The sequence below is a fragment of the Sporosarcina sp. FSL W7-1349 genome, from assembly GCF_038003045.1.
In the GTDB taxonomy this organism is placed as follows: Bacteria; Bacillota; Bacilli; order Bacillales_A; family Planococcaceae; genus Sporosarcina.
This window is the reverse complement of the sequence record NZ_JBBOOK010000001.1, coordinates 1,267,918-1,498,603: the sequence shown is the minus strand read 5'-3', so window position 1 is coordinate 1,498,603 and position 230,686 is coordinate 1,267,918. Positions and strand designations below refer to the sequence as shown.

Genomic DNA, 230,686 nt, shown 5'->3' with positions numbered 1-230,686 from the left:
TTTAAGAAGGGGGTAATTGGAATGGTCCAAAACAAAGTAGAGGTTCAGACGCCAAAACCGATGATGAGTCAAGATACAGTGAAGTTTTGGGAGCTGTTGCAGGAGAAAAAACAACTTCATTTGCAAAGATGCAGTGATTGCAAGACCTACTCCCATCCGCCACGGGTGACTTGCCACAAATGCCGCAGCTTCAACATGGAGTGGGTGCCATCGGAAGGAAAGGGCGAGGTACATAGCTATGTTGTGTATCACCGTTCCGTACATCCCGGATTCGAAGTGCCGTATGAAGTGATTCTTGTTGAATTAGAAGAAGGTGTCCGGATCGTCTCCAATATGGTCGATTGCAAACCGGATGAGGTGTATATCGGGATGCCCGTGGAACATGTTGTCGAGCAGACATTCGAGGATATTTCCCTAGTCAAGTTTAAACGCCAAACCACATGAGGAAAGAGGTGCCAGGAAAATGGATTTTTCATTGACCGAAATTCAAGAGGTTTTCAAAAGCACTGCCAAAAAGCTTTTCGAAGAGAAGTGGGATATTACGACATTACGTGCCATTGAAAAGGAGGAACGGGGATTTTCCTCCACATTTTACAAGGAAATTGCGGACCTCGGATTTTTGGGCTTGATCGTACCTGAGGACTACGGCGGTGTCGGCGGCGGTCTGACCGACTTGGCTGTCATTGTGGAAGAGGCTGGTTCGGCATTGTTCCCGTCCCCGTTCCTGCCGACAGTCACTTACGGTGTGCTCCCTCTCCTCAAATATGGTACGGAAGCACAGAAACAGGAGCTTCTGCCGAAAATCATCGAGGGAAAAGTGATCGTTTCGAGCGCCCTATCGGAAGCTCAAGCTCATTATGACATGAGATATATTTCCACTAGTGCGAAGAAGTTGGGCGGAGGCTACACATTGAGCGGCACGAAACTGTTTGCGCCATTTGCCGACTCGGCAGATTACTTGTTGACGTTGGCCCGGACAGGTCCAGGTCAAGAAGGGAGCGCGGACGGCCTAAGTCTATTCTTAGTTAAGAATGATCCGTCCACAGTCCGTCATACTCCGCTGAAATCCATCGGTTCGGATGGCCTGTATGAAGTCGAATTCCTCGATACCCCGTTGACAGATGCTGATCTGCTGGGTGCTGAAGGTGCTGGCTGGTCCGTCGTGCAAGAAATCATCGAGCTGGCGACCGCTCTCCAATCAGTCGAAATGGCAGGCTTGCTCGGCCGGGCGCTGGACCTGACGAATAATTATGTGAAAGAGCGGACCCAGTTCAATCAGCCGATCGGTAACTTCCAATCTGTCCAACACCGGTTGTCGGATATGTATACGGTCGTGGAAGGCGGAAAACTCGCTGCATTCCAAGCAATCTGGCGATTGGAAGAAGGGCTGCCGGCGGAAAAAGAAATCGCTGTCGCCAAAGCGTGGCTCAGCAAGGAAGGGCAAAAAGTGCTCGTCGGGGCCCATCAACTCCACGGCGGCATGGGTGTGGATATGGATTATCCGCTCCAGTTCTGTTTCCGGCGGTTCAAAAGCATGCAGCTGAACCTCGGACCGGCCGCCAACCATCTGAAGCGACTCGGCAGAACATTCATCCAGGATCCTGTCGCGCAGGTCGTCCATTCCTAATAGTGTCCGAAAGGTAGAACATATGCGATTGCGCTATGTTCTCCTTTTTACACAAAACCTTATCATTTCCACCCTATATAGAACAAACAAATGATTTATGCTTGTTAACTCAGTTGCTTGGAGTGGAAGGCGGCGACTCCTGCGGGGGGAAGCGCGAATGGTGAGACCCCGCAGGAGCGCAGCGACGAGGAGGCTCACCCGCGCCCCGCGGAAAGCGTCCGCCTGGAACGGAAAGCAACGGGTTGCGTCCGTTTCTTAAGTTCGTTTTATATACCATGAAAAGAAGCAGAGGTGAAGAAATATGGAAAAACAAGCTCTTTCCGGAATCAAAGTCATTGATTTATCAGAAATGATTTCGGGTCCATATTGTACAAAACTACTGGCAGACTTGGGCGCCGAAGTGATCAAGATTGAACAACCCGGTTTAGGGGATCCCTCCAGACTGGAAGGACCATTCCCGGGCAATAAACCAGATTTGGATTCCAGCGGGTTGTTCGGGTATCTGAATCATAATAAAAAAGGAATCACACTGGATTACAAGACGTCAAAAGGATTAGATGTCGTCAAGCGGCTAATCAAGGAAGCCGATATTCTCGTGGAGAACTTCGAGCCGGGTGTCATGGCAGAGTTGGGCATCGGTTATGACGTGCTGAAAGAGCTCAATCCGCGCCTAATCTTGACTTCCATCACCTATTTTGGCCAGTCTGGAAAATACCGGGATTATAAAGCGACCGAATTGGTCGCTCAATCGATGAGCGGCTGGATCAGCTCAATCGGGGAATACGGCAAACCGCCGTTGCGGGCGGGGGGACCGATTCGGTTGCTGGACTATATTACGGGGACATTTGCTGCTATGGCCACGATGACTGCCGTAATCGGAAGACGAAAATCGAATAAAGGGGAACATATCGATGTCTCTTCGGTGGAGGTCGGTTTGCTGCAACGAGCGTATCCGACCGTGCAGGATTCATTTCCGAATGCGACTCATAAAACCCCGAAACGTTTCGTCATGACACCGAGTGTCGAGAAGTGCAAGGACGGTTACATCGGTATTACTCTTCTGACAGGCCAGCATTGGCAAGACTTTTGCGGAATGACTGAAATGTATGACTGGATGGAAGATCCGCGGTTCATCTTGCTGCCGAATCGGTTGAAGCATAAAAAGGTTTTCCAGGAACGCTTTGATGAGTGGCTCATGCGACATACGCAAGAAGAAATCATCGCCTTGGCGAAAGAGTGGAGAGTTCCTGCAATACCGGTCCCGACATTCGAAGACATGCTTTCCTTCCCACAATATGAGGAACGGGGCTTATTCGTTAAAGTGGATCATCCGAAAATGGGTGCAATTGTTCAACCGGGAGCGCCATTCCGTATGTCGGAAACTCCATGGAAGATCAACAGCCCGGCGCCGCTACTCGGGGAACATACCGAAGACGTTTTGGACGGTCGATTGGGGATGAAGAGCTCAGTTCTTCAGGAGATGCGTCAGGAAGGCGTCATTTAGCACTCCCACATTCAAAAGGAGGAGAAGAAGCCATGTCAACTTTACCGTTGGAAGGAATCCGGATTTTGGATTTATCGATGTGGTGGTCGGGACCGCTTTGTACGTCCTATCTTGGTGCGCAAGGAGCGGAAGTCATCAAGGTGGAGTCAATTCAGGCACCCGATGGATTCCGGTACACCGCCACTTTGCCAGGGGAAAATTGGTGGGAATTTGGCGCACAGTTCAACAGCGCCAATATGAATAAAATCGGAATCACGCTGAATTTGGCTGATCCGAAGGGCAAAAGCCTGTTCAAGGAACTGGTCGAAAAAAGCGATGTTGTCATCGAGAACTTTACGGCAGGCGTGATGGAGAACTTTGGCTTGGACTACGAAACACTGCGGGAAATCAACCCGAAAATCATTATGCTTTCCATGCCGGCATACGGGAAGACAGGTCCTTTCGGCAAACAGCCCGGATTCGCCTATACATTCGAGATCCTGTCGGGCATTGCCCAAGTGAACGGCTATGAAGGAGGCAATCCGAGTATCATCTCGGGTGTCGGCGACGTCATTTCGGGTTCCCACACGGCATTCGCTCTTTTATCCGCATTGGAGTATAGAGAACGGACCGGGAAAGGACAGGAAATCGAGGTGGCGCAAGTGGAGGCATGCGCTAACCTGGTGGGCCAGGCGATTGTGGACGTCTCGATGAACAATAATAATTGGGGACGGTTGGGGAATCGGCAGCCGGGGCTGGCACCGCATGGAATCTACCGTTGCAAAGGAGAAGATTCCTGGGTCGCCATTGCCGTCACCAATGAAACGGAATGGAAAAACCTCTGTAAAGCGCTAGGCGAACCGAATTGGTCAAAGGAAGAACGGTTTCAGACGATGGAAAGCCGTTGTCAGAACGAAGACGAGTTGGATTCGTTGATCGAAACATGGACGACCCGATTTGGCCATTATGAAGCGGCGAACTTGTTGCAAGCAGTTGGCGTGGGTGCAGGCCCTGTTCTTGAAGTGGATGAAATCGAGGACGATCGATTCTTGGAAGGCATGTTCCAAGAAATGACGCGGGAACTGGTCGGGACTCACAAGTACCCTGCCTGGCCGATTAAATTTTCGGGTGAACGCATCATGCAAAAAACAGTAGCACCGATGCTTGGCGAGCATAACGGATATGTATTCAGCAAGATTCTCGGGTTGAGCGATGAGGAGATTCAGCGATTGGAACAGGACGATATCATCGGAACGGTGCCAATCGGAGCAAGGGGAACCGTAGAAACGGCATCTAAATGAAAAGGGGGTAGTCACTATGCCGGTTAAGGTAGGAACCAAATACAAATGTCCTAAGTGCAACAGTGAGTTCATTGTTACTAAACCGACCCCCCAAGCAGAATTGACATGCTGCGGGGAAAGTCTGGAAACAAAGTGAACGGTGGAAAATCAAACATGATGAGGGAGGGCAAGACCTATGGCAAATCAACTTGGAAAACGAATGGAGTGCAAAGAATGCGGAGTGGAAATACTTTGCACGAAGTCTGGCGAAGGCGCCATTCATTGTTGCGGTAAAGAAATGCAGATGAAACAGCCTGTTTCCCTTCCGACGGCAGACTGATAGCAGCTCAATCACAGTTCGCGGGGGAGTGATCGGATGGAGATAGACAGACAAACTGCGCTGTTGGAAGGGCTCCGCATATTGGAATTGACCTATGGCCTTTCCGGCAGCTATGCGGGTCGCCTCTTTGCGGAAAGCGGAGCCCAAGTGACTAAAATCTCAGCCGACGTGTATGGATTTTCGGCTTTCCGGGACACCGGGAAACGAATCATCCAGACAACCGATGCGCTGCTTCCGGAAACAATCGCGGAACAGTTGACGGGCAGGCGCTGGGATATCGTCCTTTGGGATAGCCATATGGCGGATGATCTGGAGGGGCGTTTGAAGAAGCTGATCCAGCGATTGGCCGATCCCTGTTTATCCGTTCGAATTCGCTTTCCCGATGGAGTGGGCGCAACAGAGGAAACTGCACTGCAGGAACGGGGTGGCTGGACGAATTTGACCGGGGATCCGGACCGTCATCCCTTACATATCGGGGGGGATCCGGCTACTTCTCTAGTTGGAGCGCATGTGGCAGCCGGCGCGATGTTCGCATGGTTGGGGAGGAAGCGCACTGTTGTCGAAGTAGATGCGATGACAGTGATCGTTAGTGCACTGGAAGGGGCTTATTCGCAATATAAGGAGACCGGAGAGGTGCGGAGAAGAGCGGGAAACCGGCATCGATCCTTGGCGCCAATGGGGATCTTCCCCTGCCAGGATGGGTTTACCCTAATTGGCGCCCCGGTGGACGAACAATGGGAACTGCTCGAAAGGTGGATGGGGGATAATCCGAAACCGAAATGGGCAACGGTTGAGCAACGCCAGGAGTCTTATCATTCCTTGGAAACAGCCATAACGAATTGGTCAAAGACGATGGATCGGGATAGCCTCTTTCATACCGGCCAGGCATTCCGACTTCCGTTCGGCAATGTGCAGACAATAGGGGATGTAAAAAAATGTCCTCATCTGCAAACCCGCCAATTTTGGAAGATGGGAGACCCGAGCCGCGGAGCACATCTCCCATGGATCGTCCACCGCAGCAGGACGGGAAGGCGGGGCACCGTCCCAATGGAAAAACTGCGCATCCTCGATCTGACAAGCATGTGGTCCGGTCCTTATTGCACCCGTCTATTTGCTGACCAAGGCGTGGAAGTCCTGAAGGTGGAAGCCCCCCACCGACCAGATGGAATACGGGGAACCGCGACGTTCTTTCGTGAGTTGAACAGGAATAAAAAAAGCGTGACATTGGATCTGCGTCAGCAAGCAGATCTTGAGAAGTTTTGGGAACTTGTGGAGTCGTGCGATGTGCTAGTTGAAAATTTCAGTCCGCGAGTCATGGAGAACTTCGGGCTCACCCGCGAGGCTTTATGGGAGAGGCAACCCGGTCTGCTCATCGTCTCTCTCTCCGCTTTTGGCCAGACGGGGCCATATCGGGATTATGTCGGCTACGGGCCGACATTGGAATCGATGGCCGGTTTGGCATCGTTGACCGGCTATGGAGATGGCATACCTTGGCTACCCGGTTTCTCTGTCAGTGATATGGGAGCGGGTATTCATGGAGCGTTCGCCTTACTGGGGGCTCTTTATTCTCACCGACAAGATGGCCGAGGCATAGCAATCGATCTATCCCAATATGAAGCCGCTGTTCAATTGAGTGGGGACTATATAATGGAAGGAACTTTTTCAACAGAGCTACAGAAGACTACTGGCAGCAGGTGTGTAGCCGATCTGAAAGAGTTTGGGCCAGTACTGGAGACCGAGATGAACGGTGGCGGTCGTTCCATCGCTGCACCGTGGTCCAGTAGCGGCGATCCAGTCCGTCTATACGAGCCTGCTCCGGAACTTGGCCAGCATAATTTGTTCCTGGATGATTTCATCAAGAAAAAAGACCGGATGCAAGTTTGAGTACAAAAGAAGAAAGGGTGATCTTTCATGATATATCATCTAGTGGAGTTGACTTTGCAAGACGGTATTGCTTCCGTCCGGCTCAATCATGCGGCGCAATCTAACGCGTTGGATGCCGGACTATCTCAAGAGTTGTACCATATTGCGGACGAGCTGAGCAATCGGGACGATGTAAAGGTCGTAGTGCTTGGAAGTCATGGTACTGATTTTTCAATTGGCTTGAATCTGAATGAAAGCCGGCCGGCGAATGAAACAGATGAGACATACGCGACGGTCGCCTTGGCGAGCCGGACAATTGAGAAATGGGCGCGCCTTCCGCATCCGGTCATAGCTGCTATCCAAGGGCAATGCTCCTCATTGGGGCTAAGTTTAGCATGTGTTGCAGATGTGCGTTACGCATCCGACACGGCTTTTTTTTCAATTCCCGAATCAAAACTAGGGGTTGTTCCCGCAGGTGGAGTGACGCAGCGATTGCCACGGATTATCGGCAAAGGGCCCGCGATGTCCATGCTGCTCGGAGGAGAACCGATTCAGGTGGGGGAGGCGTTTCGGGTCGGGCTCGTGAACAAAATAGCGGAAGAGGACGTCTGGGAACTGGCTTGCCGAGAAGCTAGGCAATTAGCGGAGTTATCCAGCCTTTCCATGCAGTATACGAAGGAGTGTCTATTGCGGGGGAGCGAGTTGTCTTTTGAACAGGCACTCCGATTGGAACTGGATGTCTATATGCTCTTGTCGACGAGTGAAGATCGCATGGAAGGGGTGCAGGCTTTCCTGGAAAAACGGACTCCCCAATTCCAGGGGAAATAGACGAGTGAAAGGAGGGAGATGATGAACATCGATGCGGTGCTTATGGAGAAAGACGAAAATATAGCGATTCTTACATTGAATCGTCCAGATGCGTTGAATGCCTTTAATGTGGAAATACGGGATTTGTTATATCACTATGTTCATATTATCCATGAAGATCCGACGATTGAGGCGGTGGTCGTCCAAGGGGCGGGTCGAGGGTTTTGCGCGGGAGCCGATCTGACGGAATTCGGAACGGCGAACACAGTCATTCAAAAGAAGCGAATTCGGTTGCAGCATGACCTTTGGGAGGACATTCGCCGGCTACAGAAACCGATTGCCGCTGCCATGCACGGTTTCGCGGTCGGATCCGGATTGGAAATGGCTATGCTGTTCGACTTTCGATACGCGTCTCCGGGAACGAAGCTTTCCTTGCCGGAAGCTCGGATTGGCATGCTTCCAGCAGCAGGAGGAACACAAAGTTTGCCGAGACTCGTTAAACAAGGACATGCGCTTGACCTGGCTGTGAGCGGCCGGACAATTACCGCGGAAGAGGGAGTGCGTATAGGGATGATCAGTCGCATCATCGACGAGGAAAAACTTCTTGGGGAGACCATTTCTTATATGAAGGGGCTTGTCGAGAGAAGTCCGCTGACAGCAAGTTGGATTAAGTCACTCGTCTTGTCAAGTATGGATATGTCTGAAGCCGATGGAATTGGAAGAGAAAGTATTCTTGTCCAACGGTCATGGATGCAGCGGAAAAAAGCATAGCGGGAAGTTTAATTCCGTCCCGCTTTCGCTTCTTCTGAAATCTTATGGGCGTACGTCTTGACCAGTTCGATATATTGATCTTTTTTGTCATCATCCAACCGGCTCATCGGAAAGTAGATTCCAATCGTAGCCGCAGGTTCTGCACCGTGATCCCAAATAGGGGCCGCTACCCCGCCGGCATCGGGCATCCGTTCCGCGAGACTGATGGAAAAGCCTGCTTCCCGAATTTGGGCGAGTTTTTCCGACAGTTGGGCTGGATCGGTGATCGTCCGCGGAGTGAAGGCCTCGAAGGTTGTCCGCTTAGCGTAATTTTCAATTTCCGCCGGGGACATATAGGCGAGATGCAAATTGCCCGCCGCCCCGAAATAAAGGTCGTTCTCGTCTCCAAAAGGGATGGTCACTTTCAACAGTTGCGGACTATCAATACCTGTCAAATAGATATATTTGTATCCGCTTCGAATCGACAGGTATATGGATTCGCTTGTCATTTCGGCAAGCTCCTGGATATGGGGTTGGGCGATGGCTACGACATCATTGAACTGTGATTTGCGAACGAGTTGGAACAGCAAGGGTCCGGGAAGATACCGTTTCGTCTTTTCATCCCGTATTAACATTCCGCGGTCCGCCATCGTGGCGACGAGACGGAAAGCAGCCGTCTTGCTGATGCCAACCTCCTCTTCGATTTCTACGAGACCGATGGAATCGTATTTTATGAACATCGCCAAGAGTGAAATGGCATTATTCACTGTATTTAGGCGATGCAAAGGCTTTTCAGAGGACATTGAATCACTCCATTATCTGATTTTGCGAACATAGTTGTGACTATAGTTCGATTATATCGCAAACTTTGTTAGAATACTAACTTCATCAAAATTTGTTGAAATATGTAAGATAATGGATAATTTATGCCTCGTATACTAGCTTCCCGGCAATCCATGTCGCTTGGACGGACGTCGCATGCAGCTGTTCCATCGGGCAGGTGAGGGGATTTTGACTGACGGCAATCAAATCTGCCGCGAAGCCGTACTTGATCATGCCGCGGAGATTTCCCCAACCGGCTACTTTGGCGGCTGTCGACGTATAGAGCTCTAACGCTTGCCAGCGGGATAAAGACTCCGATTTATTGACCGATTGTCCTTGCATCGTTGAACGGGTGCACGCCGTTTGGATGCCAAGCCATGGATCGAGGGACGCTACCGGGGCATCCGAACCCGCTGCCAACAGGATGCCTGCCTGTCGAACACTGTTCATCCGATAGAGCCAATCATGCTCGGCAGGATCCACATCCGCCAAATACCGGTCCCCGTGGTCGTGGATCAAGTTAGGGTTGGTGACAACGGCTATGCCTAATTGGGCGATGTCAGGCAAGAAGGCTTCAGGGCATAGACTCAAATGTTCCAAGCGATGGCGATGCGCTTGGCCGGGAAAAAACGATTGCACATGGCGGATCGCTTCGATTGCGGTCCATGTCATAACGGGATCGACGACGTGGATGGCCAGCGAACTTTCGCTTTGACGGAACGCCTCCACTGCCATCTCGGATAATTCAGAAAGTCCTGGATGGATATCAGGCAACGCTTCGAGAACGACTTTGACAGGGCCGAGCTCCAGTTTCGAGCTAATCGAAGCTGGCAAATTTCCAGATAAATAAGCCGACAAGGATGCGTGGTCCGGCAAACCTGTCATGAGCTGTGTGGTGATCGACCAGCCGCTGTTAATTGCAAGATGCCAGAACTTCGCCTCTTGTACTTGATTGGTCGGTGTGGCATCTTGCACGGCGGTGATACCGTAGCGGAGCAAGCGGGTTTGCAATGCAGGGATCTCTTCCCGAAGTTCGTCAACGGTCAAGGAAGGGACAATTTGTTTGGAAAGCCAGGCGTCTCCTCCATGGATGAAACCGGTCGGCTCGGATGTACGGGAATCGCGTTCCACCGCAATCCCGGGCGGATCAGAAGTGTGCCGCCCAATGCCCGCCAGTCGCAAGGCGGTGCTATTTAAAATGGAAATATGGCGGGTGATGTGCCGGAGACGGATCGGATGCGCGGAAGAAGCCAAATCCAAGTCGTACCGATTCGGGTGTCGCTTTTCTGACAGATGGGCCGCGTCATAACCGGATGCTCGGATCCAATGGCCCGGTGCGACTTCCATCGATTTTCGCCGGATTTTATCAACCATCTCCGTTATGGAAGACACTTCCCCACGGCCACAGGAGACGGAAGAACTAGTGCTCAAGAGGGCGCGAAGATGGCAGTGAGCATCGATCAATCCAGGTAAAATTGTCAAGCCGCCGCCATCCCATCGAATGCCGTTTTTTGCAAGCGGCCATGAGCAGTGAGCGGTAGGAAGAAGTCCGATGATCCTTCCGTCTGCAATGGCGATCCCCGAGGCTTTTGAAAATTCGGGATCCATCGTCAACACAGAGACATTTTCAAGTAATAAATCGGCGGGACGGACAGTTTCCATCAGGCAAGTCTCCATTTCGCAAGGTAGTATTATTGCAAACTATCATACCATATAAAATAGTTGGGCAATTCTGTGACAGGTTGCCAGGAAAGGGAGTTATCTTATGAGATTGCAAGGAAAAGTAGCGCTGATCACGGGCGGCTCTTCAGGAATAGGTCGAGGCATTTGTCATGCGTTCGCGAAGGAAGGGGCCGCCATCGCATTCGTCGGATTGAATGAACATAAAGGGAAAGCGACGGAACAAGAGCTGCGTGAGTTGGGCTGCGATACGATTTATCTCCAGGCCGATTTGAGAGACCGGGAGAAGCTGCCTGAACTGGTCGAGCGGACGATCGAACGATTCGGCAAGCTGGACGTCTTGGTGAATAATGCGCACGCAACAAATAATGTGTTGTTGGAAGAAACGACGGAAGAAGATATGGAGTATTCATTCGACACTGGATTTTGGCCTACTTTTCTTTTGATGAAGCATAGTCTTCCTTATTTAAAAGAGACAAAAGGGAAGGTCATCAACTTCGTATCGGGCGCAGGCATGGTCGGACTTAGTAGGCAAGCTTCGTATGCGGCGGCAAAGGAGGCAATCCGCGGTATGTCAAGGGTGGCCGCAAATGAATGGGGCCGCTATGGCATTACGGTGAATCTGCTGTCACCGATTGCCAATTCTCCGGGAGTGGAGCGGATGGAGGAGGAACAGCCGAATGCCTATAAGAAGATGGTGTCGCTCGTCCCATTGAAGCGGATGGGGGATTGCGAGAAGGATATCGGACGCTCCGTCGTGTTCCTTGCAAGTGATGATGCGGATTACATTACGGGCCAGACGATCATGGTGGACGGCGGGACGATTATGGCACGTTAAACTTGAATGGAAGGAAGGGGAGTGCCGCGATGTTGACAGAAGTGGGAGCCGGTATTTTCCGGTTGCAAGTGCCGATGCCATTCGATATGGGAGAAGTGAACAGTTACGCAGTGGAAGGAAAACAGGGGTTTACGGTTATCGATACGGGAGATAACACACAGGAAGCGAGGGAAGTGTGGAAGGCTGTCCTCGACAAAGGTTTCCCCATCGAGAAAATTGTTGTGACGCATGCCCATCCTGATCACCTGGGGCTCGCCGCTTGGTTTCAGAGGGAATACGATGTTCCGATTTGGTTGTCCGATAAAGGACGGAAGGAATTGGTGGACGCCCGCCGGATGTTTGAAGACGATTATGAAGACGCTATGACCCCATTCGCGCTCAAAAACGGGGCCGCACTTTACCCTCCCGAAGATGACAGGTCGAAACAATATTACAAACCGGACACGTTCCAATTCGAACCCGACGTTTTTTTTGAGATAGGGGACAGCATCCGCATCGGGGATTCCGAGTACCGGGTCATCTGGACACCCGGCCATTCGAAAGACCATTGCTGCTTTTACGATGAGAACGGGAAAGTGATGTTCACGGGTGATCATATATTGAAGCATATAAATCCGATTGTTACTTCCCGACATATGGGAGATAATCCGCTGCTGGCCTATCTGGAGTCTCTCGAAAAAATTGAAAACTGCCAAACGGCACTTGTATTGCCCGGACATGGCGAATTATTCGAGGATCTGTCCGGCCGGATTGCTGAGATGCGATCCCATTACAACAAAAGATGGCAACAGACATACAAAGCGATCGGCAAAGAAGGGAAGACGGCGTATGACGTATCCCGAATCGTCTATCCCACTCACGAAGGAAGACGGATCATGCCCGCTTTCATGCAGACGATTACCAATTTAATCTATTTGGAGTCCAAAGGATATGTGCGGCAGGAGGAGCGGGATGGAAAAATTGTCTACTTTCAAGAACCTTCATTTCGCAAAATCTTCTACATTTCCACGGTCTAGATAAATTCAGTTTCGCATTGATAGAAATGAGTGAGTCATATGAATAAAATGATGAAACCTACCATCATATCCATTTCCATGGCGACCGTCATGGCGGGAGCGGCCATTTCCCCCGCCATAGCGCTGATCGGCAACGCGTTCCCGGATACGAGTGCAGTTAAATTGAAACTCATACTGACTGCTCCATCTCTCATGATTGTCTTTTTTTCATTTGTTTCGAGCTTCCTTATAACGAAATTGCCAAAGCGGACCATCCTGCTTATCGGGTTATCCATCTACGTCTTGGCCGGTACAGGTGCACAATTTGTGCAGTCGATCAATACATTATTGGTCTTCCGCTTGCTGCTCGGGGTAGGGGTTGGCCTGATCATGCCATTGTCCATGTCATTGATTAATGATTATTTTGACGATAAAGAACGGACGATGATGATGGGCTATAACTCGGCATTCAGTAATTTTGGCGGCATCGTCACGGTCATGCTGGCCGGTTTTCTTGCCAATATTAGCTGGCGCGCGCCTTTTAATGTTTATTTCATGGGTTTAGGCATCCTGTTTCTGGTCTTTTTCTTTTTACCGAAGAATGAAGTGCCGCGTACTATCGATGGTCAGCCAAAGGGCAGAGTTCCTTGGATCATTTATGGATACGCGTTGGCTATGGGCGGCATCATGGTCGCCTACTACTCGATTGCAACCAGCATGGCGCTGTATCTGGAGCAGAATGAAATCGGAGGAACGGCGCTTGCCGGCACAATCATTTCCTTTTCAACGATTGGCGGGATGATTACGAGTCTGACACTCGTCCACATCGAAGAGTTATTGAAGAAATATGCGATCCATACCATGTTGCTGTTCATGGGTTTATCCTTCACGTTTCTTTCATTCACCCATTCAATCCCCCTCATCATAGTGAGTGTCCTGTTTATCGGATTCGGACAAGGGGTCCTGTTTCCAATGATTTTACTAAAAGTGATCGACCGCGTGAACATGGAAAAAAGCGATCGGGCGATTGCCATTACGACGAGCTTCATTTTCCTAGGTCAATTTTTATCGCCGATCCTATTGGAAGGGGTCGGTTCAATTGCATCCAACGAATCGGTCCGTTTCCAATATGGCTTTCTCGCCATTGCAATTTTCGTTATTGTGGCAATCCAGTTTTCTCTTTCCACAAAACGGAAGGACTCCTCAGCCGGCCCAATGACAGACTTGGCCGAACCTAAGCAGGAGAGCAGATGATTGCCCTATAAAATGAAAAAACAGGGGAGTGAAGTAGAACTTTCACTCCCCGTTATGATTCTCACTTCTTCAACCTTCGCACGACATCCTCATCAGGCGTCACAAACATCGTATTTTGTTCAAAATAAATGACAAACCCCGGCTTCGCCCCGCTCGGCTTTTTGACGTGCCGGATCTGTGTATAGTCGACGGGTACCGAGGAGGATTCCCGGGCTTTGCTGAAATAGGCGGCTAATATCGCGGCTTCCTGGATCGTTTGTTCATCCGGTTCGCTAGTATGGACAACAACATGAGATCCGGGAATATCCTTCGTATGGAGCCAGAGATGGTCCCGTGCCGCCAATTTGAACGTCACATGATCATTTTGCTTATTGTTCTTCCCGACGGAAATCGGAATACCGGTTGAAGACACATAGGCTTCCGGAGCCGTTTTTTTCGGTTTGGCCTTCTTTTTCAACCTGCGGGCCCGCATGAATCCAAGTTCCGCCAGCTCTTCACGTATTTCTTCGATGTCTTCTGGGGATGCTTGCAATACTTGCTGTTTGACCATTTCGAAGTAATCGATGTCTTCCTTCGCCTTTTCCAATTGCTCGGCAATCATGACCAATGCCGTCTTCGCTTTCGTATAGCGGGCATAATAGCGCTGTGCATTGTCAATCGGAGATTTTCTTGGATCGAGCGGAATGGTGACCGTCGTCCCTTCCTCGTAGTAATTATCGACTGTCGCTTCCGTCGCCCCTTTTTGGACGGCGTAGCTATTGGCTGTCAACAATTCGCCGAATAGCTGGAATTTGTCCAGTTGGCCCGCCGCATCTTGTTCTTTCTGAAGCTTTTTCATCTTCAGGGTCAATTTCGCGATTTCATTATCGAGCCAGCGTTCCAGATCGGCGGCCTGCGATTTCACCCGTTCTCTTTCCGCCCTGGCGAAATACACTTTGTCGAGCAGATCACCGAGCGTCTGGAATTCCGCGACGGTCCGGTCAGCATAGGTGAGCGCTACGGCAGAAAAGACTGTTTTAGCTCCGATTTCTGAAATATTCGGCGAGCCGGATTGATTGGTGAACGATGCCAGAAATTCTGTGAACACCTCATATTTATCTCTGTCTGCAGCCGCATTCAGACGGAAAAGCAATTCTTCCGCGGTGATCGGGGAGAACCCCGCCAAAGCGCCGACAATATCCCGAGCGTTTTCGAATTTCGGAAGCCAGGATAGGAATTCTTCCTTTGAGACAGCAAACGGATCCGCCTTGTCCTGGGACGGCGCTGGGATGTAAGGCTGCCCGGGCAATACAGTCCGGTAGCTATTTACGGATGGCGGCAGATGCTTCAAACTGTCAATGATCAAATCGCGGTCCGGATCGACCAACAGGAGATTGCTATGCCGCCCCATGATTTCGATGACGAGTTTCCGATTGATATCGTCTCCGATTTCATTTTTAGCCCGGATATCAAACGCAATGATGCGGTCGTTCCCGAATTGTTCGATCGAGCGGATCATCCCGCCTTCCAGATGTTTGCGCAGCACCATGCAGAACATCGGCGGTTCGGCTGGATTGGAGATGACTTCGTCAGTCAATTGGATACGGGAATAGGAAGGGTGGATCGAAATCAGGAGCTTATGATTCTGCCCATCGGCGCGGATAAGAAGGACAATTTCTTGCGTGTTCGGTTGATGGACTTTGGAAATGCGGCCGTTTTTCAGCACCTGCAGTTCCCCGGCCATCGCTTTTGTGAATAAACCATCAAATGCCATGTGGATTCCTCTTTCAATTCATTTTCTCCATTTTAGCATTATAGGTGGGAGTTATGGTACAATATGAACAGATTAGGTGGATTCAAATAGCGTCATCCATTGAAAATCAGAACAGGATAGAAGAGGGATTACATGTATAAAAAACGAGGGCTGTTAATTGTCCTATCGGGACCTTCCGGCGTTGGTAAAGGGACGGTCCGGAAAGAGCTTTTTACACAACCTGATACGAACTACGAATACTCCATCTCGATGACGACAAGGAGCCCCCGTGAAGGCGAAGTGGACGGCGTGGATTATTTCTTTAAATCACGCGATGAATTCGAGAAATTGATCGAAGAAGGAAAGCTGCTGGAGTATGCCGAGTATGTCGGGAATTATTACGGCACCCCGCTCGATTATGTCAATGAAACACTCGATGCCGGAAGGGATGTCTTTTTGGAGATCGAAGTGGTCGGGGCTGCCCAAGTACGCTCCAAAGTGCCAGATGGTCTATTCATCTTCCTGGCGCCGCCAAGCCTGTCCGAGCTCGAGACGCGTCTGATCGGCAGAGGGACCGAAGAGACGGATGTCATCGCGTCCCGTGTCGCGAAAGCTAGAGAAGAGCTCGAAATGATGAATCTATACGATTATGTCGTGGAAAATGACGAAGTGTCGAAAGCGTGCGATCGCATCAATGCCATTGTCATCGCGGAACATTGCCGCCGGGAACGCGTCGAGAAACGTTATTTACATATGTTGGAGGTTGAAAAACAATGTTGAATCCATCGGTCGATTCTCTGAAAGATAAAATCGATTCCAAGTATACGCTCGTCACGCTCGCAGCGAAGCGCGCGCGTGAAATGCAGGAGGAAGGCAACAAGCTGCTCCATTCGTACCAATCCAAAAAGAACGTGGGCAAGGCGTTGGAGGAAGTGGCTGCGGGCGTTTTGAAAAAACAGAAGCAGGATGATTCCATCGTCTATGAAGACGAAATCTGACCTGTACCATTCATAATGTAGCGTGACACTCCCTTAGAAACGAGTTTTTCTTGGGGAGTTTGTCATTTTTAGAAAGGAAGAGAAGGATGCTGGATAATAAAAAAATTCTTCTATGTGTGACGGGGGGGATCGCTGTCTACAAGGCGGTGGCGCTCGTCAGCAAACTGTCGCAGGCCGGAGCGGATGTGAGAGTGATGATGACCGAATCCGCAATGGAATTTGTGACGCCGCTTTCATTCCAGGCGATGTCCCGCAATGATGTCTATTTCGATACGTTTGATGAAAAGGATTCCCAAGTGATTGCCCATATCGATCTCGCGGATTGGGCTGATTTAGTCATCGTTGCGCCCGCTACAGCCAATGTCATCGGAAAGCTTGCAAACGGCATAGCGGATAATATGGTGACGACGACCTTGCTTGCGACGACCGCGGAAGTGTGGATTGCACCCGCGATGAATGTCCATATGTATGAAAATAAAGCAGTCGTCCGAAATATTGCCCGTCTTCATGAGGACGGATATCGGTTCATCGAGCCGTCGGAAGGATTCCTTGCTTGCGGTTATGTCGGAAAAGGCCGCTTGGAAGAGCCTGAGAAAATCGTGGCTCTCGTCCAGGAAAGATTCCAATCGAAGCGTGCCCACCTTCCGCTTTCCGGTAAAAAGGTGGTCATCACAGCGGGGCCGACCCGGGAACGGATCGACCCGGTCCGCTACGTATCCAACTTCTCCACCGGCAAGATGGGCTATGCGATGGCGGAAGCGGCGGCCGCACTTGGAGCCGATACGGTACTTATTTCCGGTCCGGTCGGTTTGCCGAAACCTGCGGGAGTGCGGGTGATTGACATAGAGAGCGCCGCGGAGATGTTCGAGGCGGTGAAATCGGAATACGATGACGCTTATATGGTCGTCAAATCAGCGGCCGTTGCGGATTATCGTCCGAAAGAAATCCATCCCCAGAAAATGAAAAAGCAATCGGGTGATTCGAATATCGAGTTGGAACGCACAGTCGATATTTTAAAAACGCTCGGTGAAATGAAAGCGGATCAGCTGTTGGTCGGCTTTGCGGCAGAAACCCAGCACGCGGTGGAGTACGGGAAAGGAAAACTGGAAAGCAAGAACTTGGATTATATCATCGTCAACGATGTGACGGATCCCGATGCCGGATTCGGAAAAGATACGAACGTCGTCACTCTCCTATCCAAGAACGGTCTGCATCAGCCATTCCAGGCGATGCCGAAAAAAGAACTGGCCACGCTGTTACTTGAAACGATCATACGGGAAGAAAGTGATACAATCCATGATCGCTGAAGTGATTGTCGATGTGGCAGCGTATCCGATTGATCGGCCTTTCGATTATCTGGTCCCCCCGAATTGGGAATCGGCGGTCGAACCGGGTTCCCGAGTTAAAGTGCCGTTCGGTCCACGGAAGGTGCTTGGCTATATAACCGGATTGAAGTCGGAAAGCGATTTGGATATGACAAAGTTGAAACCGATCGATGAATTGATCGATTTGGAGCCGGTCATCTCAAAAGAAATGCTTCATTTGGCAAAATGGCTGGCAAATGAAACACTCTCTTATGAAATCGATGCCCTTCAAGTGATGATGCCTGCCGCGATGCGAGCGAAATATGAAAAATTCATCGTCGTCGAACGGGAAGAGTTCATTAACGACGAAGGGTTTGCGAAGCTCATTGCGGGCCGGAAGAGGATTCCGATGAAGGAGGCGGTGGCATCCGGATTTGTGAATCTATTAAAGAGATACGTTGAGTCGGGCGCAATCGTTGTCGATACGATTGTCCGCCAACAGACTGCGATGAAAAAAGAGCGTGCCGTCCGGATAGCGGATACCGAAACGCTCTTGAAAATACGGGAGACCATCCATGCGAACGCAAAAAAACAAGCCGAACTGCTAGATTGGATGCTGACGCAGGCAGGGAAAACGGTGTGGGCGAAAGATCTTCTGGAGCAATCTCGCATCCAGCCGGCCGTACTGAAAGCGGTCATTGAAAAAGGTGCGGCGACGGAAACAATGGAAGAAGTATACCGGGAACCGGTCGCTCCCCAGTTGAAAGATACTCCTGTCCCGCTCTCCCTGACAGAGGAGCAACGCCATGCCGTCGATGCGGTGGCGGCCTCCATGGATAGAGGACAATCGAAAACGTTCCTCCTTCATGGTGTGACGGGAAGCGGGAAAACGGAAGTCTATCTGCAGGCGATCAAGCGGGTGCTGGAAAAAGGGCAGGAAGCGATCGTCCTCGTTCCCGAAATTTCATTGACCCCACAAATGACATCCCGCTTCATCGAGCGATTCGGTTCGTTGGTCGCCGTCATGCACAGCGGCTTGTCCGCGGGAGAAAAATATGATGAATGGCGGAAAATCAGCCGGGGCGAAGTGAAAGTCGTAGTCGGAGCGAGATCCGCCATTTTTGCCCCTTTTGAGAACTTGGGCATCATCATTCTGGATGAAGAACATGAATCATCGTACAAACAGGAAGAGCCACCCCGTTACCATGCGAGGGATGTTGCAATCAAACGGGCGGAATATTACGGCTGTCCAGTGATTCTGGGCAGTGCGACGCCTTCCTTGGAATCATACGCCCGGGCTTCGAAAGGGGTCTATACATTATTGACATTATCCCATCGCGCCAAGCGACAGGCGATGCCGACTGTGACGGTCGTCGATATGCGGGAAGAGCTCAAGACCGGGAACCGCTCCATGTTCTCCGTCCCATTGGCGGAAGCGATCCGGCAACGCTTGGAAAGGCGCGAGCAGATCGTCCTGTTTTTAAATAAACGCGGGTTTTCGTCATTCGTCCTGTGCAGAGATTGCGGAACGGTGGTCGAATGCCCGAATTGCGATATTTCACTCACGTACCATCGGGCGCATGAACAGCTGAAATGCCATTATTGCGGCCATGAAGAACGGGTTCCGCTCCAATGTCCGCAATGTGAAAGCGAACATATCCGCTTCTTCGGGACGGGCACCCAGAAAGCGGAGGAGGAGATTGCGAAGCTGTTCCCCGAAGCCCGGGTTCTGCGGATGGATGTCGATACGACCCGGCAAAAGGGCTCCCACGAGAGATTGCTCCGGCAATTCAGTGAAGGGAAGGCGGATATTCTCCTTGGCACGCAGATGATCGCAAAAGGTCTTGATTTCCCGAGGATTACGCTCGTTGGTGTCCTGGCGGCTGATACAACGCTTCACTTGGCGGATTTCCGAGCGGCGGAAAAGACGTTTCAATTGATGACACAAGTGAGCGGGCGAGCAGGACGTCATGATTTGCCCGGTGAAGTGTTCATCCAGACGTATTCGCCTGAGCATTATGCGATCGATTTATCGAAAACGCAAAAATACGAGCCGTTTTACCAATTGGAAATGGCGGCAAGGAAACAGTACGGCTACCCGCCGTTCTATTACATCACCCTTGTGCAATTCAGCCATGAGGATGTATTGAAAGTGGCTGACTTTGCGGATAAAGGGGCGAGGTTCCTGCGGGATAATTTGTCGCCCGAAACGGTCATCATCGGTCCGACAGCTGCCGCAATCAGTCGGGTGAACAATAGATATCGCTATCAATGTTTGATAAAATACAAAAAAGAACCGAAGCTGATCGAAACCTTACAACAGCTCATCAGATATTACCGGACCGATTGGATCAAATCGGGGCTGACGATGACGGTCGACGTAGAACCGACCTCCATCTTCTGACGCCAAATGAAGACACCGGTTGTGATTGAGATATTGTGGACTAGATCTAGAAATGAGGAATTGAATTGGCAATCTTGGAAATTGTGAAACACCCTGATCCCATCCTTCAACAGAAATGTGAAGAGGTCGTGAAATTTGATAAAAAGCTGGGCAAGTTATTGGACGATATGTATGAAACGATGGTGGCAGCGGACGGAATCGGCTTGGCTGCGCCTCAAGTCGGCAAGGCGGTACGTGTGGCCATCGTCGATATGGGGGAAGGACAAGACGTCATCGAAATGGTGAACCCGGTCGTGACGGCTATCGGCGGATCCGAAATTGAAGTGGAAGGCTGCCTTAGTTTCCCGGGACTGTATGGAGAAGTGGAGCGCCCGTTTTTTGTGCGAGTGGAAGCGCAGGAGCGGGACGGCTCTCTCTATGAAATTGAAGCGGAAGACTATGAAGCGAGAGCGATCCTCCATGAAATCGATCACTTGAACGGTATTTTGTTTGATTCGAAAATCATCCGGGTCGTCGATCCTTCCGAATTCGAGGAGGATCCGGCTGATGAAGAGGACGGAGAGGGGGAAGTGCTTTGACGAATATCGTATTCATGGGAACGCCGGATTTCTCCGTCCCTGTTTTAACGATGCTTCATGAAGAAGGACATACGATTGTAGCTGTCGTGACGCAGCCTGATCGTCCTGTCGGAAGAAAAAAAGTTCTGACGCCTCCACCGGTTAAGGAAGAGGCGCTTCGCCTCGGATTGTCGGTAATCCAGCCAGAACGGTTAAAAGGCTCTGCAGAATTGGATGAAATCATAGCCCTGGAACCCGATTTGATCGTCACGGCGGCATTCGGCCAACTTTTGCCGAAGGAGCTACTGGAAGCTCCGCGCCTCGGCTGCATCAATGTCCATGCTTCCTTGCTGCCTAAATACAGAGGGGGCGCTCCGATCCATCAAGCGATCATCGATGGGGAGACGGAAACAGGTGTGACAATCATGTATATGGTGGAAAAGTTGGATGCCGGGGATATCATCTCCCAAGTGCGTGTTCCGATTACGGAAACCGATCATACCGGAAGCCTGTTCGAATCGCTTTCCAAAGCGGGGACGGCTCTACTAAAAGAGACACTTCCTTCCATTATAGAAGGGACAAATGAAAGGTTTCCTCAAGACGAAGACCAAGTGACATTCGCACGTAATATTTCACGCGAACAGGAAAAAATCGATTGGTCGAATAGTGGCAAGGCGATTTATGATCAAATCCGTGGCCTTCATCCATGGCCCGTCGCTTATTCGGCATTCGGCGGAGAAAATGTGAAAATCTGGTGGGCGGAAAAAGGGAAGTCCACTGCTGACGCTGATCCGGGAACAATCCTGGCAATTCAACAAGATCGAATCATCGTCAAAACCGGCGATGATACGTCGATTGCCATCACGGATCTGCAGCCTGCTGGTAAGAAGCGGATGCCGGCAGACGTATTTGTCCGTGGCATCGGTTCGAAATGGAGTGAAGGAGACCGGTTCGAATGACGAAACCGAAACAGAAGATCTGGAACGGAAATGTTAGGGATGCCGCCCTTTCGATTTTAATGGAAATCAATCAACATCAAGCGTACAGCAACTTGCTGCTGAACCGCACGATCAAGAAATATCAGATAGAGGCGAAAGATCGAGGTTTATTGACCGAGTTGACGTATGGCACCTTGCAGCACCGGATGGCACTTGACTATTATTTGGAGCCGTTTGTCCGCGGGAAGCTGAATGATTGGGTGCGGGAGCTTCTTCGGCTTTCTCTTTATCAGATTGTTTATTTGACCAAGATTCCACCCCATGCCGTCGTTCACGAAGCGGTGGAAATCGCGAAAAGGCGGGGGCATAAACGGATTGCCCCGACCGTCAATGGCATCCTGCGCAATGTGATACGCCAAGGGGTGCGTTCCTTGGACGAACTGCCGGAAGGGACGCGGAAGACGGCAATCGAGACGAGCCATCCCGAGTGGCTGATCCAGAGATGGACCGAGCAATACGGCGAGGCGGAAGCAGTGGCGATGGCACATGAAAACAACAATCCAGCCGCCATTACACTTCGGGTGAACCGAACGAAAGCGACTGTGGAAGAAGTGATCGAGATGCTTCAATCGGAAGGAGTCGAAGTGAGACGTGGAGAGGTGGCCCCTTCTGCGCTCATTCCGCTGAAAGGCAATCCGATCCAGACCGAGGCGTTCCGGAAAGGGTATGTCACGATTCAAGATGAAAGTTCGATGTTGCCCGCTCTGGCGCTCGATGTGTCATCAGGGATGCGGGTGCTCGATATGTGCGCAGCCCCGGGAGGAAAAACGACTCACATTGCAGAATTAATGAATGATGAGGGGGAGGTATTTGCGCATGACCTCCACGATCACAAACTGTCCCTCATCCGAGAGAATGCCGACCGTCTCGGACTGACATCCATCCAAGCGAAAAGTGGAGATAGCCGCAAGTTGGCCGAACTTTATGGACCGGCGTCGTTTGACCGGATCTTGGTGGATGCCCCTTGCAGCGGCTTCGGCGTAATCCGGCGCAAACCGGAAATTAAATACAATAAGACAGAAGAAGACTTGGCGGGTTTGCCAATCATTCAATCGGAACTTTTGGATACGGCACACGAACTGATCAAGCCGGATGGAGTCATTGTCTACAGCACTTGTACGGTCGATGCAGCGGAAAATCGGGATGTGGCGGAACAATTCCTGCAAAAACATGCGGATATGAAAAGGGTTCCGTTGGGCCAGCTGGAAGACTTTAAGAAGTTGAACAGTGAAGAGGATATGCTCCAAGTGCTGCCTCAGCACTTTGGCGGCGATGGTTTTTTTGTCGCAGCATTCCGTAAAACTGGAAATGGGAGAATTGAGTTGTAATTTGGAAATGAGGGGAAGAATGGTGCAGTACGAAGTCTTGACCGACATCGGAAGAAAAAGGACGATCAATGAAGACAGCGCTGCTGTTTATACGCTTCCGGAAGGGATTCTCCTGGCGGTCATCGCAGACGGCATGGGCGGCCATCGCGGCGGAGATTTTGCCAGTTCCACAGCGATCCGGATATTAGGGGAGCGTTTCAAAGAGCTCGGTGCAGCGCAAGTGGATGCAGACTTTCCATGGGACGAGTGGCTTCAGGAATCAGTCATCCACGTCAATGGCCTGATTTATGAACATGCCAAGGACAATGAAGAGTATTCCGGAATGGGAACGACTTTGGAGGCGGTTCTCGTCCAAGGGAATACGTGCCTCGTGTCACATATCGGGGACAGCCGTGTCTATGTGCTGAATGAGCATGGCATCGAGCAAGTGACAAGGGACCATTCCTACGTCAATATCCTGCTGGAGAGCGGGGAGATCACGGAAGAAGAGGCCGCCGTCCATCCGCAGCGAAATTGGATCATGCGGGCGGTCGGTTCCGAGAAGACGATCCAACCCGATTTTTATACAGTTGAACTAACCGACGTCTCTTACTTGCTGCTTTGTACAGACGGGCTGAGCAATAAACTCTGCAAGGACTCCATCCGTGAGATCGTATGGACGGATGCGCCCCTTCATGACAAAGCGAGAACTTTGATCGATTTGGCGAATCAAAGAGGTGGCGAAGATAATATTTCCGTTATTCTGGTGGACTTGGCCGACAGGGAGGTGGACCTTCCATGATCGGAAGCAGAATCGGCGGTCGCTATGAGATTTTGAAAGGGATAGGCGATGGGGGGATGTCGAAAGTTTATCTAGCCCACGACATCATCCTGAAGCGGGATGTCGCCATCAAAGTGCTTAATTATGACTTTGCCAACGAAGATGAGTTGAAACGCAGATTCAAGCGGGAGGCGTTATCCGCAACGAGCCTCACCCATCCAAACATCGTCGATATATTCGATGTCGGGGAGGAAGGGGAACTTCATTACCTCGTCATGGAATATGTCGAGGGGCAAACCTTGAAAAAATTCATCCAAACGAATGGTCCTTTGCGGCCGGAAGAGGCTGTGCCCATCATGCGCCAGCTCGTATCGGCCATCTCAAATGCCCATCATAACGGCATCATCCATCGGGATATCAAGCCGCAGAACATTTTGATGGATTCGGATGGAAATGTGAAAATAACCGATTTCGGAATTGCAATGGCGCTGAGCGCGACAGTTCATACGAAAACCAATTCAGTCATCGGAACCGTCCATTATTTATCACCCGAGCAGGCAAGAGGCGGTATGGCTACGAAAAAGTCGGACATCTATTCGCTCGGAATCGTGTTTTATGAGCTGCTGACAGGGGAATTGCCTTTTTCGGCAGAGACGGCGGTGGCCATCGCCCTGAAGCATTTGCAGGAAGAGACGCCTTCTGTCCGGGCTTTATTTCCGGAGATTCCGCAAAGCGTGGAAAACGTCATCTTGAAAGCGACGGCGAAGGATGCGTCGTACCGATACCAGTCGGCGGATGAGATGTACGATGACCTGCTGACGGTGTTATCACCGGAACGCTTATATGAAGAAAAGTTCACGATCCCTTTCGATGATGATAAAACCCTTGCCATCCCGATTGTCAGGGATAATGCAAATTTTGAGCACATCGAAGAGACGAAGAAGATCGAACCTGTCGCCCCTCCGGCTCCCGAACCTCCTCCTCAGAAGAAAAAGAGGAAAAAATGGCCGATCATCCTTGGATCCGTCATTGGGGCACTAGTTATATTGCTCCTCATATTCTTGCTGCCCAGCTTGATCGGACCGAAGCAAAAGGAGATTCCAGAAGTGGAAAACATGGAAGTGAAAGAAGCGGAGGATCTCTTGGCGGAAGAAGGATTTACGGTGGAAAAGCAGGAGGAGGAACCTTCAGAGACGATAGAAAAAGGACGAGTCACCCGCACGATGCCGGAAGCCGGCGAGAAACAGGATGTGGGAACAGCTGTCATAATCTACGTCAGTTCCGGTAAAGCGACAATCGAGATGAAAAGCTATATAGGGCATGACTACGACGACCGGATCGTGGATGTGTTGGAGAAATCCGAATTCAAATCCATCACACCTAAGGAAGAGTTTTCCGATGAACCACCCGGCACAATCATCGGGCAAGACCCTGAAGCGGGAGAGGAAATTGTCCCGGAGGATACCGATCTCGTCTTCACTGTGAGTAAAGGGGTCGAAAAGAGATCGGTAGCCGGGCTGAGTGGTTTTAGTGATAGCCAGTTGAGGGATTATGCTGATGATTCCGGATTTGAAATCGTTGTCGTCGGTGAACAGCATCATGGCACAGTGCCTGCAGGCCGGGTCATTTCACAAACACCGAAAGCCGGCACCGAACTGCCGAAAGGTGGAAAGATTGAAGTCGTCCTATCGAAAGGGCCTGAAAAGAAGCCAGTTAAGCATTACATTCAAACGGTGACGATCGAATACGTTCCACAAGAGCCCGACTGGAATGAAGAGTACGGAAATTGGGATGGTAGTGAGGAACGGGTTCCGCAGACAATCCGCATTTACATCCAAGATCGGAAACATTCCATGGACGAACCTGCTGAAGAGTTCGAGATCACCGAAACAACGAGTAAGCAAATTTCCATCGAACTAGAAGAAGGACAGATCGGTATGTACCGGATCATGCGGGATTCGACTGAAGTTACAGAAAAGCAAATCGGCTATGACGATGTAAAATAGAAAGAGGGATAGGATGGCGGAAGGACAAATCAGGAAGGCGATCAGCGGATTTTATTACGTGGAAGCGGATGGGGAATTGATTCAATGCAAGGGGAGGGGCGTGTTCCGCAATCGCGGCATTTCCCCTCTCGTCGGTGATTTTGTCACATACGTCCCGGACGGGGAGAACGATGCGACCATTACGGTGGTCCATGAGCGGCGCAATGAGCTCGTCCGTCCGCCAATCGCGAATGTCGATCAGGCATTGCTCGTGTTTTCCATGGTGGAGCCAGCATTCAGCCTACATTTGCTGGATCGGTTTCTTGTCGTAGTCGAATCGTTCGGCATCGAGCCAGTCATTTGCTTGACGAAAAAGGACTTGGCACAGGAAGCGGAACGTAGTATTGTCGAAGAAGCTGCAGCCTATTATGAGAAAATGGGATACGACGTCATCCGGACGTTCATCGCAGATGAATCGTTATTCGAGACGCTGAAGCCTTACTTGAAAGAGAAGACGACGGTGTTGGCCGGCCAATCCGGCGTCGGGAAATCGACGTTGTTGAATACGATGTTGCCCGAATTGGAACTGAGGACGGGCGAGATATCCGATGCCTTAGGGCGAGGTAAACATACGACGCGCCATGTGGAACTGCATGAGGTGGCAGGGGGCTTGGTGGCGGATACGCCCGGGTTCAGCTCCCTCGATTTCGATCATATCGAAAAAGAGGAACTGCCCCATTATTTCATTGATTTTGATGAGGTGTCCGCGGATTGCAAGTTCCGCGGCTGCCTGCATTTGAAAGAGCCGAAGTGTGCAGTGAAAGACAAGGTGGAGGCCGGGGATATCCCGCGCCATCGTTATGACCATTATTTGCAGTTCATGCAGGAAATTACCGACCGAAAGCCGAGGTATGATAAAAATGATTAAAATAGCACCTTCCATTTTATCAGCAGATTTTTCAAAACTAGCCGAAGAAGTGAAAGAAGTGGAGGCAGCCGGTGCTGAACTGATCCACGTCGATGTCATGGACGGCCATTTCGTCCCGAATATCACCATGGGTCCGATCGTGGTAGAAGCACTGCGTCCCGTGACGAAGCTACCGCTTGATGTGCATTTGATGATTGAAAATCCCGATATGTATATTGAGGCTTTTGCCGATGCAGGCGCGGATTACATCACCGTCCATGTGGAGGCTTGTCGCCATTTGCACCGCACTTTGCAATTGATCCGGTCGAAAGGGGTCAAATCGGGTGTGGTCCTCAATCCGCATACACCGGTTGAAACGATTTTGCATGTTCTCGATGAAGTGGATATGGTTCTGTTCATGACGGTCAATCCGGGGTTCGGAGGCCAAAAATTCATCCATTCCGTCATTCCGAAAGTGAAGCAACTGGCGGATATCATCAAGGAGCGGGGGCTGTCGATTGAGATTGAAATCGATGGAGGAATCAATGAAGAAACAATCATCCCTTGTGTGGAGGCAGGGGCCACCATTTTTGTCGCGGGTTCCGCCATCTACAACGCGCCAAATCGGGCGGAAGCGTTGCAGAAGATTAAATCCGCTGGTGAAGGGGCGCTGATTCGATGAAAATCGCAATAATTTGTGCCGGGGGACCGGAAGCCGATGTCCTGGATTTGAAGGCGTTTGCCGAAGAAGATGTCATGTATGTCGGCGCGGATCGTGGAGCGGTTCATCTGTTAAACAGCGGAATTATCCCCGACGCGGCGATCGGGGATTTCGATTCCGTGACGGATGCGGAATACGATCAAATTCTGGAGTCGGTCAGTTATATTGAAAAAGCTGACTCCGAGAAGGATCAGACGGATACGGAGCTGGCGGTACTGCATGCCCTTTCCTTTAAACCGGACCGTGTCATCTTGACCGGGGTGACGGGTGGAAGATTGGACCATACGGAAGCCGCACTCCATCTCATGCATCGCCTGCAAGAAGAACATAAGCACATCAAATTCATGGTTTGCAATCAAACGAATGAAATATCCATCCTCCGGGCGGGCGTCCATCGGATAACCCGGGATGAACGATATCCGTTCATCTCGTTCTTCTCCTTCGTCGGCCCAGTGAAAAAACTGACGCTGACCGGGTTCAAATACGAAACGGTCGATGCAACATTAGAAATTGGCACAACGAAATTCACGAGCAATGAAACCGCCTCAGAAGTTTGTACTATCTCTTTCCGGGAAGGCATATGCTTAATGGTAAGGAGTTCAGATTCCTGAAAGGGGTGGGGATTTGCGAGTTTATACATTTACGCTACCGAAATTCGTGAGTGGCTTTGTGAGGAAATGTATGGTCGCTTTCCAGAAAGACGAGAAACCAAAAGCGACCGCCACGAAAAGCAAGAAGAGGAAAAAAGAAAAAGCGCAAGGCTGACTCGACCCAGCCTTGCGTTTTTTTCTAAGTCGGCTAGTTTGCGAGATGTCTGTTTTTATTTTTGGAAGTTGACAACCTGATTTGTGCCCATCTGAAGCGTTGAAGAACGGCTGAAAACTCGTCCCAATCGCTTATATCTTTGGAGAATGACTGCTATTTTGACGCAAGTGCCGATATCTTCGAGGAACGGCTGATAATTTGTTTCGAGTTCTGATATCTTTGGAGAACGGCTGATAATTTGTTTCGAGTGCTGATATCTTTGGAGAACGGCTGATAATTTGTTTCGAGTGCTGATATCTTTGAAGAACGGTTGATAATTTGTTTCGAGTGCTGATATCTTCGGAGGACGGTTGATAATTTGTTTCGAGTGCTGATATCTTCGGAGGACGGCTGATAATTTGTTTCGAGTGCTGATATCTTCGGAGGACGGCTGATAATTTGTTTTGAGTGCTGATATCTTTGGAGAACGGCTGATAATTTATCCCGAGCGCCGATATCTCCGAAGAACAGCTGATAAGTTATCCCAAATGCTGATATCTCCAGGAAACCGCTGATAACTATTTCGCCCGTCATCCTAATCTACTACATGAAAAAAAGCTAATGACCCATCCTATATGGATCATTAGCTTTTTCTTCGTGTGCGGAAATCCGCTCACATATGCAGAAAGCGTCCTTCGCTTATACGCGTTGAACTTTTCCTGATTTAAGTGCACGTGCAGAAACCCATACACGCTTCGGTTTACCGTTTACAAGAATACGGACTTTTTGAAGGTTCGCACCCCATGTGCGTCGGTTAGCGTTCATCGCGTGGGAACGAGCATTCCCTGCACGGGCTTTGCGTCCTGTGATAACACATTCTTTAGCCATTTTCAGTACCTCCTTGCGAATGATGATTAAGCGATCTACTTGTTATTCGCATACCATAGTACTTTATCATATAGGATGACGGGTTGCAACCATTTTTGCGACATCTTTCAAGTGAATTCCCTTGACGCTTCCGCATGCCTTCGAATAGGAATGCTTTCTTTTCTTATACAGATGGGTGTAGTACAATAAGGAAAGTTAACTTGAATCCATTCTGAATTCAATTTAAGCCTCCGGCGGATGTCACGGATTTTGTGGGGGAGTTAATTGCGTATATCTAGCTACAACGGCTAGTGCCTTAATTTCTGCAAAGAACGCAGAAATACGGCAAATCGAACCCTGCGCTGTTCGATTCGCAATTCAAAATCCGGACGCAATTACGCCAAGGCGTAATTGATTCAGGATGCAAGGGGGATCTACTCATGTCAATCGAAGTGAAGAACGAATTCGGTAAGATCGATATCACCAATGACGTTATCGCTCAAGTGGTCGGGGAAGCGGCAATCGAATGTTATGGAATTGTCGGGATGGCTTCAAGACATCAGATCCGGGATGGCCTGACTGAAATCCTTCGGAAAGAGAATTTTGGACGGGGCGTCATCGTCCGTACAATTGGTGACGACATTCACATCGATATGTATATCATTGTCGGATACGGAACGAAAATTTCCGAAGTCGCCTATCAAGTTCAATCTAAAGTGAAGTATACCTTGAAAAAGACGCTGGGCATGACCGTTACATCCGTTAATATTTTTGTTCAAGGGGTTCGGGTGACGAACTTGTAAAAGGAGGATACAGTTTTAATGAAATTTATCGATGGTTTGAAATTTGCGGAAATGGTGGAGATGGGTGCCCACCATCTATACCAGAACGCCGACTACGTTGACTCGCTCAATGTCTTTCCGGTACCGGACGGGGATACCGGAACGAATATGAATTTATCGATGTCCTCCGGGGCGAAAGAAACGAAAGCAAATGCGGTGTCTGATATCGGCCAAACGGCTCAAGCCTTGTCGAAAGGTCTGTTGATGGGGGCCCGTGGAAATTCGGGGGTAATCCTCTCACAATTATTCCGTGGTTTCGGCAAAGCGATTGAAGGGGAAGCGTCCCTCGATAGCGTCAAGTTCGCGGCAGCTTTGCAATATGGGGTGGATACCGCATATAAAGCAGTAATGAAGCCTGTGGAAGGGACCATCTTGACGGTTGCGAAAGATGCTGCACGTCATGCCGTGGAAGTGGCCGGCACGACAGATGACGTGGTCGCTGTCATGGAAGCGGTTGTGCAAGAGGCGAAGGCATCGCTGGATCGGACGCCCGATCTGCTACCCGTCTTGAAGGAAGTCGGCGTCGTCGATAGCGGCGGACAAGGTCTCGTCTATGTTTACGAGGGCTTTTTGGCATGTTTGAAAGGGGAAGCGCTTCCCGAAAAAACACAGATCCAATCAATGGAAGACCTGGTCAATGCAGAGCACCACCGCAGCGTGCAAGGGTTCATGAATACAGAAGATATCGTCTACGGTTACTGCACGGAATTTATGGTGAAATTCGAAGACCGGAAACTGCAGGACAACCCGTACGACGAGACAGAATTCCGCCAAGCGCTGAGCAATTTCGGTGATTCCTTGCTAGTCATCTCGGACGAGGAAGTGGCGAAAGTACATATCCATACCGAAGAACCGGGAGATGCCTTGAACTATGGCCAAACATTCGGCTCCTTGATTAAAATAAAAATCGAGAACATGCGCGAACAGCATAGTGAAATTGTCGGAGAGGGTCATGTCGCCGCAGCCCCATCGAAACCCGACCGTCATCTGTATGCCGTCATCACAGTCGCCATGGGGTCCGGCATCGCTGATTTATTGAAAAGTGTCGGAGCTTCTGCGGTCATCGAAGGCGGCCAGACGATGAATCCATCTACGGAAGATATCGTCAAGGCGATTAAAGAGGTCGGTGCGGAACGGGCACTCATCTTGCCGAATAATAAAAATATCATCATGGCGGCGGAGCAAGCGGCGGAAGTGGCCGGGATTGAAGCGGCCGTCGTACCGACCCGATCGGTGCCACAAGGATTGGCTGCCATCCTCGCATTCAATCCAGAAGCCGACGTCAACGACAATGCTGCCGCCATGACGGACGCGGCATCCGATGTCAAAACAGGTCAAGTCACATATGCGGTGCGGGATACGTCGATTGACGGGGTCGATATCAAAAAAGATCACTTCATGGGCATTTCGGAGAGCAAAATCATCACCTCCGCCCCAGCCGTCGAGGAAGTGATGCAAACGTTGCTTGCTTCGATGATCGACGAGGATGATGAAATTGTCACCCTGCTTTATGGTGAGGATGTTAGCGAAGAAGACGCCAATGTTTTCAAGGATTATATAGAAGAAACCTACGATCATGTAGAAGTGGAGCTTTACGACGGTAAACAGCCGTTGTATCCGTATATCATTTCAGTAGAATAAAACCGAGCACAGGCAGAGAATTCTTTGCCTGTTTTTTTAATTAGATAACATGAAAAGAAGGGAGAAAAGAGTTATGCAACAAATTAAATCTGAAGCTGAATTGTACAAACATTTAGCGAGTATGAACCTGGATGATCCGGTTTCGACGGTTTATTTGCCGAACATCGGGAAGTTCGAAATATTTTTTTACGGTGACGAACAAGAAATGGACAAAGTAGAAGCCGAACAGGAAAGAGAGAGGGGAGTTTTGGGATCAAGTATTATTTGAAATTTCATTGCAACTTTCCCGCCCCAGTTATGAAACGTGGTTTTGCGGCAATACCGCTGCCGAATTCGCAGATACCGACACAATTCTATTCTGAAACAATCGTGAACCTATATAGGTTGAATTTATTATTTTACCTATTAACTTAGGTGATTGGAGTGCAGAGCGGCGAATCCAGCGAAGGCCGTCACGAAGAACGGCCTTTGTGCCAAAAAGCGTAGCGTTTGGCAACAAATCGAACCCTTCGTTGTTCGATTGATTGAAGCCGTACCCGCGGAAAGCGTCCGCTCGGAACGGAAATCAACGGTTAGAAGAAGTTATTTTTCAACTTATCATAGTAGAAAAGGTCACCGACCGATCATATATAATCCAATATCGTTCCAAATATAATGTTAAAGTTGCGGGCTGACGGTAACGAATTACAACAGCCTACAATTTTGTTTTTCTATCATTTCTTGTGTAAAATAGTTACTAGAACAGAACATATGAACGGAAGGAGCCGGGAGTATGAAATTCAGATCAGTGTTTGAAATCATCGGTCCTGTCATGGTCGGGCCTTCCTCCTCCCATACCGCCGGTGCCGCTAGGATTGGCCGAGTGGCACGTTCCTTGTACGGCCGGCAGCCGGAGTGGGCGAAGATCCATCTATACGGTTCATTTGCGGAAACGTATAAAGGCCATGGCACTGATTTGGCCATTATCGGCGGGCTGCTGGATTACGATACATTCGATGAACGCATTAAAACCGCATTTGACGATGCGGATCATCACGGGATGAAGTTTGAATTCATTCCGGAGACGGAAGAAGCGGAACATCCGAATACTGCAAAGATTGTCATCGGTGACCAAAAAGGCACGATGGAACTGGTCGGAATTTCTATTGGCGGAGGAACGATTGAAGTGGTTGAGCTGAACGGCTTTCCGCTCCGCCTATCTGGACATTATCCTGCACTCCTGGTCGTCCATAATGATTGTGCTGGCGTCATAGCCAGTGTCTGTAACGCCATCGCTGCGCGCGGTGTGAATATCGCCCATATGGAAGTGGGCCGCAAAGAAAAAGGTGAGATGGCCTTGATGGTCATCGAAGTCGATCAAATGATTACGGAAGAGCTGACCAACAACCTGGAAGCTCTTCCTCACATATCACAAATATCAATTTTGGCCAACTAAGGGGGGACGGCATGGAGGTTTTATTCGGAACCGTAAAAGAGCTCGTAGCGCTCGCAGAGACGCAAAATAAGCCAATATCAGAAATCATGATCGAACAAGAAATACTCATGACGAAACGCTCGCGGGAAGACATCATCGCGCAGATGGACCAAAACTTGACGGTGATGGAACAGGCTGTGGAGCGCGGTCTTCAAGGTGTCCAATCTCCATCTGGTCTGACCGGAGGAGATGCGGTCCTCCTTCAGAACTATATGGCAACCGGTAAATCCTTGAGCGGGGATTTGATTTTGGATGCGGTCAGCAAAGCGGTCGCGACGAATGAAGTGAATGCCGCGATGGGTTTGATCTGTGCTACGCCGACAGCCGGTGCGGCGGGGATCGTCCCCGGTACGTTATTTGCGGTAAAGCATAAATTGAATCCGACACGCCAAGAGATGTTGAATTATCTCTTTACGTCAGGCGCTTTCGGTTTTATCGTCGCGAACAATGCGTCGATTTCGGGAGCGGCGGGGGGCTGTCAGGCGGAGACGGGATCCGCGGCTTCGATGGCGGCGGCAGCTATTGTGGAAATGGCTGGAGGGACACCGCAGCAATGCGCGGATGCGTTCTCCATCGTCATGAAAAACATGCTCGGCCTTGTGTGCGACCCGGTTGCCGGGCTAGTGGAAGTGCCATGCGTCAAACGGAATGCCATGGGAGCGGCAAAAGCGCTTGTCGGAGCGGATATGGCACTTGCCGGGATCGTGAGCCGGATCCCGACCGATGAAGTGATCGAAGCGATGCACCGGATCGGGCAAACGTTGCCGTCTTCGCTGAGGGAAACGGCAAAAGGCGGTCTGGCGGCGACTCCGACCGGAAAAGCGCTGCAAGAAAAAATATTTGGGAATGAAACAAGCCATCATGACACTGTCCATCCATGAATCAATCTCCAACTTGAAAGGGGTCGGGAAAGTTGCGAACGAACAATTCGAATCGCTCGGAATCTCGACCATTGAAGATCTTGTCTTGACTTTTCCGTATCGCCACGAGGATTTCCGGCTGAAAGATTTATCTGAAACCCCGCATAACGAACGTGTGACGATTGAAGGAAGGGTGGAGAGTGAGCCGACCGTAATGTATCTGGGCAAGAAGCGCTCCCGCTTGCAATTGCGGCTTCTTACCGGACGTCATCTGATCAAAGCGGTGTTTTTCAATCAGCATTATTTGAAGGACCGGCTGGCGCCGGGCATGATTGTCACCGTCACAGGCAAGTGGGACCGTGGCCGTCAAGTGATCAATGTCAGCAATTTCAAGGACGGACCGAAAACCGAACAGGCGGATTTCGAGCCGGTCTATAGTTTGAAAGCGGTCATGCAGCAAAAGACATTCCGCCGCTTCATGCGTTCCGCGCTGGATCTGGTGGCGGGACAAATGGAAGAATCCTTGCCCGCCGACATCCGGGAGGCATACAAATTGCCAAGCATAGGAGAGGCGCTGGAAATGATTCATTTCCCGACGAGCCCTGCGGATGTCAAACAGGCAAGAAGGCGTTTTGCTTATGAAGAGCTGCTTCTCTTCCAACTGAAAATGCAAGGCATGAAAAGGGCGAGGAAAGAGGCTGAAAAAGGGCAAGTGATCGAATACGACTTGCCTCGGTTGAAACGGTTCATCGAAACCTTGCCGTTTGAACTGACAAATGCCCAGAAAAGAGTCGTCAATGAACTATGCGCCGAACTGAAAAGCCCGATCCGGATGAATCGGCTGTTGCAAGGGGACGTCGGATCTGGGAAAACTGTAGTGGCGGCGATAGCACTCTTTTCCGTTATTACGGCGGGATATCAGGGAGCGTTAATGGCACCTACGGAAATTCTCGCCGAACAGCATGCCGTCTCCCTGGCCGAATGGCTGGAACCGCATGGGGTCACGGTTGCGTTTCTGGCAGGTTCGACGAAGGGGAAAGCGAGAAGAACAATTTTGGAGAAGCTGGAAAAGGGCGAAATCGACTTGCTGATCGGCACACATGCTTTGATTCAGCCGGATGTCACATTCCATCGTCTCGGCCTTGTCATAACGGATGAGCAGCACCGTTTCGGAGTCGAACAGCGGCGGGTTTTGCGGGATAAAGGCATCAACCCCGATGTCCTGTTCATGACAGCGACGCCGATTCCGCGGACGCTTGCTATCACTGCTTTCGGAGAGATGGATATTTCCATTTTAGATGAACTGCCGGCAGGGCGGAAGAAAATCGAAACCCATTGGCTGAAAGAGGATTCCCTGTTACCCGTCTTGCGCAAAATGGACCAGGAACTGCGGGCGGGACGCCAAGCTTACGTCATCTGCCCGCTGATCGAGGAGTCCGACAAATTGGATGTGCAGAACGCAGTCGATGTCCATGCCCAGCTGTCTCAGCATTTTGCCGGTCGCTTCCAAGTCGGTCTGATGCACGGCCGCTTGCCGACTGATGAAAAAGATGCCATCATGCGGGAGTTCAGCACGGGGCAGATTCATGTACTTGTTTCCACGACAGTTGTCGAAGTCGGTGTCAATGTTCCGAATGCGACGTTCATGCTCATTTATGACGCGACGCGCTTCGGCCTTGCTCAACTTCATCAGTTGCGGGGCCGTGTCGGACGCGGTGCCGAGCAATCGTATTGTGTCCTTCTGGCCGATCCGAAAACGGAGGAGGGAAAGGAACGGATGCAGACGATGACAGAAACGAATGATGGGTTTTTATTGGCGGAAAAAGACTTGGAACTCCGTGGTGCCGGGGATGTCTTCGGCAAGAAGCAAAGCGGGATGCCGGAGTTTAAGGTGGCGGACCTTGTCCACGATTACCGTGTCTTGAACACGGCCAAAGTGGATGCGGAACGGCTGCTGGAGTCACCCCGATTCTGGAAAGACGCAGAATACGCTTATCTTCGAATGCAATTGGCACAGTCGGGTGCATTGGACGGGGAACGGATTGACTGAAAATCTACTCATTACCTGTCGATCTTGCTGGATCGGCAGGTTTTCTTTGACTCTTTCTTTTCCAGGGTTGCAATCCGATAGTAATATTTATATACTGGTGTTAGTACCAAGTGCTAATCCGGAAGGTGAATTTATTGAGAATACCGAAGCAGGAGAGACAACGCCGTCTTGGAGAGTTGCTTGAAGAAAATCCTTTTATGACTGATGAGGAGCTGTCCGATCATTTTTCTGTAAGTGTTCAAACTATCCGGTTGGACCGGCTTGAACTTGGGATTCCGGAACTTCGGGAACGGTTGAAAACCGTCGCATCCCGGACGATGCAAGGGGAAGTGAAGTCCCTTCATTCTGATGAAATCATCGGAGACATCGTCGATATCGAACTGGATAAGAGGGCTTTGTCCATTTTTGACGTGACTAACGATCATGTATTCCAAAGAAATGGGATAGCACGGGGACATCATTTATTTGCCCAGGCGAATTCCCTCGCGGTGGCCGTGCTGGATGAAGACCTGGCATTGACCGCGAAATCCACATTGAATTTCATAAAACCCGTCAAAGCGGGAGACCGGGTCGTGGCTCGTGCCGAAGTGAAGGAGGAAAGTCCGGAGAAAAAGCGGACTTTGGTTGAGGTCGTCTCGACGGTTGGTGAGGAGACCGTCTTCACCGGGCAATTTTACATGTATCGAACGCGGGACGGGAAGTAGGAGGAATCGACATGATCATAGCAGTTGATGGAATGGGCGGAGATAATGCCCCCGCTGAAATCGTTGCGGGAGCTCTGAAAAGCCTGGACGCATTTCATGACATTCAAATACATATTTATGGTGATGAGGCGGCAATCGCCCCACATGTGCAACAAAATGAGCGGTTGAAAATCATTCATTGCAGCGAGAAAATTGAGCCGGATGACGAACCGGTCCGCGCCATCCGCAGGAAGAAAGACGCCTCTATGGTAAGAATGGCGCAAGCGGTTCATGACGGCGCAGCGGATGTGGGTGTTTCTGCGGGCAATACAGGTGCGCTCGTAGCCGCGGGGTTATTCCTCGTCGGGCGGATGGAAGGGATTGAACGCCCTGCGCTTGCCCCGACTTTGCCGACAGTCGACGGACAAGGGTTCCTCCTGCTTGATGTCGGTGCCAACGCCGATTCGAAGCCGGTTCATTTAAAACAATTTGCCATCATGGGAAGCATCTACGCAGAAAAGGTGCGCGGCGTTAAAAAGCCCCGTGTCGGCTTGTTGAATATCGGGACCGAAGAGGGAAAAGGGAACGAGTTGACAAAAGGGGCGTATGAGCTTTTGTCGGATGCGCCGATCCACTTCATCGGAAATGTGGAGGCCCGGGATTTATTGACCGGCGCCGCGGATGTTGTCGTAACGGATGGTTTCACGGGGAATATGGTCTTGAAAACGATCGAAGGAACCGCTCTCGGATTCTTCTCGATGTTGAAGGAAGTATATACCGCTTCCATGAAAACGAAATTATCGGCAGCCCTCGTCAAAAACGAATTGGGCGGGCTGAAAGGGAAATTGGATTATACAGAGTACGGCGGCGCCGGGCTGTTCGGTTTGCAATCGCCGGTCATCAAAGCGCATGGTTCCTCCAACGCGAACGCCATTTTGAACGCGGTTCGCCAAGCAAGGACGATGGTACAATATGATGTCAGCGGGACAATCCGCGAGACAATCGGAAAGGCGGAGACGGAATGACGAAAGTGGCATTTGTGTTCCCAGGACAAGGCTCGCAGTCGGTCGGCATGGGAAAAGAGTTGGCTGAAACAAACGAAAAGAGTAAGCGGTATTTGGAACAGGCCGATCAAGTCCTCGGATTCGGACTGGGCCAATTGATTCTGGAAGGTCCCCAGGAAGAGCTCACGTTGACCTATCACGCGCAGCCGGCGCTTCTGACGGTTGGTTCGATGATTGCATCACGCTTGATGGAGGAAGGCGTAGCGCCCGATTATACGGCGGGGCATAGCCTCGGTGAATATACTGCATTGGTCGCTTCGGGGGTCCTCTCCTTTGAAGACGGGGTTTCATTGGTCCATAAACGCGGTTTATATATGAATGAAGCGGTTCCGGCGGGGGAAGGCGCAATGGCTGCCATCCTGGGACTGGATGGCCAAAAGTTGAAAGAAGTGACGGATGCAATCACAGCGGAAGGAAATCCGGTCCAGCCGGCGAATATGAACTGTCCGGGGCAAATTGTCATTTCAGGTTCCAAGGAGGGCGTGGCGAAAGCATGCGTCCAATTGAAGGAGGCAGGAGCGAAGCGGGCGATCCCTCTCGATGTGAGCGGTCCCTTCCATTCTTCTCTCATGGAGCCGGCAGCTTCCAAACTGGGCGCTGCGCTAGCTGAAGTGGACATGTCCGATGCAAAAATTCCGGTCATCGCTAATGTCAATGCTTCACCTGTCCAAGACGAGGATACAATCAAAGGCTTGCTTGTCGAGCAGCTGTATTCCCCCGTCTTATGGGAAGATTCGGTCCGGACGCTGCTGGAACTAGGCGTAACTCATTTCGTTGAATGCGGTCCGGGGAAAGTGTTGAGCGGGCTGATTAAGAAGATTGATAGAAGTGCTACGGTTTTATCAGCGTATGATGAAGAAACAGTGCAAGCCGTTGTGGAAGCGGCGAAAGGGTGGTCGTGAATGGCTAGGTTTGAAGGGAAAGCGGCGATCGTCACGGGCGCATCCCGTGGGATTGGGCGGGAAATTGCTCTTCTGTTAGGGAAAGAAGGGGCCCGGGTAGCGGTCAATTATAGCGGCAGCAAAGAGAAAGCCGATGAGGTTGTCGGGTTGATTCAAGAAGCGGGAGGCGAAGCGTTTGCCATTCAGGCGGATGTATCCGATGCCGATAGTGTCAAAAATATGGTCGATGAAACATTGAAAACATTCGGCTCCATTGATATCCTAGTCAACAATGCGGGTATCACTAAGGACAACCTTCTCATGCGGATGAAGGAAGATGAATGGGATGACGTCATCAATATTAATATGAAAGGCGTGTTCCTCTGCACTAAAGGGGTCACGCGCCAAATGATGAAACAGCGGGCAGGGAAGATTGTCAATGTGGCATCGATTGTCGGGGTGTCGGGCAATCCTGGACAAGCGAATTACGTCGCTGCCAAAGCGGGGGTCATCGGCTTTACGAAAACGGCCGCCAAAGAATTAGCTTCGCGGAATATCAACGTCAATGCAGTCGCACCGGGCTTCATTACGACAGATATGACCGAAGTGCTGACGGACGAAGTGAAAGAGCAAATGCTATCGGTCATCCCGCTCGGAAAACTCGGCAGCCCGCAAGACGTGGCACGCTCGGTCCTATTCTTGCTATCCGATGATGCAGCTTATATTACGGGTCAGACTATCCATGTTGATGGCGGTATGGTGATGTAAGGAGATAGGCAGGCATCCTGTGCTTTTCTAATGTCTAGCTCCGGGCTTCGCTCCACATGCGGAATATCGTGAAGGTGCCTTAATTTCTGCAAAAGGCACGCAGAAATACGGCAAATCGAGCCCTTCGCTGCTCGATTGGCTAAGCGGCGCCCTGCGCTTTTCTTGAGAGGAGGTGACAGATTTGTCAGTACTTGAACGTGTAACGAAAGTTGTCGTCGACCGTCTTGGTGTCGATGAGAGCGAAGTGAAACCAGAAGCTTCTTTCCGTGAAGATCTTGGGGCGGACTCTTTGGACGTCGTGGAACTTGTTATGGAATTGGAAGATGAGTTCGATATGGAAATTTCCGATGACGATGCCGAGAAAATCGGAACAGTCGGCGATGCCGTAACGTATATCGAAGCTAAAGTAAATTAACGGGTGAAACCGGCGGAGACTCTTTCATCCTTTCATTCAATGAAAGGATCGGAAGCGTCTCTTTTCGCTTTTGCACTAACCGGAACAAAGGAGTAAAATCAGAAGTAGATTAACTTAGTGAAGAAAGGCAGAATCGTAATGACCAATAGACGACATCAGCAAAGATCAACGAATGGCACGTTGCCTGCAGCCATCCGACACAAATTCGAGGAGCTGGAGGCGGAGTTGGATATCCACTTTTCCGACCGTGCTCTCTTGTATAACGCGTTTACCCACTCCTCTTATGTCAATGAACACCGGAAACGGAATTATACCGATAATGAACGATTGGAATTTTTAGGGGATGCAGTCCTGGAGCTCGGCGTCTCTCGCTTTTTATACGCTACAGAACCTACTATGTCCGAAGGGGAATTGACGAAACTCCGGGCTGCGATCGTCTGCGAACCGTCCCTGGAGAAATTTTCAAATGAACTCGGATTCGGGCGATATATCCTTTTAGGAAAAGGGGAAGAGCAGACAGGAGGTCGTATGCGCCCTGCATTGTTGGCGGACGTTTTTGAAGCATTCGTCGGGGCTCTTTATCTGGATCAAGGTTTAGAAGCTGTCACTTCTTTTTTAGAGAAGATTGTTTTTCCGAAAATTAGCGTCGGTGCTTTTTCGCATATGATGGATTATAAAAGCCGCCTGCAGGAAATCGTCCAGCAGACGAATAACGGGTCTCTTCATTATGAAATCATCGAAGAGAAGGGTCCAGCACATGCGAAAAAGTTTGTCACAGTCGTGCGCCTCGGGGATGAGGAGATGGGGACCGGCATTGGAAAATCTAAAAAGGAAGCCGAGCAGGAAGCGGCCCGACATGCCATCGGAAAACTGGAAAGCCGAAAAGTCGAAGGGGAGAACTGAGCGTGTTTCTTAAAAGACTGGAAATCATCGGCTTCAAATCGTTTGCAGATCGGATCGGCATCGACTTTGTCCCCGGTGTCACGGCGGTCGTCGGTCCGAATGGCAGTGGAAAAAGCAATATAACGGACGCCATCCGCTGGGTCCTTGGCGAACAGTCGGCGAAATCGCTGCGCGGCTCGAAAATGGAAGACGTCATCTTTGCCGGCAGTGATTCCAGAAAACCGTTGAATTTTGCAGAAGTGACTTTGGTATTGGATAATAGCCAAAATCGATTTCCACTTGATTACACGGAAATTAGCGTCAGCCGCCGCGTGTTCCGCTCGGGGGAGAGCGCTTATCTCCTGAATGGCCAACAATGCCGGTTGAAAGATATCACCGATGTCTTTATGGATTCCGGCTTGGGAAAAGAAGCATTCTCCATCATCTCCCAAGGCCGGATCGATGAAATCTTGAATAGTCGGCCCGAAGAACGCCGGACCATTTTTGATGAGGCGGCCGGTGTCTTGAAATATCGGACAAGGAAACGGAAAGCTGAACATAAGCTGTTTGAAACCGAGGATAATTTGGATCGGGTCCTGGATATCTTGAAGGAACTTGATACTCGGATCGGCCCGTTGGAAAAAAGCGCGCAAGCCGCCAAAACGTATAATGTCCTATCGGAAGAAATCCGGGAGTTGGACGTTCGTCTGCTCAACCGAGATACAGGCAAACTGCGGGAGGAGATCCTTCAAACTTCTCGTGAAGCCGAACGGTTACAACAGGAAAAAAATCGGTATGAAAACGATGTTCGTCAAATGGAACAACAAAGCACGGTTTTCAATGCGCAACTGGCCCAAGTGGACGAAGAAATGGAAAAGCTGCAAAAAAAGCTCGTTACGGTCAGTGCCGAAGCTGAAAAATGGGAAGGCCGTCGTCTCCTTTCCCTTGAAAAAAAGCGCAACGCGGAACAGCAGATTCTACGGTTGCAGACGGAGCTGGAGAGCGCGATGGCCGAACAAGGGGCGCTTACCGGGAAAATCGGTCCGTCGCTCGAGCAACTGGAACAGACGGAACAGGAGTATGCCAGCATCGCGGGTGAATTGGATGCCATTTCCCAAGTATTGCAGCGCTCGGCGAAAGAGACGGAGGCGGAAATCGAGGAGCTGAAATCGCTCTATATCGAACGCCTGAATGAAGAAGCCACGCTGCGCAATGACTTAAAGCATCTCGAGGAACGCTTGGAAGGAGAGCGGACCTCCTCTGAACGGATATTGCAACAGACGGCTCTTTTACGTGATAAACTACGAGAATTGAAGGAGGAGCGAAAAGCGAAAGCGGCCTCCCTTTCCCGTCTGAAACAGCAATATGAGGCCGAAGAAGCGGCGTATCAACAAGCCCTTGAAGCCCTTCACATCGCCGAAAAGGAACTTGCCTCCCAGCAGGAGATGATGCAGAAAGCGCTCAACCGTCAACATGAAATGAGTGGGCGGGTCCGTGCATTGGAAAGCATGGAGGCGGATTTCTCGGGTTTTTATTCGGGAGTCAAAGAAGTGCTTTTGGCGAAACGGGCTGGTAAGCTTTCCGGTATTGACGGAGCGGTCGCCGAATTGATTTCCGTCGATCCTGAATTTGTGAAAGCGGTGGAAACAGCATTGGGCGGAGCGCTCCAACATTTGGTGACGACGACGGAAGCCGAGGCGCGAAAAGCGATCGGTTACTTGAAATCAAAAAATGCAGGGAGGGCCACATTCCTTCCGAGGGATGTCATGAAGCCGCGGACGATTCCAGCGACCAGTCTCCATGCAGTGAAACAGCATCCGGAATTTATCGCCACGGCAGATCAGCTTGTCCAAACAAATGAGGCGTATCGAGGGGTCACGGAAAACCTTCTCGGGAATACCCTGGTCGCCCAAACACTCACCGGAGCGTCGGCGATTGCGAAATTGATGAATTATCGGTTCCGCGTCGTGACAATTGACGGGGATATCGTCAATGCTGGCGGGTCCCTCACAGGAGGGGGCGTCAAAGGCCAAGCCTCCGTATTCACTCGCAAGGCTGAATTGGAGACGTTGAAAAAGCAATTGCACCGCATGGAAGAATCCTTGAAAACCGCCAATCGGAAACTGGGCGACACGAAGATGGATGTCGCGAAGTGGATGCAAGAGACCGGACGGTTGCGAGGGGAAATGGAAAAACACCAAGTCGGATTGACCGCTGCCCAATCGGGAATCCGCGAGGTGGACATCACCATCAAATCGATCGAACAGGAAATAGCCGTCACGGAAAGAGGTAGACAAGGGGCAGAACATTCCGGTTCGGAGCTGATGGGACAGAAAAAAGAATTGCAGAACAAGCATCTTCATGTAAAAGAAGAGCTGGAGTCCATCCAATCTGAAGTCCAGACATTGGAACGGCTCGCGGCTGACCGGCGCAATGAAGAATCGGCGCTTATCGCCAAACAGAGCAGTTTGCGGGAACGATCGGCCGTGCTCCGGGAACAGAAAACATACCAGCAGGCTTCCATCGGGGCAATGGAGGAATCGGCAAAGCAGTTAGCGGAAAAAGTTTCGCGACTGCAGGAAGAATTGCAGTTTTTCCATGGGTCGGATGAAGGCGGCGAATTGACAGCAGATGAAATACAAGAGCGGATTGAAGGAGCGGTGCAGGAAAAATCCACCGTCGAGCAGGAATTGATTCAGAAAAGGGAATCGAGGGTGTTGCTATCCCGGCAACTTGAAGAGAAGGGGACAGAGCTACGGCAATTGCGCGACAAGGCCGGACAAGCAGTTTCCGTGTTGAACACAATTAACGTGGCCCTATCCCGCCTCGAAGTGAAGTACGAAGGGGTCACCCAGCGACTCTTGGACGATTATGGACTGTATCCCGAAGCCGATTTCACTGCAGATTTCGATGAACAGAAAGCGCGGGAAAGGGTCGAAATGCTGAAAAGTGAATTGGAAGCATTGGGTCCTGTCAATCAAGGCGCTATCCCAGAATTCGAGGAAGTGACGGAACGCCACCGTTTCCTAAGCGAGCAGCGCAACGATCTGCTCGAAGCGAAAAGTACCTTGCAAGAAGCGATGTCCGAAATGGATCGGGAGATGAAGACCCGTTTCTCCACAACCTTTTCTGCAGTCCGGCAAAGGTTCCGCCATGTATTCCGTGAAATGTTCGGCGGTGGTGAGGCGGACTTGCTCTTGACGGATCCCGACGATCTGCTTGAAACGGGAGTCGATATTATGGCCCGGCCGCCCGGAAAGAAATTGCAGAATCTCAGTTTGTTATCCGGCGGCGAACGGGCATTGACTGCCATCGCATTGCTATTCTCAATCATCGAAGTCCGTCCTGTTCCATTCTGCATTTTGGATGAAGTGGAAGCGGCGCTCGACGAAGCGAACGTCATCCGTTATAGTAAGTATTTGAAAAAATTCTCGGAAAAAACGCAGTTCATCGTCATCACGCACCGGAAAGGGACGATGGAAGGCGCGGACGTATTATACGGTGTGACGATGCAGGAATCGGGCGTGTCCCGTCTCATCTCCGTCAAACTTTCAGAAGTGCCGGAAGGGGCTATTATGTAAAGGAGTCGATCGACAATGTCTTTTTTTAGAAAACTGAAAGAGAAAATAACAGGGACCAATGAAGCGGTAACGGAAAAGTTCAAAGATGGTTTATCCAAAACACGCAATCAGTTCACTTCCAAAGTGAATGATCTCGTCGCCCGTTTCCGGGAAGTGGACGAGGAATTTTTTGAAGAGCTGGAAGAACTGCTCTTGCAAGCGGACGTCGGTTTTGAAACGGTCATGGAATTGATCGACGAATTGAAATTGGAAGTGAAACGGAAAAATATCAAAGATACATCCGGCATCCAATCTGTCATTTCTGAGAAATTGGTCGAAATCTACAAAGCGGGCGAAGAACTGGACAATAGCCTGAACATCCAGGAAGATGGCTTGACGGTCGTATTGATGGTCGGAGTCAACGGCGTCGGGAAAACAACGACCATCGGAAAACTGGCGGCACGTCTCATGGCAGAGGAGAAAACGGTCATGTTGGCGGCGGGTGACACGTTCCGAGCGGGCGCCATCGATCAGCTCGTTGTCTGGGGGGAGCGGGCCGGCGTAGAAGTGATCCGACAATCTGAAGGGTCCGATCCGGCAGCTGTCATGTATGATGCTATCCGGGCGGCAAAGAAACGGAATGTCGATGTCCTCATCTGCGATACCGCGGGCCGTTTGCAAAACAAGGTCAACTTGATGAATGAGTTGGAAAAAGTTCATCGCGTCATAGGCAAGGAAGTGGAAGGGGCGCCGCATGAAGTGCTCCTTGCGCTTGATGCAACGACCGGGCAAAACGCGCTCATCCAAGCGGAAACCTTTAAGGAGGCGACCGATGTGACGGGCATCGTCTTGACGAAGTTGGATGGGACGGCAAAAGGCGGAATCGTCCTTGCCATCCGCAGCAAGCTGAATATCCCGGTCAAGTTCGTCGGTTTGGGCGAAGGTGTCGACGATCTGCAGCCATTCGACCCGGAGAAGTACGTCTACGGCCTTTTTGCTGAAGGATTGGAAGCGGAGCCCGAAGAAGAGGACAAGTAAATTTCCTTGACAGTGTTTCATTGTCATACTATGATGACAGGTGAAGAAGCGGGAGGCATGGCCGATGGTGCTTGAAAAAATGACACGCATTAACTTTCTCTTCGATTTCTATCAATCATTGTTGACAGAAAAACAGAGACATTATATGGAATTATATTATTTGGATGATCTTTCACTCGGTGAGATTGCCGAGGAATTTGGAGTGTCGCGCCAAGCCGTCTATGATAATGTACGGCGGACCGAAGCGATGCTTGAAGATTATGAAACGAAATTGAATTTATTTGCCAAATTCCAGAAACGGGTGGACATCGTTGAACAGATCGAACTGCTGCTCGATGGCGAGGATGATCGCACGCATGCCATCCGAAAACTGGTGAGTGCGTTAAAAGAACATGAGTAGGAGGCCGCCTGCATGGCATTTGAAGGATTAGCCCAGCGCCTGCAAGGGACGCTTCAAAAGATAACGGGCAAGGGGAAAATTAGCGAAGCTGACGTCAAAGAGATGATGCGGGAAGTCCGATTTGCATTGATTGAAGCGGACGTCAACTTGAAAGTAGTAAAAGAATTTGTCAAAACGGTCAGTGAGCGGGCTGTCGGCCAGGATGTCATGAAAAGCCTGACACCCGGTCAACAAGTTGTAAAAATCGTTAAAGATGAACTGACCAGCCTGATGGGGGGGGAACAGAATCCCATCCAATTTTCACGGAAATCACCAACGGTCATTATGATGGTTGGTCTGCAAGGTGCGGGTAAAACGACGACGACTGGTAAATTGGCAACCATTTTGCGTAAACGCCATAACAAAAAACCGCTCCTCGTCGCGGCAGATGTCTACCGGCCGGCTGCTATCCAGCAGTTGGAAACTCTCGGAAAACAGCTGACTATGCCGGTATTCGCACTCGGAACCGATGTATCGCCGGTCGAAATCGTCCGCCAGGCATTGGAAGAAGCGGAAAAGGAACATAACGACGTCGTCATCATCGATACGGCGGGACGTCTCCATGTCGATGAGGCACTGATGCAGGAATTGAAGGATATCCGCGAACTAAGCAATCCAGATGAAGTCTTCCTCGTCGTCGATGCGATGACTGGACAAGACGCAGTCAATGTCGCCCAAAGTTTCAATGAAACGATCGGCATCACGGGTGTCGTCCTGACGAAGCTGGACGGAGATACGCGAGGCGGAGCGGCCCTCTCCATCCGTTCCGTCACCCAGAAACCGATTAAATTCGTCGGAATGGGCGAGAAAATGGATGCGTTGGAGGCATTCCATCCAGAGCGGATGGCTTCCCGGATCCTCGGCATGGGCGATGTCATGTCCCTGATCGAGAAAGCGCAGGAAAATGTCGATGAAGAGAAGGCGAAAGAGCTGGAGCAGAAATTCCGCACCCAGACGTTCACACTCGACGACTTCCTCGACCAGCTTCAACAAGTCAAAAAGATGGGGCCGCTCGATGAACTGCTGAAAATGATGCCCGGCGCCAATAAAATCAAAGGGCTGGAAAATGCCAAAGTCGATGAAGGCCAGATGGGACGCGTCGAAGCGGTCATCCGCTCCATGACAATCCCGGAACGGACCACTCCGGAAATCATCAACGCCAGCCGTAAGAAACGGATCGCCAAAGGCTCCGGAACATCTATCCAGGAAGTCAACCGGCTCCTGAAGCAATTCGACGAAATGAAAAAAATGGTCAAACAAATGACCAACATGCAGCAAAAAGGCAAAAAGAAAATGCGGATGCCGGGGTTTGATTCGTTTTTTAAGTAAGACACCGATGTGGGAGGAACCGGCTATTTCTATGTGTGAAGAAAAAAACTTAGTTGATTGGAGTGAAAGGCGGCGACTCCTGGGGGATTAGCAGGACAGGTGAGACCCCGCAGGGAGCGAAGCGAGCGAGGAGGCTCACCGCCCGCCCCCCGGAAAGCGTCCGCCTGCTCCTGTCGCTGCGCTTTCGTCGCAAACGAAATTTGGAACGGAAATCAACGGTTAGTAACCCTGTACACTGCATGTAGATATTAATTTCATTTGACAAAATTTCAGCTGTTAAGAAAAAACACTTTACAAACATCGGAAACCTTGATAATATACTATCTTGTGTGAAACTAATCGGAGGTGCAAGAAAAAATGTCAGTTAAAATTCGTCTAAAACGTATGGGAGCAAAGAAATCTCCTTTCTATCGTATTGTTGTTGCGGACTCACGTTCACCACGTGACGGCCGTCAAATCGAAACAGTGGGAACTTACAACCCATTGACAAAACCGGCTGAAGTCAAAATCAACGAAGAGTTGGCTTTGAAATGGCTACAGAATGGTGCGAAACCTTCTGATACAGTACGTAACCTGTTTTCTGACCAAGGCATTATGGAAAAATTCCATAACGCAAAATACGGCAAATAATCAGGAGGGGTGTACATGGAGCAGCTGATTGAAACAATCGTCAAACCGTTAGTCGATTATCCCGGAGATGTCCAAGTCATAATGGATGAGCAGGATGCCCGCATCATCTATAAACTTTCCGTGAATCCGGAAGACATGGGGAAAGTGATCGGAAAGCAGGGACGTGTGGCGAAAGCGATACGTACAATTGTTTATTCAGCGGCGAGCAGTCACCACGGTAAAAAGGTTTTTGTCGATATTATCGATTGACCGCAACATCATATGTCTGGATATGAAAAAGGGAGGAGCCTATGTTCCTTCCTTTTTTGTCCAACAGCCTCCACATTATCAGAGGATGGTGTATAAGATGAACTATTTCAATGTAGGAAAAATCGTCAACACTCATGGCATCCGAGGGGAAGTCCGCGTTATCTCCCGTACCGATTTTCCGGAGGAACGCTATGCGCCCGGCAGTCAGCTGGCGCTCTTCATGCCGGGTAGTAAAACCCCAATACCTCTCGTCGTCGCAAGCCATCGCCAACACAAGAACTTCGACCTGCTGACGTTCGAGAACCACCCGAACATTAACGACGTGGAGAAATACCGGGACGGCATATTGAAAGTGTCTGATGAGCAGCTCGGCGACCTGGAAGAAGGGGAATTTTATTACCATGAAGTGATCGGTTGCACCGTCTTTACGATGGAAGGGATGGAAATCGGGACAGTGACCGAGATTTTGGAAACCGGAGCGAACGACGTCTGGACGGTCACTCCTGCACAAGGCAAGCCGCATTATATCCCGTATATCGAGGAAGTCGTCAAGGAAGTCGATGTCGATGAGAAGAGAATCGTCATCGAACCGATGGAAGGATTGTTGTCTTGATGAAAATCGATGTGTTGTCGCTGTTTCCGGAAATGTTTGAAGGCGTGCTGCACTCGTCGATCCTAAAAAAGGCGCAAGCGAACGATGCGGTGTCGTTTTCGGTGACGGATTTCCGCGATTACTCCACAGACAAGCATCGCAAAGTGGATGATTATCCTTACGGCGGCGGTGCGGGGATGGTATTGAAGCCCGAGCCTCTTTTCGGCGCAGTGGACGCGCTCACAGCAGGACTTGATAAGGCGCCGCGGGTCATCCTCATGTGTCCGCAAGGCGAGCGCTTCACTCAGAAGAAGGCGGAAGAACTCTCTGCCGAAGATCATCTGATCCTTCTCTGCGGCCATTATGAAGGCTATGACGAGCGGATTCGCCAACATCTAATCACGGATGAGATTTCGCTCGGGGATTTCGTTCTGACTGGCGGAGAAATTGCGGCAATGGCGATCATCGACAGCGTCGTCCGTCTTTTACCGAATGTGCTTGGAAATTCGGAATCACCGGTTCTCGATTCCTTCTCAACGGGATTGCTAGAACATCCGCAATATACAAGGCCTGCCAATTTCAATGGCATGGAAGTGCCGGAAGTCCTGCTGTCGGGCAATCATGCCGAAATCGACAAATGGCGGGAAGCGCAGTCGCTGATCCGGACGTTCCAGCGCCGGCCGGATCTTCTGGAAAATGCGCCGCTGACCGATCATCAACGTAAATTGTTGGAACAACTAAAAGATGAAAAAAAATGAACAGAGAACCTTGCGCGCCCTTGCCCTGTATGGTATTATCTACTATGTACTTCTATGCGAAGTGCATACTGACTGATGTTCCGCTGCAAAGGCAAGAGATGCAAGAGCATCTGTGGAGAAGGAGAGAAAATCATGCAAAGTCTTATTGCAGAAATCACAAAAGATCAGCTTCGTACTGATCATCCGACATTCCGTGCGGGAGACACAGTCCGCTTGCACGTGAAAATCGTAGAGGGAACGCGTGAGCGTATCCAAATTTTCGAAGGTGTCGTCATCAAGCGTCGTGGAGGCGGAATTAGTGAAACGTTCACAGTCCGTAAAATCTCCAACGGTGTAGGTGTGGAACGTACATTCCCTGTACACACGCCGAAAATCGCAAAACTTGAAGTGACACGCCGTGGTAAAGTACGCCGTGCGAAATTGTACTACCTTCGCAGTCTGCGCGGAAAAGCTGCACGTATCAAAGAAATCCGCTAATAGCAAACATAAGAATTCGGGAGCCGGATATTCGGCTCCCTTTCTTTTTGCCTCGGAAAAGAATAGATTGTACAATAGGTGTAGAAGGATGCGGGAGGCTTTGGCTATGAATGAAAACCAAGAGAAAAAGAAGAAGAATGAAACATGGGAATGGATGAAAGCATTACTGATCGCGTTCGGTTTGGCGGCCATCATCCGAATTTTCCTCTTCACCCCAATCGTAGTGGACGGGGAATCGATGATGCCGACATTGGAGGACGGCGATCGAATGATTGTCAATAAAATCGGTTATACAATCGGAGAGCCGGACCGGTTTGACATCGTCGTATTCCACGCGCCGGAACAGAAAGACTATATCAAGCGGGTGATCGGCCTGCCTGGCGATACGGTGGAGTATCGGGATGATGTCCTCTATATTAACGGGGAACCGTACGAGGAACCATATTTGGAACAAAACAAATCAGAAGTGCCCAATCCTCCATTGACGGAAGATTTCACACTGGAAGAGAAAATCCAAAGCACGACCGTACCGGAGGGCCATGTCTTTGTCATGGGGGATAACCGAAGAAGAAGCAAGGACTCCCGTCATATCGGGGCCGTGGCGATCGATGAAATTATCGGCAGCACCAAATTTGTCTTCTGGCCGATCAGTGATTTTGGCGCGGTGAAATAAGGAGGCAAAAATTGTGACAATCCAGTGGTTTCCAGGTCATATGGCGAAAGCTCGCCGGGAAGTGACCGAACAATTGAAGTTGGTGGACATCGTATTTGAATTGATCGATGCCCGGCTTCCGCTATCTTCCCGAAACCCGATGATCGATGAAGTGATTCACCAAAAACCGCGATTGCTTATCTTGAACAAGATGGACCTTGCGGATGAGGCGGAGACGGCCCGCTGGATCCGCCATTTTGAAGAGCAAGGCATCCGTGCGGTAGCCATCAATTCATTCGAAGGAAAAGGGCTACAAACCGTCACAAAGGCGGCAAAAGAGGTCATCGCACCGAAGTTGGAACGGATGCGGAAGCGTGGGATTCGCCCAGGCGCTATCCGCGCAATGATCGTCGGCATCCCGAATGTCGGCAAATCGACGCTGATCAATCGGTTGGCCAGGAAGAACATAGCCAAGACCGGCGATAAGCCGGGGGTGACCAAAGCCCAACAATGGATCAAATTCGGCAAGGAATTGGAATTGCTGGATACACCCGGCATCCTATGGCCGAAGTTCGAGGATCAGGAAGTCGGATACAAACTGGCGCTGACCGGGGCCATCAAGGACTCCATCGTCAATATGGAAGATTTGGCAGTGTATGGGCTCCGTTTCCTTGAGGCGCGCTACCCGAATCGATTGGCCGAGCGATACGGCTTGTCAACCGTCGGAGAGGACATCCTAGCCGTCTTTGAACAAATCGGGGAACTCCGGAAAGTGTACGCAGCCGGCGGTGAAATCGATTATGACAAAGTCGCCGAGTTGATCGTCCGCGATATTCGAAATGAACAGCTCGGTAAGTTGACCTTCGACTTTATCGGAACTAAATAAAATACAAAGGCCGTTGCCGACCCGGGCAAACGGCCTTTTTCGCCGTTCCGGTCGAAATAACGTAGAGAGTGCCGATATAATAGAGTAAAGAGGAACGGCAGATGGAAAGGGGATTGGCAATGAGCACCGTAAGAGAAATTGTGGAACAGCTGCAGGCTGCGGAGGAACCTAAAGAGTGGATGGAAGAGCTCCGTGCCGATTCACGTGCAGGGGTGAAAGCCGCCTTGAACCGTTGGAATCGCCAATATGAGAAAAAAAAGAAGATTCGGGAGGAATTTGATAAGAAATGTGCCTTCGATTTGGCATATGCCCCGTTTGAAGGTGCATTGATTGCCGGTGTAGATGAAGCGGGAAGGGGGCCGCTCGCAGGCCCTGTCGTCAGCGCAGTCGTCATATTGCCTAAGGAAACACCTGAATTGATCGGACTGGACGATTCCAAAGCAATCCCGAAAGAGGAGAGGGAACGGCTTGCACGGAAAATCCGCGAAACGGCTGTCGCCTATTCAGTCCACGTCCAATCGGTAGAAAAAATCGATGAAATAAATATTTACGCGGCAACCCGGGATTCGATGGAACAAGCGGTGAACGCCTTGCCGATTCAGCCGGATATCGTACTCGCCGATGCTATGACCTTATCCGTGGCTTGCCGTACCGAGTCAATCATTAAAGGGGATGCGCAAAGTTTAGCAATTGCCGCCGCATCCATTTTGGCAAAAACGACAAGGGATGCGTTGATGGAAGAGCTACATGAACAATATCCCGCTTACCAATTCGCAAAGAACGCCGGCTATGGGACGAGTGAACATTTGAATGCGCTGCGGTTGCACGGTCCGTGCAGCCACCACCGGACAACTTTCGAACCGATCAAGACGATGCTGGGAGAGAGGGGGCAGGAAATTGGATTATCCGATCATGACGCCATTGACCAGCCAATCAGCAACGGGCATCAGTCAAAACAGGCCGCTTACTCTAAATGAGGGGCAATTATTCCATGGGCAAGTGAAGCAATTATTCCCAGGGCAAATGGCAGAAGTGCAAATCGGGTCCCACAAACTTGTTGCCAAGCTGGAAGTGCCGATGAAGGCGGGTGACGCCTATTATTTCCAAGTGAGTGCAGTGAAGCCTGAACTGCAGCTGAAAATCATTTCAGGCCCTCTCCAAGGCACGGAAGGACAAGGGCGCCAGCTGGGCAGCTTGTTGGAGGCGATGCAGTTGCCGAAGACCGCAGAAATGCAATCCCTCGTCGCTTTTGCTATGAAACAGAAATTGCCGATGACCCGGGAGCAATTATTGGCTGCTGAGCAGTTGATGAAACTGGTTCCTCGCGCCCAATTGCCTGAGGCGTTGGCGACCATCCAAAAGCTGATTGATGTGAAGTTGCCGCTTACGGATGCTCATTTCCGTTCGGTATTTGGGGTCCAAGCGAAGGAAGGTCTACAAACATTGTTCCAGTCATTCAGCACTGCACTTTCCGCGGAACAGGCCATCTCTCCGCAGGTAAAAGAGGCCATCCTGGCGTCGTTAGGAAGAATAACGCAGCCGTTCGGACAAGCGACGGGAGGGGCTATCCTCGGGCAAGCCATCCTTACTTTGCTCAATCCGGGAGAGACGGCAGAAACAAAATTCAATGTCCTCCAGTTATTGAAAAATGCAGATATTCTGCCTGCCCGCACCTCCTTGGCGAACATTCAGCAAGTGCTCACCTCTTTATTGACAGAGGGAGGGTCGGAGCGCCCATTACCTACACTAGCGGGCGCCTCCCAGGCATCGCAAGCAACGGCTCAGAATCGGGAAACGTCCCAGACGCCATCAGCCGTCCCACTGACTACGGCAGCGGAATCGAAAGCTACTCCTGTCCAGGCAGCCCCAACGGAAAGCCCGAAAGCGAACGTCGCCCCGGCGCCAAACCAACCCGCTGCACTAGGACAAGCAACAACATCGGTCTTACAGCAACTCGTTGGACTATTGAGGCAAGTGGCCGCATCACCTCCCGATCAAGCGGCCATCCAGTTCGAAGGGGCAAAGGCGCTTCTAGCCAATGAAAATAGTTTGACCGGGTCACAGAGGAACGAGTTGACCGCTATCATCGATCGAGTAGCCCAGGCTCAACCGTCCCCCGGGAATACGGCCAATTTCGTCCAACAACTAAGCCAAGCCATTTACCGTATCTCTGCGCAGCAGGCGATCACAGAACCATTTTCACCAGTGACGGTGCTCCAAGGGACGGAACGCCTCGAATCCGTCATCCGGCTTGCGGAGCGTTCCGACAACCCGACAATCCAAAAAATGGTACAAAATGCGGAGGCATCGATAGCTAATGCGATTGACGGAAAAGCTATGAAAGATGCAATTCAGAGTATCATCCGGTCGTTCGGCCTCCAGTACGAAGCCGAATTGCTGTCGAAAGAGCCGGACATCGCGCGGCTGGCGGAATCTTTAAAACCTCAATTGATCGCATTAATGAGGGACTCTTCGATGTCTCCAGTACTTCGTGAGACGGCGGAAGCGATTGTCATGCGCATGAATGGTCCGTTGATCCAATCGGGCGAGACGGGGATTCAGCACCAGCTTGTCATGCAGGTGCCGCTTGAACTATTCGGCAGGAAAATCGATTCGACTTTGCAATGGTCCGGCAGAATGAAAGAGGATGGGAAAATCGATCCGGATTATGCCAGGATTTTATTCTACCTCGATTTGGAATCGATTGAGAAGACGGTTATCGATATGCAGGTTCAGAACCGCGTCGTGTCCGTTACGGTTTTCAATGACGAGGACGGCTTGAGAGCGATCGGGGCACCGCTGCAGACCAGGTTGAAGAATGGGCTTTCAGAAGCGGGCTATACATTATCCGGCGTATTCTTCAAGCCTTTTGCTGAAGAAGTGAAGCCGGAGGCCAAAAAAGCAAGCCCGATCCAAACGGATGGCCAAGGAGTTGACTTCCGCATATGAATGACGAACGCCATGTCCGAAAGGAGGCGGTGGCCCTTTCCTATGATCCGAATACCGGGGATGCGCCAAAAGTGGTCGCGAAAGGGAAAGGGAAAATCGCCGAAACTATTTTGGAGAAGGCAAAAGAACATAACGTGCCGATTCAAGAGGATCCGAGTTTGGTAGAGATTTTAGGGCAGCTGCAATTGGATCAATCCATCCCGGAAGAACTGTATTTGGCGGTCTCCGAAGTGTTCGCCTATATCTATCATATCGACAGGGAACACGGGTTGAGCAAGAAGGACCCCAGAGGGGAAAAGAAGTAAAAGTTGTGAACATTTTTCGCCAAACCTCTACATTCAGCATTCAATTGTGGACATTATTTGACATGTTTACTACAATAGATAAGGCAGTAAATTATGAGATAGTAGTTCGATGGGAGGATTTAAGATGAATATCCATGAATATCAAGGTAAACAGCTACTTAGAGAATATGGTGTAGCGGTTTCAAACGGCCTTGTTGCTTTTTCACCGGAAGAAGCGGTAAAAGCAGCGAAGGAACTCGGTACGGACGTCATCGTTGTTAAAGCACAGATCCACGCAGGTGGACGAGGAAAAGCGGGCGGAGTCAAGATTGCAAAATCTCTTGACGAAGTGCGTGCGTACGCAAAGGAATTGCTCGGTAAAACATTGGTCACTCACCAAACAGGCCCGGAAGGTAAAGAAGTCAAACGTCTTCTGATCGAAGAAGGTTCTGACATTAAGAAAGAGTACTACCTTGGACTTGTCCTTGACCGTGCAACTGACCGTGTAACACTTATGGGCTCAGAAGAAGGCGGAATGGACATCGAGGAAGTTGCAGAAGCGACTCCTGAAAAAATCTTCAAAGAAGTGATCGATCCGGTTGTTGGTCTGACAGGCTTCCAAGCACGTCGTATGGCTTTCAACATGAATATTCCAAGTCACCTCGTAAACAAAGCTGCGAAATTCATGCTTGGCCTGTACCAAGTATTCGCGGAAAAAGATGCTTCCATCGTTGAAATCAACCCACTTGTTGTAACAGGCGATGATAATGTACTTGCTCTTGACGCAAAGTTCAACTTTGATGCAAACGCATTGTACCGACACAAAGATATTTTGGAACTTCGTGACTATGACGAAGAAGATCCGAAGGAAATTGAAGCTTCGAAGTATGATCTTAGCTATATTTCCCTTGATGGAAATATCGGCTGCATGGTTAACGGCGCAGGTCTTGCGATGGCGACTATGGATACGATCAACTACTACGGCGGATCACCGGCCAACTTCCTTGATGTTGGGGGCGGCGCGACTGCTGAAAAAGTTACAGAAGCATTCAAAATTATCCTCTCTGACGAAGCGGTCAAAGGAATCTTCGTTAACATTTTCGGTGGTATCATGAAATGTGACGTCATCGCAGAAGGTGTTATCGCAGCTGCGAAAGAAGTCGGTCTTCAAGTACCTCTAGTCGTTCGTCTGGAAGGGACAAACGTCGACAAAGGTAAACAGCTATTGAACGAATCCGGATTGAATATCATCGCTGCCGATTCTATGGCGGACGGTGCTCAAAAAATTGTTGAACTCGTAGGCTAAGAAAGGCAGGGACAAACGATGAGTATTTATATTAACAAAGATACAAAAGTTATCGTACAAGGAATCACAGGCTCTACAGCACTTTTCCATACGGAACAAATGCTGGAGTACGGAACAAAAATCGTCGGCGGTGTAACACCTGGTAAAGGTGGCACAGAAGCTGCAGGCGTACCTGTATTCAACACAGTTGAAGAAGCGGTAAAAGCGACAGGCGCAAACGTTTCGGTCATTTATGTACCAGCTCCATTCGCAGCAGACGCAATCATGGAAGCTGTTGACGCAGAGCTTGATATGACAATCTGTATTACAGAGCATATCCCTGTTCTTGACATGGTCAAAGTGAAGCGTTACATGGAAGGTAAGAAAACACGTCTAGTCGGACCGAACTGCCCAGGTGTCATCACAGCGGACGAATGTAAAATCGGTATCATGCCTGGATACATTCATACAAAAGGGCATGTAGGCGTTGTATCTCGTTCTGGAACTTTGACGTATGAAGCAGTTCACCAACTGTCACAAGCCGGCATCGGTCAAACGACAGCTGTTGGTATCGGCGGAGACCCGGTAAACGGAACAAACTTCATCGACGTCTTGAAAGAATTCAATGAAGATCCTGAGACATATGCAGTCGTCATGATCGGTGAAATCGGCGGTACTGCAGAAGAAGAAGCTGCTGAATGGATCGCTGCAAACATGAAAAAACCAGTTGTCGGCTTCATCGGCGGACAAACGGCTCCAGAAGGTAAACGTATGGGTCACGCAGGTGCAATTATTTCCGGTGGAAAAGGAACAGCTGCTGAGAAAATCAAAGCACTTAATGCTGCTGGCGTTGAAACTGCGGACACGCCATCTGTCATCGGCGAGACGTTGATCAAAGTAATTAAAGAAAAAGGCCTGTACGAAAAGTGTAAAACACATTAAGATGAAGATGCAGCGCATCCAATGCGCTGCATCTTTTTATACTTGGCATATGGCACGCCAGTCTCATTCCCATGCCGGACTGCCGTGGTGTAAAGGAATAGCTGAATAGGAGGGTTTCCATGGACTTGACTGAACAGGAAAGACGTCTGCTAGCGCTCCATTACGTCTATCCCGTCCCATTGAACAGATTGGAAAATCTTTTCGAGAACGATCCCACACTCGAAAAATTGTATGCGTACCGATCGGGTCAGTTGGCCGATTTGTTGAACATCCCATTCTCAAAAGCGGACCGCTTGCACGAAAAGCTGCAGCAACAAAAGACCATCCCCTTTGTACAGCTCTACGAACGGGAAAAGATCATCCCCATACCGTTCACACACCCATATTACCCTGATTCATTACACAACTTAATTGACCCGCCTGCCGTCCTGTATACGAAAGGCGATTGGACTTTTTTAGGAAAATCGCATAAGATAGCGATTATCGGCTCCCGGAAAGCGACAACCTACTCATTGGAAGCGCTTTCCCTTATCGTGCCCCCGCTTGTGGAGCACGGGATGGTTGTCGTTTCGGGCTTGGCTAAAGGAGCAGACGCCATGGCCCATGAAGCGGCATTGTCATACGGAGGCCGTACCATCGCCGTTTTGGGACATGGTTTATTCCATTTGTATCCTAAAGAAAATGAGAAATTGGCCAAGAGGATGGGCGAAGAACAATTATTGATCACCGAGTATCCGCCCTATGTCCGACCAGCCAAATGGACATTTCCGATGCGGAATCGGATTATCAGCGGAATTTCCGAAGCCATCATTGTCACAGAATCGACAGAAAAAAGCGGAACGATGAGTACTGTCCTGCATGCTCTCGACCATGGAAAAGATGTTTTCGCCGTGCCCGGGCCGATTACATCCGCATTTTCCTTGGGGCCGAATAAATTATTACACGAAGGTGCGCAACCGCTTTGGAACGGTTTTCAAGTCGTCGGATCGCTCATTTCTGATCGCTAAACAGATCGCCTCCTTATTAAAACCTTGCATTTCTCAACAATCTAGTATACATTTTGCAACAGATATTCTTTTGAGCCCTAAATCAAAAAGAGGAACATAACCGGGACGATCTGAATAGCCGCATCCTATGATCCCGGACTTGTAAAAACCTTCTATATCACGTACCAACTAAATAAAGAGAACCTCTATAAGGAGGCAGATGTAATGGCAGACTACTTAGTGATTGTGGAATCACCAGCAAAGGCAAAAACGATCGAGCGTTATCTCGGGAAAAAATATAAAGTGCGGGCATCGCTCGGGCACTTGCGGGATCTCCCACGCAGTCAAATGGGAATCGATACAGAAAATAATTATGAACCAAAATATATTACGATCCGCGGGAAGGGACCTATCCTGCAAGAATTAAAAAAAGATGCGAAAAAAGCGAAAAAAATCTTTCTCGCGGCTGACCCCGACAGGGAAGGGGAAGCAATTGCATGGCATTTAGCCCATCAACTTGGCGTTGATACCAAGTCGGATTGCAGAGTCGTGTTCAACGAAATCACGAAAGATGCCATCAAGGAATCTTTCAAAAACCCGCGGCCGATCGATATGGACTTGGTGGATGCCCAACAGGCACGTAGAATATTGGACCGGCTCGTCGGGTATAACATCAGTCCGATATTATGGAAGAAAGTGAAGAAGGGATTATCGGCGGGAAGAGTTCAATCCGTCGCGCTCCGTCTCATTATTGATCGGGAAAATGAAATCAAGAACTTTGTCCCGGAAGAATACTGGAGCATCACCGGTTTGTTTGAAAAGAATAAGAAAGAATTTGAAGCGGCGTTTTATGGCGATGCCAAGAAAAAAGTGAAGCTGACGAACAAAGAGCAAGTCGATGAGATTTTGAAAAGCCTCGAGGGAGATTCATTCACGATACAGAATGTCGTCAAGAAAGAACGGAAACGGAATCCTGCGCTTCCGTTCACGACATCCTCTTTGCAGCAGGAAGCGGCAAGGAAATTGAATTTCCGGGCGAGGAAGACAATGATGCTTGCCCAGCAGCTATACGAGGGCATCAATCTTGGCAAAGAAGGGAATGTCGGTTTGATCACGTACATGCGTACCGATTCAACCCGGATTTCCGATACGGCGAAAGAAGAAGTGAAGTCCTTCATTGAGAAAACGTATGGCAATGAGTATGTAACGAAATCAGCTCCCGCTGTCAAAAAAGAGTCAGGAAACACGCAGGACGCCCACGAAGCGGTCCGTCCGACATCCGCCTTGCGGACACCATCGGAATTGAAGGCAGTGCTCTCACGGGACCAATTGCGGCTTTACAAGCTAATCTGGGAGCGGTTTGTCGCGAGTCAGATGGCTCCAGCGGTCCTAGATACGGTGTCAGTCGACTTGGTCAATGGGGATGTCCGGTTCCGTGCGAACGGCTCGCAAGTGAAATTCCACGGATTCATGAAAGTGTATGTGGAAGGCGATGACGATCAGGCGGAAGAGAAGGACCGGATCCTGCCTCCCTTGGAAGAAGGGGAGCAGATCAAGTATAATAAGATCGATCCGAAACAGCATTTCACACAGCCGCCTCCACGATATTCCGAGGCGCGTCTCGTCAAGACGCTGGAAGAGCTCGGAATCGGCCGTCCTTCCACCTATGCGCCAACCTTGGACACGATCCAGAAACGCGGCTATGTCACATTGGATGCTAAGCGATTCGTCCCGACTGAACTTGGGGAAATCGTCCATCAAGCGATGAATGAATACTTTCGTGATATAATAGATGTCGAGTTTACAGCGCAAATGGAAAAAGGGCTCGATAATGTCGAGGAAGGCAATATCAAATGGGTGCAAGTCATCGATGATTTCTACCGGGATTTTGAAAAGCATGTGCAAGTTGCGGATGCTGAAATGGAAAAAATCGAAATCAAAGATGAGCCGGCTGGTGAAGATTGTGAGAATTGCGGCTCGCCGATGGTATACAAATTGGGTCGTTACGGTAAGTTCATGGCTTGCTCCAACTTCCCGGATTGCCGGAATACGAAGACGATCATGAAACCGATCGGCGTCACTTGTCCAACTTGTAAAGAAGGGCAGGTCGTGGAACGGAAGGGAAAAACGAAGCGCGTCTTTTATGGGTGCGACCGATATCCAGACTGTGACTATGTATCGTGGGATAAGCCGATTGCCCGTCCTTGCCCGAAATGCGAAAGCACACTTGTTGAAAAACGGTTGAAAAAAGGTGTTCAGATTCAATGTACGAAGTGTGATTATAAAGAAGATGAACAGTAAATTATTTTATTAAAGAAGGTGACGGGATGACACCCATCGTAAATGTCATAGGAGCTGGTCTTGCAGGAAGTGAGGCAGCGTGGCAGATTGCCAGCCGCGGAGTGAAGGTCCGCTTGTTTGAAATGAGACCGGTTAAACAGACGCCGGCCCACCATACGGATAAATTTGCCGAGCTTGTTTGCAGTAACTCATTGCGTGCCAATACACTAACGAATGCTGTAGGAGTCATAAAAGAGGAGATGAGGCGGCTGGATTCCCTCATCATCAAAGCGGCTGATACTTGTGCTGTGCCGGCAGGGGGAGCCTTGGCGGTAGACCGTCATGAATTTGCAGGGAATGTGACCGAGGCGATTCGCAACCATCCGCTGATTGAGGTCATCGAAGGTGAAGTGACCGCCATTCCAGAGGGAATCACGGTCATTGCCACCGGTCCACTGACATCACCTGCGCTGGCAGAACAAATTCGTGGCCTGACTGGTGAGGAATATTTGTATTTTTATGATGCGGCAGCTCCGATCATCGAAAAAGATTCGATCGATATGTCGAAGGTCTACTTGAAATCCCGTTACGATAAAGGTGAAGCGGCTTATCTGAATTGTCCGATGGACGAAGAGGAGTTCGAGCGGTTCTATAATGCCCTCGTTTCTGCAGAAGTCGTCCCGTTAAAAGAGTTCGAGAAGGAAATTTACTTTGAAGGCTGCATGCCGGTTGAAGTGCTTGCATCCCGTGGAGAAAAAACTTTGCTGTTTGGTGCCCTGAAGCCGGTTGGGCTAGAACATCCAGAAACCGGGAAGCGGCCGAAAGCGGTAGTCCAGCTGCGCCAGGATGACGCGGCCGGCACGTTGTACAATATCGTTGGCTTCCAGACCCATATGAGATGGGGAGATCAAAAAGAAGTGATCAAACTCATCCCTGGACTGGAAAATGTTGAAATTGTCCGTTATGGTGTCATGCATCGTAACACATTCATCAACTCGCCACGAGTAATGGATGCGACGTATCAGTTGAAGTCCAATCGCCAATTGTTCTTCGCAGGTCAAATGACGGGCGTGGAAGGCTACGTGGAATCGGCCGGCTCCGGCTTAATTGCCGGCATCAATGCAGCCCGTCTTGCGCTTGGTGAGGAACCGATCGTTTTCCCTGCGGAAACGGCATTGGGAAGCATGGCCCGCTATATCACGGAAGCGGATTCGAAAAACTTCCAACCGATGAATATCAATTTCGGACTCTTTCCGGACTTAGGGGAGCGCATCAAATCTAAAGTAGAACGTGCAGAAAAACATGCAGATCGGGCGTTGGCTGCATTAGCTTCCTTCCAGCCGACCGTCGTCCAATGAAAAAAAGAAGTCCAGGTCATTGACCGATGGACTTCTTTTTTTGTGAAAACGTTTACTTAGAAAATGGAAATAAACGGCGCGGTGACGGGATTTCTGGCAAAAACCTCTTTAAATTGTGTCTGAAAAACGACAACGTTGACAGATGTCGGACATCTCGATGTTCGAGAGTTGCCTGTTGTCCGTCAATTATTGTATAGTGATTCGTGGATGACTTTTGAATTTCTAGATTAGTCTTCATTTTCGTGTTATTGGGAATTATTTGAACCAAAACCTTTCCATTTTGAACTCTTATCTGTTATAATTCTCTAGGCATTTCAACTTGATTCAGCAAAATCCCATATTCCCATAAGTGACGTGGATGAATGCTGGATAAGCATGTAATTCGACGGAGATACAAAACCCAGCTGAATAAAATTGGGCTTCCTGCGGATGTCACAGTTTTTTAAGGGAGTCAAAGGACGGAATCCTAAATTACAGGTTCCTTAATTTCCGTAAATGAGCACAGAAATATGGCAAATCGAACCTTACACTGTCCGATTTGCAATTACGCCAAGGCGTGATTGATCATATGGAGGTGGCGAAGATGACTTTACAACCTATAAGCATCCGGGATGAATATCTCTCATATGTACGTTTGGAAAAGAATTATTCTTCATACACCGTTTCAGAATATGAAAAAGACGTAAACGAATTTCTTGAATTTTTGAAAGTCGAAGGACTGGGAAGTTTGGAGGAGGTTACGTATCCGGTAGCCCGGCTGTATGTAACCCGGCTCTATGATAAGAATCTTTCCCGGTCTACCATTTCCAGAAAAATCTCTTCCGTACGTTCGTATTTCAAATTTGCCAATGCCCGGTATGATATTTCAGATATCGCATTCCGGTCTTTGCACCATCCAAAGAAGGAAGAACGGCTTCCGGCTTTTTTTTATGAAGAGGAATTGAAGTCTTTGTTTGATGCTTGTGATGGGACGGATAAGAAATCCTTGCGGGATCGTGCGCTGCTTGAGTTGTTATACGCGACGGGTATAAGGGTAAGTGAACTAACAGGGATCCGTCTGAAAGACCTGGATGATCAGCTTGGCATTGTCATGGTGATGGGGAAAGGCCGCAAGGAGCGATATGTTCCATATGGTGAGTTTGCACAAACGGCATTGAGTATGTATTTGGCGGAGAGCAGGCCCCTATTGGTGAAACTAAAAGCGCATGATGCATTGTTTGTCAATTTACGGGGCGACCCTTTGACCGATGGCGGAGTGCGCCATATTTTGAAAATGCTCATGGAACGTGCGTCACTTCATTCCAAAATCTATCCGCATATGATCCGGCATACGTTTGCGACGCATCTTCTGTCAAACGGTGCGGATATGAGGACAGTCCAGGAATTGCTAGGCCATAGTCATCTTTCATCGACGCAAGTCTACACTCATATTACGAAAGAGCATTTGAGGAGAACCTATATGAATACGCATCCGCGTGCATAGGAGGATGAATGAATGGAATTCCATGCTACAACGATATTTGCCGTCCGTCACAACGGTTCCTGCGCAATGTCCGGGGATGGACAAGTGACGGTCGGCAATCAGGTTGTCATGAAGCATACCGCCAAAAAAGTCCGACGAATATTCGGTGGCAAAGTGCTGGCCGGGTTCGCAGGATCGGTAGCCGACGCTTTTACACTATTCGAATTATTCGAAGGGAAATTGACCGAGTATAATGGCAATCTTCAAAGGGCTTCCGTCGAACTCGCCAAAGAGTGGCGAGGCGATCGGATTTTGCGGAAGCTGGAAGCGATGCTGATCGTGATGGATAAAGATCGTCTGTTGCTTGTTTCAGGTACGGGTGAAGTGATCGAGCCGGACGATGGGATCCTGGCGATTGGCTCGGGCGGCAACTACGCGCTTGCGGCAGGCCGTGCTTTGAAGAAATATGGCGGTGACCGGATGACTGCTGCTGAAATTGCACAGGCTGCATTGGAGACGGCTGCAGAAATATGCGTCTATACGAATGATCAGATCATTGTGGAGGTGCTGGAATGAGCTTTAAACAAGAACTCACCCCGAAGCAATTGACTGCTTATCTCGATCGTTATATCGTGGGGCAGGATCAGGCCAAACGGGCGGTCGCTGTTGCGATTCGAAACCGCTACAGACGTAGCCTGCTGACAGATGAGGAAAAAAGCGAAATCATTCCGAAAAATATTTTAATGATTGGACCGACTGGGGTTGGGAAGACTGAAATTGCGAGGAGAATTGCCAAACTCGTCAATGCCCCGTTTGTCAAAGTGGAAGCGACCAAATTTACGGAAGTGGGATATGTCGGGCGCGATGTGGAATCCATGGTCCGGGATTTGACGGAGGCTGCCGTCCGGATCGTTCGCGAAGAGAAGCGGGAAGCGGTGAAGGAACAAGCTGCCAAACTGGCTGAAGAACGCCTTGTCGAACTGCTCGTACCTAGTCGTAAGAAAAACGGCGGCATGCAAAACCCGTTTGAAATGCTCTTCGGAGGGCAAAAGAACGTACAAGACGAACCAGACCAGGCAGAACTAACAGAATTGAGTCGAAAACGGTCCGATATTAAGGTGAGCCTTCTCGCAGGCCGGCTGGAAGAAGAAATGATCACAGTGGAGGTCACTGCACAGCAACCGTCGCTGTACGATGCCCTGCAAGGGTCCGGCATGGAACAGATGGGCGCCAATATGCAGGATGCCTTGTCTTCTTTGATGCCGAAGAAAACAGTGAACCGCAAGATGAAGGTAAAAGACGCCCGTAAAGTGCTGGAGGCGGAAGAGGCCGACAAGTTGATCGACCAAGACGAAATCGCTCGGCATGCCGTCGAGCTGACCGAACAATCCGGCATGATCTTCATCGACGAAATCGATAAGATCGCAAGCCGCGGCGGAGCGGGTTCCTCAGCCGATGTATCGAGGGAGGGCGTTCAGCGGGATATCCTTCCCATTGTAGAAGGGTCGTCGGTTTCGACAAAATACGGCACGGTAAAAACGGATTTCATCCTTTTCATCGCTGCTGGGGCATTCCATATTGCAAAGCCGTCGGATATCATTCCGGAATTACAAGGGAGATTCCCAATCCGCGTGGAACTGGAAAAACTCTCGAAAGAGGATTTTACGCGTATTTTGAAAGAACCTGATTTCTCCTTGATTCGTCAATATGAGAAGTTATTGGAGACGGAGAATGTCATTCTTGAATTTACGGACGACGCAATCGATCGAATTGCGGAGATCGCCTTCGAAGTGAATGATAATACCGAAAATATTGGAGCGAGGCGCCTACATACCATCTTGGAGAAGCTCCTCGAAGAATTGTCGTATGAAGCGGCAGACATCGGACCTGCTACTATCAAGATTACACCTGCATATGTCGATGGGAAGTTGAATAATATCGCAAAAGATAAAGATTTGTCACAATTTATCTTATAAAAAAGTCGAATTAGTTTAATTAATGATTAAAAACCTTTAGAATATTCTATAAACGAGACAATCCTAAGGAGGAAAATTAGAAATGACTTTATTAGCTAAAACACGTGAAATCAATGCCATGCTGCAAGAGTCTGCGGGAAATCCAGTCAATTTTAAAGAAATGGCGGAAGAATTGAGCAAAGTGATCGAATGCAACGCATTCATCGTGAGCCGCAGAGGTAAATTATTGGGACTTCAAATTCATCAACAAATCGAGAACGAGCGCATGAAGAAAATGTTCCAAGAGCGCCAGTTCCCGGAAGAGTACACGAACGGCCTTTTCGAAGTGCGGGAAACGTCACCGAACCTTGATGTTTTTAGCGAACATAGTGTGTTTCCGAACGAAAACCGCGACCTATTCAAAGAAGGACTCACGACCATCGTTCCGATTATCGGTGGCGGAGAACGCCTTGGTACGCTAATTTTGGCAAGACTGCAAGAAAAATTCACTGAGGATGATTTGATCCTTGCGGAATATGGTGCCACTGTCGTCGGTATGGAAATCCTTCGTGAAAAAACGGAGCAAATCGAAATCGAAGCGCGGAGCAAAGCAGTCGTTCAAATGGCGATCAATTCCCTATCCTATAGTGAGCATGAAGCGATCGAGCATATTTTCAATGAGTTGGATGGGAATGAAGGCTTGCTGGTTGCATCCAAAATTGCGGACCGTGTCGGTATTACAAGATCGGTCATCGTCAATGCGTTGCGTAAACTGGAAAGCGCCGGTGTCATTGAATCCCGTTCGCTCGGTATGAAAGGGACGTACATCAAAGTTTTAAACAGTAAATTCCTTGAAGAATTGGAAAAGCAAAAATCATAAACTGCCCGGATTCGGCTAAGGCAGACCAACTGCCCAGCCGTTCTCTGAAAATAATTACTTCTTCCTAATTAGGGGGAAGTTTTTTATTTCGAGAAATTTATACACATATATGGGAACTATATCCACTTGAGGTGTCGCTAAGGCAAACGGCCTAAAATACTGGCCAGATTATTTTTGCAATCAATAAAAAGGCTATTTTGTACCATTTAAATTGTGCTATATTTCATAGACAAGGATTGACGAAATCCGCTACAATAGAGTTATATGTTGAAAATGGAAGAATAATAGAAGATTAAAATATAAAGTGAGAAATGATCTTGGGAGAGGTGTGTTTTTTTGAATATCTTTGGCTCATCGATATCGAATTTGGAGCGGGGACTGGATTATTCAGCTACTAAAGCAAAGGCGATTTCACAAAACATCGCAAACGTAGACACTCCGAATTACAAAGCGAAAAATGTCAGCTTCAAAGAGATGTTTGCGAATGCGAAAATGGAAAATTTGCAAGCATACCGGACCGACGAGCGTCATATCCCTTTTCGCCAACAGGCTTCGCATCCGGGGGTCTTCAGCTACTCCAATTTCCGATACCGCCAGGACGGGAATGGTGTCGATATGGATAAGGAACAATCAGATCTTGCGGCGAACCAAATCTACTATAATGCTTTAATCGACAGATTGAATGGCAAATTTAATACATTGCAAAATGTGATTAAAGGAGGAGGACGTTAACGATGTCAATTTTCCATAGTTTAAATACGTCGGCTTCCGCATTGACGGCACAAAGGATGCGGATGGATGTTATTTCTTCCAATATGGCAAATATCGACACGACGCACGGCCGGATGGTCGATGGTGAGTGGCAACCGTATCGCCGGAAGACTGTTACGTTCCAACCGCGGGAAGGCCAGTTTGCCACTATGCTGCAAGCTGCGATGGGAAGGTCGGTAAAAGGCTCGGCTGGATACGGAGTCACGGTTTCCCGTATCAAGGAAGACACGGAAACGCCATTCAAACTCGTATTCGATCCGACACATCCGGATGCCAATGAGGAAGGGTATGTTTCCATGCCGAACGTTGACCCGCTAAGGGAGACGATCGACCTCTTATCGGCGACCCGTTCCTTTGAAGCGAATGTGACGGTAATGAATGCGAACAAAGCGATGCTCATGAAAGCACTTGAAATCGGAAAATAATATAAGGGGTTGACAAAATGGCTATTCAGCCTTTATCCGTCATCAGTCCTGCAATTGGACAGACGAGAATCGGGACTGGTGTCCAACCGACACCGTACGAAGCGCAGCAAAGTTTCGGGAACTTCTTGAAAGCGGCTATTAACGAAGTGGATAAGAAGCAGATCGAATCGGATAAAATGACGCAAAAGCTGGTGCTTGGCGGTGATGTAGAACTTCATGACGTCATGATCGCAGCACAAAAAGCTTCCGTTGCGTTAAATGCGACGATGGAAGTGCGTAACAAAGTAGTAGAAGCGTATCAGGAAATCATCCGGATGCCTGTCTAATCGGATATGTTGTTCTGAATACGTAAAGTGACCGGGGGATTAGAATGAATGAGAGATTAGCGAAAATCAGAGCGGATATACGTGAGTTCTGGTCAAGCCGTACGAAAAAACAAAAAATCACATATATCGGTTCTGCTTCAGCGGTCATCCTACTTGCTGCCTTCCTAACGTTTTTCCTATCTAGGACGGAATACGCACCGCTCTATTCGGATGTGCCCCGGACTGAAATAGGACGGATCAAAGAGGCTCTTGACAGCCAAGGCGTCCCGAACAAAGTGGCGCCCGGAGGCACATCCATCCTTGTGCCGAAGGAACGTGTCGATGAACTGCTCGTAACCTTGGCAGTGGAAGGAATCCCAAGTTCCGGCACACCGAATTATTCCTTTTTCACAGAAAATGCAAGCTTTGGAATGACGGACAATGAATTCAATATGGCGAAGCTCTCGACTATGCAAAATGAACTTGCGAACCTGATCAAAGGGGTCGAAGGCGTAAAAGATGCCAAAGTGATGATTACTCTGCCGAACGAAAGCGTCTTTTTGAATGACAGCGTCCAGCAGGCGAGTGCGTCCATTGTTCTGAATACCGACCCGGGACATCAGTTCACGGAACCGCAAATCAGGGCGTTATATACACTTGTATCAAAAAGCCTTCCGAATTTGTCAACTGACGACATCGTCATCATGAATCAGTACTCCGAGTATTACGATATGAAGGATGACACGAATTCATACGGGACAAGCGTGACCGATCAAATTGCCATCAAGAAGACAATCGAACGCGATTTGCAGCGTCAACTGCAGTCAATGCTCGGTACGATGATGGGCCATGACAAAGTGCTCGTCTCCGTTACGACGGATATTGATTTTCATTTGGAAAACAGGGAAGAGAATCTAGTGACGCCGGTAGATGAAGAGAGTATGGAAGGGATTGCGCTCAGCGTCCAACGGATTACGGAATCATTTACTGGTACCGGTGCAGGGGCAGGTGGTACACCGGAAGCGGAGGACCCGACGGATAACCGGACAGGCTTCGTGGAAGGAACTTTCGGGAATGGTGATTATGAGAGGATCGAAGAGACGGTCAATAACGAAGTCAACCGGATCCGTAAAGAAATTGTCGAAAGCCCGTATAAAATCCGGGATATCGGAATCCAAGTGGTAGTCGATTCGGATCCGGCATCCATGGCACCAGGGTTGCAGGGGAACATCGAACAGCTCCTATCCACAGTTGTGCGCACATCCTTGGACAAAGTGGCTGCCGGCGAATTGACGGAAGAGGCCATCAACGACAAAATCTTCGTCTCCGCTCAACCATTTGAAGGAAAACCGGATCTGTCGACTGACTCACAGCCGATTAACATACCGTGGTGGGTCTATGTAATTGGCGCAGCTCTCCTGCTCGTAATCGGGATTCTCGTATTTGCGTACTTCCGTAAACGGCGGAGAGAAAGAGAACTGGAAGAAGAACTGGTCTTTGAAGAACAACAAGCCGCCATCGAGGTGGATGATATCAATACCGAGGTGGAAACGGAAGGGACCCTTCGACGGAAGCAACTTGAAAAAATGGCGAAAGAAAAACCGGAAGAGTTTGCCAAACTATTACGTACATGGATAGCCGAGGAATGACGGAGGGATGAAGAGTGGTTAAGAGAGAAAAAGGGATGACAGGGAAACAAAAAGCGGCACTCCTGCTCATTTCCCTCGGCCCGGAAGTTTCAGCGGCAGTCTATAAGCATTTGAATGAAGACGAAATCGAACGGTTGACGCTAGAGATTTCCAGCGTCAAAAAAGTGGAGTCCTCTGTGAAGGAAGAGATCATCGAAGAGTTCCATAATATCGCCTTGGCACAGGATTATATTTCCCAAGGCGGGATCGGCTATGCGAAGACCGTATTGGAAAAGGCGCTCGGCAAAGACCATGCACAAGCGATCATCAATCGCCTTACTTCGTCCTTGCAAGTGCGGCCGTTCGACTTCGCTCGCAGGGCGGATCCAGGTCAGATTTTAAACTTTATCCAGAACGAGCATCCACAGACGATTGCATTGATCCTTTCCTATTTGGAAGCGGAACAGGCCGGGATGATCCTGTCCTCGTTGCCGCAGGAAGTCCAAGCGGACATTGCCAAACGGATTGCGACGATGGATTCGACATCACCAGAAGTGATCAGCGAAATCGAAGCGGTGCTGGAACGGAAATTGTCTTCGACCGTGACACAGGACTTTACAGAAACGGGCGGCGTCGATGCAGTTGTCCAAGTGTTGAATGGTGTCGACAGGACGACGGAGAAAACGATCCTCGATGCACTGGAAATCCAGGACCCGGAACTCGCGGAAGAGATCCGCAAGCGGATGTTCGTATTCGAAGATATCGTTACGCTTGATAATCGTTCGATCCAGCGCATTATTCGTGATTGTGAAAATGAAGATTTAATTCTCTCATTGAAAGTTTCCAGCGAGGAAGTGAAGGAAGTCCTCTTCAGGAACATGTCTTCCCGGATGGCGGAATCTTTCCAAGAGGAAATGGAAATCATGGGGCCAGTACGGCTTCGCGACGTGGAAGAGGCGCAATCTCGTATTGTCGGCGTAATTAGAAGACTGGAAGATTCGGGTGAAATCATCATTGCACGTGGTGGAGGAGATGACATCATTGTCTAAAGTGTATCGCTCCCATCATACCGTTTCGGAAGAAGGCCGGACGAAAAAAATCGGTATCCGCAGTTTCGAACTGCCGCAAGAGATAGTGAACGAGGAGACTTTGTCACTCGATGCCGTCTTGGCGGAACGCGACAGGCTGCTGGAAACTGCTAATCATTCCATTGCCCAAGAGAAGGCCGTTATCGAGAGAATGAGACAAACCGCCACTGACGACATCGCGGCTATGCAAGCTGCATGGGTAGAGGAAAAGCGAGCGCTTGAACAACAGGCCTATGAAGAAGGGTTTCAAGCCGGCTTCATGGAAGGCAGGGAAAAAGCGCTAGCCGACATGGCATCTTCTGTGAAATTGGCCAATGAAACGACCGAATTATCTTATAAAAATGCCAACAAATATCTCAATAGCCAAGAGCGGGTCATCTTAGACCTAGCCATCCGCTCCGCAGAACGAATCATTGGAAAAATGATAGAAGAGAATGAGGAGACGTACTTAGATATCGTCAGAAGGGCACTGAAAGAAGCGAGGGAATCAAAAGAAGTGAAGCTCTATGTTTCACTCGATTATTTTGGGCTTGTATCGGATAACCGAGCAGAATTGTCTTCGATCTTCCCGCCTGACGTCCCGTTTCTCATTTTCGCGAATGATGATTTCGAAGCGACGGAGTGTATTGTCGAGACGAATCGAGGAAGAATTGTCGTCAGTATTGATGAACAGTTGAATGAATTAAGGGAGAAACTCGTCGAAATCATGGAAAGTGGTGATTGACGATGAAAAAAGCGGAACAGTTAACCGAATTCATTCCGAAGGTGAAAACCTTCAAAAAATTTGGGCGTGTCATTCGTGTCGTCGGGCTGATGATCGAATCGCAAGGTCCGGAAAGCTCGATCGGCGATGTATGCCGGATCCATTTGAACCGTGCAGGAGCTGAAGATGCCGTCATCTTGGCGGAAGTTGTCGGATTCAGGGAAGAGATTGTCATTTTGATGCCGTACACGGATATCCGCGACATCTCAAGCGGTTGTCTTGTAGAAGGTTCCGGAAAGCCGCTAGAAGTGAAAGTGGGAATGAACCTGGTCGGGCAAGTGCTCGACTCGATGGGCAGGCCGATCGATGGCCATCCATTGCCAAAGGGTTTGACATCTGTACGCACCGAGCATGATCCGCCGAACGCCTTGACCCGGCCGCCGATCAATGACAAGCTGGCAGTCGGCGTGAAAGCGATCGATGCGATGCTGACAGTCGGAAACGGCCAGCGGGTTGGAATTTTCGCCGGCTCGGGGGTCGGAAAAAGTACGTTGCTCGGCATGATCGCGCGAAACACGACCGCTGACCTGAACGTCATCGCTCTAATTGGGGAACGGGGTCGGGAAGTCCGTGAATTCATCGACCGCGACTTAGGTCCAGAAGGGATGAAGCGGACGATTGTCGTGGCAGCGACATCCGACCAACCGGCGCTCATGCGTATCAAAGGTGCCTTCACCGCAACAGCCATCGCTGAATATTTTCGCGATAAAGGCATGAACGTCATGCTGATGATGGACTCCGTTACCCGGGTCGCCATGGCGCAGCGGGAGATTGGATTGGCTGTCGGGGAACCGCCCGCAACACGCGGTTATACGCCATCCGTTTTCTCCATACTGCCAAAACTGCTGGAGAGGACAGGGACAAATGAACAGGGAGCCATTACAGCGTTCTATACCGTGCTCGTCGACGGCGATGATATGAACGAGCCGATCGCAGATGCGGTGCGTGGGATCCTGGACGGCCATATCGTGCTGGACCGGACATTGGCAAATAAAGGGCAATACCCGGCCATCAACGTCCTAAAAAGCGTCAGCCGGCTCATGAACCATATTGCTAGTCCCGAGCATGTCCAGTCCGCAGAAAAATTGAGAGAACTCTACTATACGTATAATAAATCGGAAGACTTGATCAACATCGGCGCCTATAAGCGAGGCACATCCAAAGAGATTGACCAAGCGATCGACTATGAGCCGCTCATCACCGGTTTTCTGAAACAAAGCTATAAAGATAATATTTCGATGGAAGAAAGCATTGAGGAACTGATCGCACTGGCATCGGGAGGCGGTAAACCGTGAGACCGTATCAGTACCGTTTTGAAAAGGTACTCACATACCGGGAACAGCAAAAGAACGAGACGGAAAGTGCCTATAAAGAATCGGTCCGGCAGTTCGAGCAAGTGGCAACCAAATTATATGAACTGCTGAAAAAGAAAGAGAACGTCGTCGAGGAGCAGCAGGTAAAAATGATGACTGGCTTCTCCATCGATAAGATCCATCACTATGCTCGTTTCATCGAAAGCATGGAAAATAAGATCGCATCGATGCAGCAGGAAGTCGTCCAAGCTAGGGTTAAGATGAATTGGTATGAAGAGAAACTTCTCGAAAAGACGCTCGAAGTCCGGAAGTTTGAGAAAATGAAGGAAAAGGACCGGGAACATTATCGCGCCGAGATGGAGCATCTGGAAGCGATACAGCTCGATGAATTATCGACGCTGAAGTACCGCAAAAAGGAAAACGGGTGGTAACGTGGCGAAAAGAAAGAAAGAGACAACTGAATTATCCGGAGGCAGCCCGGAGAAGAAAACGGGAATCTTCCAAGTCCTGTTACTGTGGTTTATCATACCTCTCCTATTTGCGGCAGCGGTGGTTCTGATCATCGCAAAATTCGCGGATGTCAACGTCTTCGACAAGGCAAAAGAGTGGTCTGCGCAAATCCCGTTGATTAGCAAGAATGCGGAGAATGAGGAAGAGGCGGCAGACGGTGACCAGTTGTTGGAAGACCGCGTCGTCTCTCTCCAAGCGGAAATCCAAGAGAAGGAAGCGCAGCTTTTCAGCTTGCAAGAAGATCTGGATAAATCCGAAGCGGAAAAAGAACAATTATTAGCGGAGCAGGAAAAACTATTAGATGAAATTGCGGCTTTGGTACGTGAAAAAGACGACACAAAGCGCAGTTTCAAAGAAGTCGTTTCTACTTTTGAAAAGATGTCCGCCAAAGCAGCGGCCCCGGTCATCACAAAAATGAGCGATGCGGAAGCAATTCGCATTCTAACTAGCTTGAAACCTGATATACTCGCACCGATATTAGAAAAGATGGAGCCGGCGGATGCTGCAAAATATACATCCATGATGACGGACTCCACAATGGCAGAATAATGGATAAAAGTAGTATAATATAAGTCGAAAGGTGGTGAAAATGTGAACCTAAGCGTTATCCAAACGATGGCAAGTATGAATGTAGGCAATACCTCACAGGTTGGAAAACCAGCCGGCTCTGCCACAAGCGCTACCGGGAATTCATTCGGTTCCGTATTCGGCAGCTTGGCAGCGAGTACTCCGGTGGCCGTAACCACAGTTCCTACTCAATCTGGAAATCAGATTTCGGATGATGCCGTCTTGGCAATCTTTAATGCAGTATCAGTCGAGGAGTTGGGACAGGCTTTCCAGGCGGTTGTGGGAAAGGGCGTGGAAGAATTTGAAGTCCCGGTAGATTTTAATCAAGAGAAAAATGAATTTATCGACGAAAGGTTTCCCCTACATTCAGTAAACCTGCAAAAAATATCAAAAGCAATTGGTATCGAACCCGAACAATTGATAGAAAGTTTACGTGCTTTATTTGAGAAAGCGGGTGTCAAGGAGTCAGAGCTGGCGGAGTTCAATACAATGACCGTAGATTTGTGGCAGATGATCGACATGATCGATAAAGTAGCACCACGGTTCTTTGAGCAATTGTCCGATGCACTTAGTGGAAAAGGAGATATCCCGAAACAGCAGGCAGTTGAACTGCTGGCTATGCTGAAAGCTGTGACAATCATTGCGCCGAAATCAGATTTGGTCCTTAAGCAGGAACAACAAATTTTTTCACTTGGAAATTACCTGAATTTATCTGGAGAACGTTTCGAAAATGTTCTAAATTCGAATACAACTAATAAGAATAGCATGGTACAATTAGTCGATGGCAGGCAGGGGTTCCGATTTAATTCGACAACGACAACAAACCAAACGATGACGGACAGTGGGAATGAAAACACGAATGCCGGACAAACGGATGTGAGGAAAGAATCAGCTCAGTCAGCAATCAGCAATGCCCATGTACCATTGTCCGCAAAGGGAGAGTTCAAGATCACCGAACTGACAAATAGCGGTACAAGTCGTAGTGAGACATTGATCAGAGAAATGCAGGCGATCATGAAAAGAGCGAACTTCGGCCAGGTCGGTGGGACGAATCGCTTACTTATCAAGCTGTATCCTGAGCATCTGGGGCAGGTTCGGATTGAATTGTTGGAAACGAATGGCATCATGACAGCACGAATTCTAGCATCGACCGCGCTAGGAAAAGAGATGCTCGATAGCCAGCAAGCCCAATTGCGACAGGCATTCGCCCATCAGAACATCCAATTAGACCGCCTCGATATATCCCAGACGATCCAGGAATCTAACCGGGGCGAAAGAGACCAGAACGCATTCAACGGACAATTTAAACGAGATCAGCAACAGTCGGAGGACCAACAACAGCAGTCCGACGAAGAAGAGATGTCATTCCAGGAATTCATGATTGAGCTGGAGGTATAGAAATGGCAACAATCGATGGACAATCACCGATTACAAGTGAGATGTACTTAATCAATAAAAAACGGGATGAACGGAAAACTGGAGATGGAACGCTTGGGAAAGATGACTTTATGAAACTGCTCATCGCCCAATTGCAAAATCAGGATCCTACCAATCCCATGAAAGATAATGAGTTCATTGCTCAAATGGCACAGTTCTCTGCCTTGGAACAGACTATGAACCTGTCGAAAGCTTTCGAGAAATTTGCGGAAGCCCAAAACCAGTCACAGTTGATCCAATATAGCCAGTTCGTCGGCAAAGGCGTTAAATGGCATGAAGTCACGGAAGAAACAGGGGAAGATGGCAAGCCGGTCATCAATGAAGGCAATGGAACCATCGTATCCATAAAATTCGTAAACGGCTCGCCGATCTTTACATTGCAGGACGGCAAGGAATTGACACCGGGCAATATTTCCGAAATCCTATCCAGCTCGAGCGGCTCATCGAACAGTTTAGTTGAAGCGAGCATGCTCATCGGCAAAAAAGTCGGATATATGGATGGAGAGGAAGAGAAGACGGGAATTGTCGCATCCGTATCGAATAAGGAAGGGAAACTGCAATACATCCTCGAAGACGGAACACGCATCGACGGGAATAGCTTCACATCCATCAGTAAATAAGGAAATCGGAGTGATCGTATGGACAATTTGAATATCCATCGCATTCCATCGCAACCGCTCATCCGCCACGGAAAACCGATGCAACCAGTCCAAAGCCCGAAGCAATCGTTCCTCGAACATTTGAACGAAGCGGTGCAGCCGGCCGAATTGAAAATCAGCAAGCACGCAACCGAACGTTTGAATGAACGGAACATCCGCATTACGGATGCCGAATGGGCGCACATCACAGACAAGGTCAACGAGGCAAAACGGAAGGGAATCAAAGAATCGCTCGTACTGATGGACCAAGCCGCACTCATCGTCAGTGCCAAAAACTCAACCGTCATCACAGCGATGGACCGCATGGAAGCGAAAGACCAACTATTCACCAACATCGACGGCACAATCGTTCTAAGTTGACATATGGCAGGACCTCCGATTGAGGATGCCATCGTACTGCCGACCGAATGAGGCAGCTACACTTTATAATCCGAGAGGGGAAAAACAAACATGCTACGCTCAATGTACTCAGGAATCTCAGGTTTGAAAAACTTTCAGACAAAATTAGACGTTATTGGTAATAACATTGCAAACGTAAATACGTATGGTTTTAAGAAGGGACGTACGATTTTTAAGGATTTGATTTCGCAGACTGTGGCGGGGGCTTCGGGTGGAAATAATTCACGCGGTGGGGTTAATCCCAAGCAAGTTGGACTTGGATCACAAATTGCAGCCATAGATACTATTCATTCAGGAGGATCTACTCAATTCACAGGAAATACGCTTGATCTTGCGATTGCAGGGGACGGATTTTTCCAAGTAGGTGAAATGAACGGGACTACGCTCGGCAATGTTCAATATACAAGAGCAGGAAACTTTTACATGGATAAGAGCGGATATTTAGTCGATGCCAATGGGAAATATTTAGTTGGAGTTGGCGGAAAAGACACATATACAGCTGTGACAGCAGATGAAACAGTAAATCCTCCAGCAACGTCAGGAACACCACCAACACCGACGGGACAAAACACACGTATTCTAATTCCCACAACAGCACAAAGTATGAGTATTGCGCAAGATGGTGCAGTAACATTTGTTGATGACGCTGGATTCTTAAGATATGCTGGGCATCTTGTCCTTGCGAAGTTTCCAAATCCAAGTGGTATGGATAAAGTAGGGGGAAACTATTTCCAACAATCGCCAAACTCTGGAACTCCATTGAGGAGTATACCTACCCAAAATGGTATCGGTGATTTAGAATCCGGCTTCCTCGAAATGTCAAACGTAGACCTTTCCGAGGAATTCACAGAAATGATCGTTGCACAACGTGGGTTCCAAGCGAACACGCGTATTATCACAACATCCGACGAGATTCTTCAGGAACTCGTGAACTTGAAACGTTGATTTTCCATATTACTAAGGTGCCAGGTTCTTATACAATTTAGAACTATGCATCTGCGATTAATAGTAAACTAGGATTGTAGCGGAAGGCGGCGACTCCAACGGGAATAGCGTTAGCCGAAGACCCTGTAGGAAAAGCCGTCACGAAGAACAGCTTTTGCACCAAAAAGCGAAGCGTTTGGCAGCAACTTTTGCCTTCAAAAATGTAGCGTTTGGCGTAACTGGATGCCTTAATTTCTGCAAGAGTACGCAGAAATCCGGTGACTGAACCCGGGATGCCAGGTGCCACCACAATTCGCAAAGTGCGCGAATGGATGTCGTTACCTGGCACCCTAGCAAGATATATACCATACAAGTACCACCCAAAAAGGAGGGTCGGGCCGGCTCTTGTGCCCGGCCCCTTACATATGATTCAAGTGACACGCCTGAATGGCACGACGTTCACATTGAACGCATTGTACATAGAAAAGGTCGAGACGTTTCCGGATACGACCATCACCCTGACGACGGGGGCCAAATACGTCGTCCTCGATACGGCTGCAGACGTCAACAGCCGGATCATCGAATTTTATAAGGCGGTCCAACTGTTGTCGAATCCGCATATCCGAGGTGACCAAGATGAAGAATAAAGTTTTGACCATATCTCTTATCATTCTAGTTTGTATTACGTTGATCGGTGTGGTGGCTCTCATTCTCGTCATGCAATTGAAAGACGACGGAACTGAAAAAGAGCCGACCATCGATGAAATTATCGAAGCTTCGGTCGATGTTCCCGAGATCACAACCAATCTGGGAGGCCGGCAATTCATCCGCATTTCGTTGAAAATCCAGACGGACAATAAAAAAGCTGCGGAAGAATTGACGAAACGTGAATTCCAAGTGAAGAACCTCGTCATTCAGGAACTGTCCGAGATGACTTCGCAAGATTTGGAAGGGAAAGCTGGGAAACGGACCTTTGAAGATGCGTTGAAATCCCAGTTGAACCCGCTCATGCAGGAAGGCGAAGTGCAAAAAGTGTACATCACTTCGTATATCATTCAATAACGTTGTACCCTGACACTACAACCGGGAGGTGGCCATATGTCCGGGGATATTTTATCCCAAAATGAGATTGACGCGCTGTTGTCCGCGTTGTCTACAGGGGAAATGTCAGCAGAAGAGATGAAGAAAGAAGAAGAGACCCGGAAGGTCAAAGTGTATGATTTCAAACGCGCCCTCCGGTTTTCAAAAGACCAGATCCGCAGCTTGACGCGGATCCATGAGAACTTTGCCCGTTTGCTGACGACGTACTTTTCGGCCCAACTGCGGACGTATATTCAGATTACTGTCGCTTCCGCCGATCAGATTCCATTCGAGGAGTTCATTCGCTCCATCCCGAATATGACGTTGATCAATATTTTCGAGGTTCCGCCGCTCGATGGCAATATTTTAATGGAAGTGAACCCGAATATCGCGTATTCGATGTTGGAGCGCCTGATGGGCGGCGTCGGCGAGAGTCCCGGCAAAGGGGATAACCTGACCGAGATCGAGACGAAGATCATGACGAACCTGTTTGAACGATCATTTGATAATTACCGGGAAGCTTGGTCTAGCATTATTGATATGGACCCATTCCTCGCTGACATGGAAATGAATCCGCAGTTCTTGCAAATGATTTCACCGAACGAAACCGTCGTGGTTATTTCTTTCAACATTGTTATCGGGGAATCTAGCGGAATGATTAATATTTGTATTCCGCATGTCGTCTTGGAACCGATTGTGCCAAATCTGTCCGTCCGATACTGGATGCAATCAAATATTAAAGAACCGACACAGGAACAGAGCGAAAAACTGCAATACCGGTTGAAACGGGCTCCGTTGCCGGTCGTCGCGGAATTGGGGAGAGGCCAAATGACGATTGAAGAATTCCTTTATCTCCAAGCCGGTGATGTCATATCACTTGACCGGAAAATTGATGAACCGCTCATCGTGAAAGTCGGCGATTTGCCGAAATTCAAAGCCCAACCGGGACACTTCAAAAACCGGATGGCGATTCAAATCATTGAGACCATGACTGGAGGGGACGAAGATGATGAGTGATAATATCCTTTCACAGGAAGAAATCGAAGCGCTGTTGCGTGGAGAGCCGATACAAAGTGAAGCGGATGCTGCCCCGTCCCCTGATCGTATCGAAACATCCGATTATTTGGATGAGATGGAGCAAGATGCTTTAGGGGAAATAGGGAATATTTCCTTCGGCAGCTCCGCCACTGCTTTGTCCGCATTGCTTGGACAAAAAGTGGACATCACGACGCCGACCATCAGTGTCGTAGCACGCGATAATCTGGAAGATGAATTCATCCATCCTTATGTCGCGATCAAAGTCGAATATACAGCTGGACTGAGTGGGGTTAATCTGCTTGTCATCAAGCAGAGTGACGCGGCGATTATTGCAGACCTTATGCTTGGCGGAGATGGCCTGAATCCGGATGAATCCCTTGGTGAAATCCACTTGAGTGCCGTCCAGGAAGCGATGAACCAGATGATGGGTTCTGCGGCGACTTCGATGTCGACCGTGTTCAATAAGAAAGTCGATATTTCGCCTCCGTCCATTGATTTAATGGACATTCAATCGGAAAAAGGGACTGAAAATATCCCACAGGAAGATTTATTGATCAAAGTCTCCTTCACCTTAAAAGTGGGTGACTTGATCGACTCGAACATTATGCAACTCCTTCCATTGCCATTCGGAAAGAGTTTGGTCGCCTCGCTCGTTGGCGGGGAAGCCGAGGAGGAAGCGGCAGCAGTTGCCGAAATGGCACCGCCAATAGAGCCGCCAGCACCACCTGCTCCACCAACGGCACCACAACAACAGGCACCGCCACCTTACCAGGAGCCTTTCCCATCGGCACCTGGATCTGGACAAGCACCGCCACAACAGCCGGCCTATGACCCGTCGTTCGCGCAAGCGCCGCCGCAACAGCCGCCGATGCGCCAACAGCCGCCAGTCCATGTGCAACAGGCCCAGTTTGCCAGCTTTGACAGTCCTTCCTTGAGCCAAGGAGAGTCCAATAACTTGAACATGTTGCTGGATATCCCTTTGCAAGTGACAGTAGAATTGGGACGGACGAAGCGCTCGGTCAAAGATATTTTGGAAATGTCGAGCGGATCGATCATCGAGCTCGATAAACTGGCCGGCGAACCGGTGGATATTCTAGTAAACAATCGCCATATCGCCAGAGGAGAAGTCGTTGTTATCGACGAAAACTTCGGCGTGCGGATTACGGATATTTTAAGTCAAGCGGAACGTTTGAATAACTTACGATAAATAGCGGGGGGAAACGAGAATGAGTAAACGCATTTTAATTGTGGATGATGCAGCTTTCATGAGAATGATGATCAAAGATATCTTGACGAAAAATAATTTCGAAGTAGTCGGGGAAGCAGCTGACGGAGCTCAGGCAGTGGAAAAATATATGGATCTGAAGCCTGATCTAGTGACGATGGATATTACGATGCCCGAGATGGACGGCATTGCCGCATTGAAAGCTATCAAAGAGAAAGACCCATCAGCAACGATCATCATGTGTTCCGCGATGGGGCAACAAGCGATGGTTATCGATGCCATCCAAGCGGGTGCGAAGGATTTCATCGTCAAGCCTTTCCAAGCGGATCGAGTTGTCGAAGCCATTCAAAAAGCATTAGGTTAATGGATGTATGAAATCGATGTTAGTTCGAAAAATAGGGTTCGCCATTTTCCTAGTCGCCACTTTGATGGCTTCTTTCCCCGCCGTTCTCATTCATGCTGAAACGGATCCGAATACGACCGTTTTGGATTATTATGATTCAGACTCCGGGGAAGAGCAACAAGTGGATATGAATAGTGAAGAGCCAGCTGCCGACCGTACGGAAGACGGGGCAGCTGTCCGTTTATCTGCGTGGGAATACATAAAAACCTTTTTTGCCTTGTTACTTGTTGTCGGCCTGCTGTTCGCCCTGTTAAAGTTCATGAACCGGAAAAATCGAATGTACGATAAGACGAGATTGATGAAAAATCTCGGGGGCATTTCCCTGGGACAGCAGAAATCGATCCAGCTCGTCGTAGTCGGGGAATCCTATTACCTGATCGGCGTCGGAGAGGATATCCGCTTGCTCAAAGAAATCACCGATCCCGATGAGATCGAGCACCTAATTGCATTTTACGAGGCTGGGACGAGCGATGCCGCTTCAGGCATTCTCCAAAACATATTGGACAAAGTGGCTGGTAAGAAGCCGGCTGACCCAGAACAAGGATCTGTGGTCGAAGCCGATTTCAGTGACCAGTTCAAAGCAAGATTGGATGAAATGAAAGAGGAAAGGAAACGGCAGATCCGCCGGTTGACAGAAAAGGAGCGCCACCCAGATGAATGATTTCATGCAGTTCTTTTCGGATAGCGATCCGACCAATGTTTCGACATCCGTCAAATTGATGCTTCTGTTGACAGTCCTTTCTCTGGCACCTGCTATCTTGATCCTGATGACATCTTTTGCCCGGATTGTCATTGTCTTATCCTTCGTCCGGACCGCACTCGCGACCCAGCAGATGCCACCGAACCAAGTACTGGTCGGATTGGCCCTGTTCTTGACATTTTTCATCATGGCGCCGACATTCCAAGAAGTGAATGAAACGGCTTTGTCGCCATTATTCGCTGAAGAAATCACGCTGGAAGAGGCGTATGAAAACGCCAGCCTTCCTTTCAAGCAATTCATGAGCCAGCATACACGTCAAAAGGACTTGGAATTATTTTTACGTTATAACGAGGCGGAGCGGCCGGAGAGCTTGGAAGATATCCCTTTAACAATGCTTGTTCCGGCGTTTGCGTTAAGTGAACTGAAAACGGCGTTCCAGATGGGCTTCATGATTTTCATTCCGTTCCTTGTTATCGACATGATCGTGGCTAGTATTCTCATGTCGATGGGGATGATGATGTTGCCGCCTGTCATGATTTCCTTGCCGTTTAAAATATTGCTGTTCGTATTAGTCGATGGTTGGTACTTGATCATCAAATCGTTACTGCAAGGGTTTTAGCTAGAGTTCGATAGCATCTAAGAGATAGGAGAGATCGGAAATGTCGGGAGAATTGGTCATCACAATTGCAGAACGCGCTATTTGGGTCATCCTCCTCACTTCCGGGCCTCTTCTGATCGTGGCGCTCGTAACTGGGCTCGCTGTCAGTATTTTCCAGGCGACGACCCAGATCCAGGAACAGACGTTGGCCTTTGTTCCGAAAATCGTCGCAGTGCTTGTCGGCATCGTGTTTTTCGGTCCGTGGATGTTATCCCATGTGACGACATTCGCAGCGGACATCTTTGATAATCTAGTACGGTATATCGGGTGATTGAATGGAAGAGCTAGTACCTTCAATTGCCACTTATCTGCTTGTTTTGACGCGTGTCACCGCATTTTTCGTCACGCTTCCACTATTTTCGTATCGTGCCATCCCGACGACGCAACGGATCATCTTCGGTGCGTTGCTAGCTTGGACGCTCGTCTACACGGTCGATGTGCCGGGATTGGAAATTGACGGGACGTATTTGTTATTGGTCATCAAGGAAGCGATGGTCGGCTTGTTTATCGGTATCATTGCTTATATCATCATGGCTGCTATACAGATTGCCGGGGGGTTCATTGATTTTCAGATGGGTTTTGCCATCGCGAACGTCATTGACCCGCAGACGGGTGCACAATCTCCGCTCCTCGGTCAATTTTTCAATGCGCTTGCCATTTTATTATTGCTTGCTTTGAACGGTCATCATATGTTGCTGGACGGAATTTTCTACAGTTACCGCTTTCTGCCGATCGACCAATTATGGCCTGCTTTTGGCGATGGTCGGACAGCGGAATATGTCATCAAGACATTTGCCGCTTCGTTTGCCATTGCGTTCCAGATGGCTATTCCGATTGTCGCCACCTTGTTCCTCGTCGATCTCGCCTTAGGGATTACCGCTAGGACTGTCCCGCAATTGAATATTTTTGTTGTCGGGTTTCCTATTAAAATCGGTGTCAGTTTCCTCGTCCTATTCGTCATGATGAATGTCATGGTGGCGGTGATGAAAAAACTCTTTGACATGATGATTGTCAGCATGCGGGATTTGATGGTCATTTTAGGGGGTGGCTGAATTGATATTACGGCTTGATCTCCAGTTTTTTGCAGGAGAGAAAACAGAAAAGGCCACTCCGAAAAAGCGGCAGGATTCTCGGAAGAAAGGGCAAGTTTTAAAAAGTCAGGACGTTACGAGTGCGATTGTCCTTCTCTCCGTGTTCCTTTTCCTGTTTTTCGCGGCAGGATTTATGAGGGACCGCTTTTTCATGTTTTTCGACAAAGCGTTCATTGAGTATGTCCCTTTACATCAGTCGTTGGATATCGATCGGACGATGTTGATTTATATTGAGATTGTGAAAGAGATGGCCATTATCCTTCTTCCTGTCATGCTGATCGCGGTTGTCGCCGGTGTCGTGGGGAACTTGATCCAATTCGGAATCTTGTTCACTGCGGAACCGTTGAAGTTCGATTTGAAGAAAATCGATCCGATCAAGGGTTTCAAACGGATCTTCTCCGTCCGGGCCCTTGTCGAATTAATGAAATCCATCTTGAAAATTTCGTTTATTGGTTCTGTCACGACAATGATCCTCCTCATGAATTTGAATAAAGTATTGGATCTGGCATTCAAGCATCCGTGGTACACGATGGCGACGGTTGGACAAATTGCTGCCATCATGGGGATTGCCGCTTCGTTCGTGTTACTGTTCATCGCAATCCTCGATTTTCTTTATCAGAAATACGATTACGAAAAGAATTTGCGGATGTCGAAGCAGGACATTAAAGATGAACATAAGAACATGGAAGGGGATCCGCTCATCAAATCCCGGATCAAGCAGCGCCAACGGGAAATGGCGATGCGGCGGATGATGCAGGAAGTTCCCCATGCCGATGTCGTCATTACGAACCCGACCCACTATGCCATTGCCCTGAAATATGAAGATGGGGAGATGGACGCCCCTGTCGTCGTGGCGAAAGGCGTCGACTTCGTGGCACAGAAGATCAAGATGATCGCCAAGGAACATGATGTGGTCATGGTGGAAAACCGTCCGCTGGCCAGATCATTGTATGACGACGTCGAACTCGGCGGCCGGATTCCCGAGTCGTTGTTTAAAGCAGTCGCGGAGGTTTTGGCGTATGTGTACCGGATTCAGCGGAAGATTTAGTTTTTATATATTTAATTTTTTAATTAACGGAAAGTAGGGATGACATGCGGTTCAGAGATATAGGTGTACTCGGGGCGGTCATTATGATCGTTGCGATGCTTGTCATCCCGCTACCCCCTTGGCTTCTCAGCTTTTTGATCATCATCAATATTACCCTTGCGCTGCTCGTATTGTTGACGTCTATGAATATGCAGGAAGCGTTGCAGTTTTCCATATTCCCGTCTTTGCTCCTCTTGTTGACGTTGTTCCGTCTTGGATTGAACGTTTCCACAACGAGAGCGATTCTCAGCAACGGGGATGCGGGTGGCGTCGTTGAGACGTTTGGGACATTCGTTACAGGCGGCAATGTCATTGTCGGTCTCGTCGTCTTCGTTATCCTCATCATCATCCAGTTTATCGTCATTACAAAAGGGGCGGAGCGGGTGTCGGAAGTTGCGGCCCGATTCACTCTCGATGCAATGCCGGGGAAACAGATGAGTATTGATGCGGATTTGAATGCCGGCATGATTTCCGAAACGGAAGCACGGATGCGCCGTGAAAAAGTTAGTAATGAGGCGGATTTCTACGGGGCAATGGATGGGGCGACAAAATTCGTTAAAGGGGATGCCATCGCGGGGATCATCATCGTCATCATCAACCTTCTTGTCGGGATGATCATCGGGGTTGCCCAGATGGGACTTCCCTTCGCGGAAGCCGCGACGCTCTTTTCCCAATTGACGGTCGGTGACGGGATCGTTTCCCAAGTGCCAGCTCTCTTAATTTCAACTGCCACGGGTATTGTCGTGACGCGTGCGGCTTCGGAAGGGAATTTGGGAAGCGATATTACGAACCAGCTTCTCGGTCAGCCGAAATTATTATATATCGCTGCGGGCACCGTATTCCTACTTGGGTTAGCCACGCCGATCAATGACATTCTGACAGTGCCGATCGCCGGTGCGTTGGCAGCAGGGGCATTCTTCATGTCCCGCAAAGTGGAAGAGGATCCAGAGGAACTGTTGGAAATGGAAGAAGATGTGGAAACGGAAGGATTGAAAAGCCCCGAAAACGTCGTCAATCTGCTGAATGTCGATCCGATTGAGTTTGAGTTCGGTTACGGCCTCATCCCGCTCGTCGACGCGACGCAGGGCGGTGACTTGCTCGACCGGGTTGTTATGATTCGTCGGCAATTGGCTGTCGAGCTTGGCTTGGTCATTCCGGTTGTCCGGATCCGGGACAATATACAACTGCAGCCGAATGAGTATCGCATCAAGATTAAGGGAAATGAAATGGCAAGAGGGGAGCTTCTCCTCGATCATTATCTTGCTATGAGTCCGGGTGGCGATGATTCGGTGGAAGGAATCGATACGGTCGAGCCATCGTTCGGCCTTCCGGCAAAATGGATTACCGAAGAAGTGAAGGAAGAGGCCGAAATCCTTGGTTATACGGTTGTCGATCCGCCAAGCGTCGTTTCGACCCATTTGACTGAAGTGATCCGTGCCAATGCGGCGGACCTGCTCGGACGTCAGGAAACGAAGCAGCTGGTCGACCATGTCCGTGAAACGTATCCGATTCTTCTGGACGAGCTGACGCCGACGCCGTTGTCAATTGGGGAGATACAAAAGGTGCTCGCGAAGTTGCTGAGCGAAAATGTGTCCATCCGGAATTTGCCGATTATCTTCGAGACGCTCGCCGACTATTCGAAATATACGTCCGATGTCGACCTATTGACAGAATACGCGCGGCAATCGCTGGCAAGACAAATTACGGCCCAATTTGCATCCTCTGGAGACTCATTGAAAGTATTGACGGTTTCAGGCAAGGTGGAAAAGCTGATCGCCGACAATATCCAGCAGACGGAGCAAGGCAATTATCTATCGATCGATCCACAGCATTCTCAAGAAATTTTGGAATCCATTGCGAGGGAAGTGGAGCGAGTCGCATTGCTGGATCAATCGCCGGTCATCCTCTGCTCTCCGGCGGTACGGATGTATTTACGGCAGATTACGGGAAGATATTTTCCTCAAATCCCGATTTTGTCATACAATGAACTGGAAGCTACCATAGAAGTCCAGAGTGTCGGGGTGGTGGACATTTGATGAAAATGAAAAAATATAGTGCCGAAACGATGGTGGAGGCCATGAAGAAAGTCCGCAATGATTTCGGAGACGATGCGATCATTCTCAGTTCGAATGTCGTGAAGACGAAAGGCTTCCTCGGCCTGTTCAAAAAGACTTCCGTCGAGGTAGTTGCGGGTTTTGACGAACCTGCGAGCCCGTCTCCGGAGCGGTTTCCGGATCTACCTGTCCAAATCAGCGAGGAAAAAGAGGATAAAACCGCCCTCGAATTGAAGAAAGAAATGAATGAAATGAAAAAAATGCTCCATGCGATGCAACAATCCACAGTCCATTCCCAATTGCCGGATGAGCTGAAACCGCTCCTCTCCCACTTGGAGAGGCAGGGGCTGGCGCAAGGACTGGTCGCCCGCCTGGGAGAACAGCTATTTAGCCGGATAAAAGCGGAAAAGAAAGACTTCACTTTTGAAGAACAATTGGGCTTCATCAAGGGGCAGTTGGAACAGGATTTGGACGGCTTGCCGTTCGGCGGCATTTCATTTGATAAAAAATATATTAACGTGCTTGGTCCCACAGGTGTCGGAAAAACGACGACTATCGCAAAAATTGCTGCGCGGGCACTGCTTGAGAAAAAGAGGAAAATCGGTTTTATCACGACAGATACATACCGGATTGCGGCCATTGAACAGTTGAGGACGTATGCCAATCTGTTGCAGGCACCGGTTGAAATTGCATATAACAGCGAGGATTTCGAGGCAGCGCTTGAGAAATTACGGGACCGAGATCTCATTTTCATTGACACGGCAGGGCGCAACTACAAAGATTCGAAGTTTGTAGATGATTTGAAGCGGCTGATCAATTTCACGCTGGATATGGAATCCTTCCTCGTCCTTTCCATGACTTCCAAGGAAGAGGACATGAAAGTCATTGTGGAACAATTCAACTCATTTCCCATCGAGAAATTCATTTTCACAAAAGTGGACGAGACGGGCTCGATCGGCTCGATGTTCAATTTGATGCTAGAATACCGGATCGGGACCGCCTATATAACGGACGGACAAGAAGTTCCGGAAGATATATCGGAGGCCAACAGGGAAAAGCTGATCACCTTGCTGTTGGAGGGGGCTGCTCATGCGTGATCAGGCCGAGTCGTTGCGGATGAAAATGCTTAAATCCCAAGGAGAATTGGCTCGCTCCGTCGCCATCGTCAGTGGAAAAGGAGGAGTGGGAAAATCCAATTTCTCTACGAATTTCGCTTACGCTTTATCGATGAAAGGGAAAAAAGTGATAATTGTTGATATGGATATCGGAATGGGAAATGTCCATATTTTGCTCGGTGCCTCTCCCGCTTATAATTTAAAGGACTATTTAATCGGAACAAAGCGTTTGGACGAAGTCATGAATGAAGTGCCTGAAGGGTTGACTTTCATATCCGGCGGTTCTGGCATGGATTCTGTCATGGAATGGTCGGAGGAGATGTTTGTCCGTCTTTTGGAGGCGTTCGAATATTTACAGAAGGAATTCGATGTCATCCTGTTCGATATGGGGGCGGGCGCTACGCAGCGCTCCATCGAGTTGCTGCTATCCGTCGATGAAATCATCGTCATCTCAACGACCGAACCGACGTCGATTACAGATGCGTATTCCATGATGAAATTCATCTCCTTAAAGGATCCCGAGAAATCGTTCCACATTGTCAGCAACCGTGTCGGCAAAGGAGAGGATGGCACGGAAACGACTTCCCGACTCCAGTTTGCTATGCGGAAATTCTTACAAGTGGAGACGAAAGTGTTGGGTTATTTACCGGAAGATCCGCTTGTCCATAAAGCGGTCGTTGCCCAGAAGCCGTTCCTGTTGCTCTATCCGAACGCCCCAGTTTCCAGGCGGATGAAGTTGATTGCGGATGCGTTTGCCGATCCGCAGATAGCCATGGATTCCCGGAAAGGGGAGGGCTTCCTCAATAAATTGAGAAAGATGTTTACGAAGGGAAGTGGATGATCTGGATACCGGCAATTGTAAAAGAGTGCTAGTAGTAGATGATTCGGCATTTATGCGAAAACTCATATCGGACTACCTTTCGGAACACCCTGCCATGGAAGTTGTCGGGACGGCGCGGAACGGGAAAATGGCGATTGAAAAAGTGAAGGAACTGAAACCGGATGTCGTTACCATGGATATCGAAATGCCGGTCATGAATGGGTTGGACGCCTTGAAAACCATCATGGCGACTAATCCTGTCCCCGTCGTCATGTTATCGAGCACGACAAAGATCGGCGCCGAGAACACGATGCTGGCAATGGAATACGGGGCCGTCGATTTTGTCGCTAAACCGGGTGGCGCCATTTCCTTGAATCTTCATGAAGTGAAGGATGAAATCTTACGTAAGGTGGCTGCGGCATCGGGCGTTCAAATTGGACAGTTGACTAGGAAACTTTCGGTTAAAACTCCTCCCCAAGCCCCTATTTTTGAATTCAATAAACCGTCTCAGTCGGTAGAAGAGACCAATATGTCGGTCTTTCACAATAAACCGGCACATATTTTACAAAATAGATTTTCCAAATTCGAGAAAACATTTGTTATAATAGGTACATCGACAGGGGGACCTCGGGCCCTGCAAGAGGTGCTTACCCGTTTGCCGGCTTCGTTCGGCTTTCCGATTTTGATTGTCCAGCATATGCCGCCGGGTTTTACAAAATCATTGGCAGAACGGTTGGATGGACTAAGTGAAATAACGGTGAAAGAGGCGGAAGATGGCGAGTTGATCACCGATGGAGTGGCATATATTGCTCCGGGCGGAAAGCATTTGAAGTTTAACAAGCAAGGCGCTCAGTATTTTATAAGTCTAGATGATAGCGAACCTCCACGAAAAGGTCATCGTCCCTCCGTTGATGTTTTGCTAGAATCGGCGGCAAAACATGAAGAATTGAATTATTTGACAGTCATCATGACCGGGATGGGATATGACGGGAAATTAGGAATGGAACGTCTCCGGAAAAATGGCAAAACGGTAACAATATCGGAATCGGAAAAAACAGCAGTCGTCTATGGAATGCCGCGGGCTATAGAAGAAGCGGACTTGGCAGATCAAGTGGTGGACGTTCAAGAGATTCCGGATTCGATGATGGAAATTCTAAAGTCTTAAGGGGGCGTAACGATGGATACGAATCAGTATTTGGAAATGTTCATCGAAGAAAGCAGAGAGCATCTGCAAGCGTGTAACGAGCATTTATTGGAACTGGAGAAAAATCCGCAAGATCTGGGGATCGTCAATGAGATTTTCCGCTCGGCCCATACGTTGAAAGGCATGTCTGCCACGATGGGATATGAAGATATCGCGGATTTGACGCATAAAATGGAAAATGTCCTCGATGCGATTCGAAATGCGAAAATCCGGGTGACGACGGAAATACTCGATGTCGTTTTCCAGGCCGTCGACTATTTGGAGGAGATGGTATTGGACATTTCTTCCGGCGGATCAGGCAAGAAGGACGTCAGTGATTTGGTACGTTCTTTGAACAGCATCGAGTCGGGCGGCGGAGTCAGCGCACCGGTAGCTGCCGAAACGGCTGCTGCGGTCGTTGAGGAAGAAAGTGCCGGCACCGGAGACGTTTCACTGAGCTATGACGATTTTGAAATGACGGTTATCGGACAATCATTCGAACAAGGTTTTAGTGCGTATGAGATTTCGATTCGGTTGCGCGAGGACTGCCTATTGAAAGCAGCGCGGGTATTCATGGTCTTTGAAATCCTGGAAAAAGCGGGAGAAATCATCAAATCCGTTCCAAGCGTCGACAAGCTGGAGAACGAGGAATTTGATGAGCAATTCACCGTCGCCCTCTTGACAAAAGAACAAGCGAGTGATTTGGAAGCAAAAGTGATGAAGGTATCGGAAGTTGAAGCAGTGACAGTCAACGCCATCACGCAGGAGTATTTGATCCATGATAAGCGAGAAAAAGAAGAGAGCGCTGTGAAAGCGGCGGCGGAACAGCCGAAAGAAGTTGCTGTCGTCGAGAAGCAAGTCGTGGAGAAGAGCAAACGCTCGAATTCATCCCAGCATGCCAATAAAACAATCCGAGTCAATATTGATCGTCTCGATATCTTAATGAACCTATTCGAAGAATTGGTCATTGACCGGGGAAGGCTACAGTCCATTGCAAGTGAACTGCATAATCCGGAATTGACGGAAACAACGGAACGGATGACCCGTATTTCCGGCGATCTTCAGAATATTATCTTGAATATGCGGATGATTCCGGTTGAAACGGTATTCAATCGGTTTCCGAAAATGGTCAGGCAGCTTGCCCGCGAATTGAATAAGAAAATTACATTGGAGATTGTCGGGGCGGAAACCGAGCTTGATCGGACCGTTATCGATGAAATCGGTGATCCTCTCGTGCACTTAATCCGCAATGCGCTCGATCATGGGATTGAAAGCCCGGAAGAACGGATAGCGAAAGGAAAGCCGGAAACGGGAACAGTGACATTGCGCGCTTACCATTCCGGAAATCATGTGTTCATCGAACTGGAAGATGACGGAGCGGGAGTCAATCGGCAAAGGGTATTGGCCAAGGCCATTTCGAACGGCTTAGTCACTGAAGAGATGTCGGAATCGATGACCGATCGCCAAGTGGCCGAACTTATCCTAGCTTCCGGATTCTCGACGGCAGAGAAGATTTCCGACGTGTCCGGCCGCGGTGTTGGGTTGGATGTTGTCAAGAATACGATTGAATCTTTAGGCGGCTATATTTCTATCGAGTCGAAGGAAGGGCAAGGTTCTTTATTCCAAGTGCAATTGCCTTTGACGTTGTCGATCATTTCCGTCATGCTTGTTGAGATTGATAAGGAAGTTTATGCAATCCCTCTTTCCTCGATCATTGAAACGGCGATTATTCAAACGACGGATATTATGAATGCTCATAATCAGAAGGTCATTGATTTCCGAGGCAATATCGTACCGTTGGTCAATTTGAAAGAGATTTTTGAAATACCAGAGAACGAGTTGGCTTCGGACGGATTCCAATCGGTCGTCATCGTGCGCAAAGGGGAGAAGCTGGCGGGCTTGGTAGTCGATTCTTTCATAGGCCAGCAGGAGATCGTCCTGAAATCGCTCGGGAATTATTTGCAAAGCGTCTTTGCGATTTCCGGTGCGACGATTCTTGGAAATGGACAGGTTGCATTGATCGTGGATTGCAACTCATTGATCAAATAGGCGGGAGAGTGCATAAGCATGGTTGAACTGCAAGAGCAAAAAGAAATGAAAGTAATCGTATTCCAATTGATGGACAAGGAATATGCAATCGGGGTAGATGTCGTCCAATCCATCGAGAAGCTGCTCTCCATCACTCGAGTGCCGAAGACGCCATCTTACGTCAAAGGGGTTATCAACCTTCGGGGGGTTGTGACGCCGATCGTCGATTTACGGGATCGTTTCGGATTGGAATTGAAAGAAATGGATGATAGTACACGAATCATCATCGTGTCGTTGGAAGAGTTCGAAGTCGGTCTAATTGTGGACGCGGCGAATGATGTGCTGGACATTCCGCTTCAATCCATCGAGCCGCAGCCCGAAGTGGTAGGCACGATCGAATCTGAATTCATCTCCGGGGTAGCTAAAGTGGATAAGCGGCTTCTAGTCATGTTGAATTTGGATAAAGTTCTCGAACCGATTAAAAGGGTGTCATCGGATGAGCGCTGAAAATCAGATAACTGATCTGCATTTGGACGTTCTGAAAGAGATTGGTAATATCGGGGCGGCCCACGCGGCCACTTCCATGTCCCAATTGTTAGGACGTAAAATCGATATGCATGTGCCGAACGTGGCACTTGTGTCGTTTGATGAAATGTTTGACTTGGCGGGAGGTTCTGAGGAAATTGTAGCGGGCATTTTCTTGCGGATCGAAGGCGATTTATCGGGAAGTATGTTTTTCGTCCTTCCGCTGGAATCGGCCAATCGGTTCATCCGACGATTGATCGGAGATGAGGCGTTTGATTTCAATTCATTTCCAATCAATGAAATGGGGATTTCGGCCATGCAGGAAATCGGCAATATCTTGTCGGGTTCCTATCTTTCCGCTCTATCTGACTTCACCGGCCTGAAGATCTATCCGACCGTTCCGTCACTGAGCGTGGATATGGTAGGGGCGATTGTCAGTTTCGGACTGATCGAAGTATCCCATTACAGCGACGAAGTGATTGTCATTGATACACAGATGATGGAAGAGGGGGCAGGCGAGAAGTCGGTTGTGGATGGCCACTTTTTCTTATTGCCGGACCCATCGTCCTACATAACCATTTTCCGTTCGTTAGGTGTGCTGTGAGATGAAAGTCTTGAATAAGGTCGTTCGCGTCGGGATAGCGGACATGAATATCGTAACGGAGCCGGACACCATCCGGACATCCGGCCTCGGTTCATGTGTCGGTGTCGTGTTATATGATGAAAAAAAGAAAATCGCAGGCTTGCTTCACGTCATGCTGCCGGATTCGAGCCTTGGCAAATCCGATAAGATCAATGTGGCAAAGTTTGCGGATACGGGTGTTTATTCTTTGATGGAGATGCTGAAGCAAGCGGGTGCCCGCCCCTTGTCTCTGAAGGCGAAGATTGCAGGTGGATCGCAAATGTTCCAATTCGGTTCAAGCGATACGATCCGCATCGGACCCCGGAATGTGGAAGCGGTTAAAAAAGAATTGAAGCGATTATCCATTCCCCTAATTGCAGAAGATACAGGCGGCTCCAGTGGGCGGACAATCGAATTTGATCCTTCGACTTCGAAATTGCAAGTGCGGACAGTCAACGCGGATACGAAGGAAATTTGAAATGGACGGCGGCTGATCGGCTCAGTCGCCCTTTTTCATGTATAAATGCTATAATGGGGGATAATTATCTTTGTTCAGCGGGTGTCCAAGCTCCCGCTGAACAATAGTAGAACGCAGGCTAAGGTCGCCACGTCCTGAAAGTGCCTTAATTTCTGCCAAGAACGCAGAAATTAAGGCAAATCGAGCCCTGCATTGTTCGATTGGCAATGCCTGTGGCGCTTGTCATGGATTTTTAAGGGGAGCTTTTTCGAGCAGGCTCGAAAAAATCCGGACGCAATCACGCCGAGGCGTGATTGATGACAGAATCATCATCGAAAGTGAGGGATTCAATGTCAAAACAGGATTTGACGGAGGAAGCGGCATATTGGGATCTGTGGATCAAGGAACGTGATCCGGATGCAGGTGATATGCTCGTCCGAAAATACCTCCCACTCGTGACATACCATGTTCAGCGGATCAGCTCCGGATTACCGCGCAACGTCTCCCGGGACGATATTATGAGTCTTGGAATGAACGGACTGTTTGATGCGCTGACCAAATTCGATCCGAGCAGGGATCTGAAGTTCGATACATACGCTTCGTTCCGGGTCCGTGGGTCGATCATTGACGGACTGCGCAAGGAAGATTGGCTTCCTCGCTCATCGCGTGAAAAATCGAAAAAGCTGGAAGAAGAAATTGCAAAATTGGAACAGAAGCTCCAACGCCATGCAACCGCAGAGGAAATCGCCGAACATGTCGGGATGCCCGTAGAGGAAGTCTACCAGACGGTGCATGAACATTATTTTTCAAACGTCCTTTCCATTGATGAAAAGATTAATGATGAAGATGAGGATAACCAGAAATCGTTCGTCTTGAAAGACGAGAAGTCCAAAACGCCTGAAGAAACGACGATGATGTCCGAATTGATCGGTGACCTCGCAACGAAAATCAAAGAATTGAATCGAAATGAACAACTTGTCCTAAACCTGTTTTATACAGAGGAAATGACTTTGACCGAAATCGGGGAAATCCTGAACCTATCTACCTCCCGGATATCTCAAATTCATTCCAAGGCACTTTTCAAGCTGCGTAAATTATTGACGCCTGAAATTGTCGATGGAGGGATCCTATGAGTTTAAAAGGAATCGAACTACAAATTGCCATTCCGAAAACGTTTGAAGCGGGAAGAGTCGCTGAACAGAAACAGCAGCAATCCCAATTGAACCAGGACTTGGCGAATGCGCAGACGGAAAAGCAGGCAGTGAAAAACCGGGAGACTGTCCTCGAGACGGAGAAATACGCCAAGCTTGACAAGGATGGGGACCACCAGCAGGAAAACCCGTCGGAGAATGAAGGGCGCGGCCAACAACAAGAAGAGGAGAAGAAGGCGGTGCACCCGTACAAGGGGGCATTCGTGGACTTTACAGGGTAAAACAACATGATTTGGATAGTAATGATTGCACTTTTCATTTTACAATTATTCGGTTTTTATATTCTTGCCCTGCTTTACATGAAAGTGTCGAAGTTTGATGACTTAGAAAGAAAGCAAAGAAAATTGATGGAAGAGATGGATGATTCAATCGTCGCCTATTTATCCGAAATGAAGGATGAAAATGAACGTCTTGTCGAATTACTTAGCAAACGTGGCGAGCTGGCTGCCGCTGTTGAACGAGTGGAACGGGAACCGGAATCTCCTCCTGTCGTAAAGGAGGCCGAGGCTGCCCGGCCGATTCCGGTCACACCGCCGAAAATGCCGATCAATCTGGCCATCAAATCATACAGTCAGACGACAGGAAAGCCGAAGAGCGAAGAACCGGAAGTGCCCCGCACAGGATCGGAACAACCGGATTTACGAAACCGAATATTCCAGCTGCATGATGCAGGGCTCTCCGAAGAGGAAATCGCGAAAAAACTCGGAAAAGGCCGTACTGAAATTGAGTTAATTTTGAAATTCAGATGAAATGATTGCAAATGAAAAACCGCTGTGGTATATTTGCAAATGGTATTACTACACACGTGCGCAGACGATGAAGAAGGTGCCGAGAGGTCGCTTTGCCGGATGAGGTGCACGGAGGAAAAAAACCAAACAGGAGGAATACACAAATGTCAGTAATCTCAATGAAACAACTGCTTGAAGCTGGTGTGCATTTCGGACACCAAACACGTCGTTGGAACCCGAAAATGAAAAAATATATTTTCATGGAGCGTAACGGGATCTACATTATCGACCTTCAAAAAACAGTGAAAAAATTAGAAGAAGCTTATGCGTACATGCGCCAAGTTGGTGCAGACGGGGGGAAAGTCCTTTTCGTCGGTACGAAAAAACAAGCGCAAGATGCTATTAAGGAAGAAGCAGAACGCGCTGGAATGTTCTACATCAACCAACGTTGGCTTGGTGGAACACTTACAAACTTCGGTACGATTCAAAAACGTGTCGCACGTATGAAAGCAATCGAGAAAATGGAAGAAGACGGTACATTCAGTGTCCTTCCTAAAAAAGAAGTATCACAACTTAAAAAAGAACACGAACGCCTTGTGAAATTCCTCGGCGGTATCCGTGATATGAAATCCTTGCCGGACGTCATGTTCGTCGTCGATCCACGCAAAGAGCGCATCGCGGTTGCGGAAGCGATCAAATTGAACATTCCACTCGTTGGAATCGTGGACACGAACTGTGATCCGGACGAAATCGACTACATCATCCCTGCAAACGATGATGCAATCCGCGCAGTACGTCTTTTGACAAGCAAAATGGCTGATGCTTTGATCGAATCCCGTCAAGGTGAAGATGATGAAGTAACTGAAGAGGAAGCCGTAGCTGCAGAGTGAAATGAGTGAACGGAAGAGACGATAAGCGGCCGAAACCCTTATCGTCTTTTTTAGAGGAAGCAAAGATCACGACATATTACTAGGAGGAACGTAAACAATGGCTATCACAGCACAAATGGTAAAAGAACTACGCGAAAAAACAGGCGCAGGTATGATGGACTGCAAAAAAGCACTAACTGAAGTGAATGGCGATATGGAAGCAGCAGTCGACTTCCTTCGTGAGAAAGGCCTTTCCAGTGCAGCGAAAAAAGCAGACCGCATCGCGGCTGAAGGTACGACAGATATCATTGTAAATGGCAATGAAGCTGTTCTCTTTGAAGTGAACGCGGAAACAGACTTCGTTGCGAAAAACGAAGGGTTCCAAACACTTGTTAAAGAACTTGGAGAGCACTTGCTTTCAGCAAAACCTGCTTCCATCGAAGAAGCGCTAGAATCCAAAATGGACAACGATTTATCCGTAGCGGACCATATTTCAAATGCTGTAGCGAAAATTGGTGAAAAAATCACTCTTCGCCGCTTTGAAATCCGTACAAAAACCGACAATGACGTATTCGGCCCTTACTTGCACATGGGTGGACGTATTGGCGTTCTAGTCATTTTGGAAGGAACAAAGGACGAAGAAGCTGCAAAAGACGTGGCGATGCACGTTGCCGCTCTAAATCCGAAATACGTTTCCCGCGACCAAGTTTCCGAAGAGGAAGTGGAGCGTGAGCGCAAAGTCTTGACAGAACAAGCGTTGAACGAAGGAAAACCAGAGAACATCGTAGCGAAAATGGTCGAAGGCCGCATCGGTAAATACTTCGAAGAGATCTGCGTTTTGGATCAAGCTTTCGTTAAAAACTCCGACCAAAAAGTGGGCGAGTTCGTCAAATCGACAGGCGGTACTTTGAAAGAATTCATCCGTTATGCAGTGGGTGAAGGGATTGAAAAACGCGAAGAGAACTTCGCAGATGAAGTAATGAGCCAAGTGAAAGGAAACTAATGGGCAATAGTTTTATCAATGGGGAACACATCATGTGTTCCCTGTTTTTCGAGAAAATTGAGTAGATGGAGGATTCATATGAGCGTCCCTAAATATAAACGGATCGTTTTGAAGTTGAGCGGTGAAGCACTAGCGGGAGAACAAGGTTTCGGATTATCACCGGCCATCATCAAAACAGTTGCTGCGCAAGTGAAGGAAGTCATGGATTTAGGCGTCGAAGTCGCAGTCGTGGTCGGTGGCGGAAATATTTGGAGAGGGAAAATCGGAAGCGAAATGGGCATGGACCGGACAACAGCGGATTACATGGGCATGCTTGCAACGGTTATGAACTCTCTCGCTCTACAAGATTCCCTTGAAAAGCTCGGTGTGGAAACCCGTGTATCCTCCTCGATTGAGATGCGTCAAGTTGCAGAACCATACATACGTCGGAAAGCGATCCGCCATCTGGAGAAGAAACGGGTCGTCATTTTCGCGGCAGGTACGGGGAATCCTTATTTCTCGACCGATACGACAGCAGCACTTCGCGCAGCGGAAATTGAAGCGGATGTCATCCTCATGGCGAAAAATAATGTGGATGGTGTCTACTCAGCAGACCCGAAAAAAGATGAAAAAGCGATCAAGTACACAGAGCTATCTTACTTGGATGTTATCAGCCAAGGGCTTGAAGTGATGGACTCTACCGCGTCTACTCTTTGTATGGACAACGATATCCCACTCGTAGTATTCTCGATTATGGAGAAGGGAAATATTAAAAAGGCCGTACTCGGTGAGCCGATCGGGACGGTTGTGAGGAGGAATATGTAGTGCCGAAAACAGTAATGGATCAAGCGAAAGACAGAATGAGTAAAGCAGTTGAAGCCTATACCCGCCAGCTGGCGTCAATCCGTGCAGGGCGTGCCAGTGCGTCTTTATTGGACCGGATCACCGTTCCTTATTATGGAGCGCCGACCCCGTTGAACCAAATGGCAGGCATTTCGGTGCCGGAAGCACGTCTGCTTGTCATCCAGCCTTATGACAAATCGGTCTTGGGCGAGATTGAAAAAGCGATTTTGAAATCAGACATCGGGATTACACCGACGAATGACGGGAACATCATCCGTCTTGCCATTCCGGCTTTGACGGAAGAACGCCGGAAAGAACTTGCAAAAGAAGTGAAAAAAGAGGCGGAAGATGCAAAAATCGCAATTCGCAACGTTCGCCGGGATGCCAACGAAGATTTCAAGAAGCTTGAGAAAAGCGGTGACATTACGGAAGACGATCTCCATCGGAATGGGGAGGAAATTCAAAAATTGACTGACTCCTATATTGAAAAGATTGACGAGATCGCGAAGAATAAAGAAAACGAAATCATGGAGATCTGATAGAAGAACTTTTTGTACAGGAGGACGTCCTAACTGCAGGACGTCTTTTTCGTTGCTTGCGAAGCATAAGCATAGAATATACAGGGAAGCGGCTGACGGACATCGGATTGGGTAAGTCCAACGAAATTGATTTTCCAAAAAGGTATGAATATATTTATATTACCGCTTTAAAATGAAATTTTTCGGTAAATTTGATACGATAGAGTATGTACTTGCTCTGAAAAGTAGTCGAGTGGAGGATACGACATGCTTGATAAAATACTGCGAAAAAAACCTAGCGTACTTGACGGTTCACTGGCCGAGCGCGTTACAGAATTGAAAAAAAGGCAGATCCCTGCCCATGTCGCCATTATTATGGACGGCAACGGCCGTTGGGCGAAGCAGCGTAATCTACCGAGAGTTGCCGGCCACCACGAGGGGATGAAAACGGTCCGTAAAATTACGCGAATGGCAAATGAACTGGGTATTCAAGCGTTGACGCTTTATGCTTTCTCCACAGAAAATTGGAAGCGGCCAAAAATGGAAATCGATTTTCTCATGAAACTGCCTGGGGAGTTCCTGAGTACCTACCTTCCCGAATTGATCGAGCAAAATGTGAAAGTCGAGATGATCGGAAACTTTGACAAATTGCCGGAACATACGAAAGCGGCCATCTATAAAGCGAGAGAAGCGACAAAGCACAATGACGGCATGGTTTTGAACTTCGCTATGAACTATGGCAGCCGTCTGGAAATGGCAGAGACGCTCAAGGAGATTGCCGCGCTTGTCCAGGAAGGCTCGCTGGCTATTGAGGAAATTAATGAAACGTTGATCGGTTCGCATTTGATGACAGCCCATTTGCCGGAACCGGATTTATTGATCCGCACGAGCGGAGAAGTGCGGCTGTCCAATTTCATGCTATGGCAGCTGGCCTATGCAGAATTATCTTTTTCGGATGTATTATGGCCCGATTTCGACGAGGTATGCTTGCTGAATTCCATTGAAGAGTTTCAAATGCGCCATCGTCGGTTCGGGAGTGTGGAAGGAGAGGGGAATGTGTGAAGCAACGGATTATTACAGCCATCATCGCGTTCGCCCTATTCATTCCGCTTGTTCTTGTCGGAGGGCTTCCCTTTACGATTGCAGTCTTTGCGATTGCGACAGTCGGGCTTTATGAATTGTTACGCATGAAAGGCATCCATCTCCTATCCATTGAGGGTTTTTTAACATGGGCGGCGCTAGTTGTGCTGCTATTGCCTTCAGGATGGGGAGAGAGGCTTCATGAGTCGATTGGCTATACGAAAATTGAGTTGGCATTTGCGATCGTCCTCATTTTGCTTATTTATACGGTGATTGTCAAAAACCGGTACACTTTCGACCACGCAGCGTTCTCGGTACTGGGCGCTTTGTACGTCGGCATCGGTTTTTATTATTTGATTGAGACAAGATTTTTCGGAATCGAATATGTTGTGTATGCCTTGGTTGTCATTTGGACAACAGACTCTGGGGCGTATTTTATCGGCAGGAAGATCGGGAAGCGCAAGCTTTGGCCGGAAATTTCTCCGAATAAGACGAGGGAAGGTTTTTATGGAGGGATTGCATCCGCCGTCGTGGCCGCCTGCATCTTCCAGATGATTTATCCGATCGCTTCGAATTATATCCTATTGGTCGTCGTCACCATTGTCGCCTCCATCGTCGGACAACTTGGGGACTTGGTCGAATCGGCTTTGAAACGACATTATGATGTAAAAGATTCCGGAAAGCTCCTGCCTGGGCATGGCGGAATTTTGGATCGGTTCGATAGCCTCCTTTTCGTCTTGCCATTATTACATTTCCTTCATTTCGTAGGATAAAGGAAAGGACACCTACTCACATGACAAAGAAAATCAGTCTTCTTGGAGCGACAGGTTCCATCGGTACACAAACGCTCGATATCATCGCGTCGAATCGGGAACAATTCGAGCTCGTATCTTTTTCGGCCGGGATGAATATCGATAAGGTGAGGGAAATTGCACAAGCCTATCAGCCGAAGCTCGTATCGGTGCGAAGAAAAGAGGACGCCGAAAAGCTTCAGGCCGAATTCCCGGCGATCCGATTCGTGTTCGGAGACGAAGGATTGATCGAAATCGCCACTTCCGAAGCGGATGTGTTGGTGAACTCGGTCATCGGCAGTGTTGGATTGCGACCGACGCTCAAAGCAATCGAAGCGGGTATCCCGATAGCAATCGCAAATAAGGAAACATTGGTGGCAGCGGGGGATATTGTCATAAGCGAAGCGCAGAAGCGCAATGTTCCGCTCTTGCCCGTCGACAGTGAGCATTCCGCTCTGTTCCAATCCTTAAATGGGGAAAATCCAAAGCGGATCGCCCGTCTGATTCTGACCGCGTCAGGCGGCAGCTTCCGGAATTTGACGCGCGATCAGTTAGCTGACGTTACCGTTGAACAAGCGTTAGCGCACCCGAACTGGTCGATGGGCAATAAATTGACCGTCGATTCGGCTACGATGATGAATAAAGGCTTGGAAGTGATTGAGGCCCATCATCTATTCCATATGCCGTATGATCAGATTGATTGCTTGCTGCATAAGGAAAGTATCATTCATTCGATGGTGGAGTTCGAAGATACGAGCATCATGGCACAGTTGGGCTCCCCGGATATGCGGGTGCCGATCCAATACGCACTAACGTATCCCGATCGCATCCCGATGCAGAATGCCAAGCCGCTCCGTCTGGAAGATATCGGACTTCTTCATTTTGAAAAAATGGATTTTGACCGATTCAAGGCGCTTTCGCTGGCGTATGCAGCTGGGCGGGAAGGCGGTACGATGCCGACCGTCATGAATGCGGCCAACGAAATTGCAGTTAGTCTTTTCATGGAAAGGAAGATCCCGTTCCTGCAGATCGAAGAATTGATCGAGCGTGCCATGGACGCCCACCAATCGATCGGGACACCAGATCTTGATACGATTTTGGAGATCGATTCGCTTACTCGAAAAATGGTCTATGCTATGGTATAATCAATCACGCCTTAGCGTGATTGCGAATCGCATTGCGAAGGATTCGATTCGCCATAATTTCTGCGATCGTTGCGGAAATTAAGGCATTTTGAGGATGTCACTCACTGAGATTGCCTTCCTCAAAAAACCTCAACATCCGCCAGCCGACAAAACGCCACCGCCTGTGGCATTGTCGGCACTAGTACCTCTTGTACGTCGGAGGCTTTTATCTTTGTTCAGGGGGAGTTCAGATTTCCGCTGAACAGGGAATAAAATCGTTTTCATCCCACCGCTAACAGAGGTGGGAGTCTTCCGCTGAACAAAGATAAAGTATTTCATAAACGGCCAGCAATGGTCAGTGAAGGTGGTTTTCCATGGAAACGGTAATTGCGTTCATTATCATATTTGGTTCGCTCGTCTTTTTTCATGAACTAGGGCATTTTATTTTTGCGAAAAAAGCAGGGATCATGGTCCGGGAGTTCGCCATCGGATTCGGCCCGAAAATTTTAGGCATACAGAAGGGCGAAACATTGTATACGATCCGGATCCTTCCGTTCGGCGGATATGTCCGGATGGCCGGAGAGGATTTTGATACGGTTGAATTGCAGCCCGGGTATCGGGTCGGTTTATTGCTGAATTCCCGTGATGAAGTCATTAAAATCTATTTAAATCAAAATATAAACAATCCCGATGTATTGTTCTTGGAAACCGAATCATCGGATCTGGATAAGGCATTGTTCATCGAAGGGTATGACGATGAAGGTAAGCTGGTCCGCTATGCCATTTCCAGAAACGCGATCATTGTGGAAAAAGGGCAAGAGACATTGATCGCACCTTACGATCGACAGTTTGAGTCCAAACCGCTCGGTGGCCGGGCAATGGCCATTTTTGCAGGTCCGCTGTTCAACTTCATCCTTGCCTTTTTCATCTTCTTGGCAATCGGCCTGATGCAAGGGATTCCGGTAAAGGACCCGGTCATTTCGGATGTTCAAAGCGGAAGCCCCGCAGAAATAGGGGGTATGGAAAAAGGGGATCTGGTGACTGGCGTAAACGGCACACCAGTCGATTCATGGACAGAGTTTTCCGAAATCATTCAAGAAAATCCCGGCGTTCCGCTAAAGTTCAATGTGGACCGCAGCGGGGAATCGGTTACGCTAGAAGTTGTCCCAGACACGATTGAGCAACAAGGGCAAAAATTCGGCCAGATCGGGGTCACCCGTCCGATGGAAAAAGATCCGTTGAAAGCGGTCGTGTTCGGCGCCGATCAAACTATCTCCTGGATCAAGGAGATCATCCGCTTACTCGGCATGCTTGTCACCGGTCAATTTACAATTGATGCACTTTCGGGACCTGTCGGCATTTACAAGGCGACAGAAGAAGTTGCCAAGTTCGGCGTTTACAATCTAATGCACTGGGCGGCCGTTCTCAGTATCAATCTAGGCATCATGAACTTATTGCCGCTGCCCGCGCTAGATGGCGGAAAACTTCTATTCTTCCTATTCGAAGCGATCCGGGGGAAACCGGTCGACAAACAGAAAGAGGGAATGGTCCACTTCATCGGGATCGTATTTCTGATGGTACTCATGCTTGTCGTGACCTGGAACGATATCCAGCGTTTTTTCTTCTGATGAACTAGAAATCAAACTAATCGAGGTGGAAGCTACACATGAAACAATCACGGACATTCATACCGACAATGCGCGAGGTGCCTTCCGATGCCGATGTAAAATCGCATCAGTTATTATTGCGCGCCGGTTTTATCCGGCAAAATACGAGTGGGATCTATTCATATCTGCCACTTGGGCAAAAAGTTCTTCGGAAAATCGAGACGATCATCCGAGAGGAAATGGAAGCGATCGACGCGGTGGAAGTGTTCATGCCTGCTGTTCAGCAAGCGGAGCTGTGGCAGGAGACGGGCCGATGGTATTCCTACGGGCCGGAATTGCTGCGCTTCAAGGACCGGCATGATCGGGAATTTGTGCTTGGACCGACCCACGAGGAAGTGATCACATCGCTCGTGCGGGACGAGGTAAAGTCCTATAAGAAGTTGCCATTGACGCTCTATCAGATCCAGACGAAGTTCCGAGATGAAAAACGTCCACGTTTCGGACTTCTCCGCGGCCGTGAATTTATCATGAAGGACGCCTATTCCTTCCATGCGACCGAAGAGAGCCTTGATGAAAAATATCAGGATATGAAACAGGCATATACGAATATTTTCACCAGGCTCGGCCTCGATTTCCGCGCTGTTTTAGCAGACGGCGGAACAATCGGGGGCACGAACACCCATGAATTCATGGCGCTATCCGATATCGGGGAAGATACGATCGCTTATAGCGATACATCGTCTTATGCAGCGAATATCGAGATGGCTGAAGTAATCATGGACTATGAGAAATTGGACGAGCCAGTCAAGCAATTGGAGAAAGTGGCGACTCCGGACCAGCGGACAATCGGGGAAGTAGCAACATTCCTCGAAGTGGATGCTTCCCGCTTGATCAAGACACTTGTCTTCAAAGTGGATGGCGAATTGGTTGCTGTCCTGTGCCGCGGCGATCATGAAATAAATGACATCAAATTGAAAAATCACCTAGATGCTACAGAAGTGGAACTTGCAGAAGATGGAGAAATTGTGGAAATGCTACAATGCCACGTCGGTTCCATCGGGCCGGTCAAATTGCCGGTCGGACTGAAAGTGATTGCCGATCACTCGGTTGCCTCTGTCGTCAATGGGGTCTGTGGAGCGAATGAAGACGGCTATCACTTCATTAACGCAAATCCGGAGAAGGATTTCGCAGTAGACCGCTATGCAGACTTACGTTTCATCCAGGAAGGGGATCCATCACCGGACGGTAACGGAACGATCAAGTTTGCCAAAGGTATTGAAGTCGGACATATCTTCAAATTGGGAACAACCTATAGTGAGCCGATGGGGGGAACGTTCCTCGACGAGAATGGGAAATCGAAACCGTACATCATGGGATGCTATGGAATCGGTGTTTCCCGGATCATGTCAGCCGTTGCCGAGCAGTTCAATGATGACAATGGCTTGAAATGGCCGAAGAAATTGGCTCCATATGATATCCACCTCGTTGCCGTCAATATGAAGGACGAAGCACAGAAGGAATTGGCGGATGAGTTGTATAATATTTTGAAATCCTATCGGTATGACGTCCTCTACGACGACCGTCCAGAACGTGCGGGCGTCAAATTTGCGGATTCCGATTTGATTGGCTTGCCGCTCCGGATTACGGTCGGCAAAAAAGCATCCGAAGGTATTGTCGAAGTGAAATTTAGACAATCAGGCGATTCCACAGAATGGCAGAAAGAAGAACTTACAGAGAAGTTGCAAGCATTTTTTGGGATGGATTAAACTTAAATCTGCAGAAATTCCCGCTGCTGTAAAATAGGTTGAATGAATGCTGTATTTGTTTTTGGAATGAGGTAGAGTAAGGATTTAAGTGGAAGGGGAGCCCGGCTATCGGCTTCCCTTCTTTTCAGTCGAAAGGGGGCCCTCCATTTGGAAGCTATCAGTAAACTGCATGTGCTGCTGCAACAAATCGGGATGACGGAAGACGAGTTTGCCGTCCATTTTGATCAGGCGGTTTTGGAACGTGTCAATATCCATCGGAAATCACGGGTCTGGCAATTCAACTTGGCTTTGCAGAAGCCGCTTCCCGCACCGGTCTATGCCATTTTTTCCCGCCGGGTGTCGGAAGCCTTTGCTGCAATCGCCAGTATTAGATTACATATTACGAGCCAATGGGACGAAACGGAGGAACAGCTCTATTTGGATTATTGGACGATTGCCTTGGAAGAAATCCAGGACATGTCCCCGCCGATCCAGGAGCTGCTCCGCACTCAACAGCCTGCGATGGCTGGCAATAAAATGGTTCTCCAGTGCAATAACGAGTTGGAATTCAAAACATTAAAAAGCAAATACGCGGAACGGATTTCCGATGTCTACAGCTCCTTCGGTTTCGGGAAACCTGCGATTGAATTCAAGGTAAGGGAAGAGACCGGAGATGCAGAAGCGGCCCGGATCGCTTTCTTGAAGGAACGGCAAGCGGAAGAAGAGGCATTGGCACAGAAGGCGCTGTCGGATATGAAGCAGCGGGAATCGACCAAGAAGGAGAACGGCGGCTCGGTATCCGGACCTTTCCAACTTGGGATTCCGATCAAGGCGGACGAGCCCCTTATGGAAATCAAAGATATCCAGGACGAAGAGCGGCGCGTCACGATCGAAGGTTATGTGTTTGACATCGAAATCCGGGAATTGCGAAGCGGCCGTTCCTTGTTAACTATTAAAGTGACAGATTACACCGATTCCATCTTGGTGAAAATGTTCTCCCGAGATAATGAAGACGCCGAAATGATGAAATCATTGAAAAAAGGGACATGGGTCCGTGCCCGTGGCGGCATCCAGAACGACACCTTCGTCCGGGATCTCATTATGATGGCCCAAGACATCATGGAAGTCGCGCCGGTCGTCCGGAAAGACAATGCCCCGGAAGATCGGAAGCGAGTCGAGCTACATGCCCATACGATGATGAGCCAGATGGATGCGGTTGTATCCGCATCGAATCTTGTAGCACAGGCGGCAAAATGGGGGCATCCGGCAATCGCCATTACGGATCATGCCAACGTCCAGTCGTTCCCGGAAGCCTATTCCGCCGGGAAAAAGCATGACATTAAAGTCATCTTCGGATTGGAAGCGAATTTGGTCGACGATGGCGTGCCGATTGTCTATGATGAACAGCATCGCGCCTTGCAGGATGACACATATGTCGTCTTTGACGTGGAGACAACAGGGTTGTCCGCTGTCTACGATACGATTATCGAGCTGGCGGCTGTCCGTGTCCGAAACGGAGAAATCATCGAATCATTCGAGCGGTTCGCCAATCCGCATCACCCGCTTTCTTCTACGACAACGGAGTTGACCGGTATTACGGATGATATGGTGAAAGATGCACCTGAAGTCGAGGAAGTCATCCGGGATTTCATCGAATTCATCGGCGATTCGGTTCTGGTCGCGCATAATGCGAAATTCGACATGGGGTTCTTCTACGAATCCGCCAAGCGTGCGAGCTTGGAGACGCCCGCGTATCCGGTTATCGATACGTTGGAGTTGGCGCGCTTCATCCACCCGGAATTGCGTAATCACCGGTTGAATACACTGGCGAAAAAATACGATATCGAACTGACCCAACATCACCGGGCCATTTACGATACGGAAGCTACGGCCCATCTCTTCGTCCGGCTTATGAAGGAAGTCGACGGAAAAGGGATCCAATACTTGGATGAACTTAATCAGCATGTCGGGGAAGGCGATGCGTATAAACGGTCCCGTCCTTCGCATTGCACACTGCTGGCGGTGGATGATGAAGGGCTGAAGAATTTATTTAAACTGGTTTCCTATTCCCATATGAATTATTTCTATCGGGTGCCGCGGATTCCGCGTTCGCTCCTGATCAAGTATCGCAAAGGGCTGCTCGTTGGTTCCGGTTGTGATAAAGGGGAAGTGTTCGAGGGACTGATGCAGAAGTCGATGGACGAGGTGGAGGAGATCGCGAAGTTCTACGATTTCTTGGAAGTGCATCCGAAACCGGTCTATTCGCATTTGATCGAGCTTGAATTGATTCGGGATGAATGGAATATGGAAGATATCATGCGAAAAATGATTAAGCTCGGGAAGAAAGTCGGACTGCCGGTCTGTGCGACGGGGAATGTCCATTATATCGACGAAACGGATGCCAAGTTCCGCGAAGTGCTCGTCCGCTCGCAAGGAGGCGCCAATCCGATGAACCGGCATTCGCTTCCAGCAGTCCATTTCCGGACAACGGACGAGATGCTTGATGAATTCTCGTTTTTAGGGGAACAGGTTGCTGAGGAAATCGTCGTGGACAATCCACGCAAGATTTTGGAGCGGATCGGTGACGTCAAGCCGATCAAAGATGATCTATATACGCCGACAATCGAAGGGGCGGACCAGGAAGTCCGGGATTTGACTTATTCGATGGCGCATGCGATCTATGGGGAATCATTGCCTGAGATTATCGAAGCGCGGATTGAGAAAGAATTGACATCGATCATCGGCCACGGCTTTGCGGTAATTTATCTCATTTCCCATAAACTGGTGAAGAAATCATTGGATGACGGCTATTTGGTCGGTTCCAGGGGATCGGTCGGTTCCTCTTTCGTTGCGACAATGATGGAAATCACCGAGGTGAACCCGATGCCGCCGCATTACGTCTGCCCTTCCTGCAAGACGAGCGAGTTCTTCAACGATGGTTCCGTCAGTTCGGGGTATGACCTTCCGGATAAAGCCTGTCCTTCCTGTGGGACCATGTTCAAGAAGGACGGGCAGGATATCCCGTTCGAGACGTTCCTCGGGTTCAAAGGGGATAAAGTTCCCGATATCGACTTGAACTTCAGCGGAGAGTATCAAGCCCATGCCCATAATTATACGAAAGAGCTGTTCGGGGAGGACTTTGTATACCGTGCGGGAACGATCGGTACGGTTGCGGAAAAGACGGCGTATGGATACGTGCGCGGTTATATGAATGACAATGGCCTGAATTTCCGGGGGGCGGAAGTGGACCGGCTTGTCCAAGGATGTTCCGGGGTTAAACGGAACACAGGGCAGCATCCGGGCGGTATTATCGTTGTACCGGATAATTTGGAGATCTTCGACTTCACTCCGATTCAATACCCGGCGGATGACGTGGGCTCCAGTTGGCGGACGACCCATTTCGACTTCCACTCAATCGACAACAACTTGCTGAAGCTTGATATCCTTGGACATGATGATCCGACGATGATCAAAATGCTACAGGACTTGTCGGGAATCGATCCATTGACAATCCCGCCGGATGACGAAGGGGTTATGAAGCTGTTCAGCGGGACGGAATCCCTCGGGGTGACGGAGGAGCAGATCGGCTGTAAGACTGGGACGCTCGGTGTGCCGGAATTCGGGACGCGGTTTGTCCGGCAAATGCTTGAGGAAACGAAGCCGTCGACATTTTCGGAACTGATCCAGATTTCGGGACTGTCGCACGGGACGGATGTATGGCTCGGCAATGCCCAGGAATTGATTCAGAATAAAATCTGTGAATTGTCGGATGTGATCGGTTGTCGGGATGATATTATGGTGTATTTGATCTACCAAGGATTGGAGCCGTCGTTGGCGTTCAAGATCATGGAATCCGTCCGGAAAGGGAAAGGATTGACGCCGGAGTTCGAAGCGGAGATGAAGGCGAACAACGTTCCGGATTGGTATATTGACTCCTGTAAAAAGATAAAGTACATGTTCCCGAAAGCGCACGCCGCCGCTTATGTGCTTATGGCATTGCGAATCGCTTATTTTAAAGTACACCATCCGCTGTTCTATTATGCAGCGTATTTCACAGTGCGGGCGACCGACTATGATTTGGCGACGATGACGAAAGGATCGGCATCCATCCGAGCCCAGATCAAAGAAATCAATGCGAAAGGGTTGGATGCGTCCCCGAAAGAAAAGAGTTTGCTCACCGTCTTGGAGATCGCCTTGGAGATGTGCGAACGAGGTTTCCATTTCGCGAAACCGGACTTGTACAAATCGGACGCGACTCAGTTCATCATTGAAGGGAATTCGCTGATTCCGCCGTTCGATGCAATCCCTTCGCTTGGTACGAACGTAGCAAAGACGATCGTGGAAGCGAGGAAAGACGGGGAGTTTCTTTCGAAAGAGGACTTCCAGCAGCGCGGCCGCGTTTCAAAAACCATCATCGAATATATGGACGCCCTTGGCTGTCTGGAAGGGATGCCCGACGCAAACCAGCTGTCGCTATTTTAGGCGAGGCTCCCGGCCGCCGCATTGTTTGCATCGGCTAATGACGTATGGTATGCTTAAATCAACTTTTGTAATAGTCTTGCGCCGAAAGAGTGGGGGATACCCGCTCTTTTCTGCCGTTCTATGCCAATTTTTTAAAAGTGTATATGGATTCGCTCGATAGCCCTCCTGCATCGGCATTTCAGGGCATGTCGTTTTGGTCCTTCATGTTTGAGCATACACTTAAATGAGATGTCAGGAGGGTTATGATGAGTAAAATTACAGAAGAAGTCGGCAAATTGGTCGATCCGATTGTGGATGAACTAGGATTGGAGCTTGTCGATATCGAATTCGTGAAAGAAGGGAAAGACTGGTTCCTGCGCATCTATGTCGATACACCGCAAGGGGATATCGATATTGATCAATGTGCGGTTGTCAGTGAGAAGTTGAGTACTGAACTCGACCGGACGGATCCGATCCCGCAAAATTATTTTCTGGAAGTCTCTTCTCCTGGCGCAGAACGCCCATTGAAAAAGGAAGAGGATTATGAAAAAGCGGTCGGCCAGTATGTCTTTATCAAGACTTATGAACCGATTGACGGCATGAAGGAATTTGAAGGATATTTGATCGTCAACGAACCGGATTCGGTTGAATTGCAAATTCGCATCAAGACTAGAAAAGTGTCGGTTGTCATCGATAAGGAAAAGATTGCGCTAGCTCGATTGGCCATTGATTTTTCCGCATAATTCAACGTAGGAGTGATTAACATGAGTAGTGATCTACTCGATGCATTGACAGCCTTGGAGAAGCAGAAAGGAATCTCCCGGGACATATTGGTGGAGGCGATCGAAGCAGCGCTAGTAACCGCCTATAAACGAAATTTCAACCAGGCGCAAAATGTACGGGTTGACTTGAATCTGGATAAAGGGACGATGAAAGTCTACTCCCGGAAAGATGTCGTCGAAGAAGTGGAAGACGAGCGGTTGCAAATCGCATTGGAAGATGCGCTAAAGATTAATCCGGTCTATGAGATTGGCGATGTGGTTGAAGAGGAAGTGACGCCGAGGGAATTCGGCCGGATTGCTGCCCAAACGGCGAAACAAGTCGTTACGCAGCGTGTCCGTGAAGCGGAGCGCGGCCTGATCTATGAAGAGTATATCGATCGTGAGGACGATATCGTCAACGGCATCGTCGAGCGACTGGATGCTCGCAATCTGTACGTCGGGCTCGGGAAAGTGGAAGCGGTGTTGCCGGCAAGCGAACAGATTTCCACGGAATCCTACCAGCCGCATGATCGCATCAAAGTCTATATTACGAAAGTGGAGCGGACAGCACGCGGGCCGCAAGTGTTTGTTTCCCGCACACATCCGGGCTTGCTTCGCCGTTTATTCGAAATGGAAGTCCCTGAAATCTATGACGGCGTCGTCGAAATCAAATCGATTGCACGGGAAGCAGGGGATCGTTCCAAGATTTCCGTCCATACGAATAATGAGGAAGTCGATCCGGTCGGTTCCTGCGTCGGTGCCAGAGGAGCACGCGTCCAAGCGATCTCCAATGAGCTTAACGGGGAAAAGATCGATATCGTAGAATGGTCTGAAGACCCGATCGTCTTCGTGGCCAATGCGTTGAGCCCATCCAAGGTGATCGATGTCCAGGTGAATGAAGAGGATCGTTCCACTACGGTTGTCGTACCCGACTACCAGTTGTCCCTTGCTATCGGGAAGCGTGGTCAGAATGCCCGCTTGGCCGCTAAGCTGACAGGCTGGAAAATCGATATCAAGAGCGAAACCGATGCGCGGGAGCTCGGAATTTATCCGCCTGCCGAAACAGCTTCGGTTAACGGGGATGTCTTCGAAGAGGAAGTGTACGAAGATGATCCGTACTTCGTGGAAGAGGATTCGACGGATGACGTCGATAATGAGCCGATCGATCTTTATTCAGACGACGAAGATTGAGAAGGAAGGGTGACAGCACATGGCAAACATGAAAAAAGTGCCTTTGCGTAAATGTGCCGCAACGGGCGGGATGTTCCCTAAAAAGGAAATGATCCGGATCGTCCGCACGAAAGAAGGGGAAGTTTCCGTCGATCTTACCGGCAAGAAATCTGGCCGTGGGACGTATGTGTCGAAATCCGAAGAAGCCGTCGAAACGGCACGCCGCAACCGGGCGATCGAAAGCCAGCTGAACGCTACCGTGCCCGAGCAAGTTTATGAGGACCTGTTGCGGGCCATCCGCCGTGAGGCATTGAAATGAAGCCGGCCAACCAACTGTTCCAAATGCTTGGCATGGCGGCGCGGGCTAGAAAAATCATAACAGGTGAGGAATTGGTCGTACGCGAGGTCCGATCCGGAAATGCACGTTTGGTCATCATTTCCAAAGACGCCTCGAAAAATACGATGAAAAAAATAAATGATAAATGCAATAGCTATAACGTTGAGAAGCATGTTTACGGGACTCGGGAAGAGCTCGGGCATGCAATCGGAAAAGAGTCGCGGGTCGTACTCGCATTGACGGATGCCGGCTTTGCCGGAAAAATATCCGGGCTCCTCAACGAATTAAACCGGGGGTGGGCTAATGACGAAAATACGTGTACACGAATACGCGAAACGAGTGAATCGGACGAGTAAGGAAGTCATCGAGGAACTTGGAAAGATCAATGTAAATGTAACCAACCATATGTCAATGCTGGATAACGATGCGATCTCCAACTTGGACAAGAAATTCAAATCAAGCGGAGGTGCCCCGAAACAGGGCAACCGTCCAGCTGACCGGAATCCATCGAACCGTCAAGGCGGTCAAAATGGGCAGGGCAATCGCCAAGGCCAAGGTCAAGGTCAAGGTCAAGGTCAAGGACAGCAACGACGAGGGCAAGGCAGTGCTCGACCAGCGCAAGGACAAGGCGGGCAGCAACGTCCACAAGGCCAAGGAAGCCAGCAACGCTCCGGCCAAGGCGGTTCACAACGTCCACAAGGCGGTCAACAACGTCCAGCACAAGGGCAAGGCGGCCAACAACGTCCTCAGGGACAAGGCCAGAGCGGCAACCGTCCAGCGCAAGGGAACCAGCAGCGTTCCGGAGGCCAAGGCGGTAACCGTCCGGCGCAAGGAAACCAACAACAGCGCTCCGGCCAGGGGGGCAATCGCCCGGCACAAGGCCAGAACCGTCCAGGCGGCCGCGGTGGACGTCCACCGGCGAAAGGCATCAACCAAGGGCGTAGAAGATACCGTCCGGCTCCACAGCCGAAAGTGGAACTGCCGCTACCGGAAAAAATCACATTTTATGAGTCTCTGAGCGTCGCGGAGTTGGCTCAAAAATTGCACCGTGAGCCGTCGGAGATCATTAAAAAATTGTTCATGCTTGGTGTCATGGCGACGATCAACCAAGAGTTGGACAAAGATGCGATTGAGCTGATCTGTGCGGATTATGAAGTGGAAGTCGAAGAGGAAATCCGCATCGACAAAACAGACCTTGAGATTTATTTCGAAGAGGCAGAGGTTGATGAAGACGTGCTTACTGAACGTCCGCCAGTTGTGACGATCATGGGCCACGTTGACCACGGAAAAACGACGTTGCTTGATTCGATCCGGAACACGAAAGTGACGCAAGGCGAAGCCGGTGGGATCACGCAGCATATCGGGGCCTACCAAATTACGGAGAAAGGCAAGAAAATCACGTTCCTAGATACACCGGGGCACGAAGCGTTCACGACGATGCGTGCACGTGGTGCGAAAGTGACAGACTTGACCATCCTCGTCGTAGCGGCGGATGATGGCGTCATGCCACAGACTGTCGAGGCGATCAACCATGCCAAAGCGGCGGAAGTGCCGATTATAGTAGCTGTGAATAAAATGGATAAGCCTACTGCCAACCCGGATCGGGTCATGCAGGAATTGACAGAGCATGGCCTCCTTGCAGAAGCATGGGGCGGCGACACGATCTTTGTGCCAATCTCCGCGTTGAAAGGCGAAGGGATCGACCAGTTGCTGGAAATGGTCCTTCTCGTTGCGGAAGTTGGGGAACTGAAGGCTGATCCGAAGGCAAACGCCAAAGGGACAGTCATCGAAGCACAGCTTGACCGTGGACGGGGATCAGTTGCGACTTTGCTCGTCCAAGACGGGACATTGCGCGTCGGGGATCCAATTGTTGTCGGAAACACGTTCGGAAAAGTGCGTGCGATGATTAACGACCTCGGCCGAAGGGTAAAAGAAGCGGGACCATCCACGCCAGTTGAAATTACCGGGTTGAGCGACGTCCCGCAAGCGGGAGATCGGTTCGTCGTCTTCGAAGATGAAAAAACCGCCCGTCAAATCGGGGAGTCGAGAGCCGGCGATGCATTGCAGGAACAGCGCGTAGAAAAAACACGCGTCACGCTGGATAACCTGTTCGACCAAATGAAACAAGGTGAAATGAAAGAACTGAACTTGATCGTCAAAGCGGACGTTCAAGGGACAGTCGAAGCGATGGCGGCTTCCTTGATGAAAATCGAAGTGGAAGGCGTCAATATCAAGATCATCCACACGGGCGCGGGCGCCATTAACGAGTCCGATATTTCACTCGCGGCCGCTTCCAATGCGATCGTCATCGGATTCAACGTCCGTCCGGACATCAATGCGAAACGGGCTGCGGAAGAAGAAGGCGTCGACATTCGTCTACACCGTGTCATTTATAAAGTGATCGAAGAGATTGAAGCGGCGATGAAAGGATTGCTGGATCCGGAATTCGAGGAAAAAGTAATCGGGCAAGTGGAAGTCCGCGAGACATTCAAAGTGTCTAAAATCGGCACCATTGCGGGAAGCTATGTGACAGACGGGAAAATCACACGTGATTCAAGCGTCCGGATCCTTCGCGATAACATTGTCATCTTTGAAGGGGAACTCGATACGTTGAAACGCTTTAAAGACGACGTGAAAGAAGTCGCAAAAGGATATGAGTGCGGAATTACGATCAAAAACTTCAATGATATCAAGGAAGGCGATATCATCGAAGCATATGTCATGGAAGAAATCAAGCGCGTATGATCGTCTATGCGGAATGTACATTTTTCATTCCCGACGCAGCTTCTTTGAAAGAGAAGCGCTCCGTCCTCAAACGGATGACAGACCGGGTGAAAAATTCCTATAATGTCTCCATTGCGGAAATCGATCATCAGGATTTGTGGCAGCGGACGACAATCGCTCTCGTTGCCACGGCTTCCTCGACAGATGCAGCCGAGCGGGAAGTGCGGAGGGCGGTCCGATTCCTGGAATCCAATCCGGAATGGGAACTGTCTGATTTCTCGCTGGATTATTACTGATACGGAATTGGGGTGACCATCCATGTCAATGCGCGCAAACCGTGTCGCAGAGCAGATGAAGAAAGAACTGGGTTCCATCATTGGCCAGAAATTGAAAGATCCACGTATCGGTTTTGTCACCGTGACGGATGTCGAAGTGACAGGAGATTTGCAACAGGCGACAGTATTCATTTCTGTCCTGGGCAAGGAATCTGAAAAAGAGGATACGTTGAAGGGTCTAACGAAAGCGAAAGGATTCATCCGTTCGGAAATCGGACAACGGATTCGTTTGCGGAAAACACCGGAAATCGAATTCGAATTCGATGATTCCGTTGCGTACGGAAACCGGATTGAATCTCTTTTAAAACAAGTTAGTGACGAGCAGGAAGAATGAGTGAGAGGAGGAAGTCGGTGTCCAAGAGGACTTTCGGCTTCCTCTCTTTACATAATTATGGATTTGACCAAAGGGGTATACAAGATGGATGGAATACTTCCGCTATGGAAAGAAAAAGGCATGACATCGCATGATTGCGTTTTCAAACTCCGTAAAATCCTAGGAACGAAAAAGGTCGGGCATACCGGAACGCTTGACCCGAATGTGGAAGGCGTGTTGCCGATCTGTATCGGCCAAGCTACAAAAGTGGCGGAGTATATTACCGATGCCGGCAAGGAATACGTGGCGACTATCTCCATCGGAACCGCTACGGAGACGGAAGATGCGGATGGCGTAGTCGTCGCTTCCGATTTGTCGCCTAAACGGTGGACCCGCCATGAAATCGAGCAGGTCCTGGATCGGTTGACTGGCGAAATCGAGCAGATCCCTCCCATGTATTCTGCCGTGAAAGTGAACGGACGGAGATTATACGAATATGCGCGGAAAGGACAGGAAGTGGAGCGGCCGAAGCGCATCGTACGTATTGAAGAGATTGTTTTATTGGATTCGCGGGACTTGTATGAAGGGGATCAGATCACATTTGATGTCCGGGTCGTTTGCGGGAAAGGGACCTATATTCGGACGCTTGCCGTGCAGATCGGGGAACTCCTTGGCTACCCGGCGCATATGGCTTCCCTTGTCCGTACGGCATCCGGTTCTTATCGGAAAGAGGATTGCCGCACATTGGACGAGGTGAAAGAGATCCAGGAAGCGGGAGAAATCGAATCCCTTCTTCGCCCGTTGGAAACGGCCTTGCTTGATTTTCCGGCAGTAGAAGTGGAGGATCCGCTCTATGACAAGGTGGACAATGGACAAGTCCTCCCGCAACATCCGCAGTTGGCGGATACCGCGTTGCTTGTATTTACAAAGGATGAGAAAGCCATAGCCATCTATAAAAAGCATCCGACAAAGGAAGGGCTTATGAAGCCGGAAAAAATGTTTCCATTGAACAGATAAGGGGGGAATGAGTATGGACATCCACAGATTGCAATATCCCGATCACACGACAACCGGTTTGAATGAACGCTATTCACTTGCCATCGGATTTTTCGATGGATTGCATAAAGGCCATCAAGCGGTCATCCGGGCAGCGCAGGAAAAAGCCGCGAAGCTTGGAATCCGTTCGGCGGTCATGACGTTTGATCCGCATCCTTCCCATCTTTTCGGGGGAGGGAAAAACAAAGTGAGCTATATTACGCAGTTTCCCGAAAAAGTGAGGCTCCTCGAGCAGATGGGAGTGGATACATTATTTGTCATCAACTTCGACTCGGAACTCGCTTCCCTCACTCCCGGACAATTCGTAGAAGTGTTCATAAAAGGGTTGCAAGTGGAGCATGTGACAGGCGGATTCGATTTCACTTTCGGGTCCAAAGGGGCCGGCACGATGGAAATGATGGATAGCCTGTCAGACGGCGTGTACGGCACGACGATCATCGGCAAGGTGAGCGACCGGGATGAGAAGGTGTCTTCCACACGCATCCGCCAATTGCTGGCGAAGGGAGATGTAGAAGAGACCGCTCGGCTGCTAGGCAGGCCGTTCCGGACAATCGGCACGGTCGGCCATGGTGACAAAAGAGGAAGATTGCTCGGTTTCCCGACAGCGAATCTCATGCCGGATCCTGATACGCTATTGCCGGCGAATGGCGTCTACGCGGTCCGTTTTTCGTATGATGGCGGGACGTTTGATGGTGTCTGCAATGTCGGGGTGAAACCGACCTTCCATGATCCCAACCGAATGAGACCTTCCGTGGAAGTCCATGTGCTTGGATTTGAAGGAGATCTGTACGAGAAAGAAGTCGCTGTCGACTGGATCAGCCACATCCGCAGCGAGCGGAAATTTGAATCGGTCGATGCGTTGATTGAACAGATCGGCTTGGATAAAGAGACAGCGAGAGAGTTGTTGGCAAAACAAGGTTGATAGTTGCAATTGAAGAGTCGACATGGTAGTATGAACAAGTGTAGAACTGCACGAACCGTTCCTTGGCAAATCGAATCACCAACGGTTGCTCGGGATCTGGGGATACTTTGAATATTAGGAGGTGAAAAGGATGGCAATTACACAAGAGCGTAAACATGAATTGATCAATGAATTCAAGACTCACGAGAACGATACGGGGTCTGCTGATATTCAGATCGCTATCCTTACTGAAGAGATCAACAACCTGAACGCACACTTGAGCACTCATAAGAAAGACCACCACTCCCGTCGTGGCCTTCTCAAGATGATCGGTCGTCGTCGTAAGCTTTTGAAATACTTACGTGAGACTGAAGTTCAGCGTTACCGTGATCTTATCGCAAAACTCGGCCTACGCCGTTAATCAGATGACTTCAAAAAGCAGGCAAATGCCTGCTTTTTTTCTTTGGATAAAAAGTTGCGCCTATCATTGAAAGCCGTTTTGCTTTCATGGATGGCAGTTACCAGGTACCCTTATTTATAGGGAAAGCTGTATATCATGAAAAATTGTTCTCAAACAAACTATCAATGAATCAAAGGAGAGATTGGCTGCGGTGGATAAGAAAATCGTATTTTTTGATTTGGATGGGACGCTGTTAAATGAGGATAAAATTGTGTTGGAGTCAACGAAGCAAGCGTTGCGGGCACTGCAGGAAAAAGGAGTGTATACTGCGATTTCCACAGGTCGTGCCCCGTTAATGTTTGATTGGTTATGCAGGGAGTTGATGATTGATTCCTTTGTTTCGATGAATGGCCAACACGTGATCCATGAAGGGAAGGAGCTTTTCTCCAATCCGATTGATGCGGACATCCTGCATGATTTGGCTACGTATGCAAGAAAACGGGGACACGGATTGTCGTATTCGAACCATCTGGCGTTTGCGGTAAGCGAGGAAAATCATCCGTTCATCCAACCAAGCATTGATGGATTGAAACTGGAATTCCCTCCTGCCAACTTCGAGTTCTACCTTCAATACCCGGTCCATCAAGTGCAAGTGTACTGCGAAAGCCGAGATGCCGGACAATATATGAATCGATATGCGGACCATACGTTCATCCAATGGGGGCCATACGCATTTGATATGCTGCCGGAAGGCGCATCCAAAGCGGTGGGCATTCGTAAACTGTTGGAGAAGCTCGGGATTCCACGGGAAAACAGCTATGCATTCGGGGATGGCCGGAATGATTTTGAAATGCTCGAGTATGTCGGGACGGGCGTGGCGATGGACAATGCCGTGCCGGAATTGAAAGACATCGCCGACCACGTCACCACTTCCTGCTCGGAAGACGGCATCTTGGACGGCCTTTTGCATATCGGGTTGTTGGAGACGAAAGATGTATTGACGGTGAAGTGAATGAAGGAACAAAAGCGCCCGGAGATTGGCCGAAAACGCACTCGGCTGGAAAGTTATCGACATGCCGGAATTTTATAATTTCCTAAACAACGAGAAAAGGAACCCCCTGGAGGTCGACTGCTGATCTCCAGGGGGTTCTTACTTAAACAGACCGCTTCAAATGCCGCAATTCCGTCTCCTGCTCCAAAGAGCGAAGGGCCAGTGATTCAAGGATCTTGTCTTGACGTTCCTGGCCTTGCTTCAGCGCAGCCGTTTCTCCGATCACTTTATGCAGATCCATATGCATCGATTCCAATTTGGCATCGGTCTCGTCTTGACGATCCCGGATGACGCGAACGATGTCATTCAATTCGGCTTGTCCGGATTTTAGTGTCTCTATGTCGGACTTTAGTGTACCGACATCAGATTTTAGTGTCTCCACATCGTTTTTCAGCGTGCAGACATCCGATTTCAGAATTTCCACATCTTTTTTGAGCGATTTGATATCATCCTTCATTGATTGAATATCTTCCTTCATCGATTGGATATCGCCTTTCATTACTTGGATATCGCCTTTCATTACTTGGATATCTTCTCGAATCGGCTGCAGCGCTTCCTGGATGACCGTCTCCAGCATTGCCTTGAGTTCGGTGTTCAATGGAATACCTCCTTCCACGCATTATTCTATTGTAATAATCAAATACATCAGGGATTTTTGTGATATGTAGAATAGATATATTATATCATAATTCACCGATGCAAAGGGGTTCCGTTCCGTTTCCTGAAGTCACCGCTCTTCCCAAATTTCACCCCCTCCTATTTTAGAAAACCATAGAACGTGTTATACTGGACAAAGGTTGCTATAATAGGAATTCAGCATTAGAAAACTTGTGTATAAATAGCGTTATCAATTACACTATATGAATACATACATCGTATGCAGGACAAGTTGCAATGCAATGGAGAGGGGTTCAAACATGACAGAAAAAAAGGTTTACACACTTGATTGGGCAGGACGGCCGCTGACGATTGAAGCGGGCCAGCTGGCAAAACAAGCAAACGGGGCAGTATTGGTCCGTTATGGCGATACATCAGTATTATCGACCGCAACAGCTTCAAAACAACCGAAGGCACTGGATTTCTTTCCTCTTACTGTGAACTACGAAGAGCGTTTGTATGCAGTCGGAAAAATTCCGGGAGGCTTCATCAAACGGGAAGGGCGTCCTTCCGAGAAAGCGGTGTTGACGAGCCGTTTGATCGACCGTCCGATCCGTCCTTTGTTCGCGGACGGTTTCCGGAATGATGTCCAAGTGATTTCGCTTGTCATGTCGGTCGACCAAGATTGTTCTTCCGAGATGGCGGCTATGATCGGTTCTTCCCTCGCCTTGTCCATTTCCGATATTCCATTTGAAGGCCCGATCGCCGGTGTCCAAGTCGGACGAATCGATGGCGAATTTCTGATCAACCCGACGCAGGCGCAAATGGAGAAAAGCGACTTGGATCTTGTCGTTGCTGGAACGAAGGATGCCATTAACATGGTGGAAGCGGGGGCAAAAGAGGTTTCGGAAGACACTATTCTCGAAGCGATCATGTTCGGTCACCAGGAGATCATTCGCCTAATCGAATTCCAAGAGAAGATTGTAGCGGAAATCGGGAAGGACAAGATGGAGATCGAGCTGTTCGAGTTGGATGAAACTTTGGCAGTTGCCATTAAAGAACAATGCGAAACGGAATTGATCCAGGCGATTCAAACCCATGAAAAACATGCGCGCGAAGATGCCATCAATGCCGTGAAACAAGAAGTGATCGACCGCTATACCGAAGAGGAAGCGGACGAAGCGACGATGAAACAAGTGAAGGCAATCTTGGATCAAATGGTCAAGGACGAAGTACGCCGTCTTATCACAGACGAGAAAATCCGTCCGGATGGCCGTAGTCTTGACGAAATTCGTCCACTTGCCTCCGAAGTCGGCATCTTGCCTCGTACGCACGGATCGGGTCTCTTCACACGCGGCCAGACGCAAGCGCTCAGCATTTGTACGCTTGGTGCGCTTGGAGAAGTTCAGATCATTGACGGACTTGGCCTAGAGGAGTCGAAGCGGTTCATGCACCACTATAACTTCCCGAATTTCAGTGTCGGGGAAACAGGCCCGATCCGTGGACCAGGCCGCCGGGAAATCGGACATGGAGCCCTCGGAGAGCGCGCCTTGGAAGCGGTCGTGCCAGATGAATCCGAATTCCCGTACACGATCCGTCTAGTTGCGGAAGTGTTGGAATCGAACGGTTCCTCCTCCCAGGCTTCAATCTGTGCCTCAACGATGGCGATGATGGATGCCGGAGTGCCGATCAAGTCACCGGTTGCAGGAATCGCGATGGGACTCGTGAAAAAGGGCGAAAATTATTCTGTCCTATCCGATATCCAAGGGATGGAAGACCATCTAGGAGATATGGACTTCAAAGTGGCTGGAACCGAGAAAGGGATTACGGCCCTTCAAATGGATATTAAAATCGAAGGCTTATCCCGTCAAATTCTGGAAGAGGCTTTGACACAAGCGAAAACAGGCCGACTCAAAATCCTGGATCATATGATGACTGCCATCTCTACACCTCGTGTAGAACTTTCGGCATATGCACCAAAAATCATCATGATTAAAATCAATCCGGATAAAATCCGCGACGTTATCGGACCGGGTGGTAAAGTGATCAATAAGATCATTGAAGAAACCCAAGTGAAAATTGACACAGAACAAGATGGTACGATCTATATATCCTCGCCGAACAACGAAATGAATGCAAGAGCGAAGGAAATTATCGAGAATATCGTCCGAGAAGCGAAAGTCGGCGAGTATTACATGGGTAAAGTGAAACGGATCGAGAAATTCGGTGCCTTCCTTGAAATCTTCCCGGGGAAAGATGGCCTTCTCCATATTTCCGAAATCGCGGAAGAGCGGACGAAAGCGGTGGAGGATGTGCTGAAACTCGGCGACGAGCTCATGGTCAAAGTGATTGAAATCGACAATCAAGGCCGTGTAAACCTGTCACGCAAAGTCGTTCTGAAAGAAGAAAAGGAACGCGCTGAAAAAGAGAAAAACTAAGGTACTTGATTATAAGCGAACGGATGGAAAGCCCCAACTTACGAAGCTGGCGGCTTTTTGTTCATTGCAGGAATAGGGTGAAATGAAATGGTAGAGAAAGTGGTCTGTCCGAATGGCGTCCGCATCGTGCATGAAAAGATGGAGCATGTCCGATCGGTCGCCATCGGTATTTGGGTCAAGGCCGGTTCGGGAAATGAACAGCCATCCGAAGCGGGCATCGCGCATTTTATTGAACATATGCTGTTTAAAGGGACTGCCACCCGGACAGCGAAAGAGATTGCGGAACAGTTCGACCGGATTGGTGGGGATATCAACGCATTCACCTCCAAGGAAATGACCTGCTTTTACGCCACTGTGCTGCATCCACATGCCCAGACCGCGGTTTCTGTGCTGGGCGATATGTTCTTTCATTCGCGCTTCGACGAAAAGGAAATTGCCAAAGAGCAATCGGTCGTGTTGGATGAAATCGCTGCGGTGGCGGATACGCCGGATGATGATGTGGAAGAGAAATTATGGAGCCTCATGTATCCCGCCCATCCGATCGGCAAGCCTGTCCTTGGGCAGGAGGAGACGATCCGAACTTTCGATGAAAAACGGATCCGGGAGTTTATGGAACGGCATTATACGCCGGAACAGTTAGTCATATCCATCGCGGGGAATTATGATGCGTCTCTGTTAACCTACATAACTGAACTGTTCGGGTCTTTCGCAAGGGAACCGCAGGAGGAGATTGACTCGGTCCCGGAACCTGTCTTCCATCCGGGGGCTTTGACCCGGATGCGGGATATCGAGCAGGCGCATGTCTGTATCGCTTATCCGGCATTGACCTTGCATGATGAGCGGATTTACGCCTTATCCATCTTAGACAGTGTCATCGGCGGCACGATGTCTTCCCGGCTCTTTCAGGAAGTGCGGGAGGAACGGGGTCTCGCGTATTCGGTCTATTCGTATTACACGACACATGAGGAAGCGGGCGCTTTTCTCATCTATGGGGGAACCTCCCCGGAAAATACGGAAGAGCTGTTGGAGACGATCCAGCAGATTGTAGAAGACATTGTCAAAGACGGCATTACGTCGAATGAACTTCATAATGCGAAGGAGCAATTGAAGGGTGGTTTCCTGCTAGGTCTGGAAAGTTCCGAAGCAATCATGCAGCGTAACGGGAGAAACGAGATTTTATTCCAAAAGCATCGTTCCCCGGAGGAAGTTGTGGCCTTGATCGATCAGGTGACTGCGGAGCAGGTCCATCAATTGGCTTCCGGCATTTTTTCAAAGCCGCAAGCGGTCTCGAGGATTTTGCCGCGCGCATAATAGTTATAAAACGCAAGAGGCTGTCAGCTTTCTTGCGTTTTTTTCATAGGATGGTAGGAGAAAAGAGAAAGGGGACTGGAGCATGCTGTTATCTGATCTGGCGCAAAAGGAATTGATCCAAGTGGAAGATGGGGTCCGGTATGGATTCCTCGGGGATACGGATATGATTTTCAATGGCAAGACGGGAGATATTATCGGGTTTGAAATCAAGAAAAAGCTTGGGCGGTTTTCATTCAAAAACCGACAGGAGGGGACCGATGAGTATATCCCTTGGGATGAAATTGTCCTGATCGGGGAGCATCGGATCTTATTCGGGAAAACACGAAGCATGAGCGAGTTGAACTTCGATGACAAATGAAAAATGGCTGTTCATCGGAACAGATGAACGGATTGCCGCCTGTTGTAACATATTCAAGCAAAGAGGGCATGATAGTACGCATTTCAGGACGGATTGTTATACGGAACCGCTCGGTGATTTGTTGCTCCAATTGGAACCCGACCATATTGTGCTGCCTGTTTTGCAAATGGAGGGGCCGCCGATCCCGGCAGGTCGCTTGGCAAAAGGGGCCCGCCTTTATACAGGAGTGGCGTCGGAGCAATGGATCCGGCCGTTCGAGGAGGCGGGTCATCCGGTCCATTCCTATTTAAAAGAGGAGCAATTCATCTGGGAAAATGCAAGGTTGACTGCGGAAGCGTTCGTCCATGAATATTACAACCGAACGAAGCGCAGCATTGCCGGCAAACAATTTTACGTAGCCGGCTTTGGAAGGGTCGGCAAATTGACCGCCCATGTGCTAGCTTCGCTTGGCGCTAAAGTCACGATCATTGCACGGGCGGAAGCGCAGCTCGGCGAAGCGGCGGCCCTTGGATACGAGACGATTGCGCTTACCGATTCGTTTCAACTGCCTGAAGGGGAGCTCATCAATACGATACCGGTCCAATGGCTTTCTGCAGCCCAGGATTCCCGTTCCCACATTTTCGATCTGGCATCTGCGCCCGGATGCCTAAAGAAGAGCCCGGCGCCTGAATACTATACAGTACTGCTTGGATTGCCGGGCAAACATTATCCTGAAGATGCGGCCGTGGCACTTGCCGGGGCGCTCGGAAGGATCTATCGGAAATGAAAGGGGATATAAATGCTACAGGGAAAGCGGATCGGTTTAGGGATTACGGCTAGCCATTGCACGTATGAAGAAATCATCCCGGTCATTGAATCGTTGAAGACCAATGGAGCGACGGTCGTACCGGTTATCACCCATTCTGTTTTGACAGCAGCCACCCGGTTCGGGACGGGAGAGGAATGGATACAACGGATCGAAGGAGTGACGGGGGAGAAAGTGATCTCCTCGATAGTCGAGGCCGAGCCGTTCGGTCCATCGAACCCCGTGGATTGCATGATCATCGCCCCGATGACGGGAAATTCGATTAGTAAATTTGCCAATGCCGCGACGGATTCCCCCGTCTTGATGGCGGCTAAGGCGACACTGCGAAACGGCAGCCCTGTCCTGATCGGTATTTCGACGAATGATGCGCTCGGATTGAATGCGTCGAATATCGCAAAACTATTGAATATGAAAAATGTCTATTTCATCCCGTTCGGGCAAGACGACCCATACAAAAAACCGAACTCTCTCATCAGCGATTTCTCGTTGATGGTGCCGGCTGCTGCGGCTGCCTTGGAAAAAAGGCAACTTCAGCCATTGTTGATTATGCAGCATAATAAATAAAAATACATCCTGCATATAATTCGTAAATATGATATAATTCGACCAATGAACTGCTTAGGATAAGAGGGAGGCCCCCGCAAGTATGCGGCATGCAAGGCTTCCCGATCCTTTAACTAGCTGAAAGGAAGATAGAGATGAAGAACGTGAATGTTGCAATCGTCGGCGCGACTGGGGCTGTCGGGACGAAAATCCTTGAAAAATTACTTGAACGCAATTTTCCTGCAAAATCGATCAAGCTACTAGCTTCGAAACGATCGGCAGGTGTTGAGATAAAGGCAGGCAATCAAACATATACAGTGGAAGAAACGACACCCGAATCTTTTGAAGGGATTGACATTGCGTTTTTCAGCGCAGGCGGATCGATCTCCGAAAAATTCGCTCCGGAAGCGGTGAAGCGGGGAGCGGTCGTCATTGATAATACGAGTGCATTCCGGATGAAGGAAGATATTCCTCTTGTCGTGCCTGAAGTGAATCCTCAGGCGCTCCAGGATCATACGGGAATCATCGCGAACCCGAACTGTTCAACGATCCAGATGGTGGCGGCACTTCAGCCGATCAAAGAAAAATACGGCATCAATCGGATCATCGTATCGACGTACCAAGCGGTATCGGGAGCAGGTTCCGAGGCGATCGACGAGCTGGGCGCACAAAGCGGGCATTTTGAACAGCGTGCGGAGAACGTGGCGGAAGTCTTGCCATCCGCTTCGGCAGAACGCCATTATCCGATCGCATTCAATGCGATTCCTCAAATCGATTCATTCCACCCATCCGGTTCCGGATTCACATTGGAAGAATTGAAAATGATGAATGAAACGAAAAAGATCTTTGGCGACCAGGAACTTGCGGTTACGGCGACTTGCGTACGGCTTCCGGTCGTGACGGGGCATTCGGAGTCGGTCTATATCCAATTGGGCACAGAAGATGTGACAGTGGAAGACCTCAAAGACTTGCTGAAGGATGCACCGGGCGTCGTCGTTCAAGACGATCCGTCCACACAGACGTATCCGATGCCGCTATTCGCGGAAGGAAAAGACGAAGTGTTCGTCGGACGAATCCGGAAAGATCCGGAAGAAGCAACTGGATTCCACCTTTGGATCGTTTCTGACAATCTGCTGAAAGGTGCGGCATTGAACTCCGTGCAAATCGGAGAAAAGCTTCTGGCGGAGCAATAAAAAACGAAAGGCTGATCAAAATGGATATAGGACAAATAGCAACGGCGATGGTGACTCCTTTTACACCGGAAGGGAACATCGATTTCCAAAAAACCGCCAACTTGATCGAGCATTTAATTGCGAACGGTACGGATACGCTCGTCGTCTGCGGGACGACGGGGGAATCACCGACCTTATCTGCAGAAGAGGATAAAGAGCTCATCGACTTCACGGTGAAACAAGTCAACAAGCGGATTCCGGTCCTTGCAGGAACCGGTACGAATGATACCGCGGTTTCGGTCCAGTTGACGAAAACGGCTGAATCGCTAGGCGTGGACGGCATCATGCTTGTTACACCTTACTACAATAAACCGGACCAAAAAGGGCTCTATGCCCATTTCACGCATGTTGCGAAGGAGACGAAATTACCGATTCTTCTTTACAACATCCCGGGCCGCTCCACAGTCAATATGGTGCCGGAAACGGTCATCGCGCTTTCAAAAGTGGATAATATCCAGGCCATTAAAGAAGCGAGCGGCGACCTGGAGCAAATGGCAGCCATCATCGAAGGGACGGCGGATGATTTCGACGTCTACTCCGGTGATGACGGCTTGACATTGCCGCTGCTTTCCATCGGAGGAAAAGGAATCGTCTCGGTTGCCTCCCACGTTGTCGGGAATGAAATGCAGCAGATGATCAACGCCTTCAAGAACGGCAAAACGAAAGAAGCGGCGGATATGCACCGTGCCTTATTACCATTATTCGGAGCATTATTCGCTTCTCCGAACCCGGTTCCAGTCAAATACGCGCTGAATAAAATCGGCGTTCCGGTCGGCGGTGTCCGCCTGCCGCTCATGGCATATGGCGACGAGCATCCGGAATTTGATGCAGTCTGGGAAGCTTTCCATCAACAAAGCGCACGCTTCTCGGTTCAAAAACCAGTATAATTCAATGACAGTGCCGAGCCTCACCATCCAATCGGATGGCGATGGCTCGGCTTTTTTATCGTTACATTAAATGACTGAATTGATTTAAAAAACATAAAAAAAGCCATTGTCATTCAAAAAGGCTTTTTTTGTTTGTGCAGAATGCGCTTGTCCCGTATAATGAATCTTAGTTGAAGTGGACGGGAAACCAAATAGGAATTTTAAGAAGTGCGGGAAGTTTGGCTGAAACCGTAAAAATGGGTTTTCGCCATGGACGGGCATGTCCGGGTGGATACTTTTCATTCCAAGCCGAAGACTGCTTGAAGCTTGCCCGGCTTTTTGAGCATATGTAAATTGGTTTAGACTTTTTCATGAAAATAGACAGAGTATGCAGTTGATTGGAGTGGAAGGCGGCGACTCCTGCGCAGGCTGTTATGAAGAGCGCTTTGCGTCAAAAAGCGTAGCGTTAAAAACCGGCGGTCGAACCATTTGCTGTTCGATTAGTTAAAGCCGTGCTTGCAGAAAGCGTCCGCCTGGAATGGAAATCAACGGTAGGTAACCCGGATGCAGTTTTTATTTCAATGTATAGAGGCAATAGGAGGAACTATTTTGACAAAAACCAAAAACGAATTAATAAGAATCATCCCGCTCGGGGGAGTCGGGGAAATCGGGAAGGCGATGTATGTCGTAGAAATCGATGATGAAATGTTCATCGTTGATTCCGGGCTGATGTTCCCGGAAGGCGAGATGCTCGGCATCGATATCGTCATACCGGACATTTCCTATGTCGAGGAGAACAAAGATCGGGTGAAAGGGATTTTCTTGACGCATGGCCATGAAGACGCCATCGGCTCGATCGCATACTTGCTGCAGAAAGTGCAGGCGCCGGTCTATGGATCGAAACTGACGCTTGCCTTGGCGAAAGAGCATCTCAAACAGATGCCTGCGCCACATCAGGTGAAGTTTTTCGAAGTGACGAATAAAAGCCGCATGAACTTCAAGCAGACGCATGTTACGTTCTTCCATACGACACATAGCATTCCAGATTCACTTGGAATCGTGTTCCATACGAGCGAAGGGGCTATCGTCCATACAGGGGAATTCAAATTTGACCAGTCCGCGAAAGGCAAATACCGTCCAGATATGGCGAAAATGGCGGGCCTTGGTGAAGAAGGGGTCTTCATCCTCATGTCCGATTCCTCGGAAGCGGAACGTCCTGGCTACACGACATCTGAATCCGTCATTGAAGAGGAACTTTCGAAGACTTTCCATAAGGCGGAAGGCCGCATTTTGGTCGCGCTCTATGCGTCGAACTTTATCCGTATTCAGCAAGTGTTCGACAAGGCAAGCGAAACCGGCAAGAAAGTGGCAGTCGTCGGGAAAAGCTTGGAAAGTTATTTCGAAGTCGGCATGAAACTCGGATATTTGCATATCGATGATGAGATTGTCATCCCGATAAAAGACATTGAGAAATATGACGATGATCAAGTCGTCGTTATCGTGACGGGTAATAAAGGCGAACCTCTTGACGCTTTGGAACGGATTGTCCGCAAGCACCATAAGGATCTCCGCATCAAAGAGACGGATACAATTCTGATTACGTTCACTCCCTCGCCTGGGATGGAAGTCGAAATGTTCCAGACGATGAATGAGCTGGCTAAGGCGGGTGCGACGGTACTGACCTCCAGTAAGAAGGTCCATGTATCGGGGCATGGCAGCCAGGAAGACCTTAAACTGATGCTGAATTTGATGCGTCCAAAATATTTCATCCCGATTCAAGGCGAATACCGGATGCTCATCGCGCATTCCAAGCTAGCTCAGGAAACCGGTTTGGAAAAGTCGCAGATTTTCATTGCAGATAAAGGCGATATCGTCGAGTTCAAGAATAATAAGATGCGGATGAGCGGCCGTGTGCAGGCGGGCAATGTCCTCATCGACGGCATCGGGGTCGGCGACGTCGGCAATATCGTCCTGCGTGACCGCAAATTGCTGAGCCAGGACGGCATCTTCACGGTTGTCGTCACATTGAGCCGCAAGCAGAAACGAATTGCTGCGGGACCTGAAATCGTTTCGCGTGGATTCGTGTATGTTCGGGAATCCGAGGAACTGTTGGAGGAATCCGCCAAGCTGGTCCGCAAGATTGTCGAAAAGTATGTGAATAAAGAGACGTTTGAATGGACAAACATTAAACAAGAGATCCGTGATACGTTAAGTTCTTATTTGTTCCAGCAAACGAAGAGAAGACCGATGATTATCCCGATTATTATGGAGTATTGATTTCCAACCAAACAAGGATTTCCTTGCCGTCATTGCGGCGGGAAATCCTTTTTTAGTAAAGTTGGCTTTATATGTACTGAAATGATTGAAGACCACCTGATTTAGTGAGGAGGGGGAAAATGTCAAAACGGGCGAAGAAAAAGAAAAAGCGCGCTACTGCGCAAAAAAAGAAGACGGGCGGCTGGAATCCGTTGCTCTATGAAGTCGTCGGCTTGGCGATGATCGGACTTGCCGTCATCATCATATTTGAGTTCGGTGTTGTGGGAAGGAGCCTGGCATCGGTGGGACGGTTCGTTTTCGGGAATTGGCATGGCGCCCTGCCGTTATTGCTGATCATCCAGGCCTTGATTTATATGATTAACCGGAAGATGGGCGGATGGAAAAACCGGATTGTCGCGGGCTGTCTATTTATCTTGGCGAGCCTTCTATTATTCAGCCATATTTATCTTTTCAAAGAGCTCTACGAAAGCCGGGTCCTTATGTCCAATTCCGCTTTGAAGGAGACGTGGAAGGTGCTCATCACGAATGAAGGCATCGAGTCGAGGACAGGGGCGTTGGGTGGCGGCATGGCCGGCGCAGTCTTGTTTGCGATGTTCCATTCGCTTCTCGATTCTGCGGGGGCGACCGTTGCGGGTGTGCTGTTGCTGTTGATCGGGCTTGTTTTATTGACCGGAAAAGCGCTCGTTCCATATGTCGCCGAGCATTTCCCGGCAGCCATCGAATCGATAAAAGGATTGTTTGAGCAAAAAGGAAAGCAGAAACGGAAGAAAAAACAACCTTCACGCTCATCCCGTTCATCGCGCGATACAAAAAGATCACTTATCCAAGAGGTGCGGACAGTGCCGAATGTACCTGATGCTGGAGACGTGGAGGAGGAATCATTGCCGGCTCAGCCTATCATATCCGCTTTTAGCGAACGGATAGAGAAAGTGGAGGATAAACCGGCAGAGGAAGAGCAGGCGGCGGCTGTGGAAACGTCCGAGCAACCGAAGCAGGTCGAAATTTCGACCTATACGGGAGTGACCGGGGAAGAGGAAAACGAGTCTTATATCCTTCCACCAGCCACCTTATTAAAACAGACGCCCCATCATGATCAATCGGAAGAGTATGATTCCATCCAAGCAAATGCCCAGACGCTGGAACGGACTTTCCTCAGCTTTGGGGTCAAAGTGCGTGTTACGCAAGTCCATTTGGGACCAGCTGTCACAAAATACGAAGTGCTGCCAGATACGGGCGTAAAAGTGAGTCGGATTGTCAGTCTGGCGGATGATATCGCCTTGGCGCTCGCTGCGCGGGATATTCGGATTGAAGCGCCGATTCCCGGAAAATCAGCGGTCGGCATTGAAGTGCCTAACAATGCAATTGCCATGGTGAGTCTCCGGGAAGTGGTCGAGTCGAAAGAGAATAGCCGGCCCGATTCGAAGTTGATGATCTCACTCGGCCGGGATGTCACCGGGCAGGCAATGCTCGCTGAATTGAACAAGATGCCGCACGTCCTCATCGCCGGGTCAACGGGCAGCGGGAAAAGTGTGTGCATCAATGGCATCATCGTGAGCATCTTAATGAGAGCGAAGCCCCATGAAGTGAAGCTTATGATGATAGACCCGAAAATGGTCGAACTGAATGTGTATAATGGAGTCCCGCATCTTCTCGCGCCGGTCGTGACTGATCCGCGGAAGGCTTCCCAGGCGCTGCAAAAAGTGGTCGCGGAGATGGAGCGGCGCTATGAACTGTTTTCCCATACCGGGACACGGAATATCGAAGGCTATAATGAACATATCGAAGAATGGAACCGGATGAACGATGAAAAGCATCCGCGTATGCCGTTCATCGTCGTCATCGTAGATGAGTTGGCGGACCTCATGATGGTCGCTTCCAGCGATGTTGAAGACTCGATCACGCGTTTGGCCCAAATGGCGCGTGCTGCCGGAATCCACCTGATTATCGCGACACAGCGTCCAAGTGTCGATGTCATCACAGGCATCATTAAAGCGAATATCCCGTCCCGGATTGCCTTTGCCGTATCATCGGCTGTGGACTCTAGGACGATTTTGGACACGGGAGGGGCGGAGAAACTGCTCGGCAGGGGCGATATGCTGTTCTTGCCGGCGGGAGTCTCCAAACCGACCCGGGTCCAAGGCGCTTTCGTCTCGGATGCGGAAGTCGAAGCGATTGTTAATTTCGTCATTGAGCAGCAAAAGGCCCAATATCAGGAAGAAATGATCCCGACAGATGTGGAGGAAGTCCCTCTTCATGAAGAGACGGACGAATTATTTGATGAAGCAGTGCAGCTTGTCGTTGAAATGCAGACTGCATCCGTCTCGATGTTGCAGCGGCGCTTCCGCATCGGCTATTCCAGGGCGGCCCGGATTGTCGACCAGATGGAGATGCGCGGCATTGTCGGACCATCAGAAGGAAGCAAACCGAGACAAGTTCTGCTCGATAAAGGAGAACATGACGGTGCATACTAACAAAAGCACTAGCCTTCCATCCCGAATGCGAAACCGATCTACCTACCGCATCTGTATTTTACAGGATTAAAGTGTTATAGTAAGCGTGAATATAAAAGGTCAAACATCTGAGGTCTGACCTCTTAGGGGAGGAGGGTTTTGATGGTAGTGAAAGCGGATCAGCGACATCTGTATGTACAGGTGATCGAACGATTGAAACAGGATATTGAAAACGGGATTTTCAAGGAGAATGAAAAATTCCCTTCTGAATTTGAGTTGGCGAGATCCCTTGGCGTCAGCCGCTCCACATTACGGGAAGCGCTCCGGCTGTTGGAAGAGGAAAAAGTCATCGTGCGGAAACATGGGGTCGGTACATTTGTGAACCCGAAACCGCTGTTTACATCCGGAATCGAGCAATTATCCAGCGTGTCTGCCATGATCCGCGAGGCGGGAATGGAACCGGGGACAATTTTCATGGATATCAATGATACCGAGGTGACCGAGGAAAATGGGGGTGCCTTTCCATGCGAAGAAGGAGACCGCCTTGTCACAATTAAACGGGTACGGACGGCGGACGGTGAACCGGTTGTCTACTGCATCGACCAAGTCCTTGCCCGAACGATTTCGGGAGGAGTTGAGCACCTTTGGAACGAATCCATTTTCGAATCGATTGAAAAATCCGGAGATATCCGGATTTCCCAAGCGGTTGCCTATATTGAACCGGTCGGTTATGACGAGGAAGCCTCTTCCATACTCCGCTGCGGTGTGGAAATCCCGCTGCTTGCCCTAATCCAACATCATTATAGTGAAGATGGAGAAATGGTCCTTTTCTCAAAGAACTACTTCCGGGCGGATAAATTCAGTTTTCATGTCGTGCGAAAACGGGTATAAGACGTTTAGGCGTCATACTAAATAAAAACAGGGAGGTCCTGTCATTGGGTAAACGGAAATTTGGCCTTGGCCTTTCATTCTTACTGGCAGCCGGAACGATACTTGGGGCATGCGGTGGCGGAGATAAGGAAAAAGACAACGGAGGCAACACAGAAGGGCAGCAGTCAGCTGATGATACCTTCTCGGTCGCCATGGTAACCGATGAGGGCGGCGTGGATGACAAATCCTTCAACCAATCTGCTTGGGAAGGAATCAAGCAATTTGGCAAAGACAATAATTTAGAAAAAGGGAATGGCGGGTATGACTATCTTCAATCGACAAAAGCAGCCGAGTATATCCCGAACCTGAATAAATTGATATCACGTGATTTCGATTTGATTTTTGGAATCGGGGCAATGGTGAAAGACGCGGTGGAGGACATTGCTTCGGAACGTCCCGACAATCATTTCGCGTTAGTCGATGAAGTGACGGACATGCCAAATGTAGCAAGCGTTATGTTCAAAGAGCAGGAAGGCGCCTTCTTGGCCGGAGTAGTGGCAGCCAACATGTCGAAATCGGGTAAAGTCGGATTTATCGGCGGCAGGGACTTGCCGGTCATCAAACGGTTTGAAGCGGGATTCCGTGCAGGTGCCGAAGCAGTGAATCCGGATATCAAAGTGGAAGTTCATTATACAAATGATTTCACGAAAGCCGACTTGGGGAAAGCGGCGGCCAATTTAATGTACTCTTCGGGCGTTGATATTATATTCCACGCCGCTGGCGGTACTGGAAACGGCATCTTCTCCGAAGCGAAAGAACGTAAAAAAGCAAATCCGGATGAATATGTTTGGGTCATCGGTGTCGATTCTGACCAATACGATGAAGGAAAAGTCGGGGACCAGAGCGTGACACTGACATCCATGTTAAAACGGGTCGATATCGCTGTTAAAAAAATAGCGGAGCAGGCGCGCGACGGTGAATTCCCTGGAGGTGTGGTAACAACTTACGGCCTTGCGGATCAAGGGGTGGAGTTGGCGGACTCCCGAGGCGCCATTCCGGAAGAAGTGATGGCTGAAGTGGAAGATTATACGAAGAAGATTATTGATGGAGAGATCGAAGTTCCGGAACTTCCAGAGAAATAACAAGATGGAAACCGGGAAGGTTATGACTTGAATCAGCGGAAGTCAACATCCCGCTGATTCAAGTACAGCCTCCAGTGGAGTTTGAAAAGAAGTTGGAGGAAGGCGGTCTAAGGAAGATCTGGCTGAAATTAATAGAAGAAAGGGTTGCGACCTGTTGCCTTTTCTTGTGTTAATTTGACCTTACCTTATAGAGCGAACAACTGATTTATATATGAATGGCGAGGGAGTGGAGTCGATGGAATACGTAGTGGAGATGCTGAATATCCGAAAGGTATTCGGCAATTTTGTTGCCAATGATAATATCACTCTCCAACTGAAAAAAGGGGAAATCCATGCCCTCTTAGGGGAAAATGGTGCCGGGAAATCGACGCTGATGAATGTCCTCTTCGGATTGTACCAGCCGGATGGCGGGGAAATCCGGGTACGAGGGAAAGCGATCGCCATCACCGATCCGAATGTGGCCAATAGCCAAGGGATCGGCATGGTGCATCAGCACTTCATGCTCGTGGAAAATCTGACGGTTACGGAAAATATCGTCCTCGGTAATGAACCGAAAAAAATGGGCATGATCAATGTAAAAGCCGCAGCCAAAAAAGTGGCGGAAATCTCTAAGCTGTACGGGCTCGATGTCGATCCCTATGCAAAAATTGAAGATATTTCGGTTGGCATGCAGCAACGGGTGGAGATTTTAAAAACGCTTTATCGCGGTGCTGACATTTTGATTTTCGATGAACCGACAGCCTCCTTGACCCCACAGGAGATCCAGGAATTGATTTCCATTATGAAGAAATTGATCGCCGAAGGAAAATCGATTATCATCATCACGCATAAATTGCAAGAAATCATGGATGTCTCCGACCGTGTGACGATCATCCGAAAAGGACAAGGAATCGGCACTGTAGTCACATCGGAGACGACGCCCGTAGAACTGGCTACGATGATGGTCGGTCGCCAGGTGACGTTTAAAACCGAAAAAGGGCCTTCTCGACCGATAGAAGAAGTGCTTCGGATTGAGAATTTGGTTGTTGAGGATTACCGGGGTATTCCTAAATTGAAAGGGCTCAATCTATCCGTCCGGAAAGGTGAAATCGTCGGCATTGCGGGTATTGATGGCAATGGACAATCGGAATTGATCGAAGCGATTGCCGGCTTGCGGAAGGTGAAAAGCGGGAATGTGTTTCTCGACACGGTGGACGTCACCGGGAAAAAGCCTCGGGAAATCACGGAAGCGGGTCTTGGGCATATTCCGCAAGACCGCCATAAACACGGACTCGTCTTGGATTTTTCCGTCGGTTATAATGCCGCATTGCAAACGTATTATAAAAAGCCGTTTTCCAAAAACGGTCTAATGGATTATAAAGTTATCTCTCAAAAAGCAAAGGATATCATTGCAGCTTTCGACGTGCGCACACAAGGGGAACATGAATTAGTGCGCGCCCTATCCGGGGGGAATCAGCAGAAATTGATCATCGGCCGCGAGGTGGATCGGAATCCCGAATTGCTCATTGCCGCTTTGCCGACCCGAGGACTGGATGTCGGGGCGATTGAATTTATCCATAAACGGCTTATTGAACAACGGGATAATGGAAAAGCGGTCTTACTCATCTCTTTTGAATTGGACGAGGTGATGAATGTTTCCGATCGGATTGCAGTCATTTATGATGGACAGATTGTAGATACGGTACTGCCATATGAAACAACTGAACAAGAATTAGGTCTTCTTATGGCGGGCCATGCCAAAGAAGAAATGATCGTTGTCGGGGATGATGTCGTATTGAAGGAAGGTGACGACCGCCATGTCGAATAGGCTTGTTACTGTACTTGTTCCTGTTATCGCCATTATCCTTGGCCTGTTAGTCGGGGCAGTTGTCATGCTGTTCAGCGATTATGATCCTGTTCAAGCATATATTGCCTTGTGGAACGGAATTTTCGGGAGTTCCTATGCTATCGGGGAGACAATCCGCCAAATTAGCCCCTATATATTGGCGGGTCTTGCAGTCGCCTTCGCTTTTCGGACGGGCCTCTTCAATATTGGGGTTGAAGGTCAGCTGATCGTTGGTTGGTTTGCGGCAACTTTTGTCGGGACCGCGATTGAATTGCCTAAAATCATCCATTTGCCGCTGGCGTTGTTGGCTGCCGCTGTAGCGGGCGCCCTTTGGGGATTCATACCTGGCCTGCTAAAAGCGACTTTGCGGGTACATGAAGTCATTGTCACGATCATGATGAACTATATTGCACTCCACGTCGTCAATGCGCTCATCAAGACAGTTTCAGGAGGTAGCTACAAAACTGAAAAAATTCATCCGTCCGCCTCCCTCCGATCGGATTTTCTACGAAATTTAACCGATTTTTCGACCTTGCATTACGGGATTCTTGTCGCCCTTGCGATGGTGTTTGTCATGTGGCTCATCTTGGAAAAAACCAAGACCGGGTTCGAATTAAAATCCGTCGGCTTTAACGAACATGCCTCCCAATACGCAGGCATGAGTGTGAATAAAAATATTATTCTGTCTATGGTCATTTCCGGTGCCTTCGCCGGTCTTGCGGGTTCGATGGAAGCCCTCGGGACGTTTGGCAACATGGTACAGCTTGGCGGATTTACCGGGATTGGATTTGACGGGATCGCGGTCGCTCTACTCGGCGCGAATACGCCTCTTGGTGTCATTTTCGGGGCATCCTTGTTCGGCGCCTTGAAATACGGGGCGGGCAATATGCCGAGTGAGGCAGGGGTTCCTGATGAAATCGTATCGATTGTCATTGCACTGATCATTCTCTTTGTCGCTTCCGGTTACATCATTCGTGTCCTGCTCGGCAAGTTGAATAAGAGAAAGGAGGCGAAGTGAGATGAGCTTCTTAGGCTTCTTATACTTTATCGTGCCGATTACAATCGCGTATGCCGCTCCTCTCATTTTCACGGCGATCGGTGGTGTCTTTTCCGAACGTTCCGGGGTCGTCAACATCGGTCTGGAAGGGCTGATGATCATGGGGGCGTTTATCGGGATCCTATTCAACCTACGCTTCGCGGAAACGTTCGGCGCATGGACGCCATGGCTTGCTCTCCTTGCCGCGATGGTCGTGTCGGCTCTGTTTTCTGTCATTCACGCAGTCGCCTCGATTTCGTTCCGGGCTGACCAAGTCGTTTCCGGGGTAGCGATTAATATGCTTGGCTTGGCAGTTGCCTTATTTTCAGTAAAAATGATTTTTGATAAAGGGCAGACCGATTTTATTCAACAAAATATTCCATTGATCAATATTCCCCTTTTAAAAGACATTCCATTTCTGGGCCCAATGTTGTTTAAGGGTCTTTACGGATCATCCATTGCAGCGATCGCTTTGGCGTTCATTTCCTGGTTTGTCATTTATAAAACGCCTTTCGGACTTCGGCTTCGTTCGGTGGGGGAGCATCCAATGGCGGCGGATACGATGGGGATCAATGTGACGAAAATCCGCTACATTGCAGTTATTATTTCGGGTGGACTTGCCGGCATCGGCGGCGCGATCTACTCGCAGACGATGACGGGAGATTTTGGGCATGCGACGATCAATGGACAAGGGTTCATTGCACTTGCAGCGATGATTTTCGGGAAGTGGCATCCGATCGGTGCAATGGGAGCTGCCCTGTTTTTCGGATTTGCTCAAGCGTTGGCGATCAGCTCCGCAAATATTCAATTTCTGCAAAGCATACCCTCGGTGTATTTTAATATCCTGCCGTATGTATTGACGATTTTGGCATTAGCCGGATTCATCGGCCGGGCGAATGCACCAAAAGCGAGCGGTCAGCCATATATTAAAGGAAATCGGTAAAAAATTGTTCAATTGAAAGCTGCCCAGGAAATTACCAGACATCCGGGCAGCTTTTTAATGGCAGGTGGTTCAATGAATTTGGGATCGGGCATGAGCAAGTTCTTATTTTGCAAGGCATCCGGCAAGCTGTAATTTGCCCCAAGCCGCATTTGACATGTATAGTGAAGTGGAGAATCCTCATATTAACAAAAACAGAGGTGTTTATATGTTCAATAAAGTTATTCTTCAAGAGGGCGTCAATTTATACATCCGTTCACTCGAACAATTCAAGACGATCAATTTTTCAGTGAAATGGAAGACCGAACTGGACTCCGAAAAGGCGACGAATCGCGCCGTCCTGGCGAATGTGCTCCAAGATTCAAACGGCAAATACCGAACGCAGAGTGAGTTGCGAAACACATTGGATGAGCTGTATGGAACCGTCCTGTTTACGGACGCGACGAAACGGGCCAATACACATATTGTGTCCCTTTACGCCGAATGTGTGAATGATGAGTATTTGACCGGCGATACCGTGCTCGATGAAGTGTTGGATTTATTGCAAACAGTCGTCTTCAACCCGAATTTTGTCGATGGCAAGTTCGATGAGTCGGTAGTGAACCGTGAAAAACGTTCCGTGAAAGAGCGGATCCGTTCGGTGTACGACGATAAGACGCGTTTTGCCCAAAAGCGCATGCTGGAACTGTTGCGCCCTGATAGCCCGGTCTCGACTTCTTCCTATGGGACGGAAGAGGAAGTTGAAGCAGTTACGGCAGATGGTTTGCTGGAGGCTTATAACAGCATGTTGCAAAACGATGAAATCAACATTTACATCGTCGGCGATATCGATGAAAAGAAGATGACGGAAAAGATCAAGAAACTGTTTCCATTTGAACCGCGGACTGTGCGGAAAAATGACAAGGAAGCGGCTGCCCCTGGCGCGACGGAACAGAAATCGGAAGTCCGGAACGTGAAGGAAAAACAGGATATGAAACAGGGGAAACTGCATCTTGGCTTCAGCACGCCGATTGTATTCACCCATCCGGATTATTTGAAAATGCAAGTGACGAATGGCGTGTTCGGTGGCTTCGCGCATAGTAAGCTGTTCATGAATGTCCGTGAAAAAGAGAGCATGGCGTATTACGCGTCGAGTTCATACTCTGCGCATTATGGCCTGATCTATGTCATGGCCGGGATCGACGCGGAGCTCGAAGAGAAGGCGGTCAAACTGATCAATGAACAACTCGACGCCTTGCAGCGAGGAGAAATCACGGATCTGGAAATCGAACAGACAAAAGCGTTGCTGACGAACAGCATTAAGAGCACGTTCGACTCGGCAAGAGGACAAATCGAAGTGTTTGATCAGTATAAGGAATTGAATGAGAACTTCACTGCCGATTTCCTCATCTCCGGCTGGGAGGCCGTGACGAAAGACGATATTCAAAAAATGGCATCCGAAATCACGTTGGAAATCGTGTATCTGCTGTCTGGCAAGGAGGCCGCTTGACGATGAAGAAAATACAATTCGATGCACTTCAAGAAACATTATATAATGAAAAGCTGGATAATGGGCTGGATGTTTACGTCTTGCCAAAAAAAGGATTTTCCAAAACGTTCGTGACGTTCACGACGAAATATGGTTCGATTGACCGTACGTTCATTCCCCGCGGAGGTACGGAGGAAGTTACCGTACCGGATGGAATCGCACATTTCCTAGAGCATAAGATGTTCGAAAAAGAGGACGGGGATGTATTCCAGAAATTCAGCGTCCACGGTGCTTCCGCCAATGCGTTCACTTCCTTTACTAGAACTTCGTATCTATTTTCCGCTACCGATAAATTGTACGAGAACGCAGAAGTCCTACTCGATTTCGTTCAAGATCCGTACTTTACGGAAAAAACGGTTGAGAAGGAAAAGGGCATCATTGCCCAGGAAATAACGATGTACGATGATCTTCCCGATTGGCGTCTCTACTATGGAACGATTGAAAACTTGATGCACGAGCATCCTGTGAGAATCGATATTGCGGGAACGGTCGAATCAATCCAGGATATTACTGCTGAACATCTGTACACTTGCTATGAGACGTTTTATCATCCCTCCAATATGGTGTTTTTTGTCGTAGGCGCAGTCGATCCGGCGGAAATGATCGACTTTGTGAAGAAGAACCAGGCGGCAAAAACATTCAAGGAACCGGAAACAATCGTCCGCCACTTCCCGGAAGAATCGCCGGCAGCAGCGACCGCCGAAAGCAAGTTGGAGATGGATGTCTTGAAACCGAAGTTGAATATCGGTATGAAATGCACAAAGACCGATGTTCAAGGGGAAGAGATGCTCATTCAGGAGCTGTCCTCCAATCTCGTGCTGGATATTCTCTTCGGCAGATCATCCGATTTTTATACGAAAGCGTACAACGAAGGGCTCATCGATGAATCGTTCAACTATGATTTCTCGCTGGAGGAAGGTTTCGGCTTTGCAATGGTCGGCTCCGACACGGAAGAACCGAAAAAGTTGGAGGCATTGATTCGTGAAACGATCGACGGGGCAGTCGCTTCATGGCCTGTCACGGATGATGACCTGAATCGGATGAGGAAAAAAAGGATTGGCCAGTTCATGCGATCATTGAACTCGCCTGAATATATTGCCAATCAGTTCACTCGTTATGCCTTCAATGGAATGAATTTATTCGATGTCGTCCCTACATTGGAAAAATTGACAGTGGAAGATCTGCACAAAGCGTTCCAGACATTTTCGGATGAAAGCGGTCGTACGGTGTTCACGATCGTCCCTTCGGAAAAAGCACAATGACCAACCTTGGTTTTTGTGTCGTCCTAGGGGCATCGGGCGGCATCGGAGAGTCGATCAGCCGGGCATTAGCCGCTTCCGGCTGGTCGCTCTACCTTCATTACAATGAAAATGCGGGTACGGTCCTACGCTTGGAGGAGGAGCTGCAGGCAACATATCCAGATTTGGAATTCCAGCCGATCCAAGGCGATCTGAGCCAGATGGATGGTGCCGATCTGGCTAGGCAAGTAAAACAGGTGCGTGCTGTCGTCGTGGCAAACGGTCAGTCCATGTATAAATTATTGTCGGAAACGACAGCGGAGGATATGGATGATCTGTGGAAAGTCCATGTCCGCAATCCTGCCAGGTTCATCGCGGCTGTGTCGCCGCAATTGCGCAGTTTCGGGACGGCTTATGTTGTCATGATCGGTTCCATTTGGGGAATGACCGGGGCTGCGGGCGAGGTTGTTTATTCGGCAGTGAAAGGCGCGCAGCATGCTTTTGTCAAAGCGTATGCCAAAGAGGCCGCTTTTTCGGGCATTCGGGTGAATGGGGTGGCGCCGGGATGGATCGACACCCGCATGAATGGCCATCTTCCGGAAGATGAGCAGCAAATGGCGATGGAAGAAATTCCGCTCATGAAGCCGGGAATCCCGGATCATGTAGCGCAGGCGGTTGATTATTTACTGAGCGGCAAAGCGGATTACACAACGGGTGACATCCTGAATGTCAACGGTGGATGGTATATGTAAACGGCCCGATTTCTTTTTTGCTTTTCTTAAGCAAATGAATCCGCTATTATAGAACTATATTGAATCACGTGCGTCCTATATTAGGGAATTGAAAAAGGGGTGTGCCAGATGGGTGAATGGTATCTGGAATACGAAATTCAAGTGAACCGTCCCGGACTTCTCGGGGATATCGCATCGTTGCTCGGGATGTTGCGGGTAAATATTATGACGATTAACGGCGTCGACGGCGGACACCGCGGAATGCTTTTGCGTACGGAAGACGATGGGCAGATCAAGCGGTTTGAACAAATTGCATCGACAATGGAAACGATTAAAGTTTTGAAGATTCGTGAGCCGAAGTTGCGGGATATATTGGCGGTCCGCCATGGTCGGTACATCCAGCGAGATGCGGATGAGAAGAAGACGTTTCGGTTTTTGCGTCGGGATCTCGGGATCCTCGTCGATTTCATGGCCGAAATCTTCAAGCAGGAAGGTCATAAACTGATCGGAATCCGCGGGATGCCACGGGTTGGAAAGACTGAGTCTGTCGTGGCGGCAAGCGTCTGTGCGAATAAGAAGTGGATTTTCCTCTCGTCCACAATGATCAAGCAGACCGTCCGGAGCAAGTTGATGGGCGATGAGTTTTCGGATGATAATATTTTCATACTGGACGGCATCGTGACCCGTCGTGCAGAGGATGAACGCCATATGCAGCTCGTTCGGGAAATCATGCGGATGCCGGCGATCAAAGTGGTGGAACACCCGGATATGTTCGTCCAGCATTCGGAATATGATATAGAGGATTTTGACTATATCATTGAATTGCGGACCGATCCGGAACAGGAAATTACATATGAGATGATGGAGAAAAACCATATGATGTCCGACCCGGGGACGATGGGGGGAGGGCCCGGATTCTTTAATTTTTAAATTAGGCAGGTGTTTTTGGTGACCGGATTAGGTGATCGTCTCCGAGAGGCGAGAACAGCTAAAGGATATACATTAGAAGATTTGCAGACCATCACAAAAATACAGAAAAGATACCTTTCCGGTATTGAAAACGAAGATTATAGCATGATGCCGGGCTCTTTTTACGTCCGGGCATTTATCAAGCAATATGCGGAGGCGGTCGGGGTTGATTCCGATGAAATGTTGGCTTTGTATCAAGAGACAACCCCTTCGGAACTGCCGGAAGAGGACTCTGTCCAGCCCGCAGCCCCGCTTCGGCGCCGGAGAGGTCTGAAGGACAGCCGAATCAATGAGGCCATCCCGAAAGTGATTGTGGCTCTATTCATCATTGTCATCATCGTAGTCGTCTGGATTTTGTACAAGTCCAATGGGTCTACGAACCCGTCCGTCGATAATCCGCCGGAGGAAACAATTACGACTGTGGAGAAAAAGCCGGTCGAACAGAAGCCCAAGGAAAATGCAGATGATGATGCCGGTGCGGTACCTGATGAGGAGGAAACTCCTGCTCCGGAAGTTGTGGAGCCTGAACAGGAACAGACTTTGGAACATGTCACCATTAACGGGGACGACTCCATGTACACATTGACCAATACCGATCAATTCCAGTTGGAAATTAAAACAAACGGGGATTCCTGGATCGGTGTGTTGGATGCAGCGAGACAGGAGCGGATGGAACCGAACGCCCGGACATTGAGCGCTGGAGAGCAAGTGGAATTAGATGTCTCGGATACCGACCGGGTACGCATCCGTGTGGGACGTACAGCAAGCACGGAAATTTACGTCAACGGCGAGCTATTGGAGTATGCTTCACCAAAAACCACGCAAAACATCATTATCGAATACAAGAAAGAGCAATAGTCATCTGAAAAGGATGACTATTTTCTTTGAAAAAAGGTATAGAGAAAGGGGAACTTCGCTTTATGAATTTGCCAAATAAAATCACGGTTTCCCGTGTACTGCTTATCCCTATTTTCATGGTGTTCATGCTGATCGATTTCGGTTTCGGCAAGCTGAATGTCGGAGGAACCGAATTGACGGTGGAACACTTGATCGGTGGCTTGCTTTTCATTTTTGCGTCGGCCACCGATTGGCTGGATGGGTTCATCGCCCGGAAATATGGGCTAGTTACGAATATGGGGAAATTCCTCGATCCGCTGGCAGATAAGCTGCTCGTTTCGGCTGCGATGATCATCCTTGTAGAAATGGGGGCTGCGCCTTCCTGGATTGTCATCGTTATCATCAGCCGGGAATTTGCTGTTACAGGACTTCGTCTGATCTTGGCGGGGGGCGGCGAAGTCGTCGCGGCGAACCAGCTAGGCAAGATCAAGACAGTGGCTCAGATATTGGCCATTGCCTCCTTATTATTAAATAATATCTTTTTTGCACTGCTCGGTATTCCATTTGGACTGATCATGCTTTATATTGCCTTGCTCTTCACCATTTGGTCGGGTGTCGACTACTTCTATAAGAATAGAAGGGTGCTGTTAGACTCGATGTAAAGAAAGGGACGTGAATAGATGAAAGCGGAAATTATTGCGGTCGGCTCGGAATTATTGCTCGGCCAAATCACCAATACGAATGCGCAGTTCATTTCGGAGAAGCTCGCGGAGATCGGGATCGATGTCCATTTCCAAACGGTCGTCGGAGACAATTCCGACCGCTTGAATGAAGTGATCGAGATTGCGAAAAAACGGGCGGATGTTCTCATTTTCACCGGGGGACTTGGGCCGACGAAAGACGATATGACGAAAGAGACAATCGTGAAACAGATCGGGTCGACGTTGGTCAGTGACGAGGAGGCCCTGTTTTCGATTCAGCAGTATTTCGAGCGGAGCGGGCGGGTAATGACGGAAAACAATAAGAAGCAGGCATTGGTGTTCAAAGATGCGATTGTCCTGCCGAATCGCAATGGCATGGCGCCAGGAATGGCGATCGAAAAAGCCGGCGTCCAATATATTTTATTGCCGGGGCCGCCTCATGAAATGAGGCCGATGTTCACCAGCTTTGCGATTCCCTATTTGCTTGGTGTGACGGGTAGGAAGGAAGTCATCTCCTCCCGCGTATTGAAATTTTACGGAATCGGCGAAGCGGAGCTGGAACATCGTATACAGCCAATCTTGGAAAAGCAGTCCAATCCGACAATCGCTCCCCTGGCATCGGTCGACGGAGTGACCTTGCGGATTACGGCAAAAGCCGGCACCTTGGATGATGCAAACAAACTGATTGCCCCTGTGGAGGGGGAAATCCGTGCGATTGTCGGGGAATTTGTTTACGGTGTCGACGATGATACGCTATCATCCAAGGCTGCGGAGATGCTCTTCCAGAACGGTTGGACATTGTCCGCAGCGGAGAGCCTGACGTCCGGCCTATTCATGGCGGAGCTCGGGAAAGAGGCGGGCATCGGCGTTTCTTTGGAAGGCGGGGTCGTCGTCTACAACGAACAGCAAAAAGTCGAACAGCTCGATGTGGAACAAGAATTATTAGATCGGTTTGGTGTCGTCAGTTCGGAATGCGCCGCTGCTCTTGCCGTGAACGTGAAACGCAAATTCGGATCGAATATCGGGGTCGGCCTGACGGGCGCGGCAGGTCCGGAACCGCATGACGGTGCACCCGTCGGTACCGTATGGATCGGCATCGTGTCTGACGATGCGGAAATGGAAACGTATAAATTATCCCTTTCCGGTTCCCGAAATGCGAACCGTCGACGTGCTGCCCAATTTGCAATCTATTACTTAATTAAGCATATGGAGAAAAAAGAGGCCAAAAAAAAGTTTTAAGCCGATTTCTCAATTAAAAATGAGATTTCTATATGGATTCTCATTTAAAAGTAGAGAATGAATAAAATTATCGAATAAGCGTTCGCTTTTTTCTTGTGTATTTCTCAATAAAGGAGTATAGTAGAGATAGAAAGAAAAGCATATCACCTTTAAGGAGGAACTATTTTGAGCGATCGTAAAGCGGCTTTGGATATGGCCTTGAAACAAATAGAAAAACAATTCGGGAAAGGTTCCGTCATGAAAATGGGAGAACAGACGGACCGTGAAATTTCCACATCATCGAGTGGCTCGCTTGCACTCGACGCCGCTCTTGGAGTCGGCGGCTACCCGCGCGGCCGGGTAATTGAAATCTATGGTCCGGAAAGTTCGGGTAAAACGACTGTCGCGCTCCATGCCATTGCGGAAGTGCAGGCGGCAGGTGGACAGGCGGCCTTCATCGATGCGGAGCATGCGCTTGATCCGGTCTATGCGCAAAAATTGGGCGTCGATATCGATGAATTGCTATTATCCCAGCCGGATACGGGAGAGCAAGCGCTTGAAATCGCAGAAGCGCTCGTCCGAAGCGGTGCAATCGACATCATCGTCATCGACTCGGTGGCGGCGCTCGTCCCGAAAGCGGAAATCGAAGGGGAGATGGGGGATTCCCACGTCGGTCTTCAAGCCCGTCTCATGTCCCAAGCATTGCGTAAACTTTCCGGAGCGATCAATAAGTCGAAAACTATCGCAGTATTCATCAACCAAATTCGTGAAAAAGTCGGCGTCATGTTCGGTAATCCGGAAGTGACACCAGGAGGCCGTGCCTTGAAATTCTATTCCTCCGTGCGATTGGATGTCCGCCGCGGAGAAGCGATTAAGCAAGGTAATGATATCATGGGGAACAAAACGCGGATCCGCGTCGTGAAAAACAAAGTTGCGCCACCATTCCGCACAGCGGAAGTCGATATCATGTACGGGGAAGGAATCTCCAAAGAAGGGGAAATCGTCGACCTCGGTGCCGAATTGGATGTCGTCCAAAAGAGCGGTTCCTGGTATTCCTACGAAGGTGAACGCCTTGGACAAGGACGCGAGAACGCGAAACAATTTCTTAAGGAAAATCCGGAAATCCGTAACGAAATCGCCAATAAAATCCGTGATTCATACGGAATGGCCAGTGCCAACTACGTTATCGCCGCCCATGAAGAGGACGAAGATGAGGACGAAGTGCTGGAACTATTGCTGGACGAAGAATAATCCTATCAAAACCGAACCACCCAAAAGCGGGCGGTTCGGTTTTTCGGGGTTTTCGTATTTTATAAGAACGGCTAGCCAGCTATATCCTATTCTTTCGTACCTGTTGAGACAGTGTCCATCCGGGGCAAAATATTGATTAGTCTATATAATAAGATGAACGAAAGACTTGGATTCGCTAATTCTAGTTGCTTGGAGTGGAAGGCGGCGACTCCTGCGGGGGGAAGCGCGAATGGTGAGACCCCGCAGGAAAAGCCGTTACGTAGAACGGCTTTTGTGCCAAAAAGCGCAGCGTTTGGCAGCAGCTTGTCCTTCGAAAGAATGTAGCGTTGGCAACGCTGGATGCCTTAATTTCTGCGAAGTGCGCAGAAATACGGCAAATCGAACCCTTCGCTGTTCGAATGGCTCGCCCGCGCCCCGCGGAAAGCGTCCGCCTGCTCCTGTCGCTGCGCTTTCGTCGCAAACGAAATTTGGAACGGAAAGCAACAGTTTGTTGATAATGTCCGTTTCTTTAGTTCGATTTATATAAAATCGGAAAGCCGTAATATTATTCCAAACCCGCGCTCCAATCCTTGACATGTCAATTTCACACCGATACAATTAATAGTGTATAATTTCAAATTCCTGAAATGAATATTGGCAGTATGTTGAACCTTAATATACGAGCCGACTGAAAATGAAAAGAATAGCAGGAGGAGGTGACCTGGATGTTATGGAATATCATCTCCGCTTTGCTCGGGCTCATCGTCGGTGCCGTTGTTATCTATTTTGTTAATAAGAAAGTGAACGAATCAAAAGTTACGGGTGCCAAATACTCGGCAGAACAAATCGTTGAAGAGGCGAAGCGTGAAGCGGAGGCCATGAAAAAAGAGGCACTACTGGAAGCGAAGGATGAAACTCACAAACTGAGAATTGAAGCGGAAAGTGAAATCCGTGAAAGAAGGGCGGAACTGCAAAAGCAGGAAAACCGTCTTCTGCAACGGGAGGAAAATCATGACCGCAAGGATGATGCTCTCAACAAAAGAGAAGCGGGTCTGGAGCGCAAAGAAGAAGCGCTAACCGGAAGACAACAGCATATTGAACAGATGGAACGCAAGGCGGAAGAACTTGTTACCCTACAACAGGCGGAACTCGAAAGAATCTCTTCACTGACGCGGGATGAGGCGAAGCATCTCATCTTGGACGAAGTGGAAAAAGAACTTTCTACCGATATCGCTGTCATGACCAAGGAATCGGAACAGCGTGCGAAAGAGGAATCCGATAAGCGAGCACGTGAAATCCTATCCCTTGCTTTGCAGCGTTTCGCAGCCGACCATGTCGCAGAAACAACCGTTTCGGTGGTCAATTTGCCAAATGATGAAATGAAAGGCCGCATCATTGGTCGGGAAGGGCGTAATATCCGTACGCTGGAGACATTGACGGGAATCGATCTCATAATAGACGATACGCCGGAAGCTGTCATTCTGTCCGGATTCGATCCGATCCGTCGGGAAACTGCACGTCTTGCACTGGAAAAACTCGTCCAAGACGGCCGTATCCATCCGGCGCGAATCGAAGAAATGGTGGACAAATCCAGACGTGAGGTGGACGAGCTGATCCGGGAGACCGGGGAGCAAACTACATTCGATGTCGGTGTTCACAATCTGCATCCGGATTTGATTAAAATCCTCGGAAGATTGCGATTCCGTACGAGCTACGGCCAAAACGTTCTGAAGCACTCGACCGAAGTTGCGTATCTCGCCGGCTTGCTGGCTGCGGAACTCGGTGAAGATGTGACGCTTGCGAGACGGGCCGGGTTGCTCCATGATATCGGGAAAGCGATCGACCATGAAGTCGAAGGCAGCCACGTCGAAATCGGCGTCGAGCTGGCGACGAAGTATAAGGAACATCCTGTGGTCATCAACAGTATCGCATCTCACCACGGAGATACGGAGCCGACTTCGGTCATCGCCGTACTCGTTGCCGCAGCCGATGCTTTATCCGCTGCACGGCCGGGAGCCCGCAGTGAGACGTTGGAAAACTATATTCGCAGATTGCAAAAACTCGAAGAGATTTCAGAGTCTTACGATGGGGTGGAGAAATCATTTGCCATCCAGGCAGGACGGGAAGTTCGCATCATCGTCCGGCCGGATCAGATTGATGATATTACCGCGCATCGTTTGGCGCGTGATATCCGGAAACGGATTGAAGAGGAACTGGATTATCCAGGACATATCAAAGTGACGGTCATTCGGGAAACCCGTGCCGTCGAATATGCAAAATAAAAAAAGAAGGGGCTTCCGTGCAACTGAACCGGAAGCCTTTTTCTATGGAAGAGGCGTTTTCATGAAAGTATTATTTATCGGGGATATCGTTGGATCGCCGGGCCGGAACATGGTGTTTGATTACCTGCCTCGCCTGAAAAAGAAATATGCGCCGGATGTCATCATCGCAAACGGGGAAAATGCGGCATCGGGCCGGGGCATCACCCGCTCTATTTTCGACGATTTGCTCCGCGCCGGCGTGGATGTCATCACGATGGGCAATCATACATGGGATCATAAGGAGATCTTTGATTTCATCGATGACACTGATTATTTGCTCCGGCCTGCGAATTTTTCGGAGGAGGCACCGGGCAAAGGGATGACGACCATCTCAAAGAACGGGGTAACGCTATCGGTCATCAATTTGCACGGACGCGTCTTTTTGCCGCCGCACGGGGATCCGTTCGAGAAGGCGGATGAGCTCGTGGCACAGGCGAAGGAAATTTCACCCCTTGTCTTTATCGACTTTCACGCGGAAGCGACGAGCGAGAAAATCGCGATGGGATGGCATCTGGATGGCCGGGCATCCGTCGTCGTCGGGACCCATACCCATGTCCAGACAGCAGATGACCGGATTTTGCCAGGAGGTACGGCATATTTGACGGATGCCGGCATGACGGGGCCGTATGATGAAATCCTCGGCATGAAAAAAGAGGATGTCCTCTACCGATTCAAGACGAATTTGCCGGTCCGGTTCGAAGTGCCGAAACATGGCCGGGTGCAGTTGAACGGCCTTGTGGTGGAAATCGATGACGCATCGGGACGGGCCATCGCCATTGAACGCATCGCGATCAACGAGGACCGCCCGTTCATCGGCTGAAATCGCGTCTAAATGGCCTCCTTGTTTCATAGGATAGTTTATGGAGTACTGCATTCCATAGACATAGGAAAATAAGGAGGAATAATGGTGAATCCATTGAAAGTATCATCCCGCTCGAATCCGAATTCAGTTGCCGGGGCACTCGTCGCGGTCATCCGGGACCAAGGCTATGCGGAAATGCAGGCAATCGGTGCAGGCGCATTGAACCAAGCGGTAAAAGCAGTGGCGATTGCAAGAGGATTCGTAGCACCTAGCGGGGGTGATCTCGTCTGCGCACCTGCGTTCACTGACATCCAAATCAATGGAGAAGGCCGCACCGCACTGAAATTGTTAGTTGAGAAAAGGCAAAAATAAAATGAAAAAACAGTTGTCACAAGGCTGCCACTTAATCAGCCTGCGTCAACTGTTTTTTTGTGGATGGATATCATTCAATCTGGATCCTCATGGTAATTCCGTCGTCCGGCTTTCGAGCGCGTCGGCTATTTGCGAAGTTGTTTTGAGTCGTGCCTGCTTTATCAGCTTCCTGGAAATGAACCATTCCGCCACAAAAATATTCGGGACCCATGAAAACCAAGCGATGGCAGCATAACTTAATTCAAAGTTTTCCAACCCGAAAAGCCATGCGAATAAAGGTAGCCAAATCCGCAATGTCACAGCTGCCAAGGTCAAGGAATAATTCCGAATCATCCACTTCCGATGGGCAAGGACCCGCTTTTCTTTAATGTTGATAAAAGCTTGATAGGCAGTTGTGAACCAAAGTATGGATAATGTCATGAACCCGGCTTTGCCAACCCAACCTCCTGTTGCATAGAGGGCCAGATAGAAGCCGGAAAGACTGCCGATTCCAACACCGATTACGTAGATTTTCCCGAATATGCGATGCAACCGAATATTGTTCTCCCTGAATTTGGCCGATAACGTAAAGGGCCCGATCACTAAAGCGATTAGACTTGATGCCGCGTGAATGAACAGCATTGCAAACCAGACGGCGCCTAATCGAGCGAGAAACAATTCCTTCATTTGAACGAACCCGGCTTGGCTCGCATCCAGGACAAAATATTGGACGAGTGCATAGCCGGCTACGGCAATCGCCAGACACGTCATGATCCACCAAAGCAATCTTTGCATGCTTCCACCTCCAATGTATGATTTAGCGATCCAACATTTTATAGCCGAGAATCATGGATTTCAGATGGATCTGAATGAATCTGTCGCGATCGACCCAGTGAAATTGCGGGAATGTAATGAGCAAGGCGGTGATTCCGTGTAAGCTCGCCCAAATGGAATTGCTTATATACAGAGCGGATGTCTCCCGATCTTGCCCGTTCATCACGAATGTCTGGTCATCGAATAACTCCTCTACAACAGCCTTAAGCAGCAAAAAACCGTGATAGCGATTGCTATTTTCGATGGACCGGATATTCGTTTCAAAGTTTTCAGTAAAGATCAGATTATAATAATCCGGCTGGTCTAATCCGAACTGAATATACGCTTCACACATGTCGAACAGTCTCTCTTCAGTCGATCGGCAAAGCGCGGCCTCATGGGATTCTTTCAGCTTCGCATAAAACAGGCCATATCCCTCTTCCAACAAATTTCCCAAAATCTCTTCTTTATTTTTGAAATAAAGATAGATAGTAGTTGGGGTATAGCCAATTTTGCTTGCGATTTTTCTCATGGACACATGGGAAAACCCCTCTTCTAAAAAAAGATGGCGGGCGGCATCCATAATTTCATCCTTGACGTTTTTTGGATTCACATATAGCACCTCACTTAACACCGTTAACTTAACAGTGTTAATTTACTATGTATTTTTATTCCTGTCAATACCTTTATATGTCAGACAATGTTCATCGTCTTCATGAGCTTCGCCGTATTGTGACAAAGCACCAACAAAATAGCCTAACCTTGTAAACCTGACATACGTTTCAGTATAATAGGTACGAACTGTCTAAATCCCGCAAGGTCAGAAAGGGGACATTTGCAAATGAATGAAGAGCAACGCCTGCAAGCAGGTCTTGTGAAGCCGGGATTAGCAAAACCGGCGGAAGAGAAGGACTACAGTCAATATTTCCAAACGGTCTATACCCCGCCGTCTTTGAAAGAAGCGAAAAAACGTGGGAAAGAGGAAATTTCCTACCACGATGATTTTGAAATAGAAGAACGGTTCCGCGGCATGGGCGTGGGCCGGAAATTTTATATACGCACATACGGCTGCCAGATGAATGAGCATGACACGGAAGTCATGGCTGGTATTTTTCAGAACCTCGGTTATGAAGCGACAGACGATGTGGAAGAGGCGAACGTCATTTTATTGAACACTTGTGCCATCCGGGAAAACGCAGAAAATAAAGTGTTCGGGGAACTTGGCCATCTGAAGCCGTTGAAACAGAGGAACCCGGATGTCCTGATCGGGGTTTGCGGCTGCATGTCCCAAGAGGAATCGGTCGTCAATAAAATATTGAAAACGTATCAGCAGGTCGATATGATCTTCGGTACGCATAACATCCATCGCCTGCCCCATATTCTGAACGAGGCGTATTTATCCAAGGAAATGGTCGTGGAAGTGTGGTCGAAAGAAGGGGACATCATCGAGAACCTTCCGAAGGTCCGCCACGGCAATATTAAGGCATGGGTCAACATCATGTACGGCTGTGACAAGTTCTGTACATACTGCATCGTGCCGTATACGCGCGGGAAAGAACGGAGCAGAAGGCCGCAGGATATCATCCAGGAAGTGCGCCAGCTCGCAGCGGAAGGTTATAAGGAAATCATGCTTCTCGGGCAGAACGTCAACGCATACGGCAAAGATTTCGAGGACATCGACTACCGTCTCGGCGATCTGATGGACGAGCTTCGCAAGATCGATATTCCGCGCATCCGTTTCACAACGAGCCATCCGCGCGATTTTGACGACCATCTCATCGAAGTACTCGCGAAAGGCGGGAACTTGCTGGATCATATCCATTTGCCGGTACAATCGGGTTCCAGCGAAGTCTTGAAAATCATGGCGCGGAAATACAACCGGGAACAGTTTTTGGAATTGGTCCGGAAGATCAAAGTAGCGATCCCGAACGTCACGTTGACGACGGATATCATCGTCGGCTTCCCGAATGAAACGGACGAGCAATTCGAAGAGACGCTCTCCCTGTATAAGGAAGTCGGTTTTGAAATGGCTTATACGTATATTTATTCGCCACGGGAAGGGACGCCGGCCGCGAAAATGGTCGATAATATCCCGATGGAAGTGAAGCGGGAGCGCCTGCAAAGGCTCAATAAATTGGTCAACGACATGTCCGCCGAATCGATGAAGCCGTATAAAGGCAAAACAGTCAAAGTGCTCGTCGAAGGGGAGAGTAAGAAGAACCCCGACGTGCTGGCAGGCTACACGGAGAAGAACAAGCTCGTCAATTTCAAAGCTCCGCGGTCAGTCATCGGTGAGATTGTGTACGTCAAAATCACGGAAGCCAAAACATGGTCGCTCGACGGTGAATATCTTGGCGTCGTAGAAAAGGATAAGGTGATAGTCTAATGGAAAAATTGTATACGAAGGATGACATCATCGCGAAATCGAAAGAAATCGCGAAAATGATCGCCAATACGGAAGAAGTGGAATTTTTCAAGCGGGCCGAAGCGCAAATCAATGAAAATCAAAAAGTTCGTGAAAGCATTGCGAGCATGAAATCATTGCAGAAGCAAGCGGTCAATTTCCAACAGTATGGAAAAGAAAAGGCATTGAAAATTATCGAGGAAAAGATCGAGAAACTGCAGGAGGAGATCGATGCAGTACCGATCGTTCAAGAATTCAAGCAGTCGCAAGTAGAAGTGAATGACCTGCTTCAACTCGTGTCCAACACAATCGCAAACACAGTGACGAATGAAATTATTATCTCGACAGGAGGCGATTTGCGACGCGGCGAAACCGGATCGCATGTGAAGGCGACGACATACGGTAAGTTAGGGGAATAAAACGGAAATCGGTGTAAATTAATTTTTACGCCGATTTTTTTCACTTTCTGGGCTCCATTTGCATAGGATGGATTGAAGCGAATGGAGGAGGAATCGAACTGAAAAATTTACGGCAGATCGTGACGAAGGCAGTCATCGCAAAAGGGAAGAAGCGGACAGAGCAAGACGTGGTGCTCAAGCCCCCGAATCGCCCGACGAGCATTTTGGGCTGCTGGGTCATCAACCACACGCATCAGGCGAAAAAGCATGGGAAGTATATCGAAGTGACTGGCAAATTTGATGTCAATGTCTGGTATTCCCATAATGACCATTCCAAAACCGCCGTTTTCACCGAGTCGGTCCCGTATAAGGACCAGATTCGTTTGAATTACCGGGATGAGCCTACATCAGGCCAGGAAGATATTTTGGTCACGGTATTGCAACACCCGAATTGCACGAAGGCGACCATTTCGGATTGTGGCGAGAAATTCAATATTTGTGTGGAGCGCGAGTTGCTGGCGGAAGTCGTGGGCGAAACGAAAGTGCTCATTTCCGTACATCCGCATGGCCACTTTGAAGAGCAATGGCCGTTCAAGGATGAATCCTCTTCACATGAGGACGTCCGGGGCCATCAGGAAGACGACCATAAAAAAGGAAAAGATTCATCCTCTCTCTAAGCCGGACACCATCCCGGCTTTTTTTGTTGTTAATGAAATCAGACGAAAACGGGCCCGTGCCCTCTGCCGGAATGGATGATATACTAAAGAAAAAGTTTTAATTAGTGAGGGTACAACAATGACGACGACTACATATACACCGATGATCCAACAATATTTGCAAGTAAAGTCCGAGTATGAGGATGCTTTTTTATTTTTTCGGCTTGGTGATTTTTATGAAATGTTTTTCACGGATGCCCTAGAGGCGTCACAATTGCTTGAAATCACACTGACGAGCCGGGACGCGGGGAGCGAGGATCGGATTCCGATGTGCGGGATTCCGTATCATTCGGCAACGGGCTATATCGAGACGCTTGTGCGGAAAGGGCATAAGGTAGCAATCTGTGAGCAGACGGAGGATCCGAAGGCTGCAAAAGGAATCGTGAAGCGGGAAGTGGTGAAAGTGATCACGCCCGGCACGATGACGGAAGGGAAAACGATCGATGCGCATACGAACCACTTCATCGGGTCGGCGGATCAGATCAGCGATTCCCGTTACGCCCTGTCGTATTTGGATTTGGCCACCGGGGAAGGGAAGGCGGAGATTGTCGAGGGGGACGAGCGGTCATTAATTGCCGAAATCGGCGCTTTGGGGATGCGCGAAGTCGTCGTCGGCGAGAGTCTTCATCTGACGCTCGGCGATAGTATGGCGAAGCGGAACATCCTGCTGTCCGTAGAACATACCGGGGAAGAGCCGTCCGCAACAGACCTGTTCGACGGGCTCCCACCCGACACGTTTGATGCGTGTCAGATGCTCCTGTCGTATGTGAATCGGACGCAAAAGACGGCGCTTGACCATATTCGGCCGTTCGAATTCATTGAGAAACAAGCGAAGCTTTCGATTGATGCCAATTCGATGCGCAATTTGGAGCTCGTTCAGTCGATCCGGAACGGCACAAAGGAAGGGACGCTGTATTGGCTGTTGGATGAGACGGTGACGGCGATGGGTGCCCGTAAACTGAAAATGTGGATCCATCAGCCGCTTGCGAATCGCCGGGCGATTGAAAACCGATTGGATGCCGTGGCGGAGCTCATCGGGGAATTTTTTCTCCGCGATGAACTGAAGACCCATTTGCGTGAAGTGTACGACTTGGAGAGGCTATCTGGCCGGATTTCAATGGGCAGTGCGGGCGGCCGGGATTTGGCCCAACTGCGGAATTCCTTGCGATGCGTACCGGAAATTCAACGGAAATTGGAGGAGTCGGGACAGCCGATTCTCCGCCAGTTTGCGGGCCGGATCGATCCGTGCCAGGATGCGTTGGAATTATTGGAGGCTTCCATCGCGGAGAATCCGCCGATTTCCGTCAAGGAAGGCGGGGTCATCCGGGATGGGTTTGATGAAAAACTGGACAATTACCGGGACGCTTCGAAGAACGGCAAAGCGTGGCTTGCAGATCTGGAGCGACTGGAAAGAGAACGGACAGGCATCAAAACGTTGAAAATCGGGTATAACCGAGTATTCGGGTATTTTATTGAAATCACAAAGTCCAATATCCATTTAGCGGACCACGAGCGGTATGAGCGCAAGCAGACGCTCGCCAATGCCGAACGGTACATAACGCCTGAATTGAAGGAAAAAGAGGATTTGATTTTAAATGCGGAAGCGGATGGGCTGGAGCTCGAATATACGCTGTTCACGAAAGTAAGGGATGGGATGAAGCGCCATATCCGCCGGATCCAGCAGCTGGCCGGCGTATTAAGTGAACTGGATGTCCTGCTTGCGTTCGCAGAAGTGTCCGAAAAGCGCAATTTTACGAGACCGGCATTCCATGACGGCAAAGCGTTGGAAATCAAGAACGGCCGTCACCCTGTCGTTGAAAAGATGATGGATCATTCCCTATATGTGCCAAATAGCTGTAAGTTGAAGGAAGAGGCCAATATGCTTCTGATCACGGGACCGAATATGTCCGGGAAAAGTACGTATATGCGGCAAGTAGCATTGACGGTCGTCATGGCGCAGATCGGCTGTTATGTGCCTTGTGAAGAGGCGCTCCTGCCTGTCACCGACCAGATTTTCACGCGGATCGGGGCGGCGGATGATCTGGCGTCCGGCCAAAGTACGTTCATGATGGAAATGATGGAGTCGCAGCATGCCATTGCGAATGCGACGGAAAGGAGCCTGCTGTTATTCGATGAAATCGGACGAGGCACTTCCACATATGACGGCATGGCGCTCGCCCAGGCAATGATGGAGCATATCCATCATGAAATCGGAGCCAATACGTTATTTTCCACTCATTATCATGAACTGACCCAGTTGGATAAGGAACTGGATCGGTTGGAAAATGTTCATGTTGCGGCGATGGAGCAGGACGGGAAGGTCGTTTTCCTTCATAAAGTGATGGCCGGGGCGGCAGATAAAAGCTATGGGATCTATGTCGCCGATCTCGCAGGACTTCCGGCACCGTTGCTGGAGCGGGCAAAATATTTGCTCGACCATTTCGAACGGGAGGAACCGGTTCGGGAAAGCGAGCCGGAGCAACTGACATTCTTTGATCTGTCCCAAGAGGAGAAACCGGCATTGTCGGCCGAGGAGCAGGCGGTGCTCGATGGCATCAAACAAACCGATATTTTGAATATGACGCCGATGCAGGCGATGCAATTTGTTTATGAACTGAAGGAAAAGCTACAAACGTCGAAAGGGTGAGACTATGGACATTATCAAAGTGATGGACGACATGCTTTCCAATAAGATTGCGGCGGGAGAAGTTGTCGAGCGTCCGGCGTCCATCGTGAAAGAGCTTGTCGAGAATGCCATCGACGCCGGAAGCACCATCATTGAAATCACGTTGGAAGAAGCGGGACTGACGTTCATCCGGGTGACCGACAATGGCAAGGGGATGTCCCGCCAAGATGCGGTGCAGGCGTTCGAACGGCATGCGACGAGTAAAATCGATAATGAACATGATCTCTTCCGGATCCGGACACTTGGCTTTCGCGGGGAAGCGCTCGCGAGTATTGCGGCGGTGTCAAAAGTGGCGCTGTTCACCTCGGACGGGGAGACGACCGGTACGGAAGTCCAGTTGGATGGAGGCCGCCTGACGAAACATCAGGATGCGCCTTTCCGGAAAGGGACGGATATCACGGTTTCCCAGTTGTTCTTTAATACGCCCGCCCGATTGAAATATATGAAGACGATTCAGACGGAGCTCGGGCATACGATCGATTTGGTCAACCGCCTCGCGTTAAGCCATCCGGATATTTCATTCAAACTGGCGCATGCGAGCCAAGTGATCTTGCGGACGTCGGGAAACGGGGATCAACGCCGGGTGCTATCCGATGTGTACGGAATATCGGTCGCGAAGAAGATGATTCCGTTTGCCGGTAGCAACGCCGATTACAGCGTGCAGGGCTATGTCAGTCTGCCGGAGATGACGCGCGCGTCCCGCAATTATATGACGCTGATCGTCAATGGCAGATGGGTGAAGAGCCATCCCGTGAACCATGCCGTGCTTGACGCATTCCATACGTATTTGCCGATCGGCCGTTTTCCGATTGCCGTCATCAACATCGAGGGGGACCCGCTGCTGACTGATGTCAATGTGCATCCGGCCAAGCAGCATATCCGCATGAGCAAGGAAGGGGAATTGCTCGTCTTGCTGAAGGAAGCGATCCGGGAAGCCATCAAGAAACAGGTCATCGTCCCGGATGCCATCAAAAAGGAGCCGGTTGTTAAAAGGCATTCCGAGCAAGTGAATATTTGGGAGGATTTCCGCCCTGCCCGTACAGCTTCGGCTGTCGTCACGCAGACAATTCCGCAACCAACTGAAACGGCGGCCCCCCCAGAGGAACCGGCTATTATGGAGGTGGCCCGAGAGCTGGAAGAATCAACCCCTTGGGTGGTGAATGAAACAGCAAGCGCCTTGGAAACGGTCGAGGAACCCGCCGAACTTGAAGCGGAATCCGAACAAGATAAGAGGTTTCCGTCCCTCGTCCCGGTCGGGCAAGTGCATGGGACGTATATCATAGCGCAGAATGAAGATGGGTTCTTCATGATCGATCAACATGCCGCTCAAGAACGGATCAAATATGAATTTTTCAGGGATAAACTGGCCAAAGCTGAGAATGGGGAGCGTCAGTTATTATTGATCCCACTCATTTTCCATTACTCGGCGGATGAAAGGGCGAAAATCGAGGAAAACCGGGAGCATTTGGAAGAGGTCGGCATTTTCCTGGAGGAGTTCGGTCCGTCGTCATATGCCGTGAAGGAGTATCCTGCTTGGTTCCCGTCCGGGGAAGAGGCGGCGATCATCGAGGATATCATCGAGCAAGTGTTGAACACCCGGAAGATTGACATTGGGAAGCTCCGTGAAGAGGCGGCGATTCTCATGAGCTGCAAACGGTCCATCAAAGCGAACCACTACTTGACGATTGCCGATATGGAACGGCTGCTAGAGGATTTGGCCAAAGCCGAGAACCCGTATACTTGCCCGCACGGCAGACCGGTTCTCATCCATTTCACAACGTATGAAATCGAAAAGATGTTCAAACGCGTCATGTGACAACAAAAGCGGGAGGACGCTCGGAGCTGGACAGGGCACCCTAGCTTTGAAGCAGTAAATAAGGAGTGAGCGTATGTTTTCAGCTGTGCAACGGCCCCGAACCGCCCGTTTGATGGCCGATCATCAATTCGACCTGCTCGTCATCGGCGGAGGCATCACCGGGGCGGGGATTGCCTTGGATGCAGTGACTCGGGGATTATCGGTCGCTTTGGTCGAGATGCAGGACTTTGCCGCCGGAACATCGAGCCGCTCGACCAAGCTCATCCATGGCGGCTTGCGCTATTTGAAGCAATTGGAAGTGAAAATTGTAGCGGAGACCGGGCATGAACGGGATATCGTCTATCGGAATGCCCTTCATGTGACCGAGCCGGAGCGGATGCTTCTTCCATTTTACAAAGGCGGCACGTTTGGCAAATATATGACATCAGCGGGTTTATTCGTCTATGATCTGCTGGCTGGGGTAAAGAAGGACGAGCGCCGGGAAATGCTGACACCCGAAGAGACGCTTCTGATGGAGCCTTTGCTCAAACGGGATGGATTGTTGGGCGGAGGCCATTACGTCGAATACCGGACGGATGATGCCCGCTTGACGATCGAGACGATGAAAAAAGCGGCAGAACGAGGAGCGTTATGTCTGAATTACGCCAAAGCCGAACAGTTTATATATGACAGCGGCAAGGTGATCGGCGTGACGGTCCACGATTGCTGGGAAAGCCTGACGTTCCCCGTCCATGCGAGCGTCGTCGTGAATGCAACGGGGCCATGGGTTGATGAAGTGCGGGAAAAGGATGCCTATTCCAATGATAAGCGTCTGCGTTTATCGAAAGGGGTTCATCTGGTCATCGATCGGTCGGTGTTCCCTTTGCACCAAGCGATTTACTTCGATGCGCCGGACGGCCGGATGATCTTTGCCATCCCACGAGGGAACAAGGCATATATTGGCACAACGGACACGTTTTACGAAGGGGATCCCGCGAACCCGTTGGCGACGGAGGAAGATGTCCGTTATTTACTAGAAGCGATGCATCATCTCTTTCCCGAGGTTCCAATCAGGCGGACCGATGTGGAGTCGACATGGGCGGGCGTCCGGCCGCTAATATTCGAAGACGGCAAGGATCCGTCGGATATTTCGAGGAAAGACGAAGTATGGGAAGCGGATAGCAGGTTGATTACGATTGCGGGTGGCAAACTGACGGGCTACCGGAAAATGGCCGAGACTGTGGTGAACCGGGTCACAAAAAGGCTGCATGCGGCATCTGCCGGACCGTGCGTGACAGAGCATCTTCCATTGTCGGGCGGGAATTTCCGGGATGATCGGCATTACCGGGATTTCATTGAAATGAAAGGGAACGAAGCAGTCCAATTTGGGCTGTCACCCGAGGAAGGGCGTCGGCTGGCCGCGTTTTACGGGACCAATGTCGATCCGGTGTTCCTGTATGCTCATGCGTTGAAAAAGGAAGGGAGCGCGTTGCCGGTTTCATTGAAGGCGGAGATTTTCTATGCGATCCATCATGAAATGGTGTTAACGCCGTCCGATTTCTTCATCCGGCGGCACGGGGATCTGTACTTTCATATCGATCGGGTCAAAACTGTCAAAGAAGCAGCAACAGCCTTCATGGCACGGCTGCTCTCCTATTCGAAAGCCCAGGAGCACCGATTGCTGCAGGAGTTAAACCTTCATCTCGCGGAAGCGGAACTTAAGGGGGGAACGGATTGAATGAACTGCAAATAGCTGCTTCGGATGGGTTTTTGATTCATGCATTCGTCTTGGAACCGAAAGGGGTTCCGCGCGCGCATATTCACCTGATCCATGGCATGGCGGAGCATATCGACCGATACGAAGAGTTTGCAAACTACTTGGCGGGGCATGGGTATCTCGTTTCCGGACATGACCATCGGGGGCATGGCAGGACGGTCGATCAGAACGGCAAGCCGGGGCATTTGGCGGATGCAGATGGGTTCGCTCGTGCAGTGCAGGACAGTTACGAAGTGATCCACTCAATCCGGGTGCAATATCCGGCACCCCGTTTTGTTTTATTTGGCCATAGTATGGGGTCTTTCGTCGCGCGGCGCTACATCCAGCTGCATGGACCGGAAGTGGAATTGGCGATTCTGTCCGGGACGGGCGGGGATCCGGGGCTTGGCCGGGCAGCAGGGCAATTAGCGGCTTACTTGTCGGGGAAAAAGAGCGGTTTCGACGAGCCGAATCCTTTTGTCAACAAGCTCATCTTCGGCAGGTATAATAAAAACATCCCCGCTGCGATCTCGCCATTCGATTGGCTGTCGACGGATGCAGAGGCGGTGGAGTCGTATGTCAACGATCCGAAATGCGGCATCGTCCCGACTACCCGGTTCTTTGCTGATCTGTTCGATGGGCTTGCCGTCATCAATAAAGCGAATGAAATTGCCAAAGTCCCGAAAACGTTGCCGATCCTTCTCTTTTCGGGAGATGCTGATCCAGTAGGAGGCTATGGGAAAGGCGTGTGGGAAACTGCCCAGCAATACGATGATGCGGGAGTCCAAGATGTGACGGTCCTGCTGTTCGAGGGCAAGCGCCATGAGATGCTGCATGAAACGAACCGGCAGCAAGTGTTTGAACTAGTGGAGGAATGGATGAGAAAACATGAAAACTGAGTTGGATGTCTTGGCCATCGTCGGACCGACCGCTTCCGGCAAGACAGCGTTGAGCGTCGAGCTGGCGAAGCGGTTCGGCGGGGAAATCATTAATGGGGATTCCATGCAGGTATATAAAGGGCTCGATATCGGTACGGCCAAGATCACCTTTGAGGAAATGGATAGCGTGCCTCATCATTTATTTGATTTCAAAGAGCCGGATGAGCCGTTTTCGGTTGCCAATTATCAGAGAGCGGTGAGGGGTTGCATTGACGAGGTGCAGCAACGTGGGAAATTTCCGATCATCGTCGGCGGGACCGGATTGTATGTTCAGTCGGTCCTGTTCGATTTCCGATTCACGGAAGAGGCGGCCGATTTGGAAGTGCGGGAGCGGCTTGAGCGGGAACTGGAAGAGCAAGGTGCCGCCGCATTGTATGAACGGTTAGTTGCCGCTGATCCGGCAAGTGCAGAGAAGATCCACCCAAATAATCATCGACGGCTCATCCGGGCGCTTGAAATCATCGAAGTGACCGGGAAGACGAAGGCGGACCATGAGGATGATGCGGGGCGGGCTCCTTTGTACCGCCATTTGATCATCGGGCTTGATATGGACCGGGAGCTGTTATATGAACGTATCAATCTCCGGGTCGATTTGATGATGGAAAACGGGCTTCTCGATGAAGTGCGAAGTTTATGGGAGCAAGGAATCCGCGGAGTGCAGTCCGTGCAGGCGATCGGGTACAAGGAGTTATACAGTTATTTGGAAGGCGAGACTACGCTCGAAGCCGCTGTCGAAGCGATCAAGAAAAACACACGGAATTACGCCAAGCGACAATTGACGTATTTCCGCAACAAAATGGAAATCGCTTGGTTTGACGCAGAACAAGGGACAACGGAAATTCTAGAGAAAATATCTGAATTGATGAAGGATTTTGAAAGGTAGAAGCGAATTAAGTACAATAGGTAATAGAAATATAGGCTGGACAACGGGAGGATTCGACAAATGGCGCAAGGAAATATGCAGGATGTTTTTTTAAATTCGTTACGGAAAAACAATACATTTGTAACGGTATTCTTACTGAATGGATTTCAATTGAAAGGACTTATCAAATCGTATGATAATTACACGGTTCTGCTTGAATCAGACGGCAAACAGCAATTGATCTACAAACATGCGATTTCTACATACGTCCCATCCAAACCGGTCGTATTGAAAGAAGATGAATAAGGGGAAAAGCGGAATTGGGTCTGGTTGGTGCCCGGTTCCGTTTTTTGTATTTATTCCTTCTGCAGTTTTCCTTTCGGTAATTTGATTTGAAAAACGACCGACAGGATGCGCAATCCAGCGGTCACGATCAACAAGCAATAAAGAGCGAGATCGCTTTTGAATAGCCCCAGTCCAACAAGAAACCCGGCCAATGCGGCCCAGCTTGCGTAAATTTCATCTTTGAAGACGAGCGGCTTTCGGCCTGCCAGGATATCCCGCAAAACGCCGCCCCCCGAACCCGTCAACACTGCGGCTACGATGACCGCAAACAAGGACATGTCCAAATCGATGGCAAGCATGGCCCCCTGGATGGCGAACGCGCCGAGTCCGATCGCATCGAAATAGGAGCCCCACCGGTTCCAAGGGGACAGAACGTATTTGGAGAAAAAGAAAATGAGGACAATCAAGAACGTCGCCACAAAAAACAGGAAATGCTGGCTCCATAATACATCCACCGGCACGCCGATTAGCACATTCCGCATCGCACCCCCGCCAAAAGCAGTGATCATGCCCAATATATAGACACCCAAAAAATCATAATCCTCTTCCATTGCGACAATTGCCCCTGATATGGCAAATGCCGCAGCCCCGATAAAACTGAACACATCCCAAGCCAAAAGAGCCCCTCCATTCGAAAGCCCGGTCCATTAAGATTCTATTGTTTACAATATTGCATAATCTTCCTGTGGAGTAAAGCCGCATCTTGACCTCTGGCAAAGGACTGTTAAGATGGGAAAGAATACTTAAAAGAATGGGGAATATCAATATGCAAGTGGAACGATATGATGAATCACTTTGGGAACAAGCGGAAGCCATGGAACTGAAACTGGCTCCGTACTTCAAGACGATTGAACGAACTGCGTTTACCAATCAGCGGAAAGTGCTCGCCGCTTTCCGTCATAATAAAGTGAGCGATTTCCATCTGACCGGCTCGACTGGATATGGTTATGACGACAGCGGCCGGGATGTGTTGGAACGCGTGTATGCCGATGTATTCGGCGCAGAAGCTTGTCTCGTACGCAATCAGATCATCTCCGGAACGCATGCAATTTCCATCAGCCTGTTCGGTATTTTACGCCCCGGCGATGAACTGCTGTACATTACAGGAAAACCGTACGACACGTTGGAGTCGATCGTATCCGGGAAAGGGAAGGATACCGGCTCGCTTGCCGACTATGGGATCGGCTATCGCCATATCGATTTGCTGGAAGATGGCTCTGTCGACTTTGATCAAGTGGCGACGAGTATCAAGCCGACTACGAAAATGATTGGCATACAGCGCTCGAAAGGATATTCGGACCGCCCTTCCTTCACCGTTGGACAGATTGAAGAAATGGTGCGTTTTGTGAAAGACATCCATCCGGAAGTGATCGTCTTCGTCGATAATTGCTACGGCGAATTTGTCGAGGAGCAGGAGCCGACCGAGGTCGGAGCAGACTTGATGGCGGGCTCTCTCATTAAAAACCCGGGTGGGGGATTGGCACGCACCGGCGGATACATCGCAGGCAAAGCAGATCTTGTGGAAAAATGTGCATACCGGATGACGTCGCCTGGGCTCGGAGCGGAAGCGGGTGCTTCGCTTGATACGCTATTGGAAATGTATCAGGGTTTCTTCCTAGCGCCTCATGTCGTGAGCCAAGCGCTAAAAGGGGCTTTATTCACGGCTGCGTTGTTGGAAAGCTACGGCATGCGGACGACGCCCCATTATTCGGAGAAACGGACCGATTTGATCCAATCGGTGTCGTTTGATACGGCGAAGCAGATGATTGCATTTTGCCAAACGATCCAAGAGAACTCGCCAATTGATGCGCATTTTGCGCCGGAGCCGTCCTATATGCCGGGCTACGCTGACGATGTCATCATGGCGGCCGGCACTTTCATCCAAGGTTCCAGCATCGAATTGACCGCAGACGGCCCGATCCGTCCCCCATATACGGCGTACGTCCAAGGTGGATTGACGTATGAGCATGTGAAAGCCGCAGTGCTGGCCTCGACATGGAAGCTGGTTCAAGGGAACTTGCTAGGGTAGTAAGCGTTGGAGGGGGGACTGACATGACTCGTGCGAACTGTCGTGGAGAAAGTTGGAACTGTCATGGCAATCGGCCGAACTGTCATGGCTAACATGGATACTATCATACCCCCTTCTCCCCCCTTCAACCAAAAAAGAGCTGCCTACTACGCCATTTAAGCGTAGGGCAGCTCTTTTTACATTCAATGAATCATACGATAAACGCCGACGACTTTTCCAAGGATGGTGACATTGTTAACGATGATCGGATCCATGGAAGGGTTCTCCGGTTGAAGGCGGAAATAGTCTTTCTCTTTAAAGAACCGTTTGACCGTGGCTTCGTCTTCATCCGTCATGGCAACGACGATTTCGCCGTTCTGGGCTGTTTGCTGTTGCTTGACGACGACATGATCCCCGTTCAAGATTCCCGCGTCAATCATACTTTCCCCGACAATCTCCAGCATGAACAGGTTATCTTCGCTCGTGCCGAATGATTCAGGAAGGGGGAAATACTCCTCAATGTTTTCCACAGCAGTGATCGGAAGCCCCGCTGTAACTTTCCCGACAAGCGGAACATGAAGCACTCCCGGTTTCATCGCATCGAGCCCTTCCGGATCGAGCACTTCAATCGCGCGCGGTTTCGTAGGGTCCCGGCGGATATACCCTTTGCTTTCCAGCCTTGCCAAATGGCCATGGACAGTAGAACTGGATGCAAGGCCGACCGCTTCCCCGATTTCACGAACGGATGGCGGGTACCCTTTCGCTCTGACTTCATCTTTAATGAAAGTCAAAATATCCTCTTGCCTCTTTGAAATCTTCTTCAAATCATTCACCTCTCAACTAACAATCTAGTAAATTATAGGTTTTCTTAATTTCCAGTATAACAGGTGTTCGGCTAATAAGCAAACGCAAGTTCGAAAAAAGAGGTTGACAAGTACGAGTGTATGTTCGTATAATGAGAACAAGTATTCCGAACTTATATTCGTACGGGGGGATTTTTAACATGGCTTTCATTAAAAACAACTCTTATATCATACTTATTTTTGCTATTTGTATCGGTGCGACATTGGTGGGAACGTATAAAATGGCGAAAGAGCAGTCTTATACGGAAATCACCATTACGGAAGGCGACACGCTTTGGGGACTTTCATCTGTCTATTCAACTGATGATATGCCGAGGGACCAATGGATACGGGAAGTGATCGCGATGAATGATCTTTCGAATGACATGATCGTGAAAGGCGATACGCTGCGCCTGCCTGTCGGGGAAGTGGACTTGCCTCATATAGGAAAACATCAGATGGCGGGGATCGGACAATGAGCCTGGACGTGAAAACATGCGTTATTTATTGCCGTGTCAGCACGGAAAAAGACACTCAGGAAATGTCGTTGAGCCGGCAGAAAGAGGAATTGGAGGCGTTAGCCGGACAACTGGGCTTCCAAATGATAGAGGCGTTTGTCGACAAGCATAGCGGGTATGATATAGAAAGGGAAGGCTTGCTGCAACTCCTCGACTATGTGCGTGATGAAGGGATCGATGCCGTCCTTGTCCAGGATGAGACGAGGCTGGGCCGGGGGAATGCGCGGATGGCCATCCTGCACTTGCTGGCTAAGACGGATACCGCCATATATTCGCATCACGATAACGGTCCCATCGCTCTCAATGAAATGGATACGATGCTTCTGGAGATTTTGTCGATTGTCGAAGAGTATCAGCGCAAGCTCCATAACGCAAAGATCCGACGAGGGATGCAACGCGCGGTCCGGGAAGGGTATCGACCGGAACGAAATTTGAAAAACAGGGGTAATATGGAGGGGCGAGAAAGAATCGAGGTCCCGATTGGCGAGATTGTGGCGTTGCGTGAAAAAGGGCTGACATACGAAGAGATAACAGGCGTTTTGAAAGGATTAGGCCATGACATCAGCAAGGCGACGGTCCATCGGAGATATAAAGAGTATGAGCTAGGGCGCGAAGGCTAATTGATTGCACTTTCCGCCCAATTTGTATACGTTTCTCTTAAGCTCATATTTGGATGGAGGAACAGTCATGCTTTCAGAAGAGAAAATCAAACGGATCAATGAATTATCTAAAAAATCGAAGACAACCGGGCTTTCAATCGAAGAAGCGAAAGAACAGACCCAATTGCGGAAAGAGTATTTGGAAACCTTCCGTTCCACTATGAGGGATACCATTGAACATGTGAAAGTAATTGATCCAGAGGGCAATGACGTGACACCTGAAAAAGTGAAACGCGTCCGTGACGGCAAATATCTCAATTGACATGCGAAAGTATTTTGTCAATTGTATTTATGCCGCCCTTTGTCTAAAATGGAAGGTGTAGAAAATAGATGGAACGGGAAAGGATGTACTTTGCATGACCCAACAGATTGACCAATTAGCAATTGATACAATACGGACGCTTTCGATCGATGCAATCGAGAAGGCGAACTCCGGGCACCCCGGCTTGCCGATGGGCGCGGCTCCAATGGCCTATACACTATGGACAAAACATATGCACCATAACCCTTCAAACCCGGACTGGTTTAACCGCGATCGGTTTGTCCTATCCGCAGGGCATGGGTCCATGTTGCTTTATAGTTTGCTTCATCTTGCCGGTTACGGCCTTCCTATGGAAGAAATCAAAAACTTCCGCCAGTGGGGATCCAAAACCCCGGGGCACCCGGAATACGGGCACACTGTCGGAGTGGAAGCGACAACGGGCCCGCTTGGACAAGGGATTGGCATGGCAGTCGGGATGGCCATGGCGGAAAAACACCTGGCTGCTACCTATAACCAACCCGGCTTCGATATCGTCGACCATCATACGTACGCCCTTTGCGGAGATGGCGACTTGATGGAAGGTGTTGCGTCGGAAGCCATTTCACTGGCGGGTCATCTACAGCTGGATAAATTGATCGTCCTCTATGACAGCAATGATATTTCACTCGATGGAGATCTCCAAATGGCGTTTTCGGAAAATATCCAGAAACGTTTTGAATCATACGGGTGGAATTATTTGCGTGTGGAAGACGGCAATAATATCGGGTTGATTTCCAAAGCAATTGAAGATGCGAAGAAGAATTCCGGTGGACCGACGATCATCGAAGTGAAGACGGTCATCGGGTACGGATCGCCGAACCGGGCTGGCAAAGCCGATGCACACGGCATGCCGCTTGGGGAAGATGAGATGAAATTGACGAAGGAATATTACAAATGGACGTTTGAAGAGGACTTTCATGTTCCAGACGGCGTCTATGAAACATTCCAAGAAGCCGCCGAGAAGCTGGGCGTGCAAAAGGAACAGCAGTGGAACGAACTGTTCGAGCAATACGAGTCGAAGCACGCAGAGCTCGCACAGCAATTGAAAGATGCGATTGCCGGGAAGCTGCCGGAAGGCTTTGAACAAGCTCTTCCTTCTTATGAAACGGGTACATCGCATGCGACACGGTCTTCCTCCGGGGATGCCATTAATGCGATTGCTAAAGTGCTCCCTTCCTTCTTCGGTGGAAGCGCAGACCTTGCCGGGTCGAATAAAACGACGATTAAAGGCGCTGGAGATTTCCTCCCTGGCGATTACGCAGGGCGGAATATATGGTTTGGTGTCCGTGAATTCGCAATGGGCGCCGCTCTGAACGGAATGGCTCTCCACGGAGGCCTTCATGTGTTCGGCGGTACGTTCTTCGTCTTCAGTGACTACGTCCGTCCGGCAATCCGGCTATCCGCCCTGATGGGCGTTCCGGTAACGTATGTCTTCACTCATGACAGCGTGGCTGTCGGGGAAGATGGCCCGACTCATGAGCCGATTGAGCACTTGGCTTCTTTGCGGGCTATGCCGGGACTATCCGTTATCCGTCCGGCAGATGCGAACGAGACAATTGCCGCTTGGAACGTGGCCGTTACTTCGGAAAACCGTCCGACCGTCCTCGTGCTGTCGCGCCAAAACTTGAAAGTTCTGCCGACAACAGCGGAATCCGCGATGGACGGCGTGCAAAAAGGCGCTTATGTCGTCTCACCTGCTACGAAGGAACAGGCGGATGCTATCCTGATTGCAACTGGCTCTGAAGTGAATCTTGCCGTATCCGCTCAGGAACAACTCCGGGAAGAAGGAATCGATGCTTCAGTCGTTTCTATGCCGTCTTGGGATCTGTTCGAGCAGCAGGATGAAGCCTATAAGCAATCGATCCTTCCGAAAGAAGTGAAGGCTCGCCTGGCGATTGAAATGGGTTCTTCTCTCGGCTGGCATAAGTATACAGGCGACGCCGGTGATGTCTTGGCCATCGATACGTTCGGTGCGAGCGCGCCAGGCAATACTGTCATCCGCGAGTATGGATTTACCGAAGAGAATGTCGTCGCCAAAGTAAAATCATTGGTCCAACGCTAATCCACAGCTAAAATAAGGATCTTGCCTTGACTGGCAGATTCTAAGAATTCAATAATTGTTTGAGGACTCTTCGACGGATCTCGACATAGTCGGTTCCGTCGGGAGAGCTCTGTTAGAAGTGTCATGGGCTGTTCTGTATACCCGGGAATTTGGTTTACGGAACAGCCTTTTTATTCCTTTGTCGATTGTCGAACATTTCCGACAATAATAGAGTCATTCCTTTCCGCAAACTGACAACCTTTTCATGCAGCATCGTGTAAGCTTCAAATAGGAGGTGGATGTCATGAGATCGTACGGCATTTACAGAGTGAAAGAAAGGTATCAATCGTATATTATCGGACGAGAACGGCAATTGTATGATCTTCTGAAAAAAGATGGACGGCGGGCAGTGGATCAACAGCAGATCCATTACTTGTGCGAACACTTGGAAGAGGAGTTGATTGACAGCGCTATCATTTCCAATTTGGAAAGGGGATTTACGACAATGGAGCAGATGGACGGCGCATATCGCCTGACCCATCCGGTGAAAGGGTCGATTTCCATTACCTTGTCGTCTCATGCCCTTCATGTGAATTGCGATGGATCCCGGATGCTCGATTTGGATCTGTTCGTGGCGTTGTCCGCATCAGATGACCGTTTCTTCGCTATTATGGATGATCGTCGGGAATGGGGCTGGCTGAAGCCGGTCAAGACCGCAGATTTTGGTTTCGGGGGCGAAACGGTATCCTTATGAACAATTGCATAGAAGACCTACAAGAAGAGGCCACCGGTACGCAACCAAGCGGAGGAGGCTCTTTTTTTTATTTAAATGAATCCGCCTCTCGCCTATTTGTTCCAGCGGTAAGATGATTGTCCCGATCCGCTCCAACATTTGCAATCTGGTCATTGCCATTCGTGCCGGATATGGGGTATAATCCTTGATGGTAGCGTATATGCGAATTGCTGAAGTGAAGGAGGTATAGCGGATGAATCCAGTATGGTGGATCCTATTGATCATCGTCGCGCTAATTGGTGGTGTAGCTCTTGGGTTTTTCATTGCCCGTCGATATATGATGAAATATTTGCAAGATAACCCGCCAATCAATGAAGAGATGTTACGGATGATGATGATGCAGATGGGCCAAAAGCCTTCACAAAAGAAGATTAATCAAATGATGAATCAGATGAACAAAATCAGCAATAAAAAATAAAGGAATCCCGTTCTGCCGAGTAGGCGGGACAGTTCTGTAAAAAGCACAACCTTTTGGGGGTTGATTTGGATAGGGATTCCCAACGAACCGCTTTTTCTGTAGGATGTTCACACAGGAGAGGTGGTTTTTTGTTTCATCTCTATCCGACGGGATTGGAATTACCGACGGATGGGTTGGCGGAAAGGGGGAAGATGTCATGCGAAAGTATATCGGGGAACTGGCGCTGCTCGTGACGGCCATCATTTGGGGGAGCGGTTTTGTGGCGAGCGCGGTGGCGTTGGAGCATTATACCCCTTATCAAATCCTGGCGGCTCGATTTTTCATCGGCGCCCTCTTGTTAGGTGTGGTGTTTGCTAAGAAATTAAAGGGAATCCGAAAAAGCACTTTGTTGAAAGGGGCCGCTCTTGGATTTTTCCTCTATGTGGCGTTTGCACTTCAAACGGTCGGCTTGCAATATACGACGCCGTCGAAAAATGCCTTCCTCACGGCAGTCAATGTAGTCATCGTCCCGTTTCTCGGTTGGTTGATCTATAAGCGGAAAATTGACTGGTATGAACTGTCTGGGGCTGTGTTGGCTTTGATTGGGGTGGCTTTGCTTTCTTTGCAATTTTCGGCAGAGGTCAATGTCGGGGATGTGCTGACACTCTTTTGTGCCGTCGGGTTCGCTTTTCATATCTTTTTCACGGCGCGGTTTGTCAAGGAGGAAGATCCTGTCTTGTTGACACTTCTCCAAATGGCGACTGCATCGGTGATCGGCTTCGTTGTCGTCCTGTTCCGTGGGGAGACAGGATTTTCCATGGATCCGAACGGGGCCTTGCCACTGTTGTATTTGGCGGTTTTCTCGACGACGCTTGCGTTTTTATTGCAGACGATCGCCCAAAAGTTTATATCCGACACGAAGGCGGCAATCATCCTGGCGACCGAGTCGTTTTGGGGAATGGTGTTTTCCGTCATCCTCCTAAGCGAAGTGCTGACGCTGAAGATGCTGCTTGGCGCGTGTTTCATCCTGACCGCCATTTTGTTGTCCGAGACAAAGCCCGGATTTTTGAAAAAGAAACAGATAGAGAAGATTACGTAATACATATTAAAAGCGGGGAAATTGGAAAGGTGGGTTCCCAATGTCAATTGATAACTGTACATGGTTTACCGTCGCTCTTTTATATGAATCCGTTCATGAAGGGCAACCGGTGCGGGTGGATGCCGATTATAATGCGACGATGAAAACTTATGAAGAGAGCCATATTTTAGTGAAAGCCTCATCGTCGGAGGAAGCTTGCATTCTCGGCGAGCAACTTGGGAAGGACAATGAGCAGTCCTATGAGAACCAATACGGGGAAACCGTCCATTGGAAACTTGTCAAAGTGCTGGACTGCTTTGAACTGCTGGATGACGATATCGAAATGGGGATGGAAGTCTACTCACGTTTCCTTGTGACAACGAAGGATCAGAGCACGGAAGAAGTAATGGATCGCTTTTTCCAAGATTGAAATGAAAAACGCTGTTGGGCACTTGGTCAACAGCGTTTTTCATATGGAGAAAATCCGAATTGAACTAAAAACGTGCGCACGGTCTCTTCATAAGCTTCTGGATTGTCATTAAATGATTTGGCATGTGCTCCTTTTTCGAACAGCTTTAGCATCTTATCGCCTTGTTTCAACTCGTAGAGCTCTTCGGACATGGCCGGAAGGATGAAATCGTCTTCCAGACTGTGGATGAAGAGGGCGGGTTTCGTCATATTTCCGACCACTTCCCTTGGCGAGACAAGCTTCGACGTATAGCCGTCGCGGACACGTAAGAAAAGGTTTGCGATCCGCAGGGCCATCGTCGTCCGAATCGGTGTGTTCTGACGTAAAATATGTAGGATTTGCTCCGAAAAATCCGAGAAAGGGCAATCCAACACGTGGAAGTCTGCTTCGTCTTCAAACGTCCCTGCATACAAAATCGTAGTGGCGGCTCCCATCGATTCGCCGTGGATGCCAAGCAAGGCGTCCGGCCCGATTCGTTTCCGCACGGCATGGACAATCGCCCGCAAATCGATCTTTTCGTAGAAGCCGAAACTAGTCGTCTTTCCGCCGGAATCTCCATGCCGTCGATGGTCGTATACAATGGAATTAAAACCGAGGCGCTCAAATAGTCGGGCATATTTCATGGAATTGATCTTATTCTCCGTGACGCCGTGGCAAATAATGACGGTCCGATCCGTATCGAGCGGTTTCAGATAGACCGCCCGCAGCCGGTAGCCGATCGGTGAATCAATCCATAATTCCTCTTTTCGGACGGTTTCATACCATTTTTCGTCGAACCGCTTCGCCAACGTTTCCCTCTTCAAAATCACTTCTTGGTCCTTCATTTTAATGAACATCAACCGATTCGTCGCGACAATGCCGAACAAGGTCGCGATGGCAGCAAACACGCCTGAAATGACGCCGCTTATATAAAGGATGCGCCGTTTCAATCAATTCAACCTCCTATAGCTGGTCGTTGACAAACAATCTGTACATCCCGGTTTCGATCGGGCGCGAAACATGCGGTGCGATGAGCGCTACCGCTTCACAGACCTGTTTCACATCGACGCCCGTCTTAATGCCGAGCGTATCGAGCAGGTGGACGACATCTTCTGTCGCGACATTGCCCGTGGCTCCCGGTGCGAAAGGACAGCCCCCGAGTCCGCCCGCAGACGTATCGAACCGGTCGACGCCTGCTTGCAACGCCGCATAAATATTAGCAATGGCCATTTTCCGCGTATCGTGGAAATGGGCCGTAATGAGAACGTTAGGTAGCTCCTCTTTCAATCGTGAAAACAGCGCATAACTTTCCTGCGGATTCGCCTTGCCGATCGTGTCTGCCACACTGAGCTCGTCTGCCCCCATCGAGACGAACCGTTTGCAGAGCGACACGACATCCTCTATATCCATCTTTCCCTCATATGGACAATAAAACGCAGTGGAAATGCAGGCGCGCACAAAAATATTATCCTGTTTCAATTTCACGATGACCGGTTCCAGCGCATCCAGCGCTTCTTCGGTCGACCGATTGATATTCTTTTTGTTGAATGAATTGCTCACCCCTACGAAAACAGCGACGCTTTGCGCATCCGCCTCCAATGCGAGTTCCGCGCCTTTAGCATTTGGCGCCAAGACGAACTGCCGTCCGACACGCGGTGTTTCCGCAACAATCTCTTTGGCGTCCGCCATTTGCGGCACCCACTTCGGCGATACAAATGAAGTGAGCTCCATTTCCTGGATGCCCGCTTGCTGCAGCGCCTTGATAAACCCCAGTTTTTCCTGTGTTTCGACAAATTTCTTCTCGTTTTGTAGACCATCCCGAGGTCCCACCTCGATAATTGTCACATTGTTTGGTAAAATGAACATACCATCCCTCCTCAATTCTATTGTACTGAAGGGATGCTAGTAGAATCAATGGATTCATCCAAAATAAGGGGGAAAAGAAAGTGTCAACAGAAGTGGTTATCGTTAGTGCGGTCAGATCGCCGATCGGGTCATTCCTGGGCTCGTTGAAAGATGTATCTGCACCTGAACTTGGGGCAATTGTGATTAAAGAAGCGTTAGCGCGTGCAGGAGTGGAACCGGAACATGTCGATGAAGTCATAATGGGGAATGTACTTCAAGCGGGCCTCGGCCAGAATCCGGCGCGGCAAGCGTCCATGAAAGCGGGACTTCCGGAAACTGTCCCTTCCATGACGATCAATAAAGTGTGCGGATCCGGATTGAAAGCTGTCCATTTAGCGAGACAGGCAATTGTGGCAGGAGATGCGGAAATCGTCGTGGCGGGCGGCATGGAGAACATGAGCCAGGCGCCGTACTTGGTGAAAAATGTGCGGGATGGCTTCAAGATGGGGGATCAAAAAGTCGTCGACAGCATGATTACAGACGGATTATGGTGTGCATTCAATGATTATCATATGGGGATCACGGCGGAAAATCTATGCGATCGCTACTCGATTACGCGTGAGGAGCAGGACGAGTTCGCTGCGCGTTCGCAAGCGAATGCGGCAGCTGCCATCGAGGCAGGCCGTTTCGAAGACGAAATTGTGCCGATCGAAATTCCGCAGCGGAAAGGCGAGCCGATCATTTTTGATACAGATGAGTATGTGAAAGCGAGTTCGACCGCTGAGAAGCTCGGCAAACTGCGTCCTGCATTCAAGAAGGATGGCAGTGTCACAGCCGGCAACGCTTCCGGCATCAATGACGGAGCCGCTGCATTTGTCATCATGTCCAAAGCGAAAGCGGACGAGCTTGGCCTGACGCCGCTTGCGACGATTGCAGCGAACGCGGGAGCAGGCGTAGATCCGTCCGTCATGGGAATCGGCCCGGTCCAAGCGGTGAAAAATGTATTGACGAAGGCGGATATGGAGTTGGCGGACATCGATCTTGTGGAAGCGAACGAAGCGTTTGCGGCCCAGTCGCTCGCAGTCGACCGTGAACTCGGTTTCGATCATTCAAAATTGAATGTCAACGGGGGTGCCATTGCGCTCGGTCACCCGATCGGGGCAAGCGGTGCACGGATCTTGGTGACACTGCTTCATGAGATGAAGCGCCGTGACGCCAAAACGGGCCTTGCTACGCTGTGCATCGGCGGAGGGCAAGGAGTCGCAACGATTGTAAAACGTCCATGAAGGTAGGCAGGTGAAGAAAAGAAATGGCGAAGAAACGTAAACAAGCCGCCACTCCCAACAAGCGTGTCAATAGCGGGGAACTCACGTTATCGGACGCGCTCAACGAGGATATGCTTGCCAAGCTGAAAGCGGCGAAGCAGGAACTCTCCGCAGCCGAACAAGCAAAGGAGGAGGAGCGCCAAGCCCGCCTCTTGCAGGAACGGAAAGAACGGGAGAAGAATAAAAGTTTCGCGGAGTTGCTCGATGAATACGGAGATCACGGATCGAAATATTGATCGGATTTGCACTGGCCTTGCGCCGGTGCTTTTTTTGTGAGGAAAGTGAGACGGAACTTACCGTCAGCATGCCAGTTGCAATGGCTGGTTCTGAAACATTTCGGTAATCAAGTCGTTATGTTATAGAGGGAGGGTTGCTCTTTGGATATCGGTTGGAATGTGTATGTCTTTTTATTTATTCTTCTTTATTTAGGTTATTTCTGGTGGATTGATGTCATGCATAGCAGCTTTAATGGACTCAGCATAACAGCTGTTGTACTGCCTGTTGTGTTATTAATCCTGCTATATAGGTATCGCAGGAAAGGGGCGAATTGGACTGCACCTTTTGCCTTTATCTTATGTTTATCGCTTGGTGTCGGTGCTTTCGGTCAATTGTGGCTGCATGAAGCAGAATCCCGCTTCACGATGGACAAGTGGGCAGCAGAGCCGAGGGAACGCGTTTGGATGGTAGATGATATGCTGTCGCAATATGATTTGATCGGAATGGATGTGTTATCGATAGAAAGAATCCTTGGTAAAGAATCGGACACGTCTTATTTCGAAGCGCCTGGACAATTGGTGTATTATCTTGGCAATGAGCGTGGGCTGATTTCGATTGATAGCGAGTGGCTTGTCATCAATCTGGATGAAGAAGAGATCGCAACAGATGTACGAATCATGCGTGATTGACTTCTCACTGAAGCAGTCAAGAAAAAACGCCGGTCCGCTACGAGGCGGGCCAGCGTTTGTTTCATTTCTGGGCCAATTGCTGTTGTGCGAGCTTAATCATTTCTTTTACCATATTGCCGCCGATCGGTCCGCCGATTTTGCCGGCTTGTTCTGCGGTTAGTTTTCCGTTATAGCCGCGGGTTAAGGGGATCCCCAGTTCCTCGGCGATTTCAAATTTGGCTCCGTCCGGGTCGTCGACTTGATACCCTTTTGCCTGCATGACGTCCTGTTTCAATTGATTCAACGCAGGGCGGGCTTCTGGCACTAAAATGCGGTTATTATTAGCCATTTTCATTCCTCCTTTGTTGTTAGTTTGTCCGGAAGATCGGGATTCAGTACTTGGGAAATAGTAGACAGTGGAATCGTCCTGCATGCTATCATTATGATATGGAGTTCCAGGAGTATCATCGGGCACTTTGCCAGCTGTCAAGCCATTATTGGATACATTTTTGTTGTTGTTTTGTAATTATTTCAGTTTAAAAAAAGAAGTGAATTAGGGTAAAGGGTAATGATGAATTGTTTTGTGAGATAGGGAATGGATGAGTTCCGCCTCTCTAATTGAAAGAATAGGCGATTTATAATATACTACAAATTAGAACCATTGAACTACTTTTTGCTGAATTGAATATGACTAATAGTCTAGTTTTGTACTTTTTTGAATTAAGGGGGGTTCCTTATGAATCAAAATATCCTTTTTCGTAATAACGTGAACATCACGGGCAAAGGGACAAAGGCGATGATATTCGCGCCGGGATTCGGATGTGATCAGAATATGTGGAGGTTGGTAGCCCCGTTTTTCGAAGAACATTTTCGTGTCATCCTTTTCGATTATGTCGGTTCGGGGAAATCGGATTACAATGCGTACTCTCCCAGTAGATATAGTGATTTGAACGGATATGCACAGGATGTACTCGATATATGCGCTGCGCTTGAGTTGAAAGAAGCGGTGTTCGTTGGACATTCGGTGGGCTGTATGATTGGCATGCTTGCTTCCATTCAAGAACCCCATCGATTCGAGCAACTAGTCATGATTGGGCCATCTCCTTGTTATTTGAATGATCATCCGGATTATTTTGGTGGATTTGAAAAAGAGGATCTGGATGCGTTGATCGATATGATGGAGATGAATTATATCGGTTGGGCGAATTACCTTTCGCAAATCATTATGAAAAATCCGGATCGGCCGGAGCTTTCGCAAGAATTGGAGGAGAGCTTTTGCTCTACGGATCCAACCGTTGCTCGTCAATTTGCGATTGCGACCTTCTTCTCCGATAATCGGGAAGATATAGAGAAAGTGGAGGTACCGTCCCTCATCCTTCAATGTTCCGAGGATGCCGTTGCTCCAATTGAGGTGGGAAGATATATGCATCGCACTCTTTCGGATAGTACGTTTCGCTTAATGGGTGCGACGGGACATTGCCCTCATATGAGCCATCCGGAGGAAACGATCCGATTGATTCATGATTATTTGACAACTTCAACTGCGGGATTCCAGTCGAATGGATGAACAATTAAACGTTGCGCCATGTGGCTATATATCACTTGATGACGAAGGGATCATTCAGGAAATCAATGAAACATTGCTTCGGCTGCTCGGTTACCATCATCAGGAGATTCAAGGACAGCACATCAACCTCATTTTGCCGACCGCAAGCCGGTCCTTTTACCAGCTCTACTTTTTTCCGATGATCCGGATGCAAAATAAGGTAGAAGAGATGTATATGGTGCTTAAAGAAAAGTCGGGACAAGAAATCCCCGTTCTCCTGAATGCGTTGCGAAATGAGCGGGATGGGAAGGTGTTCAATGATTGCGTATGTGTTCCGATGAAGCGGCGGCATGAGTATGAGCAGGCTCTTCTTGCTATTAAAAAGGAAACGGATGCGCGCAACCGGATGAAGAAGAAACAAATAGTCGAGTTGGATCTCCTGCGGCATGAATTGGAATCCAAGCAGAAGGAATTACTGGATCTGAATGAAAAACTACAGCAGTTGGCCGATACGGATGGACTGACCGGGCTCAAAAATAGACGGTACTTGCACGAACAACTGACTTCCTATATCGCATTATACGCAGGCCGATCCCAGCCACTCTCCCTCTTGCTGATCGATATTGATTACTTTAAAAATATTAATGATACTTTTGGGCATATGATGGGCGACAGAGTGTTGCAGGAATTTGGACGCCTTTTAAAGGAAGAAACTAGGAACAACGATATTGTCGCCCGTTATGGGGGAGAAGAATTCGCAATGATTCTTCCAAATACCGATCGATCAGAGGCCATGAAAATAGCCGAGAGAATCCGTTCCCATGTCGAAAAAGCCAATTGGGGGACGCCGCCTATCACGATCAGTATAGGGGTGGCGACGAATATGTCAGGCGATAGCGGAACTGTTTTGCAATCAAAAGCAGATCGCGCCCTCTATGCGTCCAAAGATCGGGGCCGCAATCGGGTCACCCATGCCGGCGAGTTGTTATGATCGTCGTGATGGTGGGAATCGAAGTAGATGTCTCAAGTTCTTATTAAAACAAATAGAATAAAAAATATATTTTTTTGTTTTTATAGTAGTAACTATATCTCTAATTATAACTCTATTTCTGACCTTTCAAGAGAAAGAGATTAAGGAGAATTCTATGAATAAAGAACCCAAATGGACTCTTGTAGAAAGAACTGTTGAAGAACGAAGTGTGCAAATATATATAGACGACAAGTTTGAAATTGATCGTGATCAATTAGCTTTTGAAACAAATAAAGAGGGAAAGTTACAAGCTACATATATCATAACCAATAATGTGCAAAAAGAAGAAAAAAGAATAATGTATGCAATAATTGAGGAAGATAGTTCACCACTCATAATGGAGATTAATGATGAAAAAACCAGGCATCATATATTTACCGTTCCAAAACAAGGCGAGGTCAAAGTAGATTTTACATTATCAGGATTGCCAAACGGGAAGCACATTGTATATATAATTAGTGAAAAATATATTGATAATAAAAATTTCGATGAATTAGAAATGATGCAATCACAGAAGGTAATTACAAGAAGTTATTTCTCTCTAGATGTACAAAATAATAATAATAATTTAGCCAAATTTGAAGATAGTTTTAAACCCGTTAAAAAAATGGAAGAATCTCATGAAGGCGATATGATTTCTTTGTTTTTATACGATGATCAGGAGTTGTCAACCGAAGTTAGTTCTATCGAGGAAAAAAAATATTATTTACTGATTAATAATTATCTGGATCTCGAATTGAAAGGTAATTTATATTTATTTTCAGATTATAGTGCGGAAAAATTGGAACAAATTCTAGTACCAGCCAATTCCAAAGCGGTACTCCCGGTGAATTTAGAAAATCATAAAGCAAAAGAAAGTATTAGATTTATATTATTAGGGGAACCCACAGAAAAACCAGATATTCAGATTCCAGTTAGATTAATGCACAATTCCAAACGTATACCCATTAAATAAAAGAATTATCTCCAAACATTTCAGCTTGTATAAGTGCTTTCATTTTTTAGAATAAGCGTACTTTGAAGCGCAAAATAGTACTTCAAACGGATGCAATTTACCGATTAAAGCCACACATGTAGCCTTGTTAAAGTTCAATAAGAAATAAAAAATTACACATAGAAAAAGCATGGTCCCGCGGAACCATGCTTTTTCATACCCCTGAAATACTGGGGAGCACCGGAAAATTTGATAGTCTTTCTTTAACACAAACTGGTCTTTCTGACGATCTTGTAACGCCCGCCAGTGCAGTTTGTTCGATCTGACCCGTATGCCGTTTCGGCGAGGACGTCGATCTTCCTTTCCTCACGGTGTCAGTCTCCCAGTAGCACTTCCACAAAAAACTTCACCTCTACTGCTTGGTTCACGAGTGGTTGAAACGGATGACTCTCCGTTTCGTACGAGTGTCCCTGTCGCCAGCAAAGCAAATTTTCCGCCAAGGCTGTGCATTTCTACGCCGGAATTACGTGCAGGTTGCTCGTCTGCCCCGAAATTCCGCCGGTCGTTCTGCCTTGTATTGTTATACTACCCGCCTCACCATTTCATAAACCTTTCTTTTTAAAAAAGTTTTCAATTGTTTTCTAATGGTCCACGATACCTGATTTTTCATGTATAGTAGAGAAAGAATCTCTAAGATTAGTTGGTCAATCTGCGCCTGATTGCTTGTTTTGGATGGATTGGCCGCAAAAGCTCAGCTTTGAAAGGAAGTCCTGTTGTGTGAGTAAGATATTTTCGAAAACGACGATTGCTCTGTTACTCCTCATTTTTTTCTGGGGGGCGAGCTGGTCCGTCTATAAAATGGCGCTGCCATATACACCGCCTCTATTGTTTGCGGGAATGCGCGCGTTGATTGGCGGTTTATTGCTGGCTGCTTTTGTGTTTGCCAAAAGAAGTGAAATTCAGTGGAGGAGACACTGGAAAAAGTACGTCATTTCCGCCATATTTAATTCCATCCTCTTTTTCGGATTACAGACGGTCGGTCTTATCTATTTACCGGGGGGATTGTTCTCGGTGCTTGTCTATTTCCAGCCGGTGCTGCTTGGAATTTTCGCGTGGTTGTGGCTCGGGGAATATATGGCGCCTGTGAAGATTCTCGGATTGTTCGTCGGTTTCATCGGTATCATCATCGTCAGCCTTGATGGACTGCATGTGCACATCTCGGTTATCGGTGTTGTTCTCGGTCTGTTGACGGCACTCTGTTGGGCGCTAGGAACGGTGTATGTCAAGAAAGTGAGCCGGGAAATCAATGCATTTTGGATGGTCGCGATGCAAAGTATAATCGGTGGTTCTGTGTTGCTTGGAGTAGGTTCCATTACGGAAAGCTGGTCAGCCATTGAGTGGAATATCCCTGTTTTGGTGGGCATCGGATATGGCGCGACGTTCGGCATCCCGATTTCCTATGTGATCTATTACACTTTGGTCAATGCGGGCGAGGCGAGCAAGGTCGGTTCGTTCACCTTTCTCGTTCCGATTATTGCTGTTTTCATCGGCACGGTGTTCTTTGGAGAGCCGTTGACGTTTACGCTGCTCATTGGCTTGGCACTTGTCGGATTGAGCATTTATTTTGTGAATTATAATGGGAGGCCGAGAGAACTTCCCGTACATAAGGAGAACGTATGAACAATAAAAACAAAACGGTAGTCCGTTCGATGGAGATTTTGAATTTATTCATCGATCATGCGGAGTTGACTTTCCAGGAAATCATTGAAATCTCGGGCATTCCGAAAACGTCCGTGTACCGCATGTTGCAGTCGTTAGAGGAGATGGGCCTGTTGGAAAAAGGAGCCGATACGAAATATCGGCTCGGGTTGCTGTTCTTGAAGTTCGGCCATTTGGTGTTGGCGCGTCTGGATATCCGGAAAATTGCATATCCCATCATGGAAGAGCTCCATAAAGAGGTGAAGGAGGCCATCAACCTCATCGTGCGGGAAGGGGAAGAGGCGATTTATATCGAGAAGATTGATATGTACCAAAAAGTCCGGCTCTATACGGCAATCGGCCGGCGGAGCCCGCTGTATGCGGGAGCGTGTTCCCGTGTCATCCTGTCCCACTTGCCGGAGGACGAAATCGCCTCGTATTTGGAGCAGGTGGAGTTGAAACCGTTTGCATTGGGCACGATCACCGATAAGAGTGTGTTAGCGGAGTCGATTCGCCTAGCGAGGAGCGAAGGGTATACGGTTAGCCATTCGGAGCTCGAGAATCATACATCGGCCATCGCTGCACCGATTTTCAACCACAAAAAGGAGGTCATTGCGGGCATCAGCATCGCCGGCATCGAAGCAAATTATCAAAATGCCCAAGTTGAAATTCTGCGGGATAAAGTGATCGAGGCGGCAAAGGAGATTTCAGAACGGTTGGGGTATGAGGAACGAAATATGAATGGGATTTAATAGGCAGTTTGATTTCATAAACTTCTTCCTGAGTTGCATCGGGAAGAAGTTTTTTATTGCTTGCGATTGATTATTACCGATATATCGTTTAATATTATCGATATAAATGACAGAGGTGAAGATATTATGAGGAGACGGAGAGGGTTTGTCCAAACCGCGGTTTTACATTTGCTTCAGGAAGAAGCCATGCACGGCTATCAGATTATGAAAGAGTTGGAAGAACGATCGGATGGGGCGTATTCAGCGAGTGCCGGTACGATTTATCCCGCTTTGCAGGAGCTTTTGGATCAGGAGCTGATCGTATTGGATACAAGCTCGCCCAAGAAAATTTATTCGCTCAGTGAAGCCGGGGAGAAGCGGTTGGCTGATATGAATGGGGACTTCGGGGCCGATCATTTTTGGGAGCATTGGAATGAGAAGATGAAATGGAGGAATTCAGAGGAATTTACGCTTCTGAAAACGGCGATTGGCAACTATGAAAAAGAACTTCGGAAAACGATGAAGAAGGCACGCGGAAGCGAAGAAGATATACGTGAATTAATTGCTTTTATAGATGAAATGACCGAGCGGTTACAACAGCTCGGCAAACATAAAGAGTAGGGGTACCTTCATGCAGGCGATGAAAAAATTATTGAAGTATATGAAACCATACCAAGTTTTTGCCGTGTTAGGGCCGTTGCTCATGTGTATTGAAGTCGCGATGGATTTAGTTCAGCCAACGATTATGCAGAAGATGATCGATGTTGGTATCGTCAATGAAGATAACGGCTATGTCATCAAGCTTGGTTTATTCATGTTGATCAGCGCGGTTATAGGATTGGTCGGGGGAGCGGGAAGCTCCGTTTATGCGGCGAAAGCGGCTGTGAATTTTGCATCGGATATTCGAGGGGATGTCTTTCAAAAGACAATGCGATTTTCAAATCAAAATACGGATTCGTTTGGCAGAGGCAAGCTGATTACGATTGTTTCCAATGATATCGCGACATTGCAGCAGGCGGTTATTATGACGCTGCGCGTATTTGTGCGGGGGCCCTTATTGTTCATTGGTTCTGTTGTAATCGTATGGATGACAGCACGTGAATTATTCCCTGTCTTGCTCGTTTCGATTCCGATTCTGATTGGATGTATTTATTATTTTTCTTCAAAGTCCGGGAAGCTTTTTTCACATGTGCAAAAGGCCATGGACCAAGTGAATACAAAGCTTCAGGAAATTTTGGCCGGTATACGGGTCATTAAAGCATTTGACCGGCATGGTTATGAAAAGGACCGTTTTCGGGACGTCAATCATTCGTTCATGAAATGGAATATGACAGCTGAACAGTTTGTTTTAACGCTTATGCCGATTATGATGTTTGTTGTCAATATCGGAGTAATTGCGGGGCTCTGGCTGGGCGTAATAAAAGTTACAGAGGGAACGCTGCAAGTCGGTGTCATTTTAGCTTTTATCAACTACTTAAATATTATGATGAATGGGTTAGTCAGTAGCAGCAATGTGCTCATGCAAATTGCGCGTTCTTTCCCATCGGCTGAACGGATTGTTCAAGTATTGGATACGAAGATCGATATTGAAGAACAGGAGGATCTGAGCGGCGGACGGGACATAACGGGCGAAGTGGAATTTCAAAATGTCAACTTCAGCTATAGCAAAAATGGGGAGTATGTGTTGCGGAACATATCGTTTAAAGCGGAAGCTGGGCAGACAATCGGCATAATCGGTTTAACTGGCAGCGGAAAATCAACGCTTGTTAAACTGATACCCCGACTCTATGATCCGGATGCCGGAGAGATTTTGATCGACGGGGTGAATGTAAATGATGTACCGCTCGAAAAACTCCGGACCGCCATCGGTTTTGTTCCGCAAAAAGCGACGTTGTTTTCGGGGTCGATCGGGGATAACTTGCGTTTCGGAAAAGAAGACGCGTCGAATGATGAGTTGGAACAAGCGACAGAAGCCGCTGCCGCCTCCGAATTTATTCAACGTTTGGAAAACAAGTTCGACCATCGGCTTTTGCAAGGCGCCACTAATTTATCCGGCGGCCAAAAACAGCGTTTATCCATGGCTCGGGCTTTCCTTTCCAATCCGAAGATATTGATTCTGGATGATTCGACTTCTGCTATCGATGCTCTTTCCGAAATGGCGGTGCAGCAAGCATTGAAAAAGCATTACTCCGACAAGACTGTATTTATCGTTTCGTCGAAAATCTCCTCCATGATTCATGCCGACCAAATCCTTGTCATGAAAGACGGCATGGTGGAAGCGGTTGGGACGCATGAGGATTTATTAACGGAAAGCGCTTTATATCACGATATTTATATGTCGCAAAACGGAAAGGGGCTGGAATTCGTATGAATAAACCCCATTCCCCATCTGCAACGAATGCCATCGGACGCGCGCGTGGTCCTCGGGGATTCAGCGGTCCAATCGTCAAGGCTAAGGATTGGAAGGGTACGCTGCGAAGAATCTGGAAGTACATGGAGCAACAAAAAGCGCCGTTAGTAGCTTCGGTTCTCTTTGTGGTCATTTCAACATTATTGGGACTTCTTGCTCCGTATTTAATCGGAAAAATTATTGATGATTACATCATACCGAAGGATATCCCAGGGACGTTCAAATTACTAGTCCTGCTCTTATCCATCTATTTGGCAACTGCATTATTTACATGGCTTCAAACGTTTATGATGGTTCGGGTATCGCTTCGGACAACCCGGAATTTACGGCAAGATTTAGTCGATAAATTCGAAACATTGTCTTTGCGGTTCTTTGATAATCGCAGACATGGAGATTTAATGAGCAGGGGAACGAACGACATTGAAAGTTTGAATCATGCGTTAAGCCAAAGCGTCGTCCAAATTATTTCATCTGTCCTCATGCTCTCTGGAGTCGTCATTGCGATGTTTTCGCTCAATTGGGTATTGGCCATAGTAACACTCCTCGTCATTCCGGTTTTCATTCTTGCGACGAAAAAAGTGATTCAGCATAGCAGCAGTGCGTTCATAAAAAGGCAGAGAGATTTGGGGGATTTAAACGGATTTATCGAGGAATCCATTTCAGGGAATGAAGAAATTGCTTTGTTTGGGCAAGAGGAAAAAATGAACGAGCAATTCAAAGAAGTGAACCAGCGGCTGCGGCAATCCGCGTATACGGCAGATGCTGTGTCGGGGTTTTTAGGTCCGATCAATAACTTCATAAACAATATTGGGCTCTGTCTTATCATTGCAATTGGCGCGATCATGACGGTTTACGGATATGCTTCTGTTGGGATTATCGCGGCTTTTGTAACCTACTCGCGCCAAGTATTCCGCCCCATCGGTCAGCTTTCCAATCTGCTGAACACCTTTCAATCAGCGGTGGCGGGAGCGGAACGCGTCTTTGAGGTGATGGATGAGAAACCGGAAATAGAAGATAAAAAAGACGCCATCGTTGTGGATTCATTAACAGGCCATATTGAATTTTCCAATGTGAATTTTGAATATGAAAACGGGAAAAGCATCTTGAAAAAGATTAATTTTACCGTTCAACCAGGAGAGAAAATTGCACTTGTTGGACCGACGGGATCGGGAAAAACGACGATTATAAATTTACTAATGAGGTTTTATGACGTAACATCAGGAAACATACTGGTAGATGGCCATAATATACGTGATTATCAAGTAAGCGGATTGCGCAAGAAAATCGGAATCGTGCTGCAAGATACGTATTTGTTTACAGGAACGATTCTGGATAATATCCGCTACGGCCGTTTAGACGCGACGGACGAAGAAGTGATGGCCGCTGCGAAAATGGCTTCCGCGCATCACTTCATCAAGCATCTACCGAAAGGGTATGAAACAGCTGTTACAGCGGAAGGGTCTAATCTAAGTCAAGGGCAACGGCAGCTAATCGCAATCGCCCGGGCGATTTTGGCGGATTCTGATATGTTGATCCTCGATGAGGCAACATCAAGCATTGATACAAATACGGAAATCGAAATTCAAAAAGGCATCAACCGATTAATGGAAGGGCGAACAAGCTTTGTCATTGCCCACCGGTTGAAGACCATCGAAAATGTAGATCGCATTTTCGTGATCCATCAAGGAGAAATCCTGGAGTCGGGAACACATCGTGAGCTTTTAGAGAAGAAAGGGTTTTATTTTGACATGTATGAAAGCCAGTTTAACTTGCGGAGCATAGCTACGGGCAGGGGCGCAAACATTTGAAAACTGTGCGCAGATGGACGATTCGGATAGACGAAAGGGGGAGAGGACGATGAAGCGTTTGATTGCAGTGTTACTGACGACAATTGTCTTCCTGTTATCTGCCTGTGGGAAAGAAACGGCGATCGCCCACTTTTCCACGAAAGAAGAAGCGTTGGAACATTTTATTCAAAACGAGGGAATTCGGGGGGCTGTCGATGTACTGACAACGACAAAAGAGGAAGAAGTATTAGCGATTCAGTTGAATGAAAATACATATTTTGCAGGTGAAGTAGCCAAAGACAAAAAAGGGTATGTGGTGAAAAGAATATCGGCAAACGTCGTCATGGAAGCAGGCGGGGGTTGGGAGCTTACTTCAACGGCCAATCAGAAATATACGATTTACTTTGAAAAGCAAAAGGAAAACCAGCATTTCCAACCGTTATCGAATGGACATTATTATGTCTCACTTGTAGAAGGACATCAGATAACAGAAGAACCCATTTATAAAAATGCAATAAAGGATCTAACAGCGGTCCAATAGGTAATTTGCAGCGATGCCGGAATTTGGCTAATGGTTTGCTTGTGTGAAAAGGGGCAATTTGGAACGGGAGACCCACAGGTTTGGGGTTTATTCAACAAGAGGAGAGGGGCGTGCTTCTAGAGCTGCGCCCCTCTCCTTATGATCCCGTGTTCCGCTATTTAATTTTCACGACAAGGATGTCTGCATCTTCAGGCCTTGCTGGAAATGACATGAAGTAGTATGAGCAAGTCTGATCTATCTTAGATCTAATTACTATAAAAACGCAGAGAATCCAAAGCCTCTGCGTTTGCTATTTCATGATCATTTCAGCCCGATGCCGATTTTGACAGCCTCCAACATCCGAGCATGGCGGAGCAGTTCCTGTTCCGCTTCTTCGTGAGTCACTTCCACGAACTGGATGGTGGAGTTCGGTTGGAGTTGGGCGAGTGTCGGCAAGTCGGCGGTGATGACTTGGGCAATTTTGGGGTAGCCGCCGGTCGTTTGGCGGTCCGCCATGAGAATGATCGGCTGGCCGTTCGACGGGATTTGGACGGTGCCGTATGTGACGCCTTCCGACAGCAGCTCAAACTGCTCTTCCAGCGACAGGGCCGGGCCGGTGAACCGGTATCCCATCCGGTCCGCATCGGTTGTCAACGTATACGAATTGTTGAATAAAGCCTGCTTGCTAGCCGCATCGTATCGGTCGTATTCGGTCCCTTGGACGACTCGGATGCGCGCTGTTTTGCCAAACCGGAGCAATCCATCATGACGCACGGACCATTTCGCGATCCCGCCAATTTCGCTGAGCCGGTCGTACACTTCTTGATTCCGTTCGGTTAGCTCTGTGCCGATTCCAAGAAGATCTCCTTTTTTCAAAGCTCTTCCCTGAAATCCTCCGATGCCCGCTTTCAAGTATGTGCTTTTGCTTCCCATCACTGCAGGCACGTCAAATCCTCCAGCTACCGCTACATAGGCACGGCTTCCTTGCCGCGCCGCTTTGAATTTCAGAATCGACCCTTTCCGGATCAGCAGTGGACGCCATGTCGGGGCCGGTTCGCTATCGAGTAATGCGGTTAGGTCGGCTCCTGTGATGGCGACAATGGTGTCCCTTTCGAATTGCAGACTCGTCCCGAACATCGTCACTTCGAGTGCTCCTTCGTTTTCCGGGTTGCCGACAAGCCAATTGGCAATCCGCAGCGAGTAGGGATCCATTGCACCACTGGCGATGACGCCGAATTGCTGGTAACCGTATCTCCCTTTATCTTGGATCGTTGCCAATGCACCCGGGTGCAGAACTTGGATCGTCATCGTTTCCCCTCCTTCATTTCTTTGTATTCGTCGGGGGAGATCGGAGCGAATCGGATAATATCTCCTGCTTGCAAGAGGGTCGGGGGTGTCTGTTCGGGCAAGAACAGATCGATTGGCGTGCGCCCGATAATTTGCCATCCGCCGGGTGTTTCGAGCGGATAGATGCCGGTCTGTTTGCCGGCAATCCCGACCGACCCCGGATGGATAGCCATGCGCGGCGATTCCTTCCGTGGGGTGGCGATCCGTTCATCCATGCCGCCCATAAATGGAAATCCCGGTGCGAAGCCGATCATATAGACGAGATATTCATTCCCCGAATGGATTTGGATCACTTCGTCTGTCGTCAAGCCGTTCGCCTCAGCGACATGCGCCAGATCGGGGCCGTATTCGCCGCCATATAGGACGGGGATGGTGACGGTCCGTCCCTTGTCGGCAGTTTGTTCCTCCGATTGTTGCATCAATTTTTGTATGTAAGCGCTCACCTTTTGGAATGAAGAGCCGGCCCCAAGGCTTAGTGAATGGAGAACCCGGGTAGGGTCATAATAGACAGTGATATTATTATAAGCCGGGACGCATTCGATCCATCCTTCAAAGGGATGTTCGGTCAGGAGGTGCATTAGGTTTTTCACTTTTTCATGCATAGTTGGGGCGATGCCCTCGCCGAGTTGGACGAACAAAGCTGAATCGCCCAACGGCTGGATCAATGGATATTTTTGCATAGTAACAACTCCTGTTGTTTCGAAATTCGGTACAGGCGTTCTAAAATTTGGACCATGTAATTCATTATAAAGCGAAAATAGCAAAAAACAAGATAAAACGAATTGATTCATTCTACCAAAAAAATTGGCTATTCAAGAAAAAAAAATTGTGTTAAGATAATCTTGCGAATTTCAAAACTAATGTTTCGAATTTCGGAACCTGATTGCTGTAAACGCTTTCGATAGAAAATGAGTTGGAGGGGATCGCATGTATCGTGTTGATTTGAACTGTGATTTGGGGGAAAGTTTTGGCCGTTATCAGCTAGGGGAGCAAAAGGATATTCTGCAATATATCACTTCGGCGAATGTTGCGTGCGGTTTCCACGCCGGTGATCCGACAGTCATGCGGGAAACGGTGAAGCTGGCAATCGACAACGGTGTGAAAATCGGGGCGCATCCCGGCTTGCCGGATCTGAACGGCTTCGGACGCCGGGATATGAACATCACGCCGCAGGAAGGGTACGACATGGTTGTCTACCAGATTGGTGCGCTGCAAGGAGTTTTGGCCACCTTTAAGGAAACGATGCAGCATGTGAAGCCGCATGGCGCGCTTTATAATATGGCGGCCCGCGATCGGAATCTCGCGGAAGCGATTGCACAGGCCGTGTATGATGTCGATCCATCGCTAGTCCTATTCGGCTTGGCCTCAAGCGAATTGACGAAAGCGGGGGAGAAGATCGGATTGCGCACCGCCCACGAAGTGTTTGCGGACCGGACGTACCAATCTGATGGCTCACTGACGTCACGATTGCAGGGGGATGCACTGATTACGGACACGGAGAAAGCAGCGGCGCAAGTCGTGCGGATGGTGACGGAAGGGAAAGTGACGTCCCAGCAAGGAACAGAAGTGGCATTGCAGGCAGATACAATCTGCATCCACGGAGACGGGGCGCATGCGCTTGATTTTGCAAAGTATGTAAAAAATCAATTAGAAAAGAACAGCATCCAGGTCGCTGCTTTTTGATTCAGCAGAGCTGAATGATAAGTGGACCGGAGGGTATGTAGAGGAGGCATTTTTATGAACGAAGAACAATTGAAGCAGAACCAAGGGAAGCCGAAAGCGGGCCGGAGCGTCTTGCTCGGCGCCGCCTTCCTGATGGCGACCTCCTCAATCGGTCCTGGCTTTTTGACGCAGACGACCGTATTTACACAGCAATTGGCGGCCAGCTTTGCGTTCGTCATTTTAATTTCCCTAATATTGGATGTCTTTGCCCAGATGAACGTTTGGCGCATCATAGCGGTATCCGGGTTACGCGGGCAAGAAATCGCGAATAAAGTATTGCCGGGGCTCGGCGTCGTGCTGGCTATCCTCATTGTTATGGGGGGACTGGCGTTCAACATCGGTAACGTCGCAGGAGCGGGGCTCGGTTTGAATGCGATGCTCGGCATCGATCCAATTAGAGGGGCAATCATTAGTGCCGCTTTTGCCATTTTTATATTCGTCTTCAAAGAGGCAGGGAAAATGATGGATAAAGTGGCCCAGGCTGCTGGGTTCGTCATGATCCTTCTCATGTTGTATGTCGCATTTACAACTTCTCCACCGATTGGGGAAGCGCTGGTTAATACAGTTATGCCATCTGAAATCAGTATTTTTGCAATCGTAACGCTAGTCGGTGGAACGGTCGGCGGGTACATTACCTTCGCTGGCGGACACCGCCTTTTGGATGCGGGCGTAAAAGGGGTCGAATCCTTGCCCGAAGTGACAAAAAGTTCAGTTACAGGAATTTTGGTGACAGGCATCATGCGGGTGGCGTTGTTCCTTGCGGTGCTCGGCGTCGTGTCCCAAGGACTTGCCATCGACCCGGACAACCCGCCGGCTTCGGTCTTCCAGTTGGCGGCAGGCGATATTGGGTATCGGATGTTCGGTGTCATCATGTGGGCGGCGGCCATCACATCGGTCGTCGGAGCGGCGTACACGTCAGTGTCGTTCATCCGTTCATTCCACCCGATGATTGAGAAATACCATAACTGGGTTATCATTTTATTCATCTTGCTTTCGACATTGACGTTCGCATTCGTCGGTCGGCCGGTCAATGTCCTGATCTTGGTTGGTGCATTGAATGCCCTAATCTTGCCGCTCGCCCTCGGAACATTGTTGGTCGCAGCGCATAAGAAAGATATCGTCGGTTCCTATAAACACCCGAAGTGGTTGACGATCCCTGGAATCATCGTCGTGCTCATCATGGGCGTGTTGGGAATCATTACATTGTTTGAACAAATACCATTGCTGTTTAAATAAAGAATAGATGAACAGAAGGAGTGATATGATGGGAACATATGAAAATATGGCTCCGAGCGAAGTGCGGGAGCTAATTCGTAAACAAGTGATCACGAGTCCGACTGCAGGTATGTCGAAAGGCTACACCCAGGCGAACCTCGCCATTTTGAAAAAAGAGCATGCGTTTGACTTCCTGTTGTTCTGTCAGCGGAATCCAAAGTCCTGCCCTCTATTGGACGTGACGGAGCCGGGCTCTTTCCGTCCGAGCAAGATTGCGGACGGGGCGAGCTTGCTGACGGACATTCCGAAATACCGGATTTACAAAGATGGGGTATTTACGGAGGAAGTGACGGACATCACCGAATATTGGGAAGACGATATGGTCGGTTTCCTGATTGGGTGCAGCTTCACATTTGAAACGCCATTGCTGGAAGCGGGCATCCCGGTCCGCCACATCGAGGAAAATTGCAATGTGCCGATGTATAAGACGAACATCCCAAGTGAAAAAGCAGGCGTGTTTGAAGGGCCGACCGTCGTCAGCATGCGGCCGATGTCACCGGAAGACGCCATCCGTGCCGTCCAGATCACGACTCGGTTTCCGTCGGTCCACGGGGCTCCGCTCCACATCGGCGATCCAAGCCAGATTGGGATAACGGACATCACAAAACCGGATTTCGGAGATGCCGTGCCAATCAAAGAAGGGGAAGTCCCGGTATTCTGGGCATGCGGCGCCACACCCCAAGCGGTCGCCATGGAAAGTAAACCGTCCATCATGATCACGCACGCTCCTGGTCATATGTTCATTAGCGACGTCCGCGACGAATCACTCGCCGTGTTGTAAAATTGAAACCCGTCCCTCCTAGTTGAATAGGCGGGGCGGGTTTTTTGTTTGAATTGCGGTTTTATCGTTTTTGCTAAACCTCACAAAGTATTTGGTGCAGTTTATAACGTAGTTGTCGAAGTTCACAACGATTATATGGCCTCCACAATATATTGCTGAACTCTCAACGTAACATCAGTACTTCACAATCTTATAAAGGAAGGTACAACATTTTTGTCGAACCTCTTAACGTTTTCGATAAGGCCCAAAACGTTTAGCAGGGACTCTGCAATATATTGTCGACTTCTCAACGTATCGGCCAAACCTCCCAATGTTTTTGGCGTAGTTCAAAACGTTATTTATAAACTCCCAAACGTACTGCCAAACCTTATAACGTTCTTGTCAAAATCCAAAACGTTTCGCGGCGACTCCCCAACGTAGTATTCAAAGTAATAAACCCCCATCCCGTCAGACCGTAAAATGCTCCATATCCAATTGCAGTTTCTCGGCGAGTTCGGCGAGGATTTGGGCGTTGGAGGAGATTTCCTCGTTGGCGGCCAGTTGTTGTTCAGTCGCGGCGCTCGTCGATTGGGCTTCGGTAGAGGCACGCTGGGCGAGATCTTGCACTTTCGCGGCTCCTTTTACGACGTGGCTGGTCATCTGTCGAATTTGTTCGATGGCGGCGGTGACAGTGGTGATTTTTTCAGCGACATCCCGTTCGGCATGTTCGATTTGGTCGAACACTTCGTTCGTCTGCTTCGTCACGGCAAGCCCTTCCTGCACCCGTTCATTGCTTTCGTCGGTGCTTTCGACAATGCGGGCGACATCCGCAATCATCGTATCCACCGTCTGGCCGATTTCGGCGGCAGAAGTGCGGGATTGTTCGGCGAGATGGCGCACTTCTTCTGCAACAACTGCGAACCCTTTCCCGTGTTCGCCCGCCCGTGCTGCTTCGATGGCCGCGTTCAAGGCGAGCAGATTCGTCTGCTCAGCAATGGCGGTGATGAGGCCAGTGACGTTGCGGATGCTTTTCGAATGCTCCGCCATCTCCTTCATCCAATCCGCGGTCTGGTCGCTCGCCGCATGAATGCGGTTCATTTGCTCCGTGACATTATCCATATAGTCTGCGCCTTGTGCGACAAGGCGCGACACTTCTTCGGAGGAGCGGAGCATCGCTTCATTTTCCCCGGTGATTCGGTCGATTCCTGCGACCATTTCTTCCATCGCGGATGTCGTGGCGCCGACAATCGTAACTTGTTCGTCGCTTCCGGTCAGATTGCGCTCCGAAATGTCCGCGACCATTTCTGAAGCGGCTAGGCTCTCTTCGGAACTGGCGGAAAGTTCTTCTGCTTGGACCGCCACTTGGACGGATGTATCCCGGGCGCGCATGATGATGTTCCGCAAGTCCTCCGTCATGGCGTTATACGCTTTCGCCATATCTCCAATTTCGTCGCGATTCCGGATCTTTACCGGCTCCGTCGCCAGATTGCCCCGGGCGATTTCCGTGATGGCGGCGGTCATCTGACTGACCGGACGTGCGATGCTGCGGCCGATGAAGTACGCTACTAGGACACTCGTCAAAATCGCGGCACCGATCAGTGCCATGATGAGGGTGCGTGTCTGGGCCGATTGGGCTTCCAGCGCGCTCTCTGTTTTGACCATTTCCGCTTTCTCAATTTCAATGAGTTGTGCTATCTGATCTGCAATCTGCCGCTCATACCCGGAGGCGTTTGGCATATTCGCTAAAGCGCTTTCAAATTTGCCGTTACTGGCATCGACGAGCACCATATCCAAAATGCCCGTATAGCTTTGATTGGCCTCGCGGATTTCCTCCAAGATAGCTTTGTTCTCGGTACTTGCCGTCATCTCCGTCAGTTGTTGATGAATCTGCTCGAAACGGTCGCTCAACTCCATCCGGCTCATCAGATGCACACCATCTTTCAATAATAAAAAACCGCGGATTTCTCCAGTCATATTACTTTGAAGGGCCCCCATTTCCTCCAGCAATAAAACCTTCTGAATCCGGTCATCGATCAAAAATCGATACTGTTCATTCATTTGAGACAGCGATCCGTATCCCGCCAATCCAACAATGACCAAAAAAAGGAGCACCGTCAGAAATCCTCCCCATAACTTCCGACCCACAGTCAATCGCATCCCATCACCCCATTTGTTATATATGATTTCCATTATAGACCAACTATTGATAGGCGTATAGACTTAATGCGGAAAAGTATGAATAATAAGTATTTAATCCCAATCTGCTCTTTGCAAAATGACGGTACTGCCGCAAATTTCTCCTCTTTTCAGGCGTACTGTCCTTTTCTATGTATGAAAATTCCCAGATGGCAAATGATAACCCATATAGGGAAAGGAGGCATATTATGGGGACATTGCAACGGATTGCATTGGCATTAGTCATTATCGGGGCGCTGAACTGGGGATTGATCAGCTTATTTCAATTTGACCTGGTCGCTACGTTATTCGGCGGGCAGGGCGCGTTTTGGTCACGTGTCGTGTATGGGCTCGTCGGCTTGAGCGGACTTATTTGCTTGGGACTGTTGTTCAAGCCGGAGGAAAGCCGCCAAGATCGGACGGAAGTGCGGCGGGAGCCACGGTTTACGAATCCGAACCTCCATACTGAGTTCGGGGAAGAACATGATCTGACACGCAGACGGAATTCAGACGTGGATCAGGAAGACTAAGAAAAAATACCTCCTTTCGATGGTTGGGCGCGAAAGGGGTATTTTTGTATTCTTTGTAATGTTTGTCGCAACCCATCGCGAGTCGAGTTCAACGTATGTCCCCGGGTCCCTCCGCAACGTGAAATCGGACTAGTCCATGCGGAAATTCAAATGGCTGTTCCGTGTTTCTCCACATGCTATATTGACAATTGTTTTTGTACTGTGTGAATGAATCCGAGAAGTTATACATCACTTGCACTGAAACCCATCCAAGCGGCGCTCCCTTTCCAAGAATTCAGGTTCTTTGGACATTGGGGATCAGGGTGCAAGGTTTCCGAGAACTGTAGTATGATGGTATGTGCCAAGGCATCGCATCATTTTTTTGTCTAGGGGAGGGGCCCGCCATGTTTTTTATCGAAGTTAAGCGCATTATCGCCGTCATCCTCGGCTCATTGCTCGTTGCGCTCTCATTGAATTTTTTCCTAATCAATGCCAATGTCTATGCCAGCGGATTTTCCGGTGTCGCTCAATTGGTGTCGAGTGTGCTCTATGATTATTTCAGCGTCGCGTTAAGCACAGGGGTTTTATTACTGCTTTTGAACATTCCGGTGGTCCTGCTCGGCTGGTTTAAAGTCGGGAAGGGATTCACGATTTACAGCATCGTCTCGGTCGCGTTCATGACGTTATTCCTTGAATTGCTGCCTGTGTTGTCGGTGTCGGATGACATCATCTTGAATGCGGTCGCTGGCGGAGTCCTGATGGGAATCGGTGTTGGCTACACGCTGAAACTTGGGGCATCGACAGGAGGCTTGGATATCATCGCGATGCTGCTGTCCCGCAAGAAAGGCAAGCCGATCGGTACGTATTTTCTCATTCTGAACGGCGTCATCATTGTTTTGGCGGGGATTTTGTATGAACCGGAAAATGCACTCTATACGATGCTGACCTTATATGTAACGACCGCTGTCATAGATGCAATTCATACGCGCCATGAGAAGTTGACCGCTATGATTGTAACGAACGAGGCGGACGAATTGCAACAGGCGATCCATCGGACCATGGTTCGCGGGATTACGATCTTGCCTGCCAAAGGGGCCTATTCGAAAGAGGATAAGCATATGTTGTACGTCGTCATCACGCGCTATGAATTATATGATTTGGAGAAGATCATCACGGAAGTAGACCCGAAAGCGTTCACGAACATCGTGCAAACGGTTGGGATTTTCGGCTTCTTCCGGAAAGAGGGCGAAGTGGTGGAATGAGAAAAGGTGCCGGGAATTTCCCGACACCTTTTGAATAGGTGAAATCAAATCGTCGGCCGCACCCAGTCCGGGTAAATCGGCTCGAGGCTTTCGGTCGGATCGGACTGGATTCCGTATTGCGGGATCGGGTAGCGAAGACCGTTTTTAGCCAATTTTTTCAAGCCTTCGATCCCTTTCGCCAAGTCGGCAGGCGGGATGGCCATAAGCAGTTCATCATCCAGCACGCCGCCATACCGGCGTTCCGCGTAGCACGGGATGGATAGGCTTGGCGTCCCGGTCGACAAGGCACGTCCCCATGAATCCGCGCACGAACTTTCCCCAGCAACGCTCCATTCGAACTTCTGGAATCCGACCCATTGCAGGCCGTTGATTAAAAGGATCATCTGTCCCGGTGTCCCGTAGAGCAGGCATATATCCGGATTCTCGATTCGCCCCGATTCGAGAGGCGAAACGGCAAGTGCTTTATATTTCCCAAATTTGACGACGTCCAAACTTTCTTGGTGCGCGGCTGAATCTTCGCGTGTGCCGAACCAGACTCCATCCATAGCTTCCCCCGATAGCCAGTCCTCGTCCTGAGGCAGGAGTCCTGCGATAGCGCCGCATTGCTTCATCGCCAGATCATTGGCCGTGATGCCGACCGTCCAACCAAGCCGCGCCGATTGAGCGACAATCTGATCGAGCAAGTGACGGCGTCCTGGCCGGCGAATCTTTGGAACCGCTTCCATTTCTTCGGCAGACGAATACATTTTCATCCCAATCGGAATCGTCTTGAGCTTCAGATACTGATTGAGCTCGTTCACCATTTCTTTCAAATCATACGATGTTTGCGTTTCTGCATTCATACGAATCCCCCTTTTCGTGATCATTCTCCCTTTGTTTCAAAATTGGTGTAACTGTCGTAATTATCTATATATTTAAAGCGGTTGTCAAGGAGAGTTTTTGCCGCTCTAGCGGATTCTTCGTGGATTTTGTGGTGTCCAACCAAGGAGAGGAGATGTTCAACGAAAGGCAGAAAGTTTCCAACGAGGGTGGGGGATTCCAACGAATCGGTTCGGGTGTCCAACGAAGTGAAGGCAATGTCCAACGACGAGAGAGGTTTCCAACGAACCAGTGCGAGTCCACAAACGATGAAAAGCATCCAACAATCCGACCACAACACCAAAAAGCCAAGGCTGAACTTTTTGTTCAGCTCTTGGCGGGTGTGGATGGCGATCAGTCTTCCGGTTTGAATGTTTTGCAGTCGGTTTCTTCGCTGTCGGCGGCTTGTTTGCCGTGTTGGCTGACGACGTAGATGACGTCCGCGTGACATTTGTTGCCGGCGCCCCAATACGTGCAGTTGTTGACTTCACAAAGGATGCGTTGACCCATGATCCTTCCACCTCCTTCTTTGTATGATGCCCAAGAGGAGAGGGGCTAATCCGGTATCCGGTTGGAAATTTCTTTGACAACGCCGTAGCCGGATTTGACGTTCACGCGGGCCGTCCACGGGCCGTTCGGGGGATCTTCCGTTGATTCCAACAGGTGGAAACGGGAGAGTCCAAAATCTACGGTGTAGGCGTTGGCTCGTTCGACGGTATACAGTTTGCCGGATAGGTAAAGACCGTGTTCCGGTTTACGGTCGGTTAAGCCGGTCAGGACGTGATACGTTCCCTGCTTGTCCAGTTGGCCGAATACCTTGATAGGCGAGGTGGTGTCTTTGGTCGCAAGGACAGCCTTCAAACTATCGGAGATCAACGGTTCCGGGACGTGCTCAATGGCGTATTGCAATAAGACGAATGACTCGGTTTCTTCCTGTGTCGGCGCGCTCGCTTTCAACACGACCTCTTCACCTGCCGTCCAGACGACCATCGGAGGCATGGCGAGGCCGAGCAAGATGATCAAAGGGATGCCGAAGATGACGAGGCGGCCGATTTTGCGATGGTCGGATGGGGACATGTCAATCTGCACCTCTTCATATATAGGATCATAGTAAGAACCTACCCCAAACGCCATCGCTTTAACACATCGTTCAGTCTGCTGTCATAAACCCTGTCGTAACTGCATCTAATTGATTCGGCAAGTAATCCAGAAAAACAGTAACGACCCAGCGTTGTTCCTTCCATTCGAAGATATTCCATCTATTTTTAATAGGGGCAGGCACTCTAGTTTCGGAGACTAGGTTTAATTCGACCTGCCATTTGGGGATGATAGGGAGTAAAGGACCGGATAGGATAGGAAAGGAGGAGGGCGGCATGGAATGGTTTATGTACGCTTCGTTTCTACTTGCTTTGTTGTCGATGCTGTATGCGCTCGAGGGGATTAAGCGGAATAAGGAGCTGGAGGAGCGGTTGGAGAAGTTGGAGATGAAACGGTTGTCCGGGTCAGAATGAGCGGCACTGCCGGGAATCGTCTCTCCCGGCCGGAGGGCAAAGTTTTCTTTTCCACCTTCTGCCGAAAGTGCCCCTGTGCAGGACAGAGCGTGCCGCGGCTCTGTGACTAGTAGTCTATGCGATTTTCTGTTTTTTATTCATCCCGGTGAGAGCGTGCGGGGCCGAATCAATTGCAGTTGGTTTGCCCGGATTCTTGGAAGGGAATGATAGGAAGGAATTCGCTTGGGAAGGGGTGCGGAAGATGGATCGGATCATGGCGATATTGGCGTTCGTCGGGGTGCCGCTTGTGGGCATCGGTGCGTTTCTGCATTGGTCCGCAATCACGATGTTCGTGCTTTGCTGCATTGCCATCATTGCGCTGTCCGGCTATATCGGTCGGGCGACGGAAAGTTTAGCGATTGTCAGCGGGCCGCGGATCGGTGGGTTGCTCAACGCGACGTTTGGGAACGCCGTGGAACTGATTATTTCCATTTTCACCTTGAAGGCCGGGTTGGTCGGCATCGTGCTTGCGTCGTTGACGGGTTCCGTCCTCGGAAACTTGCTCCTCGTGCTGGGCTTGTCCTTCTTTGCAGGGGGCATCAAATTCCAGCGACAGAAGTTCAGTCTGCATGATGCCCGCTATAATTCCGGATTGCTCATTTTCGCGATCATCGTCGCGTTCGTTATTCCAGAAGTGTTCTCAATGTCGATGAACCCACGGACGACATTCAATTTGAGCATCGGCATCTCGGTCATCTTGATCGCGATTTATTTGGCCGGCTTGTTTTTTAAGCTTGTCACACATCGAGGGGTGTTTTCCTCGTCCGATGTGCCGGCGGAAGAGACGGAGGAACCGGAGTGGACGAAGGGGCGATCGATCCTCGTCTTGCTTGTCGCCACGGTGGCGGTCGCGTTCGTCTCGGAACAGCTCGTCCATACATTTGAAACGCTCGGCGAAAAATTCGGCTGGACGGAGTTGTTCATCGGGGTCATCATCGTCGCCATTGTCGGGAATGCGGCGGAACACGTCTCGGCTATTACGATGGCTATCAAGAACCGGATGGATGTGTCTGTGGAAATCGCGGTCGGCTCGACGTTGCAGGTGGCGATGTTCGTGGCGCCGATTCTCGTCCTCATTTCGATTTTCATGCCAGTGGCGATGCCGCTCGTGTTTACGATTCCGGAGCTCGTCGCAATGATCACCGCCGCTCTGCTCGTTATCAACTTATCGAATGACGGCGAATCGAACTGGTTTGAAGGGCTGATATTATTTGCGGCGTACATCATTATGGGCATTGGGTTTTATTTATTATAAGAAAACAGCAGCCGGGGGAGGGGCTGCTGTTTTTCGTGCTAGTAACGGCGGAATAGGCGGGCCAGTCCTTTCAGGATAATGGCCAAGGCGAAGACGGCGACCAAGATGGCGATGACAATGAGGAGAATTGTCAAGAGGAGAGAAGAACAAGGAAGCAATCGCGGCAGCAGGATAAAAAGCCCGAATAGCGAATAAGCCGCCAAGATGCAGAGGAAGAATAACGAAACCGTGCTGTCACAGCATTTTGACATGAAAAACACCTCCTTCGTTGTACTATATGTAAGGACGAAGGAGGTGGAGTAATGAAGACTCCCATTTCCAGGGGGATTTCCTCATCAGGCGTTGGATAGCTGTGGCACGCGAATCGACCTGTACCATTGCTGGAACAGCAGGATGATGAGGATCAAATCAACCGCATCGCCCCCGTAATACATGAACATCGCGCCGGAGCGGGCTTGTTCGACCGGGACACCCGCGGGCGGATAGGCGTACAGGAACTTTGACAGGATGCCATGCCCCGCCAATGCAAAGATGAAGATAGTCGTGCGGTACCGAAAGCTGAGCCGGTGCGCAACGGGATCAATATAAAGCAGGGAGATCGTAAAAAGATAGCCAGCTGCGAAAACATGGATGTGGATCATGATATGAAGCCATATATGGTGGTGCATAGCTTCATATAGAGGCGTCGTATACAATAGCCAGAGTCCCCCGATGTTCAATATTGACGCGACGATCGGGTGCGTATAGAAGCGGGCGACCGGACTTTTCAGAAGCCGGCTCATTTTCCGCGCCGCGCGGACAGGAAGCGTCCGGAGCAGCAGCGTCATCGGGGCGGCGAGTGCGAGAAGTAACGGCCCGAGCATCCCGAGGAGCAGATGTCCGACCATATGCGCGACGAAACCATCATGCGAGCGACGGGCGAGTGGTCCGACGAGCGCAAGGGCGACTAACAGCACGCCAAGTAGCCAGAACAGCGTCCGGTGCCAAGGCCACAGGCGGAGATTGCTGCGCCGGTTGCTTGTACGGACGGCCGTCGTGTATAGGATAATGGCGAGGAGGGCGGGAATGCCGAAAAACCAATCGGTGAACGTCCAGACGAACGGTTCAGGATGCATGGACGACCGCTCCTTTCGCCTGCCGTTCGTCGCGACGTGCAGAAGAAATCAACAGCATACCGATCAAAATCAGGATCACTGCCGAGATATTCCACACTAAGTCATACGGAAGAATTTCGACATTGTAGCGGATCTGGTGGATCCTCATTACCTTATGTTGGATCGTTCCGTCATAGAGTTGGAACGCGCCGCCGCCGAGCAGCTTGCCGCCCCAGAACATCTTATGCCAAAGCGCCTGCCTTCGAGCCAGATCCGCTACGAGGAACAGCCCGCCGACCGTCGCAAACCAGCTGAACGCATGGAACAGCCCGTCCGACACGAGCCCGATGGCGACCGTCGATTTATCATAAAATTTATGCCAATGGAGCAATTGGTGGAATACCGTTTCGTCAATGAACGCCACAAATCCGAGCCCGAACAGAATGCCCGCCCACAAGTTCCGCTTCGCAAACGCGGAACGATTTTCCCAATGAATTGTTTTGGATGCCATCCGCTTTGTCACCTGCCAACTGTTTTTCTTTAGTATTGCCTGGATGGGAAGGGGGCAAACCGCGAGACGGAAATTGTAACCAATAAGCGGAAAGGCCGTCCAATGGGCGAAGGAGGGATTGTTTGGGTATACGACAAGTGGTGATTGGCTTCGTGCTGATCGCTTTGCTGGCAGCATGCGATAGAAAGGAAGAGACATTCACCTTCACGGGAATGATTCAAGACAGCCGTGGTCACTCGGCACTCGTTCTGGTAGACGAAGGCGAGTCGATTCTCCGCTCGGGATCGGAAGTCACTATTAATTTGTCGGTGAATAAAGAAGAGACCTTTGAGAACGGGGACCGGGTGGAAGTGACTTACAACGGGGAAGTGATGGAAAGTTCCCCGCTTCAAATCAAAACGATTTCGGTGGAAAAGGTGGAGTGAAGCGGTTGATTTGGGTGGCTTTGGGTGAAAATGAAAAACCTGTACTTCAAAAATGAATTGAGGTACAGATTTTATTTGGGGAAACAAGCGTGAGCCACCTGAATTCCGTTGCGATAACATCACGTTTTTTACTAAAGCCCAAAATTTTAGTGTGAAACATCAGTGCCTTGGAGCGTTTTATATATTCATTAATATTTCTAAAAAAATGTCGACTTACGCTACTTTCCCAGTATATCTGCATTTCGGGAAATTGCTGCAACCCCAAAACTCTCCGTACTTTCCATTTCGTTTCGATAAATTTCCGCCGCACCGTGGACACGCGGATTGTCCATTCGATTTTGCTCCTGTTGGACGGCTCTGGATTTTTCTTTTGATGTTTTGCACATGTTCTTTTTTGAGCTGTCGTTTCATTTTTTTATCTTGCCCGGCTAATCGATCCAGCGCTTGGTTGATTTCCTGAAGCTCTGTAACGGTTAACTTTCTGTCATGCTGTTCTTTAATTGCATCCAGTAGATTGCCAAAATGAACAACCTTGGCAGATTTAAAATTATTTTTGAATTTGAATTGCACACTATCAGAAAATGCGATAATAGAATGGATTTCGCTTAAATATTCCTTTTCCATATACGATTTGATTGCTTGAATATGTCCGTAATTTTGCCGGATCGGATTGTAGAGCTTTTCTTTTCGTTTATATATGACTTGCGTCCAATCTTGCTGGTATTCATCCCCAAAAATCCATCCGCTGTAATGCTTCGTCTCGATGACGAATAGGCCGAATGGGGAAGTGACGACGTGGTCTACTTGCGTCAGCCCCCTTTCGCCATTGGGTACATAGAGATCATGGTACACCGTATACTCCGCTCCTAATTTCCTCAACTTCCGATTGACCGCTCGCTCGCCGATGGCTCCTTTGATTACCGGGAGTTTTCTATTCAAAATCGCGGATGCAAGTAGCAGAAGGAGAAAAAACGGAAACCAGGATGACAATAGAAGTGGTAATAAGACTGCGCTAATGCCTTCTAGGAAAGCTTCTGCCATATCAAACCCTCTCTTCATTTTCATATGTGGGGACTCATAGAACTATTCGGCCTGAATCCTTTTTTCTATGATATCAGACATTTGTGTTGTATGGTATATTTTTCCTTTGTAGGAGACTGAAGAGAAATTTTGCAAGAGATTTGATTAGCTATCCACGATTTGAATTCTCATTTACCTCATCCTGGAATCATTCCTCTAAATCTTTAACATTTAACAAGAAAATCCTTATTAAAAAAATAAAAAAGTTGGTTGCTGGTTCATTTTCCAAAAAAATTTTCATCCAACCCTGTATCCTTTTCCTTACTCAGTACCTATTTACTAAGTAAAGTCAGTATACATAGGAGTGGGATATTATGAATTTATTTCTTCATGAATTTCAATCGAAATGTCAAATCGTGTCGGACTAAAGTGTCCCCTTGGACGGGTCAGCATGTTCCGAAGGAGAAGGACAACATGGCCCTGACAGAGGGGACGAACTGACCCGCTGTAGTCGGGACAACTTGACCCCACCAATAACCAAAGAACTTAAGAGGGATTTAAATAAAGAATATGTCGGGACAAGTCCCGACGTCGTCTTGAAAGTGATCGATTTTAAGGGAGGCTCCTGTTTCTGTTATGAAACTTCCAATCCTTGTAAATCGTATTGTATACCAGAGTATTAGCGGGGAGGAGAATTCATGCTTTGGATCAAGTTCATGCTGTTCGTATTAGGCATATTTGCGTTGAATAGCGGCATTCAGCTTGGGTTGCGCAAGGCGCTTAATTTGGAAAAAGAGAAGAGCACTTTATCATACAATCACGTCAACGGATTGCATCGGAAAATCGACTGGGGGCTCCGGCTTGTCTTTCTTGTGCTCCTCTTGCTTACGTTGAACCAAGTTCTTTCTCACGATGCGACCCCCGACTTGTTGCTGATTGTCTGGATGCTGCAAATCGGTTTGGACACGGGCGTCCGGGTGTTTTTCGAGAAGACTGCTGGGCCTGAACCGAAACGGGCCATTTTGACGGGTAGTGAAGGATTGTTTTTCATTTCTGTGTTGGTAATGGCGATCCGGTTTGACTGGGTTCACTTGTTTACATAAGGGAGGTGCTTTCATTGGAAGATTTATTAGTATCGGTGTTCTGTATCGTGATGGGTATCTATGTTGTTGCGAAAAATAGGAAGGTCGTAAGGGAATTATCCTTCTCCCAGTCGGTGTTCGCCTTGCTTTCCTTCCTCGCTGCGGTAGGTATCGCGTTTGTCAGCATCTATTACGGAGGAAACTGGATCGCCCGGCAATTTTCATATTCAGCAGTCCGGTTTGTCGTTTTTGTGCTGATTGTCTTGTTGACGCTCAGCCTATGGAGTTGGATTTTAAGAAAGGTGCTACACGAAATCACGAATGGGATTTTGCCGGGGAAAGAGTAGACTTGAAGAAATGGAAGTGCATGTGCAAGTTTGTACATAGTTATTAAAAGTTATTGAAACATACGTTCTGTTAGATTATAATTGATTCAATAGTCAGAAATAAATGGAGGTGTTTGATAGTGGTTTCAATCATGATCAAGGAAAATCCGATTTCTTATGAAAAGAGGCCTGTGGGTCAGGATGGTTTGTGGAAAAAAGTCATTGGAGAGTTGTTTGAAGAATTCCTCGTATTCTTTGCTCCGGAATTGCATGGACAGGTCGATTTCTCGAAGGGACAGGATTTTCTGCAACAAGAATTGTTTCAGGAAGTGGTCGATGAAAAGAAAGGGCGTCGTTCAGCGGATCAGTTGATAAAAGTCCATCTGAAAAGCGGGGAAGCTCAGTGGATTTTAGTGCATGTGGAAGTGCAAAGTTCGAACGAAACGGATTTTTCGCTGCGCATGTTCCAATATTTCTATCGGATTTTCGATCGTTATGGGGAACGGATTACCGCAATGGCCATCCACACTTCGCCTCATCGAAATAACGCGCCAGAGGAATTCAGCTACAGTTATTTTGGCACGACGCTTCATTATGCGTATACTAATCGTAAGATTCTTGAATATGACTGGAAGGAGTTGCGACGTTCCGACAAACTGTTCAGCAAAATTGTTCTGGCGGCAAAAGTGTTGCACGAGACGGAAGATGAAGAACGGAAGAGGTATCTGTTCAAACGCAGACTGATGCGGGAAGTCGTGCGCAATCCCAATTATTCCCACAAGGCAGTACAAGCGGTCTTTCATTTCGTCGATTTTCTATTGCGGCTGCCCAAAGAATGGGAACAGCAATTAGTCCAGGATATCTACCCTATACTTGGAAAGGAGAAAGAACTGATGCAACTATACAATAAGGAAAACGCTTCCCCGACAATCGCTAGCGTATTCGAAATGGAAAGGTTGGAAGGCAAACAGGAAGGGAAATTGGAAGGCAGAATAGAAGGCAGACAAGTAGGGAGACAGGAAGGGAGAATGGAGGAACGGCGAAACATTGCAAAAAAACTATTGGCGGAAAACATGCCGATTGAAACAATCGCCCATGTCACCAAATTGTCTGCGAAGGAAGTGAAAGACCTTCAGAAGGACATTCAGTAAGAAATAAATTGACACTTGGAAGAAATGAAAAACCGGATCCGCTTAAGAGGCGACCCGGTTTCTATCAACTAACCTAAATCATCGCAAATAACTTTTTGAAAATGGGCACAAGCCCAAAAAATAGGGCGTATCCGATGTTCATGTAAAGCGTTTTGCTGTCGACGTTTTCCTTTGAACAGGAACGATCGCGGTGACAACTAAAATCGTCGTGCCCTCCTTGAAAGTCAGATCGGATTTAACTACGCCGAGGGCGATGAGCGACAGGAGAAGTGAGAAGATGAATCCCAAGACGTGCGGGACGAGAAAGAGTTGTTTTCATCATCTCACAGCATTTCTTTCAAGTTGACGGATGTGACGTCGGAATTCCTATTAGTCGGCCAGGGAGCCTATCTTTTGTTTACCTCTAGAAAATGGTAAGATTGAGAAAAAGCTAGGAATTGGCAAGGGTTCGACGAGGGAATGAGGTGTTACGAAGATGTCCGTACCTATACAGCCAATGGCGTTGATGAGCCGTGTGTATCGCGATGTGATGCCGGTCGTCCATGAGGAACTGCGTTATTGGAAACAGCGCGCCGACTTGATTCCAAATGCGGAGTTGCGGCGGCAGGCGCTGGCGAGTATCGAGCAGAAGACGTTCCATTGCGAAGGCGGGGCAATTCTGGCGTTGACGGCGCTCGGGCGGAAAGACGAGGCGATCCGTTTTATCGTGGCGTACCAGACGATCAGCGATTATTTGGATAATCTTTGCGATCGGAGCACGTCGCTCGATCCAGATGATTTCGCCGCGCTGCATGAAGCGATGGAGGATGCAGTGACTGTCGGAGCGCCGGTCCGGGCGTATTATCGGTTCCGGAATGATCGGGACGACGGTGGGTATTTGGTGGAATTGATGCATACGTGCCAGTCGGTACTCGGAACGATGCCGCATTATGAATTCATTCAGCCTTATTTACAGAAATTATGCCGGGTGTATTCGGATTTGCAAATACATAAGCATGTGCGGCAGGAAGAGCGGGTGGACCGCTTGCAGGCATGGTTTGCGAAACATCGGAACGGATTGCCTGAGATGGGATGGCATGAGTTTTCGGCTTGCGCCGGGTCAACGCTCGGGATTTTTTGCTTGGTGTCGTATGCGCTGCGGCCGGATTTCCAGGATACTTATCCGGATCTGATCTATCAGGGGTATTTTCCGTTCATCCAGGGGCTGCATATTATGCTGGATTATTTGATTGACCAGGAGGAGGATCGGGAAGGCGGCGATCTGAATTTCTGTTTTTATTATGACACTGTGGAGGACCTATTCGATCGCTTATTATATTTTTTCAATGTGGCGGATGCGTATGCGTCCAATTTGCCAGATGCCCGATTCCATAAGCTGATCATCCGCGGGTTGCTGGGGATTTATTTATCCGATCGGAAAGTGAGTGCGCAGAAGGATGTGAAGCCGCTTGCGCGGAAGTTGTTGAAGCAGGGCGGAGCGGTAAGCCGCTTTTTCTACTGGAACAGCTGTGGATATCGATGGGTGCAGGATCGCTTTTTGAAGGCTGGGGGCGGTCCGACGTGAGACCGTTGTTGGAATCGGTCGGGTCGGTGTTCCGGCGGTCGGCGCGTGATATCCGGGAATCTTGGCACCTCGTCCGGCATCTGGGAAACCATCGAAAGCGAGTCCAGGCGCTCATCTTGCTGTATGTGAACATCGTGTTTCTTCTCTTCTATGCTAGTATTTGTTATGTTGCGGCCCTCTATGTACTCGTAGGTGTCTTCGGCGGCTTGGCGCTCGGCATTCGGGATAGTCCGTGGTGGTTTTTGCTTTGGTTAATGCCCCCTTTCGCGTTTTTGCTGTTTCATTTCGTTCATGGGGTGGGACAAACCCAATTCCGGAAAGGCATTCAGGCCTACCGGGAACGGCATGCATTGCAGGGGGCGGAAGAACAAAAGCGTAAACACGCCTGATTATCAAGATATCCACAGCTTTACGTTTTATAAATTCCTAAATCTGAAAGAAAGCCGGACACGCGCTGTGTCCGGCTGCTTTGTTACGTAGGAAAATTTTTAATTGGGTATGTTTACAGCCAGCTGCAGCTTGTCGGGAAGAGCTGGCATCCTGCGCTTTTTTATCTGTATTGTTTTTTCTCGTCTTTCGCTTGTTTTGCTTCATTCGGTTGGCGCAATTCGGCAAACTCGTTGGCGATTTCCTCTGTCATTTTCTTCGGCTGGATTTTCTGGTTTTTCGGTGTCTGCGGCAGCGAACGGGAATTTTTCCCGCCTGTTGTATGTTCGTCTCGTCCCATTCTACACACTCCTTTCCGTCCTACTATGGACTATTCACGTGGTTTTATTCGAGCTGATCGGGCTTTCTTCGGTTTGTCCGGCCATACGGTGATTGGTCGCGTAATAGACTGTTTTGTCAGAATGGAGTGACAAAATGTTTCGTCTGTTATATACTAGGGGTAATTAAAGATAACTGTTACAAAACAGTGAAATCCGAAAATAAAATTAAGAGGAGGAAAACAAGATGAAGAAAGACAACCACAGTGAAAAGATTTGCAAGGAATGCGGTGCAAAAATCGAGGAGCATCGCGAGTCCATGTTGTATGAATGTGAACGTTGCATCGGCCGTCATGAAGAATGAAAAAAAGCGTTCCGGGTTCCCGTCTGAAGGGGATTCGGAACGTTTTTCGTTATAGCGGCGAGGTTGGTTGCGCTTGGATACCGGTTGCTTGCATTAGTGTGTTTCTTGTTAACATTCGCCGGTCATATGCTTGCCTTCGCGTACTATTTGCTTGCAAGCCCGAATTTCCAACTGTGTCATTTCTGTTCAAGACGTTATCCCGCTGCCCGACCTGCACGCTTCAAGCCACATACACTACATTCACAGGGAAAGTGCCGGAGTTCCCCTGTTTCATCGGGGAGCGGCTGAATGGAACAGAACCCACTGAGCGATACTGAAGAAGAGTATGCGAGGAGGGATTGGAATGGATATAAGCTTGATTTGGCAAGTGATTTTGATATTGGTAGTCGGCATTTTCCTGCTCCGGTTGTCGGGGAGGAAGTCGATTTCGCAGATGACAATTGCGCAGACGGTCATCATGATTTCCATCGGGACGTTGTTGATTCAGCCCGTGGCTTCGAAAAGTGTATGGACGACATTCGCCGTGGCGGCGGTATTGATTGGGACGCTGTTGGTCATCGAAGTGCTTCAGTTGAAATGGGACGGGGCGGAAGGAGTAATTACCGGCAGGTCGGCTGTTGTCATTGAAGGCGGGCGTCTGCAGGTGGAGAATTTGCGGAAGTTGCGGCTCTCGGTGGATCAGCTGGAGATGCACTTGCGGCAGAAGGGGATCGGTACGATTGCCGATGTGCAATGGGCGACGATCGAGCCGAGCGGCCAACTTGGCTATCAGTTGGCGGAGAGGAAAAAGCCGGCGACGAAGGAGGACGTGGATCGCCTGCTGCAAAAATTGGATGAGGCGTTAGTACAGTTGGGTCGCACCAATACGGGCAACGGAATGGCGAAAGGGGAAAACATCGGTCCCTTGTTCAAGGAAATCGAGCATGGCCATGACCTGATGGACCCGCCGGAACAGTTGCAGTAAATGGACTCGGTCTTTTTGTATCCAATCGGCGGGAAAGAAGCTATATAGGAGGTGAAAGAAGAAAGGGGAGGTCAATCTTGGTAAAGATTGTGATGGATGCCGGGCATGGGCTGCCGACGCCGGGCAAGCGTTCACCGGATGGGGAACAGGAATGGGAGTTCAATAATCAAGTCGTCATGGCGTGTATCGCCAAGTTGCAGTCGTTTGAAGGAATCGAAGTGTTGCGGGTGGACGATCCGACTGGAAAGCGGGATGTGCCGCTTCAGGAACGGACGGATCGGGCGAACCGCTGGCAAGCAGATATCTACGTCGCCGTCCATCATAATGCCAACAGCGGCACATGGGGGAATTGGAGCGGGATCGAAACGTATACGTATGATCATCCGCAGGCCAACCCGAAATCAGTCGAATTGGCCCGTCTCGTCCATCCCCGGATCGTGCGCGCGATGGGGCTTGCGGACCGCGGCTTGAAGCGGGCGAATCTCCATGTGTTGCGGGAAACATCGATGCCTGCCATTTTGACGGAAGGCGGATTCATGGATTCAACGATCGACATCCTCGTGATGCGTTCGGCAGCAAGGCTCCAGGCGCAGGGCGAGGCAATTGCGGAAGGGCTGGCCGCTTATTTCGGGCTTCGGGAAAGACCGGGTGGAGAGGGGGAAGGGGAATTGCCGGATTCATATGAAAAAGACGCACCGCCTTCCGAATGGTTGGCACAGGAGTTCCAGGAGGCGGTGAATCTCGGAATCACGAATGGCACGTATCCAAGACGGCCGGCTACTCGTGAAGAGGTAGCAGTGATGATTATGCGGGCGATGAGGAGATTAAGAGAGGAATGGTCTAGTGGGGATAAGCCGGGTTGATTTGGGAGGAAAACTGTATTAAAAAAGCAACCCCACCTCTTATGTGAAACCTGTGTAGAGGTGGGGTTTATTAAAACAATAGCAATTTTGCCTATGATACCATGCCGGCATGCGTGTCCTCGATCATTACACTTTAAACTCCTGGATTGCTTGCTGTAACTGGTGCGCCTGTTGGCTCAGGTTGTGGGCGACCGCGTTGATTTCTTGCAGTGTGGCGAGTTGCTGGTCGACTGCGGCGGTGCTTTGTCGGGTGCGCTCGGAAGATTGGGACGATCGGAAGGCGATTTCCTGGACGGAGGCGGAGACTTCTTCCGCGCCCGCTGAGATTTCTTCCGTAGCTGCAGAGATATCCACGATTTGTCCGCTCATCTGTTGGACGGCGTAGACGATGGCCGAGAAGGCCTGGCCGGCTTCGTCGATTACGCCGACGCCTTCTTCTACATTTTTCAGGCTGCCCGCGACGGCTTGTTCAACGTTTTTCGCATCTTGCTGGATCGTCGTCGTGAGCTGGGCGATTTGACTTGCCGACGCTTTGGATTGTTCCGCAAGTTTCTTCACTTCCTCCGCGACGACTGCGAAGCCTTTGCCATGCTCACCGGCGCGGGCTGCTTCGATGGCCGCGTTCAGCGCCAGCAAGTTCGTCTGTTCGGTAATGTCGGTGATGACTTGCGTAATGTTCTCAATTTCAAGAATTTGTCTGCTTAATTGCCGGATCAGTTCGTTTGTCTTGTAAGAGGAGTCGTGGATGACTGTCATCTGTTCCTTCGCGGTCTGGACGGATTGTTCGCTCGTTTCCGCGAGTCCCATCGTCTCGATTGCCCGGGTTTGCAGGGTTTGTGCCGATTCCGCGATGCGTTGCACGCTGACCGCGGTTTCCTCCATCGCGGAGGAGCTTCCTTCTGCGGAAGCGGCTGCTGTTTGTGCACCCTCGGCCATCGTTTCCATATGATGGCTCAATTCCTCGGAAGTGCGTGCCGCTTCTTCGGTGTTAGCGGACAGTTGCCCGGCGGATGCCGTAACTTGGATCGCGTTGTCGTTCACCGTGCGGATGAGCGCATGCAGATTGCCTTTCATTTCATTGAAAGCGGTTGCCAAATCGCCGAGTTCGTCCTTTGACCGCAATCGGATGTCGTCCTGTGTCAGGTCGCCGCCCGAAATGAGAACGGCCTTTTGCACCAACCGCTTGACAGGGCGGGAAATGCTTCGTCCGAGAAACGTCGCGATGAGGAATCCTAGGAGAATGAAGACAATGGATGCGATGATCAGCGATTGTCGGGCAACGGCAATTTCATTTTCCGTGATGGCCCGATCTTGGACGATCAAGGTTTCTTGGAATGCCCGGATGCGTTCGCTTCCTTGCTGTACGCCGATTGTAGCGCTACGGATCTCCGAGTTCATAATCGGTTCTGCCTTGTTGTAATGGCCTTTTTTGATGTAATCCACCGCTTCGGCTGCGGCCGCGTCGAATTTCTCCATATTCTTTTCAATCTGTCCAAGTGCGGTAACCATTTCTTCGGAATGAATGAATGGAGTCAGTTCATCGATGGAATGGCGCAACGCTTCCTGATGGGATTCTAGGGCGGAGAGCGATCCCATGTCGCGTTGCAAATAATAGGCGCGGATGTACAAGCCTTGCATCGCTGCTTCCTTTTGGATTGCATCTGATAGCTGGACTTGTTTCATCCGATTGTCGAGCAGATGCTGATATTCCTGATCGATTTTTTTCAATTGCATCATGCTGAATATGGAAAATGCCAAGAGAATGGCTAATACTAAGCCGAAACTCCCATATATTTTTTTGCCGATTGTCATGATCATCGCCCCCTTTATGTATGTATCTGTTTTCGCCAAGAATGTCGAAAGTCCTTTAAAATAGCTACTCTTCTTAATTATCGGTCAAGTGACGAAATGATGAAATATTAAAAAAGTATCATACCTATAAAAAAAGTGCCAGGCACCCAAACAATTCAGAATTGTGTGAGTGCCTGGCACCATTTTCAAATTTTGAATTCCCGAATTGCTTGTTGCAGTTGGAGCGCCTGTTGGCTGAGGCTGTGGGCGACCAAGTTGATCTCTTCTAAGGTGGCCATCTGTTCTTCGACAGCAGCTGTGTTCTGTTCGGCTTGGCTCGAAGAGGAGGCGGCTTGGTCGGCGATTTCTTGGACGGAGGCCGTCACTTCTTCCGCGCTGGCCGACAGTTCTTCTGTGGCGGCCGAGATGTCGATGATTTGCCCGCTCATATGCCGGATTGCAGAGGCGATGGATGAGAAGGCCCGGCCGGCTTCGTCAATTACGCCAACACCTTCTTCGACGTTGTGCAAACTGATATCGACGGCCAATTCGACATTTTTTGTATCTTGCTGGATCGCCGTCGTCAGTTGGACGATCTGGCTTGCCGAGGCTTTCGATTGTTCCGCGAGTTTCCGGACTTCATCCGCAACGACCGCGAAGCCTTTACCGTGTTCGCCGGCGCGGGCTGCTTCGATGGCTGCGTTCAGGGCCAGCAGGTTCGTTTGTTCGGTGATGTCAGTGATGACTCTCGTGATGTTTTCAATTTCAACGATTTGTCTGCTTAACTGTTGGATTTGGACACTCATTTCATTCGAAGATTCATGGATTACCGCCATTTGATCCTTCGCCGACTGGACAGATGTCTCGCTGTTGCCTGCGAGCATTTCGGCTTCGGCTGCATGACGGTTTAGTTCTTGGGCCGCTTCCGTGATACGCTGGACACCGACCGCTGTTTCTTCCATTGCGGCGGAACTTTCCTTTGCGGCTTTCGAGGCGACTGCTACGCTTGCTGAAATATGTTCCATATTGACAGTCACTTCTTGCGATGCTTTGGATACGTTTTCGGTACTCGCGGAGAGTTCTTCCGCTGCAGATGTGACATGCAGGGCATTGTCATTAACATTTTGGATGACGGTATGCAAGTTCCGTTTCATCGTATTAAAGGCATCTGCCAAATCTCGCAGTTCATCCCTTGACTTCACTTGTAAATCTTCGGAAGTCAGGTCACCGCTTGAAATGATGGCCGCTTCTTGGGCAAGGATCTTGACAGGGCGGGAAATGCTCCGGCCGATGAATGTCGCGATTACAAGTCCAAGGCTGATGTCGACGAGGATAGAGATGAACATCCCCCTTTTTGCGGACGCAGCATTCTGTTCCATTGCAATGCGGTCTTCCGCAAGGAGATTCGCCTGGTAGGCGACCATTTTCCCGCTAGCTTCCGAGATGGCGGTGTTTGCTGCCTGCGCATCGCCGTTCATCAGTCGTTGGGCATTCGCCACGTCCCCGGCTTTAACCAATGCCACGACTTGCTCCGCGCTTTGGTCGAAACGCGTGATATTCGTTTCGATTTCTTCGAGATAGCTCTTCATTTCTTCTGAGTTGACGTCTGCACTTAATTGCCGAACGGTGTCTTTCAGCAATTGCTGGTGCTCTCTCAAGTTATTGAGTGACTCGGGGTCGCCTTGTAAAATATGGGCGCGGATAAACAGGCCTTGCATAGCCATTTCTTTTTGAATCGCCTCCGCTAATTGGGATTGGACGACGCGCACATCGAACATTTCCTCATATTCCCCGCTTGTCTTATTCGATTGATAGACACTGTAGCCGCCGAACATGAGCAAGATGGCCAAGAGAAGACCGAACCCTCCGTAAATCTTCTTCGCAATTGACATATGTAGAACTCCTTCTGATTTTACTAATAAGACATTAGCATCTTATCTTACACAATTTTATCGGTTTGGAAGAAATGGATTTGATCCTTTAGAAGTGCCTACCTATTACAGATTCGTGTCAAAACGAGAGCGGAACCGGCGACAGAATCTCACTGCCTTTCGGAACCGCTCTGATTATCCATTACATTTTCCTGTTTTGTAATTTCTCCAGCAGCTCTTCCACCTTGCTTTTCATTTCCATCGTTACCTTCTGCAACGGTTCGATTTCGTACCGATCTCCCGTCTGCCGAATTTGGACGATGTCGCCTTCGTTCAGCTCGACGAGAATGGCAGAAGAGGGGAGGAGCAATTCCTCACGCTCATCCGAACGTTTCAGGAATACGTAAATGCCATCGTCGATCCGATCCAGTGTGAATATCTCCTGTCTTGTCATGATTCGCAGGCCCACCCGTCGTTGTCCCGGTCGTGCTTGGATGCGTATGCCGGATGTCCTTTCTTCACCCCATTCGGATAATATTTTTTCATAGCCGTGCAGTTCGCAAAAGTCGTCGGTGCTCCCGGAATGACATACGTTCCCGAGCCAGGATCCGGTGTTGGTGTTGGCACCGGTGTCGGGTCTGGTTTTGGCTGTGGTGCTGGTTCCGGCTTCGGAGCTGTTTCGCCCGACCATGCTTTCGCCGAGACCGTATGGGTTTTGCCGTTCGTCGTCACCGTAATGTCGCCCGACACAGCGGTGGAGTAGATGCTAGATTCCGCTGTTTGCAATCGTTTAATGACATCGGCATGCGGATGGCCATAAGAATTCTCTTTTCCATACGATAAAATTGTCCCCGCCGGCTTCACCACGTTGAGGAATGCCGCGGAACTGCTCGTGTCGGACCCGTGATGGCCCGCTTTTAAATAGGTGCTCCGTACATTGTAATTTTGCATGATTTCCTGTTCCAATGAAACCCTGGCGTCACCCATGAACAGAAAGCTGACCGATCCGTAAACGAGGCGAACGACGACGGACGCATCATTGCTCTCGGCCGCTTGATCGTCCGCATGAAGGATGGTTGCAGTCAGATTCGTATCGAAATCCGGCGTTTGGCCGGTCTTCGCGACGGTGAACGGGATATTTTTCGCATCAATTAATTGCAGTAATTCGTAGTAAGTTTGCGTCGTATGTGCTTTCCCACTGTCGATGAACTGTTTGACCGGGAAGCTGTTCAACACAGCGGGCAGACCGCCGATATGGTCCGCATCAGGATGGGTTGCCACTACGATGTCAAGCTCCGTGACGCCTTTGGATTTCAGGAACGCGACAACTTTATCGCCAGCGGACTCTTTCCCGCCATCGATGAGCATATTCTTCCCAGCCGGCGACTGGATTAATATCGCATCCCCCTGACCGACATCGATATAATGCACCATCAGATTTGACGCAGGCTTAAACCGATCCTCCAACATCCGGGCCATAAAGACGGCGAAATGTTGGCGGGTGAGTTTTTGATTGGGCCCGAATGTGCCGTCCAAGAAGCCGGTCGTAATATTTTCAGTGGCGAGCACGCTAATATAATCTTTGAAGCCATTGCTGGCAGGCACGTCGGTGAATCGGACATCCCGCGTTTTCGGAAGCTGGTACCCTTCGACGAGGATTTTCGCCATCTGCCCCCGGGTGAGTGGAGCGCCGGTATCAAAATATTTACTGCCGTCCGGGTTCGTCTTCCCGGAAATGAACCCGAGCTGGACCGCCTTGGCGACCCGGTCATAGCCGTGGTTGCCCGGTTTGAGGTCCGTGAACCCAGGGTCGGGCGCCGTGAAGTCGGTGATCCCTTTCTCCCGCAAAATCATCGTCACCGCTTGCAACCGGGTGAGATTCTCTTTCGGTTTAAACTTGCCATCCGGAAACCCGGTGATGATACCTTGATCCGTTAAATAATTGATTTCCTCCGTATATTGTGTGACGTCCGGAAATCCTTTGGCCTCCGCCTGCTGCGCAGGAATCAATCCGACCATCAGCAGAAATGCCATGAATACATAAACTAGTTTTCTCATGGTTGTGCTACCTCCTAGCTGTTTACCATTCATGTACCCTGTTATTATTCCTTACTAATTAGTATTTGTGAAGTGGATATGGACATGAAAAAAGCCGGCTCCTCCATCCATTTTGAGGAGGCACCGGCGGTTTATTCCAGATCGGCTTTTCTAATGCAGCAAACCCGATTCCCGTGACTTCTTTAAGAACTGGCGTGTCTTTTCGTTGATCTTCTTTTTGAAGAAGAACCCGATTAAAAAGATGGCTATCGCGACTGGCAGGAGGAAGGAGAGGTCCCGGGTGATCCGGGGCCAAACGATGCCGCCGACCGCTTCCCGCATCAAGTCTATTGCATAGGTGAAGGGAAGTCCCGGGTTGATCCATTGAAAGAAGTCCGGCAACAGCTGGACGGGATAGGTACCCCCGGACCCGGCAATCTGAAGGACGAGCAGGACGATGGCGAGCGCTTTTCCGACATCGCCGAATAAAGAGACGAGCGTGTAGACGATGATGATGAACAACAGGCTGATGAGCAGGCCAAACAGCACGAACCACACCGGATTTTGTGGTTTTACGCCGACGACTACTAAATTGCCGACGGTGACGATGATCGACTGCAAGAGGCCGATCGTCGAGAAGGTGAGGAGGCGTCCGACATACAACTGCCTCGCTGTCGGCAGCTCCTCTGATTTCACTTCCGTCGACAATAAGGAAATCAGCAGAAGGCAGCCGACCCAAAGGGATAGTACGGTATAGAACGGTGTCATCCCGGTGCCGTAATTCGGAATTGGGAACAGTTTGTGTTCATTCAACGTGACGGGTTCTTCAAAGAAATTCCGCTCCGCCTCCGGGTCATTGCGCAATAATTCGATAATTTCCTGGAGATCCGTTTCGTCCTGCAGTTGCTGGAGCCGGCTGGCCAGTTCATTGACCCGAGTATGGACGACGGGGTATTTCCCCAATGCATCCTTGATCATCGTCTGCCCTTCGGAAATCCGACCGGATGCGCTCGTCAAGGTCGCGCTCACTTTCGGCAGCGTAGACTGGATCGTCGTCAACGTTGTTTGGGCCTGCTGCAGAACCGAACGGGCCCGCTCCGTCTCTTTGCGGATCGTCGGTTCAATGACTTCATTGTATTCTTGGATGAAGCTGTCCAACCGCAATGATGTGTTCGCGGCAATGCTTTGCAGGTCAGTCAACGTTTTCCGGAGGTCTTCCTGTTTCCCTTGCAATAGCGAATTCAGCGAACGGGCATTGGTCTGCGACTCCTGCAAAAACGATTGGACGTTGTTCACTTTCGCCGATACATCGTCCAATCTTGTGGAGACGGCATCATCCGCCGCGTTCTCCTGGTTGATGGTTTTAAGCCATTGCACATCTTCCGATATTTCGTTCAATACGCCGATGGACTCGGACAAACGATTGTCGAGTGTCGTTTTGACCCGGTCCAATTCCTTGAAGTCGAGTGATACGCCGTTCACCCGCTGTAAAAAGGAATCCACATCCTTTGCGACCTTGGACGCTTTCTCCAAATCCTCCCGGACGCCCGGGGAGATGTCCGCCAGTCTTTTCTGCGCGCTGGAGAGTAGGGCGGAAGCGTCCTGCAACGTGTCGAGCCCTTCCGAAGTCATATTTTGCACGGTCGGCATCAACGTCTGAGCCCGATGGATGATCGTCTGCGCGGAGGCGGCATCCTCTGTCATGCCAATCAGCAAATCATGCACCTCGGGCAGCTTTTTCTGCATTTCGAATATATAGGCTTCAAAGTTTTCCAAATCAGGCAAATCATTTTCCAATTCAATCCCTAACTGATTGAATAAATCGAAAATGATGCCGTTCACCGTTGCAGTGAATTGGCCGCTAATTTTATTTACAATGACGGAAGCCCCTTTTTGCGTGATCTTCGGGGCGATGGAATTGATTTTTTCATTGACATAATATTCGATTTCTGCTTTTTGCGGGACATCCGAGACGACGGAGGCTAATTTTTCGGAGAAATCTGCCGGGATGACGAGCACCGAAAAATAATCGCCATTCGTGACTTGGTCCATAGCTTCCCGGCGGCCCGTGAAATGCCAATCGAAATCATGATTATCTTGTAGCGTGTCCACGAGTTGCTGCCCGACTTCGATCCGCTCCCCGCGAACCGTGGCGCCACGGTCTTCATTCACAACGGCCACCGGCATATTTTCCGTTTTGCCGTACGGATCCCAGGAAGCGTAAATATTCAGCCAGGCATATAACGACGGCAGCACGGTCAAGCCGCCGATGATGAGCAGGACAACCCAATTCGACAAGACGCTTTTTAGGTCATTCGTATAGATTTTCCAACTGTTTTTCAATTCGGTTCCCCCTTGGGAATAAAGGATGATATTCCTACTATATCCATCCAAGAGAGTACCGAATCCTTGGGGGAGACGGTCGAGGCATAGAAAAAACGGCCATCCGCAACGGGATTGCCGTTCTATCTATACTTTCAGTTTCCAATAGTCGGGAACGTGATGACCATTTGTCCTTCCATATTGATGATTTCAATCAGCTCTTCGTCAAAAAGATAAGGCGTATCTTTTGCATCGCGCGGCGTAATTTTCTCATACATGTTTTTCACCGACAGGACGGGGAACGTCACCGGGATCATGCGCCCGTTGTGAAGCGTCCGCATATTGCCCATCAAGAAGACTTCTTTGCTTGAGGCGGCGAAGCTTAAGTGGCCGACCTTCTTCTGCGAAGCCTCCGAAATCAGAGGCACGCCTTGCAGAAGGGAAATGAGGCAGAGGATGAAATCGTTGATGACATCATGCGGCAGTTTCTCCCATCCCCATTTCGCGAACAGCGTGTTGAAGCCGTTGCGGATCTCCTTGAATGAAAACACCGGATCGATCCGCTTCGGACGTTTTGCATTGCCTAAATTGCCGATGATCTGCTGGCATTCCGTCAAATAATCCTTCACCGGGCCGGCGGATTGCCCGCGGTCCAAGATGAAATCGCAGAGTGCCTTCACGGTCGGGATATCATCCGCTTCCTCCCGCACCAATTGTAAAAATCCGTAAAAATACTTCTCATCAAACCATCTTTTGTTGAATTGTTCATAATATGACTGTACTAACTGCTGCTGTTTCTTATCCACTTCGTACTCTCCTCAACTTCTTAAAATCAATTATGACGAACAGCCGCTACATGAACTGCACGAACTGCATCCGCTGCTTGAATCTGAACTGCCCCAGCCGGAATCGGAAGACCCTCCGCTAGCGGGAATGGCTTCAAAAGTGTTAACATCGCTGGCGATGTCATGCCAGTCCTCATGTTGCTCGTCTTCCCAGTCTACAGGACCCGCGGCCCCCGCTGCACTGCCGTCGCTGCCCCCGCCATCGTTTTTCTTCTTTTGTTCTTCATAATACTCATACCCTCCGTAGGCCGAGACGCCGAAAATGGCGGGGCCGTACCAATAGCCGTCGACGTGGGGTACCCGTTTTTGCGTGGCCGGATCCGGCAGTTCCAATTGCTTCTCGGCAAAATCCAAGAACGCATCGAGCGCTTCGACGGTCGGCGCGCTCGCATGCTGCCGGCCGAACTGGGTTTTGATACCTTCCGGATCGCGCAGGATACGCTCGATCCATCCTTGGTGCTCTTCCTTTTCCTGCAAGAAATCGCCCCATAGATGGGAATGCGACGAAACCGGAAAGAACGAAAGGTACAGGAGATCGAACCAAGCCCGCTCCTGTGGCAAATGCTTCGGTTTTTCATGCGGGTGATGCTCGATTGGTTCCCCGATGAACTGATAACAGAACTCTTCATACAACACATGCTCTTCAAGGAAGAAGTGCCAGACGTCATCGACTTTCTTCGAAAACATCGGCAACCCTTTGGACACGCTGGCGAGAAGCAGGAATTTCTTCAGCTCATACCAGCGCTCCCGCAATTCCGCGTCGGTCAAGGTCCGTTTCGCCTTCTGGATCCGGACGTTGACCGTCTTTTCGATTTTATACGACCAGGCTCGATTGAATTGTTGGAAAAGCTGTTTCGTCTCCCGATCGGCCCAGACCGGCGGCTTCAGTTTTTTGGAATAAAGGAATTTCTTCTCCTTGGCATGAAAGTATCCGTTGGCAATTGCGGTCAGGACGGCAATCGCCACAATGATCACGCCGAAAGTAATGATCAGCTCCATCGCATTTCCCTCCTATTCTATTATCCACTATGCCTCGGCAAAATGGCGTCCGGATTTTACAGTAAGGCACTTTCAGGACGCAGCGGTAGTAGACTGCCTTCCTTCTGAATTAACTCCTCTTAAAATTCGTACCATCTGCCCGAGGCTGTCTAACCAGATTCGCTTAGTGTGTCAAGTTAGATTCTATCTTTCACGTTTCACCGCTTCAATGGGCACAAATAACCCAACGTGGCCGTAGTCATCATGTTCCAATGTCGCAAACACGACACCGACCACTTGCCCGTCTTCATTCAACACGGGACTGCCGCTATTGCCGCGGTAGACCGGCGCCCGGATCATGACGACCGGCTCTTCCCAGTCCTTTAGCTGGGTAAAATCGATTATCTGTCCTTCATTCGCAATACCTGAGAAGCTGAGTGGATTGCCGATGAATGTAATCGGTTCGCCTTCCGGATAGTCCGGCTGTTCCGCCAGTTCCAAATGGGGGAGGCCCTCGCCGTCCGCCTCCAAGAGCGCGATATCGATGGCGGGATACGTCTCTGTCACTTTGGCCACATAGCGCCCGTCGTCTGGGAAGGATACCGTCACTTGTCCGTTGCCTTCGATAACATGGTAGTTGGTCATGATTGTCCCTTCGCTGGAAATCGAAAATCCGGTCCCTTTGCTGTCGCCTGTTTCGATGACGACGACGGATTTCTTGTAGGCCGCGATATCTTCCTGCGCCGACAATCGCGCTGACGTTTTCAGAAATTCTACCGCCGGGATAGAGACGAGTTCAAAGACGAAAGCGAAGGTGTTGACGAGCAGCACCGTCGCCATCAGCCAAAACAGCCAACGGGGGAACGGACGCCGGGATGCAGGTTTGCCCTGATTTTGCGCCCGTTGCTCCCAGTACTCGCGCTGCGCTTCCAACGCCAGCTCCTGCAGCTCCTCATCCGTTAACTCCTCATCCGGTTTCTGTTGTTCTGTTTCATTCGAAGTCATGCGATCACATCCACGAGTTTCTTAGATTCATTATACACGAAAGGGGAGGTAGAATTGTAAAGGGGGACAGGCACCTTTACAATTGATGGGTTTGACGAACTGCTAAATGGGACCTACACTTTTTTCTGGAGGCGATATCTTGAATCACATGATGAAAAATAGATTTGAAGAGAACTTGAGGACATCGAAAATCATTGCCGCGATCAAACATCCGAAGTCGATAGAAAAGGCGATTCAGTACAAAGAGAACATTGCGGCGGTCATTTTAATGACGGGGAATATTTTAACGGTCAAACAGTACGTGGATGTGCTGCAAAAAGAAGGATTGCCCGTCATTGTGCATGTCGAGAAGATCGGCGGGCTCCAGGTGGATGATTATGGCATAGATTTTATAGCAAACGTCCATCCGTTTGCGATCGTGACAACGAGATCGAATATCATCCGAAAAGCAAAGAGAAAAGGATTGTTTGTCATCCAAAGGATCTTTCTCATCGATACAGAGGTCTACGATCATCTATTGGAAAATGTTGAACATTTCCAAGCGGATATTATTGAAATCATGCCGAGCAGAGTGCCGGATTTTTTAGAGAAGCTGTCCAAATCATCGCCGATCCCAATTATTACGGGTGGGTTGCTGACGACTCCCGATCATGCAAAGGACGCTTTGGACCATGGGGCGGCTGCTGTGACAACCTCGAACACCAAGTTGTGGAAAACAGGCTTATCCCATCTTTACTAAACCTTTGCAATTCATTCATATGAAATTAATAATTCCCAAGTATAGTTAGCAAGTGAAAAGTACATAGCAAATAGGTGCGATTAGAGAGGCCGCAAATAGCTGTTGATAGCGAACAGTTTATTTGTGGTCTTTTTAATGGAAGGGGGCACGCTCGCGAGCGATTTTCAGAGAGTTGGCGTAACGGCAATTACTATATCCGGAAAGAAGGTTGAACAAGATGAAGAAATCTCCATTGATCGCAGCAATACTACTCCTAGTCATGAGTTTATTGGCTGCCTGTAATACGAAAAGTACCGATGCGGGCAATGCAGCAGAGGGGAATGACGAAACAATTGATTTGACGTGGTATTACCCAGTGAATGTCGGCGGGGAAATCACGAAGGTGATTGACAACTACACCGAAGATTTCAATAAAGAAGAAATCGAAGTAAACGGTAAAAAGGTGACGGTGACACCTGTTTACAGTGGTAACTACGATGAAACGATGACCAAAGTCCAAACGGCTGTAAAAAATGGGAAAGCTCCCGATCTGGCTGTCCTCTTGTCCGTGGACCTGTTTCAAATAAAAGATTCCATTCTCGCCTTGGATGAGATGATTGCAGCGGATTCTGATGCGCAAACAATGATGGATGATTTCTTCCCGGGTTTCATGCTGAATTCACAGGCGGAGGGCAAGACGTGGTCCGTTCCTTTCCAGCGCAGCACGGTGCTGCTTTATTATAACAAGGACCTATTTAAGGAAGCTGGCCTAGATCCGGAGGCGGCCCCAACATCTTGGGATGAAGTTATCGACTATGGGAAAAAGCTGACAAAGGAAGGGCAATGGGGAATTGAATTGCCTGCTACTGTGAGCGGATATTGGATTTACCAAGCATTGGCGCTGCAAAATGGTCAACAGAACTTGATGAGTGATGATGGAAAAGAAGTGTATTTCAATTCAGAAGCAGCTAAAGGTGCTCTGCAATACTGGGTCGATTTGACGAAAGAGCATCAAGTCATGCCGGAAGGCGTTTTGGAGTGGAATACAGTGCCGACCGATTTTATTGAAGGCAAGACCGCCATGATGCTCTCGACGACCGGAAACCTGACTAATGTGAAAAATAATGCGGACTTTGAATTCGGCGTCGCTTTTTTACCAGGAAATGAACGTTTCGCCACGCCAACAGGAGGCGGAAACTTCCATATCTTTAAAGATATTTCGGAAGAAAGACAGCTGGCTTCTTTCGAATTCATCAAATGGATTGCCGATCCGGAACGCGCTGCGGAGTGGAGTATGAACACCGGCTATATTGCCACTCGTCAATCAAGCTATGAAACGCCTGAACTACAGGCTTACACGGATTCATTTCCACAAGCGCTGACTGCAATGGAACAATTGGAGATTGCCCATAAGGAAATTTCCGTTTATGAACAAGGAAAGATCATCAAAATCTTATCGGATGCCATCCAAGCGGCTATCAATGGCGCGGATGTAGACGAAACGTTAGATAAAGCGCAACAACAAGCGGAAAGTTTATTACAACCATATCAGTAATCTAGATTCGACGAGGTGAAGGAATTGAGAAGAAGCAAACTAGTGAAAGAAAATGCGACAGCTTGGCTTTTTCTCCTTCCGTCCCTCATTTTCCTCATCATGTTCACGCTGTATCCGATTGTAAAAACCACCTATATGAGTTTTTTTCGGGAGGATTTATCTACAGTGGAACCGATCTATATCGGTTTGGATAATTTTAAGATGATGCTGGAAGACGAGGTGTTCCGGAAGGCATTCATGAACAATCTCTGGTTTGCAATCGGGACGGTGCCGACAAGTGTTTTTTTAGGACTGCTGCTTGCGATTTTGGTGAATCGGACGATGAAAGGGAATGGTCTTGCTAGAACGTTTTTCTTTTATCCGGTCATCATTCCAATGGTGACGGCCGCATTTATTTGGTTATTTTTCTATACTCCGGAATACGGGATGATCAACCAATTGTTGAAAGTATTCGGTGCCGGGGAACTGAATTTGTTAGGGAATTCGAGTACAGCGCTCATCGCGATTATGGTCATGGTGATTTGGAAAGAGGCGGGGTTTTTCATGATATTTTACTTGGCTGCCTTGCAAAATATCCCGAAGGAATTAATCGAAGCGTCTCATATAGACGGGGCTTCCAAATGGGTTCAATTTCGAAGAATCGTCTTTCCGCTGCTGATGCCGACAACGTTATTTTCTTTCATTATTGCGATGACGAATGCTTTTAAAACAGTTGACCAGCTTGTAGTGATGACGCAAGGTGGCCCAAACAACGCCAGTAATCTCCTGCTCTATTACATCTACGAAAGTACATTCCGTTTTATGGATTATGGAAAGGCGTCGACCGTCACTGTAATTGTCTTAGTCATCATGCTAGTCATCGCTGCCGTACAGTTTTTTGGAACGGATCGGAAAATTCACTACAGTTAAGGAGGATTCCATTGAACAGGCTCATTAATATTTCAACGTATGCATTAGCCCTTCTTTGGGCGCTTCCACTGTTTGGAATTACCTATATGGCGTTTGAAGATACAAAAGCGAAAGGGTTCTCCCTGACATTCCGTAATTTTGTCGAGGCTTGGAACTCTGCCCCTTTTGCTCAATATTATTTGAATACGATCCTCATTGTCATTGGGGTTTTAATTGTCCAGCTCGTCACGATGACACTGGCGGCATATGCTTTTGCGCGGATGAGTTTTGTTGGTCAAGGTATTGTTTTTCTTCTCTATCTTGTTCAAATTATGATTCCAATCGAATTATTAATTTATCCGAACTCGAATACGATCGCCAAATTAGGGTTGTACGATACGAAATGGGCTATTATGATGCCCTATTTCATATCAGCTTTCGGCATTTTTTTATTAAGGCAAACGTTTAAAGGGATTCCGTATGAGCTGGAAGAGGCGGCCAAAATGGAAGGGTGCAATCGGCTCCAAACGATTTGGCATGTCTATATGCCTTTGGCTAAACCGACCTATATCGCGTTCGGATTGATATCCGTCTGCCACCAATGGAGCAATTTTTTATGGCCGCTTATCGTAACGGATTCCGATCACCATCGCCCCTTGACAGTTGGGCTTTCGATGTTTGCCAAAGCTTCGGATTCAGGAGCGCAATGGGGTGTGGTCGGGGCTGCCACGTTATTTGTCATTTTCCCATTACTGCTGGCATTCTTTATTTTTCAAAAGCAATTTATTTCAAGTTTTATGCATTCAGGCATTAAGTAGAGGCGAGGGGGAGCAGCGTGCGTCATTCCATTTCAACGTATACTTTATTTTCTGAACCGATCGATGAAGCGATTGACCGGTTAATCGCCGACGGGTGGAAATCGATAGAATTAATGGGGGAAGGAGCGCATCATGGTCGACTTTTATTCGACATGGATCCAGCGCGGTTAACGGAGATTTCAGATCGCGCGAAAGACAAGGGAGTTTCGTTTGGTCTTCATTTGCCGATTAGCGGATTTAATCCAGCTTTGGCTGATGAAGAAACCGAAGCCATTTGGCAACAGTGTTTACCCGTCATTGAAAGCTTGGACGTGAAGTATGTGTTATTGCATCCGGGAGAAAATCCATCGATTGAAGCTGGCATAGAATCGACAGCGCGGTTCGCTCAAAAAATGCTGGAAGATTTGCCTGCCAAAACGGATCTTGTCGTTGAAAATATACCCGCCATGAAAAATGGAATTGGCGTTTCCATCGATCAGCTCATTTCCATCCTTCATAAAATAAATGACCATTGTGCCCAGATGATGCTGGATACGGGGCATTGTTATATGAATGAGCGTGAACATTTTTTAGCTGAATGTGAAAAAGCCATTCCGTACTTATACGGCTTACATATCAATGACAATCACGGAGAACATGACGAACATTTGCAAATTGGGGAAGGCATGATTCCGTTCGAGCGATTGTTACTGCTATTGAAAGAAAAAGAAGTGGAATATGTGTTAGAGACGAATACAGTAGAACGGGCGGAGCATTCAAAGCGTGAAATTATGAAATTCATCCAAGATGACGAGTCGGGGGATAATTGATGTCAAAAATTCAACTGAATCATGTACGTAAAAAGTATTCGAAAAGCGAAGAGTATTCCGTAAAGGATTTCCATTTGGATATTGAAGAAAAGGAATTTATTGTCCTTGTTGGTCCTTCGGGTTGCGGGAAATCGACAACTCTGAGGATGATTGCGGGACTGGAAGAAATAACGGATGGAGATTTATTCATGGATGGGAAAAGGGTGAATGATTGGGAACCGAAAGATCGGGACATCGCGATGGTTTTCCAAAACTATGCACTATACCCGCATATGTCCGTGTTTGAAAATATGGCTTTCAGCTTGAGAATTCAGAAGGTCCCTAAAGGTGAAGTGACAAAAAAGGTGGAAAATGCCGCACAAATTCTTGGCTTGACGCACTTATTGAAAAGGAAGCCGAATGAGCTCTCCGGTGGACAAAGGCAGAGGGTTGCCTTAGGCAGGGCGATCGTCCGGAATTCCAGCATTTTTTTAATGGATGAGCCTTTATCCAATTTAGATGCCAAATTGCGCGGCCAGATGAGAACGGAAATTATCAAATTACATCGTCAGCTAGGGACCACTACCATTTATGTGACGCATGATCAAACGGAAGCGATGACGATGGCAACGAGGATCGTCATTATGAAAGACGGAGTGATTCAGCAAATCGGTACCCCTTCGCATGTGTACCGAGCGCCGGAAAATATGTTCGTCGCAAGTTTCATCGGGTTACCGGGTATGAATTTCTTGGAGGGGGAAATTCGCGATCAGCGGTTTTTCATCGGTTCCAGCGATCAAGCGAGCTATCATTTTTCGGAGAATCAACAAGCTCTTGTGAAGCAAAATGGAAACAGAACATTACTTGTCGGGATCAGACCTGAAAGTATTTCGATTCATCCAGAAGAAACGCCGTTTAAGGGAACGGTGGAAGTCATTGAAGTAAATGGGGCGGAAATGCTGGTACATACACGGCTAGGGAATCAGCCGATCGTCATTAAATGCCCTACCGATGACGCGGTGCATGTGGGGGACGAAATTCATATGAAGTTTTCCGAAGAGGCCGTTCATCTGTTTGATCGGGAAACGGAAAAACGGCTCAGAATGGAATCGTAGGAAAAGGCGGAGAGTGGATTGGTGAATATACAGGATTTTGATGCGTTTTGTTTTGATTTGGATGGAACCATCCTATTAGGGAATGAAAGATTGCCGGGAGCCCAAAAAATCGTCGATCAGATCAGGGGCTATGATAAAAAGGTATTGTTTATTACAAACTCGCCAACGCAAACAAGGGACGCTTGCTCGCGAAGGCTGAACGCATTAGGAATAAAAACGGAAGCAGCCGAAGTGCTGACTACGCCATTCGTTTCAGCGCTGTACTTTTTGGAGCATTATCCGGACGCTCGCGTATATATTGTCGGAGAGGAAGCGATTCACGAGGAGTTTCATCAGCTTTCATTGACAATCACGAAGAATCCGTTAGAAGCTACCCATGTCCTAGTTGGGTTAGACCGTTCTTTTACATATGAAAAACTCAATTTGGCGGTTATGGCGGTGCGAAATGGAGCCAACATCATCGTCACCAACCCCGATCCGAGCTGTCCGGTTCCGGGCGGGGTAATGGCGGATACGTTATCCATTGCCAAGGCGATTGAAGTGGCATCGGGACAGGCGATTACCGATATTGTCGGTAAACCTTCCCTCTTTTTCGGAGAACGGATGCTTCGGCAATTAAATACCGACAGAGAACGGTGTTTAATTATCGGAGATCGGCTGGAGACGGATATTCTATTGGGCAAGATCAACCGATTCCCGACCTGCCTCGTCTTAACCGGTATTGCAAGAAAAGAAGATATCGAGACAAAGAAAATATACCCCGATTTCATCGTAGGTGATTTGACTGCATTTTGGAAATTGTAAAGGTGACTGTCCCCTTTACAATTTCGGGTTGATAAAGATTATCATTTGCAGTATGATGGAGATGAGAAAGGTTCTCAGAGAATTGGAAAGATACACAACAAGGGAGGATGAGACGTTTGGTACGGGTAATCATAATGGCATTTATCGTCGGCATCGCATCTGGAGTGGGAATCGGAACGCTATCCGACGGTCCGCATCGGGAAGGGGCCATGATGGGACTTACCTCCATCGGACTCATCGCTGCCATTTCTATCGGTGTGTATCTGTTTGATAAAAAACGAATGGCAAAATACGAATCATAAGGAACAGCTAAAAAATGACCATCCTCCACTTTGTTCGGGGGATGGTCATTTTTAGATTGTGGCTTCTGGAACCTTGGTTGAAGCATTCCGTCTTATGGAAAAAGGAGGGGCGTGGATGGGATTTCTGCAAACAGGATGGTTCGAGAAGCTATTCCTAAGTGTTTGTACATTGTTGCTGATCGTATTCGGAATCGGATTTATCGCGGTCGGAGGATTTATCGCACTCCTGTTTTTAAATGAACTTTTAAATTAAGGGACGATTGTCGCCGCGTCACACTTGGAACCGCTGGATCATCTGTTGCAGTTTGACCGCTTGCTGGTCGAGTTCGTAGCTGACGGAATTGATCTCTTCGAGTGTGGCCATCTGTTCCTCGACAGCAGCCGTGTTTTGTTCGGTTTGCGATGATACGACTGTTGCCTGAGATGCAATTTCCTGGATGGAGGCAGATACTTCCTCCGCGCTCGCTGAAATTTCCTCTGTGGCGGATGAGATGTCCATAATTTGTCCGCCCATCGATTGAACCGCAACGGTAATATTATGGAAGGCGTGAGCCGCGTCGTCGATCACTTGGACGCCTTTTTCGACGTTTTCCATGCTACCCGCGACAGCTTGCTCCACTTGTTGTGCATCCTGTTGAATTTCACCAATTAGATTCACGATTTCATTGGCCGACGTTTTGGATTGCTCCGCCAATTTCCGGACCTCGTCTGCTACGACGGCGAATCCTTTGCCGTGTTCGCCCGCGCGTGCCGCCTCAATCGCTGCGTTGAGCGCCAGGAGATTCGTCTGTTCGGTAATGTCGGTAATGACTTTCGTAATCGTCTCTATTTCAGAAACCTGGCGGCTTAACTGTTTAATCAAGTGATTCGTTTCGTTTGAGGACAGGAAGATGCGGTCCATTTGATCTTTTGCCTGTTTGACCGACGTTTCACTCGTTGCGGCCAGCTGTTCCATACTTTGTGCTTCCACGTTCAGCGTCTGTACGGATTCCGCGATGCGCTGGACGCCCGTTGCCGTCTCTTCCATCGCCACGGAACTTTCCTGTGCGGCTTTCGCCGAAACTTGGATGCCGGATGAAATCTGTTCCGTATTGGCGGTCACTTCATGGGAAGCGCGGGACACTTCTTCCGTGCTCGCCGCCAACTGTTGCGCCGCTGCTGTCACTTGCAATGTATTGTCATTAACATCCTCGATGAGACTCCGTAAATTTCCTTTCATCGTATTGAAAGACATGGCCAAGTCTTTTACTTCGTCTTTCGATTTCAATTCAATGTCTGCCGCTGTCAGATCGCCCTCTGCAATGCTCGCCGCTGCCTCCTTTAGATGCCGAAGCGGTTTGGAAATATGCCGCCCGATGACCGTTGCAATGGCGAGTCCGAGTACAAAGGCGATAATCGTCACAGTAATTAGCGTCTTCTCGGCAGCTGTCGCCCGATCGGCTGTCGCTTGGCGGTTTTGTTGGAGCTGATTTTTCTGATAGGCGATCATTTGATTGCCGGCATTTTGGATAGCATCATTGGCGGTCCAAACATCTTCATTCACGATGCGCTGCGCTCCATCGACATCGCCGGATTGCACAAGACCGATCACTTTCGAAGCCGCTTCGTCAAATAAGACGATATTGGCTTTCATATCCTCAGTCCATTCCTTCATCTCGGCGGATTCGACATAGGTGCTCAACTCTTGCACCGCATCTTTCAAAAGCTGCTGATGCTCCCGTAAACTATCCAAAGTTTCTTGGTCCCGCTGCAATAAATGAGCACGGATGAACAACCCTTGCATCGCCATTTCTTTTTGACTCGTCTCCGCTAACTCTGATTGCTTCACCCGGAAATCGAGCATTTGCTCGTAATCATCGCCAACCTTGCTCAATTGAGTGATACTCATAACAGCAAATCCGACCAAAATAGCTAGGACAATGCCGAAACCTATGTAAATCTTTTTCCCAATCGTCATAATGAACTGCCTCCTTATGAATATTGAACACCATCTGGTTCTTACGTATTATATCGGTCTTATATTTAAGAGGTTCATTGGATGAGTCCAATTGACTATCACAAATTTGTGACAAAAAACAGGACTGTCCTCAGAAGATAGTTCTGCCGGACAGTCGAAGGTATTCTACTATTCACCAATTCGAAGGGAAGGAAACGTAGAAATCCATATCCCTTTCCAATGAGTCCGCCTTTTGATGACTCCTTGAAAAATCCCACTATTCCAAATCCATCCCTCTTTCGGTAAAATGGGAATACGTGCAGGGGGTGTGTGCGTTCGGACAAGGGGGGAATGGATGAATCGGATTGTCTTTTTTTCATTGGTCGTCTTGACGACATTTTTGATGGGCTCGACGTTCGCTATCGGAAAATGGGGGATGGCGTATGCGTCGCCGCTACTCCTCATCGCCATCCGGTTTACGTTAGCGGGATTGATCATGGCAGTGTTGGTGAAATGGATGCGGAAACCGCATCCGGTGAAACGGGCGGACTGGGGGTGGATGGCCGCCGTTGGATTTTTTCAGACGACGTGCGCGATGGGGTTCATCTTTCTCGCACTGCGCACGGTGACAGCGGGGGAAACGGCGATTTTAACTTTTGTCAATCCGTTGCTCGTCATCGTCTTCGGAACGGTTTTCCTGAAAGTCCGTTACCGGCTGCAACAATGGATCGGCGTGCTATTCGGTTTCGTCGGAGTCTTCATCACGATGGGCGCGCACTTGGAATTCCGGGTCGGCACGATGTTCGGACTGCTGTCCGCCGTCACATGGGCAATTGCCACATTGCTTATGAAAACAAAAGGGCATCAGTATGACACATGGGTTATGAGCGCTTACCAGATGTTGTTCGGAGGGCTTTTCCTGTTCCTCGCAAGCTTCCTGCTAGAGGAGCCGTTTTTCATTGTCCAGACGAACTCAATCCTTCTTATCATCTGGCTGACGCTGGCGGCATCGATCGTGCAATTCACGGTCTGGTTTTATTTGCTCCAGAAGGGGAATCCGGAGCGGACAAGCGCATTTTTGTTTCTGGCACCATTTTTCAGCATCCTATCCGGCTGGCTCATTTTGGATGAAAAGCTGCATTGGACAATTTGGATCGGGGGAGCCGCTATTTTCCTCGGGATCTTCCTTGTCAATTGGAAGCTGGAAAACCGCGGTTGGTGGAAATTCCGGGGCATCGCAAAGAGCTTGAAAAATTGACCGATTTCTCTTGCAATGAACCTTGGTGTATTGGATAGTAGAAATAGAAGGAGTGTTGCTTTATGGTAGAATTGAAAAAAGTAGATTTGATGGAAGTCGTGCGGGAAGGAGCGACACCGCCGAATTGCGATTTGACGTTGCAAATTGAAACGACGTATGCGGAAGATGGGGTCTCCCGCGGCGTCTGGACGGTGGACGAGAAGTTCATCAACGGGAATGGCGTCTCGATGGGGGGCTATTTGGCATCCGCTGCGGACATCATGATGGCGTACGCGGTCGTCTCAAAACTGCAGCCGCACCAGACATTTGCGTCCATCGACTTACATACGACGTTCCATCGGCCGGTATTCCCGGGGCAGGTAGATGTGGAAGCACGAGTGGAACGGCTAGGCCGGACAGTCGCTTATGTCGTCGCGGAATTGTCCCAAAACGGGAAAAAGGTGGGGGATGTCGTCTCATCCGTCATGATTTTGGATAAATGAAAAACCGGATTCCATTTTGGAACCGGTTTCATCCTGCGTCTATTCCGAATCCATTTCGGAATAGATTTTTTTTGCGATCATCAGCGCATTTTGCACGCGCGGAAATCCAGTGTACGGAATAAGCTGCATGATGCATTCCACGATTTCCGTCCGTGTCAGCCCGACCGTCAAGCCCCGCTTAATATGGGTCGCAATTTGCGGCTCCGCGCCTTGCGTGACAAGAGATGCGATGGTCACGAGCTGTCGCTGTTTCTTGTCGAGCCCGGGGCGTGAGTAGATCTCCCCGTACGCGAATTCCACGATGAACCGCCGCAGATCGGGTGCAAGCCCTTTCAACGCATCCGCCGTCATCATGCGCTCCGCCTCTTCTTCATTCACATAGTGCCGGATCGTTTCCAATCCTTTGTCCAAACGGGATTCTCCCATTTCCATCCCTCCCCGATTTCATTCTACCAAAGTTTCCGGTACGCCAGGATGCTGAATTTTGGGTATAATGAAAAAGCGAATGACAAACTGCGCATCCAGAGGAGTGGGGAAGGTGTATCAAACAATGGAAGAAACACATTTGAAAGAAGTCGAAGAACATTTTACAACGAGCGAATTTTGGAAATTCATCGGACTGGAATTACTGGAATTCGGGGAAGGGCGGGTCGTGCTCGGCCTGCCATATAAGAAGGAGTTCGACAATGTGCGGGACACTGTTCACGGCGGAGTGTATATGTCCGTCCTTGATACGGTGATGGGCATGTACTGCCGGTCACTCGGTTTCAACGACGTCGCCACGATTCAGATGAATACCCAATTTCTGAAACCGGTCGTCGAAGGCAATATGACGGCAACTGCTGCGATGATCAGCCAAAGCCGGACAACCGCACTCGTGGAAGGGCGGTTGTTCGACGAAACTGGCGACCTGATCGGTTTCAGCACCGCGACATTCAAGACGGTGAAATGAAAGACCAGGTCAAAGTTTGACGGCCTGGCGCCCTAGACTGAACTCGGGCCATGAGCGGATTTCAAAGGTCGGCTGGATAGCAGTAGGATTGACACGGCCGCCTGGATTGAACCAGCAAGTGTCGATCCCGGCATTGCAGCCGCCCTGGATATCCGAGGTTAGGGAATCGCCGACCATCAACACACGCGATGGGTCGGTGACTCCGAGTTTTTGGAATGTGTACGCGAAGATTTCCGCCTGCGGTTTCTTAAAGCCCGTCTCTTCGGAAGCGATAATCGCTTCGAACGTATTTCGCAACGGGGACCCTGCCACTCGCGCATGCTGTGCCAGCGTGAAGCCGTTCGTCAACACGGCGAGCCGATACCCCGACAGCCCCGCTAGCATCTCCTCCACACCCTCAATCAGATGCGACTCTTTCCCCAAATTCTCGATGTACAACTCCCCGAACTGTTCCGCGTCCAGCTGTAATTCATGCTGCGTGAACAACCGCCGAAACCGCTCGATTTTCAACTCTTCCAACGTAATCCGGCTCTGCTCCAAATCATCCCAAATCACCGAACTGATTGCCCGGTAACTCGCCCGATACTCCTCCAGCCCATTCGGTAAGCCAAAAAACTGAAAGGTATTATGTAACGCATGTTTCTCCGTCTCCGCAAAGTCAAACAACGTATCATCCAGGTCAAATAAAATCAAATCATACGGCATGTGAAAAACTCCCTTTTTTGAACAACTGAGATTAGTATAACACGGAAAACCCAATGGACAGGGGAGACGTGTCTTGAAATGGTAGTTTCCAAGGGGAGGGGGTAAGGGCGAACGCGAGGTAACGTGGGAGTGCA

232 protein-coding genes (1 of these 232 cut by a window edge) are annotated in these 230,686 nt (G+C 49.1%); 198 read left to right on the top strand and 34 right to left on the bottom strand.

The genetic code is table 11. From position 1 onward, the window contains the following. The 9 genes from MKY41_RS07480 to MKY41_RS07440 all read left to right on the top strand — a co-directional run. A protein-coding gene (locus tag MKY41_RS07480) for a thiolase C-terminal domain-containing protein (protein WP_340744436.1) crosses the window boundary here: on the top strand, positions 1–16 show its final stretch. The gene continues 1,154 nt to the left of window position 1, outside the view; 16 of the gene's 1,170 nt are visible here — the last part of the coding sequence; the start codon falls outside the window, past its left edge; its stop codon occupies positions 14–16. 5 nt (positions 17–21) lie between these two features. Next, positions 22–444 carry a Zn-ribbon domain-containing OB-fold protein gene (locus MKY41_RS07475; protein ID WP_340744435.1) on the top strand — a complete coding sequence of 141 codons (423 nt, stop codon included), beginning with the start codon at positions 22–24 and terminating at the stop codon, positions 442–444. A gap of 19 nt (positions 445–463) precedes the next feature. Beyond that, entirely contained in the window at positions 464–1,627 is a 1,164-nt protein-coding gene (locus tag MKY41_RS07470) for an acyl-CoA dehydrogenase family protein (RefSeq protein WP_340744434.1), read from the top strand. Positions 1,628–1,928: 301 nt separating this feature from the next. Continuing rightward, a complete protein-coding gene (locus MKY41_RS07465) occupies positions 1,929–3,131 on the top strand; it encodes a CaiB/BaiF CoA transferase family protein (RefSeq protein ID WP_340744433.1) in 1,203 nt (400 codons plus the stop codon). 32 nt (positions 3,132–3,163) lie between these two features. Further along, positions 3,164–4,411 (top strand): CaiB/BaiF CoA transferase family protein, encoded by a 1,248-nt coding sequence (locus tag MKY41_RS07460; protein WP_340744432.1) that lies wholly within the window; start codon positions 3,164–3,166, stop codon positions 4,409–4,411. A gap of 175 nt (positions 4,412–4,586) precedes the next feature. Then, complete coding sequence (locus MKY41_RS07455) at positions 4,587–4,730, top strand: hypothetical protein (RefSeq protein WP_340744431.1); 144 nt, start codon at positions 4,587–4,589, stop codon at positions 4,728–4,730. A 36-nt stretch (positions 4,731–4,766) separates the two neighbouring features. Next, positions 4,767–6,614, top strand: a complete 1,848-nt coding sequence (locus tag MKY41_RS07450) for a CoA transferase (RefSeq protein WP_340744430.1) — start codon at positions 4,767–4,769, stop codon at positions 6,612–6,614. Between the two features lie 27 nt (positions 6,615–6,641). Next, positions 6,642–7,421, top strand: a complete 780-nt coding sequence (locus MKY41_RS07445; protein ID WP_340744429.1) for an enoyl-CoA hydratase/isomerase family protein — start codon at positions 6,642–6,644, stop codon at positions 7,419–7,421. 21 nt (positions 7,422–7,442) lie between these two features. Beyond that, complete coding sequence (locus tag MKY41_RS07440; protein WP_340744428.1) at positions 7,443–8,171, top strand: enoyl-CoA hydratase/isomerase family protein; 729 nt, start codon at positions 7,443–7,445, stop codon at positions 8,169–8,171. An 8-nt stretch (positions 8,172–8,179) separates the two neighbouring features. Here the strand turns inward: MKY41_RS07440 and MKY41_RS07435 are convergent, their stop codons facing one another. Both MKY41_RS07435 and MKY41_RS07430 read right to left on the bottom strand, forming a co-directional pair. Next, positions 8,180–8,953, bottom strand: coding sequence for an IclR family transcriptional regulator (locus MKY41_RS07435; protein ID WP_340744427.1), 774 nt, complete (start codon positions 8,951–8,953; stop codon positions 8,180–8,182). A 121-nt stretch (positions 8,954–9,074) separates the two neighbouring features. After that, entirely contained in the window at positions 9,075–10,634 is a 1,560-nt protein-coding gene (locus MKY41_RS07430; protein ID WP_340744426.1) for an amidohydrolase, read from the bottom strand. A 103-nt stretch (positions 10,635–10,737) separates the two neighbouring features. Here MKY41_RS07430 and MKY41_RS07425 point away from each other — a divergent pair, with 103 nt between their 5' ends. From MKY41_RS07425 to MKY41_RS07415, 3 genes are read left to right on the top strand one after another with little or no spacing between them, the layout of a single operon-like run. Beyond that, positions 10,738–11,490 (top strand): SDR family NAD(P)-dependent oxidoreductase, encoded by a 753-nt coding sequence (locus tag MKY41_RS07425; RefSeq protein ID WP_340744425.1) that lies wholly within the window; start codon positions 10,738–10,740, stop codon positions 11,488–11,490. A 29-nt stretch (positions 11,491–11,519) separates the two neighbouring features. Continuing rightward, a complete protein-coding gene (locus tag MKY41_RS07420; RefSeq protein WP_340744424.1) occupies positions 11,520–12,506 on the top strand; it encodes an MBL fold metallo-hydrolase in 987 nt (328 codons plus the stop codon). Positions 12,507–12,545: 39 nt separating this feature from the next. Beyond that, positions 12,546–13,739 carry an MFS transporter gene (locus tag MKY41_RS07415; RefSeq protein WP_340744423.1) on the top strand — a complete coding sequence of 398 codons (1,194 nt, stop codon included), beginning with the start codon at positions 12,546–12,548 and terminating at the stop codon, positions 13,737–13,739. A gap of 61 nt (positions 13,740–13,800) precedes the next feature. On the opposite strand, the gene MKY41_RS07410 is transcribed toward MKY41_RS07415, so the two are convergent. Further along, positions 13,801–15,492, bottom strand: coding sequence for an Rqc2 family fibronectin-binding protein (locus MKY41_RS07410; RefSeq protein ID WP_340744422.1), 1,692 nt, complete (start codon positions 15,490–15,492; stop codon positions 13,801–13,803). A gap of 132 nt (positions 15,493–15,624) precedes the next feature. Here MKY41_RS07410 and gmk point away from each other — a divergent pair, with 132 nt between their 5' ends. The 13 genes from gmk (at position 15,625) to spoVM (ending at position 28,198) form a co-directional block, all read left to right on the top strand. Continuing rightward, positions 15,625–16,251 carry a guanylate kinase gene (gene gmk, locus MKY41_RS07405; RefSeq protein ID WP_340744421.1) on the top strand — a complete coding sequence of 209 codons (627 nt, stop codon included), beginning with the start codon at positions 15,625–15,627 and terminating at the stop codon, positions 16,249–16,251. Next, positions 16,245–16,469 carry a DNA-directed RNA polymerase subunit omega gene (gene rpoZ, locus MKY41_RS07400; protein ID WP_340744420.1) on the top strand — a complete coding sequence of 75 codons (225 nt, stop codon included), beginning with the start codon at positions 16,245–16,247 and terminating at the stop codon, positions 16,467–16,469. The genes gmk and rpoZ overlap by 7 nt, the downstream gene beginning before the upstream one ends. An 86-nt stretch (positions 16,470–16,555) precedes the next feature. Beyond that, complete coding sequence (coaBC, locus tag MKY41_RS07395) at positions 16,556–17,776, top strand: bifunctional phosphopantothenoylcysteine decarboxylase/phosphopantothenate--cysteine ligase CoaBC (RefSeq protein WP_340744419.1); 1,221 nt, start codon at positions 16,556–16,558, stop codon at positions 17,774–17,776. Next, positions 17,766–20,177, top strand: coding sequence for a primosomal protein N' (gene priA, locus MKY41_RS07390; protein WP_340744418.1), 2,412 nt, complete (start codon positions 17,766–17,768; stop codon positions 20,175–20,177). The genes coaBC and priA overlap by 11 nt, the downstream gene beginning before the upstream one ends. A gap of 65 nt (positions 20,178–20,242) precedes the next feature. Beyond that, a complete protein-coding gene (gene def, locus MKY41_RS07385) occupies positions 20,243–20,755 on the top strand; it encodes a peptide deformylase (protein ID WP_340744417.1) in 513 nt (170 codons plus the stop codon). Further along, on the top strand, positions 20,752–21,693 hold the full coding sequence (gene fmt / locus MKY41_RS07380; protein ID WP_340744416.1) for a methionyl-tRNA formyltransferase: 942 nt from the start codon (positions 20,752–20,754) through the stop codon (positions 21,691–21,693). The genes def and fmt overlap by 4 nt, the downstream gene beginning before the upstream one ends. Next, entirely contained in the window at positions 21,690–23,060 is a 1,371-nt protein-coding gene (rsmB, locus tag MKY41_RS07375; RefSeq protein ID WP_340744415.1) for a 16S rRNA (cytosine(967)-C(5))-methyltransferase RsmB, read from the top strand. The genes fmt and rsmB overlap by 4 nt, the downstream gene beginning before the upstream one ends. 19 nt (positions 23,061–23,079) lie before the next feature. Then, positions 23,080–23,841, top strand: a complete 762-nt coding sequence (locus tag MKY41_RS07370; protein WP_340744414.1) for a Stp1/IreP family PP2C-type Ser/Thr phosphatase — start codon at positions 23,080–23,082, stop codon at positions 23,839–23,841. Further along, the gene (pknB, locus tag MKY41_RS07365) at positions 23,838–25,826 is read left to right on the top strand and encodes a Stk1 family PASTA domain-containing Ser/Thr kinase (RefSeq protein ID WP_340744413.1); all 1,989 of its coding nucleotides are present in this window, start codon (positions 23,838–23,840) and stop codon (positions 25,824–25,826) included. Before MKY41_RS07370 ends, pknB begins: the two co-directional genes overlap by 4 nt. 13 nt (positions 25,827–25,839) lie before the next feature. Further along, entirely contained in the window at positions 25,840–26,733 is an 894-nt protein-coding gene (gene rsgA / locus MKY41_RS07360; protein ID WP_340744412.1) for a ribosome small subunit-dependent GTPase A, read from the top strand. Beyond that, positions 26,726–27,394, top strand: coding sequence for a ribulose-phosphate 3-epimerase (gene rpe, locus MKY41_RS07355; RefSeq protein ID WP_340744411.1), 669 nt, complete (start codon positions 26,726–26,728; stop codon positions 27,392–27,394). Before rsgA ends, rpe begins: the two co-directional genes overlap by 8 nt. Then, positions 27,391–28,044 (top strand): thiamine diphosphokinase, encoded by a 654-nt coding sequence (locus MKY41_RS07350; RefSeq protein ID WP_340744410.1) that lies wholly within the window; start codon positions 27,391–27,393, stop codon positions 28,042–28,044. The genes rpe and MKY41_RS07350 overlap by 4 nt, the downstream gene beginning before the upstream one ends. Positions 28,045–28,057: 13 nt before the next feature. After that, positions 28,058–28,198 carry a stage V sporulation protein SpoVM gene (spoVM, locus tag MKY41_RS07345; RefSeq protein ID WP_340744409.1) on the top strand — a complete coding sequence of 47 codons (141 nt, stop codon included), beginning with the start codon at positions 28,058–28,060 and terminating at the stop codon, positions 28,196–28,198. 678 nt (positions 28,199–28,876) lie between these two features. Here the strand turns inward: spoVM and rpmB are convergent. Continuing rightward, positions 28,877–29,065: a 50S ribosomal protein L28 gene (gene rpmB, locus MKY41_RS07340; RefSeq protein WP_041073990.1), complete on the bottom strand. Its 189-nt coding sequence runs from the start codon at positions 29,063–29,065 to the stop codon at positions 28,877–28,879. A 419-nt stretch (positions 29,066–29,484) separates the two neighbouring features. Here rpmB and MKY41_RS07335 point away from each other — a divergent pair, with 419 nt between their 5' ends. The 90 genes from MKY41_RS07335 to MKY41_RS06890 all read left to right on the top strand — a co-directional run bounded on the left by MKY41_RS07335 (position 29,485) and on the right by MKY41_RS06890 (position 117,438). Beyond that, positions 29,485–29,847 carry an Asp23/Gls24 family envelope stress response protein gene (locus MKY41_RS07335; RefSeq protein ID WP_041073991.1) on the top strand — a complete coding sequence of 121 codons (363 nt, stop codon included), beginning with the start codon at positions 29,485–29,487 and terminating at the stop codon, positions 29,845–29,847. Between the two features lie 18 nt (positions 29,848–29,865). Further along, positions 29,866–31,527 (top strand): DAK2 domain-containing protein, encoded by a 1,662-nt coding sequence (locus tag MKY41_RS07330; RefSeq protein WP_340744408.1) that lies wholly within the window; start codon positions 29,866–29,868, stop codon positions 31,525–31,527. A gap of 73 nt (positions 31,528–31,600) precedes the next feature. Next, positions 31,601–31,795, top strand: coding sequence for a hypothetical protein (locus MKY41_RS07325; protein ID WP_340744407.1), 195 nt, complete (start codon positions 31,601–31,603; stop codon positions 31,793–31,795). 504 nt (positions 31,796–32,299) lie between these two features. Then, the gene (gene sdaAB / locus MKY41_RS07320) at positions 32,300–32,962 is read left to right on the top strand and encodes an L-serine ammonia-lyase, iron-sulfur-dependent subunit beta (RefSeq protein WP_340744406.1); all 663 of its coding nucleotides are present in this window, start codon (positions 32,300–32,302) and stop codon (positions 32,960–32,962) included. 11 nt (positions 32,963–32,973) lie between these two features. Next, on the top strand, positions 32,974–33,882 hold the full coding sequence (sdaAA, locus tag MKY41_RS07315) for an L-serine ammonia-lyase, iron-sulfur-dependent, subunit alpha (protein WP_340744405.1): 909 nt from the start codon (positions 32,974–32,976) through the stop codon (positions 33,880–33,882). Further along, positions 33,848–35,911, top strand: coding sequence for an ATP-dependent DNA helicase RecG (gene recG / locus MKY41_RS07310; protein ID WP_445683327.1), 2,064 nt, complete (start codon positions 33,848–33,850; stop codon positions 35,909–35,911). The genes sdaAA and recG overlap by 35 nt, the downstream gene beginning before the upstream one ends. Before the next feature lie 134 nt (positions 35,912–36,045). Then, positions 36,046–36,615 carry a transcription factor FapR gene (fapR, locus tag MKY41_RS07305; RefSeq protein WP_340744404.1) on the top strand — a complete coding sequence of 190 codons (570 nt, stop codon included), beginning with the start codon at positions 36,046–36,048 and terminating at the stop codon, positions 36,613–36,615. Between the two features lie 11 nt (positions 36,616–36,626). Continuing rightward, positions 36,627–37,619 (top strand): phosphate acyltransferase PlsX, encoded by a 993-nt coding sequence (plsX, locus tag MKY41_RS07300; protein WP_340744403.1) that lies wholly within the window; start codon positions 36,627–36,629, stop codon positions 37,617–37,619. Then, complete coding sequence (gene fabD / locus MKY41_RS07295; RefSeq protein ID WP_340744402.1) at positions 37,616–38,560, top strand: ACP S-malonyltransferase; 945 nt, start codon at positions 37,616–37,618, stop codon at positions 38,558–38,560. The genes plsX and fabD overlap by 4 nt, the downstream gene beginning before the upstream one ends. Continuing rightward, positions 38,561–39,307, top strand: coding sequence for a 3-oxoacyl-[acyl-carrier-protein] reductase (fabG, locus tag MKY41_RS07290; protein WP_340744401.1), 747 nt, complete (start codon positions 38,561–38,563; stop codon positions 39,305–39,307). A 181-nt stretch (positions 39,308–39,488) separates the two neighbouring features. Continuing rightward, on the top strand, positions 39,489–39,722 hold the full coding sequence (acpP, locus tag MKY41_RS07285; RefSeq protein WP_041074004.1) for an acyl carrier protein: 234 nt from the start codon (positions 39,489–39,491) through the stop codon (positions 39,720–39,722). Positions 39,723–39,860: 138 nt separating this feature from the next. Next, positions 39,861–40,625, top strand: a complete 765-nt coding sequence (gene rnc, locus MKY41_RS07280; RefSeq protein WP_340744400.1) for a ribonuclease III — start codon at positions 39,861–39,863, stop codon at positions 40,623–40,625. A 2-nt stretch (positions 40,626–40,627) separates the two neighbouring features. Beyond that, positions 40,628–44,185 carry a chromosome segregation protein SMC gene (gene smc, locus MKY41_RS07275; protein ID WP_340744399.1) on the top strand — a complete coding sequence of 1,186 codons (3,558 nt, stop codon included), beginning with the start codon at positions 40,628–40,630 and terminating at the stop codon, positions 44,183–44,185. Between the two features lie 15 nt (positions 44,186–44,200). After that, positions 44,201–45,202 (top strand): signal recognition particle-docking protein FtsY, encoded by a 1,002-nt coding sequence (gene ftsY / locus MKY41_RS07270; protein ID WP_340744398.1) that lies wholly within the window; start codon positions 44,201–44,203, stop codon positions 45,200–45,202. A 67-nt stretch (positions 45,203–45,269) separates the two neighbouring features. Continuing rightward, the gene (locus MKY41_RS07265; RefSeq protein ID WP_340745653.1) at positions 45,270–45,602 is read left to right on the top strand and encodes a putative DNA-binding protein; all 333 of its coding nucleotides are present in this window, start codon (positions 45,270–45,272) and stop codon (positions 45,600–45,602) included. A gap of 12 nt (positions 45,603–45,614) precedes the next feature. Further along, a complete protein-coding gene (gene ffh, locus MKY41_RS07260; RefSeq protein ID WP_340744397.1) occupies positions 45,615–46,970 on the top strand; it encodes a signal recognition particle protein in 1,356 nt (451 codons plus the stop codon). A gap of 357 nt (positions 46,971–47,327) precedes the next feature. Beyond that, positions 47,328–47,600 (top strand): 30S ribosomal protein S16, encoded by a 273-nt coding sequence (gene rpsP, locus MKY41_RS07255; RefSeq protein WP_041074015.1) that lies wholly within the window; start codon positions 47,328–47,330, stop codon positions 47,598–47,600. Positions 47,601–47,615: 15 nt separating this feature from the next. After that, the gene (locus MKY41_RS07250; RefSeq protein WP_340744396.1) at positions 47,616–47,849 is read left to right on the top strand and encodes a KH domain-containing protein; all 234 of its coding nucleotides are present in this window, start codon (positions 47,616–47,618) and stop codon (positions 47,847–47,849) included. 97 nt (positions 47,850–47,946) lie between these two features. Continuing rightward, entirely contained in the window at positions 47,947–48,462 is a 516-nt protein-coding gene (gene rimM, locus MKY41_RS07245) for a ribosome maturation factor RimM (protein ID WP_340744395.1), read from the top strand. Continuing rightward, positions 48,462–49,199 carry a tRNA (guanosine(37)-N1)-methyltransferase TrmD gene (gene trmD / locus MKY41_RS07240; protein WP_340744394.1) on the top strand — a complete coding sequence of 246 codons (738 nt, stop codon included), beginning with the start codon at positions 48,462–48,464 and terminating at the stop codon, positions 49,197–49,199. Before rimM ends, trmD begins: the two co-directional genes overlap by 1 nt. 132 nt (positions 49,200–49,331) lie before the next feature. Continuing rightward, positions 49,332–49,676 carry a 50S ribosomal protein L19 gene (rplS, locus tag MKY41_RS07235; RefSeq protein WP_041074021.1) on the top strand — a complete coding sequence of 115 codons (345 nt, stop codon included), beginning with the start codon at positions 49,332–49,334 and terminating at the stop codon, positions 49,674–49,676. 106 nt (positions 49,677–49,782) lie between these two features. Next, the gene (gene lepB, locus MKY41_RS07230; RefSeq protein WP_340744393.1) at positions 49,783–50,349 is read left to right on the top strand and encodes a signal peptidase I; all 567 of its coding nucleotides are present in this window, start codon (positions 49,783–49,785) and stop codon (positions 50,347–50,349) included. Positions 50,350–50,362: 13 nt separating this feature from the next. Continuing rightward, entirely contained in the window at positions 50,363–51,214 is an 852-nt protein-coding gene (gene ylqF, locus MKY41_RS07225) for a ribosome biogenesis GTPase YlqF (protein WP_340744392.1), read from the top strand. 119 nt (positions 51,215–51,333) lie between these two features. After that, the gene (locus tag MKY41_RS07220; RefSeq protein ID WP_340744391.1) at positions 51,334–52,191 is read left to right on the top strand and encodes a ribonuclease HII; all 858 of its coding nucleotides are present in this window, start codon (positions 51,334–51,336) and stop codon (positions 52,189–52,191) included. Further along, positions 52,112–54,163 carry a hypothetical protein gene (locus MKY41_RS07215; protein WP_340744390.1) on the top strand — a complete coding sequence of 684 codons (2,052 nt, stop codon included), beginning with the start codon at positions 52,112–52,114 and terminating at the stop codon, positions 54,161–54,163. The genes MKY41_RS07220 and MKY41_RS07215 overlap by 80 nt, the downstream gene beginning before the upstream one ends. Next, a complete protein-coding gene (locus tag MKY41_RS07210; protein WP_340744389.1) occupies positions 54,160–54,468 on the top strand; it encodes an EscU/YscU/HrcU family type III secretion system export apparatus switch protein in 309 nt (102 codons plus the stop codon). The genes MKY41_RS07215 and MKY41_RS07210 overlap by 4 nt, the downstream gene beginning before the upstream one ends. A 124-nt stretch (positions 54,469–54,592) precedes the next feature. Then, positions 54,593–55,753, top strand: a complete 1,161-nt coding sequence (sucC, locus tag MKY41_RS07205) for an ADP-forming succinate--CoA ligase subunit beta (RefSeq protein WP_041074029.1) — start codon at positions 54,593–54,595, stop codon at positions 55,751–55,753. 18 nt (positions 55,754–55,771) lie between these two features. Continuing rightward, positions 55,772–56,674 carry a succinate--CoA ligase subunit alpha gene (gene sucD, locus MKY41_RS07200; RefSeq protein ID WP_041074031.1) on the top strand — a complete coding sequence of 301 codons (903 nt, stop codon included), beginning with the start codon at positions 55,772–55,774 and terminating at the stop codon, positions 56,672–56,674. 119 nt (positions 56,675–56,793) lie between these two features. Further along, positions 56,794–57,681, top strand: a complete 888-nt coding sequence (gene dprA, locus MKY41_RS07195; protein WP_340744388.1) for a DNA-processing protein DprA — start codon at positions 56,794–56,796, stop codon at positions 57,679–57,681. A 204-nt stretch (positions 57,682–57,885) separates the two neighbouring features. Then, positions 57,886–59,961, top strand: coding sequence for a type I DNA topoisomerase (gene topA, locus MKY41_RS07190; protein ID WP_340744387.1), 2,076 nt, complete (start codon positions 57,886–57,888; stop codon positions 59,959–59,961). A 26-nt stretch (positions 59,962–59,987) separates the two neighbouring features. Continuing rightward, positions 59,988–61,298 carry an FADH(2)-oxidizing methylenetetrahydrofolate--tRNA-(uracil(54)-C(5))-methyltransferase TrmFO gene (gene trmFO, locus MKY41_RS07185; protein ID WP_340744386.1) on the top strand — a complete coding sequence of 437 codons (1,311 nt, stop codon included), beginning with the start codon at positions 59,988–59,990 and terminating at the stop codon, positions 61,296–61,298. Positions 61,299–61,881: 583 nt separating this feature from the next. Then, entirely contained in the window at positions 61,882–62,781 is a 900-nt protein-coding gene (gene xerC / locus MKY41_RS07180) for a tyrosine recombinase XerC (protein ID WP_340744385.1), read from the top strand. Positions 62,782–62,793: 12 nt separating this feature from the next. Then, positions 62,794–63,336, top strand: coding sequence for an ATP-dependent protease subunit HslV (hslV, locus tag MKY41_RS07175; protein WP_340744384.1), 543 nt, complete (start codon positions 62,794–62,796; stop codon positions 63,334–63,336). Then, positions 63,333–64,736, top strand: a complete 1,404-nt coding sequence (hslU, locus tag MKY41_RS07170; protein WP_340744383.1) for an ATP-dependent protease ATPase subunit HslU — start codon at positions 63,333–63,335, stop codon at positions 64,734–64,736. Before hslV ends, hslU begins: the two co-directional genes overlap by 4 nt. Positions 64,737–64,818: 82 nt before the next feature. Then, positions 64,819–65,595: a GTP-sensing pleiotropic transcriptional regulator CodY gene (gene codY / locus MKY41_RS07165; protein WP_340744382.1), complete on the top strand. Its 777-nt coding sequence runs from the start codon at positions 64,819–64,821 to the stop codon at positions 65,593–65,595. Positions 65,596–65,931: 336 nt separating this feature from the next. Then, positions 65,932–66,327, top strand: a complete 396-nt coding sequence (gene flgB / locus MKY41_RS07160; protein ID WP_340744381.1) for a flagellar basal body rod protein FlgB — start codon at positions 65,932–65,934, stop codon at positions 66,325–66,327. 2 nt (positions 66,328–66,329) lie between these two features. Further along, the gene (gene flgC, locus MKY41_RS07155; RefSeq protein ID WP_340744380.1) at positions 66,330–66,791 is read left to right on the top strand and encodes a flagellar basal body rod protein FlgC; all 462 of its coding nucleotides are present in this window, start codon (positions 66,330–66,332) and stop codon (positions 66,789–66,791) included. A gap of 17 nt (positions 66,792–66,808) precedes the next feature. After that, a complete protein-coding gene (gene fliE / locus MKY41_RS07150) occupies positions 66,809–67,117 on the top strand; it encodes a flagellar hook-basal body complex protein FliE (RefSeq protein ID WP_340744379.1) in 309 nt (102 codons plus the stop codon). Between the two features lie 44 nt (positions 67,118–67,161). After that, positions 67,162–68,745, top strand: coding sequence for a flagellar basal-body MS-ring/collar protein FliF (gene fliF, locus MKY41_RS07145; RefSeq protein WP_340744378.1), 1,584 nt, complete (start codon positions 67,162–67,164; stop codon positions 68,743–68,745). Positions 68,746–68,759: 14 nt separating this feature from the next. Further along, positions 68,760–69,773 carry a flagellar motor switch protein FliG gene (gene fliG / locus MKY41_RS07140; RefSeq protein WP_041074055.1) on the top strand — a complete coding sequence of 338 codons (1,014 nt, stop codon included), beginning with the start codon at positions 68,760–68,762 and terminating at the stop codon, positions 69,771–69,773. Between the two features lies 1 nt (position 69,774). Continuing rightward, complete coding sequence (gene fliH / locus MKY41_RS07135; protein WP_340745652.1) at positions 69,775–70,536, top strand: flagellar assembly protein FliH; 762 nt, start codon at positions 69,775–69,777, stop codon at positions 70,534–70,536. Positions 70,537–70,538: 2 nt separating this feature from the next. Further along, positions 70,539–71,870: a flagellar protein export ATPase FliI gene (fliI, locus tag MKY41_RS07130; RefSeq protein ID WP_340744377.1), complete on the top strand. Its 1,332-nt coding sequence runs from the start codon at positions 70,539–70,541 to the stop codon at positions 71,868–71,870. Continuing rightward, positions 71,867–72,319, top strand: coding sequence for a flagellar export protein FliJ (fliJ, locus tag MKY41_RS07125; RefSeq protein WP_340744376.1), 453 nt, complete (start codon positions 71,867–71,869; stop codon positions 72,317–72,319). The genes fliI and fliJ overlap by 4 nt, the downstream gene beginning before the upstream one ends. A 1-nt stretch (position 72,320) precedes the next feature. Continuing rightward, a complete protein-coding gene (locus tag MKY41_RS07120; protein ID WP_340744375.1) occupies positions 72,321–72,947 on the top strand; it encodes a MotE family protein in 627 nt (208 codons plus the stop codon). 42 nt (positions 72,948–72,989) lie between these two features. Continuing rightward, positions 72,990–74,363, top strand: coding sequence for a flagellar hook-length control protein FliK (locus MKY41_RS07115; RefSeq protein ID WP_340744374.1), 1,374 nt, complete (start codon positions 72,990–72,992; stop codon positions 74,361–74,363). 2 nt (positions 74,364–74,365) lie between these two features. Beyond that, the gene (gene flgD, locus MKY41_RS07110; RefSeq protein WP_340744373.1) at positions 74,366–75,022 is read left to right on the top strand and encodes a flagellar hook assembly protein FlgD; all 657 of its coding nucleotides are present in this window, start codon (positions 74,366–74,368) and stop codon (positions 75,020–75,022) included. Between the two features lie 18 nt (positions 75,023–75,040). Further along, entirely contained in the window at positions 75,041–75,421 is a 381-nt protein-coding gene (locus MKY41_RS07105) for a TIGR02530 family flagellar biosynthesis protein (protein WP_340744372.1), read from the top strand. A gap of 90 nt (positions 75,422–75,511) precedes the next feature. Next, positions 75,512–76,405: a flagellar basal body rod protein FlgG gene (flgG, locus tag MKY41_RS07100; protein WP_340744371.1), complete on the top strand. Its 894-nt coding sequence runs from the start codon at positions 75,512–75,514 to the stop codon at positions 76,403–76,405. A 404-nt stretch (positions 76,406–76,809) separates the two neighbouring features. Further along, positions 76,810–77,031: a flagellar FlbD family protein gene (locus MKY41_RS07095; protein WP_340744370.1), complete on the top strand. Its 222-nt coding sequence runs from the start codon at positions 76,810–76,812 to the stop codon at positions 77,029–77,031. Beyond that, a complete protein-coding gene (gene fliL, locus MKY41_RS07090; protein WP_340744369.1) occupies positions 77,021–77,446 on the top strand; it encodes a flagellar basal body-associated protein FliL in 426 nt (141 codons plus the stop codon). The genes MKY41_RS07095 and fliL overlap by 11 nt, the downstream gene beginning before the upstream one ends. Positions 77,447–77,482: 36 nt before the next feature. Further along, positions 77,483–78,481: a flagellar motor switch protein FliM gene (gene fliM, locus MKY41_RS07085; RefSeq protein WP_340744368.1), complete on the top strand. Its 999-nt coding sequence runs from the start codon at positions 77,483–77,485 to the stop codon at positions 78,479–78,481. After that, positions 78,474–79,709 (top strand): flagellar motor switch phosphatase FliY, encoded by a 1,236-nt coding sequence (fliY, locus tag MKY41_RS07080; protein ID WP_340745651.1) that lies wholly within the window; start codon positions 78,474–78,476, stop codon positions 79,707–79,709. Before fliM ends, fliY begins: the two co-directional genes overlap by 8 nt. 19 nt (positions 79,710–79,728) lie before the next feature. Next, entirely contained in the window at positions 79,729–80,091 is a 363-nt protein-coding gene (locus MKY41_RS07075) for a response regulator (RefSeq protein WP_041074083.1), read from the top strand. 7 nt (positions 80,092–80,098) lie between these two features. After that, positions 80,099–80,791 carry a flagellar biosynthetic protein FliO gene (locus MKY41_RS07070; protein WP_340744367.1) on the top strand — a complete coding sequence of 231 codons (693 nt, stop codon included), beginning with the start codon at positions 80,099–80,101 and terminating at the stop codon, positions 80,789–80,791. Next, positions 80,784–81,449 (top strand): flagellar type III secretion system pore protein FliP, encoded by a 666-nt coding sequence (gene fliP, locus MKY41_RS07065; RefSeq protein ID WP_340744366.1) that lies wholly within the window; start codon positions 80,784–80,786, stop codon positions 81,447–81,449. Before MKY41_RS07070 ends, fliP begins: the two co-directional genes overlap by 8 nt. A gap of 40 nt (positions 81,450–81,489) precedes the next feature. Next, the gene (fliQ, locus tag MKY41_RS07060) at positions 81,490–81,759 is read left to right on the top strand and encodes a flagellar biosynthesis protein FliQ (protein WP_340744365.1); all 270 of its coding nucleotides are present in this window, start codon (positions 81,490–81,492) and stop codon (positions 81,757–81,759) included. Between the two features lie 4 nt (positions 81,760–81,763). Continuing rightward, positions 81,764–82,540 (top strand): flagellar biosynthetic protein FliR, encoded by a 777-nt coding sequence (gene fliR / locus MKY41_RS07055; protein WP_340744364.1) that lies wholly within the window; start codon positions 81,764–81,766, stop codon positions 82,538–82,540. Then, a complete protein-coding gene (gene flhB / locus MKY41_RS07050; RefSeq protein WP_340744363.1) occupies positions 82,533–83,627 on the top strand; it encodes a flagellar biosynthesis protein FlhB in 1,095 nt (364 codons plus the stop codon). The genes fliR and flhB overlap by 8 nt, the downstream gene beginning before the upstream one ends. Before the next feature lie 44 nt (positions 83,628–83,671). Beyond that, entirely contained in the window at positions 83,672–85,702 is a 2,031-nt protein-coding gene (flhA, locus tag MKY41_RS07045; RefSeq protein WP_340744362.1) for a flagellar biosynthesis protein FlhA, read from the top strand. Continuing rightward, positions 85,702–86,817, top strand: coding sequence for a flagellar biosynthesis protein FlhF (flhF, locus tag MKY41_RS07040; protein ID WP_340744361.1), 1,116 nt, complete (start codon positions 85,702–85,704; stop codon positions 86,815–86,817). The genes flhA and flhF overlap by 1 nt, the downstream gene beginning before the upstream one ends. After that, positions 86,810–87,676, top strand: coding sequence for a MinD/ParA family protein (locus MKY41_RS07035; protein WP_340744360.1), 867 nt, complete (start codon positions 86,810–86,812; stop codon positions 87,674–87,676). Before flhF ends, MKY41_RS07035 begins: the two co-directional genes overlap by 8 nt. Positions 87,677–87,728: 52 nt before the next feature. Further along, entirely contained in the window at positions 87,729–88,820 is a 1,092-nt protein-coding gene (locus MKY41_RS07030; RefSeq protein WP_445683302.1) for a protein-glutamate methylesterase/protein-glutamine glutaminase, read from the top strand. 12 nt (positions 88,821–88,832) lie between these two features. After that, positions 88,833–90,887: a chemotaxis protein CheA gene (locus MKY41_RS07025; protein ID WP_340744358.1), complete on the top strand. Its 2,055-nt coding sequence runs from the start codon at positions 88,833–88,835 to the stop codon at positions 90,885–90,887. A gap of 18 nt (positions 90,888–90,905) precedes the next feature. Further along, positions 90,906–91,373, top strand: coding sequence for a chemotaxis protein CheW (locus MKY41_RS07020; protein WP_340744357.1), 468 nt, complete (start codon positions 90,906–90,908; stop codon positions 91,371–91,373). Next, the gene (locus tag MKY41_RS07015) at positions 91,363–91,995 is read left to right on the top strand and encodes a chemotaxis protein CheC (RefSeq protein WP_340744356.1); all 633 of its coding nucleotides are present in this window, start codon (positions 91,363–91,365) and stop codon (positions 91,993–91,995) included. Before MKY41_RS07020 ends, MKY41_RS07015 begins: the two co-directional genes overlap by 11 nt. Position 91,996: 1 nt before the next feature. Next, positions 91,997–92,491: a chemotaxis protein CheD gene (locus MKY41_RS07010; protein WP_340744355.1), complete on the top strand. Its 495-nt coding sequence runs from the start codon at positions 91,997–91,999 to the stop codon at positions 92,489–92,491. Between the two features lie 329 nt (positions 92,492–92,820). Further along, complete coding sequence (locus MKY41_RS07005; protein ID WP_340744354.1) at positions 92,821–93,603, top strand: FliA/WhiG family RNA polymerase sigma factor; 783 nt, start codon at positions 92,821–92,823, stop codon at positions 93,601–93,603. Beyond that, entirely contained in the window at positions 93,600–93,902 is a 303-nt protein-coding gene (locus MKY41_RS07000; protein WP_340744353.1) for an RNA polymerase subunit sigma, read from the top strand. Before MKY41_RS07005 ends, MKY41_RS07000 begins: the two co-directional genes overlap by 4 nt. Positions 93,903–93,908: 6 nt before the next feature. Then, on the top strand, positions 93,909–94,430 hold the full coding sequence (locus MKY41_RS06995; RefSeq protein ID WP_340744352.1) for a helix-turn-helix domain-containing protein: 522 nt from the start codon (positions 93,909–93,911) through the stop codon (positions 94,428–94,430). Between the two features lie 143 nt (positions 94,431–94,573). Next, the gene (gene rpsB / locus MKY41_RS06990; protein ID WP_340744351.1) at positions 94,574–95,299 is read left to right on the top strand and encodes a 30S ribosomal protein S2; all 726 of its coding nucleotides are present in this window, start codon (positions 94,574–94,576) and stop codon (positions 95,297–95,299) included. A gap of 97 nt (positions 95,300–95,396) precedes the next feature. After that, positions 95,397–96,281, top strand: coding sequence for a translation elongation factor Ts (gene tsf / locus MKY41_RS06985; protein WP_340744350.1), 885 nt, complete (start codon positions 95,397–95,399; stop codon positions 96,279–96,281). A 78-nt stretch (positions 96,282–96,359) separates the two neighbouring features. Next, positions 96,360–97,085, top strand: a complete 726-nt coding sequence (gene pyrH, locus MKY41_RS06980) for a UMP kinase (RefSeq protein WP_041074116.1) — start codon at positions 96,360–96,362, stop codon at positions 97,083–97,085. A gap of 14 nt (positions 97,086–97,099) precedes the next feature. After that, positions 97,100–97,642, top strand: a complete 543-nt coding sequence (gene frr, locus MKY41_RS06975; RefSeq protein WP_445683326.1) for a ribosome recycling factor — start codon at positions 97,100–97,102, stop codon at positions 97,640–97,642. A 246-nt stretch (positions 97,643–97,888) separates the two neighbouring features. Next, a complete protein-coding gene (locus MKY41_RS06970; protein WP_340744348.1) occupies positions 97,889–98,683 on the top strand; it encodes an isoprenyl transferase in 795 nt (264 codons plus the stop codon). Next, on the top strand, positions 98,680–99,474 hold the full coding sequence (locus MKY41_RS06965) for a phosphatidate cytidylyltransferase (RefSeq protein WP_340744347.1): 795 nt from the start codon (positions 98,680–98,682) through the stop codon (positions 99,472–99,474). Before MKY41_RS06970 ends, MKY41_RS06965 begins: the two co-directional genes overlap by 4 nt. A gap of 20 nt (positions 99,475–99,494) precedes the next feature. Next, positions 99,495–100,637, top strand: coding sequence for a 1-deoxy-D-xylulose-5-phosphate reductoisomerase (locus tag MKY41_RS06960; RefSeq protein ID WP_340744346.1), 1,143 nt, complete (start codon positions 99,495–99,497; stop codon positions 100,635–100,637). A gap of 353 nt (positions 100,638–100,990) precedes the next feature. Beyond that, a complete protein-coding gene (gene rseP / locus MKY41_RS06955) occupies positions 100,991–102,244 on the top strand; it encodes an RIP metalloprotease RseP (protein WP_340744345.1) in 1,254 nt (417 codons plus the stop codon). Positions 102,245–102,282: 38 nt separating this feature from the next. Further along, positions 102,283–103,989 (top strand): proline--tRNA ligase, encoded by a 1,707-nt coding sequence (locus tag MKY41_RS06950; RefSeq protein ID WP_340744344.1) that lies wholly within the window; start codon positions 102,283–102,285, stop codon positions 103,987–103,989. Positions 103,990–104,181: 192 nt separating this feature from the next. Then, positions 104,182–108,450 (top strand): PolC-type DNA polymerase III, encoded by a 4,269-nt coding sequence (locus tag MKY41_RS06945; RefSeq protein WP_445683325.1) that lies wholly within the window; start codon positions 104,182–104,184, stop codon positions 108,448–108,450. A 245-nt stretch (positions 108,451–108,695) separates the two neighbouring features. Beyond that, on the top strand, positions 108,696–109,172 hold the full coding sequence (gene rimP / locus MKY41_RS06940) for a ribosome maturation factor RimP (RefSeq protein ID WP_340744342.1): 477 nt from the start codon (positions 108,696–108,698) through the stop codon (positions 109,170–109,172). A 21-nt stretch (positions 109,173–109,193) separates the two neighbouring features. Then, the gene (gene nusA / locus MKY41_RS06935; protein WP_340744341.1) at positions 109,194–110,381 is read left to right on the top strand and encodes a transcription termination factor NusA; all 1,188 of its coding nucleotides are present in this window, start codon (positions 109,194–109,196) and stop codon (positions 110,379–110,381) included. A 19-nt stretch (positions 110,382–110,400) separates the two neighbouring features. Continuing rightward, entirely contained in the window at positions 110,401–110,679 is a 279-nt protein-coding gene (gene rnpM / locus MKY41_RS06930) for an RNase P modulator RnpM (protein ID WP_340744340.1), read from the top strand. Beyond that, entirely contained in the window at positions 110,676–111,053 is a 378-nt protein-coding gene (locus MKY41_RS06925; protein WP_340744339.1) for a YlxQ family RNA-binding protein, read from the top strand. Before rnpM ends, MKY41_RS06925 begins: the two co-directional genes overlap by 4 nt. Beyond that, the gene (gene infB / locus MKY41_RS06920; RefSeq protein WP_340744338.1) at positions 111,001–113,442 is read left to right on the top strand and encodes a translation initiation factor IF-2; all 2,442 of its coding nucleotides are present in this window, start codon (positions 111,001–111,003) and stop codon (positions 113,440–113,442) included. Before MKY41_RS06925 ends, infB begins: the two co-directional genes overlap by 53 nt. Then, the gene (locus MKY41_RS06915) at positions 113,439–113,717 is read left to right on the top strand and encodes a DUF503 domain-containing protein (protein WP_041074138.1); all 279 of its coding nucleotides are present in this window, start codon (positions 113,439–113,441) and stop codon (positions 113,715–113,717) included. The genes infB and MKY41_RS06915 overlap by 4 nt, the downstream gene beginning before the upstream one ends. Before the next feature lie 22 nt (positions 113,718–113,739). After that, entirely contained in the window at positions 113,740–114,090 is a 351-nt protein-coding gene (gene rbfA / locus MKY41_RS06910; protein ID WP_041074140.1) for a 30S ribosome-binding factor RbfA, read from the top strand. Between the two features lie 84 nt (positions 114,091–114,174). After that, a complete protein-coding gene (gene truB / locus MKY41_RS06905) occupies positions 114,175–115,086 on the top strand; it encodes a tRNA pseudouridine(55) synthase TruB (protein WP_340744337.1) in 912 nt (303 codons plus the stop codon). A gap of 13 nt (positions 115,087–115,099) precedes the next feature. Then, positions 115,100–116,047, top strand: a complete 948-nt coding sequence (locus MKY41_RS06900; RefSeq protein WP_340744336.1) for a bifunctional riboflavin kinase/FAD synthetase — start codon at positions 115,100–115,102, stop codon at positions 116,045–116,047. 130 nt (positions 116,048–116,177) lie between these two features. Further along, positions 116,178–116,447: a 30S ribosomal protein S15 gene (rpsO, locus tag MKY41_RS06895; protein WP_340744335.1), complete on the top strand. Its 270-nt coding sequence runs from the start codon at positions 116,178–116,180 to the stop codon at positions 116,445–116,447. Positions 116,448–116,637: 190 nt separating this feature from the next. Next, the gene (locus tag MKY41_RS06890; RefSeq protein WP_340744334.1) at positions 116,638–117,438 is read left to right on the top strand and encodes a Cof-type HAD-IIB family hydrolase; all 801 of its coding nucleotides are present in this window, start codon (positions 116,638–116,640) and stop codon (positions 117,436–117,438) included. A 142-nt stretch (positions 117,439–117,580) separates the two neighbouring features. Here the strand turns inward: MKY41_RS06890 and MKY41_RS06885 are convergent, their stop codons facing one another. After that, the gene (locus tag MKY41_RS06885) at positions 117,581–118,075 is read right to left on the bottom strand and encodes a hypothetical protein (protein WP_340744333.1); all 495 of its coding nucleotides are present in this window, start codon (positions 118,073–118,075) and stop codon (positions 117,581–117,583) included. A gap of 319 nt (positions 118,076–118,394) precedes the next feature. Here MKY41_RS06885 and pnp point away from each other — a divergent pair, with 319 nt between their 5' ends. The 25 genes from pnp to MKY41_RS06760 all read left to right on the top strand — a co-directional run bounded on the left by pnp (position 118,395) and on the right by MKY41_RS06760 (position 148,114). After that, positions 118,395–120,512, top strand: coding sequence for a polyribonucleotide nucleotidyltransferase (gene pnp, locus MKY41_RS06880; protein ID WP_340744332.1), 2,118 nt, complete (start codon positions 118,395–118,397; stop codon positions 120,510–120,512). 87 nt (positions 120,513–120,599) lie between these two features. After that, entirely contained in the window at positions 120,600–121,823 is a 1,224-nt protein-coding gene (locus tag MKY41_RS06875; protein ID WP_340744331.1) for a M16 family metallopeptidase, read from the top strand. A gap of 82 nt (positions 121,824–121,905) precedes the next feature. Next, positions 121,906–122,181, top strand: a complete 276-nt coding sequence (locus tag MKY41_RS06870; protein WP_340744330.1) for a YlmC/YmxH family sporulation protein — start codon at positions 121,906–121,908, stop codon at positions 122,179–122,181. Further along, on the top strand, positions 122,171–122,947 hold the full coding sequence (locus tag MKY41_RS06865; protein WP_340744329.1) for a hypothetical protein: 777 nt from the start codon (positions 122,171–122,173) through the stop codon (positions 122,945–122,947). Before MKY41_RS06870 ends, MKY41_RS06865 begins: the two co-directional genes overlap by 11 nt. Before the next feature lie 12 nt (positions 122,948–122,959). Continuing rightward, positions 122,960–123,550, top strand: coding sequence for a dipicolinate synthase subunit B (locus MKY41_RS06860; RefSeq protein ID WP_340744328.1), 591 nt, complete (start codon positions 122,960–122,962; stop codon positions 123,548–123,550). A gap of 134 nt (positions 123,551–123,684) precedes the next feature. Beyond that, the gene (locus tag MKY41_RS06855; protein WP_340744327.1) at positions 123,685–124,722 is read left to right on the top strand and encodes an aspartate-semialdehyde dehydrogenase; all 1,038 of its coding nucleotides are present in this window, start codon (positions 123,685–123,687) and stop codon (positions 124,720–124,722) included. A 20-nt stretch (positions 124,723–124,742) separates the two neighbouring features. Next, positions 124,743–125,648, top strand: a complete 906-nt coding sequence (gene dapA, locus MKY41_RS06850; protein WP_340744326.1) for a 4-hydroxy-tetrahydrodipicolinate synthase — start codon at positions 124,743–124,745, stop codon at positions 125,646–125,648. A gap of 588 nt (positions 125,649–126,236) precedes the next feature. Continuing rightward, a complete protein-coding gene (locus tag MKY41_RS06845; RefSeq protein ID WP_340744325.1) occupies positions 126,237–127,904 on the top strand; it encodes a ribonuclease J in 1,668 nt (555 codons plus the stop codon). A 119-nt stretch (positions 127,905–128,023) separates the two neighbouring features. Further along, entirely contained in the window at positions 128,024–130,375 is a 2,352-nt protein-coding gene (locus MKY41_RS06840) for a DNA translocase FtsK (protein ID WP_340744324.1), read from the top strand. Positions 130,376–130,516: 141 nt separating this feature from the next. Continuing rightward, positions 130,517–131,245: a GntR family transcriptional regulator gene (locus MKY41_RS06835; RefSeq protein ID WP_340744323.1), complete on the top strand. Its 729-nt coding sequence runs from the start codon at positions 130,517–130,519 to the stop codon at positions 131,243–131,245. 44 nt (positions 131,246–131,289) lie between these two features. Beyond that, positions 131,290–132,366, top strand: coding sequence for a BMP family lipoprotein (locus tag MKY41_RS06830; RefSeq protein WP_340744322.1), 1,077 nt, complete (start codon positions 131,290–131,292; stop codon positions 132,364–132,366). A gap of 235 nt (positions 132,367–132,601) precedes the next feature. After that, positions 132,602–134,173 carry an ABC transporter ATP-binding protein gene (locus MKY41_RS06825; RefSeq protein WP_340744321.1) on the top strand — a complete coding sequence of 524 codons (1,572 nt, stop codon included), beginning with the start codon at positions 132,602–132,604 and terminating at the stop codon, positions 134,171–134,173. Then, positions 134,163–135,209, top strand: coding sequence for an ABC transporter permease (locus MKY41_RS06820; RefSeq protein ID WP_340744320.1), 1,047 nt, complete (start codon positions 134,163–134,165; stop codon positions 135,207–135,209). Before MKY41_RS06825 ends, MKY41_RS06820 begins: the two co-directional genes overlap by 11 nt. Position 135,210: 1 nt before the next feature. Beyond that, the gene (locus MKY41_RS06815) at positions 135,211–136,170 is read left to right on the top strand and encodes an ABC transporter permease (protein WP_340744319.1); all 960 of its coding nucleotides are present in this window, start codon (positions 135,211–135,213) and stop codon (positions 136,168–136,170) included. A gap of 205 nt (positions 136,171–136,375) precedes the next feature. Then, on the top strand, positions 136,376–137,656 hold the full coding sequence (gene yfmF / locus MKY41_RS06810; RefSeq protein ID WP_340744318.1) for an EF-P 5-aminopentanol modification-associated protein YfmF: 1,281 nt from the start codon (positions 136,376–136,378) through the stop codon (positions 137,654–137,656). A gap of 2 nt (positions 137,657–137,658) precedes the next feature. Continuing rightward, positions 137,659–138,957 carry an EF-P 5-aminopentanol modification-associated protein YfmH gene (yfmH, locus tag MKY41_RS06805; RefSeq protein WP_340744317.1) on the top strand — a complete coding sequence of 433 codons (1,299 nt, stop codon included), beginning with the start codon at positions 137,659–137,661 and terminating at the stop codon, positions 138,955–138,957. Beyond that, positions 138,954–139,685 carry an elongation factor P 5-aminopentanone reductase gene (ymfI, locus tag MKY41_RS06800; protein WP_340744316.1) on the top strand — a complete coding sequence of 244 codons (732 nt, stop codon included), beginning with the start codon at positions 138,954–138,956 and terminating at the stop codon, positions 139,683–139,685. Before yfmH ends, ymfI begins: the two co-directional genes overlap by 4 nt. 108 nt (positions 139,686–139,793) lie before the next feature. Beyond that, positions 139,794–140,594 (top strand): DUF3388 domain-containing protein, encoded by an 801-nt coding sequence (locus MKY41_RS06795; protein ID WP_340744315.1) that lies wholly within the window; start codon positions 139,794–139,796, stop codon positions 140,592–140,594. An 18-nt stretch (positions 140,595–140,612) separates the two neighbouring features. After that, entirely contained in the window at positions 140,613–141,491 is an 879-nt protein-coding gene (locus MKY41_RS06790; RefSeq protein ID WP_340744314.1) for a helix-turn-helix domain-containing protein, read from the top strand. Positions 141,492–141,553: 62 nt separating this feature from the next. Then, complete coding sequence (gene pgsA / locus MKY41_RS06785; protein ID WP_340745650.1) at positions 141,554–142,132, top strand: CDP-diacylglycerol--glycerol-3-phosphate 3-phosphatidyltransferase; 579 nt, start codon at positions 141,554–141,556, stop codon at positions 142,130–142,132. A gap of 18 nt (positions 142,133–142,150) precedes the next feature. After that, entirely contained in the window at positions 142,151–143,410 is a 1,260-nt protein-coding gene (locus tag MKY41_RS06780; RefSeq protein ID WP_340744313.1) for a competence/damage-inducible protein A, read from the top strand. Between the two features lie 165 nt (positions 143,411–143,575). Continuing rightward, positions 143,576–144,640: a recombinase RecA gene (recA, locus tag MKY41_RS06775; RefSeq protein ID WP_041074188.1), complete on the top strand. Its 1,065-nt coding sequence runs from the start codon at positions 143,576–143,578 to the stop codon at positions 144,638–144,640. Positions 144,641–145,344: 704 nt separating this feature from the next. Further along, the gene (gene rny, locus MKY41_RS06770) at positions 145,345–146,901 is read left to right on the top strand and encodes a ribonuclease Y (RefSeq protein WP_340744312.1); all 1,557 of its coding nucleotides are present in this window, start codon (positions 145,345–145,347) and stop codon (positions 146,899–146,901) included. Positions 146,902–146,962: 61 nt separating this feature from the next. Then, positions 146,963–147,760 carry a TIGR00282 family metallophosphoesterase gene (locus tag MKY41_RS06765; protein WP_340744311.1) on the top strand — a complete coding sequence of 266 codons (798 nt, stop codon included), beginning with the start codon at positions 146,963–146,965 and terminating at the stop codon, positions 147,758–147,760. 87 nt (positions 147,761–147,847) lie between these two features. Beyond that, positions 147,848–148,114, top strand: coding sequence for a stage V sporulation protein S (locus tag MKY41_RS06760; RefSeq protein ID WP_144399685.1), 267 nt, complete (start codon positions 147,848–147,850; stop codon positions 148,112–148,114). Positions 148,115–148,201: 87 nt separating this feature from the next. On the opposite strand, the gene MKY41_RS06755 is transcribed toward MKY41_RS06760, so the two are convergent. Continuing rightward, on the bottom strand, positions 148,202–148,888 hold the full coding sequence (locus MKY41_RS06755; RefSeq protein WP_340744310.1) for a DUF2306 domain-containing protein: 687 nt from the start codon (positions 148,886–148,888) through the stop codon (positions 148,202–148,204). Between the two features lie 22 nt (positions 148,889–148,910). After that, entirely contained in the window at positions 148,911–149,519 is a 609-nt protein-coding gene (locus MKY41_RS06750; RefSeq protein ID WP_340744309.1) for a TetR/AcrR family transcriptional regulator, read from the bottom strand. 228 nt (positions 149,520–149,747) lie between these two features. Here MKY41_RS06750 and miaB point away from each other — a divergent pair, with 228 nt between their 5' ends. From miaB to hfq, 9 genes are all read left to right on the top strand, one after another. After that, positions 149,748–151,292, top strand: a complete 1,545-nt coding sequence (gene miaB / locus MKY41_RS06745; protein WP_340744308.1) for a tRNA (N6-isopentenyl adenosine(37)-C2)-methylthiotransferase MiaB — start codon at positions 149,748–149,750, stop codon at positions 151,290–151,292. Then, on the top strand, positions 151,292–151,729 hold the full coding sequence (locus MKY41_RS06740; protein ID WP_041074198.1) for a RicAFT regulatory complex protein RicA family protein: 438 nt from the start codon (positions 151,292–151,294) through the stop codon (positions 151,727–151,729). Before miaB ends, MKY41_RS06740 begins: the two co-directional genes overlap by 1 nt. 119 nt (positions 151,730–151,848) lie before the next feature. Beyond that, positions 151,849–152,385 carry an outer spore coat protein CotE gene (cotE, locus tag MKY41_RS06735; RefSeq protein WP_340744307.1) on the top strand — a complete coding sequence of 179 codons (537 nt, stop codon included), beginning with the start codon at positions 151,849–151,851 and terminating at the stop codon, positions 152,383–152,385. A 118-nt stretch (positions 152,386–152,503) separates the two neighbouring features. Next, positions 152,504–155,071, top strand: a complete 2,568-nt coding sequence (gene mutS, locus MKY41_RS06730; RefSeq protein WP_340744306.1) for a DNA mismatch repair protein MutS — start codon at positions 152,504–152,506, stop codon at positions 155,069–155,071. Positions 155,072–155,075: 4 nt separating this feature from the next. Further along, a complete protein-coding gene (gene mutL / locus MKY41_RS06725; protein WP_340744305.1) occupies positions 155,076–156,926 on the top strand; it encodes a DNA mismatch repair endonuclease MutL in 1,851 nt (616 codons plus the stop codon). A 73-nt stretch (positions 156,927–156,999) separates the two neighbouring features. Next, complete coding sequence (locus MKY41_RS06720; RefSeq protein WP_340744304.1) at positions 157,000–158,643, top strand: glycerol-3-phosphate dehydrogenase/oxidase; 1,644 nt, start codon at positions 157,000–157,002, stop codon at positions 158,641–158,643. Beyond that, complete coding sequence (locus MKY41_RS06715; protein ID WP_340744303.1) at positions 158,640–159,560, top strand: alpha/beta hydrolase; 921 nt, start codon at positions 158,640–158,642, stop codon at positions 159,558–159,560. Before MKY41_RS06720 ends, MKY41_RS06715 begins: the two co-directional genes overlap by 4 nt. Next, positions 159,550–160,482 (top strand): tRNA (adenosine(37)-N6)-dimethylallyltransferase MiaA, encoded by a 933-nt coding sequence (miaA, locus tag MKY41_RS06710; RefSeq protein ID WP_340744302.1) that lies wholly within the window; start codon positions 159,550–159,552, stop codon positions 160,480–160,482. The genes MKY41_RS06715 and miaA overlap by 11 nt, the downstream gene beginning before the upstream one ends. A 60-nt stretch (positions 160,483–160,542) precedes the next feature. Further along, a complete protein-coding gene (gene hfq / locus MKY41_RS06705; protein ID WP_041074209.1) occupies positions 160,543–160,767 on the top strand; it encodes an RNA chaperone Hfq in 225 nt (74 codons plus the stop codon). 50 nt (positions 160,768–160,817) lie between these two features. Here hfq and MKY41_RS06700 read toward each other — a convergent pair whose 3' ends face one another. Beyond that, positions 160,818–161,423 carry a trimeric intracellular cation channel family protein gene (locus tag MKY41_RS06700; protein WP_340744301.1) on the bottom strand — a complete coding sequence of 202 codons (606 nt, stop codon included), beginning with the start codon at positions 161,421–161,423 and terminating at the stop codon, positions 160,818–160,820. Between the two features lie 197 nt (positions 161,424–161,620). Here MKY41_RS06700 and MKY41_RS06695 point away from each other — a divergent pair, with 197 nt between their 5' ends. Next, entirely contained in the window at positions 161,621–162,835 is a 1,215-nt protein-coding gene (locus MKY41_RS06695; RefSeq protein WP_445683324.1) for a methionine gamma-lyase family protein, read from the top strand. Between the two features lie 182 nt (positions 162,836–163,017). Here MKY41_RS06695 and lexA read toward each other — a convergent pair whose 3' ends face one another. Continuing rightward, positions 163,018–163,638 carry a transcriptional repressor LexA gene (lexA, locus tag MKY41_RS06690; RefSeq protein ID WP_340744299.1) on the bottom strand — a complete coding sequence of 207 codons (621 nt, stop codon included), beginning with the start codon at positions 163,636–163,638 and terminating at the stop codon, positions 163,018–163,020. Between the two features lie 179 nt (positions 163,639–163,817). On the opposite strand from lexA, the gene yneA reads away from it, so the two are divergent. From yneA to MKY41_RS06650, 8 genes are all read left to right on the top strand, one after another. Then, positions 163,818–164,135: a cell division suppressor protein YneA gene (gene yneA, locus MKY41_RS06685; protein ID WP_340744298.1), complete on the top strand. Its 318-nt coding sequence runs from the start codon at positions 163,818–163,820 to the stop codon at positions 164,133–164,135. Next, positions 164,132–164,794, top strand: coding sequence for a YneB family resolvase-like protein (locus MKY41_RS06680; RefSeq protein WP_340744297.1), 663 nt, complete (start codon positions 164,132–164,134; stop codon positions 164,792–164,794). The genes yneA and MKY41_RS06680 overlap by 4 nt, the downstream gene beginning before the upstream one ends. A gap of 67 nt (positions 164,795–164,861) precedes the next feature. Further along, positions 164,862–165,095 (top strand): DUF896 domain-containing protein, encoded by a 234-nt coding sequence (locus MKY41_RS06675; protein WP_041074218.1) that lies wholly within the window; start codon positions 164,862–164,864, stop codon positions 165,093–165,095. A gap of 94 nt (positions 165,096–165,189) precedes the next feature. Further along, positions 165,190–167,196 carry a transketolase gene (tkt, locus tag MKY41_RS06670; protein ID WP_340744296.1) on the top strand — a complete coding sequence of 669 codons (2,007 nt, stop codon included), beginning with the start codon at positions 165,190–165,192 and terminating at the stop codon, positions 167,194–167,196. Between the two features lie 283 nt (positions 167,197–167,479). Beyond that, positions 167,480–167,929 carry a sporulation inhibitor of replication protein SirA gene (gene sirA / locus MKY41_RS06665; RefSeq protein WP_052483981.1) on the top strand — a complete coding sequence of 150 codons (450 nt, stop codon included), beginning with the start codon at positions 167,480–167,482 and terminating at the stop codon, positions 167,927–167,929. 232 nt (positions 167,930–168,161) lie between these two features. Then, positions 168,162–168,386 carry a YneF family protein gene (locus MKY41_RS06660; protein ID WP_340744295.1) on the top strand — a complete coding sequence of 75 codons (225 nt, stop codon included), beginning with the start codon at positions 168,162–168,164 and terminating at the stop codon, positions 168,384–168,386. 196 nt (positions 168,387–168,582) lie between these two features. Beyond that, a complete protein-coding gene (locus MKY41_RS06655) occupies positions 168,583–169,464 on the top strand; it encodes a DMT family transporter (RefSeq protein ID WP_340744294.1) in 882 nt (293 codons plus the stop codon). 40 nt (positions 169,465–169,504) lie between these two features. Further along, positions 169,505–169,873 (top strand): DUF4288 domain-containing protein, encoded by a 369-nt coding sequence (locus MKY41_RS06650; RefSeq protein WP_340744293.1) that lies wholly within the window; start codon positions 169,505–169,507, stop codon positions 169,871–169,873. Positions 169,874–169,899: 26 nt separating this feature from the next. Here MKY41_RS06650 and MKY41_RS06645 read toward each other — a convergent pair whose 3' ends face one another. Beyond that, entirely contained in the window at positions 169,900–170,841 is a 942-nt protein-coding gene (locus MKY41_RS06645) for an alpha/beta hydrolase (protein WP_340744292.1), read from the bottom strand. Between the two features lie 13 nt (positions 170,842–170,854). After that, positions 170,855–171,757: a hydroxymethylglutaryl-CoA lyase gene (locus MKY41_RS06640; protein ID WP_340744291.1), complete on the bottom strand. Its 903-nt coding sequence runs from the start codon at positions 171,755–171,757 to the stop codon at positions 170,855–170,857. An 80-nt stretch (positions 171,758–171,837) separates the two neighbouring features. On the opposite strand from MKY41_RS06640, the gene MKY41_RS06635 reads away from it, so the two are divergent. From MKY41_RS06635 to MKY41_RS06625, 3 genes are all read left to right on the top strand, one after another. After that, positions 171,838–173,022 carry an acetyl-CoA C-acetyltransferase gene (locus MKY41_RS06635; protein ID WP_340744290.1) on the top strand — a complete coding sequence of 395 codons (1,185 nt, stop codon included), beginning with the start codon at positions 171,838–171,840 and terminating at the stop codon, positions 173,020–173,022. Positions 173,023–173,045: 23 nt separating this feature from the next. Next, positions 173,046–173,297: a YqkE family protein gene (locus MKY41_RS06630; RefSeq protein ID WP_340744289.1), complete on the top strand. Its 252-nt coding sequence runs from the start codon at positions 173,046–173,048 to the stop codon at positions 173,295–173,297. Positions 173,298–173,438: 141 nt separating this feature from the next. Then, a complete protein-coding gene (locus MKY41_RS06625; protein ID WP_340744288.1) occupies positions 173,439–173,966 on the top strand; it encodes a hypothetical protein in 528 nt (175 codons plus the stop codon). A 61-nt stretch (positions 173,967–174,027) separates the two neighbouring features. Here MKY41_RS06625 and MKY41_RS06620 read toward each other — a convergent pair whose 3' ends face one another. Beyond that, positions 174,028–174,294 (bottom strand): alpha/beta-type small acid-soluble spore protein, encoded by a 267-nt coding sequence (locus MKY41_RS06620; RefSeq protein ID WP_340744287.1) that lies wholly within the window; start codon positions 174,292–174,294, stop codon positions 174,028–174,030. A gap of 387 nt (positions 174,295–174,681) precedes the next feature. Here MKY41_RS06620 and MKY41_RS06615 point away from each other — a divergent pair, with 387 nt between their 5' ends. The 9 genes from MKY41_RS06615 (at position 174,682) to MKY41_RS06575 (ending at position 184,622) form a co-directional block, all read left to right on the top strand. Continuing rightward, positions 174,682–175,512, top strand: coding sequence for an alpha/beta fold hydrolase (locus MKY41_RS06615; RefSeq protein ID WP_340744286.1), 831 nt, complete (start codon positions 174,682–174,684; stop codon positions 175,510–175,512). Then, complete coding sequence (locus MKY41_RS06610) at positions 175,505–176,482, top strand: sensor domain-containing diguanylate cyclase (protein ID WP_340744285.1); 978 nt, start codon at positions 175,505–175,507, stop codon at positions 176,480–176,482. The genes MKY41_RS06615 and MKY41_RS06610 overlap by 8 nt, the downstream gene beginning before the upstream one ends. Before the next feature lie 154 nt (positions 176,483–176,636). Next, a complete protein-coding gene (locus MKY41_RS06605; RefSeq protein ID WP_340744284.1) occupies positions 176,637–177,476 on the top strand; it encodes a hypothetical protein in 840 nt (279 codons plus the stop codon). A 756-nt stretch (positions 177,477–178,232) separates the two neighbouring features. Next, positions 178,233–179,135, top strand: coding sequence for a DMT family transporter (locus MKY41_RS06600; protein ID WP_340744283.1), 903 nt, complete (start codon positions 178,233–178,235; stop codon positions 179,133–179,135). Then, entirely contained in the window at positions 179,132–179,905 is a 774-nt protein-coding gene (locus MKY41_RS06595; protein ID WP_340744282.1) for an IclR family transcriptional regulator, read from the top strand. Before MKY41_RS06600 ends, MKY41_RS06595 begins: the two co-directional genes overlap by 4 nt. A gap of 126 nt (positions 179,906–180,031) precedes the next feature. Further along, complete coding sequence (locus tag MKY41_RS06590) at positions 180,032–180,505, top strand: PadR family transcriptional regulator (RefSeq protein WP_340744281.1); 474 nt, start codon at positions 180,032–180,034, stop codon at positions 180,503–180,505. A gap of 10 nt (positions 180,506–180,515) precedes the next feature. After that, positions 180,516–182,255, top strand: a complete 1,740-nt coding sequence (locus MKY41_RS06585; protein ID WP_340744280.1) for an ABC transporter ATP-binding protein — start codon at positions 180,516–180,518, stop codon at positions 182,253–182,255. A 122-nt stretch (positions 182,256–182,377) separates the two neighbouring features. Then, a complete protein-coding gene (locus tag MKY41_RS06580) occupies positions 182,378–184,102 on the top strand; it encodes an ABC transporter ATP-binding protein (RefSeq protein WP_445683323.1) in 1,725 nt (574 codons plus the stop codon). A 49-nt stretch (positions 184,103–184,151) separates the two neighbouring features. Continuing rightward, positions 184,152–184,622: a hypothetical protein gene (locus MKY41_RS06575; RefSeq protein ID WP_340744278.1), complete on the top strand. Its 471-nt coding sequence runs from the start codon at positions 184,152–184,154 to the stop codon at positions 184,620–184,622. A gap of 300 nt (positions 184,623–184,922) precedes the next feature. Here MKY41_RS06575 and MKY41_RS06570 read toward each other — a convergent pair whose 3' ends face one another. Together MKY41_RS06570 and pxpB are read right to left on the bottom strand one after the other, a co-directional pair. After that, entirely contained in the window at positions 184,923–185,909 is a 987-nt protein-coding gene (locus MKY41_RS06570) for a 5-oxoprolinase subunit C family protein (RefSeq protein WP_340744277.1), read from the bottom strand. Beyond that, positions 185,906–186,628, bottom strand: coding sequence for a 5-oxoprolinase subunit PxpB (pxpB, locus tag MKY41_RS06565; protein WP_340744276.1), 723 nt, complete (start codon positions 186,626–186,628; stop codon positions 185,906–185,908). Before pxpB ends, MKY41_RS06570 begins: the two co-directional genes overlap by 4 nt. 247 nt (positions 186,629–186,875) lie before the next feature. Between pxpB and MKY41_RS06560 the strand changes: the two genes are divergently transcribed. The 3 genes from MKY41_RS06560 to MKY41_RS06550 are packed head-to-tail and all read left to right on the top strand — an operon-like array spanning position 186,876 to position 189,726. Then, complete coding sequence (locus tag MKY41_RS06560) at positions 186,876–187,631, top strand: LamB/YcsF family protein (RefSeq protein ID WP_340744275.1); 756 nt, start codon at positions 186,876–186,878, stop codon at positions 187,629–187,631. Positions 187,632–187,685: 54 nt separating this feature from the next. After that, positions 187,686–188,906: an NRAMP family divalent metal transporter gene (locus MKY41_RS06555; protein ID WP_340744274.1), complete on the top strand. Its 1,221-nt coding sequence runs from the start codon at positions 187,686–187,688 to the stop codon at positions 188,904–188,906. 28 nt (positions 188,907–188,934) lie between these two features. Then, complete coding sequence (locus MKY41_RS06550) at positions 188,935–189,726, top strand: putative hydro-lyase (RefSeq protein ID WP_340744273.1); 792 nt, start codon at positions 188,935–188,937, stop codon at positions 189,724–189,726. A gap of 447 nt (positions 189,727–190,173) precedes the next feature. On the opposite strand, the gene MKY41_RS06545 is transcribed toward MKY41_RS06550, so the two are convergent. Continuing rightward, entirely contained in the window at positions 190,174–191,862 is a 1,689-nt protein-coding gene (locus tag MKY41_RS06545) for a methyl-accepting chemotaxis protein (RefSeq protein WP_340744272.1), read from the bottom strand. A gap of 227 nt (positions 191,863–192,089) precedes the next feature. Between MKY41_RS06545 and MKY41_RS06540 the strand changes: the two genes are divergently transcribed. Beyond that, on the top strand, positions 192,090–192,410 hold the full coding sequence (locus MKY41_RS06540; RefSeq protein ID WP_340744271.1) for a DUF378 domain-containing protein: 321 nt from the start codon (positions 192,090–192,092) through the stop codon (positions 192,408–192,410). Positions 192,411–192,793: 383 nt separating this feature from the next. Beyond that, a complete protein-coding gene (locus MKY41_RS06535; RefSeq protein ID WP_340744270.1) occupies positions 192,794–193,651 on the top strand; it encodes a YitT family protein in 858 nt (285 codons plus the stop codon). A gap of 44 nt (positions 193,652–193,695) precedes the next feature. Here the strand turns inward: MKY41_RS06535 and MKY41_RS06530 are convergent, their stop codons facing one another. The 3 genes from MKY41_RS06530 to MKY41_RS06520 form a co-directional block, all read right to left on the bottom strand. Beyond that, complete coding sequence (locus MKY41_RS06530; RefSeq protein ID WP_340744269.1) at positions 193,696–194,493, bottom strand: DUF169 domain-containing protein; 798 nt, start codon at positions 194,491–194,493, stop codon at positions 193,696–193,698. Positions 194,494–194,863: 370 nt separating this feature from the next. Then, positions 194,864–195,019: a DUF1540 domain-containing protein gene (locus MKY41_RS06525; protein WP_340744268.1), complete on the bottom strand. Its 156-nt coding sequence runs from the start codon at positions 195,017–195,019 to the stop codon at positions 194,864–194,866. Between the two features lie 45 nt (positions 195,020–195,064). After that, the gene (locus MKY41_RS06520; protein WP_340744267.1) at positions 195,065–195,643 is read right to left on the bottom strand and encodes a hypothetical protein; all 579 of its coding nucleotides are present in this window, start codon (positions 195,641–195,643) and stop codon (positions 195,065–195,067) included. A gap of 239 nt (positions 195,644–195,882) precedes the next feature. Here MKY41_RS06520 and MKY41_RS06515 point away from each other — a divergent pair, with 239 nt between their 5' ends. Both MKY41_RS06515 and cax read left to right on the top strand, forming a co-directional pair. Then, the gene (locus MKY41_RS06515) at positions 195,883–196,020 is read left to right on the top strand and encodes a hypothetical protein (RefSeq protein WP_340744266.1); all 138 of its coding nucleotides are present in this window, start codon (positions 195,883–195,885) and stop codon (positions 196,018–196,020) included. 241 nt (positions 196,021–196,261) lie between these two features. Then, positions 196,262–197,314, top strand: a complete 1,053-nt coding sequence (gene cax, locus MKY41_RS06510; protein WP_340744265.1) for a calcium/proton exchanger — start codon at positions 196,262–196,264, stop codon at positions 197,312–197,314. A 38-nt stretch (positions 197,315–197,352) separates the two neighbouring features. Here cax and MKY41_RS06505 read toward each other — a convergent pair whose 3' ends face one another. From MKY41_RS06505 to MKY41_RS06495, 3 genes are all read right to left on the bottom strand, one after another. Further along, the gene (locus MKY41_RS06505; RefSeq protein WP_340744264.1) at positions 197,353–197,565 is read right to left on the bottom strand and encodes a hypothetical protein; all 213 of its coding nucleotides are present in this window, start codon (positions 197,563–197,565) and stop codon (positions 197,353–197,355) included. A gap of 84 nt (positions 197,566–197,649) precedes the next feature. After that, entirely contained in the window at positions 197,650–198,429 is a 780-nt protein-coding gene (locus MKY41_RS06500; protein ID WP_340744263.1) for a cytochrome c oxidase assembly protein, read from the bottom strand. After that, the gene (locus tag MKY41_RS06495) at positions 198,419–198,919 is read right to left on the bottom strand and encodes a DUF2243 domain-containing protein (protein ID WP_340744262.1); all 501 of its coding nucleotides are present in this window, start codon (positions 198,917–198,919) and stop codon (positions 198,419–198,421) included. The genes MKY41_RS06500 and MKY41_RS06495 overlap by 11 nt, the downstream gene beginning before the upstream one ends. 122 nt (positions 198,920–199,041) lie before the next feature. Between MKY41_RS06495 and MKY41_RS06490 the strand changes: the two genes are divergently transcribed. Further along, complete coding sequence (locus MKY41_RS06490; RefSeq protein WP_340744261.1) at positions 199,042–199,344, top strand: DUF3221 domain-containing protein; 303 nt, start codon at positions 199,042–199,044, stop codon at positions 199,342–199,344. Between the two features lie 213 nt (positions 199,345–199,557). On the opposite strand, the gene MKY41_RS06485 is transcribed toward MKY41_RS06490, so the two are convergent. After that, the gene (locus MKY41_RS06485; RefSeq protein ID WP_340744260.1) at positions 199,558–200,409 is read right to left on the bottom strand and encodes an NERD domain-containing protein; all 852 of its coding nucleotides are present in this window, start codon (positions 200,407–200,409) and stop codon (positions 199,558–199,560) included. A gap of 653 nt (positions 200,410–201,062) precedes the next feature. On the opposite strand from MKY41_RS06485, the gene MKY41_RS06480 reads away from it, so the two are divergent. The 5 genes from MKY41_RS06480 to MKY41_RS06460 all read left to right on the top strand — a co-directional run bounded on the left by MKY41_RS06480 (position 201,063) and on the right by MKY41_RS06460 (position 204,876). Further along, positions 201,063–201,467: a DUF4181 domain-containing protein gene (locus tag MKY41_RS06480; protein ID WP_340744259.1), complete on the top strand. Its 405-nt coding sequence runs from the start codon at positions 201,063–201,065 to the stop codon at positions 201,465–201,467. 14 nt (positions 201,468–201,481) lie between these two features. Continuing rightward, positions 201,482–201,793 carry a hypothetical protein gene (locus MKY41_RS06475; protein WP_340744258.1) on the top strand — a complete coding sequence of 104 codons (312 nt, stop codon included), beginning with the start codon at positions 201,482–201,484 and terminating at the stop codon, positions 201,791–201,793. A 119-nt stretch (positions 201,794–201,912) separates the two neighbouring features. Further along, the gene (locus MKY41_RS06470; protein ID WP_340744257.1) at positions 201,913–202,923 is read left to right on the top strand and encodes an Rpn family recombination-promoting nuclease/putative transposase; all 1,011 of its coding nucleotides are present in this window, start codon (positions 201,913–201,915) and stop codon (positions 202,921–202,923) included. A 475-nt stretch (positions 202,924–203,398) separates the two neighbouring features. Then, the gene (locus MKY41_RS06465) at positions 203,399–204,487 is read left to right on the top strand and encodes a tetraprenyl-beta-curcumene synthase family protein (RefSeq protein ID WP_340744256.1); all 1,089 of its coding nucleotides are present in this window, start codon (positions 203,399–203,401) and stop codon (positions 204,485–204,487) included. Then, positions 204,484–204,876: a hypothetical protein gene (locus tag MKY41_RS06460; protein WP_340744255.1), complete on the top strand. Its 393-nt coding sequence runs from the start codon at positions 204,484–204,486 to the stop codon at positions 204,874–204,876. The genes MKY41_RS06465 and MKY41_RS06460 overlap by 4 nt, the downstream gene beginning before the upstream one ends. A 161-nt stretch (positions 204,877–205,037) precedes the next feature. On the opposite strand, the gene MKY41_RS06455 is transcribed toward MKY41_RS06460, so the two are convergent. Then, complete coding sequence (locus tag MKY41_RS06455) at positions 205,038–205,214, bottom strand: hypothetical protein (protein ID WP_340744254.1); 177 nt, start codon at positions 205,212–205,214, stop codon at positions 205,038–205,040. Between the two features lie 224 nt (positions 205,215–205,438). Between MKY41_RS06455 and MKY41_RS06450 the strand changes: the two genes are divergently transcribed. From MKY41_RS06450 to MKY41_RS06440, 3 genes are all read left to right on the top strand, one after another. Next, a complete protein-coding gene (locus tag MKY41_RS06450) occupies positions 205,439–205,555 on the top strand; it encodes a YhfH family protein (RefSeq protein ID WP_144399687.1) in 117 nt (38 codons plus the stop codon). Positions 205,556–205,898: 343 nt separating this feature from the next. Then, entirely contained in the window at positions 205,899–206,519 is a 621-nt protein-coding gene (locus MKY41_RS06445; RefSeq protein WP_340744253.1) for a DUF421 domain-containing protein, read from the top strand. Between the two features lie 77 nt (positions 206,520–206,596). Beyond that, on the top strand, positions 206,597–207,382 hold the full coding sequence (locus tag MKY41_RS06440) for an N-acetylmuramoyl-L-alanine amidase family protein (RefSeq protein WP_340744252.1): 786 nt from the start codon (positions 206,597–206,599) through the stop codon (positions 207,380–207,382). Between the two features lie 126 nt (positions 207,383–207,508). Here the strand turns inward: MKY41_RS06440 and MKY41_RS06435 are convergent, their stop codons facing one another. The 8 genes from MKY41_RS06435 to MKY41_RS06400 form a co-directional block, all read right to left on the bottom strand. After that, positions 207,509–209,194: a methyl-accepting chemotaxis protein gene (locus MKY41_RS06435; RefSeq protein WP_340744251.1), complete on the bottom strand. Its 1,686-nt coding sequence runs from the start codon at positions 209,192–209,194 to the stop codon at positions 207,509–207,511. A 185-nt stretch (positions 209,195–209,379) separates the two neighbouring features. After that, on the bottom strand, positions 209,380–211,065 hold the full coding sequence (locus MKY41_RS06430; protein WP_340744250.1) for a methyl-accepting chemotaxis protein: 1,686 nt from the start codon (positions 211,063–211,065) through the stop codon (positions 209,380–209,382). 181 nt (positions 211,066–211,246) lie between these two features. Next, positions 211,247–211,498: a DUF3006 family protein gene (locus tag MKY41_RS06425; protein WP_340744249.1), complete on the bottom strand. Its 252-nt coding sequence runs from the start codon at positions 211,496–211,498 to the stop codon at positions 211,247–211,249. After that, the gene (locus MKY41_RS06420) at positions 211,495–213,102 is read right to left on the bottom strand and encodes an S-layer homology domain-containing protein (protein WP_340744248.1); all 1,608 of its coding nucleotides are present in this window, start codon (positions 213,100–213,102) and stop codon (positions 211,495–211,497) included. Before MKY41_RS06420 ends, MKY41_RS06425 begins: the two co-directional genes overlap by 4 nt. 150 nt (positions 213,103–213,252) lie before the next feature. Next, on the bottom strand, positions 213,253–215,424 hold the full coding sequence (locus MKY41_RS06415; protein ID WP_340744247.1) for a YhgE/Pip domain-containing protein: 2,172 nt from the start codon (positions 215,422–215,424) through the stop codon (positions 213,253–213,255). A 134-nt stretch (positions 215,425–215,558) separates the two neighbouring features. Beyond that, positions 215,559–216,209: a hypothetical protein gene (locus MKY41_RS06410; RefSeq protein ID WP_340744246.1), complete on the bottom strand. Its 651-nt coding sequence runs from the start codon at positions 216,207–216,209 to the stop codon at positions 215,559–215,561. 30 nt (positions 216,210–216,239) lie between these two features. Then, positions 216,240–217,247, bottom strand: coding sequence for a hypothetical protein (locus MKY41_RS06405; protein ID WP_340744245.1), 1,008 nt, complete (start codon positions 217,245–217,247; stop codon positions 216,240–216,242). Between the two features lie 183 nt (positions 217,248–217,430). Further along, entirely contained in the window at positions 217,431–218,231 is an 801-nt protein-coding gene (locus MKY41_RS06400; RefSeq protein WP_340744244.1) for a S1C family serine protease, read from the bottom strand. A gap of 148 nt (positions 218,232–218,379) precedes the next feature. Here MKY41_RS06400 and MKY41_RS06395 point away from each other — a divergent pair, with 148 nt between their 5' ends. From MKY41_RS06395 to MKY41_RS06355, 9 genes are all read left to right on the top strand, one after another. Next, positions 218,380–218,970 carry a glycerol-3-phosphate responsive antiterminator gene (locus tag MKY41_RS06395; RefSeq protein WP_340745649.1) on the top strand — a complete coding sequence of 197 codons (591 nt, stop codon included), beginning with the start codon at positions 218,380–218,382 and terminating at the stop codon, positions 218,968–218,970. Between the two features lie 217 nt (positions 218,971–219,187). Beyond that, positions 219,188–220,504, top strand: coding sequence for an ABC transporter substrate-binding protein (locus tag MKY41_RS06390; protein WP_340744243.1), 1,317 nt, complete (start codon positions 219,188–219,190; stop codon positions 220,502–220,504). A gap of 24 nt (positions 220,505–220,528) precedes the next feature. After that, positions 220,529–221,413, top strand: a complete 885-nt coding sequence (locus tag MKY41_RS06385) for a carbohydrate ABC transporter permease (RefSeq protein ID WP_340744242.1) — start codon at positions 220,529–220,531, stop codon at positions 221,411–221,413. Positions 221,414–221,424: 11 nt separating this feature from the next. After that, positions 221,425–222,210 carry a carbohydrate ABC transporter permease gene (locus MKY41_RS06380; protein WP_340744241.1) on the top strand — a complete coding sequence of 262 codons (786 nt, stop codon included), beginning with the start codon at positions 221,425–221,427 and terminating at the stop codon, positions 222,208–222,210. Positions 222,211–222,227: 17 nt separating this feature from the next. Next, positions 222,228–223,019, top strand: coding sequence for a sugar phosphate isomerase/epimerase family protein (locus MKY41_RS06375; protein ID WP_340744240.1), 792 nt, complete (start codon positions 222,228–222,230; stop codon positions 223,017–223,019). Beyond that, positions 223,019–224,113 carry an ABC transporter ATP-binding protein gene (locus tag MKY41_RS06370; RefSeq protein ID WP_340744239.1) on the top strand — a complete coding sequence of 365 codons (1,095 nt, stop codon included), beginning with the start codon at positions 223,019–223,021 and terminating at the stop codon, positions 224,111–224,113. The genes MKY41_RS06375 and MKY41_RS06370 overlap by 1 nt, the downstream gene beginning before the upstream one ends. A gap of 21 nt (positions 224,114–224,134) precedes the next feature. After that, on the top strand, positions 224,135–224,917 hold the full coding sequence (locus tag MKY41_RS06365; RefSeq protein WP_340745648.1) for an HAD-IIA family hydrolase: 783 nt from the start codon (positions 224,135–224,137) through the stop codon (positions 224,915–224,917). 116 nt (positions 224,918–225,033) lie between these two features. After that, a complete protein-coding gene (locus MKY41_RS06360; protein WP_340744238.1) occupies positions 225,034–225,219 on the top strand; it encodes a hypothetical protein in 186 nt (61 codons plus the stop codon). 115 nt (positions 225,220–225,334) lie between these two features. After that, entirely contained in the window at positions 225,335–225,472 is a 138-nt protein-coding gene (locus MKY41_RS06355) for a hypothetical protein (protein WP_340744237.1), read from the top strand. Between the two features lie 18 nt (positions 225,473–225,490). On the opposite strand, the gene MKY41_RS06350 is transcribed toward MKY41_RS06355, so the two are convergent. Continuing rightward, on the bottom strand, positions 225,491–227,176 hold the full coding sequence (locus tag MKY41_RS06350; protein ID WP_340744236.1) for a methyl-accepting chemotaxis protein: 1,686 nt from the start codon (positions 227,174–227,176) through the stop codon (positions 225,491–225,493). Positions 227,177–227,510: 334 nt separating this feature from the next. Here MKY41_RS06350 and MKY41_RS06345 point away from each other — a divergent pair, with 334 nt between their 5' ends. Both MKY41_RS06345 and MKY41_RS06340 read left to right on the top strand, forming a co-directional pair. Further along, complete coding sequence (locus tag MKY41_RS06345) at positions 227,511–228,413, top strand: DMT family transporter (RefSeq protein ID WP_340744235.1); 903 nt, start codon at positions 227,511–227,513, stop codon at positions 228,411–228,413. Positions 228,414–228,475: 62 nt separating this feature from the next. Next, on the top strand, positions 228,476–228,895 hold the full coding sequence (locus MKY41_RS06340; RefSeq protein ID WP_340744234.1) for a PaaI family thioesterase: 420 nt from the start codon (positions 228,476–228,478) through the stop codon (positions 228,893–228,895). A gap of 39 nt (positions 228,896–228,934) precedes the next feature. Here the strand turns inward: MKY41_RS06340 and MKY41_RS06335 are convergent, their stop codons facing one another. Beyond that, complete coding sequence (locus tag MKY41_RS06335) at positions 228,935–229,321, bottom strand: carboxymuconolactone decarboxylase family protein (RefSeq protein WP_340744233.1); 387 nt, start codon at positions 229,319–229,321, stop codon at positions 228,935–228,937. A 124-nt stretch (positions 229,322–229,445) separates the two neighbouring features. Between MKY41_RS06335 and MKY41_RS06330 the strand changes: the two genes are divergently transcribed. Further along, positions 229,446–229,847 (top strand): PaaI family thioesterase, encoded by a 402-nt coding sequence (locus tag MKY41_RS06330; RefSeq protein WP_340744232.1) that lies wholly within the window; start codon positions 229,446–229,448, stop codon positions 229,845–229,847. Positions 229,848–229,856: 9 nt separating this feature from the next. On the opposite strand, the gene MKY41_RS06325 is transcribed toward MKY41_RS06330, so the two are convergent. Then, positions 229,857–230,552 carry a YjjG family noncanonical pyrimidine nucleotidase gene (locus MKY41_RS06325; protein ID WP_340744231.1) on the bottom strand — a complete coding sequence of 232 codons (696 nt, stop codon included), beginning with the start codon at positions 230,550–230,552 and terminating at the stop codon, positions 229,857–229,859. Positions 230,553–230,686 lie beyond the last annotated feature (134 nt).

Bases quoted from the DNA above. Each gene is read 5' to 3' on its own strand.
- MKY41_RS07475 (WP_340744435.1), top strand. From the start codon at position 22: ATGGTCCAAAACAAAGTAGAGGTTCAGACGCCAAAACCGATGATGAGT.
- MKY41_RS07470 (WP_340744434.1), top strand. From the start codon at position 464: ATGGATTTTTCATTGACCGAAATTCAAGAGGTTTTCAAAAGCACTGCC.
- MKY41_RS07465 (WP_340744433.1), top strand. From the start codon at position 1,929: ATGGAAAAACAAGCTCTTTCCGGAATCAAAGTCATTGATTTATCAGAA.
- MKY41_RS07460 (WP_340744432.1), top strand. From the start codon at position 3,164: ATGTCAACTTTACCGTTGGAAGGAATCCGGATTTTGGATTTATCGATG.
- MKY41_RS07455 (WP_340744431.1), top strand. From the start codon at position 4,587: ATGGCAAATCAACTTGGAAAACGAATGGAGTGCAAAGAATGCGGAGTG.
- MKY41_RS07450 (WP_340744430.1), top strand. From the start codon at position 4,767: ATGGAGATAGACAGACAAACTGCGCTGTTGGAAGGGCTCCGCATATTG.
- MKY41_RS07445 (WP_340744429.1), top strand. From the start codon at position 6,642: ATGATATATCATCTAGTGGAGTTGACTTTGCAAGACGGTATTGCTTCC.
- MKY41_RS07440 (WP_340744428.1), top strand. From the start codon at position 7,443: ATGAACATCGATGCGGTGCTTATGGAGAAAGACGAAAATATAGCGATT.
- MKY41_RS07435 (WP_340744427.1), bottom strand. From the start codon at position 8,953: ATGTCCTCTGAAAAGCCTTTGCATCGCCTAAATACAGTGAATAATGCC.
- MKY41_RS07430 (WP_340744426.1), bottom strand. From the start codon at position 10,634: ATGGAAACTGTCCGTCCCGCCGATTTATTACTTGAAAATGTCTCTGTG.
- MKY41_RS07425 (WP_340744425.1), top strand. From the start codon at position 10,738: ATGAGATTGCAAGGAAAAGTAGCGCTGATCACGGGCGGCTCTTCAGGA.
- MKY41_RS07420 (WP_340744424.1), top strand. From the start codon at position 11,520: ATGTTGACAGAAGTGGGAGCCGGTATTTTCCGGTTGCAAGTGCCGATG.
- MKY41_RS07415 (WP_340744423.1), top strand. From the start codon at position 12,546: ATGAATAAAATGATGAAACCTACCATCATATCCATTTCCATGGCGACC.
- MKY41_RS07410 (WP_340744422.1), bottom strand. From the start codon at position 15,492: ATGGCATTTGATGGTTTATTCACAAAAGCGATGGCCGGGGAACTGCAG.
- gmk (WP_340744421.1), top strand. From the start codon at position 15,625: ATGTATAAAAAACGAGGGCTGTTAATTGTCCTATCGGGACCTTCCGGC.
- rpoZ (WP_340744420.1), top strand. From the start codon at position 16,245: ATGTTGAATCCATCGGTCGATTCTCTGAAAGATAAAATCGATTCCAAG.
- coaBC (WP_340744419.1), top strand. From the start codon at position 16,556: ATGCTGGATAATAAAAAAATTCTTCTATGTGTGACGGGGGGGATCGCT.
- priA (WP_340744418.1), top strand. From the start codon at position 17,766: ATGATCGCTGAAGTGATTGTCGATGTGGCAGCGTATCCGATTGATCGG.
- rsmB (WP_340744415.1), top strand. From the start codon at position 21,690: ATGACGAAACCGAAACAGAAGATCTGGAACGGAAATGTTAGGGATGCC.
- MKY41_RS07370 (WP_340744414.1), top strand. From the start codon at position 23,080: ATGGTGCAGTACGAAGTCTTGACCGACATCGGAAGAAAAAGGACGATC.
- pknB (WP_340744413.1), top strand. From the start codon at position 23,838: ATGATCGGAAGCAGAATCGGCGGTCGCTATGAGATTTTGAAAGGGATA.
- rsgA (WP_340744412.1), top strand. From the start codon at position 25,840: ATGGCGGAAGGACAAATCAGGAAGGCGATCAGCGGATTTTATTACGTG.
- rpe (WP_340744411.1), top strand. From the start codon at position 26,726: ATGATTAAAATAGCACCTTCCATTTTATCAGCAGATTTTTCAAAACTA.
- MKY41_RS07350 (WP_340744410.1), top strand. From the start codon at position 27,391: ATGAAAATCGCAATAATTTGTGCCGGGGGACCGGAAGCCGATGTCCTG.
- rpmB (WP_041073990.1), bottom strand. From the start codon at position 29,065: ATGGCTAAAGAATGTGTTATCACAGGACGCAAAGCCCGTGCAGGGAAT.
- MKY41_RS07335 (WP_041073991.1), top strand. From the start codon at position 29,485: ATGTCAATCGAAGTGAAGAACGAATTCGGTAAGATCGATATCACCAAT.
- MKY41_RS07330 (WP_340744408.1), top strand. From the start codon at position 29,866: ATGAAATTTATCGATGGTTTGAAATTTGCGGAAATGGTGGAGATGGGT.
- MKY41_RS07325 (WP_340744407.1), top strand. From the start codon at position 31,601: ATGCAACAAATTAAATCTGAAGCTGAATTGTACAAACATTTAGCGAGT.
- sdaAB (WP_340744406.1), top strand. From the start codon at position 32,300: ATGAAATTCAGATCAGTGTTTGAAATCATCGGTCCTGTCATGGTCGGG.
- sdaAA (WP_340744405.1), top strand. From the start codon at position 32,974: ATGGAGGTTTTATTCGGAACCGTAAAAGAGCTCGTAGCGCTCGCAGAG.
- recG (WP_445683327.1), top strand. From the start codon at position 33,848: ATGAAACAAGCCATCATGACACTGTCCATCCATGAATCAATCTCCAAC.
- plsX (WP_340744403.1), top strand. From the start codon at position 36,627: ATGATCATAGCAGTTGATGGAATGGGCGGAGATAATGCCCCCGCTGAA.
- fabD (WP_340744402.1), top strand. From the start codon at position 37,616: ATGACGAAAGTGGCATTTGTGTTCCCAGGACAAGGCTCGCAGTCGGTC.
- fabG (WP_340744401.1), top strand. From the start codon at position 38,561: ATGGCTAGGTTTGAAGGGAAAGCGGCGATCGTCACGGGCGCATCCCGT.
- rnc (WP_340744400.1), top strand. From the start codon at position 39,861: ATGACCAATAGACGACATCAGCAAAGATCAACGAATGGCACGTTGCCT.
- ftsY (WP_340744398.1), top strand. From the start codon at position 44,201: ATGTCTTTTTTTAGAAAACTGAAAGAGAAAATAACAGGGACCAATGAA.
- ffh (WP_340744397.1), top strand. From the start codon at position 45,615: ATGGCATTTGAAGGATTAGCCCAGCGCCTGCAAGGGACGCTTCAAAAG.
- rpsP (WP_041074015.1), top strand. From the start codon at position 47,328: ATGTCAGTTAAAATTCGTCTAAAACGTATGGGAGCAAAGAAATCTCCT.
- MKY41_RS07250 (WP_340744396.1), top strand. From the start codon at position 47,616: ATGGAGCAGCTGATTGAAACAATCGTCAAACCGTTAGTCGATTATCCC.
- rimM (WP_340744395.1), top strand. From the start codon at position 47,947: ATGAACTATTTCAATGTAGGAAAAATCGTCAACACTCATGGCATCCGA.
- trmD (WP_340744394.1), top strand. From the start codon at position 48,462: ATGAAAATCGATGTGTTGTCGCTGTTTCCGGAAATGTTTGAAGGCGTG.
- rplS (WP_041074021.1), top strand. From the start codon at position 49,332: ATGCAAAGTCTTATTGCAGAAATCACAAAAGATCAGCTTCGTACTGAT.
- lepB (WP_340744393.1), top strand. From the start codon at position 49,783: ATGAATGAAAACCAAGAGAAAAAGAAGAAGAATGAAACATGGGAATGG.
- MKY41_RS07220 (WP_340744391.1), top strand. From the start codon at position 51,334: ATGAGCACCGTAAGAGAAATTGTGGAACAGCTGCAGGCTGCGGAGGAA.
- MKY41_RS07210 (WP_340744389.1), top strand. From the start codon at position 54,160: ATGAATGACGAACGCCATGTCCGAAAGGAGGCGGTGGCCCTTTCCTAT.
- sucC (WP_041074029.1), top strand. From the start codon at position 54,593: ATGAATATCCATGAATATCAAGGTAAACAGCTACTTAGAGAATATGGT.
- sucD (WP_041074031.1), top strand. From the start codon at position 55,772: ATGAGTATTTATATTAACAAAGATACAAAAGTTATCGTACAAGGAATC.
- dprA (WP_340744388.1), top strand. From the start codon at position 56,794: ATGGACTTGACTGAACAGGAAAGACGTCTGCTAGCGCTCCATTACGTC.
- topA (WP_340744387.1), top strand. From the start codon at position 57,886: ATGGCAGACTACTTAGTGATTGTGGAATCACCAGCAAAGGCAAAAACG.
- trmFO (WP_340744386.1), top strand. From the start codon at position 59,988: ATGACACCCATCGTAAATGTCATAGGAGCTGGTCTTGCAGGAAGTGAG.
- xerC (WP_340744385.1), top strand. From the start codon at position 61,882: ATGACTTTACAACCTATAAGCATCCGGGATGAATATCTCTCATATGTA.
- hslV (WP_340744384.1), top strand. From the start codon at position 62,794: ATGGAATTCCATGCTACAACGATATTTGCCGTCCGTCACAACGGTTCC.
- hslU (WP_340744383.1), top strand. From the start codon at position 63,333: ATGAGCTTTAAACAAGAACTCACCCCGAAGCAATTGACTGCTTATCTC.
- codY (WP_340744382.1), top strand. From the start codon at position 64,819: ATGACTTTATTAGCTAAAACACGTGAAATCAATGCCATGCTGCAAGAG.
- flgC (WP_340744380.1), top strand. From the start codon at position 66,330: ATGTCAATTTTCCATAGTTTAAATACGTCGGCTTCCGCATTGACGGCA.
- fliE (WP_340744379.1), top strand. From the start codon at position 66,809: ATGGCTATTCAGCCTTTATCCGTCATCAGTCCTGCAATTGGACAGACG.
- fliF (WP_340744378.1), top strand. From the start codon at position 67,162: ATGAATGAGAGATTAGCGAAAATCAGAGCGGATATACGTGAGTTCTGG.
- fliI (WP_340744377.1), top strand. From the start codon at position 70,539: ATGAAAAAAGCGGAACAGTTAACCGAATTCATTCCGAAGGTGAAAACC.
- flgD (WP_340744373.1), top strand. From the start codon at position 74,366: ATGGCAACAATCGATGGACAATCACCGATTACAAGTGAGATGTACTTA.
- MKY41_RS07105 (WP_340744372.1), top strand. From the start codon at position 75,041: ATGGACAATTTGAATATCCATCGCATTCCATCGCAACCGCTCATCCGC.
- flgG (WP_340744371.1), top strand. From the start codon at position 75,512: ATGCTACGCTCAATGTACTCAGGAATCTCAGGTTTGAAAAACTTTCAG.
- MKY41_RS07095 (WP_340744370.1), top strand. From the start codon at position 76,810: ATGATTCAAGTGACACGCCTGAATGGCACGACGTTCACATTGAACGCA.
- fliL (WP_340744369.1), top strand. From the start codon at position 77,021: ATGAAGAATAAAGTTTTGACCATATCTCTTATCATTCTAGTTTGTATT.
- fliM (WP_340744368.1), top strand. From the start codon at position 77,483: ATGTCCGGGGATATTTTATCCCAAAATGAGATTGACGCGCTGTTGTCC.
- fliY (WP_340745651.1), top strand. From the start codon at position 78,474: ATGAGTGATAATATCCTTTCACAGGAAGAAATCGAAGCGCTGTTGCGT.
- MKY41_RS07075 (WP_041074083.1), top strand. From the start codon at position 79,729: ATGAGTAAACGCATTTTAATTGTGGATGATGCAGCTTTCATGAGAATG.
- MKY41_RS07070 (WP_340744367.1), top strand. From the start codon at position 80,099: ATGAAATCGATGTTAGTTCGAAAAATAGGGTTCGCCATTTTCCTAGTC.
- fliP (WP_340744366.1), top strand. From the start codon at position 80,784: ATGAATGATTTCATGCAGTTCTTTTCGGATAGCGATCCGACCAATGTT.
- fliQ (WP_340744365.1), top strand. From the start codon at position 81,490: ATGTCGGGAGAATTGGTCATCACAATTGCAGAACGCGCTATTTGGGTC.
- fliR (WP_340744364.1), top strand. From the start codon at position 81,764: ATGGAAGAGCTAGTACCTTCAATTGCCACTTATCTGCTTGTTTTGACG.
- flhA (WP_340744362.1), top strand. From the start codon at position 83,672: ATGCGGTTCAGAGATATAGGTGTACTCGGGGCGGTCATTATGATCGTT.
- flhF (WP_340744361.1), top strand. From the start codon at position 85,702: ATGAAAATGAAAAAATATAGTGCCGAAACGATGGTGGAGGCCATGAAG.
- MKY41_RS07035 (WP_340744360.1), top strand. From the start codon at position 86,810: ATGCGTGATCAGGCCGAGTCGTTGCGGATGAAAATGCTTAAATCCCAA.
- MKY41_RS07030 (WP_445683302.1), top strand. From the start codon at position 87,729: ATGCGAAAACTCATATCGGACTACCTTTCGGAACACCCTGCCATGGAA.
- MKY41_RS07025 (WP_340744358.1), top strand. From the start codon at position 88,833: ATGGATACGAATCAGTATTTGGAAATGTTCATCGAAGAAAGCAGAGAG.
- MKY41_RS07020 (WP_340744357.1), top strand. From the start codon at position 90,906: ATGGTTGAACTGCAAGAGCAAAAAGAAATGAAAGTAATCGTATTCCAA.
- MKY41_RS07015 (WP_340744356.1), top strand. From the start codon at position 91,363: ATGAGCGCTGAAAATCAGATAACTGATCTGCATTTGGACGTTCTGAAA.
- MKY41_RS07010 (WP_340744355.1), top strand. From the start codon at position 91,997: ATGAAAGTCTTGAATAAGGTCGTTCGCGTCGGGATAGCGGACATGAAT.
- MKY41_RS07005 (WP_340744354.1), top strand. From the start codon at position 92,821: ATGTCAAAACAGGATTTGACGGAGGAAGCGGCATATTGGGATCTGTGG.
- MKY41_RS07000 (WP_340744353.1), top strand. From the start codon at position 93,600: ATGAGTTTAAAAGGAATCGAACTACAAATTGCCATTCCGAAAACGTTT.
- MKY41_RS06995 (WP_340744352.1), top strand. From the start codon at position 93,909: ATGATTTGGATAGTAATGATTGCACTTTTCATTTTACAATTATTCGGT.
- rpsB (WP_340744351.1), top strand. From the start codon at position 94,574: ATGTCAGTAATCTCAATGAAACAACTGCTTGAAGCTGGTGTGCATTTC.
- tsf (WP_340744350.1), top strand. From the start codon at position 95,397: ATGGCTATCACAGCACAAATGGTAAAAGAACTACGCGAAAAAACAGGC.
- pyrH (WP_041074116.1), top strand. From the start codon at position 96,360: ATGAGCGTCCCTAAATATAAACGGATCGTTTTGAAGTTGAGCGGTGAA.
- frr (WP_445683326.1), top strand. From the start codon at position 97,100: ATGGATCAAGCGAAAGACAGAATGAGTAAAGCAGTTGAAGCCTATACC.
- MKY41_RS06970 (WP_340744348.1), top strand. From the start codon at position 97,889: ATGCTTGATAAAATACTGCGAAAAAAACCTAGCGTACTTGACGGTTCA.
- MKY41_RS06960 (WP_340744346.1), top strand. From the start codon at position 99,495: ATGACAAAGAAAATCAGTCTTCTTGGAGCGACAGGTTCCATCGGTACA.
- rseP (WP_340744345.1), top strand. From the start codon at position 100,991: ATGGAAACGGTAATTGCGTTCATTATCATATTTGGTTCGCTCGTCTTT.
- MKY41_RS06950 (WP_340744344.1), top strand. From the start codon at position 102,283: ATGAAACAATCACGGACATTCATACCGACAATGCGCGAGGTGCCTTCC.
- MKY41_RS06945 (WP_445683325.1), top strand. From the start codon at position 104,182: ATGACGGAAGACGAGTTTGCCGTCCATTTTGATCAGGCGGTTTTGGAA.
- rimP (WP_340744342.1), top strand. From the start codon at position 108,696: ATGAGTAAAATTACAGAAGAAGTCGGCAAATTGGTCGATCCGATTGTG.
- nusA (WP_340744341.1), top strand. From the start codon at position 109,194: ATGAGTAGTGATCTACTCGATGCATTGACAGCCTTGGAGAAGCAGAAA.
- rnpM (WP_340744340.1), top strand. From the start codon at position 110,401: ATGGCAAACATGAAAAAAGTGCCTTTGCGTAAATGTGCCGCAACGGGC.
- MKY41_RS06925 (WP_340744339.1), top strand. From the start codon at position 110,676: ATGAAGCCGGCCAACCAACTGTTCCAAATGCTTGGCATGGCGGCGCGG.
- infB (WP_340744338.1), top strand. From the start codon at position 111,001: ATGACGAAAATACGTGTACACGAATACGCGAAACGAGTGAATCGGACG.
- MKY41_RS06915 (WP_041074138.1), top strand. From the start codon at position 113,439: ATGATCGTCTATGCGGAATGTACATTTTTCATTCCCGACGCAGCTTCT.
- rbfA (WP_041074140.1), top strand. From the start codon at position 113,740: ATGTCAATGCGCGCAAACCGTGTCGCAGAGCAGATGAAGAAAGAACTG.
- truB (WP_340744337.1), top strand. From the start codon at position 114,175: ATGGATGGAATACTTCCGCTATGGAAAGAAAAAGGCATGACATCGCAT.
- MKY41_RS06900 (WP_340744336.1), top strand. From the start codon at position 115,100: ATGGACATCCACAGATTGCAATATCCCGATCACACGACAACCGGTTTG.
- rpsO (WP_340744335.1), top strand. From the start codon at position 116,178: ATGGCAATTACACAAGAGCGTAAACATGAATTGATCAATGAATTCAAG.
- pnp (WP_340744332.1), top strand. From the start codon at position 118,395: ATGACAGAAAAAAAGGTTTACACACTTGATTGGGCAGGACGGCCGCTG.
- MKY41_RS06875 (WP_340744331.1), top strand. From the start codon at position 120,600: ATGGTAGAGAAAGTGGTCTGTCCGAATGGCGTCCGCATCGTGCATGAA.
- MKY41_RS06870 (WP_340744330.1), top strand. From the start codon at position 121,906: ATGCTGTTATCTGATCTGGCGCAAAAGGAATTGATCCAAGTGGAAGAT.
- MKY41_RS06865 (WP_340744329.1), top strand. From the start codon at position 122,171: ATGACAAATGAAAAATGGCTGTTCATCGGAACAGATGAACGGATTGCC.
- MKY41_RS06860 (WP_340744328.1), top strand. From the start codon at position 122,960: ATGCTACAGGGAAAGCGGATCGGTTTAGGGATTACGGCTAGCCATTGC.
- MKY41_RS06855 (WP_340744327.1), top strand. From the start codon at position 123,685: ATGAAGAACGTGAATGTTGCAATCGTCGGCGCGACTGGGGCTGTCGGG.
- dapA (WP_340744326.1), top strand. From the start codon at position 124,743: ATGGATATAGGACAAATAGCAACGGCGATGGTGACTCCTTTTACACCG.
- MKY41_RS06840 (WP_340744324.1), top strand. From the start codon at position 128,024: ATGTCAAAACGGGCGAAGAAAAAGAAAAAGCGCGCTACTGCGCAAAAA.
- MKY41_RS06835 (WP_340744323.1), top strand. From the start codon at position 130,517: ATGGTAGTGAAAGCGGATCAGCGACATCTGTATGTACAGGTGATCGAA.
- MKY41_RS06825 (WP_340744321.1), top strand. From the start codon at position 132,602: ATGGAATACGTAGTGGAGATGCTGAATATCCGAAAGGTATTCGGCAAT.
- MKY41_RS06820 (WP_340744320.1), top strand. From the start codon at position 134,163: ATGTCGAATAGGCTTGTTACTGTACTTGTTCCTGTTATCGCCATTATC.
- MKY41_RS06815 (WP_340744319.1), top strand. From the start codon at position 135,211: ATGAGCTTCTTAGGCTTCTTATACTTTATCGTGCCGATTACAATCGCG.
- yfmF (WP_340744318.1), top strand. From the start codon at position 136,376: ATGTTCAATAAAGTTATTCTTCAAGAGGGCGTCAATTTATACATCCGT.
- yfmH (WP_340744317.1), top strand. From the start codon at position 137,659: ATGAAGAAAATACAATTCGATGCACTTCAAGAAACATTATATAATGAA.
- ymfI (WP_340744316.1), top strand. From the start codon at position 138,954: ATGACCAACCTTGGTTTTTGTGTCGTCCTAGGGGCATCGGGCGGCATC.
- MKY41_RS06795 (WP_340744315.1), top strand. From the start codon at position 139,794: ATGGGTGAATGGTATCTGGAATACGAAATTCAAGTGAACCGTCCCGGA.
- pgsA (WP_340745650.1), top strand. From the start codon at position 141,554: ATGAATTTGCCAAATAAAATCACGGTTTCCCGTGTACTGCTTATCCCT.
- MKY41_RS06780 (WP_340744313.1), top strand. From the start codon at position 142,151: ATGAAAGCGGAAATTATTGCGGTCGGCTCGGAATTATTGCTCGGCCAA.
- rny (WP_340744312.1), top strand. From the start codon at position 145,345: ATGTTATGGAATATCATCTCCGCTTTGCTCGGGCTCATCGTCGGTGCC.
- MKY41_RS06765 (WP_340744311.1), top strand. From the start codon at position 146,963: ATGAAAGTATTATTTATCGGGGATATCGTTGGATCGCCGGGCCGGAAC.
- MKY41_RS06755 (WP_340744310.1), bottom strand. From the start codon at position 148,888: ATGCAAAGATTGCTTTGGTGGATCATGACGTGTCTGGCGATTGCCGTA.
- miaB (WP_340744308.1), top strand. From the start codon at position 149,748: ATGAATGAAGAGCAACGCCTGCAAGCAGGTCTTGTGAAGCCGGGATTA.
- MKY41_RS06740 (WP_041074198.1), top strand. From the start codon at position 151,292: ATGGAAAAATTGTATACGAAGGATGACATCATCGCGAAATCGAAAGAA.
- mutS (WP_340744306.1), top strand. From the start codon at position 152,504: ATGACGACGACTACATATACACCGATGATCCAACAATATTTGCAAGTA.
- mutL (WP_340744305.1), top strand. From the start codon at position 155,076: ATGGACATTATCAAAGTGATGGACGACATGCTTTCCAATAAGATTGCG.
- MKY41_RS06720 (WP_340744304.1), top strand. From the start codon at position 157,000: ATGTTTTCAGCTGTGCAACGGCCCCGAACCGCCCGTTTGATGGCCGAT.
- miaA (WP_340744302.1), top strand. From the start codon at position 159,550: ATGAAAACTGAGTTGGATGTCTTGGCCATCGTCGGACCGACCGCTTCC.
- hfq (WP_041074209.1), top strand. From the start codon at position 160,543: ATGGCGCAAGGAAATATGCAGGATGTTTTTTTAAATTCGTTACGGAAA.
- MKY41_RS06695 (WP_445683324.1), top strand. From the start codon at position 161,621: ATGGAACTGAAACTGGCTCCGTACTTCAAGACGATTGAACGAACTGCG.
- yneA (WP_340744298.1), top strand. From the start codon at position 163,818: ATGGCTTTCATTAAAAACAACTCTTATATCATACTTATTTTTGCTATT.
- MKY41_RS06680 (WP_340744297.1), top strand. From the start codon at position 164,132: ATGAGCCTGGACGTGAAAACATGCGTTATTTATTGCCGTGTCAGCACG.
- MKY41_RS06675 (WP_041074218.1), top strand. From the start codon at position 164,862: ATGCTTTCAGAAGAGAAAATCAAACGGATCAATGAATTATCTAAAAAA.
- tkt (WP_340744296.1), top strand. From the start codon at position 165,190: ATGACCCAACAGATTGACCAATTAGCAATTGATACAATACGGACGCTT.
- sirA (WP_052483981.1), top strand. From the start codon at position 167,480: ATGAGATCGTACGGCATTTACAGAGTGAAAGAAAGGTATCAATCGTAT.
- MKY41_RS06660 (WP_340744295.1), top strand. From the start codon at position 168,162: ATGAATCCAGTATGGTGGATCCTATTGATCATCGTCGCGCTAATTGGT.
- MKY41_RS06655 (WP_340744294.1), top strand. From the start codon at position 168,583: ATGCGAAAGTATATCGGGGAACTGGCGCTGCTCGTGACGGCCATCATT.
- MKY41_RS06650 (WP_340744293.1), top strand. From the start codon at position 169,505: ATGTCAATTGATAACTGTACATGGTTTACCGTCGCTCTTTTATATGAA.
- MKY41_RS06640 (WP_340744291.1), bottom strand. From the start codon at position 171,757: ATGTTCATTTTACCAAACAATGTGACAATTATCGAGGTGGGACCTCGG.
- MKY41_RS06630 (WP_340744289.1), top strand. From the start codon at position 173,046: ATGGCGAAGAAACGTAAACAAGCCGCCACTCCCAACAAGCGTGTCAAT.
- MKY41_RS06620 (WP_340744287.1), bottom strand. From the start codon at position 174,294: ATGGCTAATAATAACCGCATTTTAGTGCCAGAAGCCCGCCCTGCGTTG.
- MKY41_RS06615 (WP_340744286.1), top strand. From the start codon at position 174,682: ATGAATCAAAATATCCTTTTTCGTAATAACGTGAACATCACGGGCAAA.
- MKY41_RS06610 (WP_340744285.1), top strand. From the start codon at position 175,505: ATGGATGAACAATTAAACGTTGCGCCATGTGGCTATATATCACTTGAT.
- MKY41_RS06605 (WP_340744284.1), top strand. From the start codon at position 176,637: ATGAATAAAGAACCCAAATGGACTCTTGTAGAAAGAACTGTTGAAGAA.
- MKY41_RS06595 (WP_340744282.1), top strand. From the start codon at position 179,132: ATGAACAATAAAAACAAAACGGTAGTCCGTTCGATGGAGATTTTGAAT.
- MKY41_RS06590 (WP_340744281.1), top strand. From the start codon at position 180,032: ATGAGGAGACGGAGAGGGTTTGTCCAAACCGCGGTTTTACATTTGCTT.
- MKY41_RS06585 (WP_340744280.1), top strand. From the start codon at position 180,516: ATGCAGGCGATGAAAAAATTATTGAAGTATATGAAACCATACCAAGTT.
- MKY41_RS06580 (WP_445683323.1), top strand. From the start codon at position 182,378: ATGGAGCAACAAAAAGCGCCGTTAGTAGCTTCGGTTCTCTTTGTGGTC.
- MKY41_RS06575 (WP_340744278.1), top strand. From the start codon at position 184,152: ATGAAGCGTTTGATTGCAGTGTTACTGACGACAATTGTCTTCCTGTTA.
- MKY41_RS06570 (WP_340744277.1), bottom strand. From the start codon at position 185,909: ATGACGATCCAAGTTCTGCACCCGGGTGCATTGGCAACGATCCAAGAT.
- pxpB (WP_340744276.1), bottom strand. From the start codon at position 186,628: ATGCAAAAATATCCATTGATCCAGCCGTTGGGCGATTCAGCTTTGTTC.
- MKY41_RS06560 (WP_340744275.1), top strand. From the start codon at position 186,876: ATGTATCGTGTTGATTTGAACTGTGATTTGGGGGAAAGTTTTGGCCGT.
- MKY41_RS06555 (WP_340744274.1), top strand. From the start codon at position 187,686: ATGAACGAAGAACAATTGAAGCAGAACCAAGGGAAGCCGAAAGCGGGC.
- MKY41_RS06550 (WP_340744273.1), top strand. From the start codon at position 188,935: ATGGGAACATATGAAAATATGGCTCCGAGCGAAGTGCGGGAGCTAATT.
- MKY41_RS06545 (WP_340744272.1), bottom strand. From the start codon at position 191,862: ATGCGATTGACTGTGGGTCGGAAGTTATGGGGAGGATTTCTGACGGTG.
- MKY41_RS06540 (WP_340744271.1), top strand. From the start codon at position 192,090: ATGGGGACATTGCAACGGATTGCATTGGCATTAGTCATTATCGGGGCG.
- MKY41_RS06535 (WP_340744270.1), top strand. From the start codon at position 192,794: ATGTTTTTTATCGAAGTTAAGCGCATTATCGCCGTCATCCTCGGCTCA.
- MKY41_RS06530 (WP_340744269.1), bottom strand. From the start codon at position 194,493: ATGAATGCAGAAACGCAAACATCGTATGATTTGAAAGAAATGGTGAAC.
- MKY41_RS06525 (WP_340744268.1), bottom strand. From the start codon at position 195,019: ATGGGTCAACGCATCCTTTGTGAAGTCAACAACTGCACGTATTGGGGC.
- MKY41_RS06520 (WP_340744267.1), bottom strand. From the start codon at position 195,643: ATGGCGTTTGGGGTAGGTTCTTACTATGATCCTATATATGAAGAGGTG.
- MKY41_RS06515 (WP_340744266.1), top strand. From the start codon at position 195,883: ATGGAATGGTTTATGTACGCTTCGTTTCTACTTGCTTTGTTGTCGATG.
- cax (WP_340744265.1), top strand. From the start codon at position 196,262: ATGGATCGGATCATGGCGATATTGGCGTTCGTCGGGGTGCCGCTTGTG.
- MKY41_RS06505 (WP_340744264.1), bottom strand. From the start codon at position 197,565: ATGTCAAAATGCTGTGACAGCACGGTTTCGTTATTCTTCCTCTGCATC.
- MKY41_RS06500 (WP_340744263.1), bottom strand. From the start codon at position 198,429: ATGCATCCTGAACCGTTCGTCTGGACGTTCACCGATTGGTTTTTCGGC.
- MKY41_RS06495 (WP_340744262.1), bottom strand. From the start codon at position 198,919: ATGGCATCCAAAACAATTCATTGGGAAAATCGTTCCGCGTTTGCGAAG.
- MKY41_RS06485 (WP_340744260.1), bottom strand. From the start codon at position 200,409: ATGAAAATGAAGAGAGGGTTTGATATGGCAGAAGCTTTCCTAGAAGGC.
- MKY41_RS06480 (WP_340744259.1), top strand. From the start codon at position 201,063: ATGCTTTGGATCAAGTTCATGCTGTTCGTATTAGGCATATTTGCGTTG.
- MKY41_RS06465 (WP_340744256.1), top strand. From the start codon at position 203,399: ATGTCCGTACCTATACAGCCAATGGCGTTGATGAGCCGTGTGTATCGC.
- MKY41_RS06455 (WP_340744254.1), bottom strand. From the start codon at position 205,214: ATGGGACGAGACGAACATACAACAGGCGGGAAAAATTCCCGTTCGCTG.
- MKY41_RS06450 (WP_144399687.1), top strand. From the start codon at position 205,439: ATGAAGAAAGACAACCACAGTGAAAAGATTTGCAAGGAATGCGGTGCA.
- MKY41_RS06445 (WP_340744253.1), top strand. From the start codon at position 205,899: ATGGATATAAGCTTGATTTGGCAAGTGATTTTGATATTGGTAGTCGGC.
- MKY41_RS06435 (WP_340744251.1), bottom strand. From the start codon at position 209,194: ATGACAATCGGCAAAAAAATATATGGGAGTTTCGGCTTAGTATTAGCC.
- MKY41_RS06430 (WP_340744250.1), bottom strand. From the start codon at position 211,065: ATGTCAATTGCGAAGAAGATTTACGGAGGGTTCGGTCTTCTCTTGGCC.
- MKY41_RS06425 (WP_340744249.1), bottom strand. From the start codon at position 211,498: ATGACAAGACAGGAGATATTCACACTGGATCGGATCGACGATGGCATT.
- MKY41_RS06420 (WP_340744248.1), bottom strand. From the start codon at position 213,102: ATGAGAAAACTAGTTTATGTATTCATGGCATTTCTGCTGATGGTCGGA.
- MKY41_RS06405 (WP_340744245.1), bottom strand. From the start codon at position 217,247: ATGGAGCTGATCATTACTTTCGGCGTGATCATTGTGGCGATTGCCGTC.
- MKY41_RS06400 (WP_340744244.1), bottom strand. From the start codon at position 218,231: ATGACTTCGAATGAAACAGAACAACAGAAACCGGATGAGGAGTTAACG.
- MKY41_RS06395 (WP_340745649.1), top strand. From the start codon at position 218,380: ATGATGAAAAATAGATTTGAAGAGAACTTGAGGACATCGAAAATCATT.
- MKY41_RS06390 (WP_340744243.1), top strand. From the start codon at position 219,188: ATGAAGAAATCTCCATTGATCGCAGCAATACTACTCCTAGTCATGAGT.
- MKY41_RS06370 (WP_340744239.1), top strand. From the start codon at position 223,019: ATGTCAAAAATTCAACTGAATCATGTACGTAAAAAGTATTCGAAAAGC.
- MKY41_RS06355 (WP_340744237.1), top strand. From the start codon at position 225,335: ATGGGATTTCTGCAAACAGGATGGTTCGAGAAGCTATTCCTAAGTGTT.
- MKY41_RS06350 (WP_340744236.1), bottom strand. From the start codon at position 227,176: ATGACGATTGGGAAAAAGATTTACATAGGTTTCGGCATTGTCCTAGCT.
- MKY41_RS06345 (WP_340744235.1), top strand. From the start codon at position 227,511: ATGAATCGGATTGTCTTTTTTTCATTGGTCGTCTTGACGACATTTTTG.
- MKY41_RS06340 (WP_340744234.1), top strand. From the start codon at position 228,476: ATGGTAGAATTGAAAAAAGTAGATTTGATGGAAGTCGTGCGGGAAGGA.
- MKY41_RS06335 (WP_340744233.1), bottom strand. From the start codon at position 229,321: ATGGGAGAATCCCGTTTGGACAAAGGATTGGAAACGATCCGGCACTAT.
- MKY41_RS06330 (WP_340744232.1), top strand. From the start codon at position 229,446: ATGGAAGAAACACATTTGAAAGAAGTCGAAGAACATTTTACAACGAGC.
- MKY41_RS06325 (WP_340744231.1), bottom strand. From the start codon at position 230,552: ATGCCGTATGATTTGATTTTATTTGACCTGGATGATACGTTGTTTGAC.